The 230,686-nt window shown below is 38.8% G+C and carries 218 protein-coding genes, 2 tRNA genes, 5 pseudogenes and 1 riboswitch (2 of these 226 only partly in view); of the genes and pseudogenes, 60 read left to right on the top strand and 165 right to left on the bottom strand.

Going from position 1 to position 230,686, the window contains the following annotated elements:
* The 4 genes from LI126_RS01645 to LI126_RS15820 form a co-directional block, all read right to left on the bottom strand.
* Window positions 1–2, bottom strand: a 2-nt sliver of a protein-coding gene (locus LI126_RS01645; protein WP_227164691.1) for a pyridoxamine 5'-phosphate oxidase family protein. The gene continues 310 nt to the left of window position 1, outside the view; a 2-nt sliver of its 312-nt coding sequence is all that appears in the window; its start codon straddles the left edge of the window (only 2 of its three bases are visible, at window positions 1–2); its stop codon lies off the left edge, out of view.
* 289 nt (window positions 3–291) lie between these two features.
* Window positions 292–1,326: an SdpI family protein gene (locus LI126_RS01640; protein WP_227164690.1), complete on the bottom strand. Its 1,035-nt coding sequence runs from the start codon at window positions 1,324–1,326 to the stop codon at window positions 292–294.
* Window positions 1,301–1,594: an autorepressor SdpR family transcription factor gene (locus tag LI126_RS01635; RefSeq protein WP_054754373.1), complete on the bottom strand. Its 294-nt coding sequence runs from the start codon at window positions 1,592–1,594 to the stop codon at window positions 1,301–1,303. The genes LI126_RS01640 and LI126_RS01635 overlap by 26 nt, the downstream gene beginning before the upstream one ends.
* 89 nt (window positions 1,595–1,683) lie before the next feature.
* The gene (locus tag LI126_RS15820) at window positions 1,684–1,866 is read right to left on the bottom strand and encodes a DUF3784 domain-containing protein (protein WP_227164726.1); all 183 of its coding nucleotides are present in this window, start codon (window positions 1,864–1,866) and stop codon (window positions 1,684–1,686) included.
* A 73-nt stretch (window positions 1,867–1,939) separates the two neighbouring features.
* On the opposite strand from LI126_RS15820, the gene LI126_RS01625 reads away from it, so the two are divergent.
* Together LI126_RS01625 and LI126_RS01620 are read left to right on the top strand one after the other, a co-directional pair.
* On the top strand, window positions 1,940–2,785 hold the full coding sequence (locus tag LI126_RS01625) for a MerR family transcriptional regulator (RefSeq protein WP_015530080.1): 846 nt from the start codon (window positions 1,940–1,942) through the stop codon (window positions 2,783–2,785).
* A gap of 419 nt (window positions 2,786–3,204) precedes the next feature.
* The gene (locus LI126_RS01620) at window positions 3,205–3,843 is read left to right on the top strand and encodes a DUF1847 domain-containing protein (RefSeq protein ID WP_008705300.1); all 639 of its coding nucleotides are present in this window, start codon (window positions 3,205–3,207) and stop codon (window positions 3,841–3,843) included.
* A gap of 124 nt (window positions 3,844–3,967) precedes the next feature.
* Here LI126_RS01620 and LI126_RS01615 read toward each other — a convergent pair whose 3' ends face one another.
* From LI126_RS01615 to LI126_RS01550, 14 genes are all read right to left on the bottom strand, one after another.
* Window positions 3,968–4,303, bottom strand: coding sequence for a tyrosine-type recombinase/integrase (locus tag LI126_RS01615; protein WP_331469839.1), 336 nt, complete (start codon window positions 4,301–4,303; stop codon window positions 3,968–3,970).
* A 49-nt stretch (window positions 4,304–4,352) separates the two neighbouring features.
* Entirely contained in the window at window positions 4,353–5,732 is a 1,380-nt protein-coding gene (locus LI126_RS01610) for a sensor histidine kinase (RefSeq protein WP_227164689.1), read from the bottom strand.
* Entirely contained in the window at window positions 5,720–6,382 is a 663-nt protein-coding gene (locus LI126_RS01605) for a response regulator transcription factor (RefSeq protein ID WP_227164688.1), read from the bottom strand. Before LI126_RS01605 ends, LI126_RS01610 begins: the two co-directional genes overlap by 13 nt.
* Before the next feature lie 14 nt (window positions 6,383–6,396).
* Complete coding sequence (locus LI126_RS01600) at window positions 6,397–7,137, bottom strand: lantibiotic immunity ABC transporter MutG family permease subunit (protein ID WP_005330844.1); 741 nt, start codon at window positions 7,135–7,137, stop codon at window positions 6,397–6,399.
* A 1-nt stretch (window position 7,138) separates the two neighbouring features.
* Entirely contained in the window at window positions 7,139–7,870 is a 732-nt protein-coding gene (locus tag LI126_RS01595; protein ID WP_004853398.1) for a lantibiotic immunity ABC transporter MutE/EpiE family permease subunit, read from the bottom strand.
* Window positions 7,863–8,576: a lantibiotic protection ABC transporter ATP-binding protein gene (locus tag LI126_RS01590; protein WP_005609481.1), complete on the bottom strand. Its 714-nt coding sequence runs from the start codon at window positions 8,574–8,576 to the stop codon at window positions 7,863–7,865. The genes LI126_RS01595 and LI126_RS01590 overlap by 8 nt, the downstream gene beginning before the upstream one ends.
* A gap of 319 nt (window positions 8,577–8,895) precedes the next feature.
* Window positions 8,896–10,929, bottom strand: a complete 2,034-nt coding sequence (gene lysS / locus LI126_RS01585; RefSeq protein WP_227164725.1) for a lysine--tRNA ligase — start codon at window positions 10,927–10,929, stop codon at window positions 8,896–8,898.
* Window positions 10,930–11,099: 170 nt separating this feature from the next.
* Complete coding sequence (gene greA / locus LI126_RS01580; RefSeq protein WP_015530013.1) at window positions 11,100–11,582, bottom strand: transcription elongation factor GreA; 483 nt, start codon at window positions 11,580–11,582, stop codon at window positions 11,100–11,102.
* A gap of 433 nt (window positions 11,583–12,015) precedes the next feature.
* Window positions 12,016–12,978 carry a tRNA dihydrouridine synthase DusB gene (gene dusB / locus LI126_RS01575; protein ID WP_055157160.1) on the bottom strand — a complete coding sequence of 321 codons (963 nt, stop codon included), beginning with the start codon at window positions 12,976–12,978 and terminating at the stop codon, window positions 12,016–12,018.
* 312 nt (window positions 12,979–13,290) lie between these two features.
* The gene (locus LI126_RS01570) at window positions 13,291–14,823 is read right to left on the bottom strand and encodes an AMP-binding protein (RefSeq protein ID WP_227164687.1); all 1,533 of its coding nucleotides are present in this window, start codon (window positions 14,821–14,823) and stop codon (window positions 13,291–13,293) included.
* A gap of 12 nt (window positions 14,824–14,835) precedes the next feature.
* A complete protein-coding gene (locus LI126_RS01565) occupies window positions 14,836–15,060 on the bottom strand; it encodes an acyl carrier protein (RefSeq protein WP_054754242.1) in 225 nt (74 codons plus the stop codon).
* 62 nt (window positions 15,061–15,122) lie between these two features.
* Entirely contained in the window at window positions 15,123–16,538 is a 1,416-nt protein-coding gene (locus LI126_RS01560) for a condensation domain-containing protein (protein ID WP_055157162.1), read from the bottom strand.
* Entirely contained in the window at window positions 16,538–17,503 is a 966-nt protein-coding gene (locus LI126_RS01555; protein WP_055147304.1) for an alpha/beta hydrolase, read from the bottom strand. The genes LI126_RS01560 and LI126_RS01555 overlap by 1 nt, the downstream gene beginning before the upstream one ends.
* A gap of 28 nt (window positions 17,504–17,531) precedes the next feature.
* A complete protein-coding gene (locus tag LI126_RS01550) occupies window positions 17,532–17,900 on the bottom strand; it encodes an SCP2 sterol-binding domain-containing protein (protein WP_015530007.1) in 369 nt (122 codons plus the stop codon).
* Window positions 17,901–18,163: 263 nt separating this feature from the next.
* Between LI126_RS01550 and LI126_RS01545 the strand changes: the two genes are divergently transcribed.
* Both LI126_RS01545 and lon read left to right on the top strand, forming a co-directional pair.
* On the top strand, window positions 18,164–18,778 hold the full coding sequence (locus LI126_RS01545; RefSeq protein WP_055157045.1) for a TetR/AcrR family transcriptional regulator: 615 nt from the start codon (window positions 18,164–18,166) through the stop codon (window positions 18,776–18,778).
* A gap of 99 nt (window positions 18,779–18,877) precedes the next feature.
* A complete protein-coding gene (gene lon / locus LI126_RS01540) occupies window positions 18,878–21,148 on the top strand; it encodes an endopeptidase La (RefSeq protein WP_196021852.1) in 2,271 nt (756 codons plus the stop codon).
* Window positions 21,149–21,301: 153 nt separating this feature from the next.
* Here lon and LI126_RS01535 read toward each other — a convergent pair whose 3' ends face one another.
* The 16 genes from LI126_RS01535 to LI126_RS01460 form a co-directional block, all read right to left on the bottom strand.
* Window positions 21,302–21,634: a DUF6145 family protein gene (locus LI126_RS01535; protein WP_020436573.1), complete on the bottom strand. Its 333-nt coding sequence runs from the start codon at window positions 21,632–21,634 to the stop codon at window positions 21,302–21,304.
* 122 nt (window positions 21,635–21,756) lie between these two features.
* Complete coding sequence (locus LI126_RS01530; RefSeq protein ID WP_227164686.1) at window positions 21,757–22,749, bottom strand: biotin--[acetyl-CoA-carboxylase] ligase; 993 nt, start codon at window positions 22,747–22,749, stop codon at window positions 21,757–21,759.
* Between the two features lie 176 nt (window positions 22,750–22,925).
* Window positions 22,926–23,918, bottom strand: a complete 993-nt coding sequence (gene argF / locus LI126_RS01525) for an ornithine carbamoyltransferase (protein ID WP_227164685.1) — start codon at window positions 23,916–23,918, stop codon at window positions 22,926–22,928.
* 183 nt (window positions 23,919–24,101) lie between these two features.
* On the bottom strand, window positions 24,102–24,899 hold the full coding sequence (gene rlmB, locus LI126_RS01520) for a 23S rRNA (guanosine(2251)-2'-O)-methyltransferase RlmB (protein ID WP_227164684.1): 798 nt from the start codon (window positions 24,897–24,899) through the stop codon (window positions 24,102–24,104).
* Window positions 24,900–24,902: 3 nt separating this feature from the next.
* Window positions 24,903–25,559 carry a potassium channel family protein gene (locus LI126_RS01515; RefSeq protein WP_055146979.1) on the bottom strand — a complete coding sequence of 219 codons (657 nt, stop codon included), beginning with the start codon at window positions 25,557–25,559 and terminating at the stop codon, window positions 24,903–24,905.
* Between the two features lie 72 nt (window positions 25,560–25,631).
* On the bottom strand, window positions 25,632–27,038 hold the full coding sequence (locus LI126_RS01510) for a TrkH family potassium uptake protein (RefSeq protein WP_227164683.1): 1,407 nt from the start codon (window positions 27,036–27,038) through the stop codon (window positions 25,632–25,634).
* Between the two features lie 175 nt (window positions 27,039–27,213).
* A complete protein-coding gene (bioB, locus tag LI126_RS01505; RefSeq protein ID WP_227164682.1) occupies window positions 27,214–28,209 on the bottom strand; it encodes a biotin synthase BioB in 996 nt (331 codons plus the stop codon).
* Window positions 28,210–28,619: 410 nt separating this feature from the next.
* Window positions 28,620–29,312, bottom strand: a complete 693-nt coding sequence (locus tag LI126_RS01500; protein ID WP_015529995.1) for a response regulator transcription factor — start codon at window positions 29,310–29,312, stop codon at window positions 28,620–28,622.
* Complete coding sequence (locus LI126_RS01495; protein WP_015529994.1) at window positions 29,305–30,363, bottom strand: sensor histidine kinase; 1,059 nt, start codon at window positions 30,361–30,363, stop codon at window positions 29,305–29,307. The genes LI126_RS01500 and LI126_RS01495 overlap by 8 nt, the downstream gene beginning before the upstream one ends.
* A gap of 91 nt (window positions 30,364–30,454) precedes the next feature.
* A complete protein-coding gene (gene metK / locus LI126_RS01490) occupies window positions 30,455–31,648 on the bottom strand; it encodes a methionine adenosyltransferase (protein ID WP_227164681.1) in 1,194 nt (397 codons plus the stop codon).
* Window positions 31,649–31,782: 134 nt separating this feature from the next.
* Window positions 31,783–31,884, bottom strand: a riboswitch (SAM riboswitch).
* A 98-nt stretch (window positions 31,885–31,982) separates the two neighbouring features.
* A complete protein-coding gene (locus LI126_RS01485) occupies window positions 31,983–33,452 on the bottom strand; it encodes a CapA family protein (RefSeq protein WP_227164680.1) in 1,470 nt (489 codons plus the stop codon).
* Entirely contained in the window at window positions 33,445–33,633 is a 189-nt protein-coding gene (locus LI126_RS01480; RefSeq protein WP_227164679.1) for a hypothetical protein, read from the bottom strand. The genes LI126_RS01485 and LI126_RS01480 overlap by 8 nt, the downstream gene beginning before the upstream one ends.
* 36 nt (window positions 33,634–33,669) lie before the next feature.
* The gene (locus tag LI126_RS01475; RefSeq protein ID WP_015529991.1) at window positions 33,670–34,962 is read right to left on the bottom strand and encodes a UDP-N-acetylglucosamine 1-carboxyvinyltransferase; all 1,293 of its coding nucleotides are present in this window, start codon (window positions 34,960–34,962) and stop codon (window positions 33,670–33,672) included.
* A 192-nt stretch (window positions 34,963–35,154) separates the two neighbouring features.
* The gene (locus tag LI126_RS01470) at window positions 35,155–35,661 is read right to left on the bottom strand and encodes a shikimate kinase (protein WP_227164678.1); all 507 of its coding nucleotides are present in this window, start codon (window positions 35,659–35,661) and stop codon (window positions 35,155–35,157) included.
* A gap of 52 nt (window positions 35,662–35,713) precedes the next feature.
* The gene (locus LI126_RS01465; protein ID WP_055146994.1) at window positions 35,714–36,109 is read right to left on the bottom strand and encodes a hypothetical protein; all 396 of its coding nucleotides are present in this window, start codon (window positions 36,107–36,109) and stop codon (window positions 35,714–35,716) included.
* Window positions 36,110–36,461: 352 nt separating this feature from the next.
* On the bottom strand, window positions 36,462–37,034 hold the full coding sequence (locus LI126_RS01460; RefSeq protein WP_227164677.1) for an FHA domain-containing protein: 573 nt from the start codon (window positions 37,032–37,034) through the stop codon (window positions 36,462–36,464).
* 141 nt (window positions 37,035–37,175) lie between these two features.
* Here LI126_RS01460 and LI126_RS01455 point away from each other — a divergent pair, with 141 nt between their 5' ends.
* Entirely contained in the window at window positions 37,176–38,039 is an 864-nt protein-coding gene (locus tag LI126_RS01455) for a methionyl aminopeptidase (protein WP_020436563.1), read from the top strand.
* Between the two features lie 106 nt (window positions 38,040–38,145).
* Here LI126_RS01455 and LI126_RS01450 read toward each other — a convergent pair whose 3' ends face one another.
* The 15 genes from LI126_RS01450 to LI126_RS01380 all read right to left on the bottom strand — a co-directional run bounded on the left by LI126_RS01450 (window position 38,146) and on the right by LI126_RS01380 (window position 55,006).
* Window positions 38,146–40,203, bottom strand: a complete 2,058-nt coding sequence (locus tag LI126_RS01450) for a glycoside hydrolase family 13 protein (protein ID WP_173021139.1) — start codon at window positions 40,201–40,203, stop codon at window positions 38,146–38,148.
* Between the two features lie 121 nt (window positions 40,204–40,324).
* A complete protein-coding gene (ftsH, locus tag LI126_RS01445) occupies window positions 40,325–42,163 on the bottom strand; it encodes an ATP-dependent zinc metalloprotease FtsH (RefSeq protein WP_055171710.1) in 1,839 nt (612 codons plus the stop codon).
* A gap of 18 nt (window positions 42,164–42,181) precedes the next feature.
* The gene (hpt, locus tag LI126_RS01440; protein ID WP_015529986.1) at window positions 42,182–42,709 is read right to left on the bottom strand and encodes a hypoxanthine phosphoribosyltransferase; all 528 of its coding nucleotides are present in this window, start codon (window positions 42,707–42,709) and stop codon (window positions 42,182–42,184) included.
* A gap of 4 nt (window positions 42,710–42,713) precedes the next feature.
* Entirely contained in the window at window positions 42,714–44,147 is a 1,434-nt protein-coding gene (gene tilS, locus LI126_RS01435; protein WP_331469834.1) for a tRNA lysidine(34) synthetase TilS, read from the bottom strand.
* Window positions 44,148–44,201: 54 nt separating this feature from the next.
* A complete protein-coding gene (locus LI126_RS01430) occupies window positions 44,202–45,605 on the bottom strand; it encodes a SpoIIE family protein phosphatase (protein ID WP_227164675.1) in 1,404 nt (467 codons plus the stop codon).
* Between the two features lie 210 nt (window positions 45,606–45,815).
* Complete coding sequence (locus LI126_RS01425; protein ID WP_227164674.1) at window positions 45,816–46,148, bottom strand: FtsB family cell division protein; 333 nt, start codon at window positions 46,146–46,148, stop codon at window positions 45,816–45,818.
* Window positions 46,149–46,248: 100 nt separating this feature from the next.
* Entirely contained in the window at window positions 46,249–46,578 is a 330-nt protein-coding gene (gene yabQ, locus LI126_RS16270; protein ID WP_055162914.1) for a spore cortex biosynthesis protein YabQ, read from the bottom strand.
* A gap of 12 nt (window positions 46,579–46,590) precedes the next feature.
* The gene (gene yabP, locus LI126_RS01415; protein ID WP_015529981.1) at window positions 46,591–46,878 is read right to left on the bottom strand and encodes a sporulation protein YabP; all 288 of its coding nucleotides are present in this window, start codon (window positions 46,876–46,878) and stop codon (window positions 46,591–46,593) included.
* Between the two features lie 269 nt (window positions 46,879–47,147).
* On the bottom strand, window positions 47,148–47,387 hold the full coding sequence (locus LI126_RS01410) for an RNA-binding S4 domain-containing protein (protein WP_015529980.1): 240 nt from the start codon (window positions 47,385–47,387) through the stop codon (window positions 47,148–47,150).
* 25 nt (window positions 47,388–47,412) lie between these two features.
* Window positions 47,413–47,685, bottom strand: a complete 273-nt coding sequence (locus LI126_RS01405; protein ID WP_015529979.1) for an HU family DNA-binding protein — start codon at window positions 47,683–47,685, stop codon at window positions 47,413–47,415.
* Between the two features lie 168 nt (window positions 47,686–47,853).
* Window positions 47,854–48,939, bottom strand: a complete 1,086-nt coding sequence (locus LI126_RS01400; protein WP_054752837.1) for a hypothetical protein — start codon at window positions 48,937–48,939, stop codon at window positions 47,854–47,856.
* Window positions 48,940–49,085: 146 nt separating this feature from the next.
* Window positions 49,086–50,426 (bottom strand): CCA tRNA nucleotidyltransferase, encoded by a 1,341-nt coding sequence (locus LI126_RS01395; protein WP_227164673.1) that lies wholly within the window; start codon window positions 50,424–50,426, stop codon window positions 49,086–49,088.
* Window positions 50,427–50,746: 320 nt separating this feature from the next.
* Window positions 50,747–52,465 carry a Na/Pi cotransporter family protein gene (locus tag LI126_RS01390; RefSeq protein WP_055147015.1) on the bottom strand — a complete coding sequence of 573 codons (1,719 nt, stop codon included), beginning with the start codon at window positions 52,463–52,465 and terminating at the stop codon, window positions 50,747–50,749.
* A gap of 353 nt (window positions 52,466–52,818) precedes the next feature.
* On the bottom strand, window positions 52,819–54,210 hold the full coding sequence (gene asnS, locus LI126_RS01385) for an asparagine--tRNA ligase (RefSeq protein ID WP_020436552.1): 1,392 nt from the start codon (window positions 54,208–54,210) through the stop codon (window positions 52,819–52,821).
* Between the two features lie 145 nt (window positions 54,211–54,355).
* On the bottom strand, window positions 54,356–55,006 hold the full coding sequence (locus LI126_RS01380; protein ID WP_227164724.1) for a PD-(D/E)XK nuclease family transposase: 651 nt from the start codon (window positions 55,004–55,006) through the stop codon (window positions 54,356–54,358).
* A gap of 433 nt (window positions 55,007–55,439) precedes the next feature.
* Between LI126_RS01380 and LI126_RS01375 the strand changes: the two genes are divergently transcribed.
* From LI126_RS01375 to LI126_RS01360, 4 genes are all read left to right on the top strand, one after another.
* Window positions 55,440–56,282: a formate/nitrite transporter family protein gene (locus tag LI126_RS01375; RefSeq protein WP_020436550.1), complete on the top strand. Its 843-nt coding sequence runs from the start codon at window positions 55,440–55,442 to the stop codon at window positions 56,280–56,282.
* A gap of 390 nt (window positions 56,283–56,672) precedes the next feature.
* Window positions 56,673–57,890: a MarR family transcriptional regulator gene (locus LI126_RS01370; protein ID WP_227164672.1), complete on the top strand. Its 1,218-nt coding sequence runs from the start codon at window positions 56,673–56,675 to the stop codon at window positions 57,888–57,890.
* A complete protein-coding gene (locus LI126_RS01365; RefSeq protein WP_015526878.1) occupies window positions 57,890–58,423 on the top strand; it encodes a hypothetical protein in 534 nt (177 codons plus the stop codon). The genes LI126_RS01370 and LI126_RS01365 overlap by 1 nt, the downstream gene beginning before the upstream one ends.
* Window positions 58,424–58,683: 260 nt before the next feature.
* Window positions 58,684–59,157 (top strand): hypothetical protein, encoded by a 474-nt coding sequence (locus LI126_RS01360; protein WP_227164671.1) that lies wholly within the window; start codon window positions 58,684–58,686, stop codon window positions 59,155–59,157.
* Window positions 59,158–59,397: 240 nt separating this feature from the next.
* On the opposite strand, the gene LI126_RS01355 is transcribed toward LI126_RS01360, so the two are convergent.
* The 8 genes from LI126_RS01355 to LI126_RS01320 all read right to left on the bottom strand — a co-directional run bounded on the left by LI126_RS01355 (window position 59,398) and on the right by LI126_RS01320 (window position 66,589).
* Window positions 59,398–60,810, bottom strand: coding sequence for a B12-binding domain-containing radical SAM protein (locus tag LI126_RS01355; RefSeq protein WP_110925732.1), 1,413 nt, complete (start codon window positions 60,808–60,810; stop codon window positions 59,398–59,400).
* Window positions 60,811–60,813: 3 nt separating this feature from the next.
* On the bottom strand, window positions 60,814–61,224 hold the full coding sequence (locus LI126_RS01350; protein WP_059085310.1) for a DUF1648 domain-containing protein: 411 nt from the start codon (window positions 61,222–61,224) through the stop codon (window positions 60,814–60,816).
* A 13-nt stretch (window positions 61,225–61,237) separates the two neighbouring features.
* Window positions 61,238–61,990, bottom strand: a complete 753-nt coding sequence (locus LI126_RS01345) for an ABC transporter permease (RefSeq protein WP_059085309.1) — start codon at window positions 61,988–61,990, stop codon at window positions 61,238–61,240.
* A 4-nt stretch (window positions 61,991–61,994) separates the two neighbouring features.
* A complete protein-coding gene (locus LI126_RS01340; protein WP_059085308.1) occupies window positions 61,995–62,678 on the bottom strand; it encodes an ABC transporter ATP-binding protein in 684 nt (227 codons plus the stop codon).
* 84 nt (window positions 62,679–62,762) lie between these two features.
* The gene (locus LI126_RS01335; protein WP_015526871.1) at window positions 62,763–62,933 is read right to left on the bottom strand and encodes a hypothetical protein; all 171 of its coding nucleotides are present in this window, start codon (window positions 62,931–62,933) and stop codon (window positions 62,763–62,765) included.
* A gap of 72 nt (window positions 62,934–63,005) precedes the next feature.
* Window positions 63,006–64,037 (bottom strand): radical SAM/SPASM domain-containing protein, encoded by a 1,032-nt coding sequence (locus LI126_RS01330; RefSeq protein ID WP_015526870.1) that lies wholly within the window; start codon window positions 64,035–64,037, stop codon window positions 63,006–63,008.
* Window positions 64,038–64,056: 19 nt separating this feature from the next.
* Window positions 64,057–64,926: a hypothetical protein gene (locus tag LI126_RS01325; protein WP_092069504.1), complete on the bottom strand. Its 870-nt coding sequence runs from the start codon at window positions 64,924–64,926 to the stop codon at window positions 64,057–64,059.
* 43 nt (window positions 64,927–64,969) lie between these two features.
* Window positions 64,970–66,589, bottom strand: a complete 1,620-nt coding sequence (locus LI126_RS01320) for an ATP-binding cassette domain-containing protein (RefSeq protein WP_059085306.1) — start codon at window positions 66,587–66,589, stop codon at window positions 64,970–64,972.
* A 388-nt stretch (window positions 66,590–66,977) separates the two neighbouring features.
* On the opposite strand from LI126_RS01320, the gene LI126_RS01315 reads away from it, so the two are divergent.
* From LI126_RS01315 to LI126_RS01295, 5 genes are all read left to right on the top strand, one after another.
* Complete coding sequence (locus LI126_RS01315; protein ID WP_092073373.1) at window positions 66,978–67,508, top strand: DUF5697 family protein; 531 nt, start codon at window positions 66,978–66,980, stop codon at window positions 67,506–67,508.
* A gap of 7 nt (window positions 67,509–67,515) precedes the next feature.
* The gene (locus LI126_RS01310) at window positions 67,516–68,181 is read left to right on the top strand and encodes a DUF6100 family protein (protein WP_175443009.1); all 666 of its coding nucleotides are present in this window, start codon (window positions 67,516–67,518) and stop codon (window positions 68,179–68,181) included.
* A gap of 139 nt (window positions 68,182–68,320) precedes the next feature.
* Window positions 68,321–69,427, top strand: a complete 1,107-nt coding sequence (locus LI126_RS01305; RefSeq protein WP_004223623.1) for a hypothetical protein — start codon at window positions 68,321–68,323, stop codon at window positions 69,425–69,427.
* Entirely contained in the window at window positions 69,417–71,423 is a 2,007-nt protein-coding gene (locus tag LI126_RS01300; protein ID WP_227164670.1) for a VirD4-like conjugal transfer protein, CD1115 family, read from the top strand. The genes LI126_RS01305 and LI126_RS01300 overlap by 11 nt, the downstream gene beginning before the upstream one ends.
* A 25-nt stretch (window positions 71,424–71,448) precedes the next feature.
* Window positions 71,449–72,378, top strand: coding sequence for a hypothetical protein (locus tag LI126_RS01295; protein ID WP_005340395.1), 930 nt, complete (start codon window positions 71,449–71,451; stop codon window positions 72,376–72,378).
* 81 nt (window positions 72,379–72,459) lie between these two features.
* Here the strand turns inward: LI126_RS01295 and LI126_RS01290 are convergent, their stop codons facing one another.
* The 5 genes from LI126_RS01290 to LI126_RS15690 form a co-directional block, all read right to left on the bottom strand.
* A complete protein-coding gene (locus LI126_RS01290; RefSeq protein WP_227164669.1) occupies window positions 72,460–74,040 on the bottom strand; it encodes an ATP-binding cassette domain-containing protein in 1,581 nt (526 codons plus the stop codon).
* On the bottom strand, window positions 74,027–75,403 hold the full coding sequence (papB, locus tag LI126_RS01285) for a PapB family radical SAM/SPASM ranthipeptide maturase (protein WP_005340386.1): 1,377 nt from the start codon (window positions 75,401–75,403) through the stop codon (window positions 74,027–74,029). The genes LI126_RS01290 and papB overlap by 14 nt, the downstream gene beginning before the upstream one ends.
* Window positions 75,393–77,456, bottom strand: a complete 2,064-nt coding sequence (locus LI126_RS01280) for an FtsX-like permease family protein (protein WP_227164668.1) — start codon at window positions 77,454–77,456, stop codon at window positions 75,393–75,395. The genes papB and LI126_RS01280 overlap by 11 nt, the downstream gene beginning before the upstream one ends.
* The gene (locus tag LI126_RS01275; protein WP_005340372.1) at window positions 77,449–78,180 is read right to left on the bottom strand and encodes an ABC transporter ATP-binding protein; all 732 of its coding nucleotides are present in this window, start codon (window positions 78,178–78,180) and stop codon (window positions 77,449–77,451) included. The genes LI126_RS01280 and LI126_RS01275 overlap by 8 nt, the downstream gene beginning before the upstream one ends.
* Window positions 78,181–78,269: 89 nt before the next feature.
* Complete coding sequence (locus tag LI126_RS15690; RefSeq protein ID WP_005340371.1) at window positions 78,270–78,404, bottom strand: hypothetical protein; 135 nt, start codon at window positions 78,402–78,404, stop codon at window positions 78,270–78,272.
* A gap of 541 nt (window positions 78,405–78,945) precedes the next feature.
* Between LI126_RS15690 and LI126_RS01270 the strand changes: the two genes are divergently transcribed.
* The 12 genes from LI126_RS01270 to LI126_RS01215 all read left to right on the top strand — a co-directional run bounded on the left by LI126_RS01270 (window position 78,946) and on the right by LI126_RS01215 (window position 93,667).
* Entirely contained in the window at window positions 78,946–79,326 is a 381-nt protein-coding gene (locus LI126_RS01270; protein ID WP_005340361.1) for a hypothetical protein, read from the top strand.
* Window positions 79,327–79,350: 24 nt separating this feature from the next.
* On the top strand, window positions 79,351–80,061 hold the full coding sequence (locus tag LI126_RS01265) for a conjugal transfer protein TrbL family protein (protein WP_004223652.1): 711 nt from the start codon (window positions 79,351–79,353) through the stop codon (window positions 80,059–80,061).
* Between the two features lie 13 nt (window positions 80,062–80,074).
* Window positions 80,075–80,998, top strand: coding sequence for a hypothetical protein (locus tag LI126_RS01260; protein WP_227164667.1), 924 nt, complete (start codon window positions 80,075–80,077; stop codon window positions 80,996–80,998).
* A 2-nt stretch (window positions 80,999–81,000) separates the two neighbouring features.
* Entirely contained in the window at window positions 81,001–82,824 is a 1,824-nt protein-coding gene (locus LI126_RS01255; protein ID WP_227164666.1) for a lysozyme family protein, read from the top strand.
* A gap of 11 nt (window positions 82,825–82,835) precedes the next feature.
* On the top strand, window positions 82,836–83,459 hold the full coding sequence (locus tag LI126_RS01250) for a DUF5038 domain-containing protein (RefSeq protein WP_227164665.1): 624 nt from the start codon (window positions 82,836–82,838) through the stop codon (window positions 83,457–83,459).
* Window positions 83,456–86,638 (top strand): TraG/VirB4 family ATPase, encoded by a 3,183-nt coding sequence (locus tag LI126_RS01245; RefSeq protein ID WP_227164664.1) that lies wholly within the window; start codon window positions 83,456–83,458, stop codon window positions 86,636–86,638. The genes LI126_RS01250 and LI126_RS01245 overlap by 4 nt, the downstream gene beginning before the upstream one ends.
* 54 nt (window positions 86,639–86,692) lie before the next feature.
* Complete coding sequence (locus LI126_RS01240; RefSeq protein ID WP_227164663.1) at window positions 86,693–90,676, top strand: VaFE repeat-containing surface-anchored protein; 3,984 nt, start codon at window positions 86,693–86,695, stop codon at window positions 90,674–90,676.
* Window positions 90,677–91,152: 476 nt separating this feature from the next.
* Window positions 91,153–91,422, top strand: coding sequence for a hypothetical protein (locus LI126_RS01235; RefSeq protein WP_005340350.1), 270 nt, complete (start codon window positions 91,153–91,155; stop codon window positions 91,420–91,422).
* Window positions 91,423–91,545: 123 nt separating this feature from the next.
* Complete coding sequence (locus LI126_RS01230; protein WP_004223692.1) at window positions 91,546–91,956, top strand: zinc-finger-containing protein; 411 nt, start codon at window positions 91,546–91,548, stop codon at window positions 91,954–91,956.
* Between the two features lie 14 nt (window positions 91,957–91,970).
* On the top strand, window positions 91,971–92,540 hold the full coding sequence (locus LI126_RS01225; protein ID WP_025580277.1) for a sigma-70 family RNA polymerase sigma factor: 570 nt from the start codon (window positions 91,971–91,973) through the stop codon (window positions 92,538–92,540).
* A 13-nt stretch (window positions 92,541–92,553) separates the two neighbouring features.
* The gene (locus LI126_RS01220) at window positions 92,554–93,240 is read left to right on the top strand and encodes a hypothetical protein (RefSeq protein WP_004223695.1); all 687 of its coding nucleotides are present in this window, start codon (window positions 92,554–92,556) and stop codon (window positions 93,238–93,240) included.
* 13 nt (window positions 93,241–93,253) lie between these two features.
* Entirely contained in the window at window positions 93,254–93,667 is a 414-nt protein-coding gene (locus LI126_RS01215) for a hypothetical protein (protein ID WP_227164662.1), read from the top strand.
* Between the two features lie 147 nt (window positions 93,668–93,814).
* On the opposite strand, the gene LI126_RS01210 is transcribed toward LI126_RS01215, so the two are convergent.
* From LI126_RS01210 to LI126_RS01200, 4 genes are all read right to left on the bottom strand, one after another.
* Window positions 93,815–96,220: an ABC transporter permease gene (locus tag LI126_RS01210; RefSeq protein WP_227164661.1), complete on the bottom strand. Its 2,406-nt coding sequence runs from the start codon at window positions 96,218–96,220 to the stop codon at window positions 93,815–93,817.
* Between the two features lie 159 nt (window positions 96,221–96,379).
* The gene (locus tag LI126_RS01205) at window positions 96,380–96,532 is read right to left on the bottom strand and encodes a hypothetical protein (protein ID WP_181985298.1); all 153 of its coding nucleotides are present in this window, start codon (window positions 96,530–96,532) and stop codon (window positions 96,380–96,382) included.
* Between the two features lie 14 nt (window positions 96,533–96,546).
* Window positions 96,547–96,681, bottom strand: coding sequence for a hypothetical protein (locus LI126_RS15685; RefSeq protein ID WP_255651110.1), 135 nt, complete (start codon window positions 96,679–96,681; stop codon window positions 96,547–96,549).
* 317 nt (window positions 96,682–96,998) lie between these two features.
* A complete protein-coding gene (locus LI126_RS01200; protein WP_227164660.1) occupies window positions 96,999–97,238 on the bottom strand; it encodes a flagellar export protein FliJ in 240 nt (79 codons plus the stop codon).
* Between the two features lie 181 nt (window positions 97,239–97,419).
* On the opposite strand from LI126_RS01200, the gene mgtA (LI126_RS01195) reads away from it, so the two are divergent.
* The 16 genes and pseudogenes from mgtA (LI126_RS01195) to LI126_RS01120 all read left to right on the top strand — a co-directional run bounded on the left by mgtA (LI126_RS01195) (window position 97,420) and on the right by LI126_RS01120 (window position 113,782).
* Window positions 97,420–100,083 (top strand): magnesium-translocating P-type ATPase, encoded by a 2,664-nt coding sequence (mgtA, locus tag LI126_RS01195; protein ID WP_227164659.1) that lies wholly within the window; start codon window positions 97,420–97,422, stop codon window positions 100,081–100,083.
* 14 nt (window positions 100,084–100,097) lie between these two features.
* Window positions 100,098–100,601: a winged helix-turn-helix domain-containing protein gene (locus tag LI126_RS01190; RefSeq protein ID WP_227164723.1), complete on the top strand. Its 504-nt coding sequence runs from the start codon at window positions 100,098–100,100 to the stop codon at window positions 100,599–100,601.
* Between the two features lie 167 nt (window positions 100,602–100,768).
* Complete coding sequence (locus tag LI126_RS01185; RefSeq protein WP_227164722.1) at window positions 100,769–101,008, top strand: conjugal transfer protein; 240 nt, start codon at window positions 100,769–100,771, stop codon at window positions 101,006–101,008.
* Window positions 101,009–101,023: 15 nt separating this feature from the next.
* On the top strand, window positions 101,024–101,335 hold the full coding sequence (locus LI126_RS01180; protein ID WP_227164658.1) for a DUF3784 domain-containing protein: 312 nt from the start codon (window positions 101,024–101,026) through the stop codon (window positions 101,333–101,335).
* A 165-nt stretch (window positions 101,336–101,500) separates the two neighbouring features.
* Window positions 101,501–104,266 (top strand): annotated as a pseudogene (gene mgtA, locus LI126_RS01175) (magnesium-translocating P-type ATPase).
* A gap of 12 nt (window positions 104,267–104,278) precedes the next feature.
* Complete coding sequence (locus LI126_RS01170; protein ID WP_101871666.1) at window positions 104,279–104,458, top strand: hypothetical protein; 180 nt, start codon at window positions 104,279–104,281, stop codon at window positions 104,456–104,458.
* A gap of 294 nt (window positions 104,459–104,752) precedes the next feature.
* The gene (locus LI126_RS01165; RefSeq protein WP_227164657.1) at window positions 104,753–105,391 is read left to right on the top strand and encodes a single-stranded DNA-binding protein; all 639 of its coding nucleotides are present in this window, start codon (window positions 104,753–104,755) and stop codon (window positions 105,389–105,391) included.
* Window positions 105,392–105,490: 99 nt separating this feature from the next.
* Window positions 105,491–106,276, top strand: coding sequence for a hypothetical protein (locus tag LI126_RS01160; RefSeq protein WP_055151549.1), 786 nt, complete (start codon window positions 105,491–105,493; stop codon window positions 106,274–106,276).
* Between the two features lie 13 nt (window positions 106,277–106,289).
* Window positions 106,290–108,107 carry an AAA family ATPase gene (locus LI126_RS01155; protein WP_118064354.1) on the top strand — a complete coding sequence of 606 codons (1,818 nt, stop codon included), beginning with the start codon at window positions 106,290–106,292 and terminating at the stop codon, window positions 108,105–108,107.
* The gene (locus LI126_RS01150; protein ID WP_225084396.1) at window positions 107,995–108,372 is read left to right on the top strand and encodes a helix-turn-helix domain-containing protein; all 378 of its coding nucleotides are present in this window, start codon (window positions 107,995–107,997) and stop codon (window positions 108,370–108,372) included. Before LI126_RS01155 ends, LI126_RS01150 begins: the two co-directional genes overlap by 113 nt.
* A complete protein-coding gene (locus tag LI126_RS01145; RefSeq protein WP_118562983.1) occupies window positions 108,369–110,498 on the top strand; it encodes a vWA domain-containing protein in 2,130 nt (709 codons plus the stop codon). Before LI126_RS01150 ends, LI126_RS01145 begins: the two co-directional genes overlap by 4 nt.
* 17 nt (window positions 110,499–110,515) lie before the next feature.
* Window positions 110,516–111,259: a hypothetical protein gene (locus LI126_RS01140; protein WP_227164656.1), complete on the top strand. Its 744-nt coding sequence runs from the start codon at window positions 110,516–110,518 to the stop codon at window positions 111,257–111,259.
* A gap of 62 nt (window positions 111,260–111,321) precedes the next feature.
* Window positions 111,322–111,870 carry an AbrB/MazE/SpoVT family DNA-binding domain-containing protein gene (locus LI126_RS01135; RefSeq protein WP_005340313.1) on the top strand — a complete coding sequence of 183 codons (549 nt, stop codon included), beginning with the start codon at window positions 111,322–111,324 and terminating at the stop codon, window positions 111,868–111,870.
* Window position 111,871: 1 nt separating this feature from the next.
* On the top strand, window positions 111,872–112,927 hold the full coding sequence (locus LI126_RS01130) for an SAM-dependent methyltransferase (protein WP_227164655.1): 1,056 nt from the start codon (window positions 111,872–111,874) through the stop codon (window positions 112,925–112,927).
* Window positions 112,928–112,982: 55 nt separating this feature from the next.
* A complete protein-coding gene (locus tag LI126_RS01125; RefSeq protein WP_005340311.1) occupies window positions 112,983–113,225 on the top strand; it encodes a hypothetical protein in 243 nt (80 codons plus the stop codon).
* Between the two features lie 35 nt (window positions 113,226–113,260).
* Window positions 113,261–113,782, top strand: a complete 522-nt coding sequence (locus tag LI126_RS01120; RefSeq protein ID WP_227164654.1) for a hypothetical protein — start codon at window positions 113,261–113,263, stop codon at window positions 113,780–113,782.
* A 49-nt stretch (window positions 113,783–113,831) separates the two neighbouring features.
* Here the strand turns inward: LI126_RS01120 and LI126_RS01115 are convergent, their stop codons facing one another.
* The 3 genes from LI126_RS01115 to LI126_RS01105 are packed head-to-tail and all read right to left on the bottom strand — an operon-like array spanning window position 113,832 to window position 116,058.
* On the bottom strand, window positions 113,832–114,419 hold the full coding sequence (locus tag LI126_RS01115; RefSeq protein ID WP_227164653.1) for an SOS response-associated peptidase: 588 nt from the start codon (window positions 114,417–114,419) through the stop codon (window positions 113,832–113,834).
* A 42-nt stretch (window positions 114,420–114,461) separates the two neighbouring features.
* A complete protein-coding gene (locus LI126_RS01110) occupies window positions 114,462–114,770 on the bottom strand; it encodes a hypothetical protein (protein WP_004223751.1) in 309 nt (102 codons plus the stop codon).
* 19 nt (window positions 114,771–114,789) lie between these two features.
* Window positions 114,790–116,058, bottom strand: a complete 1,269-nt coding sequence (locus LI126_RS01105) for a DNA polymerase Y family protein (protein ID WP_227164652.1) — start codon at window positions 116,056–116,058, stop codon at window positions 114,790–114,792.
* Window positions 116,059–116,468: 410 nt separating this feature from the next.
* Between LI126_RS01105 and ligA the strand changes: the two genes are divergently transcribed.
* The 7 genes from ligA to LI126_RS01070 all read left to right on the top strand — a co-directional run bounded on the left by ligA (window position 116,469) and on the right by LI126_RS01070 (window position 122,746).
* The gene (ligA, locus tag LI126_RS01100; RefSeq protein WP_227164651.1) at window positions 116,469–118,487 is read left to right on the top strand and encodes an NAD-dependent DNA ligase LigA; all 2,019 of its coding nucleotides are present in this window, start codon (window positions 116,469–116,471) and stop codon (window positions 118,485–118,487) included.
* A gap of 10 nt (window positions 118,488–118,497) precedes the next feature.
* Window positions 118,498–118,914: a hypothetical protein gene (locus tag LI126_RS01095; RefSeq protein ID WP_054337541.1), complete on the top strand. Its 417-nt coding sequence runs from the start codon at window positions 118,498–118,500 to the stop codon at window positions 118,912–118,914.
* A gap of 119 nt (window positions 118,915–119,033) precedes the next feature.
* The gene (locus tag LI126_RS01090) at window positions 119,034–119,720 is read left to right on the top strand and encodes a DUF3990 domain-containing protein (protein WP_118064342.1); all 687 of its coding nucleotides are present in this window, start codon (window positions 119,034–119,036) and stop codon (window positions 119,718–119,720) included.
* 3 nt (window positions 119,721–119,723) lie between these two features.
* Window positions 119,724–119,969, top strand: a complete 246-nt coding sequence (locus tag LI126_RS01085) for a hypothetical protein (protein ID WP_054350800.1) — start codon at window positions 119,724–119,726, stop codon at window positions 119,967–119,969.
* A 76-nt stretch (window positions 119,970–120,045) separates the two neighbouring features.
* Window positions 120,046–120,507 (top strand): NADAR family protein, encoded by a 462-nt coding sequence (locus tag LI126_RS01080; RefSeq protein WP_117851406.1) that lies wholly within the window; start codon window positions 120,046–120,048, stop codon window positions 120,505–120,507.
* Between the two features lie 86 nt (window positions 120,508–120,593).
* The gene (locus LI126_RS01075; protein WP_117851403.1) at window positions 120,594–121,952 is read left to right on the top strand and encodes an ATP-binding protein; all 1,359 of its coding nucleotides are present in this window, start codon (window positions 120,594–120,596) and stop codon (window positions 121,950–121,952) included.
* 62 nt (window positions 121,953–122,014) lie between these two features.
* Entirely contained in the window at window positions 122,015–122,746 is a 732-nt protein-coding gene (locus tag LI126_RS01070; protein WP_117851400.1) for a YkgJ family cysteine cluster protein, read from the top strand.
* 164 nt (window positions 122,747–122,910) lie between these two features.
* Here the strand turns inward: LI126_RS01070 and LI126_RS01065 are convergent, their stop codons facing one another.
* From LI126_RS01065 to LI126_RS01000, 14 genes are all read right to left on the bottom strand, one after another.
* A complete protein-coding gene (locus LI126_RS01065) occupies window positions 122,911–125,508 on the bottom strand; it encodes an ABC transporter permease (RefSeq protein WP_227164650.1) in 2,598 nt (865 codons plus the stop codon).
* A gap of 42 nt (window positions 125,509–125,550) precedes the next feature.
* Complete coding sequence (locus LI126_RS01060) at window positions 125,551–126,210, bottom strand: hypothetical protein (RefSeq protein ID WP_118562986.1); 660 nt, start codon at window positions 126,208–126,210, stop codon at window positions 125,551–125,553.
* Window positions 126,211–128,391, bottom strand: a complete 2,181-nt coding sequence (locus LI126_RS01055; protein WP_117851393.1) for a peptidase domain-containing ABC transporter — start codon at window positions 128,389–128,391, stop codon at window positions 126,211–126,213. It lies immediately after the preceding gene.
* Between the two features lie 73 nt (window positions 128,392–128,464).
* Complete coding sequence (locus LI126_RS01050; RefSeq protein ID WP_117851391.1) at window positions 128,465–128,665, bottom strand: hypothetical protein; 201 nt, start codon at window positions 128,663–128,665, stop codon at window positions 128,465–128,467.
* A gap of 132 nt (window positions 128,666–128,797) precedes the next feature.
* A complete protein-coding gene (locus tag LI126_RS01045; RefSeq protein WP_147604025.1) occupies window positions 128,798–129,493 on the bottom strand; it encodes a hypothetical protein in 696 nt (231 codons plus the stop codon).
* Window positions 129,483–129,776 (bottom strand): hypothetical protein, encoded by a 294-nt coding sequence (locus tag LI126_RS01040; protein ID WP_015526824.1) that lies wholly within the window; start codon window positions 129,774–129,776, stop codon window positions 129,483–129,485. The genes LI126_RS01045 and LI126_RS01040 overlap by 11 nt, the downstream gene beginning before the upstream one ends.
* Before the next feature lie 17 nt (window positions 129,777–129,793).
* Window positions 129,794–130,015 carry a DUF5348 domain-containing protein gene (locus LI126_RS01035; protein WP_118330714.1) on the bottom strand — a complete coding sequence of 74 codons (222 nt, stop codon included), beginning with the start codon at window positions 130,013–130,015 and terminating at the stop codon, window positions 129,794–129,796.
* A 48-nt stretch (window positions 130,016–130,063) separates the two neighbouring features.
* A complete protein-coding gene (locus LI126_RS01030) occupies window positions 130,064–130,720 on the bottom strand; it encodes a recombinase family protein (protein ID WP_227164649.1) in 657 nt (218 codons plus the stop codon).
* A 222-nt stretch (window positions 130,721–130,942) separates the two neighbouring features.
* Window positions 130,943–131,344, bottom strand: coding sequence for a winged helix-turn-helix domain-containing protein (locus tag LI126_RS01025; protein ID WP_101871251.1), 402 nt, complete (start codon window positions 131,342–131,344; stop codon window positions 130,943–130,945).
* A gap of 55 nt (window positions 131,345–131,399) precedes the next feature.
* Window positions 131,400–132,419, bottom strand: a complete 1,020-nt coding sequence (locus tag LI126_RS01020; protein ID WP_118330715.1) for an alpha/beta fold hydrolase — start codon at window positions 132,417–132,419, stop codon at window positions 131,400–131,402.
* A gap of 19 nt (window positions 132,420–132,438) precedes the next feature.
* Window positions 132,439–133,629, bottom strand: coding sequence for a methionine adenosyltransferase (gene metK / locus LI126_RS01015; RefSeq protein WP_227164648.1), 1,191 nt, complete (start codon window positions 133,627–133,629; stop codon window positions 132,439–132,441).
* A 134-nt stretch (window positions 133,630–133,763) separates the two neighbouring features.
* Window positions 133,764–134,537 carry a response regulator gene (locus LI126_RS01010; RefSeq protein WP_227164647.1) on the bottom strand — a complete coding sequence of 258 codons (774 nt, stop codon included), beginning with the start codon at window positions 134,535–134,537 and terminating at the stop codon, window positions 133,764–133,766.
* A gap of 220 nt (window positions 134,538–134,757) precedes the next feature.
* A complete protein-coding gene (locus LI126_RS01005; RefSeq protein WP_117942292.1) occupies window positions 134,758–135,171 on the bottom strand; it encodes a hypothetical protein in 414 nt (137 codons plus the stop codon).
* A 72-nt stretch (window positions 135,172–135,243) separates the two neighbouring features.
* Entirely contained in the window at window positions 135,244–135,600 is a 357-nt protein-coding gene (locus LI126_RS01000; RefSeq protein WP_117942291.1) for a helix-turn-helix domain-containing protein, read from the bottom strand.
* A 212-nt stretch (window positions 135,601–135,812) separates the two neighbouring features.
* On the opposite strand from LI126_RS01000, the gene LI126_RS00995 reads away from it, so the two are divergent.
* A complete protein-coding gene (locus LI126_RS00995) occupies window positions 135,813–136,487 on the top strand; it encodes a winged helix-turn-helix transcriptional regulator (protein WP_227164646.1) in 675 nt (224 codons plus the stop codon).
* A 47-nt stretch (window positions 136,488–136,534) separates the two neighbouring features.
* Here the strand turns inward: LI126_RS00995 and LI126_RS00990 are convergent, their stop codons facing one another.
* From LI126_RS00990 to LI126_RS00900, 21 genes are all read right to left on the bottom strand, one after another.
* Window positions 136,535–136,675, bottom strand: a complete 141-nt coding sequence (locus LI126_RS00990) for a hypothetical protein (protein ID WP_173903473.1) — start codon at window positions 136,673–136,675, stop codon at window positions 136,535–136,537.
* Window positions 136,676–136,919: 244 nt separating this feature from the next.
* On the bottom strand, window positions 136,920–137,051 hold the full coding sequence (locus LI126_RS15680; protein WP_255647044.1) for a hypothetical protein: 132 nt from the start codon (window positions 137,049–137,051) through the stop codon (window positions 136,920–136,922).
* Between the two features lie 57 nt (window positions 137,052–137,108).
* Entirely contained in the window at window positions 137,109–137,249 is a 141-nt protein-coding gene (locus tag LI126_RS00985; RefSeq protein WP_171026670.1) for a hypothetical protein, read from the bottom strand.
* Between the two features lie 367 nt (window positions 137,250–137,616).
* Complete coding sequence (locus tag LI126_RS00980) at window positions 137,617–140,001, bottom strand: ABC transporter permease (RefSeq protein ID WP_227164645.1); 2,385 nt, start codon at window positions 139,999–140,001, stop codon at window positions 137,617–137,619.
* A 14-nt stretch (window positions 140,002–140,015) separates the two neighbouring features.
* Window positions 140,016–140,681 carry an ABC transporter ATP-binding protein gene (locus LI126_RS00975; RefSeq protein WP_227164644.1) on the bottom strand — a complete coding sequence of 222 codons (666 nt, stop codon included), beginning with the start codon at window positions 140,679–140,681 and terminating at the stop codon, window positions 140,016–140,018.
* Window positions 140,682–140,795: 114 nt separating this feature from the next.
* Entirely contained in the window at window positions 140,796–140,921 is a 126-nt protein-coding gene (locus LI126_RS15675) for a hypothetical protein (RefSeq protein WP_255647045.1), read from the bottom strand.
* A gap of 107 nt (window positions 140,922–141,028) precedes the next feature.
* Window positions 141,029–142,297, bottom strand: coding sequence for a radical SAM/SPASM domain-containing protein (locus LI126_RS00970; protein WP_227164643.1), 1,269 nt, complete (start codon window positions 142,295–142,297; stop codon window positions 141,029–141,031).
* A complete protein-coding gene (locus LI126_RS00965; RefSeq protein ID WP_117942285.1) occupies window positions 142,287–143,393 on the bottom strand; it encodes a radical SAM protein in 1,107 nt (368 codons plus the stop codon). The genes LI126_RS00970 and LI126_RS00965 overlap by 11 nt, the downstream gene beginning before the upstream one ends.
* An 11-nt stretch (window positions 143,394–143,404) precedes the next feature.
* On the bottom strand, window positions 143,405–144,406 hold the full coding sequence (locus tag LI126_RS00960) for a S8 family serine peptidase (protein WP_227164642.1): 1,002 nt from the start codon (window positions 144,404–144,406) through the stop codon (window positions 143,405–143,407).
* The gene (locus LI126_RS00955) at window positions 144,403–146,085 is read right to left on the bottom strand and encodes an ABC transporter ATP-binding protein (protein ID WP_227164641.1); all 1,683 of its coding nucleotides are present in this window, start codon (window positions 146,083–146,085) and stop codon (window positions 144,403–144,405) included. Before LI126_RS00955 ends, LI126_RS00960 begins: the two co-directional genes overlap by 4 nt.
* A complete protein-coding gene (locus LI126_RS00950; RefSeq protein ID WP_117851358.1) occupies window positions 146,075–147,238 on the bottom strand; it encodes a radical SAM/SPASM domain-containing protein in 1,164 nt (387 codons plus the stop codon). Before LI126_RS00950 ends, LI126_RS00955 begins: the two co-directional genes overlap by 11 nt.
* Before the next feature lie 157 nt (window positions 147,239–147,395).
* Entirely contained in the window at window positions 147,396–148,238 is an 843-nt protein-coding gene (locus LI126_RS00945; RefSeq protein ID WP_227164640.1) for a zinc dependent phospholipase C family protein, read from the bottom strand.
* A 137-nt stretch (window positions 148,239–148,375) separates the two neighbouring features.
* On the bottom strand, window positions 148,376–149,713 hold the full coding sequence (locus LI126_RS00940; RefSeq protein WP_227164639.1) for a sensor histidine kinase: 1,338 nt from the start codon (window positions 149,711–149,713) through the stop codon (window positions 148,376–148,378).
* Between the two features lies 1 nt (window position 149,714).
* Window positions 149,715–150,425 carry a LytR/AlgR family response regulator transcription factor gene (locus LI126_RS00935; protein ID WP_227164638.1) on the bottom strand — a complete coding sequence of 237 codons (711 nt, stop codon included), beginning with the start codon at window positions 150,423–150,425 and terminating at the stop codon, window positions 149,715–149,717.
* A complete protein-coding gene (locus LI126_RS00930; protein ID WP_118563901.1) occupies window positions 150,403–150,765 on the bottom strand; it encodes a helix-turn-helix domain-containing protein in 363 nt (120 codons plus the stop codon). The genes LI126_RS00935 and LI126_RS00930 overlap by 23 nt, the downstream gene beginning before the upstream one ends.
* A 106-nt stretch (window positions 150,766–150,871) precedes the next feature.
* A complete protein-coding gene (locus LI126_RS00925) occupies window positions 150,872–151,993 on the bottom strand; it encodes a radical SAM protein (RefSeq protein ID WP_227164637.1) in 1,122 nt (373 codons plus the stop codon).
* Complete coding sequence (locus tag LI126_RS00920) at window positions 151,980–152,135, bottom strand: pseudouridine synthase (RefSeq protein WP_118563902.1); 156 nt, start codon at window positions 152,133–152,135, stop codon at window positions 151,980–151,982. Before LI126_RS00920 ends, LI126_RS00925 begins: the two co-directional genes overlap by 14 nt.
* A gap of 103 nt (window positions 152,136–152,238) precedes the next feature.
* The gene (locus LI126_RS00915; RefSeq protein ID WP_227164636.1) at window positions 152,239–152,973 is read right to left on the bottom strand and encodes a LytR/AlgR family response regulator transcription factor; all 735 of its coding nucleotides are present in this window, start codon (window positions 152,971–152,973) and stop codon (window positions 152,239–152,241) included.
* A 1-nt stretch (window position 152,974) separates the two neighbouring features.
* Window positions 152,975–153,142 carry a hypothetical protein gene (locus LI126_RS00910; RefSeq protein ID WP_227164635.1) on the bottom strand — a complete coding sequence of 56 codons (168 nt, stop codon included), beginning with the start codon at window positions 153,140–153,142 and terminating at the stop codon, window positions 152,975–152,977.
* 179 nt (window positions 153,143–153,321) lie between these two features.
* Window positions 153,322–153,510 (bottom strand): helix-turn-helix domain-containing protein, encoded by a 189-nt coding sequence (locus tag LI126_RS00905; RefSeq protein ID WP_118563910.1) that lies wholly within the window; start codon window positions 153,508–153,510, stop codon window positions 153,322–153,324.
* Window positions 153,507–153,953, bottom strand: coding sequence for a sigma-70 family RNA polymerase sigma factor (locus LI126_RS00900; RefSeq protein ID WP_118563909.1), 447 nt, complete (start codon window positions 153,951–153,953; stop codon window positions 153,507–153,509). Before LI126_RS00900 ends, LI126_RS00905 begins: the two co-directional genes overlap by 4 nt.
* Window positions 153,954–154,348: 395 nt before the next feature.
* On the opposite strand from LI126_RS00900, the gene LI126_RS00895 reads away from it, so the two are divergent.
* Window positions 154,349–154,699, top strand: coding sequence for a helix-turn-helix domain-containing protein (locus tag LI126_RS00895; protein ID WP_118331594.1), 351 nt, complete (start codon window positions 154,349–154,351; stop codon window positions 154,697–154,699).
* A gap of 144 nt (window positions 154,700–154,843) precedes the next feature.
* Here LI126_RS00895 and LI126_RS00890 read toward each other — a convergent pair whose 3' ends face one another.
* The 10 genes from LI126_RS00890 to LI126_RS00845 form a co-directional block, all read right to left on the bottom strand.
* Window positions 154,844–155,224, bottom strand: coding sequence for a stage III sporulation protein AF (locus LI126_RS00890; RefSeq protein WP_227164634.1), 381 nt, complete (start codon window positions 155,222–155,224; stop codon window positions 154,844–154,846).
* A 15-nt stretch (window positions 155,225–155,239) separates the two neighbouring features.
* Window positions 155,240–156,160 carry a ParM/StbA family protein gene (locus LI126_RS00885; RefSeq protein WP_138271367.1) on the bottom strand — a complete coding sequence of 307 codons (921 nt, stop codon included), beginning with the start codon at window positions 156,158–156,160 and terminating at the stop codon, window positions 155,240–155,242.
* A gap of 190 nt (window positions 156,161–156,350) precedes the next feature.
* Window positions 156,351–156,770, bottom strand: coding sequence for a hypothetical protein (locus LI126_RS00880; RefSeq protein ID WP_118563802.1), 420 nt, complete (start codon window positions 156,768–156,770; stop codon window positions 156,351–156,353).
* Between the two features lie 3 nt (window positions 156,771–156,773).
* Complete coding sequence (gene srtB / locus LI126_RS00875; protein WP_025579116.1) at window positions 156,774–157,562, bottom strand: class B sortase; 789 nt, start codon at window positions 157,560–157,562, stop codon at window positions 156,774–156,776.
* 46 nt (window positions 157,563–157,608) lie between these two features.
* On the bottom strand, window positions 157,609–158,790 hold the full coding sequence (locus tag LI126_RS00870; protein ID WP_179976651.1) for a CHC2 zinc finger domain-containing protein: 1,182 nt from the start codon (window positions 158,788–158,790) through the stop codon (window positions 157,609–157,611).
* Between the two features lie 77 nt (window positions 158,791–158,867).
* The gene (locus LI126_RS00865) at window positions 158,868–159,821 is read right to left on the bottom strand and encodes a hypothetical protein (protein WP_173684405.1); all 954 of its coding nucleotides are present in this window, start codon (window positions 159,819–159,821) and stop codon (window positions 158,868–158,870) included.
* Window positions 159,822–159,910: 89 nt separating this feature from the next.
* Complete coding sequence (recD2, locus tag LI126_RS00860; protein WP_118563801.1) at window positions 159,911–162,154, bottom strand: SF1B family DNA helicase RecD2; 2,244 nt, start codon at window positions 162,152–162,154, stop codon at window positions 159,911–159,913.
* Complete coding sequence (locus LI126_RS00855; RefSeq protein ID WP_227164633.1) at window positions 162,132–162,533, bottom strand: DUF7768 domain-containing protein; 402 nt, start codon at window positions 162,531–162,533, stop codon at window positions 162,132–162,134. The genes recD2 and LI126_RS00855 overlap by 23 nt, the downstream gene beginning before the upstream one ends.
* A complete protein-coding gene (locus tag LI126_RS00850) occupies window positions 162,533–163,570 on the bottom strand; it encodes a YqaJ viral recombinase family nuclease (RefSeq protein WP_118563800.1) in 1,038 nt (345 codons plus the stop codon). The genes LI126_RS00855 and LI126_RS00850 overlap by 1 nt, the downstream gene beginning before the upstream one ends.
* Before the next feature lie 12 nt (window positions 163,571–163,582).
* A complete protein-coding gene (locus tag LI126_RS00845) occupies window positions 163,583–164,725 on the bottom strand; it encodes a hypothetical protein (protein WP_005342227.1) in 1,143 nt (380 codons plus the stop codon).
* A gap of 734 nt (window positions 164,726–165,459) precedes the next feature.
* Here LI126_RS00845 and LI126_RS00840 point away from each other — a divergent pair.
* Together LI126_RS00840 and LI126_RS00835 are read left to right on the top strand one after the other, a co-directional pair.
* On the top strand, window positions 165,460–165,660 hold the full coding sequence (locus LI126_RS00840) for a helix-turn-helix domain-containing protein (protein ID WP_243148421.1): 201 nt from the start codon (window positions 165,460–165,462) through the stop codon (window positions 165,658–165,660).
* 98 nt (window positions 165,661–165,758) lie between these two features.
* The gene (locus LI126_RS00835) at window positions 165,759–166,973 is read left to right on the top strand and encodes a site-specific integrase (protein WP_059085258.1); all 1,215 of its coding nucleotides are present in this window, start codon (window positions 165,759–165,761) and stop codon (window positions 166,971–166,973) included.
* A 345-nt stretch (window positions 166,974–167,318) separates the two neighbouring features.
* Here LI126_RS00835 and LI126_RS00830 read toward each other — a convergent pair.
* From LI126_RS00830 to LI126_RS00815, 4 genes are all read right to left on the bottom strand, one after another.
* Window positions 167,319–167,390 (bottom strand) — tRNA-Cys (locus LI126_RS00830).
* 36 nt (window positions 167,391–167,426) lie between these two features.
* Window positions 167,427–167,499, bottom strand: a tRNA-Asn gene (locus tag LI126_RS00825).
* Window positions 167,500–167,644: 145 nt separating this feature from the next.
* The gene (gene ade, locus LI126_RS00820; protein ID WP_055157164.1) at window positions 167,645–169,375 is read right to left on the bottom strand and encodes an adenine deaminase; all 1,731 of its coding nucleotides are present in this window, start codon (window positions 169,373–169,375) and stop codon (window positions 167,645–167,647) included.
* Between the two features lie 35 nt (window positions 169,376–169,410).
* The gene (locus tag LI126_RS00815) at window positions 169,411–170,985 is read right to left on the bottom strand and encodes a sensor histidine kinase (protein WP_227164632.1); all 1,575 of its coding nucleotides are present in this window, start codon (window positions 170,983–170,985) and stop codon (window positions 169,411–169,413) included.
* Window positions 170,986–171,186: 201 nt separating this feature from the next.
* Between LI126_RS00815 and LI126_RS00810 the strand changes: the two genes are divergently transcribed.
* Window positions 171,187–172,461, top strand: a complete 1,275-nt coding sequence (locus tag LI126_RS00810; protein ID WP_227164631.1) for a M18 family aminopeptidase — start codon at window positions 171,187–171,189, stop codon at window positions 172,459–172,461.
* Between the two features lie 51 nt (window positions 172,462–172,512).
* Here LI126_RS00810 and LI126_RS00805 read toward each other — a convergent pair whose 3' ends face one another.
* Both LI126_RS00805 and LI126_RS00800 read right to left on the bottom strand, forming a co-directional pair.
* Entirely contained in the window at window positions 172,513–173,409 is an 897-nt protein-coding gene (locus LI126_RS00805) for a LysR family transcriptional regulator (protein WP_227164630.1), read from the bottom strand.
* 38 nt (window positions 173,410–173,447) lie between these two features.
* A complete protein-coding gene (locus LI126_RS00800; protein ID WP_227164629.1) occupies window positions 173,448–174,041 on the bottom strand; it encodes a VanZ family protein in 594 nt (197 codons plus the stop codon).
* 718 nt (window positions 174,042–174,759) lie between these two features.
* Between LI126_RS00800 and LI126_RS00795 the strand changes: the two genes are divergently transcribed.
* The gene (locus LI126_RS00795; RefSeq protein ID WP_015528578.1) at window positions 174,760–175,257 is read left to right on the top strand and encodes a QueT transporter family protein; all 498 of its coding nucleotides are present in this window, start codon (window positions 174,760–174,762) and stop codon (window positions 175,255–175,257) included.
* Between the two features lie 92 nt (window positions 175,258–175,349).
* Here the strand turns inward: LI126_RS00795 and LI126_RS00790 are convergent, their stop codons facing one another.
* The 44 genes and pseudogenes from LI126_RS00790 to LI126_RS00570 all read right to left on the bottom strand — a co-directional run bounded on the left by LI126_RS00790 (window position 175,350) and on the right by LI126_RS00570 (window position 223,025).
* Window positions 175,350–176,432: a DUF4428 domain-containing protein gene (locus LI126_RS00790; protein ID WP_227164628.1), complete on the bottom strand. Its 1,083-nt coding sequence runs from the start codon at window positions 176,430–176,432 to the stop codon at window positions 175,350–175,352.
* Between the two features lie 35 nt (window positions 176,433–176,467).
* On the bottom strand, window positions 176,468–177,694 hold the full coding sequence (locus LI126_RS00785; protein WP_155204826.1) for a HEAT repeat domain-containing protein: 1,227 nt from the start codon (window positions 177,692–177,694) through the stop codon (window positions 176,468–176,470).
* Window positions 177,695–177,867: 173 nt separating this feature from the next.
* On the bottom strand, window positions 177,868–178,494 hold the full coding sequence (locus LI126_RS00780) for a response regulator transcription factor (RefSeq protein WP_155204824.1): 627 nt from the start codon (window positions 178,492–178,494) through the stop codon (window positions 177,868–177,870).
* 59 nt (window positions 178,495–178,553) lie between these two features.
* Window positions 178,554–179,843 carry a sensor histidine kinase gene (locus LI126_RS00775; RefSeq protein ID WP_227164627.1) on the bottom strand — a complete coding sequence of 430 codons (1,290 nt, stop codon included), beginning with the start codon at window positions 179,841–179,843 and terminating at the stop codon, window positions 178,554–178,556.
* Between the two features lie 22 nt (window positions 179,844–179,865).
* The gene (locus LI126_RS00770; RefSeq protein ID WP_227164626.1) at window positions 179,866–181,509 is read right to left on the bottom strand and encodes a histidine kinase N-terminal 7TM domain-containing protein; all 1,644 of its coding nucleotides are present in this window, start codon (window positions 181,507–181,509) and stop codon (window positions 179,866–179,868) included.
* Between the two features lie 283 nt (window positions 181,510–181,792).
* Window positions 181,793–184,243, bottom strand: coding sequence for a C39 family peptidase (locus LI126_RS00765; RefSeq protein ID WP_227164625.1), 2,451 nt, complete (start codon window positions 184,241–184,243; stop codon window positions 181,793–181,795).
* Window positions 184,243–185,490, bottom strand: coding sequence for a class I SAM-dependent methyltransferase (locus LI126_RS00760; protein ID WP_117909133.1), 1,248 nt, complete (start codon window positions 185,488–185,490; stop codon window positions 184,243–184,245). Before LI126_RS00760 ends, LI126_RS00765 begins: the two co-directional genes overlap by 1 nt.
* A gap of 855 nt (window positions 185,491–186,345) precedes the next feature.
* Window positions 186,346–186,885 carry a transcription repressor NadR gene (locus LI126_RS00755; RefSeq protein ID WP_054752814.1) on the bottom strand — a complete coding sequence of 180 codons (540 nt, stop codon included), beginning with the start codon at window positions 186,883–186,885 and terminating at the stop codon, window positions 186,346–186,348.
* Window positions 186,886–186,949: 64 nt separating this feature from the next.
* The gene (gene nadC, locus LI126_RS00750) at window positions 186,950–187,804 is read right to left on the bottom strand and encodes a carboxylating nicotinate-nucleotide diphosphorylase (RefSeq protein ID WP_015528574.1); all 855 of its coding nucleotides are present in this window, start codon (window positions 187,802–187,804) and stop codon (window positions 186,950–186,952) included.
* Between the two features lie 92 nt (window positions 187,805–187,896).
* Window positions 187,897–189,144 carry an L-aspartate oxidase gene (locus LI126_RS00745; RefSeq protein WP_227164624.1) on the bottom strand — a complete coding sequence of 416 codons (1,248 nt, stop codon included), beginning with the start codon at window positions 189,142–189,144 and terminating at the stop codon, window positions 187,897–187,899.
* A gap of 90 nt (window positions 189,145–189,234) precedes the next feature.
* Complete coding sequence (nadA, locus tag LI126_RS00740) at window positions 189,235–190,140, bottom strand: quinolinate synthase NadA (RefSeq protein WP_227164623.1); 906 nt, start codon at window positions 190,138–190,140, stop codon at window positions 189,235–189,237.
* A gap of 993 nt (window positions 190,141–191,133) precedes the next feature.
* A complete protein-coding gene (locus LI126_RS00735) occupies window positions 191,134–191,991 on the bottom strand; it encodes a TrmH family RNA methyltransferase (protein WP_227164622.1) in 858 nt (285 codons plus the stop codon).
* A 14-nt stretch (window positions 191,992–192,005) separates the two neighbouring features.
* Entirely contained in the window at window positions 192,006–192,272 is a 267-nt protein-coding gene (locus LI126_RS00730; protein WP_181968172.1) for a hypothetical protein, read from the bottom strand.
* A 472-nt stretch (window positions 192,273–192,744) separates the two neighbouring features.
* Complete coding sequence (locus LI126_RS00725; protein WP_227164621.1) at window positions 192,745–193,596, bottom strand: AraC family transcriptional regulator; 852 nt, start codon at window positions 193,594–193,596, stop codon at window positions 192,745–192,747.
* A gap of 8 nt (window positions 193,597–193,604) precedes the next feature.
* The gene (locus LI126_RS00720; RefSeq protein WP_055166555.1) at window positions 193,605–194,927 is read right to left on the bottom strand and encodes an MATE family efflux transporter; all 1,323 of its coding nucleotides are present in this window, start codon (window positions 194,925–194,927) and stop codon (window positions 193,605–193,607) included.
* A gap of 97 nt (window positions 194,928–195,024) precedes the next feature.
* A pseudogene (locus LI126_RS15815) lies at window positions 195,025–195,165 on the bottom strand (helix-turn-helix transcriptional regulator); the annotation flags it as partial.
* A 139-nt stretch (window positions 195,166–195,304) separates the two neighbouring features.
* Window positions 195,305–197,749, bottom strand: a complete 2,445-nt coding sequence (locus LI126_RS00710; protein WP_227164620.1) for an ABC transporter permease — start codon at window positions 197,747–197,749, stop codon at window positions 195,305–195,307.
* On the bottom strand, window positions 197,746–198,420 hold the full coding sequence (locus tag LI126_RS00705) for an ABC transporter ATP-binding protein (protein WP_015520995.1): 675 nt from the start codon (window positions 198,418–198,420) through the stop codon (window positions 197,746–197,748). Before LI126_RS00705 ends, LI126_RS00710 begins: the two co-directional genes overlap by 4 nt.
* Window positions 198,421–198,597: 177 nt before the next feature.
* Complete coding sequence (locus LI126_RS15670) at window positions 198,598–199,863, bottom strand: sensor histidine kinase (protein ID WP_196020287.1); 1,266 nt, start codon at window positions 199,861–199,863, stop codon at window positions 198,598–198,600.
* Window positions 199,839–200,528, bottom strand: a complete 690-nt coding sequence (locus tag LI126_RS00685; RefSeq protein WP_055171768.1) for a response regulator transcription factor — start codon at window positions 200,526–200,528, stop codon at window positions 199,839–199,841. The genes LI126_RS15670 and LI126_RS00685 overlap by 25 nt, the downstream gene beginning before the upstream one ends.
* Window positions 200,529–200,548: 20 nt before the next feature.
* Window positions 200,549–200,948, bottom strand: a pseudogene (locus LI126_RS00680) (hypothetical protein); the annotation flags it as partial.
* Window positions 200,949–201,049: 101 nt separating this feature from the next.
* The gene (locus LI126_RS00675; protein ID WP_055171770.1) at window positions 201,050–202,162 is read right to left on the bottom strand and encodes a phospholipase D-like domain-containing protein; all 1,113 of its coding nucleotides are present in this window, start codon (window positions 202,160–202,162) and stop codon (window positions 201,050–201,052) included.
* Between the two features lie 31 nt (window positions 202,163–202,193).
* Window positions 202,194–202,838, bottom strand: a complete 645-nt coding sequence (locus tag LI126_RS00670; protein WP_055171773.1) for a DUF6037 family protein — start codon at window positions 202,836–202,838, stop codon at window positions 202,194–202,196.
* Between the two features lie 75 nt (window positions 202,839–202,913).
* The gene (locus LI126_RS00665) at window positions 202,914–204,152 is read right to left on the bottom strand and encodes a folate receptor family protein (RefSeq protein ID WP_226901094.1); all 1,239 of its coding nucleotides are present in this window, start codon (window positions 204,150–204,152) and stop codon (window positions 202,914–202,916) included.
* A gap of 94 nt (window positions 204,153–204,246) precedes the next feature.
* Window positions 204,247–205,581 carry a recombinase family protein gene (locus LI126_RS00660; RefSeq protein ID WP_055171777.1) on the bottom strand — a complete coding sequence of 445 codons (1,335 nt, stop codon included), beginning with the start codon at window positions 205,579–205,581 and terminating at the stop codon, window positions 204,247–204,249.
* Complete coding sequence (locus LI126_RS00655) at window positions 205,526–206,359, bottom strand: recombinase family protein (RefSeq protein ID WP_319638617.1); 834 nt, start codon at window positions 206,357–206,359, stop codon at window positions 205,526–205,528. Before LI126_RS00655 ends, LI126_RS00660 begins: the two co-directional genes overlap by 56 nt.
* A 44-nt stretch (window positions 206,360–206,403) precedes the next feature.
* Entirely contained in the window at window positions 206,404–206,805 is a 402-nt protein-coding gene (locus tag LI126_RS15745; protein WP_318270262.1) for a recombinase family protein, read from the bottom strand.
* A complete protein-coding gene (locus LI126_RS00650) occupies window positions 206,796–207,254 on the bottom strand; it encodes a recombinase family protein (protein ID WP_226901093.1) in 459 nt (152 codons plus the stop codon). Before LI126_RS00650 ends, LI126_RS15745 begins: the two co-directional genes overlap by 10 nt.
* Before the next feature lie 119 nt (window positions 207,255–207,373).
* Window positions 207,374–208,558 carry a helix-turn-helix domain-containing protein gene (locus LI126_RS00645; RefSeq protein WP_055171782.1) on the bottom strand — a complete coding sequence of 395 codons (1,185 nt, stop codon included), beginning with the start codon at window positions 208,556–208,558 and terminating at the stop codon, window positions 207,374–207,376.
* Between the two features lie 24 nt (window positions 208,559–208,582).
* Complete coding sequence (locus LI126_RS00640; protein WP_081021313.1) at window positions 208,583–209,323, bottom strand: DUF5986 family protein; 741 nt, start codon at window positions 209,321–209,323, stop codon at window positions 208,583–208,585.
* Window positions 209,324–209,436: 113 nt separating this feature from the next.
* A pseudogene (locus tag LI126_RS00635) lies at window positions 209,437–210,236 on the bottom strand (glucosaminidase domain-containing protein); the annotation flags it as partial.
* A gap of 187 nt (window positions 210,237–210,423) precedes the next feature.
* A pseudogene (tnpA, locus tag LI126_RS00630) lies at window positions 210,424–210,879 on the bottom strand (IS200/IS605 family transposase).
* Between the two features lie 404 nt (window positions 210,880–211,283).
* The gene (locus tag LI126_RS00625; protein WP_055171788.1) at window positions 211,284–212,276 is read right to left on the bottom strand and encodes an ORF6N domain-containing protein; all 993 of its coding nucleotides are present in this window, start codon (window positions 212,274–212,276) and stop codon (window positions 211,284–211,286) included.
* Between the two features lie 86 nt (window positions 212,277–212,362).
* Window positions 212,363–212,728, bottom strand: coding sequence for a helix-turn-helix domain-containing protein (locus LI126_RS00620; RefSeq protein WP_055171822.1), 366 nt, complete (start codon window positions 212,726–212,728; stop codon window positions 212,363–212,365).
* A 285-nt stretch (window positions 212,729–213,013) separates the two neighbouring features.
* Complete coding sequence (locus tag LI126_RS00615; protein ID WP_055171790.1) at window positions 213,014–214,204, bottom strand: ABC transporter permease; 1,191 nt, start codon at window positions 214,202–214,204, stop codon at window positions 213,014–213,016.
* The gene (locus tag LI126_RS00610) at window positions 214,197–215,081 is read right to left on the bottom strand and encodes an ABC transporter ATP-binding protein (RefSeq protein ID WP_055171793.1); all 885 of its coding nucleotides are present in this window, start codon (window positions 215,079–215,081) and stop codon (window positions 214,197–214,199) included. The genes LI126_RS00615 and LI126_RS00610 overlap by 8 nt, the downstream gene beginning before the upstream one ends.
* Window positions 215,065–215,844 (bottom strand): hypothetical protein, encoded by a 780-nt coding sequence (locus tag LI126_RS00605; RefSeq protein ID WP_055171795.1) that lies wholly within the window; start codon window positions 215,842–215,844, stop codon window positions 215,065–215,067. The genes LI126_RS00610 and LI126_RS00605 overlap by 17 nt, the downstream gene beginning before the upstream one ends.
* Window positions 215,831–216,370, bottom strand: a complete 540-nt coding sequence (locus tag LI126_RS00600) for an RNA polymerase sigma factor (protein WP_055171798.1) — start codon at window positions 216,368–216,370, stop codon at window positions 215,831–215,833. The genes LI126_RS00605 and LI126_RS00600 overlap by 14 nt, the downstream gene beginning before the upstream one ends.
* Before the next feature lie 331 nt (window positions 216,371–216,701).
* Entirely contained in the window at window positions 216,702–217,037 is a 336-nt protein-coding gene (locus LI126_RS00595) for a DUF4825 domain-containing protein (RefSeq protein WP_226901391.1), read from the bottom strand.
* 106 nt (window positions 217,038–217,143) lie between these two features.
* A complete protein-coding gene (locus tag LI126_RS00590; RefSeq protein WP_055171800.1) occupies window positions 217,144–217,560 on the bottom strand; it encodes a YjdF family protein in 417 nt (138 codons plus the stop codon).
* A 428-nt stretch (window positions 217,561–217,988) separates the two neighbouring features.
* On the bottom strand, window positions 217,989–218,750 hold the full coding sequence (locus LI126_RS00585) for a helix-turn-helix domain-containing protein (protein ID WP_055171802.1): 762 nt from the start codon (window positions 218,748–218,750) through the stop codon (window positions 217,989–217,991).
* A gap of 310 nt (window positions 218,751–219,060) precedes the next feature.
* Window positions 219,061–220,455 carry a 23S rRNA (uracil(1939)-C(5))-methyltransferase RlmD gene (rlmD, locus tag LI126_RS00580; protein ID WP_227164619.1) on the bottom strand — a complete coding sequence of 465 codons (1,395 nt, stop codon included), beginning with the start codon at window positions 220,453–220,455 and terminating at the stop codon, window positions 219,061–219,063.
* A gap of 295 nt (window positions 220,456–220,750) precedes the next feature.
* Window positions 220,751–221,695 carry a 3'-5' exoribonuclease YhaM family protein gene (locus LI126_RS00575; RefSeq protein ID WP_227164618.1) on the bottom strand — a complete coding sequence of 315 codons (945 nt, stop codon included), beginning with the start codon at window positions 221,693–221,695 and terminating at the stop codon, window positions 220,751–220,753.
* Between the two features lie 19 nt (window positions 221,696–221,714).
* A complete protein-coding gene (locus LI126_RS00570; RefSeq protein ID WP_227164617.1) occupies window positions 221,715–223,025 on the bottom strand; it encodes a S1C family serine protease in 1,311 nt (436 codons plus the stop codon).
* A 238-nt stretch (window positions 223,026–223,263) separates the two neighbouring features.
* Between LI126_RS00570 and LI126_RS00565 the strand changes: the two genes are divergently transcribed.
* From LI126_RS00565 to LI126_RS00555, 3 genes are all read left to right on the top strand, one after another.
* Window positions 223,264–225,639 carry an endonuclease MutS2 gene (locus LI126_RS00565; protein WP_227164616.1) on the top strand — a complete coding sequence of 792 codons (2,376 nt, stop codon included), beginning with the start codon at window positions 223,264–223,266 and terminating at the stop codon, window positions 225,637–225,639.
* Between the two features lie 51 nt (window positions 225,640–225,690).
* Window positions 225,691–226,392 (top strand): response regulator transcription factor, encoded by a 702-nt coding sequence (locus LI126_RS00560; RefSeq protein WP_015527527.1) that lies wholly within the window; start codon window positions 225,691–225,693, stop codon window positions 226,390–226,392.
* Window positions 226,393–226,459: 67 nt separating this feature from the next.
* Complete coding sequence (locus LI126_RS00555) at window positions 226,460–227,863, top strand: sensor histidine kinase (RefSeq protein ID WP_020437008.1); 1,404 nt, start codon at window positions 226,460–226,462, stop codon at window positions 227,861–227,863.
* Window positions 227,864–228,132: 269 nt separating this feature from the next.
* Here LI126_RS00555 and LI126_RS00550 read toward each other — a convergent pair whose 3' ends face one another.
* Complete coding sequence (locus LI126_RS00550; protein WP_227164615.1) at window positions 228,133–229,464, bottom strand: substrate-binding domain-containing protein; 1,332 nt, start codon at window positions 229,462–229,464, stop codon at window positions 228,133–228,135.
* A gap of 311 nt (window positions 229,465–229,775) precedes the next feature.
* On the opposite strand from LI126_RS00550, the gene LI126_RS00545 reads away from it, so the two are divergent.
* On the top strand, window positions 229,776–229,946 hold the full coding sequence (locus tag LI126_RS00545; protein WP_015527524.1) for a DUF362 domain-containing protein: 171 nt from the start codon (window positions 229,776–229,778) through the stop codon (window positions 229,944–229,946).
* A 239-nt stretch (window positions 229,947–230,185) separates the two neighbouring features.
* Window positions 230,186–230,686: the 5' portion of a helix-turn-helix domain-containing protein gene (locus tag LI126_RS00540; RefSeq protein WP_227164614.1), read on the top strand. Its footprint extends 117 nt past the window's final position; only the first 501 of its 618 coding nucleotides appear in the window; it begins with the start codon at window positions 230,186–230,188; its stop codon lies off the right edge, out of view.

Raw genomic sequence — 230,686 nt, 5'->3', positions numbered from 1 at the left:
ACATAAAATGTCAGCTTTCCCTTATTGTTTCCCTTGTGTTATATCGTCCCACCAGTATTTACGAACTCTGATAAGGGAAAATACAAGGGCACAAGAGGTCCGGTGGACCTCTGCTCTGTGCCGACCGAAGCGGCAGCGGAGACCAAAAAAATTATATAAAACAGTATAACACAAAATAAAAGTGACATGGTGAACTGATTGAAATGCTTCTGATTTTTGTAGCAAATAATTGATTGAACGATAAGGAGATAAGAAACGCTGAGAATAATTTCTTCTCAGCGTTTCCGACAACTATTTTCTTTCCTTTGACACCTTCTCACTTATTCTCTGATAGATTTCCTTTGTCTCTGCGTCATTTTCCCCATTTACAACTAATATTTTTCCATCTATGTTCATGACAACATATGAATGGCAGGAGGCATGAGTGTAGCGGATATAATCTCCGAAGATATCGTTTTTGAAGTTTCCCATAGCATACTTCAGGTTTCCAAGACCATTAGTTCTGTAACCATTATTGTTCTGCAATACATTTTCTTCATAAGAAATGCTGTCAATTTGCGAATACTCCACTGTATAATCATTCCATCCTTTTGCTTCAATGTTAAAATCACGATCATTACAACGAACCTGAATGCTTCCACAAAACAAAGTCCATATAGTAAACACAATAGTGGAAATTGCGATGATCAGATATATCACACTTTTTTTTGTATTATACTGAATTTTTAAGCCTTCTCCGGTTGCCAGCTTTTTCTTATAAAAAAGGTAGGAGTAGAGAATGCTAATGATTGCAGCTGCCATAATGCTTATAATATACACAACCAGTGCAGCCATGCTTTCCCCAAAAAGTCCACAAAGCATACATAAAATACCTGATGCCACCCATAATTTGCCGCTGAATCTATGTGTTGCATTCCAGTTTTCTTCATCCATTAAAGACCATACAACTCTTATTCCTATGGTATTATTCTGTTTCACTTTTGGCAAATAATTTCCAATAACCATAAACAGCAGTCCAGTTCCATAGTAAATTACTGCCATAAACAGATTTTCCATATCTGCACCCATATTGACCAGTCTTGCAATACCATTATAGAGTAATGTTATAATTGGTATAATCCACATCGTCATTCCTATAATCTTGCGGCTCTGCTGTCTGTTCCGGTTATCATAAAATATTATTGCCACCAGCGCACAATCCGTCACTACAAAAAACACATTTGCCCACATGCTCTGTGTACTAGTGAATCCTACTAAAACCCCGATGAGCATTACCAGAACAGAACAAATTAATGAACCTCTATATTTTTTTATCATTTCCTTCATCGTCCGATACTCCTTTCAAATCTATAATCCACAACATGACATCTTCCAATACGGAAGTGTTTAATTCATAATAAATAAATTTTCCCTCTCTTTTATTTCGGATTAAATCAGCCTCCTTCAATATTGCCAGATGTCTGGATATAGAAGCTCCCGTTACTGAAAAATGTTCACATATCTCTCCAGCAGAAAGCCGTCCATTCTTCAATAAATTTAAAATCTCACGTCGTATTGGATCTGCCAGTGCTTTTAATGTATCTTGTATACCCAAGAATTCATCACGCTCCTCATTTAACATTTAACCTAATTGTTAAATGTATTATAATGCAAGATATGTTATCTGTCAACGACTAAATTTTTCTAAAAGAACATGCTTTGTTCATTAAGGGCAGAGAGGCTTTTTGTCCCTCTGCCCTTAATAACAGATAAAGCACTGATTCTTATATCACGAGAGATATGAGCTTTATCATACAATGCCTGTTCTTCTTTAGAAAATGAATTAAATCCTGAAACAAATTTTGCTGTTTTTTTTAGTTTTTTGATAAATGCTTGACTGTAAACCTTGTTTATAGCTTATTATTAAGTAAAATAGAGTTGCTCGAAAGGAGGGCATAATATGACTATAAAAGACGTAGAAGAGCGAACAGGTTTATCCCGTTCTAATATCCGTTTTTATGAAAAGGAAAAACTTATTGAGCCTTCGAGAAATGAAAGTAATGGTTATAGAGATTATTCTGAAAATGATGTGGAAAATATAAAGAAGATTGCATATCTACGTACATTGGGAATTTCTATTGAAGATATACGAAGTATTATATCCGAAAAAGTAACATTGCAGGAAATGCTTGAGAAGCAAAAGGAAGTATTAAAAAATCAGATTACTGATTTGAATAAGGCAAAACTCATGTGTGAAAAAATGCTGGATGAAGAAAGTATTAGTTATGAAAAATTACAGGTAGAACAATATGTAACAGATTTGCATGACTATTGGAAAGATAATCGAACTGTTTTCAAACTGGATTCCGTCAGCTTTTTGTATATATGGGGAAGTATGCTTACCTGGACTATGATTACCGCACTATGCTTGATTATTGGGGCTTTGTCTTATTCTAAGTTGCCGACAGAAATTCCAGTACAATGGAGTAAAGGAGTGGCAACATCCCTAGTTAATAAAAACTGGATTTTTATTTGTCCTGTTATATGTATCATAATCCGTTATTTATTAAAACCTTTTATCTATGCGAAATTGCAGATGAACAATTATTATGGAGAAATTATAACAGAGTATTTGACAAATTATATGTGTTTTATTGTGTTGTCAGTGGAAATCTTCTCCATACTTTTTACTTTCGGAGTGGTAAAAAGTGTTGTTGTACTGTTATTTGTGGACACGGCAATTTTTATTGGATTGTTAGTAGTTGGTTTGGTAAAAATGGATTTGAGAGGGAAAGAAGTTTTATGATTCAAATTTTATATTTCAGAAATAACAATAAGATACTATTTTTCCCACGCCTACTATGAGAACGGCGGCTATGAGATAGAAATTGCATATACTGGCGAATAAAAGAACCGCTGTTGCATGGTTTATTGGCTTCCATGTAGCTGGTATTCGGCTGAGGTATTGAAAAAGATAATTTTCAATAATTTTTCAAAAATCAGAATCGACAATTCATGACAAATCAACCCTGAATCGGGGAACGTTTCTCATAGAAAAGAACTACAAAAAATAAGAAAATAAAAACGGAAAACCATTGTCTGTAGTATAAGTATTTGTTATTATGAAGTAAATAGCGGATATTTTACAAAGTAAAGCTTAATCTAGAGAATCTGCCAGTGGAAGGCCTCTGTAGATACCAAGGTATACAAAAGGAGAATGAAAAAATGAAAAAAGAAGACATGTCCTGTATCGACTGCGCAGTAAAAAACTGCAACAAAATGGATAAAACCTATCCGGATTTCTGTCTGACAACACACATGGATGAAGAAGTTCTAAATGAAGCTATGGAATGCTACAATGAAGACGAGAACCGCAAAGTAACAATCGCTGCAGCTGAAGTAGAGTATGAGAATTACTGCAAACATACCCGTGTCGAAGAAATCATGGATTTTGCAAAGAAGATTAATGCGAAAAAGATCGGGATCGCAACCTGTGTCGGATTGTTGAAAGAAAGCCGTATCCTGGCAGATATCCTGCGCAGACATGGCTTTGAGGTGTATGGTGTCGGCTGTAAAGCCGGAACACAGAAGAAGACATCGGTCGGCATCCCGGAATGCTGCGAAGGTGTCGGTGTGAATATGTGTAATCCGATCCTGCAGGCAAAGCTTCTGAACAAGGCGAAGACGGACCTGAATGTTGTGGTCGGACTTTGTGTGGGGCATGACAGTCTGTTTTACAAATATTCCGAGGCACTGACTACGACAGCAGTGACGAAAGACCGTGTATTGGGGCATAATCCGGTGGCGGCGCTTTATACTGCGGATAGTTATTATTCGAAGTTGAAGAAGAGTGAAGAAGAGTAATATTTCTAATTTGGGCGTTTAAAGATACATAAAGATATCCCATTCAAGCATTTCTCTTTTTATCCAACGAAAAAAAGAACACACAACACTCTGTATGTTCTCTTTCTGTATGTGAAGTCCAATATTATACTTTGAAGTAGCTATCCAATCCTTTGAACTCTTCCGCTTTCATTTCTTTTGTAACATCAGCATAGATGTTCAGTGTAGTTGAAATATCTGAATGTCCGAGTGCGTCTTGAATGACCTTTATATTTACTCCAGCTTCACACATTCTTGTTGTAAATGTATGTCTAAGCGAGTGGCAGCTAAAATGAGGAAGTAACACATCAGGTTCATCACTGTGTAAAAACTGCTCATCATTGCAATCACGGATAATTCTTCGGATTGCTTTGTTGAGTGTGGCTTGGTGCTGTGCCTGACCAAAACGATTGATGAAAATAAAATCTGTATATCCGTCAATCGTGACCTCGCAATGAAGTCCTAAATCTTCCTGCTTCTGTTTCTCCTGTTCAAATGCTTCTTTCTTGACTACTCAGGAAAAATATTTCTACCCTCGCCCCACCTGTATTTTCAGAATTTGAAAGTTTAATACCTCCACCATATTTTTCAGCCACAGTTTTTGCGAAAAAAAGCCCAATCCCATAATGGGCTTCGCCATTTCTACTTGTGTCATCCATAAAAAACTGCTCTGTGCCATGCAATAATGCTTCTTTTGTAAATCCTGATCCGCTATCCTCCACAATGAATGTCAGCCGGTCATCCTGCTCCTTTGCGTCAATATAAATGATTCCATTTTCTTTTGTATGCTCCACTGCATTCTGAATCACATTCATTACGGCTCGGAACATTGGATCATAAGCAATCGTTACCTTTTTATCACTTTGTTCCGCCTTCCAATCTATCTTCTGGTGATAGCTTTCTACCAGTCCGAGTGCCTGTTCCTTTATATCTGCGAAAAAATCTTCTAACCTCACCGTTGTATAGGTAACATCACTGCAATTCCATGATTTTGTGACATCTATCAACTGTTTTACATAACTTTGTATCTGTGTTGTGCCGTTCAAAACATAAGTGATATTTTTCTTCTGTTCTGTGGTCAGTTCAGTCTCTGAAAGTAGTTCTGCATTTCCCCGTACAATCGTAAGAGGTGTTTTAATATCATGCGCCAAAGCAGACATCTGCTGTTTCTTTTCCTGCTCTGTTTTCCACTGCTTTTCTAAAGATTCTCGCAATGCATCTCGCATATCATCGATTGCCGATAAACAGTCATCAAACTCTTTGATACCGGAACAGGATGTCTCATATTCCAGATTTTGATCCTTTATTTGTCCGATTGCGTCTAATACAGGCTGCATCTGCTTTTTGATTCTTTTTCCAAAACGTATGGACGGAATGATGATAATCGCTACCGCTCCAATCACAGACATAATAATCATCACATTCTGTGGTCCTATAAAATGCTCCCTCAAAAAAGCTGAATGATATTGAGGTGTCAGGCGATATTGCAATACAACATATTCATTTTCCCTTACAATTACTTTATAAAAATATTTCCCGGATGCGTTTCCGTACTTTGCAACATTCCATGCTATCTGTTCGTATTGTTCTGACAGATCTCCACCTATTTTCTCTCCATTCTCTGAAAAGATTACATAATCACAAAGTGCGGGAATCATCTCAGCAGTCACTTTATCTGCACGTAGAATCGTATCATATGCTTCATTAATCTTTTGCTCTGCATAATTTGCCGGATAAATACAGCCCACACTAATCAAAAGGTACAGCAGCAGATAAGCAACAATCACCAAACCAACTAATGATCCAAGCATGACCAGTACATATCTCATAAAAATCCTGCTGAGTGCATTGCTTCTCTTTACTCTTCCCATTTATATCCAATCCCCCAGACTGTTTTTATCGGTGTATAATCATAATCCGCAAATTTTGCTCTTATATTTTTGATATGCGTGATTATAGTACTGTCATTACTCTCATTGTCAAAGCCAAAGACCGCTTCCAATATCTGTTCCTTCGAGAAAACCTGTCCTCTGTTTTTAGCCAGAAATTCACAAATTTCGTACTCCGCTTTCGTAAGAGGAAGTTCCTTATCATCAACCAATAGTTTCTTTTGAGATATTTGAATACAGACCCTCCCAAAAACCATCCGGACAGAATGTTCCCTGTGCTCTCTTCTAAGATGTGCATTGATCCTTGCCCGAAGTTCCATCACTCCAAATGGCTTTGAAATATAATCATCTGCTCCTAAAGAAAGTCCGTTTACCAGACTGTTTTCCTCCGTTTTTGCCGTAAGAAACAAAATCGGACAATCCACAAGTATCCTAATTCTTTTGCATAATTCGAAGCCATCAATTCCAGGCATCATAATGTCCAGTAAAATCAGGTCATAACGATGTAATTCTTCCATATTAAGTTTTAGTGGATTACTTACTTTGGTAACCAGATGTCCATCCTTATTCAAAATGCTTTCTATCATTTCCAAAATTGCCGGTTCATCATCAACTGCCAGTATTTTTGCCATAGTTTCCCTCGATTCTATTCCGATATTCTGTTTCCTTCCCAGTGGTTTACCCACCAAAAATAGTATACCATACTAATCCCTGTAAATATTAAGCAACCTGGTATGAATGACAACCATTCACCTACACTAGTTTCTCCCAATACAGATTGCAGATAAGTATATGGTACTCTACCCGTCCAGCAGACAAATACATATTTCCACACATAATCTCCAAGTCCGGTAAGCATCAATGCACTAATTAGTCCTGATATAATCCCTGCTCCAATGGATACCCCTTTTCCAAACTGAAAAGCCAGAATCAGCTGCCACAGATAAAGTGGAACACTGCTTCCCCACAGCAGCAATGCTGCAAATATACATCCTTTCATGATTTCGATATCGCTTGATGCGATTCTTCCAAATCCAATTCCGAATATGATTGCTGTCAATAGGATAGAGCACAGACACAAAACCAGTAGCATCAACAGTTTCGATAAAAATGCTGCAGGTTTATCCGGTAAAGACAACAGATTTTGAAAATCACCTGCATTTTGTTCCTGTTCCATCACACTTGCTGTAAAAATTCCAATAAGTACCGGAAGTCCTGCTCCTATTGCCTGATAAAATGCAATCACTTTCATATTTTCATTCCATGGTGAAAAAAAGTAATATATTAAAAATATAACGCTGGTTATAATCGGAATCAATAAGTGTGCCAGAATCACAGATGTTCCTTTCATCTTTCGCAAGTCTGCATTAAGAGATCTTCCAATCATCTTATTTCACCTCTCTTCTCTCAAACCATTTCAAAAACAGAACCGTTACAAAAACAAACCAGATGATTGAGAGACACATTCCCGGAACAATGACTCCCGTATCCAAAAGAGGATTCCCTGCTTCTGCGGCAAGTCCATTTGGTAAAACATGAAGCAACGGGCACATCATTCGCATAGGGATTGCAGAAACAAGTACATACCAGATTCTGGTTTGTGATATTACCACACCGCTGACGGTAATAAATAGGCAGACGAACAGGTTTACAATCATTCCAAATCGTTCACTTAAAAATAAAGCTACCGGAATCTCCCATAACTCAGAAACCGTCAGAAACAATACTGCAATCAACGCTCCTCCAACTGGAACATGTGTCGTTAGAAGAAAGCCTCCAAGCGTTGCTCCTGCAAACACAATCACATTAGAAAACAAAATCATGTACCCAATATAAATAATTTTCCCCAGCAACAATTTTCTTCTGTCTGTGGGAATAGTCATTAAATGATAGTATTTTATCTTTTTCTCCTGCGCCACAGAAAGATAACAAAATAGAGCAATCATCCCCGGCAGCAAAAGTGTATACCACCAGTTCCAAACACTTTCTGCATAAGCATTTGTCATCCCAAGAGTAAATATAAATGCCATGACAAATGTAAGAAGAGGAAATCCCCAGATAAACTTTTTTCGCATGGTTCTTTTGGCTTTTTGATGTTCTGCTTTTATAATATTAACCATGGATTTCACCTGCTTTCTGGTTTTTTCTTACCACATTCATAAACAAATCTTCAAGATTATCTCCCTGCTTTAATGCTCCTTCGTATCCTAAGATTCCACCTGAAATAATCCCGACTTTATCTGCAAGTAACTGTACCTCTGAGAGAATATGACTGGAGAGAATTACAGTGATTCCCTGTTCCGGAAAAGACCGGATCAGCTCTCGTAATTCCTCGATGCCTATTGGATCTAATCCATTCGTAGGTTCATCCAATATCAAAAGTTCCGGTTCTCCAAGCAATGCCATTGCAATGCCTAGTCTTTGCTTCATCCCCAAAGAAAACTGTCCTGCTTTCTTCTTTCCGGTGTTTGTAAGTGATACAATCTGCAAGACCTCATCAATTCTGTTTTCATCTGTACCAAGCAATAATTGTCTTACCTTCAAATTCTCTCTGGCGGAAAGATTTTCATAAATAGGCGGATTTTCAATTAACGCTCCTATTTTTGATAAATCTTTCCTATCCAAAAGTTTTCCATCAAAGTAAATCTTTCCTGCAGTTGGTTTCATCATACCGGTCAGCATTTTCAATGTGGTAGATTTACCAGCGCCATTCGGTCCAAGCAGTCCATAAATCTGTCCCTTTTCGATATTAAGTGAAACATTATTTACCGCTTTCTGTTTTCTAAAATATTTACATAGATTTTGTGTCTGTAACATCATTTCCATCTTTACTATCCTTCCTTCTATATTTCATTTCTTACTGAAATATAACCTAACAGAAAAAAATAAAGATTTGATGAAGATTTATTCCCGTATGGAATAAACCATCAATTGAATATCATTATCAGAACTCGGCTTTCCACTGAAATCAGCAAAGCTGTTACAAATACGAAGTCCTAATTTACAGAATATCTCCGTGATTTCATCCAAACTATATAACTATTATAAAAAAAGTAGCAGGCATTAATTGTCTGCTACTTTTAACTAAACGTGTTCTCTTTAAATCAATAATTTCAATTTTCTAAATTTTGATACTCTTTAAATCCTAATACAATTTCGCACCTGCCGGAATGTGATTATCAACCATAATAAGATGCAGTTCTTCATCCTCTGAATCTTTCAGATTATTCACTGCTGAAAGCAACATACCGCAAGACTCGATTCCCATCATCTTTCTTGGCGGAAGGTTAGTGATTGCGATCAGTGTCTTACCAACTAATTCTTCCGGCTCATAGTAAGAGTGGATTCCGCTTAAGATCGTGCGGTCTGTACCTGTTCCGTCATCCAGTGTGAACTGAAGGAGCTTCTTGCTCTTCGGAACTGCTACACACTCTTTAACCTTTACGGCACGGAAATCAGATTTGCTGAATGTATCGAAATCAACCTCTTCTTCAAATAAAGGCTCAACCTTTACGTTGGAGAAGTCAATCTTCGCGTTGTCTTTGAAGAATCCGTTGTTGTCGTTTGCAGTTGCTTCTTCTACTGCTCCGGATTTTCCTGCTTTTTTGTCAGAGTCAAGACTCTTCATTGTCGGGAACAGTAATACATCTCTGATTGCCTCTGCTCCTGTCAACAGCATACACATTCTGTCGATACCGAATCCGATACCACCTGTAGGCGGCATACCGATCTCCAGTGCGTTCATGAAGTCTTCATCTGTTGTGTTGGCTTCATCATCTCCCTGTGCAAGCAGTTCTTCCTGCGCTTTGAAACGCTCTCTCTGATCGATTGGGTCATTCAGCTCGGAGTAAGCATTTGCCATCTCCCATCCATTCATGAAGAACTCGAAACGCTCTACGTATTCCGGATTCTCTGGTTTCTTCTTTGTCAGTGGAGAGATCTCAACCGGGTGATCCATAACGAATGTCGGCTGAAGCAGATGCTCCTCTACGAACTCCTCGAAGAAGAGGTTGAGGATGTCACCTTTCTTATGTCTCTCTTCAAATTCTACATTATGCTCTTTTGCAAGTTCTCTTGCCTGCTCCAGAGTCTCAACTTCATTCCAGTCAACGCCTGCGTATTTCTTAACTGCGTCAACCATTGTGATACGCTCGAACGGTTTACCGAGATCCATCGGGATTCCTTTGTAGACGATCTGTGTTGTTCCAAGGACTTCCTGAGCAACAAAACGATACATATTCTCTGTCAGATCCATCATGCCGTGGTAATCTGTGTATGCCTGGTAAAGCTCCATCAGAGTGAACTCTGGGTTATGTCTTGTATCAAGACCTTCGTTACGGAATACACGTCCGATCTCGTATACTTTCTCAAGTCCACCAACGATCAGTCTCTTCAGGTACAGCTCAAGTGAAATACGAAGCTTCAGATCCTCATTCAGTGCGTTGAAATGTGTCTCGAACGGTCTTGCAGCTGCTCCACCGGCATTTGCTACAAGCATCGGAGTCTCAACTTCCATGAATCCTTCTCCGCTTAAGTACTTACGGATTGCTGCAAGGATCTTGGAACGTTTGATAAATGTATCTTTAGAGTCTGCATTCATGATCAGGTCTACGTATCTCTGACGATAACGTGTGTCTGTATCTGTCAGGCCGTGGAACTTCTCCGGAAGCATCTGTAAGCTCTTGGAGAGAAGTGTCATCTTCTCAGCATGGATAGAGATTTCTCCTGTTCTTGTTCTGAAAGCGAATCCTTCAAGTCCGAAGATATCACCGATATCAGATTTCTTGAAATCAGCGTAAGCATCTGTTCCGATTGCATCTCTTGCTACGTATACCTGGATATTTCCCTGTAAATCCTGAATGTTACAGAAAGAAGCTTTTCCCATAACTCTCTTGAACATCATACGTCCTGCGATTGCTACGTGGATCGGGCTTGCATCCATGATGCTTCTTCTCTCTTCGTAATCATTCTTGAGAGCCTCTTTTGCCTGCTCTTCATCCATACCTTCTACGTTCGGCTGCTGGTGATCTTTTAAAATCTCAGCCTCATGTGCCTCATAGAGATCTTTTACTTCGAGTGAATGGTGTGTCTGGTTAAACTTTGTAATCTGGAAAGGGTCTCTTCCGTTCTGCTGCAGTTCTGCAAGTTTCTCACGGCGAACCTTTCTCAGCTGATTCATATCTGGTTCCTGTGTGTTCTTCTGATTCTGTCCCACTGTCTGTTCTCCTTCCGTTTCTATCTGCTTCCGCATTGATTTTTACATAAATCACTACAGAAATAGTCACTTTTTATATTGTCTTTTTAAGCGAATTCAGACCTCTTAATAGTAAGAGGTCTGTCCTAAGCTGATTATGAACGTTTGATATCAAGTACTTTGTACTGGATAACTCCTGCCTGTGTCTCAACGTCAACGACATCATTGATTTTCTTTCCGATCAGTGCGTGACCTACCGGAGACTCATTGGAGATCTTTCCTTCCAGACTGTTCGCCTCTGTAGAACCAACAATCTTGAACTCCATCTCTTCATCAAATGTGATGTCGTAAACCTTTACTGCACATCCAACATTGATCTTATTAAGATCAACTTCATCCTCTACTACAACTTCTGCATTCTTCAGGATTGCCTCAAGCTCCTCGATACGGGCTTCGATATCTCTCTGCTCGTCTTTCGCTGCATCATACTCAGCGTTCTCGGAAAGGTCTCCCTGCTCTCTTGCCTCTTTGATCTTACCTGCAACTTCTTTTCTCTTTACTACTTTCAGATTCTCAAGTTCATCCTCAATTGCCTTTAATCCGGCATAAGTAAGTAATCTTTTTTTTGCCTCTGCCATTGTTCCTGCTTCCTTTCTACTTCCTTACCGTCACTGCCTGTTGCAATAACGTTTCGTTTCCTACAACATTTACAGATTCTCTGCAAATCATTTTCTGTCTATACTTTTCATGCATTCAAAGTTTCTTCTCTGTCTACAGATATTATGATGTAACCGGATTGCTCCATTGCTATGCAATTTATACTTTTAACACTTACATCATATTATCGGTTTTAAAATGCATGTCTGCTGTCTTTTTCTCCTGAACGCCAATCGTTGTATCAGCGTCCGTCCGCAATTTCAATATTATACTCAAACTCGCGCTTTCTGTCAAGCAATTTCGCTCTCACAGGTCACTTCCGCGCAGTGTACGAAAAGCCTTTAAAACCGCCTTTTTCTGAGCTTTTCCCATTCTGTTTTCCAACTGTTTTCAGAAGTCCTTACACTTCTTTTCCTACAGTCTCTGAAAGAGCAGTTCTTCCAGTTCCTGATAGGACTCTACGCGATTGATTTCTTCACGCAATTTTGCAGAGCCTTTCAGTCCCTTTGTATACCATGCCACATGCTTTCTCATCTCGCGGATACCAATGAATTCACCTTTGTATTTCAACTGTAATCTGGCATGACGAAGCATCATATCACGAACTTCTTCTTTTCCCGGACGTTCCGGCAATGTGCCTGTCTCTTCATATGTGATCATCTCGGAGAAGATCCATGGATTTCCCTGTGCTCCTCTTGCGATCATGATTCCGTCACACCCTGTTTGTTTTACCAGCTCCTCTGCTTTCTGCGGGCTTGTCACATCTCCGTTTCCAATTACCGGAATAGAGACAGCTTCTTTTACCTGACGGATGATATCCCAATCTGCCTGTCCGCTGTAATACTGTTCTCTTGTCCTTCCGTGCACGGCTACAGCTGCTGCCCCGGCCTCCTCAATGATCTTCGCGATCTCAACCGCATTAATGCAGCTGTCATCAAATCCTTTTCTTATCTTCACAGTGACCGGCTTATCAATTGCCTTCACCATTGCACTGACGATTTCATAAACGAGCTTCGGATTCTTCATAAGTGCAGAGCCTTCTCCATTGCGCACAACCTTCGGCACCGGACATCCCATATTAATATCCATAATATCAAATGGACGCTCTTCCACACGTTTTGCCATCTCACTCATAATCTTCGGATCTGATCCAAAAAACTGCAGTGACACCGGCTGTTCATCCGGGTGGATCTCCAGAAGTGATTCTGTATTCTTATTATTATATAAAATCGCTTTTGCGCTGACCATCTCCATACACAAAAGACCTGCTCCCTGTTCTTTACATAACACACGGAATGGAAGATCTGTCACTCCGGCCATCGGTCCTAAGATGTAACGGTTTGGCAGCGTCACATTTCCTATTTTCAACTGTTTCATCATATTCTATTCTTTCTAATCTATAACTATTCTTCTTATTTGACTTTAGTATCATAGTAAATAACTGCCGAAAAGTCAACGTACACGATCTATTCTTTCGCATTCATAGAACAAAGAATGTGCCTTGGCACATTCTTGCGCCTGCGGCGGTCGCTTGCGACACCTACCTTGTACGCCGCAGTGCGCATCCTGAGCGGAGCGTTTTTTATATATTAGGAAAGAACTTTCCTAATATATAAAAAAGTCTGAATAAATCCGGCAATCACAAAGCTTTTGCAATCCTCCATTTATTCAGACTTTTTTATCTGTCTTTTAATATCTCTTGATTTTTCTCGAAGCTGTCTTCTCAAATTCTTTCTCGCGAATGATCAGACTATAAATCTTTTTATATGCCGGTGCGCCCTGATTATATTCATCAATCAGTTTTTGAAGTTCTAAGCGGACTTCCTCTTTTCTTTCAAGTCCCTGTTTTTTTGCGTACTCCTCATCCGGATATATTTCTGCCTCGATCACTCCTTTTGCTTCTCTTACTAATACTTCCTGTACCAGTCTTGAAGAACTTAATTTATTCTCAAGTTCTTCCGGTGAGACATTTTCTCCATTCTTTGTAATGATCAGGTTTTTCTTTCGTCCTGTCAGATAGATAAACCTTTCTTCATCTACATATCCAAGATCCCCTGTGCAAAGCCATCCATCTTTCAGTGCGGTTTTTGTTTCTTCCGGCATCTTGTAATATCCTTGCATTACACTGCTTCCGCGAACCCACAGTTCTCCATCTACAGTCTTTGCCTCGCAGTTTGGAAGAAGTTGTCCTACTGAATTCTTTTTTACATTCCATGCAACGGTTGTACTGATGACCGGTGAACATTCTGTCATTCCATATCCCTGGAGAATCTGGATTCCAAAACGTTCGAACAGCTCAATATACTCCGGATTCAGGTATGCCCCTCCACTGCAGATCGTATGGAACTGAGATCCAAATACTGCTTCTTTTACCACTTTTTCCGGAAGGTCTTTTACGTCTTCTAATTTTTTCGCAAAAGTTTCAATCATAAGAGGTACCATCAAGATCATATTTGGCTTAAATAATTTGATATTTTTTGCTACACGCATCAAAGAGTCATTGATACAGATAATTGCACCGAGAGAAATTCCTTTCAGGATATCCATACTCAGGCAGTATGCGTGGTGAATCGGTAAAACTGACAGGATCACATTTCTCTCTGGGAGCTTCATATCCAGACATGTCGCGTTCTCAACGAGATTTCTGTGTGTCAGCATCACACCTTTGCTCTTTCCTGTTGTCCCTGATGTGAACATGATCGTACAGAGTTGATCCGGAGTAATCTCTGTTTTTTCTGCTCCTGTGTCCTCATCTATCGTTTGTTCCATCATTAATTTTGTAAGAGAAAGTATATTGCCCTCATTCGCTTCTTTCTGCATAGAAAGGATGTACTTCAGTTTTGGACACTTTTCTTTCGCTGCTTCGATCACATCTTTACGAATCTCATCCAGAATCAGGATTGTTACATCTGCACGGTCGATAAGTTCACACAGTTCTTCTGCCGGAAGTGACACATCCAACGGTACTGCAACATTTCCGCCGTCCACAATTCCAAAATAGGAAGCAATCCATAGATAAGAAGTCGCACCGATCAATGCGATATGACTTTTTGGATCTCCCAGTTTTTTCAATAATGCTGTTATTCTCTCACTGTCTTCTTTCAACTGTGTGTATGTCTTTGCCGCAATTTCATTTTTTCCTGTTTTGTAACGGATTGCGTCTTCATTTCCAAAACATTTTTCTGCATTTGTAAGAATATCGCGAATTGTTCTATATTCCATTTTCTTTTCCCTCTACTTCAAAGACTCAAGATACGCTACAGCTTCTCCGACTGTTCGGATATCTGCTGCCTTGTCCTGTTCAATCTCCACATCCATCTCGTCTTCTATTTCACCAAGCATGCTCATAAAATCAAAGGATGTGAATCCAAGATCTTCCATAAAACGTGATTCCGGCTTGATGTTTTCCTGTTCAATTTCTACATAATTACAAATAATATCTACTAACTGCTCAAACATGATTTTTTCCTTTCCATTCTGTCCTGATCGTGATTCTCAACATGATCCGGATCATCTTTCTTTTATACAAGCTTTATAATTTCTCCAATTGTAAGTTCAGGATTTTCTGCTCCCTTGAACATAATTTTACATAAATAGTAATACAGATATTCCAACTCTTCTCTTGAGATTGCTTTTTTCTGATGTTCAAAGTTGAAATCCAATCCATTATCCTCCGGTCGGTGCATGACTGTCAGATACATTGCCTGTGTTGTCATTCCATTCGGATACCATTTTGTCTTATATTGAATTCCTCCAAGATCTTCCAGTCCTTTCTCCTGCAATGTCATCGGCTGGTAAGTCAAAGACATCGGCTCATACGTCAGTCCTTTCTGTGGCTGTGGATATGTCCTGGAGCGATATGCGAAATATTCTGTCGGGTCATAATTTGCATGACGGAATAATTCATTCTGCTTATCACGGATTTCATATACTGCATCGATAAACTTCACATCTTCTGAAAATACGGTACGAAACGGGAACGAATGAATTCTTGTTCCACCGGATTTCTTTTCTTTTAATGTAGCCCTTCTGGCAATCGCATTATTGATTGATACATCCTCCTGTCCATTCATTTTCTGGAAGTAAGTACGTAATCCCATTAACAAAAGACATGCCAGGGATACCCGGTACTTTTCGCAGAAATCCATCAGACGTTTGGTCGGTTCTGCTTCCAAATGAAAGATATCCAATGCAGAACTCACATCATCTGTCGCATTAAATGCGGAACGAAGCTTTGGATTTTTAAACATTTCCCTCGCTGCATCCAGCTTATCTGTTCCATTAACACCGTTATAAACCGGCTCTGATGCTTCAATCAGTTCCCTGAAAAATTCTCTGTCTCGCTGCTGTGCTTTACTTCCAGCTTCATATGCGAGATCCTTCTTTACCTGATCTATGTAAGAACACATATCCTTTGGATATGGGACACCTTCATATTTTGCATTACAGTACAGCTCAATAATATCCTTCAGAAATGTGATCAGCGACTGAGCATCTACCACCATATGATGTCCGAGGAAATACACTCCGTTGAATCCATCTGAAGTGCGGATCATTTTAATTTTCGTCATCAGTGAATCCTCGAATGGAAATGGGACAGTTGTCCATTTCTGCATCGTATCAGCTGCCTCTTCCATAGTCACATTGGAGAAATCAACGAACTCTATCTCCCGTTCTTTTCTGTCCTGCTCTGCACTTACAACATACTGATATACATTCCCCTCTTTGTCCTTTGCAAAGCGTATCCGCATCCCTTCATTTCTCTCATATGCTTTGTAAATGGACTCTCGGAGTACATCCCAATCCAGATCTGTGCCAATTGTCAGGCTTGTGCCAATATTCAATACTGCCGCATTCGGACAAAATGGCAGATAATACAAATGAAATTTTTGCGCTACCGTCAGTGGGTATACAGGATATCCTTTTCTTGTTTTCATCATTCTATGATTCCTCCTATAAATGAATCCATTGCTCCTTCATAAGCTTCTCTGTCTTTATAATAACTTTCGCAGTGTCCTGCCCCGTGGATGATCAGCTTCTGTTTTGGAGATTTACAATTTTTATAAATTTCTTCAGACATACTGCATGGAACAAATGTATCTGCGTCTCCATGGATCAAAAGGACAGGAACTTTTGCTTTTCTGACTTCACGGGCAGAATTGCACTCATCCAGTCCATATCCTGCCTGTTTTTTATTCACCGCATCCGCAATCTGTATTATTGGAAACGCCGGAAGATGATACATACTGTGAAGTACATGTGTAAACACTGCCTTGGGCGAAGTAAACGGACAATCTGCAATAATTCCTTTTACCTGCTGCGGCAAATCAAGCCCGCTTGCCATCAATACTGTGGCGCCTCCCATAGAATTACCATGCAGGAGAATCTGAACATTTTCTCCTTCCTGTCCGATCACCCATTCAATCCATCGATATGCATCATAACGGTCCTTACATCCGAATCCAATGTATTTCCCTTCACTTTGTCCATGTGATCTCTGATCAACAAGAAGAACGTTATAACCACGCTTCAAATAATAATTTGAAATACTTCCATAATCTGCAAGCCCCTGGCTCGTGTAGCCATGAAAACAGATCACTGCTTTTTTGCATTTCTTTTCTTCGACATTTCCTGATCCCCGGAAATACGTTCCATGAAGCTTCAAACTGTCTTCCGACCGGATCCAGACATCTTCATGAGGCTGCTCCATCATCCACTCCCTGCATTCCTTCATCTTTGAGAAATACTGTTCCCAGTCTACCCCGGACATCTTCATCGTGCGTTCTGTCTTTGCGTTATAACGCATCATTGTTCTTCTGTAAAAGTATGCACTTCCACCTGCCTCTGCTGATACGATTCCCACCAGACCTGCAAGTGCAAGAAGTTTTCCGTAATGCATCATCTTTTTCACCTTTGCTTCCTTTTTACAGTTATTTCTGTTTCTGTGTTTTCTTTATTGCATTCTGTTCTGCTTTTCTGCTATCAATCAGTTTTTTCAGATACAAAGCTTTATCAATGTTGCCTTCTACTTTCAATTTTCCCAGTGTTACTGCCAGAACCGGATCCAGCTTTCCCTCATTGATCTTAAATAATGTCTCTGCCGAACAAGTAAAAATCGCATCTCTGTCATAATACTCGTATGGTTCCACATACAGCTTTCCTTCTTTTACCTCTGCATAAAAGATTCCCTCTGCTTCTCCTGTTACATTGAACTGATATGCAAGATGTTCATTCACAGTACTTACGTCTGCTTCCATCATCATCCCTTTTACTTTTGAAAACATGTCTGCGTATGTCATTCTTCTCTCCCTCTCCTTTTCAGCTTTTCTTCTTTCGACCGGTGGTCGATTCTCTATGTTTTTAATCTATCACTTTTTCGACCCGTGGTCAATTATCTATTTCAGACAATCTTTTGTTTTAAAGTGTCCTTTTTTTGTCCTCTTTTTTATTTCTATTTTATTGGTTCTTCCGACTTTATTGTGCTATACTTAAAAGGATATCGGTCAATTCCCGTAATCTGGAACTGGCCAAATATACTTACGAATATACGAGGCGGACTTCTATGCCAAAACAATTAAAATACGATAAGATTCTGGATGCTCTTCAAAAGCTTCTGGAAACCAAAGAACTTTCTAATATCTCTGTCAGTGAGATTGCTCAGACTGCTGAAATTGGAAAAGGAAGTATTTATTATTATTTTTCTTCCAAAGATGCAATTCTTGAAGCACTGGTAGAACGCAATTATGAAGTTCCAATAACAACAGCAAGACATCTTGCAGAGCAAAGAGAGATTTCACCTTTCACACGCATGGCTCTGATCTTTCAGGCCTGCCGAAATTCCTCTGCGGCTTTTTTAAAAACACAGCCATCAACTACAAAGGCTGCACCGGAGCGGGCTTTTCTTCATCAAAAGTACATGAATCATCTCATCGTTTCACTCAAGCCGGTTCTTGCTTCCATTATTGAACAAGGGATTGCACAGGATTTAATCCTCTGTGCTGACCCTGTTTCTCTTGCTGAGATCGTACTGATTGTACTGACTGTTAAGATGGATAACACCTTAGTACCTTCAACAGCAGATGAGATTGAACAGACAATCTCTGCTCTTGTCTCTCTTTTGGAAAAAGGAACTGAGAATCCTGCGGGATCGCTAAACTTTCTGATGGCACAGCTGTAAGCAGTTTTCTGTTCGCGGCACCTGCATTATACAACATATCCCACCATTTTGAATCGCTGACGGTGATATGATAAATCATGAGACGAAAGGAGTGTTTTTATGATTATTCGTCCTGTTTTTAATATATTATTACTCCCTGATATCACTTATTTTTTTAAACGTGATTTCTTTCCGGGGGCTGCTGCAGACCAGATTGAGGTCGGTACAGATATTCTGTTTCCATTTTTGAAAAATGAAGTGGATGAGACTACTGTTACTATAGATGATATTTACCCGGTCGGTATGTCTGCGAGAGTCGAATCCATCGGTGATGATGACAGCATCCAGATTCGTACATTAGAACGTGTCAGTCTTGATGATATTGAGCTGGATGAGAACGGACAGATTACAGCTACAGCTTCCATCCGTCCGGAGGTAGATGATCTTCCTTTAGAAGAAGAGAAGCAGACTTTCACAAACCTGCGGAACTCGCTTCTGAAATTTGTTCAGAATTATCAATGGGGGATCTGGGCAAGAAGCTACATTATCCAGAGAAAGAATATCTATGACCTCGGTTCTGCTCTTTCAGATTATCTGAACATTACTTCCGAAGAAAAATATGCAATTGTTGAGACAGATTCCCGCCGTGAGCGCTGTGAACTGATTGAGAATGCGATCAAAGAATTCATGGAAGTTGCCAAAGTTTCTTCTGAAGCACAGGAGGCACAGAAAGGTGACCAGGAGCAGCTTTACAGAGAGGTTGCAATTAAGAAGCAGATCGATTACCTTCAGAAAGAATTAGATGAGATGCACCCGGAAAACATTTCCGATGTCCGCGCTTTTGAAAAAAAGATCCAGGAATCCGGCATGAATGAAGATGCCCGTAAGGAAGCGGACAAAGTCCTGAATCGTATGAAGCAGGAAGGAAAAGACAGCCATGAATATGGGCTTCTCTATGACTATCTTGATTTTGTCACCAGTCTTTCCTGGAAGCATCCGGAATTTACACCGATTGATTTAAACCGGGCAGAAGAGATTCTTGATGAAGATCATTATGGACTTAAGAAAGTCAAAGAACGTATCATCCAGCAGATTGCTGTTATGGCACTGAACCGGAAACAGTATGGTTCCATCCTCCTTTTTGTCGGTGCGCCTGGTACCGGTAAGACAAGTATCGGACAGAGTATTGCCCGTGCGTTAAACCGCGAATATGTCCGCATCAGTCTCGGCGGTATCCGAGATGAAGCTGAGATCCGCGGTCATAGAAGAACTTATATCGGCGCTATGCCGGGACGGATCATGGAAGGGATTAAACGCAGCGGCGTTTCCAATCCTGTTGTAGTTCTTGATGAAGTAGATAAGCTTGCGAAAGATTATGGCGGAGATCCGGCAAGTGCATTGCTTGAGGTGCTTGACCCGGAGCAGAACAGTACATTTACAGACCATTATATGAATGTTCCATATGACTTATCCAATGTTCTGTTCGTCTGCACAGCGAATTCTACAGATACGATTCCTGAACCGCTTCTGAACCGTATGGAAGTGATCGATTTTCCAGGATATACGGCGGTGGAAAAATTCCATATTGCCAGAAAGCACTTACTTCCAAAAGCAATGGACGCTATGGGAATCCAGAAGAAAATGTTAAAGATAACGGATGGTGCATTGCGCAAGGTCATTGAAGATTATACGATGGAATCCGGAGTCCGTGGACTTAAGAAACAGATTGATATGCTTTGTCGTTCCGCTGCTGTGCGTCTTGTAAAAGAAGAGGGGCAGACTCTGACAGTAAATAAATCGAATCTGAAAGACTATCTCGGCCGTAAGAAACTGCATCATGACCAGAAATTAACTTCCACACAGCCTGGTGTTGTCACCGGACTTGCATGGACACAGGCAGGCGGTGAGATTCTGTTTATAGAGACAAAGCTGACAGAAGGGGAAGGAAAGGTGATCATCACCGGACAGCTTGGAGATGTCATGAAAGAATCTGTACAGATTGCACTGACACTTGTGAAGTCTCTTTATCCTAAAGAAAGCAAGGTTTTCCAGGATCATGATCTGCACATTCATGTGCCGGAAGGAGCTGTTCCAAAAGACGGTCCATCTGCCGGCATTACATTAACCACAGCACTTGCTTCCCTTGTTACCGGAAAGGCTGTCAGCCCGGATTATGCCATGACCGGTGAAGTTTCCCTCCGCGGAGGTATACTTCCGATCGGTGGGCTTCCTGAGAAACTGATGGCTGCCCAGAGGGCCGGTATTACAAAAATACTGATTCCTTTTGACAACGCAGATGATCTCGAAGATGTAGCTGCTGAAGTAAAGGATAAGCTGAAAATCACTCCGGTGAAAAAGGTCAGCGACGTTCTGAAGTTATTGCTCGGATAAAAAGTGACCTATCGTTAAACGGAAACTATGAGAAACAAAAGCCCATAGCAGGAATTCTGATAAGTTCAACAAACTTACCATTCAGATTCCGCCATGGGCTTTTTTATAGTTTTAAAATTCGACAGATAAACCGTAATCTATTTATCTGACTATTTATTCCTCTGTCTCTTCTCCAAGATAGAATACTTTGTAAAACATTTCAAGAGACTTGAAAAGCTCTTCCTTTGTGTCCTGCAGCTCTTTGATCTTCAGTACACTTCCGATCTCATCGAATGAGAAATCACCCTCGTTGTGCTCTACTTTCAACTCAAGGTTTCCATTCTCATCAAACACCAACAGGAGAACTCCTCCAACATCCGCTGTATACAACACACACATGATCTGCAATTCCTGTTTCACTGCTTCCGGAAGAGATTCAAATTCCGGGTTCAGATAATATTTCTGCTCATAGGAGCTGGCCGCACACAATACCATTTCTTCATCCATAATTTTTACACCTTATATCACTGCCCACAGTTTCTGTAAACAGTACTTACCTTTCCATATTTTCCACATTCACTGCATAATCCCGATGACTTATTCACATTCCGTAGGTCTTATCCACCTGGTTATACATATCCATATACGCCGCGCACCGAAACTTCTCCGGCATACACCGCCTCTTCGGTTCCATCTTCTTTCCGAACGATCAATTCTCCTGTCTGATTGATTCCAAGTGCGTAAGCATTGTACTGTTCTTTCGCGCCAAGAATCCGGACCTCACGGTCTTTATTAACCAGTAATTCGCTGTAACGTTCTTTCAGACCGGACAGATCTCCATGTTCAAGGAAAACCGTGTAATTCTGTTCAAAGCGTTTCATCACTGCTGCGATCAACGGTGCTCTCTTTACCACATGTCCACATTCCAGTCTGAGTGATGTCGCTGTCTCACGGATCTCCTCAGGGAACTCTGTCAGGTTCACATTGATCCCTACACCAATCGTTACATGATTAATGTAATCGATCTGAGTGCTCATCTCTGTCAGGATTCCGACGAGCTTCTTTCCATTAATGATAATATCATTTGGCCACTTGATCTTTACATCCGGGTTTCCACAGGAATCTCCGCAATCCATGATTCCCTCTGCTACACTTAATGCCATCACAAGCGTCAGCATCGGCGCCTGATCCGGTTCAATCTCCGGACGAAGCAGCAAGGACATGTAAATGCTTGAACCTGACGGTGAATCCCAAGAACGGCCCCTTCTCCCTCTTCCGGCTGTCTGCTTATCTGCTACCGCAAGTGTACCTTCCGATGCACCTTCATCTCCCATCTGCTTGATCCTCAGATTTGTAGAATCTACCGAATCGTAATAAACGATGTTTCTTCCGGCCCACTGCGTATCCATCAGGCTATCAAGCTCTTCTTTCGTCATCACATCCGGACTATCTACAATATGATAACCTTTATTCCGCACAGCTTCAACCTGATATCCTTCTTCCTGCAGCTGACGGATCACCTTCCAGACTGCAGTTCTTGACACCCCGAACTTTTCACAAAGCTGCTGCCCTGACACATATCCGTCCGCTTCTCTCAATAATTTTAATATTTCAGCTTTCATTCTAATTCCACCTCTCATCAGACCTTTATACAAAAGAAAGGTGTCTGTCCCATCTCTGGAATAACAGACACCTTCTGCTCATTCTTATTTTCCACAGAAGCCGGTCTGATCTTCAACTCATTTATCATACCAAACTTCTGCTGATTTCTCAAGTTCATCAAATAGATTACATGCTCTTAGAACTCGCCAAATGTTGCAACCATTACCGCCTTGATCGTATGCATTCTGTTCTCTGCCTCATCGAATACTTTGGACTGTGCAGACTCGAATACTTCGTCTGTTACTTCCATATCTTCGATTCCGAAACGCTGTCCCATCTCTGCTCCGATCTTTGTCTTCAGGTCATGGAATGCCGGCAGGCAATGCAGGAAAATAGCTGTATCTTTTGCATTTGCCATAACTTCTTTTGTTACCTTATATGGTGAAAGTTCTTTGATTCTCTTCTCCCATACTTCATCCGGCTCGCCCATGGATACCCATACATCTGTATAGATAACATCTGCGTCCTTTGTTCCTTCTTTTACATCTTCTGTCAGAGTAATTGTTGCTCCGGACTGTGCAGCATAACCTTTACAAGTTTCAACAAGTTCTTCGTTCGGGAAATATTCTTTCGTTGTACATGCTACGAAATGCATTCCAAGCTTAGAGCATGCGATCATCAGGGAGTTGCCCATGTTAAATCTTGCATCTCCCATGTATACAAGCTTGCGGCCTTTGAGTTCTCCGAAATTCTCACGGATTGTCAGCATATCTGCCAGCATCTGTGTCGGATGATATTCATTTGTCAGACCGTTCCATACCGGTACTCCTGCATATTTTGCAAGATCTTCTACGATTTCCTGACCGAATCCACGATATTCGATTCCGTCATACATTCTTCCAAGTACACGGGCTGTATCTTCGATGCTCTCTTTCTTTCCAATCTGAGAACCTGATGGATCAAGATAAGTTGTTCCCATTCCCATATCATGCGCTGCCACTTCGAATGCACAACGTGTTCTTGTACTTGTCTTCTCAAAGATCAGTGCAATGTTTTTGCCATGATAATGATCCACCGGTACTCCGTTTTTCTTCTTCTCTTTGAGGTCTGCTGCCAGGTCAAGCAGGTATGTAATCTCCTCTGGTGTAAAATCCTTCAGTGTCAGAAAATTTCTTCCTTTTAAATCCATTGTTCTCGTCCTTTCTATTCTATAACTATATGAATCAGAACCCTCTCTGTCCTTCTCTTCTTCATATCTTTGAACCTACATTGTAACCGATGAATTTAGTATACTACATTCATGTATAAAAATGCAACTAAAACTTTATTTTACTCTGTTTTATACATATTTATTCAGTACTTATACATTCTTTTATGCATTTTTATTATTTCTTCTCTGTCTTCCTGCTTCGAACATCAGAACCGCCGCTGCCACTGCCGCATTTAGAGATTCTGCCTCGCCTTCCATTGGGATACGGATGAGACAATCCGCGCAGTCTGCAACTTCATCACGAAGTCCGTTTCCCTCATTTCCGATTAAAAATGCACAACCAGTTGTATAATCTTCCTCGTCATATGCATTTTCTCCACGCAAATGTGCTGCGTAAGTTTTAATACTCTTCTTCTGCAGCTCTTTGATCTTCTCCGGAAGATCTTCCACATAGAGGAACGGCATACGGAATACAGCCCCCATTGTGGAACGGATTACCTTTGGATTGTAGACGTCCACGCAATCTTTGCTCAATAAGATTCCGGTTACACCTGCTGCCTCAGCTGTTCTGAAAATAGTTCCGAGATTTCCCGGATCCTGCAGATTATCCAACACAACCAAGTGCGGTGCCTTCTGATTTTTCACCTGCATCAGGTCATTCATCGTATAATTGAGTCTCTTCACAATCGCCAGAATTCCCTGCGGTGTCTTTGTATCTGACACATAAGCGAACACAGTATCTGTCAGAAGCTCGACCGGCGCCTGTAATTTCTCTAAAAATTCTTTATTCTTCTTTGCAAAGCTTTCTGAAGCATATACTTTCTCAATTCGTTCCGCCGGAATCTCTTCTGTCATTCTTGGTCCTTCCACGAGAAAGATTCCTTTTTCATCTCTTAAGCGGCTCTTCTTCTGCAGCTTCGCCAGTTCTTTGATCTGTGCATTCGATGTACTTGTTATCATAATCTATTTCTCCAATTTTCCAATTTTTTCGAGTACTTTATTTGCTCCAACCAAAATCAATAGTGCATTCTCCGGAAGCGGCATCTGTGGATTAAACTCTACATTAACATTTCCGTCCTGCATGATTCCTACAACTGTAACTCCATATTTCGTACGTATACCCAGTTCTGCCATACTGTGATTGATCCACGGTTTTGGAACAGCGATCTCAACCATACTGTAATCATTTGACAGTTCAATCCAGTCTGTGAATTCTGTTGCCAGAAGGCTTTTGGCAACCCGGCTGCCCATCTCAATCTCAGGATATACAACAGTATCTGCCCCTACTTTCTTCAATATAGTTCCCTGTAACTTATTCTTTGCTTTGGCAACAACCTTTGGAATTCCTATTTCTTTACAAAGCAGAGTCGCCATGATCCCTGCTTCAAGATTCTCCGCAACTCCAATAATTGCTCCGTCCAAATTCCTTGTTCCCAGTGCACTCAGAGCTTCTTTCTCTGTGATATCTGCCGTAATAGCATAAGTTACTCTGTCCGAGATCTCCTGAATTGTCTCCTGTGATTTATCTACAACAATCACATCGCATCCCATATTTTCAAGTGTCAAGGCCACACTCCGGCCAAAGCTACCAAGCCCCAGAACTGCAAACTGCTTTCTCATCGTTTTCTCCTTCTCATATACTGCTTCTTATCTTTTCTTTATCCCGTTTCTTTTATCTTCTCTTTTATATTTTTATCCAACCATAATCTTCGCTTCCGGCAAAGTACGGAACTGATTCTTCTTATCCACATGACCGGAAAATATAAGTGCCATCGTCATTGGTCCGATTCGTCCAATATACATCATGAGCATCAGAACGACATGACTGATATCACTAAGCACCGGCGTCAGATCCACTGTCAGACCAACTGTTGCCATCGCAGATGTCGCCTCAAACATCAGATCAAGGACTTTCTGCTGTGGCTCGATCACTGTCATCACCGTCACCCCAAACAACCAGAAGACAAATGTCACAAGTGTGATTGTTATCCCTACTCTTATAATTTCGAATGTAATTTTTCTTCCATAACATTCCGTATCTTTGTTTCCTCTCAAGACAGAAATCGCTGTAAGCAAGAGAACAGCAACTGTTGTTGTCTTGATACCACCTGCAGTTCCTGCCGGTGAACCACCGACGATCATCAGCATGCAGGCCAGCAGCTTCGAACCATTCGTAAGGCCTGACTGAGATATGCTGGCAAATCCTGCCGTTCTCGTCGTCACAGACTGGAAAAAAGCCGCCTGGAATTTCCCTGCAGCGTTCAATGTTCCCATCGTTGCCGGATTATGATGCTCCAACAAATAGAATCCCAAAGTTCCCAAAGTAAGAAGGAACAACGTCATTGTCAGAACAATTTTACTCTGCAGGCTCAGTCTTGTGATCGTTCTTCCGACTGGCCGTTTTCCCTTGGACTGTATTGTCATCTTTATATTCTTCGCAAGATCGATCCATACCGGATAACCAAGACCGCTGAGAATGACAAGCATTGTTGTCGTAATTGTGATCACTGGTGTATTGACATATCTCGTAAAGCTTGAATCTCCAAGAATATCTACACCCGCATTACAAAATGCAGAGATTGAGTGAAACACGGAATAGAAGATTCCCTTCGCAACACCATACTCCGGAATAAACTGAAATGAATATCCGATTGCGCCAATTCCTTCTACAAGAAATGTTCCCCACAATACTCTTTCAATAAACCGGATCATTCCTTGAAGTGTGGACAGACCATAGGCTTCTTGAATGACAACTCGTTCCTTCATATTTATTCTTTTTCCAACCAGAATTAAAAATGCAGTTGTACATGCAATGATTCCAAGTCCGCCGATCTGGATCAGAATAAGCAGAATCACTTTTCCTGCCACTGTAAATTGCGCAGCCGGCACAACTGTCACCAATCCTGTCACGCAGACACATGTTACAGCTGTAAACAGTGCATCGATATAACGAATCGGCTGATGATTTGAAAATGGAAGCCATAAGAGCAGACTGCCAAGCAGAATCACGCCAAAGAATCCGATTGATATGATCCTCACTGTATTCCATTTTGCTCTTCGTGCTTTTCTCCTGTCTTCATCTATATAAAATCCATACATGTCTATCTTTCCTCGCTCTCACATGACAATTATTAAACACCATGTTACCACTCCCTTTTATCATCTGCAAGTAAAAGCTGATAAAACGAAAGATACGCCACTCTGATTCATCCTCAGAACAGCGTATCCTTCGTTTGGCGGTTTATTTAAAATTATTATATAGTTTGAATCATTTTTAGTGATCTGTAGACTCGATCTCTCCATCGAATCCCGCATCTTTTATCATTTTCATTGTGTCATCGATTTCCTGGCCTCCGGCTGTCAGATAACCTGATGCAAAGATAGAATCAACAACTTTGAAAAGTTCCGGTTCCAATCCCTTGAAGTAAACTTCTCTTCCTGCTGCACAGCGGATATCGGACTTCGGAATCATCAGTCTTGCCAGACAAAGAACTTTCAAGCAATACTCCGGTGTCAGCTCTGAGATATCACGATCTGCCAGTCTTGTTCCCGGAATCGGAAGTAAGAAATTGATCGGAACCGATTCCGGATTGATCTCGCGAAGATCCATCAGCATATCAACGATATCTTCCTTACTCTCACCCATTCCAACAATTCCACCACTGCAGATCTCGAATCCAAGACTCTGAAGCATCTTGATATTATTCACACGCTGATCATAAGTATGTGTTGTACAAATCTCCGGATAGAAAGAACGGCTGCTGTTCAGATTATGGTTGATACGGTCCAATCCAGCATCTTTCAGGATTCTTGCCTGCTTCTCTGTCAGGAAGCCGATGGAGCAGCAGATCTGTGTATCTTTCTTCTTCATCTCGCGGATACGGTCTGCAAGATCTTCAATCTCCTCGTCTGAGAATCCGATTCCACTCAATCCGATACAATGTCTTGCAAGATGTTTCTCATCTACCAGGTCATTATCTCCATAAAGCTTTTCATCTGATACTCTCTTGTACTTCTCAATCTCTGCCTGAGAATCCTTAGATTGTGCACAATAAGCGCAGTTCTGTGTACAGTTTCCACTACGAACATTTGTCAGAAGCTGAACGCTTACTTTCTTCCCTTTGTATTTTGTACGAAGTGCATAAGCACACTCCATCAGACTGTCCATCTCCTCCTCTGGAAGATTCAGCACTTCAACTGCTTCTTCTCTTGTAAGCGGACATTCTTCATCCCAGTTTTTCAGTAATGTATGAATTGATCTGTTTGACATGGTATATTTCCCTTTCTTCTGTTTCTATGATATGAGTTTCAAAAGTAATTTTTGTCATTCACTGATGCAACCGGATTACTCCATTGCTATGTAATTCCCGCAATCCTCAAATATCTCCAACGCTTCTTCAGCATTATCATTCTGTTGATCTTATTTACAACATATGAAAATAGTATAGCCATGTCTTTTTCGATTGTCAACCTTTTCTTTATTTGAGTTGACATCTTTATTATTTCTAGAACAAAGAATGTGCCTTGCACATTCTTGCGCCTGCGGCGGTCGCTTGCGACATCTACATTGTACGCCGCAGTGCGCATCCTTAGCGGAGCGTTTTTTATATATTAGGAAAGCACTTTCCTAATATATAAAAAAGAACCCCACCATTCACTGGCAGAGTCCTCTCTTTCTTCTTATACTTTAAATCTATATCCCACACCCCAGATTGTCTCAATATATTGAGGATGTGAAGTATCATACTCAATCTTCTCACGGATCTTCTTAATATGTACTGTAACAGTTGCAATGTCTCCGATCGACTCCATATCCCAGATCTCACGGAAAAGCTCTTCCTTGCTGTACACATGATTCGGATGTCCTGCAAGGAAAGTTAAAAGGTCAAATTCTTTCGTTGTGAAAGACTTCTCTTCTCCATTCACCCAGACACGACGTGCTGTCTTGTCAATCTTCAATCCACGGATCTCGATCACTTCATTCTGCTCTACATTACTTCCGATCAGTCTCTCATATCTTGCAAGATGTGCTTTCACACGCGCTACAAGTTCACTTGGGCTGAACGGTTTTGTCATATAATCATCTGCGCCAAGTCCAAGCCCACGAATCTTATCAATATCATCTTTCTTCGCTGAAACCATAATGATCGGTGTATTCTTCTGGCTGCGGATCTGACGACAGATCTCAAATCCATCTACTCCCGGAAGCATCAGATCCAGAATGATCAAATCAAATTCTCCTTCAAGTCCTTTTTTAAGTCCTATCTCACCATCATTCGCAACCTCGACTTCAAAACCACTCAGCTCCAGATAGTCTTTCTCAAGATCTGCAATGCTTTCCTCGTCTTCTACGATTAAAATACGTTTACTCATCTTCTACGGGTACCTCCTGATATTTTCTTATTACAAAATACATCGTGGTTCCAACGCCCTCTTCGCTGGTTGCCCAGATCTTTCCTCCGTGCTCTTCCACAATCTTCTTCACGATAGAAAGACCGATGCCGCTTCCTCCCTTGGAAGAATTCCTTGAAGCATCTGTCCGGTAGAAACGGTCAAAGATATTCGGCAGATCCTTTGCCGCAATGCCCTTTCCGTTATCTCCCAGTTCTACCTGAATAAAGTCTCCCACGTCCTTTACATCCATCGTAATCTTCACCTTTGGCTTATCTGTATATTTGATAGAATTTGATACGATGTTATTGATGACTCTTCGAAGCTGCTCCGGATCTACGATCACCTTGCTGTCCTCTTCCATAAAGTTCCTGTAAGTAAATTCAGCTCCCTTTGATTCCAGTTCTACACTTAAATCCTCCGCACAATCTGCAAAATATCCCTTCGCAGAGATTGTTGTGAAATTATACGGAATTCGATTCGTATCGATCTTTGAATAAAGCGTCAGTTCATTGATCAGAAGATTCATCTCATTAGCTTTATTATAAATGGTTCTGATGTATCTGTCCATCTTTTCCGGCGTATCTGCTACCCCATCCATGATTCCTTCCACATAACCTTTGATCGCTGTGATCGGAGTCTTCAGGTCATGTGAAATGTTACTGATCAGCTCTTTATTCTCTCTGTCAAATGCTACCTTTTCTTCGGCCTGTGCTTTCAGTCTGAGACGCATCTCTTCAAAGTCCTGACAGAGTTGTCCGATCTCGTCATTTGATTCTGCCTTGATCTCAAAGTCAAGATTACCCTCTTTGATATTGCGTGCAGCTCTCTGAAGTTTCTCCAGCGGGACCGATACCGATCTGTAGATCCACAAGATTAGAAATGCTGTCGTAAGGACAACTGCGATCAGATACAGCTGCTGTATCTCTGCCCCTCTTCCCGGAACAAATGCATGCATTGCGATCAGTGCAAATGTTACAGGAAAGATCATAACGACTACAAAAGCAATAATTAGTTTGGTACGTAATTTCATAGAAGCATCTCCTTTCCGTATTGAAAAAGGTGCCTGACACTTTATGACGGGTGTCAGGCACCTTCCGGTGCTTGTATCAGATATTTCTATCTTACAGATATTTCTTTAAATCGTCAACCTTGTCCAGCTTCTCCCATGGAAGATCCAGGTCGTTGCGTCCAAAATGTCCGTAAGCTGCTGTCTGTTTGTAGATCGGTCTTCTCAGATCCAGCATCTTGATGATTCCTGCCGGACGGAAATCAAAGTTCTCACGAAGGATCTCAACCAGTTTTGTATCAGAAAGTTTTCCTGTTCCGAATGTATCAACTGCGATAGATGTCGGCTGTGCAACACCGATTGCATAAGAAAGCTGAATCTCACATTTCTTAGCAAGTCCTGCTGCTACAACATTCTTTGCTGCATAACGTGCTGCATAAGCTGCAGAACGGTCTACCTTTGTACAGTCCTTTCCTGAGAAAGCACCGCCACCGTGACGAGCCATTCCGCCGTAAGTATCAACGATGATCTTACGTCCTGTCAGTCCGCTGTCTCCGTGTGGTCCACCGATCACGAAACGTCCTGTCGGGTTTACGAAGAACTTTGTCTCTTCGTCTACGAGTTCTGCCGGAATAATCTCATCGAATACATATTTCTTAATATCCTCATGAATCTGCTCCTGAGTCACATCCGGGTCATGCTGTGTAGAAAGAACAACTGCATCCAGACGCTTTACAGAACCGTCTTCGTTGTACTCTACTGTAACCTGTGTCTTTCCATCCGGACGAAGGTAAGTAAGAGTTCCGTCTTTACGAACCTTTGTCAGCTGAAGTGCAAGCTTATGAGCCATTGCAATCGGGTAAGGCATATACTCTTCTGTCTCATCAGAAGCATAACCGAACATCATACCCTGGTCTCCTGCCCCGATCGCCTCGATGTCTTCATCTGACATCTTGTTCTCTTTCGCCTCAAGTGCTTTATCTACTCCGAGTGCGATATCTGCTGACTGCTCATCCAGTGTTGTGATCACGCCACATGTATCAGCGTCAAATCCATATTTTCCTCTTGTGTATCCAATCTCACGAACAGTGTCACGAACAATCTTCTGGATATCTACATAAGCCTGTGTTGTAATCTCTCCCATAACCATTACAAGACCTGTTGTACAGCATGTCTCACATGCCACACGGCTCATCGGGTCCTGTCTCATCAGTTCATCAAGGATCGCATCTGAAATCTGGTCACACATCTTATCCGGGTGTCCCTCAGTTACTGATTCTGATGTAAATAAAATCTTTTCTCTTTCCATATCTGTTCTCCTTTCCGATTGCTGTCCCCACAGCAATATCTCACTTTCTCTCGCTTGTGCTGTCTTCATTTGCTTACATTGCCAATAATGAAAACAGCCCGCATCAAGCGGACTGTCAGTTTATCTTAACAATCCTCTTATTGTTCGAAATAACTCGCTCAGGTTGGCACCTTCCTATTACGAGGGGTTGCCGCAGCTTCTTAGATCCTTTGTATCTCCACTGCTCTGAATAAGAGAAAGTATCATCTATTTAATTTTGTTTCGTATCAGACTATACAACACCTTGTTGATTATGTCAATACCGTTTCCTGAAGTTGATAAAACTTTTATATTTCTATGATTCTGCATCAACATCTTTCAACTCCGTGATCACTCCGGTATCATCGATTGTAATATTCGGTGAAATCTTCTGCAAGTGATCAAAAAGTGCTCTCTGGGACTCTGCATTATTCAGATACTGTGTCTGGCTGTCTTTCTGCTCACACGGTGTAAAGGACATCTGCTTCAATCCTTCTGATGTAATCTCAAGATTCAGAAGTCCCGTATATTTTGTCTCATCATTAAACCAGAAATCGCCCAGACTGTATACAATAGGTCCATCTTCTGTATATTCAATTCCCTGAAGTACATGCGGATGACCTCCGATCACGATATCTGCTCCTGACTTCAGGAATTCTTTTCCATGCTCTGTCTGTGTTGAATTATACATATCCTCATCTTCTGTTCCCCAATGAACATATGCGATCAGATAATCACATTCCTTTGATGCATCCGCGATCACCTGATTATACTCTGTTGTGTCGTAGGATGTAAGAATACCTGTCGTTGAATCTGTTGCTTCCGGTGTAAATTTATACTGTTCTCCCTCGGAAGCTGCCACAAATCCGATCTTGATTCCATTGATAATATAATAAGTCGGCTGCTTTGCCTCATCCAGATTCGTTCCGCCTCCAACATGAGTGATCTTCGCCTGATCTAACAGATTGATCGTATCATCCATCGCATCTGCACCATAATCGTAAATGTGATTATTCGCAATTGAAACAATATCTGTCCCCATCTGTTCCAGCAACTTCATGCGTTCTGGTTTTGCACGGAATACATAATACTTATCCTCCAGCGGGGTTCCACGGTCACTGATACAATATTCATGATTCAGGAAGAAAATATCTGCTGCATTTGTCTGATCCAGAATTGTCTTGGAAATGCATTTGGACAAGTCATTTACCGTATCATAATAATCGAGAACATATCCATCTTCCTCCAGACAGAGGTCACCTGCTGCTGTGATCTGCACGGTTCCGTTCTCTGCTGCCTTCTTCTCATAGATATGATTCTTCGCAGCGGTAGCTTTATCCTTTAATTTTCCTTCGTATGTATCTGACAGAACATGCAAAGTTGCTCCAAAGGAATCATAAATGTCCTGCGCTGTTATCTTTTTATTCTTCTGATAGACTGGAAATAAATCATCCATCTCTTCAGAATAGTTCTTTTCCAGCCATTTCGTAAATGCTGTAACATCAGACTTTTCCGCTGACACTCCATTATCCGTCAGGAAAGTGTTGTAGCAGTCATTCAGCGATTCATTCATCTGTGCAGTCTCCTGCTCCAGTTGTTTTTTCTGTTCTGCCGCCAGTTTCTTTTTCTTAGCCACATTGACTGCAAAGACTGCCAGCGCTATGATTATGCACAACAAAATACAGCCGGAAATAGTCATTCTTCGTCTGAGCTGTCTGATTCTCTTTTGTTTGATTTCTTCTCTCTGTCTTTTTCTCCGTTCTTCTGCCTGTTCAAATTCATTCATCGTTCGTTGCTCCTGCTGTTTTCTTATTAATATCCCGCCACTGTTTCATTAGACCTGCCTGATCGCCTATTACGCCATAACTCCTGACATATAAACTGAAAACAGGTATCAGAACTTTCGTTCCGACACCTGCATACGTTCCCACATCATATTTCTTCGGATTCTGTCTGTATCGGCTCACTGCCGGCCGCAGCTTGTTGTAAACAGTAACCTCGGTTTAGCCAACTTTTAATTTGAATTTCTGAATCTCTTTTTCACTGGACACTTTCTCGATGATTCCACCCAGACTTCTGAGTTTCTCTTCAAAGCGTTCGTATCCTCTCTGGATATAAACAATATCATCTACGATCGTAATTCCTTCTGTTGCAAGTCCTGCGATGCAAAGCGCAGCTCCTGCACGAAGATCCGGCGCGCTGACTCTTGCTGCTGTAAATTTCTCAACACCCTCGATTGTTGCTGAATTGCCTTCAACTTTGACATTCGCACCCATACGTGCCAGCTCATCTAAATATTTAAAACGATTCTCGAAGATACTTTCTGTGATCGTACTTGTTCCCTTCGCAAGTGCAAGCACAACCCCGATCTGTGGCTGCATATCTGTCGGATATCCCGGATATGGTAATGTCTTCACCTGTGTACTTGTCAGACGTCCCTTAGCCACTACACGGACTGCATCGTCAAATTCTTCCACTTCACATCCGATATCTACCAGCTTGGAGATCGTTGCATCTAAATGCTTCGGAATCACATTGAGTACTGTCACATCTCCGCGTGTTGCTGCAGCGGCAAACATAAATGTTCCTGCTTCGATCTGATCCGGAATGATGGAGTACTCTGCCTTGTGCAGGGACTTCACTCCACGGATCTTGATCACGTCTGTTCCTGCACCACGGATATTTGCTCCCATACTGTTCAGGAAGTTCGCTACATCTACAACATGTGGCTCTTTCGCTACGTTCTCCATGATCGTAAGACCGTCAGCCATAGCTGCTGCCATCATTACGTTGATCGTTGCACCTACAGTCACAACATCGAAATAAAGATGTGTTCCCTTCAGTTCTTCCGCCTCTGCAACAATCTTACCATACTCAATGTCTACATCTGCTCCAAGTGCACGGAATCCTTTCAGATGCTGATCGATCGGTCTGCTTCCGATATTGCATCCTCCCGGAAGTGCTACTTCTGCTCTCTTGTATTTTCCAAGAAGTGCACCTAACAAATAATAAGACGCTCTGATCTTCTTAATATAGTCATAATCAATACTGAAATCTCCAATTGTATTTCCATTGATCTTTACTGTATGTCTGTCAATTCTCTGTACCATTGCACCGATTCCCTCGATTGCCTCCAGCATGACATTAATGTCATTCACATCCGGAAGATTCTCAATCAAAACCGGTTCATCTGCCATGATTGCAGCTGCAAGAATTCCAAGTGCCGCATTCTTAGCTCCGCCGATTTCAACTTCCCCAACCAGCGGATTACCACCCTTAATAATATATTGCTCCATTTTGCACCTCAATTGTCCGATTCTGTATTACTTCCCACAGATCCTGTGTTCAGTAACGATTTATTCTTGTGTCTTTGTCTATACGAAAAGAACTATCTATCTTAATTACAATATAATCCATACATAACTATAACACAAAATCTTTCATTGTGGAATCCCTTTTTTCTATGACGGTAATATTCACGCTTTATTTTAAGAGTAATTCTCAATAGCATCAAGTACATTTTCTATTGTTTCTTCAATCTGACAGCCCTCTTCACTGATTGTCACATCTGCATACTTCTCAAAAAGGACTTTTCGCTCGTCATACAGGTCTTTTAATGTCTGACCGTCCTTCAAAACAACTCCTCTTTTTTGAGGATTCCTGATTCTCCTCTTTATTGTCTGATAAGAAGCATGAAGATATACAACAATTCCGATTTCTTTAAAATGTTTCATTGCTTCCTCGCAATAGACAACACTTCCGCCCGGAGAAATAACCGCATTTTCTGCTTTTATATCACGATTTACCTGATTTTCAATTTTTAAAAACCCATCATCACCGACTTCTGCTATGATTTCACGCAGAAGTTTTCCTTCTTGTTCCTGAATCAGAAGATCTGAATCTATGAAACCTTTTCCAAGTCTTTTTGCTACTACAATACCAACTGTACTTTTTCCGACAGCCGGCATACCGATAAATATAAGATTACTTTTCATCTGTATCTGTTCCCTTCTTCTGAATCCGTTTCTTTTGTTGTAATCTGAATGATTATATCATAGATTTTCCTGGCAATGAACAATAACTGTAAATTTTTTGTTTCCTTTTTCTCTGTTCGCCCCTGCGTCGGTAGATTTCCTGATACAGCAGGACTTCCGCCAGATCTCTTAACATCCGCTCTTCCCCGGCAAACATTTTCTCCTGTTTTTTTACATTTTCGCAAATTCTGCTGCACATGATGCGTAGTTGCAATTTATCCGGATAAACATCAAACATCACACTCCCCGTGTATTCCATCCTGTCACATTCCTCTTCGACATAAGGCAGTATTCTCTTTGGAAGATCCGGGTACAGGCTTTTCATATACTCCAGGTCTGTCCTTTCTGCTCTCTCATCATATTCTGTCTGTATCGGATAGGCCATATAATAAGGCAATTTCTGGTACATGTTGCTCACTCCCACTGACAATAAGTTGTGCCGTCTCTGCTGTCCGCATTCCTGTTGATTGCAGCTTATAAATCCGGCGGCTATATAACGTTACTGTTCACACAATGTGCGACCAGCAACGCATCTCGCCATTTTAAATCGCCTTTGGCGATGGGGCGAGATGCATTCAAGTCAAAACACGCATCCTCCGTGTCAATCAGCGAAGTGATTGACACGGGAGTGAACAGTAACTATATAACTACTATATGATTTTCCTTACTCAACTGTTACTTTCACACAGATTCTTCATTTTACGATCAAAAAGAAAAAGAAGTCCTGGCTTTTCCGCCGGACTTCCTTGCCTGTAATTTCATTATTCACTTTCTCTTAAGATTCTGAGAATCTCCAGTCTGGTCTCCCCAACGCCGATCACATCTTCTCTCTGAATCTCTGTTGGACGATTTACCAGGATTCCGTTCAGGTATGTTCCGTTCTTGGAACCATCATCCATCAGATACAAACAGTCACCTCTCTGTATGATCACACAATGCTGCTTGGATACTCTTCCATCCTCATGCAGTGGCAGATACTTCTCATAATTGTCATTCCTCTTTGCTCTTCCGATTCCCACTTCATCATAGAATATGAAGCTATATTTCTGCCATGTATCCAGATCTTCCAGGATAATCTTCCACTGTCTTCTTTTTTTAGAAGAACGCTTCGCTGAATCCATAGAACCGTTCTGCCCTGAACTGCGTCTCTTCTTTCCCTGCGGCTGATCCTCTTCTGGATCATATCCCTGATCTGCCTTGTTACGCTTTCCATTCCTGGACTGCTTTCTCCGCTCTGCGTCCTGTGCCCTATTCTTTTTTACACTTATAAATGTACTGCAAAGAAGTGCGATACTTCCTAAAATCAGCAGTACCATAATCGCCCAATACCACATATGCATTATCACTCCTATCTGAATCTTAATCGTACTATATTTTTACGTTCTCGGCAAGCATAACATGTATCTTTTTGTCGAATTTTGTGATAAAATAAGTAGAAACAGAGAAAATAAGTGATTTTTAGAAGAGGTAATATCATGGAAAGAAATGAATTGTGCTGGTGCGGCAGCGGCAAGAAGTATAAGAAATGCCATATGCCGATTGAAGAAAAGATAATGATGCATGCTGAACGTGGTGAGATTGTTCCGACACGTAAGATTTTAAAAACTCCATTCCAGATTGAAAAGATCAGAAAAAGTGCTGAGCTTAATACAGCGATCCTGGATGAAGTAGCAAGACAGATCCACATTGGAATGAGCACACAGGAGATTGATGACATCGTATATCGTTTCACAAAAGAACACGGTGGTATCCCGGCTCCGCTCAATTATCAGGGATTCCCTAAGAGCGTGTGTACTTCTATTAATAATGAGATTTGTCACGGCATTCCGGATGAGAATATCATTCTGGAAGAGGGAGATATCATCAATGTTGATGTATCCACTATTCTTGACGGATATTTTTCTGATGCATCCCGTATGTTCAAAATGGGAAAAGTATCTGAACGTGCAGAGCGCATCGTCCGCGTCACAGAAGAGTGTGTGAAGCTTGGACTTGAGGCTGCGAAGCCTTGGGGACATTTAGGTGATATCGCAGATGCGATCAATACACATGCCCGTGCAAACGGATACTCTGTCGTAGAGGATATCGGCGGACACGGTATCGGTCTGGAATTCCATGAAGATCCTTTTGTCAGCTATGTGACACCAAAGGGAAGTGAGATGCTTCTCGTTCCAGGTATGATGTTCACGATTGAGCCTATGATCAACGAAGGCAGCCCTGACTTCTTCGTAGATGAGGACAATGACTGGACTATTTATACAATGGATGACGGTCTTTCTGCCCAGATTGAGTACATGGTTCTCATCACTGAGAATGGGGCAGAGGTTCTTACAAAATAATAATAGTAACAAATACGGGATGAACAGATATTAAAACTGCTCATCCCGTATTTTTATTATTCTTGTATAATGCTCTTTCTTTATCTGCAAAATACCGTTCCACTTCTTACGGCATCAATCTCAATGCTTCTGCCGGCTTTAATACGATTGCTGAATGAGATCCCATATTCAGGACAATCTCTCCATCTTGTACGATATACTCGTCATATTCTGTCGTATAACCGTTTTCATAAGAGTAGATCAGTCGTTTCATCCGTCCTTCCATCTCTACACCCGCATACCATACCGGTACGGTCACTGTACGAAGTTCATCACTGTTATTCACAACAACGACAATCTGTTCATCTGCTTCAAATCTTCCATAGGCCAGCAGATTTTCATCTGACGCCAGTAACTTGATAGAACCTTTTTTCAGCGGTTTCTCTTCCTTGTGGATACGGATCACTTCTTTGTGGAATGCCTGAAGTTCTTTGTCTTCGTTCCCCCATGGGAAAGTTCTCCGGTTATCCGGATCGGTGAATCCACAAAGTCCTGCCTCATCACCATAATAAATCGTCGGCGCACCGATCCAGGTCATCTGCATAATAACCGCTTCTCGTAAGATTGCCTTATTCACATCCTTTTCAGCTGCTTCTGTTCCAAGCTGTGCCACGCGTCCTGCCTTGTGGTTCGTACGTGTCAGGAAACGAGAATGGTCATGGTTTGAAAGTTCATTCATTGCCACCTGCAGAGATGGTGTCAGCATACTTGCCATAAAATGACGCATCGCTCCGACAAAGTTGTCAGCATTTCCACACAGATCCGGACGATATTCATCACTATGCTTCTCCATACCAGTCAAAAACCAGGTCAGCGGTTCCATAAATGCGTCATAATTCATAACGCTGTCCCACTCATCTCCCTGAAGCCAATCCTGCGGATCTCCATAATGTTCTGCTAATATAATTGCATCCGGATTCGCATCCTTAACTTCCTTTCGGAATCTCTTCCAGAAGATATGGTTGTATTCATTACTGAATCCAAGGTCCGCTGCAACATCAAGACGCCATCCGTCTACGTTATACGGCGGTGATACCCATTTTCTTCCGATATCCATAATGTACTGCTCAAGCTGTGGTGAATCCTCATAATCGAGCTTTGGCAATGTATCATGTCCCCACCAGCCATCATATGTTCCGTTATAAGGCCAGAGTTCATTTCTCGCATCATGGAACAGGAAAAAGCTGTTATATGGACTTTCTTTACTTACATATGCTCCCTTCGGATAGTCCGGCTGCGGCTCATAGATACGTTCTCTGTCCATCCATTTGTTAAAAGAGCCACAATGATTGAATACACCATCCAGAATTACACGCATTCCACGCTTATGCATCTCTTCTACCAGTTTGATAAACAACTGATTACTTGCCTCAAGATTGCGGATATCTCCTGTACGTTGCTGATACTTTGTCGCATGGATATTATCCTTTGCACCTGCCGGAAGTACTTCTCCGTCATCCACAACAATCTTTCCATAATGCGGATCTATGTAATCATAATCCTGAATATCATACTTATGATTCGACGGAGAAACAAACAGCGGATTGAAGTAAATAACTTCAACTCCAAGATCCTGCAGATAATCCAGCTTATCTAAAACACCCTGTAAATCCCCGCCGTAAAAATTACGGATATCCATTGCTTCCGGTGCCTGATTCCAGTCCTTCACCTTGCGGCTCGGTGCCCCAATATAAATATATTCGTTATCCTCCACATCATTTGTCGGATCTCCATTATAAAAACGATCAACAAAGATCTGGTACATCACAGCACCTTTCGCCCACTCGGGTGTCTTAAATCCCGGCGAAATAATAAAATCATAATAGTTTTCTTTTTTCCCTGTTATTCCATACCTACTATAAAAACAGATTTCTGCTCCCTGCTTGATTTCAAAACAATATCTTAAGATATCCTCACCAAGCTGATACTCAATCTCGTAAAAGTCAAATTCACCGTTCGTACGTGTCTTCCACATAGGATACTCCTGTTCTCCGATGTGAAGTTTCACTTCGTCAACATCATTGTGTGCCGTACGAAATCGCAACACTACTTTTTCATTTATCTCAGGCTCTGCCGGACAGACATAATCACCTGTACCGTCACAAAACAGTGCTTCTCTATTCACCTGTTTAGCCTCCTTTAACTCAATTCTTAAAACTATTCTAAAATAGAACCAAAATACCCCCGGCCAACACGGGATCGCCCGCCGGCAGAGGGTATCTTATCCTAAATACATATAATAACTACTATCCTTCAACCTCACTGTCTGCAAACAGTGCTTCGAATTCACTTCTTGTTATCTTTTCCTTCTCAAGAAGCAGTTGTGCACACTTCTCGAGTACCGGATGATACTCCTGAATAAGTGTACGCGCTTTCAAATAACACTCATCAATAATACGTTTCACTTCTTCATCAATCGTTCCGGCCACTTTTTCGCCATACCCTCTTGATGTATGACCGAAATCACGTCCAATGAATACTTCATCGCTGTCATTATCATAATTGATCAGCCCCAGTCTTTCAGACATACCGAACTTCGTGATCATTGATTTTGCAATTGCTGTTGCCTGCTTGATATCCTGGGAAGCTCCCGTTGTGATATCATCAAAAATCTCTTCTTCTGCAACACGTCCGCCAAGGGAAACTGTAATTTCCTGAAGCATATGCCCCTTTGTATTGAACATATCATCCTTCTCCGGAAGCGGCATCGTATATCCGCCGGCTCCGCCTGTCGGAATGATAGATACGCTGTAAACCGGTCCTACATCCGGAAGCAGGTGGAACAAAATCGCGTGTCCGGCTTCATGATAAGCTGTAATCCTGCGTTCTTTCTCAGAAACGATACGGCTCTTCTTCTCCGGACCGATTCCGACCTTCACAAATGCATGACGGATATCAGACTGCTGAATGTACACCCGGTTCTCCTTCGCTGCCAGAATTGCAGCCTCGTTGAGAAGATTCTCAAGATCTGCTCCTGAAAATCCTGCCGTTGTCTGGGCAATCTGCTTCAGATCCACATCATCTCCAAGCGGCTTATTTCTCGCATGAACTTTCAGGATCTCTTCTCTGCCCCCTACATCCGGACGTCCGACAAGGACATCACGGTCAAATCTTCCCGGTCTTAAGATTGCAGGATCCAGAATATCCTTACGGTTTGTCGCTGCCATTACGATAATGCCTTCATTTACACCAAATCCATCCATCTCTACAAGGAGCTGGTTCAGGGTCTGCTCACGCTCATCATGGCCACCGCCAAGACCGCTTCCGCGGCGTCTTGCGACTGCATCGATCTCATCAATAAATATGATACATGGTGCGTTCTTCTTCGCATCCTGGAACAGATCACGGACACGGGAAGCACCCACACCAACAAACATCTCAACGAAATCTGAGCCCGAAATGCTGAAAAATGGTACTCCTGCCTCACCGGCTACAGCCTTTGCAAGAAGTGTCTTACCGGTTCCCGGAGGTCCTTCTAAAAGAACCCCTTTTGGGATACGTGCTCCAACCTGGATGTATTTCTTCGGATCTTTCAGAAAATCTACGATCTCCTCCAGTTCTTCCTTCTCTTCTCTCAATCCTGCAACATCACGAAATGTAACCTTGATCTCATTCTTCGTACTCATCTTTGCGCGGCTCTTTCCAAAGTTCATCGCCTTAGAATTTCCCCCGCCGTTCTGACGGCTCATCAGGAAAAAGATCAGAAATACTCCACCAAGTGTGATCAGCATCGGAACTACAACTGTTGTCAACATAGAATCCTTCGGTACATCCGAAAGCCTGTACTCCACCTGATTCTCTGTCAGAAGCTTCTCTACCTGCTCAACATCTGACACATTCACTTTCCTTGTATTACCATCATCTTTCAATGTAACAGAGACGGTTCCTGTCGGAACTGCACTGTTCTGATTGATGTAAACATCAGAAACATTTTTTCCCTGTACTGCAGAGACAAAGGAGGTATATGTCATCTCCTGCTGATGCATCTGAAGCTGGTTCGCCATCCACAGAACCACAACAAGGATCACAACAAAACTGATGATCGTTGCCCCACTCAGACCTCTGCTTTTTCTGTCATTATTCAATTTATTATTGCTTCCTTTCTATTCTGCGACTTCTACTACTCCGATGTATGGAAGATTTCTATACTTCTGTGCATAATCCAGTCCGTATCCAACTACGAACTCATCCGGAATCTCAAATCCTGTCCAGTCTACGTGCACATCTTTCACACGGCGGTCTGGTTTATCAAGCAATGTGCAAAGACGGAGACTTGCCGGCTTTCTCTGACGAAGTACGTCCATCAGATAATACAGTGTATTACCGGAATCAATGATATCCTCCACAATCAATACTTCCTTATTCTCAATAGACTCATCCAGATCTTTCGCAAGTCTTACAACACCACTGGATTTTGTTCCGTCTCCATAGCTTCCAACACACATAAAGTCCATAGATACCGGAACTGTAATTCTCTTTGCGAGTTCACACATAAAGAATACTCCACCTTTCAGAACACAGATCAGATGGATCTGCTTTCCTTCATACTCTTTACTGATCTTTTCTCCGAGTTCACGAATTCTTGCATCTACTTCTTCCTCTGAAATTAACACTTTAATCTTCTCAGCCATTGTTCTATTCCTCCATAATCTTTATCTTAAGAATCTTTTTCGTCTGGTCTCCCACCTGGTAGTACGAACTCATCCTTCTGCCCGGAATCCATACGATGTGGCTTTCCTCTGCGATCAGAAGCTGTCTGTCCCGTTCTTCTTGCGGAATCTTCTCATCAATAAAGTAACTCTTCAGCTTCTTTTTCTTTCCTTCCCCATCAATTGTAAAATAATCTCCGGGTCGTCTGTATCTCACACAGAGACTGCTTTTTATTATATCATAATCAAAGCATTTCGTGTAGCTTTTTTGTGGTATCTCTTTTGCTGAATTCTTCTCATTTTCACCGCTGATTGTACAGCAGATTTTCAAATTTGTTCCCGGGATCTGTGTTTCTCCCGGAATCTGAAGCTGTAGAACAAAATTACTCTCTTCTTTTCTTTTCTCTTTCTGATGTACAGATGTAACTTTTTTATCACCTTTTGTAAGCAGAACTCCCTCATACATTCTTTTGGCTGTAACACTATACGGAAGATCGATCTGCCGTCCTGTCTGCCGTTCAAACAGTTGCAGTACCGCCAGGATATGCCTGCTTTCAATATCTTTCTGTGCCCCTGCCACTTCACTTACTGATCTTTGGATCAGTAATTTCTTTATCACAGGATCAAAGTGTTTCATTTCCTCTGCCTTGAGAAATATTTCTTTCCTGCTTTGAAGTCCGTCTGTCTGTTTTGCACAGATATTCCATGCCTGATCTGTCTGTTTTTCCAGATATTCATAGATTTCTTCTGCCTGTTCACTGAGCTTCACAAAATGTTCTACCGTCCTTGTATTAACCTGTTCTTCTAATGTCGGAATTACATGATGACGAATCCGGTTCCTTGTGTATTCATCTTCCTGATTCGTTTCATCAACACAATATCTGATATCACAATCTTTCAACCACTGTTCAATCTCTTCCCTGGACAATTCCAGAAGTGGGCGGATCCATTTTCCATACACTGGTCTTATCCCACACAATCCGCGAAGCCCGGTTCCTCTTGCCATGTTAAGAAGCATTGTTTCTGCATTGTCATTACTATGATGCGCTGTTGCAATCTTTGTCCCGCCCTGTTCTTTACAAAGTTGTTCAAATGCCTGTCTTCGCACATATCTGCCTGCTTCCTCCAATGATTCTTTCCGCTTTTTTGCAATTAATTCCACATTTTCATGAAATGCAAAAAAAGGAACCTGCATTTTATGACAAAGCATTTCCACATATGCCTCATCCTGTGCAGCCTCCTCCCCGCGCAGTTCATGATTCACATGGCAGACAAGCACCTGAAATCCCAGCTTTTCCTGCAATGAACAAAGTGCCATCAGCAGACATACAGAGTCTGCGCCACCCGATACACCTATGACAATCCTGTCCCCTTTTTCTATCATATGATATTGTCTGATATAGTTTTCAATCTTTTCCAATCTTTTATCCATCATACCTCAACTATACGTTAACGGTTACTTCTATGTCAATGACTACTTTCTGCATTTCCACAAAGCTGCAACCAAAACTGACATATCATCCTCCGGTTCTTTTCCTGTCCAGTTAAGTACCTGCTGTAAAATGTGTCTGGCCAGTTCCTTTGGATTTCGTATTTCCGTTCCTTTTATGATTGTTTCAAGAAGGAAGTCCTGCTCTCCTACCGGAAGTGCATCCAGCACTCCATCTGTCAGCATGATTACATACGTTCCATCCGTCAACTGCCGTTTCACTGAATCTATTTCAAGTGAATTCATCACTCCGATTGGAAGGCTTGTCGATGTCAGATGCTCAATCTGATCCTTTCTTCGGATAAAAGTTGAGGATGCGCCTGCTTTGATCAATTCACATTCCCCTGTATACAGATCAAACACTGTAAGGTCGATCGTAGAGTAATGGATTTCTTCTCTTCCGCAGACCAGTGTTGTATTGATCATCTGGATCGCAGTCTTTTCCGGAAATCCCGCTTCCAGAAGTTCTTCGAGAAGTTCTATCACAAGTGTGCTTTCCCGACAGGCAGCCTGCCCACATCCCATGCCATCTGACAATGCAACTCCCCTTTTACCACCCGGAAGATCCATCATCGTAAAACTGTCCCCTGAAATATTACTGCAGCCTTTTCCGATTCTTGCTATTCCGGACATTGTGTAATAGGATGGTCCTTCTCGGAAGACCACTGTTGTATAATCCGCTCCGATCAACTGCGCCCCTTCTTTTCCCGGAATCAATCTTCTTCCTGTCAGATTACTCAGAATCCCTGCCAGACTTTTTACCGGAATCTTTTCCGCTTTCCAGGTGCGCATCGTCAGATGCAATTCATATTTTCCCTCTCCATTCACAAGAAAATGCATGGAAAGTACACGTATTCCTTTTCTTTTTAATTGAGACAAGATCCGTTTCCCCAACCTTTCATCTGTAAATATGCTGTCTTCCAGGTTTTTCGCCACATTTTGCAGCATATCTGCAAATAGATCAAGCTGGGTTGCACACCCTTCCCGGCTTCTTGCGATACGATTGATCCAGATCATATTTTGTCTTGCTTCGTGAAAACTGTCAAGCATCCCCCGATAAAACCGCGGAGCCATAATGCAGCGCTGCATCAGTTTTCTTTTTGTCTCTGCATCCAGTTCATTTCCATACTGATCTACTGCTGCAAGAATCTCGTATCCCATCTGATACATCTGAATATAGTTTTCACCCCAGCACCAACTGTTTTTCTCACATTTTTCACACACTTCTTCTCTTACGCAGGCAAACATTTCATCAATCTCTTCTTCTGAAAATGTCTGCTTTTTTTCTTCTAATTTCAAAAATGTTTTCGCTAACTGTTTTAATGAAACTGCAAACTTATCAATCTGTTCCACATATAGACTACTATGTAATACCTGTCCATTTTCCATTTCCATCCCCCCTCGTTACTCAAACTGTGAGAAACACACTCCGCGAGTTTCTCAAGTTATCGCGACAGTCGCCAAGTTCTCGTGCAAGCACCGATTTTGGCTCGTTGTTCGCGTAAAAAAGAAAAACTCCAGGAGTACTTTCTCTCCCGGAGTTATCTTTCGTAAAATTCTGTATTCGTCTTTCACTGACTTTGCAGATTCGGTTACTATTCACTTGATTGGTTTAAATACGATTTCATTCGGATCAACAAGATTCAACTTATCTTCTGCAATCTCTTTCATGTAATCATCGGTCTGTACATACTGCTCGTATTCTTTAATCTCTTCTGCTCTTGCCTGCTCACTTTTGATCTGTGTCTTCAGTTCTGCTTCCTGCTGTTTATACGCTGTATTCTTTGCATGAAGCTTTACTGCATTCACTCCCAGCACACCGGAAAGAAGACACAATACTGACAAAATCATAAGAACACTTCTTTTGTACGGACTCGGACGTCTCTGCTTTGTATAGCTGCGCCGTCCAGTCACTCTTCTTTTCTTTGTCATCTAAAATTCACCCTAAAATAATACACTCTTAACGTTACCGGGAACTCAATCCTGCCTTCACTGACGGAGTCCCCCTATAAACTTCCCAATTATCAATATTCTATCTGTTTTTTCTAATAATTTCAAGGTTTTTCCTTGTTTTTTTGTGTATTTTTTCTCCAGACGAAATCAGTTTCTGAATAACGGCAACGCCAAATACAAGACCTAGTAGAAAATACCATCTGATACTACCATACATAGTTGCATATATCTGTGAGAAAATATATGCACTCATAAATATCCAGTAGAACAGATCCTCGATTCCTTTCACCAGATTATTATGTATTATCATTTTCCTTAAGAAAATCAGGATCTCATACCCAGCCCGGACATTCACACCTGTAAGACAGGCACAGAAGAAGACAAGCAGTTCTTTTTTTATATTTAGCATCTTCTTTCTGCCTCACTTGAACATCTTTGTCCAAAAGCTTTCTTCCTGTTTCTTTGCCTGTGAAATATTAGAATATGAAACACTGTCTATTGTTCCCGACAAATCTACTTCTCCCTTTTCCACACTGAGACGGTTCACATGCAAGTCTGTTCCTTTTACTAACAGCATTCCCTGCTCTGTTTCCAGAAGAATCTCATTCAGATCAAAAGACAACACATCCAGAACACCTGTCACCATACTTGTCTTTCGGTTATTGACCACCAGCTTATGAGCCTTTACAGTCTTTTGCTGTTCCTCCATCTGCTGCACCTCCCTCTTCTCTGGCATACCCCACAGTATATTACTGGAACCAGATAACGGTTCCCTGTACTTTTCTATATATATGTCAGAGCTTTTCTACTTATTCCTGACAGATAAAGGTTTTATAGATGTGTCTCCAAAACTGCTTTATCGTACAATATACAGAAAGGCAGGGAATATCTCACTTTGTAAAATATTCCCTGCCTTTCTAAGATTACTGAAAACAATAACCATTGATTGACTTATACATTCCTGTCGTCTGACAGACTTTACAGGTATTTGAATAAGTCCTTTGCTTCTTCTTTTTTTGTTGTCTCCTGCAGTTCAAGAACCTCAACCTTAACGGTTCTCGTTCCAAACTGAATCTCGATCACATCTCCCGGCTTTACCTTCACAGATGCTTTCGCCGTCTTTCCATTCACCAGCACACGTCCTGCATCACAGGCTTCGTTTGCAACAGTTCTTCGTTTGATCAGACGGGAGACTTTTAAAAACTTATCCAGTCTCATATATTCTTCTACAAAATCCCCTGAACTAGTTGATTGCGTCCTTTAATGCTTTTCCAGCTTTGAATTTAGGAGCCTTGCAAGCTGCAATTGTCATAGTTTTTCCTGTCTGTGGGTTTCTTCCTTCTCTTGCTGCTCTCTCGCTCACTTCAAATGTACCAAATCCAACAAGCTGTACTTTATCTCCGGCTTTCAGCTGCTCTGTTACAACATCAACAAATGCCTTTAATGCTTTCTCAGAATCTTTCTTGGAAATCTCTGCCTTTTCAGCTACTGCTGCAATAAATTCTGTTTTGTTCATGGATTATGTCCTCCTTTATTGTACTCAAATACAATTCTATTCCTAGTTTTATTTATTCAGGTTGCAAGTCTGCACGATAACTTGCCTCAAACCCTTATGTACTGTTATAACGGTTTCCCTGTTGTTTGTCAAGATAAATCCACATTTTCCGCGGTTTGCGGAGCTTTTTTATTCGAAGATCTCTCTCAAAAATACTTCTTTCTCCTTCGTCTGTTCTACTGCTGTCTGCAGCTTCTCTACACTCTTTTCCGGAAGCCATGCTTTATTTGATCTGGAATAAGCACTTGCTGTCTTCCAGAACTTTTCCGGATAGGCCAGTCGAAGGCAAAGATACTCTCTTTCATCTGGTTTTAATTGCCGTACGCTTTCATATGCTTCTAATATATTTTGTCCTGTTTTTTGTTTCCAATGGTATTTTTCCATTACTTTTCTCAAAAGGTAATATAAATCATCTACTTGTATTCCGATTCGCATCCGCTCAAAGTTTGTTATCACCTCATTTTCCGGAAGGATCATGACATTATGATAATTATAATCTCCATGAAGCATTTTCCTTTCCCGTATACTTCTTTCATATAGATTCTGGCAACCAGACCGCTCTATCTGCTCTGTCACCTTTTCTGCCTGCCATGCAATTTCTTCATAATGCTTCAGATAATAGGATTCGAATTCATTTTTTGCAACCCGTTTTCTGATAAATGACCGCACTTTTTTCATTTCCCTGTTACGACGTTTCATTTCTTCCAATGGATTTTTACTTAACAATGGTGACAACTTTGTCCAGTCCATTTTCTTTTCTTCACAAACTGACTGCTGTGTATTCTGTGGGATTTCCTGCACCTCTTCTTTCTGGAATTTCTGAAATATTTCTTTCTCCTGCAAGTCCGGCTCATACCACTGAAATTCCAGATGAAGCTCTCCCAGTTTTCTTGCTGCCCGGAAAATATCTTCCTCTCTCTTCAGATTGCACTCTTCCCCCGGATACCATTTTTTCATCAAATATCTTGTTCCATCTCTGGAATTCTGCACCAGATTCCCTTCTTTACTGAACACAGGTGTATCCACCAGATATCCCTGCTTTTCTAATCGGTTTAAAATAAGATACAATAAAGGGACGCGCCTCTCCGAGATCTTTGTCTCTTTCAGAAGCATCGTCCCTTCTTTTGTATCGCAATAAAATGCACCTCTGATCCGCCGGGTGCTATTCACTTCAAGTTCGTACTTTTCCAGTACTTCCATCTCATATTCTCTCATGGCTGCCCCCTGTCCCATTGACCTGGATTATTATTCTTTTCCAGTTACCAGACTTTTTACTGTCGGTTTTAACAGCAACCGACAACGATTTCTTTCTAATCTATGAAAGGGACAACCTGAGTATTCTCTTTTTCTTCCGGTATTTTCTACTTTTCTTTTTCCATTTTTTCTTTCACGTACTTACAGAGATTCTCTTTCGTGTTCCGTTCCGGATCATCCAGCACATATTCCAGCAGTTCACTAAGCATTGCACCGAGTTCGCGTCCCGGCTTCATCCCCAGTTCCATCAATTCTCTTCCGCTCACCGCAAGCTGTCGAAGAGTCACGCACTGATTCTCCATCAGGATCTGTTTGTAAAGATTTCTTATCTCTACGATATTTTCAATCTTTTCCCTTCTCATGTAAGTGCTTTGTGATTTTGCATCTGCAAGACGCACTGCGAGATAGTATGGGAATAATTCGACACCGATCCGATTCATTGCACGACGTACATTCGCCGGTGTTACTTCCATCCGGTAATCATGATAGCAGACCAGCTTCGTTACAATGCGAATCGTCTCATTGTCAAATTTTAACCGCTTCAAAACTGTACGGGCAATTTTCTCGCTTTCCAAAGCATGTCCTTTGAAATGATCGTTTCCTTTCTCATCTGTTGTCTTCATTGCCGGTTTTCCCATATCATGGAACAACATTGTAAGACGAAGGTATTTATCTCTCTTCACATGCTTCAATGTATGAAGTGTATGCTCTGCCACATCGTACTTATGATGTATTGTATTCTGTTTTACTCCTACCATGGCGTCCCATTCTGGAAGAACCACCTTTGTAATTCCAAGTTCACAAGCATCCTGAATGCGCTCCGGATGTGGAGACGTCAGAAGTTTCACAAGCTCTGTCTGAATACGTTCTGCACTAATATTCTTAAGGTTTGGTGCAAGCTCCTTCACTGCTTTGGCAGTATCAGGTTCAATCGGGAAATCCAGCTGTGCTGAGAAGCGTACCGCACGAAGGATACGAAGTGCATCTTCTGAAAATCTTTCCCTCGGATCTCCAACGCAACGGATCAGATGATGATTCAAATCCTGCATTCCACCAAACACATCTACCAGCCGGACATCATCATTATATGCCATCGCATTGATCGTAAAATCTCTTCTGCGAAGATCTTCTTCCAGACAATTGGTAAAGCGGACTTCCTTCGGATGACGGCTATCCTCATATGCACCGTCAATTCTATAAGTCGTCACCTCATAACTGTCTTTGCCAATCATTACTGTAACTGTTCCGTGTTCTATTCCTGTATCAACCGTCCGGCGAAATATTTCCTTGATTGCTTCTGGTTTTGCCGACGTTGTGATATCCCAGTCCTGCGGTTTTCTCGCCAAAATAGAATCTCTCACGCAACCACCTACTGCAAATGCATCATATCCTGCAAGTTGCAGATTATTAATGATAAACAATACCTTCTTTGGTAATTCTATCTTCATTTACTACTTCCTTCCTATATTAGTAAAAGTTTCTTTTTTCTCTCTATTAACAGATTAATATTATAACTGTTCTTTCTTGTTGTCTCAACTATTTTAGCACAGTTTTTCTTCTTTTATCAGCATAAAATCAAAAGGATTTCCATGAATAGGCACCAACTCTTATTTAATAAACTATGAGAAACACGCTTTGCGAGTTTCTCAAGTTATCGCGACAGTCGCCAAGGTCTCGTGCAAGCACGGACTTTGGCTCGTTGTTCGCGTAGATAGAAAACAGGCAAACTCTCTTCTATTGAAAGTTTGCCTGCTCATAATAAAATTCGTTACTCCGTCTCTTTTAAAAATGTGCTGAATCTCACTCCGTCCTCTGCCGCATCTGCCAGATTCACACAGCTGTTTCCGATTCTTTCCACATTATGTAGAATCTCATTGAATGCAGCCGTAAGTCCTGCCTTACATTTTCCTTTGTGTACACGTTTAATATGTCCTTTTCTGATATCTCCGTCCATCTTGCGGATCTTTTCTTTCATCTTGACAAGATTTTCAGCCTCATTTGCCTCTTCGTTATTAACCATTTTCATGACCATATTGTACATTTCACTGACAAGTTCCATGCTCTTTTGTATATCCTTTGATGCTTCTTGCGAGAACTGTACTCTTTCTTCTTTTGCACTCTTCTTGTCCTTTTTCACAAGCTTTTCTGTCTGCATGGAAACAGCGACATTTTTCGTAAGTTCACTGATTCTGTCAATATCGATCAATACATACTGAAGCTCTGCGGCTCTTGCTGCCTGCTGCTCTGTCATAACTCCAGCCGCTGCCATTTCTGCAAGATAATCTGTGATTTTTCCTGTAAGTTCAGCTGTCACTTCTCTGCTTTTTACAAATTCTTCAACAGAAGCACCATCTCCACTATCAATCTTTTCTGCTGCCTTTTTCAGTATCACGCCTACCTGCTCTCCGCAATTCATCAATTCTCTTACTGCAAGCTGTAATGCAACTGTAGGCTGACTGATCAGTTTGTTATCAAGAAATTTTGGCTGCACTGCATTGACTTCTTTCACTTCTCCGTCCGGGATCAGACGCATTACGATTTTCACCATAACTCCAACAAGCGGTACCCAGATCAGCGTCATCACAAGGTTGAAAAATGTATGTGTATTGGCAATCTGTCTGGAGATCACTTCAATCTCCGGTCCCTTAGGGGAAATATACTGGATAAATGCTGCCAGTGGTTTTACGAACCAGATAAACAGGAAGCATCCTGAAATATTAAAGATACAGTGTGCAAGTGCTGTTCTCTTCGCATCCTTCGGCTGACCAATACTTGCCAGAAGTGCTGTGATCGTCGTTCCGATGTTATCACCGAAAAGAATCGGAATTGCACCTGCCAGACCGATGATACTTGTCACTCCATCAGCTCCCGGCTGAGCCGCAAAATTCTGGAGCACTGCGATTGTAGCACTTGAACTCTGTACTACAAGAGTCATTAATGCACCAACAGCAACTCCAAGGATTGGAATGTCTGCCACTTTGCCGATCAGTTCTGTGAAAACAGGGCTTGATGCTAATGGTTTCATAACTGTTCCCATCGTCTCAATTCCAAGGAACAGTAAACCGAACGCAAAAATCGTCATACCAATATTCTTCACACGTTCTGATTTAGAGATAAAATATACGATAAATCCAATAAAAATGATTGCATAAATGTAGTCACTTAACTTAAATGCAATCAGCTGCGCTGTCATTGTTGTACCGATATTGGCACCAAAAATAATAGAAATTGCCTGTGGCAGTGTCATCAGTCCTGCACTTACAAAACCAATCGCCATAACCGTCGTTGCACTTGAACTTTGCAGTACGGCTGTAACAAGCATTCCCGCAAGTGCTCCCATTACAGGATTTCTCGTTAAAAGTGACAGGATTTTCTTCATTTTTTCTCCTGCCGCTTTCTGAAGACATTCACTCATCATATTCATTCCATAGATAAAAACCGCCAGGCCACCAAGCAGCCCGAAAACAATCTGTATGTTTTCCTTCATTTTTCTTCCTCCAGATCCTCTCTCATGTCTGTTTTCAATTACAAATCACTGTCTCGCATCTGTTTTTCAAACGCAGTGCTTTTTTCTTCTTTACATATCCGAGATTATCATGGCTTTATAAAAAACTCTGTGAAGTTATGTTAAATCTATGTTAAATAGCGAAAATTTTATTAAAATCCCTTTTAAATAATGTTAAAACCAGGTTAGTTATCTATAACTTTCTTATTCTTTGCAGTCTTTCACTTCAAACGATAAACCGGACTGGTTTTCCACATTCGATATAGAAAAAAAGAGTGTTATCCACACACTTTACTGTTCATGTGTGAATAACACTCTAAAACTTCTTTATATTATTACAGTTCGCAGTTGTTTACTGTTCTTGGGAATGGAATGACGTCACGGATATTGGACATTCCTGTCAGATACATTACGCATCTCTCGAATCCAAGTCCGAATCCTGCATGTCTTGTAGAACCATATTTTCTCAGATCAAGGTAGAATCCATAATCTTCTTCCTTAAGTCCAAGTTCTTTCATTCTTCCAAGAAGCTTGTCATAATCATCCTCTCTCTGGCTTCCTCCGATGATTTCTCCGATTCCCGGTACAAGACAGTCTACAGCTGCTACTGTCTTACCATCTTCGTTCATCTTCATATAGAAAGCTTTGATTTCCTTCGGATAATCTGTAACGAATACAGGACGTTTGTATACCTGCTCTGTCAGATAGCGCTCATGCTCTGTCTGAAGGTCGCATCCCCAGGATACTTTATAATCAAACTTATCATTGTTCTTCTCAAGGATCTCTACTGCCTCTGTATATGTTACACGCGCAAAGTCAGAGTTCACTACATTATGAAGTCTGTCAAGAAGTCCTTTATCAACGAAAGAGTTGAAGAAGTTCATCTCTTCCGGTGCATTCTCAAGTACATAGTTGATCACATACTTCAACATAGCCTCAGCCAGTTCCATATCATCTTCAAGATCTGCAAATGCGATCTCCGGCTCGATCATCCAGAACTCTGCTGCATGTCTTGTTGTGTTAGAATTCTCTGCACGGAATGTCGGTCCAAATGTATAAATATTGCGGAATGCCTGTGCATAAGTCTCACCATTAAGCTGACCGCTTACTGTAAGGCTTGTCTCTTTCCCAAAGAAATCCTGTGTATAATCTACAGTTCCATCCTCATTCTTCGGAACATTGTCCATATCCAGTGTTGTAACACGGAACATCTCTCCTGCACCCTCACAGTCACTTCCTGTGATCAGCGGAGTGTGTACATATACAAATCCTCTGTCCTGGAAGAACTGGTGAATCGCATATGCTGCCAGAGAACGAACTCTGAATACAGCCTGGAATGTATTTGTTCTCGGACGGAGATGAGAAATTGTTCTAAGATACTCAAAGCTGTGACGCTTCTTCTGCAGTGGATAATCCGGCGCAGATGCTCCTTCGATCACAACCTCTTCTGCCTGGATCTCAAATGGCTGCTTAGCCTGTGGTGTTGCTACCAATGTACCCTTAACAATGATTGCTGCTCCTACATTCAGCTTGGAAACCTCAGCGAAGTTCTCCATCTTATCATGATATACAATCTGTAATGTATCAAAATAAGATCCATCATTCAATACGATAAATCCGAATGTCTTAGAATCTCGAATGCTTCGAATCCAGCCCCCAACTGTTACCTCTTTGTCCAGATATGCCTCTCTGTTCTTAAATAACTCACGAATTGTTGTCAGTTCCATACCATTTACTCCTTCAAATAATTCTTCTATCTTTTTCTATTATCAAAATCTTCAAACAGATGCCTCCCGGCAGTCTTAACAGCTATTATAACACTCCAGGAGCGCAGAGTAAATAAGAAACAACTGATATCACTATGTATTTCATCTATTTTCTCAGTTTTTCCAGTTCTGCCCTCAACCGGATCAGTTCCTTTTCTGCCTCCAGTGATTCTTTCTCCGCTTTCAGTGTTTCCCTTTCCTGCTTTATTGCTTTTACTTTTTCCCTTTCCTCTCCAAGAGCCTCATCCAACTCGTCAATCATTAGTTTTACTGTATTACGATCCAATATTTCCAGTTCTTTTGAAAACATCCCCATCATCCTTTCGCTGTTCCGGCAGATGTTATAGATTTCTTCATAAATGTCTCTAAATTCAGAATTTTGTTCCAACAATTTTATAATCATATCGGGATCATCCTCTTTAAGAAATACGAGCCATTCTTCTAATCTACCGTCTATTTTTCTTCCTTCATTGCGAATGATGTCATCAAAAATGTCAAGGCAAATAAACGTGGACTCCTGTAAAAGGTTCAGTTCTATTCCTGAATCACTTTGTTGCTGAAACCGATGAATATAAATGTCCTTTGAAAAACTCTTGAAAACACTATTACTTTTTTCAAATAGAACTATCGTATATACTTTTTTTATGTCTCGATAATGAAACTTTTTTCCTAATTCTCTTCTTACTCTTTTATACTGTCTTAATAACATATCAGCCGAATAACATGCACTACGCTCCCCTGGAAAAAGATATCCGATAGTGTTTCTCCTTCTGTTTTTTACTCCCGGTCAGAAGTAGATATAGAATAATTTGATGCACTTGAAATTTCAATGTGTTTTTTGTTCGTAACTCATCTTTTTTGTTGATAAAATGAGGATATCTTTTTTCTACACAAAACAATATTTTTCTAAAATTTTCCAGGTGAATAACTTTATAAACATATTTTGCATAATTACTATTGCTTACGGATGCTTATAAACCGTACAAATAACTGTCCTAAAGCAATAAAAATCTCGAATTTTGTATCTATATATAAACATGCCTTTCCTCTCTTGAAATCCAATATTTTCTAGTATAAAATATTCTCGTTAAATTCTTGACGAATAGCAATATAACAACGGCAGTTCTCTTACTGTGTTACCATTCAAAGCAAGAGAGCTGCCGAATTACAAAAGAATAAGGAGTTATATCATGGACAATCATTTTAACACTCCCGCAGAAGTCATTGATCTGAGTATCAAGGCCTGCGAGAACAAAACCCGTCTTCCACTTGGAAAAATGATTCTGCTCGGCATCATGGCCGGCGCGTTTATCGCTTTCGGCGGTGCTACAAGCAGCACGGCAGCACACGCAGTAGAAAATGTTGGCGTAGCAAGAGCTCTTGCCGGATGTATCTTCCCTGTCGGACTGATGCTCATCGTATTTCTCGGCGGCGAACTTTTCACCGGAAACTGTCTGATCATCATGGATGTATTTGACAAGCGTGTCACATGGGGCGGATTATTCCGAGATCTTTTCATCGTATTTTTCAGTAACCTGATCGGTGCTCTTTGCGTGGATCTGCTCATTGTATACAGTGGAAACCTGAACTACTCAGGCGGACTTCTCGGTGCTTATACAATCAAAGTTGCTGTTGGAAAGATCGCAATTTCACCACTGCAGGGAATCACTTCCGGAATCTTATGTAACATCCTGGTATGTCTTGCAGTACTGATGGCTACTTCCGCAAGAGATATTGCCGGTAAGGTATGGGCAATTTTCTTCCCAATCTGTGCCTTCGTAGTCGGCGGATTCGAACACTGCGTTGCCAATATGTTCTATATCCCGGCTGGTATCCTTGCTTCACTTAATCCGGCTTATGTTGCGAAAGCAGAAGAAGCTTACGGAATTACAGCTGAACAGATTGCAACACTGACACCACTTCACAGCCTTGCAAACTTTATTCCGGTTACACTTGGAAATATGCTCGGTGGTATGATCTTTGTCGGACTTCCGCTGTATCTGATTTATAAAAAGAACTGGGAAAATAAATAAGGACTGTTTTAAAGAAAAACTCATGTGAATCTCTTCTAACGAACTCACATGAGTTTTTTCTATCTCTGAGATTGTTGGCGTAGGTGCTCAAAAAAAGAACCTGAAACAAATCAGTTTCAGGTTCTTCAGAGGCGCAGACCGGATTTGAACCGGTGAATCAGGGTGTTGCAGACCCCGGAAAAAAACCTCGGAACCCTCTAAAACTCTAAGGTTTTCCAAACTGTCCACCTTATATCCACCCTAATTTTCATGTTGCTTTCATGCCATATCAGGTATTTTACTGTGCCAAATCTATGCCACTTAGCACCCCTATGGGCATATTATAAACATTTTAGTATCTTTCGTCTACAATTATTTTACTACAACTACAATATTATATGGAGGTTTATCGTGAATTATCAATTAGAATTAAAACAAATTGTGGATTTTCCACGCTGCCGGATTTACCGGGAATTTATACAAACCCTTATGAAAGACAGAAGCATCCGTACCAACGGAGGTTCCTGTCTTTTTTATTTTCTCATTTTATGTTCTTATGCAAATTACAGTTCCTCTTATCGGAACATCGAACACCTTACTTACAAAGTTGTTCCTGGAGAATGGATCTGTTCTCTTAAAGAACTACAGATTCACTTCCGCCAAAAATTCCAGCACCAGGTCATATCCATACTGGATACCCTGGTAGAGCAAAACCTTCTAACCTACTCACTACACGAAAAAAATAAGATTATCCAATACAAGATCAAAGACTGGCCAAAAGATAATACTGCCCTTTCCTATAATTACCCATGCAAAAAAGACATCGGGTTTTTCTTTTTTCCAATCGCAGATGTTCATAAACTAATCGGACTAGGAAAATGTTCGGAAATGGATGCTCTTTTGGATCTTTGGATTCATGCAGTCTATAATGATCCATCTGTGCAAGGCTCTGATGCCGGTCCGGTAGTATATTTTCGCAATCAGACTGGAAATCCCTTGTTCAGTTATCAGGAACTTGCCAGACGTTGGAAACAGTCGAAATCTTCTGTGTCCCGTCTGCTTAAAAAACTTGAAGATACCGACATGATCACACTGATTTCCTATTCCGGGAAACATGGCAGCATGGTATATCTACGTAATTATCTGTCCGTTATGTTTAATATCAGTGATGTCATGATTGATAAGGAGGAAATTGCCATGAAAATGCAACTGCCAATACATATACCCAAAGACACCTTGCCTGTTAAAAACAATTCTGAATGCGTTTCAGAATCTATTACTGACGAACAAATCATCGTTTCACAGGAAGGCTCCTGCGTTCCAGAATCACACATCAAAGCCATTGTTCGCAAAGTCGCTGAAATACTGGAAATACAAGGCATTTCTTGTTGTAGATGCCCCAAAACAAAGTATATATTATCTCCTTTATCAGCCTGCAAGGATAGTATATATCTATATTCACTACGTATTATCTGCCCCTGGGGGAAAGCCGCCTATCAGTTTGAGTTAAAACTAAAACCGGAAAATCCCGCCGTCACCAACGTCCCAGGGCATACTCCGCCTCTGCAGCATACCTTACCTGCCTTCGCTGAAATCCCAGAAGTTCTGTTGAAAGGAGGGGTTGTATAATGGCAAAGAAAAATCACCACCCTGTTTCTGCTGAAGTAGAAAATAATCCGCTGTACCATGATACCTATAAACTGCTCCGTTGTTACCGGGATTCTACTTATAGCCTGATGGTTGCTGTCCGGCAGGTGGAAATTCAATTCCAACTGGAATACAACACCAGTGTAGACGAATTTCTAGATTCCATCTATGCTGCAGGAGCAGATCTGGGAGACAGCCAGATTGAAGAATGGGCAAAAAGCATTGCCCGCAGTAACAAAATGATAAAGCTGCTTCTCTCTTCTGTGGATCTGCTCCGGAAAAATCATAAACATGGGGAAGAATATTACTGGATATTATATTACGCCTTTCTGTCTCCCCATGAACTGAAAAACACAGAGGAAATCCTGGAAGAGTTGGAAAAGCACGTTCCCAGTATCTCCTACCGGACGTACTACCGAAGGAGGCAGGCTGCTATTAACGCTCTTAGCAGCATACTATGGGGATTTTCTGCAAAGGGGACACTGGAAACTTTAAATAAGTTTTTCCCAAAATAAAATCGACATTTTCCATATAGGCACTCATTCTCTATATTAAAATGAGTGCCTATAAAAATTGATTTTCCCAATTGTACCTTTTACAGTAGTTATAAGTTTCCAAATACCACATCTTGTTCTATTTATATTTATTTGCTATAATATGATAGTTGAAAACCAATAATTTCTTTACAAAATAGGGGAGATTTCTCTAATTTTACCTATTATTTCAAATGACTAACGGAGTGAAAGAATTAGATATGCCTAAGGAATTTAAAAGTGTGGCAGAACAATTAAAAGCAATGTACAATGCATTGAAAAAATGGCCATTCATGATGGGGATAACCATTCTTATGTTTGTACTTCTGATTTCGTCAGAATACTTGACAGATAATGAGTTTATACTTTTTTTACAAATAATAGGGTTTGCTATAAGTTTTGCATTCATAGTAATGATTTTAATACTTGATAAACACGGAAAACAATATTTGAAGAAAATGAGTTTTTTTGCCAGCTTATGGTTTGCATCCTGTCTGGCTCTTGCAGATTTCAATCAACCCACTCTTAAATTAATCATCCAATTATATACTGCCTTTCTTTTCATTTTTGATGCTTGTATTATTCCCGATTTTCTCTCAAGCATTGATCCTCAGAAAAACAAGAATGAGTGTGTTTCTAATGAGCTAAAAGAAAAAATTGAGAAATTAGAAAAAGAAATTGAAGAACTCAAAAAGTTCGAGAAAAAGACAGACTAATAACTTCTTGAGTGAGTTCTACTAAATAATTACAAAACTATAACATCGAGAATACTTGGAAACTTATTTCTCTCTAAATGTGCTTTAAGATGATTAACTCTTCATCTTATCATTTTTAGTAATTAAACATGTTAAAACGTTTCCCCCTCCATTGTAAGAACATAGAGTTCCTTGAATATTTCTATTCTTAAGAATTCTATGTTCTTGAATAAATAAAAGCTTAATATAAAAAATTTCACCTTATTCGCTGCATGCTGATGGTTCTATATAATCTTCCTCATTTCCTATCCTTCTTCTATATGCTACAGTTCCTCCTTGTCTTTGCATTGCCCCTATTCGCTTCTCAACCTGTATAATATCCTCCATGCTAATTAGCGGATGTGTTGTAAAGAAATAATCACTGTTGGCATACCATAATAAATTATCAAACATATCTTCTTCAATATGTATATTAAAATCTTCCTTTTCCCACCATAAATCTGAAGGCAACAATAATAACCAATTCAAATTACACACTATTTTATATTTTGTACATATTAATTCAATCGTATCTAGTGTTTTATTGATCATTTCCATTGTTTCCCATGGAAATCCTATAATAAAGGAAAGAAAACAATGCTTATCAAATTGATACTGTTTTAAAATTTCTAAAGCACTAAAAAGTTGCTCTACCGTTAACCCCTTTCTTATTTTTTTCAATCCTTCATTATACCCACATTCTACACCTATTTGCATAGATGAAACCATTTGCAGTGGTATATTCTGTAATATTTGATTCTTTAATATATCAGTAACTCTTGCTTCGATAAATACCTTTTCGGTATAACCATACAAACGATGCAACTTTTTAAAAACATTAATAGCTCTTTCTCCATTTGCCGTAAAACAATCATCTACGAATAGTAATCTAGTCCCTCTATTTATGTTATCTTTAAACTGCAGTGCATGCTTAACACGTTTAATTACATGCTCAACAGATAAACCTCTCCAGTTTCTCCTATGGGGTATGGAACAAAAAGCGCAACTAAAACGACACCCTCTAGAAGTTTCTACCGGCAACTGTGTATATGGATTGGATGAAGGTAATAATTCATATGCTGGATACGGTGTATTTTCCATTTCTTCGACTGTTAGTTCTATTTCATCTTCATTTCGTAACACATTACCATTCAGTTTATAAGTAATACCTTTAACACCCTCTAATGTCATATTATACTCAAGAGCATTGCATAAATTCACAATAATCTTTTCACCCTCACCACGCATAACTATATGGGCATCTGATGATTCTAAAACATGTTTATCAAATATTGATGGGTGCAACCCACCCAATGCTATTTTAACGTCTGGAAAATTATCCGCTATTCGTTGGATAATAACCTTTGTATTAGACCAATTAAAAGAATTGACTGAAAACGCAATCAACTGTATATCTTTACTAGAAATTTTTTTCATTATATACTGAGCGCATAATTCCTCTATATCCCCCTTGTGTTCATACTGGATAAATTCGCAAGGATCAATTATGCTTACTTCATGTTTATTTTTCATTAATATAGAAGCCAAAAGATAAATTGCCATCGGTGCTAATTCCAAAGGTTCAAATTGATTTTTACTTATCTTTTGTGGTAACGCAACTATTAAAACTTTCATAAATTATCTCCTTTTTAATATCTTTATTCCTACAGCAGCCCCAATAACTATTTCTGCAAGTATTATCGAACTAATAGTTAAACGGACTCCATAAACATACGCAATAACATACAATTCACATGTCAAAAAAACTATATTAAAATACATGTTCAAATACGAAATAAATTTCTCATTTTCTCTTTGGAAATATTTATATACAACAAACCTAAATATTTTTTTTCCTATGCTGAGGGTAAGCACAGAGATGATTGGCATAATAAAAATATATGTCTTACTAACTATATTACTGGGTTCTGCTGCACTCCACTGAATTGATATTTTATTAGGAACCAAAAAGAAAAATATTATACTAACAAGTATACAAACTATCGTTACAATAATAGATACTACTGTAAACTTATCCTTCCTTTTCATATAATTACCCCTTTCACTTCAAATCACGTCTTTTAAATATTATATACGATAAACTCAATGTAGAAATACTCCACACTACTACAATTATCAATATTTTAGCAATAAAGTTAATATCAATATCTTGTTTTACCCAAACATCTAAATAACCTATAGGTGTAACTTCTAAAATTCTCTTAATAAGATTTATTTTTTCTCCTAATGATTGTAATATAGGAAAACCAATCCCTATTACCAATACATTAAATAACAGTCCAGCTTTGGATCCCTCCATTATAAATTCCACTCCAAAACACATAAGAAATATAGTAATTTCCAATAGAATAGTAACCAATAGTTTTAAAAATATCATTCCAAATGAAAAAGTATCATTCGTCCATCCATAAAGCATGGTTGTTACACATGTTAATACCATTGGATATAAAAAAGATAAAATAACACTATAAAAAATATTAACTATCCCTTTACTGACAAAAATTATTTTTCTATTATTGCCAAAAGATGCACTTAATTGTAATGTTCTGTTTTGAAACTCGCTACCTAAATTAACATCCAAAAATATAGAACACAAGATTATTGCAACACTAATATTACTCATACCACTTTTTAGTGCATTTTCCCCTGACAACTCCTTTATCTTTCCCGCCATATACATAGAATGATTCATATAAACTGTAATTACTCCTAATACTAATGCTCCCACACAGAGTATAGTAAAAATTTTTGTGTGGCGTGTTTTATATTGCTCGCTTCTGATAGCATCTAACATATACTCATTCCTCCAATATATCTAAATATATTTCTTCTGGCATCTTATCCGGATATTTATGAACAATTTCCTCATACGTAAAATTCTTCTTAATAGTCCCTTGGGATATAAAAATATAATCTGTGGCTACCCTAAATAATTCATCTAATATGTGGCTTGAAATTAAAATTGTAATACCTTTTTCTCTTAAATCACTTAAAAGTTTTCGTATCTGAATAGTACTTTTAGGATCTAACCCATTTAATGGCTCATCTAATACCAATAATTGTGGTTTCCCAATTAAAGCAAGGATAATACCTAATTTTTGCTTCATGCCTAGTGAATAATTTTTTACTTTTTTATGATTTTCCCAAATTCCAAATTTCATTGCAAGCTCCACAATTTCTTTTTCTATCAAAGTGCTTCTCATCAAACTTATAATTTTTATATTTTCTTTTGCCGTAAGCCCCGGATAAAACGCTGGTTTTTCTATCAAAGCACCTATATTTTTGCTTTTTAACTCCATTTTTCCATTATCAGATCCAATAAGTCCCGATATAATTCTCATGAGAGTTGTTTTTCCAGCACCATTCTCTCCAATCAGTGCATAAATATGGCCTGTATATATTGATAAATTTATATTATCTAAAGCTTTTGTTTTACTATACTTTTTTTCGATTCTTTCACATTTTAAAATAATATCTTCCACTATTAGAATGCTCCTTTAAATAATTTAAGAGAGGATTTTAGTATTTAAAAATACTAAAATCCTCAATGCTACCATAGTTTAGGCTTAAATATTAATTGTAATGATAACCGTATCTCCAGCTACAGCTCCGTTAACATAGGTAACATAATATGTTTCCCATACCCATTCTGTACCATAAGTTGAAACTCCACTACTGTCATCACCATCCAAACCTTCCACTACCGGTGGCTGATATCCATTCATATCCTCGCCCATACGGTTTCCTCCTTTCATAAATATTTGTTTTATCAAAATACTCACGTATGATAAAACACTCTATCATATATCTCAATTATTGGGTAAAAGACTCAAATCATCCAAATCCTTTTCTAACATATCAATGTAAATATCATCCATGAACGTAGCAGGAAATTTTTCTGTGATTCTCCCCATGTCTCCAACTGATTTAATAAATGCTGCCATATAACAAGGAATCTTTTTCTTCCATAATTCATATAAACCACCATTCCAGTACTCTTCAATACTATGATTTCTGATGTTTCCAACAACTAATGGCAGGTAAGGGCTTGTAACAATATCTCCATTTGCACGAATACTTATATAATACATCGGTAGTTCTGTATGTTCCGGAAAACGTATTAAATGATCAACAGGATCTCCCCATACAATTTTAATACTTGGGTTACGTGCATTAATCGTATTAATTGTGTTTACCAATTTTCTATATTGAATATCTGTAGGACAAATATTCTCTAAATTTTTATTCCCACGTCCTAATGGCATAAGTGGCTGTACACGTAACTCAATTTTATTATTAAAAGACATTGACTCTAATTTTGTATGTAATTCTTCCAACTCCTCTATGTTAAATGATGTTGGTGTAAATGCAATCGACATTTCCATATCATACTTTCTAACAATATCTATGGCTCTAAACACGCTGTCATAAACGCCTGTCTTATTTCTTAATTTATCATGGCTCTCCGCTTTAGCACCATCTACGCTAAACTGTATGCTATTCAATCCCGAATGATATAAATCTCGTATAACACTTTCTGATGCCAAAATGCCATTGGTTACTATTGCTGTCCTGACTCCGCAATTACTTAACATTTTTATACATTTGCAGATAAGTTCTTTTCTCAATAATGTTTCTCCGCCACAAAAACAAAAATTCAACAATTTCATAGGCAAAATATCTTTAACAAATTTAATCACCTCATCATCAGATAATTCATGTTCCATTACTCTGTTTTCACCACTTGCATTGTAACAATGCAAACATCTTAAATTACATTTGTTTGTTATATCTAAAGCTAACTGATATGGTCCTACTGTAAAGTCTATATTTCTATTCATATATATACCTCTCTAATGCTCATACTGTCCAATCATAAATAATTAAGTCATTTCCTTTTCCATACTCATCCATTAACTGTGAAACCTTTTTAAACCCACAATTAAACAACTGCTTTTCCAACATTTCTAAATCTGAACCTATCGTTTTAATTCTCAACTTAGAAATATTAAATGGATACAAACTCTTCAATAGTTGTTCACACCCTATAAGTACTTGTTCCAATATTTCTTCTGGAACTAATAATGTTGTAATTTCTAATATATCCGTTTCTGGGTGATTATTGGATATAGATGTTATTCCCATTACATTTCCTTCTCTATCTTTTAACACAAAAAAATCCTCTTTATAATAAAACATCTTGCTCCTTAGTACAGTTTCTTTTTGGTAATCACTCAATCCTTTATTCCTATTTGCTGGGCAATTATGATATGTATATTCTGTATTATCTGCATACATTTTATATGCAGCAAATATTTCCCTAATGTCATCTTCAGTTGCCCAAATCAAATCATATTTTTCATTTAATTTTATAGTTCCGTTTACCATAAATGGTGATCCTCCTTTTCCCCATGACAAAGCCCATAATTTATCAAATGCAAACAATGTAACCACAACATCTTTAAGAAAATCAGCCGTAGGATTCATATATGAATATCTTGTTGCAAAATCTTCTTTGATTTGTTCTACTGTCCTTTCTCCATTGCATAGCTTAAGTATTTCCCATGCTTCTCCATTCATAACCATTTCTTGAGTCTTTCCGTTTACAATAGCAAAACTTTTTTTATTACCTTTTTCATGTCGGAAATAAAATATTCTTTCTTCCTCAAATTTAGGAATACTCTTTAATAGTTTTTCCTTATTAGTTAAACTTATATTATCGTAAAACATATACTTACCTCCTTTGATATTAACTACTGAGTTCTCCTTTCTTTTATTTTAGATAAATAGTTTTTATATCAGAAAATCTTTCAAAAAGATTTCTTTCATGAGTTACTATAAAAATTATCCTTTCCCTTCCTAACTCCCAAAGAATCTCTGATAATATTTCCTTTGTTTTCATATCTAAATCAGATGTTGGTTCATCCAAAATCATAATATCTGTATTTTTTAATAATACTGGTAACAGTTGAATTCTTTGCATTTCCCCACCCGATAATTCATGAAATGCTCTATCTAAATAATGCAAAATATTAAATTGATTCGTCAAATATATATTTTCTAAATGATACTGTTTTATCAATATTTCAAGAGCACCTATATCAAAACGTTCTGCTAACATCTCTTTTACCGTTATATCCATTTCATTTTGATTTTGTATATATATAGATATTTTATTTTTTCTCAAGGATTCAATTTCTACTTCTGAAATAGGAATATTATTAAACTCAATGTTTCCCTTCTTTTTAGTGTGTAATAAACCACACAAAAGATATAAAAGGGTTGATTTTCCGCTACCATTCGCTCCCATGATCAGATTAATTCCTTCCATAAATTCTTCATTATAATTTGTTAAAATTTTTTTATTATCATAACTGAATTCTAATCTACTAATTTTAACTCTATTAATCTTTTGATTAACTATTTTTGTTCCGTACTGCTCCTTCTCCAAATTTTTTATTTTTGTAATCCAATCAAAAGAATTTTTTGCATCTTGGTATACTTGCCCAAAGGAAAAGAAAAATTTAATACTCTGTATCAGCATTCCAAAATATGATGAAATTATCAAAAACTCTCCTAATGTTAAGTTTCCAGAAATCATCTCAATACCACCAACTATTAATGCTGTTGATTTAAAAACAAGCGTAATGATACTCTCTAAAGAATTGTAAAAATATGAAAGCTTAGTATACTTCATGAATTCTTCTAAATATTTCCCAAACTCTCTTCTTCTTTTGTTTTCCTTATTTTTATAATCAGCCCATAACTTTATTTTTTTTATAAATTCAAATTGTTCATTAATATGCTTGTAATATGCAGACTGTTCTTCTTTATATCTAGTACTTTGCTCATACAACGGTTTTTTTAAATAATAATAACTAAGTATGTAAGCTGGAACTATGAACATTATAAGTAAAAATATTTTTTTATTTATTTTTCCAATTGCTATTATTACCCCAATTATAGTTAAACTCTGAAATACACTACTTATAATATTATCAAAAACAAAAGACCATATTTTATTTGCATCAATATTGATCTTTTGATGTAAATAAGATGGATTAAATTTACTACTTTCGCTATAGTCGGAATATTGTACACACCTTATAATTTCATTCATTGTTTTAAATACAAGTTGGGACTGAACTTTAGTTTTATAAATATTAAAACAATATGTCAACATTGTAGTTATCACCCCTAGCCCCACTATTAAACAACCAAATTTAATTATTTTTTCTTTACTTGGTGTATATATCACTATATTAAAGTAAAAACCGTTCAAATACGGAACAACTAATGCTAATACAAAAGTCAGGAAATTCCCCATAATTATAAAAATTAAAAGCCTTTTATTTTCACAAAAATTTTTATACACAAACCGTAATAGTTCCATAAATACCTCTTTATCAAAATTTCATATATCATTTCATTATAAATTTTTGTTTTTCCCACATTACCATAGTTCCTATATACTTCCCATATTTTTTGTTTAAAATGCACTTTTTTTTTTCTATTTGGCACATTTACTTCTTATATTTTACTTCAACTTGGCACACTTCTGCGATTGAAGGGTTATCTTACCCATGTTACAATTGATATTGCTTATAGTATTCCTATTTTTTACCGGCACCTTAATTGGTGCTTTTTTTGTACCCGTAAACCTTTCGCTGACAGTAGCCAATACTTACACAGTACGTACAGCGTACTTCCCCTAAAATAAGACGTATTCTGTGCGTACAGTGTAAGTAAAACTTCCTATTATATAATGAAGGGAGATTACCATGAAAACAAGAAATGAAATCTATCAAGGGGAAGGTGCCCAACTGCTCCGGTTCATTACAACTTACCATTCGCTGCAATATGAACAGATCTTACGGCTCTTTTCCAAAAACAGAGAGTCTATCAAGTCTCTGATCACCAGTCTGGTAAAACAAAAACGCATTATCTATGATAAGGAGAACGGGCTTCTCTGCGACAGCCAGGAATCTGCAAACAATCCTGATTATGGAATGATTGCATCTTTTTGGGTGCTTTTGGACTTCAAAAACGCCATTGTGTACCATACTGACGGTGAATTTCCTGTGAAATTGAACTTTTTCTCTAAAGATGAGTGGTATGAAGTCCTCTATGTCCCCCAGGAGCAGGAATATCTTATCAATCATGTCATGGAAAGCCAGACAAAAAGCGATGCGAAACGGCTGGTTGTATTAGAATCGGAAGAACAGGCTTCAAAAATCCATATCACAGGTGTGATTGCCTTTTGCCTTGTAGACTCCTCTACCGGATCTGTCAGCTATTATGCAAAGAAATGAGGTATGTATGAACACCAAAACTGTTTTTGACCGTTTACAGAGCATTGATGATGAAGTCCAAAAACTTCACAACACTATTTTTGCATTGAAAACAACAGATATTCAAGCGTATGCCGACAAATACGAAGAGCTGAGTATCAGTGCTGCCCTACGTTCTGAAAGGATTGCCTGCCAGCTCAGAAATCTGGTATATACCACAACTGATACTGGAAAGAAAGACTATCTGAAACAGGCTGCGGCTGTGCAGGGAATCAAAATCTCTTTTTCAAATCGTGTTCTTTCCATTACCATGCCAGGACTACTGCCCAAACGTAAATTGCGAACCAACACCGCTTTTCTACATGAGCCATTAAACCTTGCCTTGCAGACTTATGTGACAGAACATTCTATTCCGTTATATAAAAGATGTGTGGTCTGTTTCAGTCAAATTTATGACCAGAGCCTTTCTTTACAACGGATACGTGATTACGATAATTTGGAGTTCAAACAGATTTTAGATACTATCGCTTCCTATGTTCTGGTTGATGATACGGGACTATTTTGCGACTCCTATCACACTACAGAACTGGGGAATTACGATCACACCGTTATCTTTGTAATGGAACCGGAAATCTTTCCTGGCTGGCTGAAAAATAGAAAATCGTCTATCAAAACCATATCGGAAATTTCCTGATATTTTTCTTTCTTTTTCCGATATAGGTAATTTTTCTGCAAAGAAGCCATATTCTTTGCATTTTTTATGCTTAATACCGCCCTTACTTTACCCAAGTATAGGCTGTCATAGGTAAAAATCGAACTGAGGTGATGCTTATTTGATAAAAACCGATTCTATAAAATATCAGCTTTTGGAAATGGTTGGACTATGTGGGGAATTCCCTTCCGGACAGCTTAACAGATTGATTGAGAGTGATTCCTATGCAGAGAAGGTGGTTACAGATTTAAAGCAGAGTAAGCTTATAAGAACACACTATAAAGATGGCCTACGAGGTTATCGCCTTACCAAACGGGCAAAAGAACTGCTGCTTTCGCAAAATTCCTGTCGTTTTCAAAACTATTTAACCGGAAATGCAGAAACCAACCTCATACGTAGCGAATTACCAAGACGGCTGCGACTTCATCAAAAAGCAGAAACCTATTTGACGCTTTCCCATGCTGGAATCCCATTCTTTCCAGATGAAAAGCCCCTGCTTTTTTCTGAATCCGGCGAAGCGGCTACGTTTCCTATGCGAAGCCTTCCTCTGTTTTACTCTTCTAGGGAAATAAAAAATCTTGGAGCATCCACTACTAAAATCAAAAATTCCCGTAGTATGGGAATCCTGATGGCTCCTCACTGTGTCTATGCTGTTTATAATACCGGAAATACACTTCTAAAATGGGAATACAAAACGGAAGTCCGACTCAATGCTTTTTTGCAGCACTATCTTCAAGGACTTCCTTACCATGGCCCGCCTACCGTTTATGCCATCATGACCGGCAGTGATATGGATATGGCTTTCCGTCTCCTTACCAGTACCGGGGGATACAAAAAAACACTGTTCATGCTGGATACTGCGTATGAACACTTCTATTTCCTGCCCAATAACAGCTACGGAGAATACCTGCTCCGTTTATTGGTACAACCCCAGCGTATGATGCAGCTTAATCAGTTACTACTGTCCGACTGTTTTCCCCAGCGTGAGGATCTGCCAATTGAACATGATGGAATAGACAGCCAGGAAAACCCTATTTTGCTTGCGTATGATTTTGACATGCAGCGTATCAACCGCTTCAATACTGGATTAAATGTATATGGGCTATCCGGGAACCTGATTTGCTTTGACTTTCAGCTTCCCTGCCTGAAAAAATACCTAACTGCAGATATACACTTCTCCAGCATTGATTTTCAAAAGTTTAAAAGGAGGTTTTTCAATGAACCGTAAATGGTGGAAGTTCCTGTTTTTGCTTCCCATAAGCGTCTGCACTCTGTATGCCGGAGGATACGCAGCACAATTTATTAAAAACTATCAGGAATGGACTTCTGCCGGAAACTTTGCCGGCAACGGAACCTATCCGCAAGCAGCTTCTTTACACCCATTGGTATGCTTTCATACTGCCCTTACCGATTTCCCATACAATTTGTATGGGATTTTTCTTTGCCTGGTTCTCTTTGGGCTTCTTACTTTTTTACTTATGCGTATGGGATATGACAGAAACGGGGAGATTAGTGACCATGACCGGAACTTAAATTACTCTACAAAAGGAACCTACGGTACATCCGGATTCATGACTCCAGATGAAATGATGAAAGTTTTGGAACTGACCGGAGATGTAAAGAAAAATAAAGGAACCATTTTAGGAAAATTGAATGGCAAAGCCGTATGTCTTCCATATCAAACACGAATGAATAAAAATATCGCCGTGTATGGTGCCAGCGGTTCCATGAAATCCAGGGCATTTGCCAGGAATATGATTTTCCAGTGTGTCGCCAGAGGGCAGGAAGGCAACAACGCTTCCGGGGAAAGTTTAATCATTACCGATCCCAAAAGCGAACTCTATGAAAGCATGTCTGCTTATCTGGAAAACGAGGGCTATGTAGTAAAAGCATTTAATCTGGTCAATCCGGAAAACTCGGATAGTTGGAATTGTCTGGGTGAAATCAATGGACAAGAAACGATGGCTCAGGTATTTGCAGATGTCATCATCCAGAATACAGGTTCCGGAAAAGGAGATCATTTCTGGGATAATGCGGAGATGAACCTGCTAAAAGCCCTGGTTCTCTATGTGGATCAGGGATTTCCACCGGAAGCCAGAAATATCGGACAGGTTTATAAGCTGCTGACCATGAGTTCTGAAAAGGAGCTGAACAGTCTTTTTGATCTGCTCCCAGTGTCCCATCCAGCAAAAGTTCCTTACTGCATCTACAAACAAGCCAGTGATACCGTGCGAAGCGGAGTTATTATCGGATTGGGTGCCAGACTTCAGGTATTTCAGAATAAACTCATTCGGCAGATTACCTCTTATGATGAGATTGATCTGACACTTCCGGGGAAACAGAAATGTGCTTACTTTTGCATTACCTCAGACCAAGACAGCACCTTCGATTTTTTATCTTCCCTGTTTATGACCTTCATCTTCATCAAACTGGTCCGTTATGCAGATAAATATGGAGAAGAAGGAAAACTTCCTGTTGCTGTACATATACTGGCTGATGAGCTTGCTAACACCGGAGCTATCCTGGAATTGAATAAGAAGATCAGTGTAATCCGAAGCCGGAATCTCAGCATTTCCTGCATCTTTCAGAATTTACCCCAGATGCAGAACCGCTATCCTTATAACCAATGGCAGGAAATTATCGGCAACTGTGACACCCAGCTCTTTTTGGGCTGCACAGATGAAGTTACTGCTACCTTTATCAGTAACCGCAGCGGCGATGTAACCGTAGGGGTAAGCAGCGAAGCCAAGCAGCTCAATAGCTGGCGGGTATCCGACTATACACCGGAATACCGACAGACAAAGTCTATCGGCAAACGAAAACTCTTAACCCCAGATGAAATCTTGCGGCTCCCGCTTGATACTGCATTGGTTATCCTACGTGGACAAAAAGTCCTAAAAGTAGAAAAGTACGATTATACCCTGCATCCAGACGCCCAAAAGCTGACACCAAGAAAAGCATCGGAACACATACCTGAATGGCGCAAAAATGGTTCCTCGGAAGAAACAGATTATCGACCACAGCCCTCATCCGGATCATCCAAAAGGAAACGCCGTCCATCTTCTGCATCAATAGCAAAACAGAAACCACATTTTACATCCGAACCCGTTTATCAGGAACCTACTCCCGATGATTTTATGGAGGATTTCCTTCAGGAAAATTTTATAGAAGATTCCCCCGAATCTGGCATGGTTCCTTTAGATAAAGATTCCATCATGTCATAACACATTTTGAAAGGAGATAACATTTATGGCAAACGAAACAATGAACCTGAACACCCCTATTTTAACCCTTGACTCCGATACTGTATTAGAAACTGCTCAATCAAAAGCGGATTTAATCTGGCATGACATCCAAAATGCCTATCGTACCCGGAAAATTCTCACTGGTATTCTGGGTGGTATTGAAAAGACCGAAGCCGGCAGCTTAATAGCAATTATCTACTATAAAGATTATCGGGCAGTCATCCCTATCTCGGAAATGATGATCAATTTGGTCCAAGATGAAGCCCATGACTACGGTGACATTTCCCTCCGCCAGAATAAGGTTCTGAATAATATGCTTGGCTGCGAAATTGATTTCATTATCAAAGGTCTGGATACCAAATCCAGAAGCATCGTTGCCAGCCGGAAAGATGCTATGCTGAAAAAACGTCAGATTTTCTATTTTGATCAGGACTCTTCCGGACAGACTAAAATCCACGAAGACCGTATTGTGCAGGCCAGAGTCATTGCCGTTGCTGAAAAAGTAGTCCGGGCAGAAATCTTTGGTGTAGAAACTTCCATCCTTGCAAGAGATCTGTCTTTTGACTGGCTGGGTGATGCCAGGGAACGATTCCAGGTAGGGGAACATATTCTGGTTCGGATCTTAACTATCCAGGGAGATTCCCCAGAAACGCTCTCCATCCATGCAGATGTAAAAAGCGTGGAAGGCAACACCAGCAAAGAAAATCTGAAAAATTGTCGGGTACAGGGAAAATATGCCGGAACGGTGGAAGACATCCACAAAGGGACTGTTTTCGTCCGGTTAGAACTGGGCGTCAACGCCATTGCTCACAGTTGCTACGACAGCCGCACCGTTGGAAAGAAAGATAAGGTGTCCTTTGTTGTGACACATATTGATGAAGAACGGAATGTTGCAGTGGGAATCATCACTCGGATTATTAAGCAATACATATAGCATTCATAATGCACTGGGGGATAAGAGAAATCCCCCAGTCTTTAATGCCTTCATCAGAGTTACATTTGAACCAACATACAATTATGCATTTAAAGTTATTATTTCATCACACATAGATAAAAGATATTTTCTATGTGTAATGATTATTATAATTTTATCCCGCTTTATTTTTGCAAGCAAATCACCAACTATTTCTTCACTTTTCATATCCATAGATGCTGTAGGTTCATCTAAAATTAAAACATCTTTATTCTCTAAAAATACTTTTAAGAAACATATTTTCTGCAGTTCGCCACCAGATTTTAAAGTATAATTATATACTTGCTTTTTCGGCACTTCATCTAGGTTTAAAAAATTTAAAAGTTCATTATTATTCACATAACAAGCTATTTCTTCTATATCATCAACAGACACTGTTGCCTTTTGAGGCATTACCGATATTCCCTTTAACAATGATTCCTGTGATAATTCATTAATATCTACATCATTTATTGTAATCGTACCATTGTATACCACATCAAATCTTCTCAATAATTTTATTAGGGTAGTTTTTCCAGATCCGTTTTCGCCTGTTATACCTAGAATTTTGCCCTTATGTATAGACATATTGAATTTGTCAAATATTACTTTGGTATCAATTTTTTTAGTTAAGTCCGTTATTTCTATTTTTTGAATACTTGTTACTTCCTTACTACCATAATTACGTAAAGGTATCTTAACTAACAAATTCAATCTGTTTGACACTACACAAAATGATTTGTATTGTAAAAAAACTTCTCCTATCTTAAATAATGGAACATACAGTTTTTGGGTGTACAAAATCACATTAATTAATTGACCAGGGCTTAAATTGATACTGGAATCTAATATCCATACTGATAGGATTACAATAATAGAAATCAAGTTAAAACTCTGTGATATGATCAATGAAATTTGATAATGGTTTTTTATTTTAAAAAACTGTTCAAACAATAATTTATTTGATTTTGCATACAAACTAAATGCACTTTTTACATTATCAATTAAATAGTAACTTTCAATATTGTTCAAAATATCATTAGAATATGTATTGGTTTGTGTCTCCACTTCCTTCATTCGTTGTAGCTTATAATTTAAAGGTAAAGTATATATTTTTTGAACAACGACAAAAAATATGACTAACCCAATAATAACTACTCCTAGTTTTATGTTGACTCTCAAAATATACCAAGCTATTCCTAAAAAGGAAAGCAAATTTCCTGCAGCATTAGAAACATCCGATACCAAAAAGCTATTAAATTGTGGAATATCTTTATCTAATAGTGTCTCTAAATTTCCTATTGAATATTTTTCCCAAAAATCAGCATTGGTATTTGTAATTCTTTGCATTATTGCCTGTCTTGAAGCAATATTCATTTTTGCTTCAAAATAATTATATCTATTTGCTTTCCAATATTCTATTATTAATGCGATAATAGTCAGTAAAATCAATGCTTTACTATAAAAAATCACATTATTATATTGCATATTTTGAACGCTATCTATTAGTTTTCCAATATAACTTGGTGAATAAACAGATGTTGCTGTGCTTATTAGCAAAAACAAGAAACAAATTCCATGTTGCATCAAAAAAAAAGTAATCGTAATATGACAGTTGCTTAAAATATTTTTAATACTTTTCACCAAACAACTCCTTTTTTTCTTTTTCACTAAGTTCCATATACAAGTATATTAATTTTTCATAAAATACCTGTTGGTGGAAACACTCCCTTGGTGGCTGCGACAATAAACCACCATTTTCTTCATAATTTCCAGCCACACAACCACCTGCACAATATTTTCTAACCCAGCATTTAGAGCAGCCTTCACGAGTATTTAGATTATTAATTTGTGCTTTTTCTAAATACTTTTCTCTCTTCTCTTCATTTTCCTGATATGTATCATACACATTACCTAAACAAGTTTCCTTATAACTTACAAATCTATGACAAGGATATATATCACCATGTATATCTATTGCAACGTCTCTTATCCCTGCCCCACAACCGAATTGTCTATATACACCCCTGTGTAAACTTAACAATGCAGAGTATATAAAAGTCATCTTTCGCACTTTAGAACAATTATTGCTATGAATAAGTTCTTTGGCATATTCTATCAATTCTATTTCGCTATTAATGTATTCCACAAATTCCGCATCTGATGTCAAATTATTGGCAGGTGTCATCGGTATATTTTTAAAGCCTAACCCATTCAAATGATTAAATGTATTAACCATATCAAGATTACCTGGTGTAAGAGTTGCTCTAGACGTTAAACCGTACTCTTTTCGTAATTCTTTTGTATTTTTTACAGTTTGGTCATAACTACCTGTTCCATCTTTATGATATCTGTTTTTATCATTTTTTTCTTTATCACCATCAATGCTGATAATAGTCGAAATTTTATTTTCTACTATTAGTTTATTTACCTCATCATTTAATAAAGTTCCGTTTGTTGTCATCGAATAACCAACATTTTTATCTTTGGTTTTACAATACGAAATAATTTCTTTCATTAAATCTACTGCCAACAAAGGTTCCCCTCCAAAAAATGTTATTAAAACTTTATCGGCATCTGAGTGCTCAAATAAATAGTCTATTGCCTTAAAAGCAGTTTCTTTACTCATTTTACCTGAATCACAATAACTACCTTCGTCACCAAAACAATAGGAACATGCCAAATTACATCCTTGAACCAACATTAAGGTTATTCCAACAATATTTTCTTTGGTATAAGTTTCTATCGACGATTCATTTTTAGAATCCACATATTTAAGAAAGCCTGCATTTTCCATTGCATTTACAAGCGAATTAAATTCTTCTTCGTTAAAATATTTTTTACTTTTCTGAAATAATTCTTCTTTCGATAAGTTATTGTTTTGAATTACTTTTAGAGTTCTTTCATCCACTTTTACAAGTTTTCCGTTTTCTATGTCTAAAATAACCACCTCTTTTTCATTACGAAATATCTTGAAATCATTAAACTGAATAATTCTATTGTACATATGTATCCTTCTCTCCTTTTTTTATTATTCTCATTGTAATAAAGGCATATAATACAGTCATTCCTATAACCAATAACAGATAACGACTGGCATTTAAAATAACACCTTTTATTGATACATAAGCATGTATTTCTGCATAATTCAATGAAATATATACTCCTAAAATAATACTCAGAAAAACTCCCGCACAGACCAATGGAGTAGTATAGATATACCTACTCTCCTTTTTTCTAATATCACTACTTTCCTTTTCATTAACCCCCAGCCTACGGTATACCTTAATATTATCAACATGACTTCTCATAATAAATAAATAATTCAAACTCAAAATGCTTAAATTAAGTACCATACCTATTATGAATAAATAGATGGATAATAAATTCACCAATATCGTAAACGTCACAAACTGGTTATTTGAAATTGTTTGCATCGTAACCTCAAATATTTTGAAAAAATCATCTTCTTTATTATACTTTCTATTTGACTCATATATTTCACTATTATTTAACTCTGTCAAAATATCTTTTTCTATTTTTTCTGCTTGGCTATATGTTATCCTATCTTGTGTATCAATTAATACTGTTTCTGATACTTTTAATAACCCTTCTACAGCGTATGCATTCACTACTATAACATACGGATTATCTGTATTAAATAAACTTTCTCCCGCAACAGAATCTGTAAATTCTTTCTGGGAATTTTTCAGAGTAACACCATTGGACAACACAATTTTTTTATCAGAAAAAACATTCTGTTCGGTCTTATACTTATGAACTAAAAACTCATCTTTATTTAAACTAACCTTTTCCAATCCTGATGCAGATCTAACACAATTATAATCATCTAGGGATATAATATAAGGTGGAAACATTCCCCTTCGACGATTTTTAAATAAATCTGGATTTGCAAGATAATTTTTAACCTTAATGAATTTATTAGCATGTACATCTTGACTCTCTAAATACTCATTCAAAAAATCAATTTCAATTTCTCCAATCTTATCGGGTTCTTTGATATAATTATAAATACTATTTACTTCTATATCATACGAGCCTTTATATTGATTGAATGAATGAGACCACGTGAATAGTATGTTAGCCATTACTGGTACTACTATACAAAAAAGCAATATAATACTAGATGAAAACATCATAAACTTTAATCTTTTGGAATATGTAGTTAACTCTGTGAGCAATATAATGTCTTCAATACTATGATACTGCTTTTTCAACCTCTTTCTTGTCTGCAAATTTATTCCAGCATAAATAAAACTTCTTATCGCCAGTATCGCTAAAATAATAACCAAAAAAATCAAAAGATTTTTTACATTATCAGGAATCTCTTGTAAATGTTGAACATAATCATAATATCTTAAAACTCCTATTCCCATTATGCCAATAACTATTATGGAAATTATATTTGCTTTAACTGAAGGAATCTTTCCAATTTTTATTTTCTTTTCTACTGTTAATAATTCTTTTAACTCAATACTTTTGAATCTTTTCACATTTTTTATAAATGTAACTAATAATAATATGGCATTTCCCAAAATAGTAAGTGCTAATGCATCTTTATATAACTTGAAAGATATTGTTATAGTAGTCTCCATAACTTCCAAAATATATTTTGTCAAAAAATAGTTAAATATAGTGCCTATAATAATACCAATCAAAAGTCCTATAATACTTCCTATAAGTCGTTCAACCAAAATTTTATAAGATATTATTCTTCTTGATAACCCCATTGTTCGTAACAAATAATATTTGTTCTTCTGGTAATTGAATAAGTAATTATCAAGATACAAAATTATTCCTAATGCTAATAAAAAAAAGCATCCTGCCATAATACGTGTCATCAAAAGAATATTATCCACATTAAAATACTCTATATGTTGAATTACATAATCCTTAGAATATATGATATTTATTCCATACATTATTGCAGAATACATAACAATCATAACAACATAATATAGATTTAACTGAATGTTCTTTTTAAAGTCTTTTGAGGATAATTTGGTTAGTAATTTACACATTTTAATAGTATTATCCATCATATTCCTCCAAACAACTGATTATTTCTTTATAATATTTCTTTTGTGAATCATTCTTTATCAACTGTTTCTCTATCCTTCCATCTTTTAAATAGACGAATTTATTTGAATATGAAGCCACATATGGATCATGGGTTACCATAACTATTGTCTTTTCTAAATCCGTATTCAGTTTTCTAAAAATCTCTAATAAAATATCGGCATTTTTTTTATTGAGAGCCCCTGTTGGTTCATCCGCAAAAATACATTTTGAATTATTCAATATACTTCTAGCAATTGCAACTCTCTGTCGTTCACCTCCAGATAATTCATCTGGATATTTATTTAACAGAGTTTTTATATTTAATTGTTGTACTACTTCTTCAAAAGATAGTTCCTTCGCATTTGATTCTGCTAGTAATACGCCTAAATAAGCATTTTCCTCAACTGTCATTTCTTGAATCAAATTATAATCTTGAAAAATTATACTTATATCTTTTTTTCTGTATTGATCTCTTTCCTTATCCTTATACTTCCTAAATGATTTGGCGAAAAAGGATATTTCTCCCTCATCATAATCTTCAATCATTGTCAATATATTTATTAAAGTAGTTTTACCAGCTCCACTACTACCCATAATCGCTAAAAAATCACCTTCAGCAATATCTAAATCTATGCCTTTAAGTACCTCTGTTATCTGTTTTCCATTCACATAGTTTTTAGTTATTTGCTTAAGACTATACATATTATCGCCTCCCTTGTATTATCTAACAAGAACCGGGGAAATCCCCGGTTCTCTAGTCTTGAATGACCACTCTGCTTCTTAATTGGCAATTAACTAATGAAATCTAATGATCCACCATTGCAAATAGTACAGTTGTTGTCACCTTTATTGCACAGAAGACAAATATTGCTATCAATATTTTTTGCCTCTTCTTCAGTAACTGTTCTGTTCACTACTTCAAACATATTTGCATCCTCCTTTCATTCAAAATTGTTAGGCAACTGTCAACTTATACTCTTCCATTTTTGTTATACGGACTAATTCCCCGTACAAAGCAAAAATATTTCGTACTAAGTTTTATGTAACCAAAATCACTTATCGCCAACAATTTCACCTAACATTTTAGGTTACCATTAATAAATACACTTTCCTAATCTACAAAACCATATTTTTTGCTTAAATTGCGTTTTTTTTGTCCTCGTTGGCACATACCATTCATTTTTATGTCCCAACTTGGCACACTTCTGCGATTTACAGGGAAATCTACCCATGTTAGAATGATACTGTCAAAATTATATGTAGCGAAAACGCAGCTTTCCAGAGAATGCCTCTTTTCTGGTGCAAGCTGCGTTTTTTAGTGCATGGAAAGGAGTATCACAACTAAATATGGAATAAGCGTTCCTCCGTATTGACCGGACTGAAGCTTTTATGAGGCAGGAAAACTATAAGCCAGGGCAAAGTGAAAGATCTCACTTTGCCCTCTTTTTATGAAGGAGGTTCATTTACTTGAAAAACCATGTACACAAAGAAGCCCCACCGGGCATGAAACATCATCGGAACTATGGAAAATATCTCTATACTGCCTTCCTTGTCTTCACTCTGATTGCCTGTAATGTACAACCAGTTATGGCTGCTACCATCTGGGACAAAGCTTCAGAAATCATGAAAGACGTATATAACCAGATTATCCTGATTTCCACCATTGCGGCTGTTGTAACTGCATCGGTTGCTTTGCTTTTGATGAATTTTTCCAAATCCGGAAAAACCGTGGATGAATCCAGGGCATGGCTCAAACGAATCATCATTACATGGGCGATTCTCAATGGTCTGGGATTTATCATGGCTTACATCACTCCGTTCTTTGCCGGCGGTCAGTGGAATGGATAATGCAGATAAGGAGGTGGCTCTGTCATGGGAATACTTGACGGAATTGTAGAATGGATTGCCGAACAGGTCATGAACATTCTGGATTTGATTACTACTTCTGTTCTGGGTGCACTGGGATGTTCCATGGATACTTTTCTCCGGTATTTTCCAGCAGCGGAAACAATGTACCAGATTTTTCTGGCACTGGCTATCGGACTCATCCTTTTAAACTGGGTTTGGCAGCTTTTTAAGAATTATTTTATGGGGACAGGGATTGACGCTGAAGATCCAATCAAATTATCACTACGGACCTTTATGTTCCTTTTCCTGACATTCTATGCCAAGGACATCGTGGATCTTCTATTGAATATTGCAGGAACCCCGTATAGCTGGATTCTGACTGAAGATCTTCCACCACTGGAATTTGCCAAGTTTAATTCTGTAATCACAGTCATCTTGGGAGTATGTGCCAACGGTGCTGTCGCCATTGTTGCCCTCATACTGGTACTGATCCTTGCCTGGAATTACATCAAGCTGCTTTTTGAAGCTGCGGAACGTTATATACTGCTTGGAGTTCTGGTCTACACCGCACCTGTTGCATTTTCCACAGGAGCTTCCCAGGCTACCGGAAATGTTTTTAAGAGCTGGTGCCGTATGCTCGGCGGACAGTTCTTTTTACTTTTAATGAACGCCTGGTGTTTGCGACTGTTTACTTCCATGGTCGGAACATTCCTTGCAAACCCTTTATCACTCTAGGAAGGAGGAGATTATGAAACATAAGAAAACACTGCTCTGCAGCCTGCTATTGATTTCTTGTCTGATTCTTGTAACTTCCATGCCGGTCTTTGCCGCTGAACTTACAGAAGCAGAGGTACAGCAAGCTGTAGATGCACAGGGAAAAGAAACGGTCACCGGTAATGTCTTTATCTGGTTTCTGTGTGCCATTGCTTTTTTGAAGGTTTCTCAAAAGATTGACAGCTTTATGGCAAGTCTGGGAGTCAATGTTGGAAATACTGGTGGAAATATGATGGCTGAACTTTTAATCGCCGGAAGAGGTCTTGCAAGTTCCTTTCGAGGGCATGGAGGTGGAAGCCATAGTAGTTCCCATTCTTCCTCTCCCGGAAGTGCTGCAGTACAAAGTTCTTTCCTTTCCGGAGGATTAGCCGGAGCCGTTGGAAGGCAGACAGAGCGTTCTGCGGTAAATGCAGCCACCGGATATACCGAAGGGCCAAGTATCGGAAATGCACTCTATCAGTCTTCCCTTGAAAAGGGCGGAGATTTTGCCAATAACGTTATCAGCAATATTGCTCAAGGAAACTATGGTCAAGTTGGCTCGATCAAAGGTGATGGGGCTGTTTCTGCATTTCAATCCTACATGGGAATTCAAAATGAAGATAAAACGGATCATTCCTATACCAATGTTGAGATTGGCGGCGGCAGGATAACAGGAGTTGAGTCCGGTTCCAATGGGGACAGCCGGGAATTTGCTATGTACCATGCCGATCAATATACGGCTCCTACCCAGGGAACCTATGAAACTGTTCAATCTGTAGACGGAGCTACCTGGTACAAACAGTATGCTGAAAATACGGTATCCAAAATTCCTTATGATGCTGGCGATGGAAAGATAGCCTACAACGAATCCATTGTCCAAAAGCTTCCTCCTACTCCTCCAAGAAAGGAGCGGATTTAGTGATGGATACAGAACGCTCTGGACTTGACGAAGCAATGGATGTAGGCTCCAGTACCATTTCTCACCTAAAGTCCTTAAAAACAGCAGCCACTTTCTCCAAAGCAGGATATGGTGCAGCCCTTGGCGGGCCTTTTTCAGCAGCGATTGGAGCAGTCATAGCCAGCCGGAATCAGTTCGCTAAAATTCTTCTTGTTATTCTCGCCATACTGCTGCTTCCGGTTTTATTTATTGTGATGCTCCCTAGTCTGATCTTTGGAAGTCTGACCGACCAAAGCGATGTGCTAAACAGCAACTCTATGATCAGTGAAAACATCCGTGCTTCCCGTGAAGCCATCGTTGAAGTGTTAGAAGAAAGCCATGAAGACATTCTGGCAGAGATCCATGCAGCAATTTCCCGTCTTCCACAAGGTGATACTGCATCCATCAATGATCCCTATACATACAGCATCTCCATCAATGCCAATCTGCTGATTTCACAATTTTGTGCCAGCCAGGATGACTATAAAAACATCAACCTAAACCAATTAAAGAAACTCATCCGTGAAAACAAAGAAGGACTTTTTTCTTATGATGTAGCAACCGAAACAGTTACCATGGAAGTTACCGTTGATGGCGGTGCAGAAGGAGAAGCCGGCACAGAACAGGGACAGGCACAAACACAGACGGTTACTTTTACGAAACACACCTATACCGTTGTTTATGCTGGGGATTCCTATTTTGCAGACCATGTATTCCATCTTACAGACAAGCAGAAAGAACTTGCCAAAAACTATGCAGAAAATCTGACTGCTTTCTTTGGAACTGCTTCTTCCGGCATCGTAGCTGCTATCAATCTTAGTGATGAGGTATTGTCCTACCGCCCTGCTGTAGAAAGAGCCGCTGCGAAATATGGTATGAATGATTATGTGGATTTAATTCTGGCAGTCATGATGCAGGAATCTGGCGGACGAGGGCTGGATGTTATGCAAGCAGCGGAAGGTGGATTTAATACCCGCTATCCCCATGTGCCAAATGGGATTACAGATCCGGAATACTCCATTGAATGTGGAATTCAAGAATTAAAGTATGCACTGGAGAAGGCAGGATGTACCGGTCCTACCGATTTAGACCGGATCAAACTCGCACTCCAAGGCTACAATTACGGATCCGGTTACATTGACTGGGCAATGGAACGGGACGGTGGATATACCAAAGAAAACGCCATCGCCTATTCTGACATGATGTGTGCAAGACCAAGTTGGCCTTATGACCGGTATGGTGATAAAGAATATGTGGATCATGTCCTTCGGTATTACCAAATTACTGCCAGTGGCGGAAGCTATCCCGCAAACGGCATGCAGATTCCACACTATCTCCAGACAGACTATGGAAATATCCCCTATGGCGGTGGTTCGATTGCATCCAGCGGTTGTGGACCTACCAGTTTTGCCATGATCGCCAGTTATCTTACAGGCACTACCATTACACCTATTGATGCAATATCCTGGTGCGGAAATTCCTATTACAAACCAGGAGTCGGCACTTACTGGTCTTATTTTCAGGCAGCGTCCGATCATTTTGGGTGTGGGGCTGTCACACAGACCAGTGATCCCAACCAGGTGCTTCAGGCTTTATCTGAAGGTCGTCCGGTCATCAGTTCCCAAAGAGCTGGGCTTTTTACCAGCGGCGGACATTTTATTGTCCTTCGTGGTGTAACGGCTGGAGGTAAAGTATTAGTCAATGATCCCAATGACAGTTCCTCCAAAAACTACATCAACTGGGAATTCGATATGATGACGGAAGTGCATGCAACCGCAAATGCCTATTGGATCTTCGCTAAAAAATAAAGGAGACTCTTATGAACAGAAAAAAAGCAATTCTGGCTATCTTTATGATGGCCTTTTTAATTATCATCGGATTTGTCTTTCCCTCCATCTGGAAATCTCAAAAAGGAAACAAAGAATCCGAAACCGAAAATACGCAGCACGATGACAGTGAAAATGCCGAGACAGAACAAGCAGAAAATAACGAATCCATAATCTTTCAGGATTTTGAAGCTTTGGAAGACTTTTTCTCCAAGGAACAGGTGAAACTTTTTCAGGAAGAACTGACCTCCTATCTTAAAAACGTAAAACAGATGTCTCTAACTTCCATCCGTTTCCTTGCTGATGATACTACCTATCCCAATGCTTCTGATATTAATTTTTTGTTCCAGCTTCCGGATAAGTCCGTTCTTCCTGTGTACTACACTTCCTCTACTGGAAGATTCTTTTTCGGTGAGGAACGTACCCCTGATTCTGGAAAAGAAATCATCTATGAACGTCCGACAGATGACAAACTTCCTTCCATCACAACAGAGGAAATTGAACAGTTGCAAGAAGGAGGTTATGACAATACCTCCGTGAATTCGAAAAAAGCTGCCCCTGTCACAGAAGTTCCTGAAACCCCTTCCATGGAAGAACCAAAGGAGGTGCAGCCATGAACAATACTGAAGAACAACATCCTGTCTTCATCCCTCGCAATTTTATAGAAAAAGGGACCTTTATGGGCGGAATGTTTAAAATCCGTAATGCCATCGAAGGCGGTGTCCTGGCAATCCTGATCACCATTCCTGTTATCAATCTGCCTCTGACACTGACTGTCAGAATTATTATTCTCTGTATGACTGCTCTTCCTGCTGCTATGATTTCTTTAATTGGAATCGGTGGGGAGAGCATTACTGCGTTTTTAATGAACGCTCTGCGTTTTCTGAAAAACCGCCGGGTTATTTACCGTATGGATGTACATCCGGAGCCGAAAAAAAAGTACCGGATAAAAAAGCCCCGCAACAAAGAACCCAAAACCAAGAAACGCAAACGGCATCCAAAACAACCTGCAGAATCTTCTTCTGAAGAGAACTGCTCTCAGATGTCTTCTGAAGAGAAGGCAAAAGAATCCCCTGCTGTTAAAAAAAAAGAACGCCAACAGTTTGATACTTCTACAAAACGTGGAATACGCAAACAGGCTCGTGAAGACATCCGGATTCTTAAATATGAGTCCCGACAATTAAAAAAAGAACAAACCGCTGCACGTAAAAGTGCGAAAAGGCAGGCAAAACTTGAAAAACAACAGATAAAGCAGCAACTTTCGGAGGAACGAAAAAAAGAAAGAACTGCGAATAAAGCCTCCAACCAGTCATCTGCTGCTTCCGGGAAAAGCAAAAAGAAAAAACGAAAAGAAATCACCTTGGAAGATTATCTTCCTATTGATAAAATTGCCAATGGTGTTATCTACACGACAGACCATCGTTATGTAAAAATTCTGGAGATTGAACCGATCAATTTCCTTTTACGCAGTGCTAGGGAACAACAGGGGATCATTTTCAGCTTCATCTCCTACCTAAAAATCAGTCCTGTGAAACTGCAGATTAAGATGATCTCCAAAAAAGCGGATATCAACAAACATCTGGAACAGTCCCGTTTGGAAATGGAACGGGAATCAGATCCTAACTGCCGGCAGTTACAAAAAGACTATATCCAATTTGTCCGGCAGTTAAGTTCCAGAGAAGCGGTTTCCAGACGTTTTTTCCTAATCTTTGAATACGAACCTTTCAATGTGAATCGGAAGGTGGAGGAAAAGGAAATCCTGGCAGCTTTGGAAACTGCTGCACAGACCGCAAAAACCTTTCTATATCAATGCGGCAACGATGTGCTGGTTCATGACAATGAAGATGAGTTTACAACCGATGTACTCTACACTTTACTGAACCGTACCAAATGTACCGAAACACCTTTGCCAAAACGGATTAACCAGGTACTTACCCGCTATATGGAATCTGGCCGTGAGCAGGAAGTGGATAACATCCATATCAATGAATTCATTGCACCAGAGTCTTTGGACTTTAAGCACAGCAACTATGTGCTGGTAAATGGCATCTACCATTCTTACCTGCTGGTGCCGTGCGATGGTTACAAAGCAAAAGTAATGCCAGGTTGGCTGTCCCTGCTTATCAATGCTGGCGAAGGAATTGACATTGACTTTTTTCTGCATAAACAGCCCAAAGATAAGATCCAGCAACGTCTTGGACAGCAAATCCGTATCAACCGTTCAAAGATCAAAGATGCCTCTGATACCAATGCGGATTTTGATGATCTGGATTCTGCCATCCGTTCCGGCTATTTCCTCAAACAGGGACTTGCTAATAATGAAGATTTCTATTACATGAATCTTTTGATTACGATTACGGCAGGTGATCTGGAAGAATTGCAATGGCGGATTCAGGAGATGAAAAAACTTCTCATCTCACAGGATATGGATCTGCGGTCTTGTTACTTCCTGCAAGAACAGGGATTTTTATCTTCCCTTCCTCTTGTAAACCTGGATAAGAAGCTCTATGAACTCTCAAAACGAAATGTCTTAACCACCGGAGCTGCCAGTTGCTATCCTTTCGTCAGCTACAGCATTTGCGATGACAACGGCATCCTATTTGGAGTAAATAAGCATAACAACTCTTTAGTGATTGCTGATATTTTTGACTCCAAACAATATAAAAACTCCAATATTGCGATTCTTGGCACTTCTGGATCCGGAAAAACCTTTACCATGCAGACTATGGCACTTCGTATGCGGCGTAAAGGAATCCAGGTATTTATCATCGCACCGTTAAAAGGTCATGAGTTTTATCGGGCTGCCAGAAATGTAGGAGGAACCTTTATCCAGATTTCTCCTGCCAGCCAAAACTGCATCAATGTCATGGAAATCCGAAAAGTAGATAACTCTGTCAATGAGCTGCTGGACGGTCCAACTTTAGACGCATCTGCCTTAGCCAGTAAGATTCAACGTCTGCACGTTTTCTTTTCTCTGCTCATTCCAGATATGAGCCATGAGGAAAAACAGCTTTTGGACGAAGCACTGATTAAAACCTATGCAAGAAAGGGAATCACCCATAAGAATGAATCCCTCATTGATCCCAAACACCCGGATCATTATAAAGCGATGCCAATTCTTGGCGATGTATATGATGTTTTGATGGAAACCGAAGATACCAAACGACTGGCTCACATCCTGAACCGTCTTGTCCATGGCTCTGCTTCCTCTTTTAACCAGCAGACCAATGTAGATCTGACCAATAAATATACCGTTTTGGACATTTCAGAGCTGACTGGTTCCAGTGATCTCTTAACGGTAGGGATGTTTGTTGCTCTGGACTATGTATGGGATAAAGCCAAAGAAAATCGTACCGAAGAAAAAGCCATTTTCGTAGATGAAGTATGGCAGCTCATCGGTGCCTCCAGTAACCGCCTGGCCGCTGAATTCGTTTTGGAGATTGCCAAGATCATCCGGGCATACTCTGGTGCCGGTATTTTTGCAACCCAGGACCTCAATGACTTTTTTGCTCTTGATGACGGAAAATATGGAAAAGGCATTATCAATAACTGTAAAACCAAAATTATTCTTAACATGGAAGATGAAGAGGCACAACGTGTAAAAACCATTCTTCGTCTTTCCGAAACCGAAGTTATGAATATCACCCATTTCCAACGTGGAAACGGACTGATTTCAACAAACAATAATAATATCACTGTGGAATTTAAAGCTTCCAACCTGGAAAAAGAATTAATTACCACAGACCGACAGGAACTCCTGGAAATCTTGAAACGCCAGGATAAAAAAGTCGGTTAATGTTACCTGCAGCCCGAATGTGGCTGCTTTTCTTTTTAACAAAGGAGGAGATTTATGTTAAAACCAGCAAAACAACCTCATATCCGGCTAACCGCCCTTTTTCTTTGTGTCACGATGTTTCTTAGCACACTCTTTTTCAATGCTCATACCGCTTATGCTGCTGATGGAACCATTGATTATACGGCAGGAGCCAAAATTCCATACGGGGACTATTATACTTCCCGCATGAGCTTTGATGGAAATAACACGGCTTATTGCGTAGAACCATTAAAGAAAACACCAGCTTCCGGAAAATATCCTTATAACCTTTTGGGAAAAAATTCCCCACTCAGAAAAGCTCTTTACTACTTAAACGGTGGATATGGTTATGAAAAGGTAATAAAAGATCAATATTTCCAAGGATGGTCCGATGACAATTCTTATGTCATTGGTCATCTGGTCGTTGCCTATATCCATGCAGGAAATAATGGGGACACTGGTGCTTTTCATGGTGCACCCCAAAATTATATTGACAAAGCATTGGAAGTTGCCAACGCCATTGAAGGGCTTCCTGCCCCACCAGAATCCTTCCGTGCTTTTATCGTTCCTGGCGATGCTTCCCAAACTTTTGTAGGAAGCTGGTATCAGGTTCCAAACGGCTTTATCGAACTGCAGAAATCTTCTGCCAATACCGATATTTCCGATAAAAATGGCAATTACTCTTTAGAAGGAGCCCAATACGGAATCTACAAAGGGGAAGAACTGGTAGAAACTCTTGTTACCGATAAAAAAGGATATGCAAAATCCAAAGAACTGGCAGAAGGAAGTTACACCGTCAAAGAAATCAGTGCCCCAGAAGGGTTTGCTATAGATACTTCCGCCCATAATGTTACGGTAAAAGCAGAAGGAACATCTACCGTAAAAGTAAAGGACATTCCTCAAAATAATCCCGTAAAACTGCTCCTTAAAAAGCTGGATGCTGACACCCAGCAAAATTCTGCACAGGGAACCGGCTCTCTCGCCAATGCCGAATTTACAATAAAATTCTATACAGAGCAGTCAGCTACCGATCCCGGAGCAAATGGAAAGAAACCGGTTCGCACCTGGATATTTAAAACAGATGCCTCTGGAGAAATCCATTTTACAAAAGATTATTTGGTATCCGGGGATGAATTTTTCTATGCCAGTGATGGAAAGACTGCCTGCTTCCCACTGGGTACAGTAACCGTACAGGAAACCAAAGCCCCTGCCGGCTATCTTCCAAACGAATCTGTTTTCGTACAGCAAATCACCAGTACCGGTACGGAAGAAACCATCTCCATTTATAACGCTTCTTCTGTCGAAGAACAGGTCTTCCGAGGCGGCGTCAAAATTCAGAAGCGGGATCTGGAAACTCAGGGAACACAGGCACAAGGAACCGCATCTCTTGCAGATGCCGAATTTACCATTACCACTTTGAACAAACAGCCGGTATGGGTAGGTGGAAAGCTCTATGAAAATGGTCAGGCAGTGCTTACAATCAAATCGGATGCACATGGTATTGCTGCAAGTGCCGCTGATGCCCTGCCCCTTGGACATTACCGGATAGAAGAAACCAAAGCGCCTTCCGGATACCTAACCGATGGTGCAAAGGCTCTCGAATTTGACATCACCCAAAATGGAGAAATCGTAGATTTAACAACAGAAGAGACTTCTGTTTCTAACCAGATTATCCGTGGCGGTGTCAAAATCCAAAAACGGGATCTGGAAACGGGAGAAGCCAAACCACAGGGAAATGCTTCTTTAAAGGATGCAGAATTTACAATCACCAATCTTGGTCCAAATCCTGTTCTTGTGGATGGAACCCTTTACGAAAAAGATCAAGTAGTTCTCACTTTGAAGACAGATGAAAAAGGGCTTGCTTCCACAAAAAAAGATACTCTCCCTTATGGACATTACCGGGTTGATGAGACAAAAGCACCGGAAGGTTATTTGAACGAGGGAAAACTCTCTCAGGAGTTTCATATCACAGAAAATGGGAAAATTTTGGATTTAACTGCAAAAGAAACAGCGATTTCCAATCAGGTAATCCGTGGCGATTTAGAATTCGTAAAGGTATCTGACGGAGATTTAAACCGGCTGGCAAATGTCCCATTTTCCATTACCTCCAAAACTACAGGAGAAAGTCATACCATTGTAACAGACAAAAATGGCTATGCCAGTACTTCCTCAGAATGGAATAAGCACACTACAAATACCAATCGTGGGGAAACTTCTGAAGACGGAATCTGGTTTGGCTCTTCTAAACCTGATGATGCCAAAGGAGCCCTGATTTATGACACCTACATTTTGGAAGAACAACGCTGCGATTCCAATGAAGGTATGAACCTCTTAAAAATTGAGGTCTCTGTATACAAAAATCACGTAGTCGTGGATATGGGAACTTTAACGGATGATCAGATTACCATTGGAACTACTGCCCTTGACAAAGACAGCAACTCCCACTTTGCCAAACCAGAAGAAAAAATCACTCTGGTTGATACCGTAGAATACGAAGGCTTAAAGAAGGGACAGTCTTATAAGCTCATCGGCACACTGATGGATCAGGAATCCGGAAAGCCAATTGAAATAGATGGAAAACCTGTCACAGCAGAAACCACCTTCAAACCAAAAAAATCTTCTGGTTCTGCAAAAGTGACCTTTACGTTCAATGCCTCTTCTCTGAAGGGCAAAACAATCGTAGTATTTGAAGAACTGTACCAGGAGGATTTAAAACTGGCTGTTCATGCGGACATTACAGATCAGGATCAGACTATCTATTTCCCAGAAATCGGGACCACTGCAAAAGATAAGGAAACAGATATGAATCTTTCCCAGGCAGATAAAGAAGTTACCCTTGTAGATACGGTAGCTTACAAAAATCTTCTGCCCGGCGAAGAATATGTTATGACTGGAACCCTTATGGATAAAGAAACCGGAAAACCTGTCGAAATAGATAAGAAAGAGGTTACTGCCGAAACCACATTTACTCCTAAAGAATCCTCTGGAACGGTAGATGTGATTTTTTCTTTTGATGGGACTTCCCTTGCCGGAAAAACCGTAGTTGTTTTTGAATCTGCTACTTATGACGGCAAAGAATTTGCAACACACGCTGATCTTGAAGATAATGGGCAGACCATCTACTTCCCGGAAATTGCTACCACTGCAAAAGACAAAGCAGACGGAGATCATTTTGCCAAAACCGATAAAGAGATTACTATTGTTGATACGGTTAAATATAGTAACCTAATTCCAGGAAAAGAGTATGCACTTACCGGTACCTTGATGGACAAAGAGACAAAAGAACCTCTTCAGGCAGATGGTAAACCGATTACTGCCACTACGACCTTTACTCCTGAAGATGCCTCTGGCAGTATTGAACTTACCTTTACATTTGATGGCAGCATCCTGTCCGGCAAAACAATTGTTGTCTTTGAGTCTTTAACGTATCAGGAAAAAGAGATTGCTGTTCACGCCGATATAGAAGACCATGAACAGTCTATCTACTTCCCGGGAATTGGAACTACTGCGAAGGACAAAGCGGATGGGGATCAGGAAGCCGTTGCTACGAAAGAAGTAACCATCATTGACACCGTATCCTACCAAAATCTGATTCCGGATACTCCATACAAACTGGTCGGCACACTGATGGACAAAACAACCCAAAAGGAAGTTATGATTGATGGAAAACCTGTCACGGCAGAAACAGAATTTACACCAAAGGATTCCAATGGTTCTGTCGAAGTCATCTTCACTTTTGATGGAAGCACATTGGCTGGACATGATGTAGTCGTTTTTGAAAAACTTTTTTCCCTTGAAGGAGAAACAGCACTTGAAATTGCTTCCCATGAGGATCTGGACGATAAAGGACAGACGATAAAACTTACGGAAGCTCCAAAAGACACACCTGAACCTTCCAAACCAGTCAAGACCGGAGATGAAACAACCGTTCTTCCTTATCTTTTACTGGCAGGTGCCGCACCCCTCTTTGCTGCAGGATTTGGTATCTTATATATCCGTAAGCGGAAAAAAGATAAGTAACTATCAATAGATATGCTCACAGGCAGCTTATTACGGCTGCCTGCTATAAAGGTGATGAATATGGAACAATCTCGTTGTAATGCCGATGCCAAACACATCCGGCATTTTTTAGATATTTGTGATGGAAATTGGCATTCCTGTATTTATGTTCGCTGTGTTTCCTGTAAAACCCCAGGTTATTGTAATGGCCCACACTTCTTATATCATCCAGATGAAAACGGCAGTCCATGTGTCCTGCCCATGGCAGATGCCCGTATGCTCTTCTCCCGCATACCGGAACCAACGGAATGTCTATCCGCCATAACACTGGAACAATTTCAGTCTTTATATGGACTCTACTTTGCAAAAGAAGCATTGACCGATAAGCCATGTCCTTGTTTTGCTTTACTGCGGCACCAGGAAGCATCTCATTATCACTGGTAAAAGGTTGCACTTTTGGCACTTTCTGCGTACAGGATAAGAAAGGAGGCGATTTTATGTTGAATTTCACTGCTATGATTCAAGGAATCGATACAATATTTACGAACTTTATTTTTATTCCTGCACTTTTAATCCTGTACCTGAAGTTTCGTCCGAGAAAGCCCTGGAACAAACGCACCAGAAATCTGTATCGGCTATGTATAGCTCTGATTTCTGTTTATGTCATCCGGATTTTCTGTGCAGGGTTCATCTTTACACCAGTAAATTACTCACGTTTTGCAGACAGCGGTTTCTTTCCGCTTATCAAGGCACTGTTCTATTCTTAGATTTTCTGCCATTTTGTGCCATTTAGTCCGAATCTGGGAGTAGTTTCTATGCCCATCCTATGGGAATTCATCACCTGCTTTCTTACAATATACGTATAAAACACGTAAGCGAGGTGAATCTTTATGAAACAGAAACAAATCCGCTGCCCATACTGCGGCAGCATCGCAATTTTAAGGGATGCGTCCTATGTATATGGAAATAAAGCGAAAGATGGAAAACTCTATGTGTGCAGTCACTTCCCACAGTGTAATTCTTATGTAGGAGTTCATCCTGGCACTACCAATGCCAAAGGAAAACTGGCAAACAAAGAGCTTCGGCAAAAAAGGATCCAAGCACACCGGGTATTTGACCAGATATGGCTAAACCACATCTTTACGAAATCGGAGGCTTACCGCTGGATTGCTGATAAATTCTGTCTGACTGCCAAGGAAGCACACATCGGAGAATTTAGCACTTATATGTGTGATCAACTAATTCTGGAATCCATGAAGATTCTGGAGAATAACCATATCCCTCTCAGGGCCATTGGTTGAAAGGGGGGATATGTATGATCATCCCGATGACAGATGATGAACGCCGATTGACAGAGGAGTACTTATATTTGGTACCTGAAATGGTAAAAAAATTGACTTCCCGTTGTGCTTATGTCTCATACGATGAGCAGCAAGACCTTCTGCAAGCCGGAAACTTAGCTTTATGCAAAGCCGCCATGAACTATGACAACACCCGTCCCTTTGCAGTTTACGCCAAAGTTGCCATACGAAATGCCATTTACAGTTATTGGAGAAAACTGCAAAAAGAACGAAAATACACCTGTTCCATGTATGCATCTTCCGAATTTGACATGGAACCCCTGCTTGTAGACCAAAAAACCGAACTATGGCAGGAACAATGTATGAACCAGGAACCCATTTATAAGCACCTGCAGTCCTTAGAAGCGAGAAGCTGCAATACACTAAGAAAAGGAATACATGCCCTGCTCCTGCAGCAAAAAGGATATACCAACCAAGAAATTTCCAAACATTATGGTGTCCCAATGAATCATGTCCGGGCATGGCAAAGCAAAGCCCGGAAATACTTACAGCAGGATACCAAATTATATACTCTTTTATCTTGAAGGGAGAACGATTATGCTGACACTTTATACTGCAGTCGGAATCCTACGATTCCAGGATTCCATAAAGGAACATAAAACACCGACTGTTATCAATAACCGGCAGGAATACGGACTGACAGAAGAAGAATTCTTTCTGTGGAGCAGCCTCGCATTTCAAATCCGACAGATCCATGAATTGCAGTCTGCTTTTTCCGAACGCTTGAAAAAACATCACCGTTCGGAAAATATCCCCATTGAACCTTACCTGAATCGGCTGCTGCTTCGAGGACTGGTTGTAAAAGGGGATGGTTTAACTGGTGTGGATGCCCTGTACCGCCTCTTAGGAGAACTTTATATCAGCCCATTGCAGGACAGTTTTTCAGTACGGCTTTTTACCTGCATCTATCTCTGCATGAAGAAAAAACTGCACACAAAGGAACTGATCCATTATCTAAAAAAGCCGGCACGGACTGCTATAGAGGACACGGTACTCCAAATAGCAAAAAAAGTACAGATTTCTACGGCAGAGCTTGTAACCTGTGTAGAACAGGGCATCCATCCACAAAATACAGAGCAACTTTTGACGCAGCTCTATGAAACCTCGGATGCAACATTCCGTACCCTGGCACAGGATATCCAATTCACCCATGCCGGTTATCCTGTACTGGAAGCCATCAGTAATTTGTACCTCAATAAACAGATTGCATTTGAAAAATTATAGGAAGGAGCAAATTATGCCAAAACCATTTCTTAATAAGCTGATTGTCCATGGGGCAATCGGCTTTTTCTGTGTCCTATTTGGATGTATTTACGGATTTATAACAGACGACCAGATATTTCTCCTTATGAGTCTTTGCATCGGTGTTGGAACTGCCATACGAATTGTGAGTCTGCTACATACCATCAAGATGCATGACTATACCGAATTAACTGGAACCTGTACAAAACGTGAAGTCAGCCCACTTACCAAGAAACAGAAAATTATTTTCCGTTCCACTGACCAGAAAGAATATCACTTTACATTCGATAAAAATATCCGCCTTTTATCTGGACATTATTATCGCCTATATTTCCGGAATGTAGCAAACCTTTCGGGTGAAGAAAAGGTTACTCCGGATTTACTTGCGTATGAAGAACTCTCCCTCTAGTTGAAAATTGTTCTCCTAAAAGTTGCTAAAATTGCTTACCAAAACAGAAGCAGCTATGCTATTTTCACATACCCGCTTCTGTTTTGGATTTATTCTGTTTTCCTTTTTTCTTTATCTGAAATATTTTGTTTACAGATTATAATAATCTTATTCAATTGTTTTAATACGCTCTACTAAGGTTCCTTTCTTCACATATCGAATCACAAAAAAAGAATATGCTCCTGCCATAAATACAAGTGCTATGAAGTAAAATGACACTTGCAAAATAGGAAAACTAAAATGCAATGTTCCCAATGTTCCCACTTGATTAAATACTGTGCATAAAATATAGCCTGCAAAAGTCCCGAATGTCAACGTTATTATCGCCGTTTCTACGATATAATATAAACATTCTGTTTGAAGTATTTTGACAAATTGTTTGTTTGTTAATCCTATTGCTTGTAAAATCGCAAATTCCTGTTGCCTTGATATGATATTTGTCATTAAAGTATTAATCATATTAATAACACCAAAAACGGCCACAAATAAAACTAGACAATATAACGGAATTTTAATTTTATTCACTTCACTTTTCAACTGCATCATCACATCGCTGATACTCGAAATTTCTATTTCTCCATTACTCTGCATTAAATCAAAAATTTGTTTTTCTACATCTGACAGCTTATCTTCTACATCTATAAAACAGTTCATATTAAAATTTGCTACATTTCCTTTTATTTCACACAATAGCTCTTCTGGAAAAAAGAAAATAGGGGTTGCTACCCCAAGGGTAGGTGCCTCACAAATACCCATTACTGTAAACTCTTTCCAGATCCCTGTATCCGTCTGAACTTCTATTATATCACCGATTTTGGGAGTATATTGATAATAATTAGTTAACAACTTTTCCGAATTGTCAACAATAACGCCTTTTCCTTTGATTAGCTTTTGATGATCAGCCGTTCCCTCTATCAGTCCTCGTGAGAAATTAGTATATTGATCTTTTGGTATTCCTATATTGGAAAAGAAATGGTTATTGCCATCGTTAGATGCAACTGGAAATTTCATATTAGAAATACAACCTTGTACATATTCAATTTTTTTCACACCCTCTATCCCAAGAATACTCTTTTCCATATTTTCATTTAGCGGATTTCCAACTTGCAGATCGTTAAAATCTTTCGCCCTATCCTTCGCTTGTACAGTTAATGGATCCAGAGAAATCATAATATCACCTTTTGGAAATTGCTGTTTCGCCATACTTTTTACATCAATTGAATTCGTATATGTAGCAACACACATAAGCAGTACTCCAGAGATTCCCAAAGATATTAATGTTAATAAGGCTTTTCTTTTGTTTCTATTAAAGTTCATTTTTGCAAGGGAATATGGTGTTATCTTCCGGCGTGCTCTTTTCGTATTTACCTTTGGTATTGTATCAATTTCGTTTATTCTTAATGCCTCAATCGGAGATATCTTTGAAGCTTTTTTCGCAGGAGCATGAATAGCAATTAATAAAGCAATTTCTGTAACCATGGCAATTATTACAATACACTTATATGTTGTAATCCAACTCCATCCATTAGGAACTGTAAAATATCCCAAAATACACCCAACCACAATTCCTACAGGAATTGCCACTATTGACAATCGCAAACCTTCTTTTTGTACGATACATCTAATTTGTTTTTGAGTTGCACCAATTACTTTTAGTCTACCATACTCTTGTGTCTTTTCAATAGATGAAATGTAAAATATACTATAGATGACTAGAGAACATGCAAATATAATAAAAATACTTGCCAGTACAATTACTATTACTTCTACTGTAGATTTCTCTTCTGATAATCCAAAGTAAGTAGAGCTATACATAACATACTGACTAGGTACATTGCTCTGCTTCGCAATTTTTTCTATCATCATTTTTAAGGTCTCACTATCAATATTAGTAGCATTTTTTAAGGAAATCAATATATCATAACTACCATTTTTATCATACTGATTATACAATGCTTCCGATATCAAAATTTTATATATTCTGGAAGTATTGCTATTAGGTATAATTCCACAAATAGTAAATTCTTGCTTTTCTCCAATCGGTATATTCAATAAGATTTTCTGATTAAGTTTAATAGGCATATTAATGTTCTCTAAATATGCCTGTTCCACTACAACTTCATTTTTTTTCTCTGGCATCCTTCCTAATAAGTTCGATGTCCCTTTTAATTTAAGTGCATTACTATCTTTATAATATATATCAAGCGTATAGTCACCTACACGCTCTGTTCCAAGAGATGCCTCTTTACCAATCATTTCAATTTGTTCATTGTTTTTTAGTGTTGCAAAAATATTATCTGTACTTTTAATAAATGATGCCTGATAACGACCTTGCAAATATAATTTCGTTTCTCTACTGACACCAAGATTATATAATGACAAAAAAACCATTAGTGCTACAGCAAGGAGAATTGTTGTTATAACAAATCTATTCCTCCGTTTATCTACTTGGATGCTTCTGGCTGTTAGCTTCCTTATAGCACTATTAGCACTTTTACCCAAAAGAAAAAACATATGTTGTCCTCCTCGTATTAATGTAGCTATCAGGTATTACTTAAATCTTCCATTTATTTTATATTTCTCTTATTTTGTTCACATAGGAACCACCAAACCGGTTATAAATCATACTGGTTTGGTGATTCTCACTTTTCAAACAACTATCTATTTACCTTATTAGCTATTGGTTGAGAGGAACGAACCATTTCCGAAACAATCTGTCATACAATGTACTTTCTGTAAATCACATTTCTCATACCAACCATATACATTAACTTCTTCTACAGACAGTTCTTCTTTTGACTCACTTGTTACATTTTTAATATCCATAATCTTCTCCTTCCTTACACATCGGTAGTTAACAACGCTCCACCACCAATGCAATCAATTAGACATCCTATTCTTACATCGCCACATCCGCCAAGATAAACATTAACTTCTTCTTCCAAAAGTTCTGTTCTAATTTCCTGCTCTTTCATTGTATTACCTCCTTAATAAATTCATCTAAGATATCTTCGACACTCATAATATAAATCATTCAAAATATTTTCCGCTATCATTATTGCCTAAATTAACTTTTTTCTTCCCTAGTTGGACTATATCTAAAATTCATTAATTTTATATCCAAACAACTTTAGATTTACTACTAACAAATAATTTTCTCTAAAAAGCTTTTAGCAATCACACTCTCATTTCGGTAAGAATTCAATCAAATTTATTACATCTAACAATTTCCCATAGCATATTAAAAATACCGCTACAGGTTCACCACCCATAACGGCATTTCTCCTTTACCTTATTCAGCCTTTTTTTCATTACCGGATTTTAAATACATCATTACTTCTTCAACAGTTTTTCCGGAAGCAAGCAATGCACTAAATATTTCATCCTTCTGCTTCTCTTCTATCTTTTTTTGAAGCTCTTTTGCTTTATGACGCAGTTCCTTTAAATCGGACTCTTTTGTACGAATCTCCTGTTCCACATACTCCAGTTGCTCTTCCAAAGATGTGTTTTCCAGTTTTTTTCGTCTTGCCATAATGCATCCTCCTAATAATTTTTCCTCATTCTACCACATTTTACCGATTCTGAAAAGGTCGTAGCGTTTAGAATAAATCTCTCCAACGAATCGCAAGAAAAAAGCAAGAATATAAATCTGTTATTTTCACAACTCTATGTTAAAATGTTCTTACTCATACTGAGAAAGGAGGAACCTATTTTTGTCGAAAGCAACACTATTTGACAGCCGTATCAAAAAATACGCTTACTGTAAGCCGCCAGAAATCTGCCGGGATCTTGGTACATCTGCCCTTGGACTATCCAAAGAACAAGTGGATACAATGCGGGAAAGATATGGTAAAAACAGTTTTCAGGAACGTAAAACAGATACCACCATCCAGCGATTGCGGCGAGCGTTTATTAATCCATTTCATGTGATTCTATTTATTTTAGGTATTGTTTCTCTTGTTACGGATGTTTTTATGGCTTCTAATTTTACACGGAATGCTACTACTGCCCTTATCATTTTTTCCATGATTGTAATCAGCGGTGTCATCCGTTTAATTCAGGAGCTGCGGGCGAAAAGCACAGCCGCACAGCTTGACCGTTTGATTCACGAAAAGGTTACCGTAAGACGGAATGGGGAACTACGGGAAATCCCTGGTGAAGAATTAGTGGTAGGCGATCTGGTTCTGTTTTCTGCTGGTGATCGTGTTCCAGCGGACATCCGGCTGACAAAAGTAACCGATCTATTCATTTCCCAGGCCGCTATCACTGGAGAAAGCGCCATTTTGGAAAAAAGCTGCCGTACACTTTGTTACAAAGAACAGGAACCCATAACACAATTGGAAAATCTTGCGTTTATGGCAACCACAGTTATCAGCGGAAAAGGGGAAGGCATTGTGTTAGCTGTAGGAACGGATACGCTGTACGGAGGATTTACCAAACCGGATTCCGAAGATAAAAATTCTTTTCAAAAAGGAGCCAATTCCATTGCCTGGGTCATGATCCGGTTTATGGCAGTTTTGGTTCCCATTGTATTTCTTATATTGGGAATCACAGGTGGAAAGTGGCTGGAATCCTTTGCATTCGCACTGTCTGTAGCGGTAGGGCTGATGCCGGAAATGCTCCCCATGGTCATCACTGCCTGCCTTGCAAAAGGAAGCCTTGCTATGGGTAAAAAACAGACCATCATCAAAGATCTGAACGCCATGCAGAGCTTTGGAAGCATGGATGTGCTTTGTATGGATAAAACAGGAACACTGACCAATGAAAGTATCCTGCTGGAATATTATATGGATATTCTGGGCAATGAAAATACAGAGGTCCTGGATCTGGCTTATTTGAACAGTTCCTATCATTCCGGCGTCCGTAATCCCATTGACAATGCCATTCTTGCCTGTAAATCCATGCCAGGCAGGGAAATCCATTATGCCAAGCTTCTAACAGAATATCAGAAGAAAGATGAAATTCCCTTTGACTATACTCGTAAGTTTGTCAGTACCCTTGTGCAGGACAGTACCGGAAACAGCCATCTGATTATGAAAGGGGATATTGCACACATCCTTTCCCGATGCAGTCATGTAGAATATCGTGGAACACGACTTCCTATGGAGAAAGATGCCAGACAAAGCGTATTTTCTGTGGTAGGGGAAATGCTGCAGGATGGGATGAAGGTTATTGCTGTGGCTCGGAAAAATGTGGGAACACGAAAGGAAATCACACCTGACGATGAAAAGGATATGACTTTGGTTGGTTATCTGTCTTTCTTTGATGCCCCAAAACAGACGGCAAGCGAATCCGTAACAGCACTGAAGAGATTAAAAGTAATCCCGAAGATCCTGACCGGAGACCAGGCAGCCATTGCACTCTCCGTCTGCCGCCGGGTTGGAATCTCTGCGGAACATATTCTGACCGGCACCCAACTGGATGAAATGACAGACTGTGAACTGAAAAAGGTGGTAGAAGAAACCCATGTTTTTGCAGAGCTTACTCCCGGTCAGAAAGTGCGTCTGGTTTCTGCACTCAAAGAGAATGGTCATACCGTTGGATTTCTTGGAGATGGAGTCAACGACATCCCTGCACTAAATGAGGCAAATGTGGGAATTTCTGTAGATACAGCAGTGGACGCTGCCAAAGATGCTGCTGATGTTGTACTGCTGCAAAAAGACTTAAATGTATTGGAGCAGGGTGTCCTGGAAGGGCGAAAGACTTTTACCAATATGCTGAAGTATATTAAAATCACTGCAAGTTCCAACTTTGGAAATATTTTTTCCATCATTTGTGCCAGTGCATTTTTACCGTTTCTTCCTATGACCTCCATCCAGATCCTGCTTCTGAATCTGTTATATGATACGCTGTGTATCGTACTTCCCTGGGACAATGTAGATGAGGAAGAAATACTGTCCCCAAGAGACTGGTCCGGCAAGACACTGAAACAGTTTATGCTCTCTTTCGGACCAATCAGTTCCCTGTTTGATATTGTGACTTTCCTGTTTTTGTATTATTTCCTATGTCCTGCACTGTGCGGAGGGGCAACTTACCTGCAGCTTACCGATCCTTCCCTAAAACTTCAGTACGCTGCTTTATTCCAGACAGGCTGGTTTTTGGAGTCCATGTGGACACAGGTTTTGATCCTGCATTTCCTTCGTACTGCCAAAATCCCGTTTCTCCAAAGCAGGGCATCTGCACCGGTCATCTCTATCACTTTGGTGGGGATTCTTGCTTTTACAGCCCTTACGTTTACCAGCGGGGCATCACTGTTTGGACTGACAAAATTACCGCTTTGGTATTTTGCCTTTTTGCTGCTTGTGGCATTTTTCTATATGCTGCTAAGTTCCGTAACCAAATATTTTTATAAGAACAAATATCAAGAGTTGATTTAAAGGAGGCGTTCATGATGAAAAAGAATATCAGTTATATTCCCATGGATCATGCCCTTGAAATCTGGCTCTTGGAAAAATTATTAAGGGAACCGCCGGAAAGTGCTTATACAAAAGAGCTTCTTTCCGGTATTCAGGACATGATAAGCGGAGAAGTATCCTCGCTGTTATTAGGAGCCTTAGAAGATAAAGAGGTGGCCATTGGTGTACACTCGGATGAACTTCTGATCGGTGATCTGGAAATTCATCCAAGGAGCCGGAAAGTCCTGATGAAAGGTTCTGAAATCAGCCTGACACCAAAGGAATTCGATATTTTGTATTTTCTGGCTAAGAATCGTGGAGAAGTATTTACAAAAGAACAGATTTACCGTGCAGTATGGGAGGAGGATTATCTTCTGGATAACAGTAACATCATGGCTTTTATCCGGAAACTGCGAAAAAAGATTGAACCTGCCCCGGATTCTCCCACATACATTTTAACAATCTGGGGGATTGGTTACAAGTTTAATGATGAGTTATGAAAAAGGCGGACTGAGACCATTTTAGGTTCCAGCCCGTCTATTTTCTTGCCAAATCGCAAGAAAATCGCAAGACTTTAGCCATAGGATTCCCCTGCTGTTTTTTATATACTTTTCGTGGTCAAAGAAACGTATCCACAAATACGGTAATGATTCATACCAATTGGGAGGTGTTGCAATTGAAGCGAAAACGAAAAGATTTGAAAGGAGCAATCCTTTTTGCTCCCTACCCCATATTTACAATCCTATGCAGCTATCTGGGCTGGCATTTCTCTGGATATAGAATGATTATCTTTCAGTTTTGGTATCAGGTAAGTGCTGTGGTCTGGGTTATTCTTGCTACCACCATGATTGTACTTATCACCAAACTTTTGAAACTAACAAAACGAAGCAACCGCTTCTATCACTAAAAGGAGGATCAGACAATGGACTTTACCTGCATTTTTTTTGGAATCCTATTTACCCTTGCCGGTCTTTGGTTTGCCTTTGGAAAAGGCTACCTTCATCTTTCCCTATGGAAAAATATGCCGCAAAAAGAGAAGGATAAACTCCGAATTATCCCTCTTTGCCGCAATATCGGAGGAATCATTACCTTAAACGGTGTCATCTTTCTGGTAAAAGGATTTTTGCCCTTATTTTCAAGCCACTGGTTTGTATATGCGATGATTGCATGGATGATACTTGCCGGCTTAGATGTCTGGTATATCGAAAAAAGCAACCGATACCGCAGACCGTAATTCCCATTGCGGTTTTACATAGATAGCTTTTAAAGATTGTGAGGTGAAAGACATGGACTCTGAAGGCAGTCCACGAAGGCAGAGAATATTGTATGAGTGTCCACAGATTCCGTGTCCCTCATAGAATCTTCCTTGCCCCTACAAAAATTCAAGGAGGTAAGACCAATGAACAAAAAAGAAAATCGTATGGCTGTTCGCCAGACCGTAGAAAAGGCAGTCATCCGTGACGAACAGAACCGTCGCATCCAATCTGCAGCAACCAACCCGGTAAAAGAGGTTTTAAAAATCTTTCATACCACACTTAGGGGGTTAGAAGCAGATACCGTATCCGTAAACCGTTCCAAATACGGTACGAACAAAGTCACCCACGAAAAAAAGAAATCCCTGGCAAAACGTGTGGCGGGTGCATTTATCAACCCTTTTACTGCTATTTTATTTTGCCTTGCTTTTGTTTCCACGATTACGGATATGATTTTCCCGTATTTTTCACTCTTTGGAAGCGTACCAGAGGACTTTGATTTTTTGACAGTCGTTATCATTTTAACTATGGTATTTATTTCCGGTACCCTTCGCTTTGTGCAGGAATCCCGCAGCGGAAATGCGGCGGAAAAGCTGCTTGCAATGATCACAACCACCTGTACCGTCACCCGCATAGGACAGGAAAAAACAGAGATACCCATGGATGACCTGGTGGTAGGTGATATTGTCCATTTGTCTGCTGGGGACATGATTCCGGCAGATGTCCGTATCCTGGATGCAAAAGATCTATTTGTCAGCCAGGCAAGCCTTACCGGAGAAAGTGAACCGGTTGAAAAGCTCCCTCATGTAAGCCCACATAAGGACAGTGTGACGGATTATACCAATATTGCATTTATGGGCAGTAATGTAATCTCCGGAAGTGCAACGGCTGTCGTTATCTGTGTCGGTGATCATACGCTGTTTGGCTCTATGGCCGCTGCTGTTGCCGGAGAAGCTGTGGAAACCAGTTTTACAAAAGGTGTCAATGCTGTGTCATGGGTACTGATCCGTTTTATGCTGGTGATGGTTCCGCTGGTATTCTTTGTGAATGGCATTACAAAGGGGGATTGGCTGGAGGCTTTCCTATTTGGGATTTCCATTGCAGTGGGACTCACACCGGAAATGCTTCCGATGATTGTAACCACCTGTCTTGCAAAAGGCGCTGTTTCCATGAGTAAAAAACAAACGATTGTAAAAAACCTCAATTCCATTCAGAATTTTGGTGCTATGGATATCCTCTGCACAGACAAGACGGGGACACTGACACAGGATAAGGTGGTATTGGAATATCATCTCAATGTAAATGGAGAAGATGATACCAGAGTCCTTCGCCATGCCTATCTGAACAGTTATTTTTAGACAGGATATAAAAATCTCATGGATCTGGCTATTATCCATAAAACAGAGGAGATGGAGGCGGCAGATAAACGTCTGATTGACCTGTCCGAAACCTACGTCAAGGTGGATGAGATTCCCTTTGACTTTAAACGCCGCCGTTTATCCACTGTGGTACAGGATAAAAACGGAAAGACACAGATGGTAACAAAAGGTGCTGTGGAAGAAATGCTTTCGATCTGTAGCTTTGCAGAATGTGACGGGCATGTACAACCTCTGCGTGATGAAGTGCGCAGCCGGATTTTGAAAACTGTAGATGGATTAAATGAAAAAGGCTTTCGTGTTTTGGCTATCGCCCAAAAGAGCAACCCCTCTCCAGTAGGAGCTTTTGGTGTTAAAGATGAATGCGATATGGTGCTGATTGGTTATCTGGCATTTTTAGATCCACCAAAAGAGTCTACTGCCGATGCTATCCAGGCATTGAAAAACCATGGGGTCCTTACCAAAATCCTCACAGGTGACAATGAAAAAGTAACCCGAACCATCTGTAAACAGGTCGGGCTGAAGGTTCGCAATATGCTCTTGGGTTCTGATCTGGAACACATGAATGATGCGGAACTTGCCAGGGCGGCAGAAACCACCGATGTATTTGCGAAACTGACACCGGAGCAGAAAGCCCGTATTGTTTCTGTTCTTCGTGAGAATGGTCATACCGTTGGATTTATGGGTGATGGAATCAATGATGCTGCTGCCATGAAATCTGCGGACATCGGCATCTCCGTAGATACAGCGGTAGACGTGGCTAAAGAATCGGCAGACATCATTCTTTTAGAAAAAGATCTGATGGTTTTGGAGCAGGGCATCATTGAAGGTCGGAAAACCTATGCCAACATGATCAAATACATCAAAATGACGGCTTCCTCCAATTTTGGAAATATGTTTTCTGTGCTGGCTGCTTCTGCTCTTCTGCCATTCCTGCCAATGGAAAGTGTACATTTGATTTTCCTGAACCTGATCTACGACCTGTCCTGTACGGCAATCCCATGGGACAATGTAGATGAAGAGTTTATTGCCAAACCACGAAAATGGGATGCCTCCAGTGTAGGCAGTTTTATGATCTGGATCGGACCAACCAGCTCCATCTTTGATTTTACCACATACATTTTCATGTACTTTGTATTCTGCCCATTCTTTGTATCCAAGGGTATCCTGTTCAATGACCTGCCGGCTCATTTTAGCGGAACAGAGCTGACGGCGATGCAGACACAGTATATCGGAATGTTCCAGGCTGGCTGGTTTGTAGAATCTATGTGGAGCCAGACATTAGTGATCCACATGATCCGTACACCGAAGCTCCCATTTATCCAGAGCCGGGCATCTGCTCCTGTGACATTCCTTACAATGACAGGGATTACGATTCTAACCGTCATACCATTTACAATATTTGGAAAACTTCTTGGGTTTGTGGCACTGCCAGCAGCATACTTGGCATATCTGCTTCCGTGTATCTTATTGTATATGGTTTTGGCAACAAGCTTGAAAAAGGCTTATGTCCGTCATTTTGGCGAATTGCTTTAAGGAGGTGCAACAATGAACTGGAAAGAACTTTGGATGACACTTTTTGGAACTACGGAATGGCTTGGTCTGAACATGGGATTCTGGGTGGCTTTAGCTGCCGTATTACTGATTGTAATTCTCATGAATGTCCTATTCTGGTCTATGAAGCCGAAAACAGACACCAAAAACTGTCCTAATAAAAAAGACGCATAAAAGAAGCAGGGGAGATACACAAATTTTCGTGGAGTCCCCCTCATGTATTTTCTTTCAGCACAACACAACATACTGTATTTTCATTATTGACCTTCGCTATATCTTGTGTTACTATGATATTGTATTTAAGTTTTGTGTTATCCCTTTATAGGGTGTCTGGATACTATCTCCAGTACACATGCAGTTTAAGTTGGAAAATCGTGTCATTATAATGCCGTTTTATACGGTGCTATAATGGCACTTTTTTTTATTTATCACTATTTTATCGCCCAAAGGGCAGAAAGGAGAATTTTTATGTCATCTATTATCATTGTAACAGGAAGGGTAACTGCCGATCCGGTTATGCAACAAGCAAAGAACTCCGGAACTGAATACATCAGTCTGGGGCTTGCTACCAACCAGAGAGGTCAAAACGGAAAGGAAGAACCCATCTTCTATCAGTGTTACTGCAACAAGTTTCTTGCAGATCGACTGATAAAAGCCGGTGTCAAAAAATCAACGTGTCTCATGGTCTACGGAGATTTAGAACTCCATCCGTATATTCACCAGAAAGGCAATAATGCAGGTCAAGCAGCTATCACGCCGCAAATTATGGTAAAGGACTGGCAGTTCTTACCTGCGAATCGTAATGATACCAATGCAGCAACACCTGTACCGGGGAATCCAATGGTCGGAAATCCGAATGTTCCACCAGTACCAGCAAACGGTGCTACTTATAATGGAAACCCGGGAATGAATCCTTCCGGTACCGTGCCTACTGGCGCAATGCCAGTCAATAACAATATGATACCACAGGCCGCACAACAGATGTCTTATGCTCCGGCAGGGGGATCGGCTTATGCACCACAGGGATTTACGGCTGGCAATGTATCTGGTGATGGATTTACCAATATTCCGGAAAATACACCACCACAGCAGCTTCCATTCCCGTAAATTATCAAAGATCCCTAAAATGAAGGAATTGCGACTTTCCAGTATCTACTGGTCTGCTGCAATTCCTTTTTCTATTGAAACAAACATGGAGGAAATGAAGTGAATACACAAAAGAAATTTCTTAAAGTTCTAAGTATGCTCACAATAATTTTGTTAATTGCAACTATATTCATACCAGGAAATGGAAATCGTAATGCAGTCGCAAGTATCGGAATCCTTGGCATCCTGCTGCTATTTCTTTCCACACTTCTTCCTAAAATCTATAAACTGACTCTAAACCTACTCAAGAACCAGGGCAAAACAAGCCCTTGGTCTTCTTTGAAATCATCTGAGCCAGTTTCCGAAACAGAAGAATTGCTTTGGAGACAAATCAGCTATCAGATTACCGACAAACTACAGGCTGCATTTCCAAATGCAACATGGGAATTCCAGAAGCCGCCATCCATGAAGCAGCTTCTTTGCGGAAATCCCATACGTCTGAGAACCTTTCATACGGAGGACTACAACTTTGCGGAAGCACGTATGAACCAATACGGATATCTGGAACTTCAAATGCTGACCATTGCCAGCCTCAAAAAGACTGTCACAGTTACCGATGAGGACGATGTTCCTTTTGCTGATCCGGAATCCTGGTATTCCTTAATTGGCAAGAAAAAACTGGAGAACCTTATCGGACAGCTCCATGCGAAAGGACACCATAAACTCTATATTAATGAAAACGGGCAAATTTACATCCAAAATGGTGATACAGCGGAAATCAAGGATTGTTTTGATTATTTCCCGCCACGAAACTATTGGGATATTCTCATTTCCATCTTCCAAAAAGATGAATTGACCGCAAAAGAAAAGGACCAGGCACTAGAATTATCCTGGATAAAAGAATAAAGGAGGAAATACTATGCCAAATACAAACTTTGTCCCTAACTGGACTTTTGAAAGAACGCTACCATCTCCATTTGACAGCTATTCCGGGAAAAGTGCAGTGATGAAAGACATCGCTTCCAAATACTGTAATCAGCCTAAAAAACGGGCTACTCTCCATTCTGCTACTTTGCAGGCAGTTTTTTCTTATATGAATTTGGAAAATCCACCTGCTGGAAAAGCAGAGGAAGAACTCGGAGCCATTGGAAGCCAGGCAAACAATTTTACAATCGCAGAATATCCAAGCCGTACCGGGTTGCTGCATGTAGTGGTCTACAACCGTATGACTGGGAAATTTATAGCCGGAAAGTATGAAAAACCTTTGGATCTGGACAGTAAACCAGAGCCATATCAGTTTAAAAAAGATGAAGATTCCGGAAGTGCTCTTTATTTTGCTTTAATGCCTACTTTCCTTTCAGATGACGAATTCAATGAAAAATATCAGGAATTAAAGCAACACCGTGATGACGGTTTTCCTGACCTGCCCAAAGCTGCAGAAACGGCTGCGGTTCTTTGTGATAACGTGTACCGCAGGATCCGTTATGGTGATTCCCTTCCTATCGGGAACATCAAAGTTGACACTCCTGCAAATGGCGTGCTCCAAAGACTTACACCACTGAATATCCAAAAAGGTGTTTATGCACCAACGGAAATTATCCAGGGTACCTTTCAGGTATTAAAAGGTGGACATCACTATACTGCTTCCGCCGTTTCAATTCCCAAAGAAGATTTTGTCGATAAATACATCCTGTCCAATTCTCGGACATTAACTCCCCAAGAAGAATCAACCGTTCCTATTCTCGAAGATTGGTATGTAATCCCAAAAGAAATCCAAAGAATATGCGAACATGCCAAATTAACAACTGACAGCAAGCAGCCTATGAGGAATTTTATGCTCCGTGGGCCTGCTGGAACGGGAAAGACCGAAGGTGCCAAAGCCATTGCTGCAGGACTTCACCTGCCTTACCGATGCATCACCTGCTCGGCAAATACAGAAATTTTTGACCTTCTTGGACAGATTTTACCTGATGTAGATGAAAAACAGCTTTCTTTGGTAGGGGAACTGCCCTCTTTTCAAGACATTACCCTCGATCCGGCTACTGCCTATGAAAAATTAACGGGTACTTATGATGAAAAGGTATCAGAAAATACAGTTTATGAAGAATTGATCCATCATATATCTGAGGAAATGAAGCAGAAACAAGCTGCTACCTCCAGCAGCCAACAGTTCCGCTATGTGGATACACCACTGGTTGAAGCCATCCGAAACGGCTATCTGGTAGAAATACAGGAGCCTACGGTGATTGCCAATCCTGGTGTACTGGTAGGACTTAATTCCCTATTGGACCGTTGTAACAGCGTATTTCTGCCAAACGGGGAAGTCATCCATCGGCATCCGGATACTACCATTGTAGTCACAACTAATCATGACTATGCCGGCTGTCGTCCCATGAACCAGTCTGTCATTTCAAGGATGAATATGGTCATAGATATGGATGAACCGGATGAAGAGACCATGGTAGAGCGTGTTCTTGCTATTACCGGATGTTCCGATAAAAAATCAGTACGTACCATGACACAGATTGTACGTTCCATCGCACAGTATTGTCAGGATAACCTGATAACAGATGGCTGCTGTGGAGTCCGGGAATTAATTGCCTGGGTTCAGTCTTTTATGGTATGTGGCGATATACAGGAAGCTGCTCATTATACCATTTTATCTTCCGTCACTGCCGATTCTGAAAGCCGTATCGAAATTGAAGGTTCTTGCTTGGATACAGTTCTTGCATCATAACACACTATTGAGGAACACCTTTTATACCGAAGCCGAACTACGCAAAACTCTGGCAGAAAATCTCGTTTATTTAAGAAAATCCAAGCAGACGAAACTCTCTCAGAAAGCCGTAGCAAGACTTCTGCATCTACCGGAAAAAACAATTATGAACTATGAAAATGGGCATACGCTTCCATCTGCTTACGCCGTCTTTCGGTTAGCCCAGTATTACGGCTGTACAATGGAAGATCTCCTAACCCAAAATATGAAAAAGAAAGAAAGGTGAAAAAATTGAATAACACTCAAAAAGCTTTAAAAAGAATGATCCGGGATACGGAGTCAAAAATCACTGATGAAGAACTCTTTCTTTCATCGGCTTTCCAAAAATACCAAACATCTCTGGCGAAAGCGGCTACTGGCCGTTCTCGCTATGGACTTCAGGTGCTTATGGAATGGGACAGTTCTGAAAATGCAGACATCGCTTATACAGATAATTATAGAATTCACTGTAACGCCGCAAACTCGATAACCCAAAGCTTTCCTTCCCGATTTCTGCGGTCACAAAGCCTGACTGGTCTAACTGGACATGAAATCGGACATCTGCGTTACTCTGATTTTGCATCACTACAGCTTTATCTGACCAATATGGAAAATGGTTCCTTCTATCCAGAAGCACCAGACAATCTGCCTTCTGGATACAAGGCAAATCTGCAGGACATCTTAGATGCCATGGAAGAAAAAGATAACGCAACGTGTCTGACGCTATCCCGCTGTGCTGCACAGTTTAATAATATACTGGAGGACATCTACATTGAAGCCCGGATGTGTGAAGAATATCCCGGAACTTTTAAGCAGGGAATACAGATCAATAATCTGCGGATGTCTGAATTGATTCCTTCTATACAGGAACAAATTGACTGTGGCTATCAGCCGTTTTCCATTATGAGCAATTTAATTTTGTCTTATTGCCGGACTGGTAATATAAATAACCGCACGAATTATTCTGGAGAATACACAGACACCCTTTCAGACTGCATGGATTATATTGACGATGCTTTAATTGCCACACAGGGGAAAGAACGCTTACGTGCTTCCAACTATCTTTTAGTACTTTGCTGGAACTATATTCAGCCTATGGTAGAGTTAACCAGAGAGTCTTTAAAAAAGCAGGATAGTACCCAAGTTGGCGATGCTCTGGAGGATCTGCTGCGGAAAGAATCAGGTAGCGGATCTCCTCTTCCAACTGGTAAAAACGGAGGAATCCCTAAAAACATTCCAGGTCCTACAGTAAAATCAAAAACTCCTATAACCTGTGACTTATCTGGTCTTGATCCAAATTACAGGCAAGATGCAATCAACCAGGCAGAAAAGGTACTGCAGGAAGAAGGAGGAAGAATTGAACTTGCTAAAACTACAGCAGTATTAGATGGAAATAATCCAGGAATCACATACGCATCACAGTATGCCGGTTCCGGTTATGAAAATGCAGCGAATGATCTTGCACGCATCCTAAATGATGTTGCTACGGAAAAAGCCCAAAATGATTATGAACAGGAATTAACAGAAGACTTGCAAAAATCGGCGGATGAAATACATTACGGAAATGCCCATGCAGGCATCCATGTAACAATCCACCGCATCAATCCAGTTTCCGACTTTTTTATCAAATCTTATCAAACAGTTGCTTCCCCTCTTTTGCGGACCTCCAAAAGGCTGCAAAGTTCCATTCTTCCTTTATTAAAAGAAGAGGCAGAAGGCGGGAAACAAAAAAACCTGTTATTTGGTAAAAGGCTGGATATGCGGGCTTTACACCGAAAGGACGGCGGTATCTTTACTAGAACCAGGCTTCCGGATGAAGAACAAAAACTTTCCGTGGGACTTTTGGTTGATGAAAGTGGTTCTATGGGCTGGGGAGATCGTATTACCCATGCCCGGAAAACTGCAATCGTGCTGTATGATTTCTGTATGAGCCTGGGAATTCCTATTACCATTTATGGGCATTCTACAGATTCTAAGGGTGTTGCTTTGTATTCCTATGCTGAATTTGATTCTCTGGATGCCTCTGACCGTTACCGGCTGATGGATATGTCTGCCCGTAATGGCAACCGGGATGGAGCTGCACTTCGTTATGTTGCGGAACACCTGGCAAAGCGTCCGGAATCACAAAAACTCCTCATCATAATCTCTGACGGACAGCCCGCAGATTGTGGGTACAGTGGTACGGAAGCAGAAGCAGATCTTCGTGGTATCAAGAATGAATATCGTAAACGTGGCATTGTGATCTTTGCTGCAGCAATTGGTGATGACAAAGAAAACATCCGCAGAATCTATCAGGATGGTTTTTTAGATATTACCAAATTAGAAGATTTGCCCAAAAATATGACACAGCTTGTAAAACAATATTTGAAATAGAAAGAAGGAAAACATACATGAGTGAAAATTATCAAAACTCAATTACAGATCAGATATGCAAAGTACAGACCAGTAAAAAATTAATTGCACTGTATGACCGCCTCCGCTACACAAGTTATAACAGCTATGCACAGCTTCATGCAAAAGGAGAATTTGAAGAAAATGGTCATAAAGTTCACTCCCTTATTGGAATCTCCATACAGGATTACTCTAGTGGTACCGGTGATAAAAATATTATCACCCGTTTTCATCTGGCACCCGAACAAATTCAATTTCTGCTGTCCAGAGTTACCGCTGGTTTTCCTGAATTTGAATGGTCGCAAAGCAAAATATTTGGTGTACCGGATGGCAATGGCTATTCTACTGCACAACAGTTTTTTATTTCCCGCCACGTATATAACAACCAGCAGGAAATACTGACCAGCCCATGGAGAATTCAAATTAATAACGGAAAAGGTATCAAGAAAAAGAATCATAACGGCGGCACTTATATGCAGGCTCAAAGTTTTATCTCTGAAAAAAGTGCTTTTATACAATTGACAGATATGGATTTTTATATGCTGTTAAAACGTGCTGATTCCTATATCGTAAATTGGGAAAACTACGTTGCATCCTTCCTGATTCAAAACGGCAAACAACAGCTTAAAAAGCAACAGGAAACAAGAATGGCACAAAATATACAGCCACAGCCAGATGAAATGACTTCCTATATGCAGGGACAGCCACAAGAGCAATATCTGAATGGTATGTATGTCGCTTAAAGAATTTCAACAAAGAAGCAGTCGAAAAGACTGCTTCTTTTTATAAAGGAAAGGAGATCTCTATGGATTATGCTACAACACTAAATATTGACCAACAAGGGCGGATCATTATTCCTGCCAAAGTAAGAAAAGCCCTACAGCTTCATACAGGCGATGTATTGATGTTGGAAGCTGACACACGCAACATCTGTCTTCGTAAATGCAACTCCCATATCCCTATGGATATCCGGTTAGACAGTTTTCTGGATATTTTACATAGTAATGTCCCTTGCCGGATCCTGTTATGTAATCATTCCAAAATCATTGCTTCCAAGAATTATCATACAGCACTTAATATGCCTGTAACAGAAAGTATTCAAAGGCTTCTTCAACAGGGAAAGATGAAATTATTCTCTGAAAAGGAACGCATATACCCTACTATGACAGGAAAATATCCTTTATCAGCCTTTTTCCCTATTTCTAAAAAAGACGAATTTGGTGAAACGCTGGGACTTTTACTATGTGCAAAAAATCAACAGCCTTTCAGCGAAATGGATTTAGGCTGTGCCAAAATGACTGCGGCGGCGATTTCCCGCTACATCCAACAAAATTATGAAAGGACGGTGATATAAAATGAATGACTTAATGCTGCATCGGGCAGCACAATTATTAGAAGCTGAATTTGGTCCCCAATGGCGTACTGTCGCTGACATGCTTGGAACGGAAGGATTGCGAAAACGTGTAGGAAAGGAACTGACTTCTTTCATGGCATACCCAGAACGGGGAGAAGGCGGTAACAGCCAGTGGCGTGGTAACTGCTCCCCCGAAGTGGTTGCAGCACTTCTACGCTATTGCCTGGACGATAAGCGGTATTACGGAAAAGATACCAGCACCTTTACCCTCTTAGATCCTATGAGTGGCTCTGGGACTTCAAAGGCGGCGGCTGACCGTTATCAGGTACGTTCCCTGCTCTATGATCTAAATCCGGCACCTGCTTATGGAAAAGGTAACTGGAATGCCCTAAAAGATGAAGTGGAGAATTCCGCTGATCTCATCTTTTTCCATCCACCTTACCATAATATGATCCAGTATTCCGGAAATATCTGGGGAAACCCTCACCCGGACGACCTATCCCGCTGTGAAAACTATTCGGATTTTTTAGAAAAACTAAATCACTGTATCCGGAAATTTTTCCTGGCACTTCGGAAAGGTGGCAGGCTTGCCATACTGGTAGGCGATATGCGGCTCCATGGTAAGTTCTATAGTATGCAGAATGATTTAATGCGGATGGGTGACTTTGAATCCTTTCTGGTAAAGGGCCAGTTTAATTGTGTTTCCGACAATCGGACGTACAAAAAGCCTTTCATTCCCATTGTGACAGAATATGCTCTGTTACTGAAAAAAACGGATTCTTTCATTATCCCCTTCAGCATCCGGCAAGAAGGTGTGTTTTCTGTACAAAATACAGATATTCTTGCACTGACTTGGCATCATCTAATCCGGATGACAATGGAGAGTATTGGAGGAAGAGGGGCTTTAAAAGACCTGTACGCTTTATTAAAGGAACACCCAAAAGCAAAAAAGAATCCGCATTATCAGGAACGTATCCGTGCCACCCTATATGAACACCCAGACGAATATATACCTGTATCGAAAGGATATTTTCGTTTGAGTTACTCGGTTACATAAAAATGAGCCATGAAAAACAGATTTTCTATGACGCTACAAAAGGAGTGTGAACACTATGACAAATCGAAAGCACCATGTGAAAGATAAACAAATAACGACACTCTCAGGATGGTTTCATTCTCCGCTACGGGTTGGGGAACGTGCTATTATTTCTGGGGTCAATGGTTTCTCTATTCTGACATCTCCTATCCTAACGATTTTGGAAGTATCAAATGACAGTATCGTTTTCGAAACAGAAAATACCATTTACCATTTGATTCATACACCAGAGACCGTATCGGAAGTGATGTGTGCTTGAATAACATATATGAATTGGGAAGCAGGCTTTGTGAATTGCTTTCAACTTTAAAGAAAAACCGGGAATACGTTCCACTTGAAATTTTACAGACACAGTATCGGGTTCCTTATGAAACCCTAAAAAAGCAAATTGGTGATACAGCGACAGCTTTTGTAAAAGAAATTACATTATCAAAGCTTATGATAAATCCAGATGTATCTCTGGAAGAGCAGATTTCTGTTATCCAACAGGCAATTACAACATCCGGGATGCTCAAAGAAATGAGCTATACCTTATCAAAACTGTATGATGTGGAACTACTGCACAGGCAGGCATTAAAATTAAGGACATATATTGAAGATGCTCTATATCCATATATTGCCCTTCAGGATTGCCTTGTCGTTGATATGGAACGTATAGAGGATACGCCAATTATCTACAATACAATTACCCAAAAGGTTTATGAGAATGGGCAATGGAGTAAACAGGATTTGGATCTGCATGGGAAACTATTAATCTATGTAAAATCCAGTCCTCCTATGCCTGCAGCAACAGAACAAATAAACAATGGATTCTAAATTCAAAAAATTTTATGTCAAGAAGGGAAACTTTTATGGGTTTCCCTTCTTATGAAAATAATTTCAGTTGTTCATATTCTGCTGTCCGATTCAACAGTATGGGTTTCTTAGCAAGAATAAATTCTACCGCTGCATCCTCCATAATCCAATCTTCCAGTTCTTGTCGTTCCAAAAGCAATGGCATCCGTTCATGCACCGGTGCTACAGAAACATTTGCCTGCGTAGTCAGAATTACAAAACAATTTTGACCATTATAGATTTGATAACACCCTGCCATAAATAATGTGGCATCCTGCTTTGGACTTTGAAAAGTATATTTTTCTTTGTTTTTACTCCATTCGTAAAAGTGATGGGCAGGAATCACACATCTTCGATGCAGCACACTGTCCCGAAAGGTCTTCTTGTCCAGTATAGCCTCTACCCTTGCATTGATAAGCAATCCCTTTCCCTGGAACCTCGGAAAGCCCCACTGCATCTGCCTTGCAGCCACTTCCCTACACTCCTTTGTAAGTACAACTGCAGATTCAGACGGATGGATGTCCTGCCCATGCTCTATCTTTAAACGCTGATCCAGTTTCTTTACAATCTTCTCAATTTCCCGTGAAGTTTCATCATCCACATAATATCTTCCGCACATTTTCTGTCCTCCTTTTTCCTATTTTACTTCATCCCTGGTATCTTATACAACCAGTTTCCATGCACAATCCTCCGGACAAAATAGAAGCACAAAATTGATTTGTTTTCCCAAAAGTACCGCCTGACATCTATACTTCCAGTTCACAATCCCCGCATACCACTGTTTTTCTACAGTCAGAACCTGGATATGATTGATCTGGATAATCTCTTCATCCTCCCCTTTTACCTTCAACATCAATGGCAAAGATTTTCCGGTAGCTGTGAACCAGCACTGGACTGCCACCTCATGATAGGTTCCGGATAAAGGCTCCTGCTCTGTATGCTCTGTATTTATTCCGATTCCAAATGCCACCGTTTCTTCCCCCTTCCCGCTATTCTGTCTTTAATTTCTCATAGTCCACAGAACGTTTTTCTCGTGAAATGCCACCACTCATGTGATCAATACACCCACCAAAAAAAGCCGCACGTATTACCGAGTCATTCCCATACCGTTTTCTGATCTGATCTATCGTTTCATCCATTTTTTCCAGCTTCTCATAATCATTCGTATCAAATAGATCCAATTGCCTCATATTCACCTGATCCTTGATGCGGCTGGTATGGATTCCCAGATGCCGGATGGGTGTCCCATCCCAGAGCTGGTCAAATAACTGGCAGGCACACTGATGAATCTCTTTCGTAATATTGGTTGCATTCTGAAGCGTCATCTGGTGACTGGCATAACTGAGATCATAATTCTTGATCCCTACTGCAATCACTTCTGCCCTGACTCCTGCTCCACGAAGTCTGCTTCCTACTGTCTCTGCCAAAGCCAACAGCACCAATTTTGCTGTAGATGCATCTGTCACATCAAAAGGAATCGTTGTAGAATTGCCATATCCCTTATTAGCAGGCGGAGCCGACTGGACTACAGACACATCAATCCCATTTGCAAACCCCCAGACAACTTCCCCATGTTTCTTCAAATGTTGTTTTAAGTAACTCGGATCACTCTTTGCCAAATCTCCTATGGTCCGAATTCCCAACTTGAAAAGTGTCTTTGTTGTTGCCCGTCCTACAAAAAACAAGTCGCTTACCGGCAATGGCCACATCTTTTTCTGTAACTCAGACTTCCATAGTGTGTGCACTCTGTCGGGCTTCTGAAAATCACTTGCCATCTTAGCTAACAGTTTATTCTTTGAAATACCGATATTCACTGTGAATCCAAGCCGTTCCTTAATCTGTCTCCGCATCTTCTCTGCTGCTTCCACTGGCGTCCCCCAAAGCACTTCCGTTCCAGTCATATCTACAAACGCCTCATCTATCGAGTATTGTTCCACTGCGGGAGAATACTCTTGCAAAATTCCCATAAAAGCTTTGGAACACCTCTCATACAATCCATAATTCGGAGGCACTAAGATAAGATTTGGACATTTCTGTTTTGCTTCCAAGATTGATTCACCTGTCTGTATCCGATATTTCTTTGCTGGAATGGATTTTGCCAAAATGATTCCATGACGCATCGCCATATCCCCACCTACCGCCGACACCTGTTCTCTTAAATCGCCTTTCCATCCCAAATGATGTAGCCGATATACCGCTTCCCAGGACAAAAAGGCAGAATTTACATCTATATGAAAAATCACTCTTTCCAAACCCACGTTCCCCTCCTTTACACCTCATTATATAGAACATACGTTCTGAAATCAAGAGATAATATTTTCCATATCCATGCTTCCTCTATATATAGTAATTTTTCTCTCAGGTCAAACGATATATAGTGTTTTTATATTGACACATACTACATATAGTGTTACACTTACTATGTAATTATTATTTGTGTCATCCGGAAAGGATATACGCACGCAGTTTAGGTTTGTAAAAGTGTCAGAAGTATACTACGCTACCAGCAGGGACTTCTGGCTTTTTTATTTTGCAGGAAACTGCACACATTAGAGAATGAACATCCGTGTCATTCTCTTTTTTTATGCCTGAACGCAAAGAAAGGAGGAAGAAAAACCGGAACAAATAAGAATTACAACTATACCATAGAAAAGGAGACAAGAATAAAATGAACCACTCTAATGAATTATCAAACGTGGAAAAAATCAAACAACTGGTGGACTATCTGAATTTACAGCGTAACGCTTATTATAATGAGAACAGTCCGAATATCAGTGATGCGGAATATGACCGAATCTTCGATGAATTAGTGGAATTAGAAAAGCAGACAGGCTTTGTCTTATCCAATTCACCGACACAAACCGTAGGCTATACTCCCATCAGTGAACTTCCCAAAGTAAAGCATCCGGTCCCTTTGCTCTCTTTAGATAAGACAAAGCAGGTACAGGACTTGATAAGTTTTGCCGGTAAGCAGCCAGTTCTGTTTATGCTGAAGTTGGACGGATTAACGACTAAATTAGTCTACGAAAATGGAACACTTGTAGAGGCTTCCACGCGTGGCGATGGGGAGATCGGAGAAATTATCACCCACAACATACCTGCATACGTGGATGTTCCTCTTTCAATCCCTTATCAGGAAAGACTGGTAATTGTAGGCGAATCCTTTATTCCTACCAATGACTTTGAACGTTTAAAAGAAACATTGCGGGATGGAAAAGGAGAACCTTATAAAAACGGACGTAACCTGGCCGCCGGCTCTGTACGAAGTCTTGATCCGGCAAATTGTGCGGGGCGCTGCCTGCACTTTATGCCATTTAATGTCCTAGAAGGTCTAGACGATTCTTCCTTTCCATTTCCAGACAGCAGAGCTATGAAGGTTTCCAGTCTATTTGACTATGGCTTTCAGCCTTGTCCTTATATTGCTACTGACCAGCCCTTGAACACGGCTCTTATAAATCAGTATATTGAAAAACTGACTGCACTAGCAGATAACAAACATCTGCCTATTGACGGAATTGTAATGATTTTCGACAGTCTGGACTATTCCCAAAAATGCGGGCGTACCGGACATCATTATAAAGATGGACTGGCTTTTAAGTTTGAAGATGAAACTTACGAAACCACTCTTCGCAATATAGAATGGACACCCACCCGTTTCGGAGAAATTGCACCTGTGGGAGTTTTTGACTCTGTGGAAATTGACGGATGCTCTGTTTCCAGAGCAACCCTTCACAATCTGACCTTTATCAAAGAATTAGAATTGGTGCCAGGTTGTAGAATTTCTGTATCAAAACGTAATATGATCATTCCTCATATTGAAGAAAATCTGGAACGTGGTCATTACGTAGATGCAGTTCCCCCAGTATGTCCATGCTGTGGTTCTCAGACTCGTATCTATCAAAGAAAAGGAAATGATGGACGTCTCATTGAAACAGTGCATTGTGACAATCCCAACTGTGATAGCCAGATCCGAAAACGCTTTACACATTTCGTTGGAAAAAAAGCAATGAACATCGAGGGACTCTCCGAAACTACCTTGGAAAAATTCCTGACTTTGGGTTATCTCCAGACATTTCCGGATATTTACCATCTAAATGAACATCAGGAAGAAATCTTACAGTTGGAAGGTTTCGGTAAAAAATCCTTTGAAAGATTATGGAATTCCATTACTTCCAGCCGGAATACTACCTTTGTCCGATTCCTGGTTTCCATGGATATTCCTATGGTCGGACGAACCAAGAGCAGGATTTTGGATACAGTATTCCACGGCAGTCTGCAGGAATTTTTTGACGCTGCCTCTGGTGAGTATGATTTCACCCAGTTAGATGACTTTGGTGATACTCTGAATCAGAATATCCATGACTGGTTCTCTGATGAAAACAATCTAATTCTCTGGCACGAACTCCAAAAAGAACTTATATTTGAAGAAAGAAAGGAAATGAACACTATGATGAAAGAAAATGTATTTACAGGATGTACTATAGTTGCAACAGGAAAACTTGCTCATTTTACAAGGGATGAAATCAACTCCAAGATCATTGAACTTGGAGCAAAAGCCGGCAGTTCTGTCACAAAAAAAACAGATTATCTGATTTGTGGGGAAAAAGCCGGAAGTAAATTAACAAAAGCTCAGGCTCTCGGTATTAAAATATTGTCTGAAGATGAGTTTCTTGAGATGATTGCGTAAGGAGAAATCTATGAGTATCATTACATCTGTTTTTCATATCTATGGGTTTCTTATTACAGAAGAGGCTGCTAATCTTATTCTTCGATATACAAAAGAAGTTTTTCCTGATTTATACAAAGAGTTTTCTGATGCAGAATCACTCTTTGCCTTTCAGGAATATCTTTGTGAGAAACATGATGGCTACCGTTATGGCAATGCCGAGTCTATGACAGTATGGCGGATCAAGGATCAGGAAAAGCTGGACTTAAATCCAGGAGAAGAATTTTATATCGTCGAACTTAAAAATTCTTCCCAATTATTTTCACAGGCGTATTCTTCTTATACAGAAGTTATCCAAGAAATTCAAGAAACGTTTGGTGAATTACTTCCTCCCAATTTTCCGTTAGATGATTTTCTTGTGGAAATCATGGGCGAAGTATGGGGATAGTGAAATGTGGTGAATGCCCCATTTCAAACATCTTTTGCGACTTATTATTTATAATTATTTTACCGTTGGAAAGCACCTTCTTTTTTGATATAATGAAAGCAAATGGAGGGATAACGTATATGAGTATTCAATCAGATATAGAGATGCTATCAATTGAAGCACTGGAATATTATGCTAAAAAGCACCAACTATCGGAAGACGATGCCTTTAATATTTTCTACAAACATCAAGTATTTGAAAAAATACTGGTACAACACGAAACGTTGCACCAATTAGATATTCATGATACTTTTCAATACGTAGAAGATATTATAGAAGAAGATACGCCCACGCTTGTTCTTTTCCATGGCTCCAATATTGCATTTGATAAAATCGATTTGAACAAATCACATAACCGTCGTGATTTTGGTCGTGGATTTTATTGCACAGTTCTCGAACAGCAGGCAAATGAATGGGCGAACCGCCTGTACTTGCGTACTCATACTGGCGGCAAATATGTGTATCGGTATATCTTCCAACAATCCGAGGAACTAAAAATCAAACATTTTGCCACCTTGGACAAGGAATGGTTGGAGTTTGTCAAACTCAACCGTACTGTCGGCGATATCCAGCATCACTATGATGTTGTAATTGGACCTGTTGCGGATGATAATACCATGGAAACTGTACAACTTTATTTGTCCGATATCTTGAGCGTGGATGAAGCGGTTACAAGGCTTCGGTATAATAAGGTTAATAATCAGGTTTCCTTTCACACCCCACTTGCTCTTGAACATCTGATATTGGAATCTCGAAAGGATGTGTAAAACATGGAAGGTAAATATTTTTTTAACGGGAAAGATATTTCAATGAATCTGTATATTCAGATCCGGGATGTTGTCGATATTATTATGGAAAAGAGCCATCTTTCCTTTCCGGATGCCATGGGCAAATTTTATCACTCAAAAACTTACAAAGCCCTGCAAAATACAGAAAATACTCTTTGGGCGGAATCTGCTGGCTATATTGCAGACCGCTATTACGAAGAACAAGAAGAAGCACAAATAAGCAAATGACAAACGAAAAAATATGTTTAAGAAGGAACTGCTTGCCATAAGCGGTTCCTTTTTTGTATAAGAAAGAAGGGATTACATGTTTATTAATACCTATTCGAATCATTACCAGCAAACAATTGACCACTTTCATGGAGCATACGCTTTTCTTAGTAACTTCTATCCTTCCCGGATATATTACCGGGGCTACTGGTATGCAAATAATGAGGCTGCTTTCCAGGCACAAAAGACCCTTTCACCTAAAGAACAGCTTCAATTTACCAAATTAAGGAATCCAAAAGATGCCAAAAAACTGGGAAGAGAAGTACAGCTCCGTTCAGACTGGGAACGTGTAAAGCTTATGTACATGTATGAAATTTGTATGTGCAAATTCATGCAGAATCCTACCCTATGTAAAGCATTACTTGCTACTGGGAATTGTCACCTTGTTGAAGGAAACAACTGGGGAGATTATTTTTGGGGTTCTGTAAATGGTCATGGCGAAAATCATTTAGGTGAAATTCTTATGGACATACGTGCAAAGCTTCAATTTGAACGTTAAAATAATCATTTACCCATTTTGCACTGTATGAACTGCAAATATTTTGCTATAATGAAAGATAGATTTTAAAGAAAGGATTTGTGCTTATGTATCTGAAGCGTTTTGTCTATGACCGCCTTCTGGATTGGAAAAATGAAGGAGGGCATAGTACCCTGGAAGTCGGCGGAGCCCGTCAGGTTGGAAAAACCTACCTGATACAAAAATTCGCTGACGAAAACTACAAACACAAAATTTATATTAACCTGTTTGAATTAAGCGGCAGACAGTTTATGGAATGTTATAAACAGGCAACAGCTTGGACACCCGGAACAAAACGGCAGGAGCATCCTCTCCATGATGCCTTCCAGTTGTATGAACCGGACTTTATTGATTCTGAAGATACCGTCATTATTATTGACGAAATCCAGGAATCTTCCGAGATTTATAACCGTATCCGGGAGTTTACTCGTCATTTTAAAGCCCATTTTATCATCACAGGAAGCTATCTTGGGCGGATTTATGATCCAGAATTTCGTTATTCCAGCGGAGATGTCACAAAGCTTACTATCTACACACTTTCTTTTGAGGAATTTTTGATGGCCTATGACCAAATCCTGTATGAAGATTATAAAAAAATACCTTTTGTTCCTTCTAGGTCAGAGGTCTATGATCGCTTAAAGGAAACCTATGAGCTGTACTGCCAGATTGGTGGCTATCCCAAAGTGGTCGAAAACTATCTGGAGAACCGGAACATCGTAAAAGCTCAAGGCGAACTCGTAAAAATCATTGATACCTTCACCAATGAATCCATTCGCTATTTTACGGATATTTTGGATACCAAAGTGTTTACCCATATTTTCTTTTCCATCTGCCGTATTTTAAATCGTGAAAAGAAAGGATTTTCAGAAGACAGCATTAGCGAAGAATTGCAAAAACTGGTAACCAAAGACTACTCCAGCAATATTTCAAAGGCTACCTGCAACCGTGCTATTAGCTGGCTGTACTTTTCCGGAATCATTGGATTCTGTGCAAAAATAACAGAAATGGATATTCTGGATTTTAAGTCCGCAAGCCGCTGCTATTTCATGGATATGGGACTGGCAAACTATTATCTGACACGTACCGGAACCGATTCCCGTGTACTTGCAGGCACATTAAATGAAAATTATGTCTATATCAATCTGAAGAAACGCCAGGATTTTCCACAGGAAATTTCCTTTGAAACCCCTGCTTTTGCTACTTACCGTGGCGGAGAAATTGATTTTGTGGCACAAAGCCTATCTTCTTCCACCCGATATTTGATAGAAGTCAAAGCTGGAAAAGGTACTGCTTCCACTGCCCAGAAAGCCCTGGCACAAGGAAAAGCAGATAAGCTTCTTTATTTAAAAGGAGCAACCAAAGGTGGTATAGACGGTAAAACAGAAACACTGCCTATTTATTTACTGGAACAATACAAATTTAATTAAGTTTATGTTTACGAAGAGACTACTTTCCAAGTGGTCTCTTTTTTATTTAGGAGGACAATAATATGAATTCAATAAAAGAATTAAAAGAACAATTAGGATATGAAGAAATCGGTCTCGATGATATATTTGTATTTCATTGTACTCAATGCGGAAAATGTTGCATCCACCGGGAGGATATTCTCTTGTCCCCGAAAGATTTATTTCATATAGCGAAGAAATTAAAAATCACACCAGAAGTTGCCTTGGCACAATATTGTGAAACTTATCTTGGACGTAATTCTCATATCCCTGTAGTACGCCTAAAACCACAAGGAAGTGTCAAACGCTGCCCGTTATTAAAAAATCAAAAATGTTTGGTACACGATGTAAAACCCGCAGTCTGTGCTATGTTTCCGATTGGCCGGTACCTTGCCCTTCCCTCCGATGGTATTTTTCCGGAAAATCCGGAAGAATTGTCTGTTGGATACGTCTTTAATGATCCGGAGTGTGGAGATAGATCAGAAACACATACCGTTCGGGAATGGTTTCATAAATTTAACATTCCACTAAAAGATGACTATTTCTTTGCATGGACGAAAACGAAAGCAACACTTAGCAAACATCTACGCTTTCTAGAAGGACGTCTATCTGAAAAGACCATGGTTTCAATATGGAATGCTACATTGATAACTCTGTACCTAAACTATGAGGTTACAGAAGATTTTCAAACACAATTTCAGAAAAACTCAGATATGCTCCTATCCTTAATTGAAAAACTGAGAACTGCTGACGCTCCTATGCCTAAGAAAATATAAACATATAGAAATACTTCGAGCCGTCCAAATTTGACGGCTCTTTTCATGTCATTATGACACTCTTTACATTTCTACTGTTTCTTCATACAACAATTTATTCAACACATATTTTCGACCAGCTTATTGTAGCATTTTCTTGAAGCTCAAATTCATATTTTCGTATATCACCTTTCTTTCTTAATTCTTTCAATTAAGCTATTTCTTTCCATTTTATGTAAGAATATATTAGGGATTATCACACACAAAAAAGACATAATACATATAATACATAAAAGTCCTTCAAATGGATATTGAAAAACAAAATATTCTATGTTTTGTTTTAAAATATAAACTACTATTCCCATAACTATACTTCCTATAATCAATAATAGCCCAAGAACACCTCCTACGTATATTATCCCCTCATATATAAGCATTTTCCTAAGCATACCTTGTGTCATGCCGATACTCCGCATAATGGAAAACTCACGCTGCCTAATAATTATATTTGTAGATGTAGTACTGAAATAATTTAGCAGTCCCATAAATATTAAAATGCCACTAATAGTATACATGATTATCTGACTTGTTCTAATATACAAAGACTGTTTTGCAATTTCATCACTATTACACTTTATCACATACAAAAGTTGATTTTCGTTGCCTGTAGTAGATTGAAACTTGAGATTTGCCTCTTGAACCCATGCTTTTAATTTCTGTTTACAAATAGCCTCTTTATTTGCTTTTACATTAATCTGTACTTCCAAGTTTCTAACTGTTAAAACATCCTTTAATTTGCTGAAAGTTTTATCTGAAACAATCAGATAAACTTTATCATTTCCTCTCCATGATAAATCCAAAGTTGGACAATCTGACTGTGAAATGTTTATATATCCACAATTTCTAAGTTTAACTGCGGACATTTCCTGCATTGCTGTTCCAACGGGCACCAAATCATACAGTTCTATTATTTTTCCAATACATTCCGTTTCTATATCTTCGTATGTTTGTGGTATTAAATTTTCATGTAATATTAACACGCCACCTTTCTCGTTAAATGTTTTTTGATCAACTGGTATATTATTCTCCTCTACATATTTCACTAACTTTTTCATACTTTTATCGTCTAATGTTTGCATTACAGGTAATGAATCATGCTCTACAATTTTTAAGCTATCTGTTTCTGCTGCATTTTTTATAATAGGCAGAAAACCTTGTACTATTTTCAGATTCTCAGTATAAGAAGTAAGCGTATTTTTGATATCCACGATATTATCATCTGTTATTAATTCCACCTCATCTTTTCCATTTTCCACTAAATACGTTACAGTATCCATTGGCACTTCAATAGTAAAATCTGGATTCTTCTGTAATCTATTCATTTGATTTGTCCCCTTGGTGACCACAATCCCTAATAGCCCTATTTCACAACCAAATGCCAAAAATATTATAATGAACATAAATTTTTTCTTATAACGTAATATGTTACGAAAAGCCATTCCAAAAATAATTCCAGTTCTTTTTATAATGAACATTTTCCCAAACTGATAATCTGATTGTTGTTCTCCCACTACTTCCTCATATTTTGCAGCCTCTATAGGAGTAATCATAGTCAATTTATATACTGCCAAAAGAGTTGCCCCAAATAGAGTTATAGCAACTAAAACAAGGACCACGATATATGCACTTAAATTAAATAATTTTAATTGACTATTTGCTTTATACTCCCCTAAATAAAGATTTTTAACCACATTGTTTAAAACACAATATTGTAGAACTATGCTGATTATTACACCACATAAGCAACTTTTCCAATAAATATCCCCTATTTGCATACATACTAATTTTTTTATCTGTCTATTAGTTGCACCTATTGTACGCAATAATCCATACTGTTTAATATCACTTCCCAGTGATATATATACAACATTATAAATCACTAAAAACAAACAAAAAAACACAGCCAAGACAAACATATACGCAAGCAAATAATTTCCAACCGTCCCTTCAATTGCTCTGTATTCTGCAGAATCATAGCTTATAATTCTTTGCTTATCATTGAGATTAATATCATTTTTTAATCTATTCTCTACTTGTCTTCCGCTTAGTCCCCAATCTTTTACATCAACCCATAATCGACATGGATATTGTGAAATACCAGCCTGTTTTATTCTATTCTTGCAAATATATGCGATTGAACTATCGGATAATTCATTATTATAACTATCATAATATCCAGATAAAACAAATTCTTGTTTACCTGTCATTTTTGTCGTGAAAATATCATTCCAATAAAAGTCTAACGTAATCTTCATTCCTATTTTGGGACTGCTAATCCCCAAATAGTCCAAAGTTTTTTTTGACATCATTATTTCATCAGTTTGTTCCGGATAATTGCCATAGAAATGTACAAAAGTAGGCTTTACCATATCTTCGTAAGCTGTTTCATCTAAAACAACACATTTGCTATATGAATACCTACCATTCATCAACCTTCCGCTCTCTTTTTCCTCTCCTACACTATTCACATAGGAAAGATCTTGTAGCTGTCGTTTTATTGTATCTGTTCCTTCTTCAATAAATGTTGAAATTGTTTTTCCATCTTGATATTGATTTTTCAACTTATCCGCTTGAAATTTTCCATGTATTAAAGAAATGATAACTAATGATACTACTACAACGCTCACTACGATACATTGTAAAATAATATTTCTTTCCCTGTTTTTTTTCTTATAAGCTCTTATCAGAGTATTTAGAGATTTTCTTACTCTACCATTATTCATTAGTAACCTCTCCTTTATTGCATATCTTTATAACTTATAAAATCAGTCAAGATTCCAATATTTATCTAGTGGTTGAGTATCGCTTTCCAAAAAGTCTATAATTTCTTTATCATCAAAATAAAAGTTTATCACTTTATGATTTTCAAACTCTACCAACGTAGGTACTCCCCCCAGCACAAATTTCTTTTCGGATAACTCCTCTTTTTTTATATTTGGATGAGTAGAAATAGCATACACTTTACCAGCTTCTTTTCCCTCATGTAGTGCTGCATAATTCTCATTTGCCCAAATGATTTTATAGTGGATTGGAGGATATTTTTCTTTTATCAAATTCTCATCTAATCCATCGTAAAATACAATTTTTCCGGTACTGTCTTTTTCTCCAATTTCGACATCGTATTTCTTTTCATGGGAATCCCAATCATAATTCCTAGTTCCTTTACATGCTTCTGCATCAATCTCATAAACCGCATTCTCTTTTTTAAATTGTTTTATATCATCCTCTATATTATCGCAATATGGACACTCTTTTCTATTGAAATATACATAAAAATGTCCTTCCTTTTCAAACAAGTCTTCTATAGAAGTAGAATATGCTATAGTTTCTTCTTTTACTTTTGGAAATAAAATGATTGCAGCTCCCACGCATATTATGAAAAATATACTGCACGCTATAGAAATTATAATATTTTTCTTTTTCATCTATTTCTCCTCCTCACCATATAATTGACGATACAATTTGCATTGTTCCTTTAATTGTTTGTCTGTCCCACGTGCTACTATATTACCTTTTTGAAGTACATAAATACAATCACTATCTGCAATGACATTTATTCTATGTGAAATTAAAATAAGTGTTATATCCCGAATTCCCTTAATATAATTCAAGATTTCCCTTTCACTTATAGAATCCATATTACTGGTAGCCTCATCTAAAATTAAAATTTTAGGATGACGTAATATGGCTCTAGTTAGTGACAATTTCTGTCTTTGCCCCTTCGAAAGGTTCTTTCCGCGCTCTTCAAGGACACTATCATACGCTCTTTCCATTTTACTTACAAATTGATGCACACCCATCTTACGTGAAATCTCAATCATTTCCTCATCTGATATCTCTTCATTACCCATTTTTAAATTTTCTCTAACACTTGCAGTAAACAGAAAATCTTCTTGTGATACATATACAACTGCTTTTCGAATTTCTTGAACCTCGAAATTTTGAAGTTCTGCACCATCAACATATATATGTCCTTTATCTGGAGAATAAAATTCCATAAACAATTTTGCTAAAGATGTTTTCCCAGATCCTGTTTCCCCAATAATAGCTACATTATCGCCTTTTCTTATTTTAATATTAATATTGTTCAGTATATTTTTCCCAGAAACAAAATGAAAATCAACATCTTTCAGTTCTATTTCTTCATCAAATTCAAATGGCTCTATACCTTCCTTTGTTTTCTCTACTTTAATACGTAACACACTTTCTAGACGTTCCATAGCAACATGGGCAGAATGGTATAATGGCTGTAAATTTACAATATCTTTAACCGGCGTTAATAAATATCCAATTAGAATATTATACGTAACTAATTCCCCTATAGATAAATTATTACCAATGATTTCAAGTGCTCCAATGCACAGTACAATAATCTCCCCCATACCACCTATTAAAACTTTTATAGCTGACTGTAAGTTTTCTGTACTTCCTAAGTTAAGAATCGTATCTTGCCATCTTTCTATTTTCTTTTTCCCATTATTGAAAATTGTCTTATTATACGTATACGCTTTAACCGTCAAAATCCCCTCAATAGAATCAATCAAATGTGAAGTCACACGTGCCTCTCTTGACATTTCCTCCGAATTTAAGACACTATAATATTTCCTAAATCCCACCATAACCAGAGTATATAAAAAGCACATCACAACTACCACAGCAAAGATTTTAATATTCAATACACACAAAATGATACTTACCGCAATTATAAACAACGCATCAATTGGTAAAACCAATATGCTGCTTACCAGTGCTTCTTGAACTCTAATAACATCCTGAAATCGTGAAATAAACTCACCATTTTTACGTTTTTCAATAGACATCACCTGCAAGTCCAATAAATGTTTATAATATTTCAGACTAAGTTCTAAGTTAAAAGATTTTGAAATATCCAATGATAACTTTGCTCTTCCCCAGTCTACAATAGTCTTAATCAATAGCATTAAAATAACCATTAGTGTCATAAATATTAGACTATAAATCAATCTATTGGGAATAACTGTGTCTATCAACGTCCCAAAATAGAAAGATGAAACAATTGATATTGCCATTGATATTGCTGAAAATAATATAATATATATAGTTCTTTTCCATTCCTTCTTTACTAATTCTATAAATTTATTCTCTGCAATCCGCATGCCTTCCTTTTTTTTATAAAATTCTTCCGTTGTCTGAAATAAGATAATAACTCCAGTCCAAAAATATGGCGAATCTTCTCCATATTCCGAATTAAAAAATTTTTTTCTGTCTACCTCTATAATACCGACAGCTGGATCTGCAATAACTACGCTATTCTTTTTTATTTTATAAATTATAATGAAATGTGCCAATCCATCTTCTTGATATACATGAGCCACACACGGCACTTCCAGCTCTTTTTCTTTAAAGTCTATGTTTTTTTTATATGCTGATGCAAATAATCCCAGTTTTTCAGAAATCCTACATACATCCCAAACACTCGTTCCTTCTTTGCTGGTTTCTAAAGCTTCACTTATCTCCAGTATAGGTATCTTTTTTCCATAATACCACGCTATACTTGCTAAACAAGCTGCAGCACAATCCATAGAATCATATTGTTTTATACATCTGTATTTCATACTGTCATCCATCCCCCTAATAAATAAAGAGGCGATGCAAGCTCGCCCCTTTGTTTTCTGCTTTAATATTTAATCTGCTGCTATTTTAGTATCCACAAACTTCATAGCAAAACTGAATGTATCTGCTTGCTTTATCTTTCTGTCCAGAATTCATTAGATTTTTAATTGTGGCTACCATATCATCAGCATTTGCTGGGCAACAGAAAAAATATCCATAATCAGAATTGCATTTTCCTCCTGTTACCATTTCCATTTCTTTTTTTGTCATTTTTTCCATTCCGTTCATATTCGCTTCCTCCTTAAAAATATATTTGATACTTAATTATTACTCCATAAAATAAAATTTTTCTACATTTTTTGCGTAGATTGCACTTTTTTATGTCTAGTTGGAATTTGATTAAATATTTGAGCTTTTTTACTATACTGGTATCACTTTTGGCACCTGAATTCCTATTGTAATCCCCATTTCCAATTTCCTTCTGTAATACCGGAAACTATGAAAAGAAAATTCTCCTGTTCCCCAAAATCGTCTAATTCTATGGATATAATATTCTTTTGACTTTGTAAATATCATCTTTTGCTTCCTATATAATAGATGTATAATTCGTAAAGAACACCTTGAAATTTGGGGATAATTTCCATTTACTTTCCTATATATATTTCCTGTTTTTCCTTCTGGCAAAACTACATTTCTTCCATGTATGCAGGACCATTCTATATATGGAATGTCTATACTTCTTATCCCTGTTTCCATTGCAATTCGCAAAAATAAGGCAGTTTCAAAATCCTTTTTATATAGAAATTCGTCTGCTATCATTTTATAATGATCAAAAAAATAAATTGCTCCTATCTTTCTTTCCAGTTCCAGCAGCGAAACACTATCCAACCATTCCAGTTTATTCCTGTATTTTTCAACAAATATCATTCCATATTCAGTTTTTAAAGATTGCCTCAAAACATCAATAGCCTCTGGCCAACATTTTCTTTGTCCAGGTAACAAGAAGCATACCATTTTCTGTAAAAACTTTTCTTCACTATCCGGATGCCACTGTATTAAACGCTTTAGTTCTTCATAGGCTTGATTTACTTTATATTCCATTGTACTATTTCTCATCTTCAGATTCTCCTTCGTATGGCTCTAAAATCTTTGAAGCCCTCTCCACAAACATCCTGTCTGCCCCTGAAATCTCATATTCTTTCCAAAGTGTCTTATGTATCTGTTCCTCTGTTAAATCCCTACACTTTTCCTGCAGCATACGGACAAATGGATATATCATAGTCGCATGAATATTTTTCCCGGACCGTACCATATCTCCTTCCATTTGATATGCTTCCTGTAAGCATTCCAGTATAATGCGAACATCCGTAACACTTTCTCTCATTGTGCTTCCCCTCATCAGGCTTATCCTCCTATTTACATACGTACTCTCAGTCCATCTAATCTCGACACGTTCAGTCCAACCAGATACCAGTCATCTCCCATTTCAATTCGGACCGGAATCCAAACATCTTTCACCTTTACATCGAAACATTCCCCGCAATGTAGTCCTCCATAAAAAGATTCCAAATCAAAACGTATATCATACCTCCCTGTTTCAGTATCATAAAACAATGTTCCTTCTCTGTGTTCACTCATAACATCTGCCTCCTTAAATTTTTCTTTTACTTAGTAATTACCTCATCTCTATACAGATTGAAGAAATTCCGGAAAAATTTCATAAAAGTTTTTCCGATACCGATAATAGGTAGAAGAAGTTAACCCCAACTCCCGCTGCAGTTGTGTCGGTGTTACCTTCTTTTGTACCACCCTCATAAATTCCTGGTTAAACTTTTCCTGTTCTATAGCCCGTGGTCTTCCTACTTCATCCCATTCACCCCGAAGCCTTTTTGCCTCCATACCTTCCTTTTGTCGCTTCTCCTTTTTCTCCATCTCTGCCTGTGCCATGGATGCATAGAGTTCAATCATCATATTATTGATTGTTTCTATCATCATCTTTGCCAGATTATTTTCCATCTGAGACAGGTCAAACAACGTGGTAGGAAGTTCCAATACCATTACCCGAACCCCTTTTTCTTCTAAAAAACATAGCTGCTTTAAAATCTCCTGCTTGTTCCTGCCAAGTCTGTCCAGCTCTGTAATAATCAGGGTATCCCCTACCCGTAAAACATCTTCCACAAGAACGGTATAACGTGGTCTGTCAAAATTTTTACCGGTTATCTTATCTGTAAAAATACTTTCCAGTTTAATTTTCTGATTTTCACAGAACCTCTTTATTTCTATAATACCTCGGTCCAAGTGTTGTTCCTTAGTACTGATTCTGTGATACCCATAATATGCCATACGTATCCCCCTTTATACATTCCCAAAAAGTCTTAAAATATTTTGGCATATCTCAAAACTTTCTTATATACTTTTTGGAAATAAAAAAATAGCCTATTACATCTCCCATCAAAAAGCATACTTTTTGGGAGGTGACTTTCACTACTTCTGTACGCAAGATGGCATAAAAAAGCAACAAAAAAAGACAGAGGTTTTAAAAAATTCCCTCTGTCTTCAGATCAACTATTCTGGAAAGATGTCCATCTTTTTTCCTTCAAACTTATATCCTACACCTCTCACTGTTTTAATATAGCGGCATCGCTTTAGCTCCGGTTCGATTTTCTTTCTCATACTGGATACCAGACAGTACACAATATTATCAATGCTTTCCGGCAGCTCCTCGTTATAAAGAATCTCAAAAATTTTTTCTTTAGTAAATATCACACCTGGTCTCCCTGACAAAAGCATAAACAATTCATATTCTGCTTTCGTTAAGACGATCTCCGTCTGCCCTCTATAAATCTTATGATAATCCGGATAAATCCTAAAATCGGAATTTTCTTCATCCTCTCCCAGAATGCTTTTTATATTTTCCGCCACATATTCTTTGTATCCCAATACAGTTGAAATAGTTACTTTCCCCAAGCTACACTTCCCTTCTGTTTTCTCTTATTTGGAAATCTCAACACACAGATTCCTTTTAAAAATGATTCTCCAGTCTCCATTCATCGATAAGCTGTACAACCTTCGTTAAATTGGTATACCAGATATAATGTCCTCCATTTACAATATATAACTGGTGATTACCAGATTCTAAATCCAGTTGGTTTCTATGAGCAGTCTCCCATGCTGGAACATTTTGTACATTCTCTGAAGAAATCATGGTTAATACAGGAAGTGCCGATGGGAATTTTTTATTCTTTATAGAGAGTAATGACTGATCCATCCCGTTCACTTCGTTTCTAACCGTATCGTTACTGCTTAAAGAATATGCCTGAATGTATTCCTCCCTATCAGTCTCCGTATAGGTGTACCCGGAAACCTGTGGTAATGCTGCTCCATATTTCTCCGGATCTGCTTTCAGTACCGTCTGAAATTCTTCCAAAGAAGAAAAAGAATTCTTGATTTTCTGAAATTCATCAATGCCCTGCAGCATATATTTCTTTTCCACTTCCATAGCCTCTGCCAGTTCTTCATCATATACTGTATTATCAACGGCAATGAATCCTTTTACTTTTTCCGGATAATTCTGTACAAAGTTGAGTCCATATACTCCAGAAATCGAATGTACCAGCAATACACACTGCTTAATTCCCATGGTGTCCAGTGCAGCATTCAATTCACTATTGATATTATCTACAGTTCGGTTAGTCGATGCACCATCACTAAGTCCATATCCAAACGGCTCTACAATCACTATGTTAAAACTCTTATCTAAAGATTGTGCCAGAGGTTTGAAGTAGATATGCGGTGATGGAACTCCCAGTGCCGGCATCATCACCAATGTGGTTTTTCCTTCATCTGCAAATGTTTCTCCACTTGCATCCAATTTTCCATACAAAGCAAGATGCATATCATTCCCTTTCACTGTGATATATTTACTCGCATACCCAACTTGTGTCTTTTCCATAGCATGTACCATATTAGAATTTCCTATCAGAAATACAAACAGCATCACAACCGTCACAATTCTTGAGATTCTATTTTTGTATCTTCTCATACGCTTCCCCCTAAGTAAATTATTCCAAATATTTTTTCAGTTCTTCTACCCTATCTAATCTTTCCCATGGAAGGTTAATATCATATCTCCCAAAATGTCCATAGGCTGCCGTCTGTTTATAGATTGGACGGCGTAGATCCAACATCTGAATGATTCCTGCTGGTCGCAGATCGAATTCTCTTCTTATGATCTCTACCAGACTCTCATCTGAAATTTTTCCGGTTCCAAATGTGTCTACCATAATAGAGGTCGGATGCGCTACCCCAATTGCGTAAGACAACTGAATTTCACATTTTTTTGCCAGACCTGCGGCCACAATATTCTTCGCAACATAACGAGCAGCATAAGATGCAGAACGATCTACTTTCGTACAGTCTTTTCCAGAAAAAGCCCCGCCGCCATGCCGTGCCATACCACCATAGGTATCTACAATAATCTTGCGTCCTGTTACACCACTATCTCCGTGAGGACCACCGATGACAAAACGCCCTGTTGGATTGATGAAAAATTTTGTATTCTCATCTACCAGTTCTGTTGGAATAATCGGTTCCAATACATATTTTTTTATATCATCGTGGATCTGCTCCTGTGTCACATCTGGATCATGCTGTGTTGACAGAACCACTGCATCCAGCCGGTGCGGAATACCTGCTTCATCATATTCTACAGTAACCTGACTCTTACCGTCCGGTCTTAAATAATTCAACAAACCATCTTTACGGACCTGAGTAAGCTGCCGAGTCAATTTGTGTGCCAGTGAAATTGGATATGGCATAAATTCATTCGTTTCGTCACATGCATAACCAAACATCATACCCTGATCCCCAGCACCAATTGCATCAAGCTCTTCTTCTGACATTTTGTGTTCTTTTGCTTCCAATGCCTTATTCACGCCCAAAGCAATATCTGCTGACTGCTCATCAATTGCCGTTAAAACAGCACAGGTATGTGCATCAAATCCATAATCTCCATTGTCATAACCAATTTCTTTGATCGTTTCTCTTACCACCTGCTGCATATCTATATACGCATTGGTCGTGATTTCTCCCATCACTAACACCATACCCGTTGTAATTGCAGTCTCACAGGCCACTCTGCTCATCGGATCCTTCTCCATAAGAGCATCCAATATGGCGTCTGATATGGCATCACACATTTTGTCCGGATGCCCTTCTGTTACTGATTCTGAGGTAAATAATCTTTTCTCCATAGTAAATTCTCCTTTGTATCAATATTTCATATTTGTCAATAACATAAAATATCTTTACTATGATTACTATATTTTTTGTCTACATTGTACTTTTTTCTGTCCGGTTGGTTTTGCCTTCAAATCAAATAACTTTTCTATTCTTCTACGAAATAACATATCCGTCTGATTAATTCTGGAATATTAACAGGACTGGTTATATAATCACTTACACCTTCATGGCGATATTGATATTCTAAAGATAAATCTTTATTATCAGTGAATATAAAAAACGGCAACTCTCTGAATATTGGCTCCTTCGTGTTTTGATATATTCCAGCAAGCTTTTTCATAGAATGAAAAAAATCCATAGCAATTCCATCTTGTAAAAACAAATCACACAGAATCAATTCAATATCTTGACATTCTAATAGTTTATCCTCTGCTTCCCATATAGTTTCTACCATAATCACATATATCCCTTTCTTAAGAAGCTCTGTTTGTATAATAGACGTGATTTCCGAATTCTTTTTTACAAGAAGTATCTTATGAAAAGTAGCTCCCTCTCCATTGGATTCTTTATAAGCATATTCCAATAATGTTTCCTTCACTAAATCGAATTGTAATTTATTCATACATATCTTAGCTCCCTTTTCCAATGCTTCTTTCTCATAATATTTTTTGTCATAGCATGTAAAGAAAAGGAATGGAATTTTGTATGTTTTCTCCCTCAAGTATTCTAGCAGCTCCATTCCACTCCCATCTGACAATTTCAAATCCGAGCCTATAATGAGTATTTGTTCCTTTTCTATAAGCTCTTTTCCTTGTGATACTGTAAATGCAACTAATACATGATATCCTTTTCGCTGTAGAAAGTTTTTTATATGCCAAATGTAATTACTATCGTCCTCTATTAACAATATCTTTTTCATTTCTTATCTCCATTAAAAAATAATAGCAATGAGAAGTTACCTCTATTTTATTTGTATCTAAGGCACCATACCAATTTCATCATAAACCACTTTAAGCAAGTCCGGTATATCTAATGTATATTTTGATTTTTTCTTTGCCTATTTTAATCTTATATATTTTTAGCATACATCATTCTCCCCATAAAAAAAGCAGTGTCATCCACTGCCTTTTCTCCATCACTTAATCTGTTATTTCCACAAATGAGTATCTTTCTTCTTTCTTTTGCACAATTGCAGAACCCGTTTGTTCTTGTATCGTTTTTAACAATTCTTCTACATATTTTTGAGCTTCATGCACTTCAATATTCATGGCGTATGCAATTTCTCTAATTGAAAAACTCAACTCTGAATCGCTCATCAACAGTTGTAAAATCTCCCATTGCATATCAGTAATTACAATTTCTGCACCATCATAAATCATCCTTTTCTTGTCAAATTCAATATCCCATTTTCCGAAATGAATTCTTTCTTCTTCTAATATATTTTGCATATCTAATCGCATAACTACAAAAGACACTTCCGGCCAACATTTCTTTAATAATTCCTCTGCTTTTTTTCTTTCCTCACAATTCTTAAAGTATAATAATTCTCCCATCCTCTATCTCCTCATATCATTTATCATTATACTTTAAGTTTACATCCGAATTATTGCAGAAATCTTATTAAATTATTCCTTTAGCCTTTTTTCTACGATACTATCTTCATTGTATTTGTGTAACTGACCGCCCAATAAACGCTTTCCTATAATAATCCAAGTATCTCTATTGTACTGATCCATATCCCTATACAATTCCATAATTTCTCTTTTATTATCCTGCTCTCTCTGCTGTTCCTCTTCATCTTTTCTCAATATATAATCAACTGGGACCTTAAAGAATTTGGATAATGCAAGCAACATATCACCAGAAATATTCTCGTCTACATTTTCATACTTACTAATTGTCTGCTGACTGACTCCTATTTCTTCCCCTAATCTCGTCTGAGTCAGGCCTAATTTTTTTCTTAATTCAGATATTCGATTCACAAGCGTACACCTCCCGATACACTCATTTTACACTTAAATACACCTGTGTTTTACTTCTTCTAAGAGTATTACTACTATGTATCGTGGTATATCGTAGTGTTACTATCATCATTTCCTTACATCTATACCGAAAAAAAGTCAATCTATACAAACAATGTTACAATTTCTTTTCTTTTAAATATACTAGTGCTTATAGGGGAGGAGAAATGCTTATGAAAAAACTATTATTGATTGGCAACCCGTCCGTCTTGGGGAAAAATCTGGAGAATATCTTAAAGCAAAATTATGATACCGATTTTATTTCCACCGTACCAAAACAAATCGGCAGCATACCATTTAACTCTTATAATGCTTTGCTCTTGGATTTCACACTTTTACATAACTACAGTCTTACCATAAGTAAAACTGCAAAACAATGCTATCCAAACATCATTGTTCTGTTTTTATGCCCTACCAATATTCCAGAACAAATTATTTTGGATTTGTATGAATCCGGTGCTGATGACCATTTATATATTTCTCTTTCATCACCAGCACTTTTGCTGAAAAAATTGGATATCTTATTTACCAACTATCATCTAGCCACAAAGTATGAAGACAGCCACATAACTTTAAATTTTGACTCCTTGACCGCAGTGATTGAAGGTACTGCTACTTCTTTTACTCCATTGGAATTTAAACTACTCAAACTGCTTTCTTTAAATCCAAACACCGTTTTAACCAGACAATATCTTTTATATTCTCTATGGGATCGAAGTGGAAATTACGTAGAAGAAACTTCTCTGAATAGTATGATCTGCCGTATACGGCATAGAATTGATACCGAAAATCATCATTATATTAAGACAATATATGGAATTGGATATATGTGGACTTTTCCATCTTAAAATAAATTGCACCATCCATTAAGGATGGTGCTGTTAACATTTCGACATTACTGTACACAAGTAAGCAAACAATCCATTGTCATAATGCAGTCATGCATGCATCTATATCTCGTATTTCCACAGTCTACAGTATACACATTAATTTCCTCCACAGTCAGTTCTGCTGGATTCGTTCTTTTTTCTTCCATTCATAACACCTCTCGTACTTTTATACATATAATACTTGTTCCTAATTATTTTCGTCACATATCTTGCTTATTTTATTATTTTTCCTAGTTGGATACCACTTTCTTATTTTTCATCTTTTCTTCTAAAATTAAGGAGACTATTGACTATGCACGGAATAGTCTCCTTATCTTCACTATTAACTATGTTATGCCATATTTTATCTTGCCGTAGTATTTAAGGTGATTTCTATTCTCACCTACAACATTAATACTCTTCTGAAATCCATGGTGAATTAATTGGACAATCATTCATACAATGAACCTTAATATCACCACAATCCTTGATATATACATTTACTTCTTCAGTTGTAAGTTCTTTTGTTTTACGTTCTTCCATGGTTATACCTCCCTAACAAATTTAATTTTACTCCAAACTCTGCGACTGTAAAAATTTTTAATGATCTTCAGTCATCCACGGCGTTGAAAACGGACAATCAGTAACACATTTTAACTGTACTTTTCCGCATCCATAGTCTATGTCACCGTAAACATTAACTTCTTCTTCAGACAAGTTATTTACATTGTTTTCTGTCATAAATAAGCCTCCTCTCTAGGCAAAACATAATTAATAACTACATTGAACGCAAATTTCTTTGCTATCCTTTGTTTGTCTATCGTATCGCACTTATATATTTATTTCCATATTTCTTGTATAAATCGCACTTTTTATTTACTAATTGGACATTGCCTTTCAATATCCCTTATTCTTCTACTACCACCTGTTCAATTAATGTTTTTTAGATTATGTATCCTGAATATTAAAATTCCAATAAATATCCGAGGTGGCTTTAATTTCAACAGAAAAACAGACTGAATTATCACAACGCTCAGACATTTCAAAAATTTCTTTGAGAAATGGCGAAAAAAAGCGGGGTAGCACACGCCGCCCCGCCGATCCTATCTCATTCCATCGTCCTGATTTGCTCAACAAGAGATTGCTTTTTCAAATTTCCAATTGTGTAAGAAATCAAGATAAACTGCACCACCAATAGAATAGCCAAATATATCAATACGATTAGCCACGGAAATGAATAATAAAAGTATGGATTCATCGTTTTCACAACTACCTGTACGGACAGAAAACCCAGTCCAATTCCCAAAACCAATGTTACAAGCGTAGCAAAAACTGAATAAATCACCCCCTCATAACACAGCATTTTGATAAGTTGCTTTTTACTCAAACCAATCGCCTGTAACATTCCAATTTCCTGCCTACGGGATAAGAAGTTTGTGATTGTCGTATTGACAAGGTTGATTAAAGAAAAGCACACAACAATAACAGCCACGATCAACAATACCCCGAAAGAAAGTTGTTGAAGTCCGCTATAATAAGTGATACTTTCTTTTATGGTTTCCATAACCAAATCGCTATTTCCGTCTATCAGTTGATTTAATGCAGCTTCTACCGTATCATATTTTTTCATATCGGTAATTACGGAAATCGTACCTGTGCAATCTATCCCGGTCGCTTCATTCATAAACTGCTCCGGAAGCGCAAAGCATTTTGAGAAGCCGGAGTAAGAATATTCGTTTACAATGCCCATGACGGTATAGGCCTTTGTGCGAATTTGGCCGGATTCGGTTTTATAGTCCACTTCGACGGTATCACCCAACGCAGCCTCAATATCATAGAGATCGGCACGCTCTTGAAGCAAGACAATTCCATTGCCTGCCACCAGTTCATCATAATCAGTCGTTCCCGCAATTCGCTCTTTCTCCAAATTCTGCTGTTCATCTCGGCAAAAGCCCTGAATCCATTTTCCAGAATTACCATTTACACGATATTCTGCGTCCGTGTAATACCAGTGCTTGATTCCTGTAACGCCATCAATAGATTCTACTGCATTTATAAAATCGGCATTTAGAAAATTCTTTTGCTGCAATCCAGACAAAGAAATACCAGCAGTGTCCCACGATTGATTTGCGTTGAGCTGAATGTTAAATTCACCGACAGGGAAAGCCCTGCCTCTTGCCTCTGCAACGCCATCATAGGAAACTAACATTGTCGAAATCAATACAACCAATACTCCGCCGAGTGAAAGAGAAAGTATTGTTAAAGTGGACTTTGCCTTTTGTCTGGACAGATTCATTTTAGCAAGTGAAGCAGGCGTTATTTTACGGTGCAACACGGAACTTTCTTTCATTTTCCCCTGATAATCGGAATATCGCAATGCTTCCAGCGGAGATACTGCCGCAGCTCTTTTTACAGGAGTATGAATGGCAATCATCACAATAATAAATGCAAAAAGGCCAACCCCGACCGTCACACATAAAGTAGTCAGCCAGTACCAACCGGCAGGAATCAGGAAGTACCCAATCACATTTCCAATAACCAGACCAATCGGGATAGCAATGGCAGCAAGTAATTTTCCCTCGCGGTAAACCATCTTTTTAATCTGTCGTTTTGTTGTTCCGATTGTGCGAAGCTGTCCATAGTTACGGATACTGCTTGCTACTGAAATATAAAAAATCGAATAGATCACAATGCCGGAACCAATGAAAGTTATAAAACCAATCAAGAAATAGAACAGCATATCACTTCCACTATTTTCGTCCTTTAAGTTGAAATAAGTAGAACGGACAATCACATTATCATCGGAAATTTTTAATTGCTGTGCCAGAGTGTTTGCATAGTTGGCGGCTTCTTCCTCGCTCATATTTTGAGCACCATTCAGCCCAATGTAATAATCAATCATGCCCTCGTCGCCATACTGCTGTCTTATTAATTCTTTCGATATAATAGCTGTATAGCGCCCAATATCGCCAGTTTTCACATCTAAGATTCCCGTCAATTTGAAATCATGGGTAGTGCCGTCAGAAAAGGGGATTTGAATTGTCTGTCCCAATTCATTTGAATAGCCCAAACTATCCAAAAAGGATTCCTGTACTACAATTTCATCCTCCGAAGCTGGTAAATCTCCCGAATAGGGCATACTTTGGGATGTTAGCATATCCGCATTTGCATAAGTAAAATTCACGGTTGAATGGTTTACCTGTTCAGAAAATGCGTTAAAAAATTCCCCAACCCACGCAATTTCTTCTTGCTTGTATAGTTCCTGTCCCTGTTGTTCAGAAATCGCATGATACATAATCTGTGCTGTTTTTTGGTTGCGGTTCTGCGTTTCCTGCATAACCCCAAAACCATAGAGGACAATAGCAGATAGCAATGCGCTTGCAAGTGCAATCGTCAAAACAATAAAGATATTTCTTTTTCGATTCGCCGATATACTTCGATTTGATATGCGCTTTACTATGGTGCTGCTATCATTCTTAAAAGGCCCTGTCATAACCTGTCACCTCCTTATTGCACAATCCTGCCGTCCTCAATGTGGATAATCCGATCTGCAAGGCGGGCAATGTCGTTGTTGTGGGTAATCATGACTACGGTCTGGTGGAACTCCGAACTTGTACGCTTGATTAACTCTAGCACCTCAGCACTGGTCTTGCTGTCAAGGTTACCAGTCGGCTCATCGGCCAGCACAATAGCCGGTTTGCTAATCAGAGCACGTGCAATCGCCACACGCTGTTGCTGTCCGCCGGAAAGATTGTTCGGCATATTTTTCAGTTTATCTTCCAGCCCCAGCAGATGAACGATTTCGTCCAAAAACTTCTGATCCACCGTGTCCCCGTCCAGTTCCACTGGCAGGACAATATTCTCATACACATTCAGGATGGGAACGAGGTTATAGTTCTGGAAGATAAAGCCGATATTGCGGCGGCGGAAGATGGTAAGCTGTTCATCGTTCATTTTCGACAGCTCTTTGTCCCGAACAATCACGGTTCCGCTGGTTGGAGTGTCCAGCCCCCCCATCATGTGAAGCAGGGTGGACTTACCAGATCCAGAAGTTCCTACCACCGCTACAAACTCTCCCTCTTCTACTGAAAAATCGACCCCATCCAATGCACGGGTAACATTTGGTTCTTGACCGTAATATTTTTTTAATTTAGTTGTCTCTAAAATCTTCATTCCATTTATATCCTTTCCTTCAAATAATATGTATTTTCATAATTTGTCTTTTAATTAAAGCCTTCTAATTTTTCAATCAGAAGGCTTTAGTTTCACTAATTTCCCATATAATAATCAAGATTCAATACTTAACCAAGCACTTCCGTCTATACAATCCTGTAGGCAGAATTCTTGTATCTTACCACATTCAGCAGTGTAAACATTAACTTCCTCTTCCTTCAGTTCATATCTTTCTTCCATAATGTTCACCTCCCACACATTGTTATATTTTCTTTCAGAATATTATTTTTAATAATTGTTTTCCATATTTTATGTTTATTTTGCACTTTTTTTTACCTATGTGGATTTTACTCTTTTTTTTCTTGATTTATAATCTCTTTTACTTGTTCTAAATATTGTTTATAATGTTCCAATTGTTTTCTTTTATCTTCTTTGGCGTTGTAATAGAATAATACATATTTCAACATTGATTTTATAAAAATACAACGATAATCATATGGTTCATCAGAAGCTAAACACCTACCACCACATATATATCTATAGTCGCATTCTCTACAGATTTCCTTATAAGTTACACAAAATGTCTTCTTTATCTCTTCTGTATTCATCATTTCTTCCAACCTGACCAAAATCTTCTGAGGAGTATCTTTGATAATATTTCCCATTTTGAATTGGCATTTTTCCATACACTGGCACATATAAATATCCCCTTCAGGGTAAATCGCCATAACTTTTCCATATCCTCCACAAGAATCTCTTACCTGAATTCTCTGGTGGAAACCTCTAGCAATCTTTTTGTTCTCATACCCCTTCCCAAGCATATAATTTAATATTTTCAGATTCATATCGATACGTTCCGTATCTGTCAGTATTTCAGAATTATCCTTTGCCCGTCCTACCGGGGAAACAATATTGAAAAGAACATCTGTATCATATTTCGCAGCAATGTCAATCAATTTATACATATCAGCTTCATTCGTTTTTTCGTAAATGAAACTAAGCACTACCTTAATCCCTGCCTGCTGGCACATCTCTATGTGTTCAACTAACTGTTTCTCCTTTTCAGGTGTTCCGAACATGTGCATTGTACTAAAATCTATTTCATCTATATACCCTTTCAACTGTTCTGTTAATTCCAGAGTAAGGGCAAGACCATTACTCTGCAACGTGATTGGACAAGACAATCCATTTCTTAATGCTTTTGCAATTTCCACAATCTGAACTTTAATCAATGGTTCTCCACCTGTAATAATCATTTTATGTGGTTTGTTTTCCTGAAAGAATGGAATCACCTTATTCTGTATATCCTCCAGCTTAAATTCATTTTCTGGATGCAATTTGTCGTTTGCACTGATTGCACAAAATTCACAATTCATATTACATTTTCTAGTTACCATCAAATATACAGTATTGATTTTCTCATGATTATTTTCTATTTTTTTTATAAATTCAGTTTGCTGCTTCCATACAGGATATAGCTTTTCCTGGAACTCTGGTTTATCCAAATTATCTGCAAATCTTTTACTTACCCCCAGGCAGACTTTTCCTATCGGATCAATTAAAGCCACTTTTTCTCCTTCTGTAATCTTAATAAAATCATTCATTTTATTTTCCATGGCGAATATATCTCCTTTCATATTCTTCTTTCATATTATTTAGTTGCTTTTCGGATAAGTTTTCTTTTATCAAATTATACATCCATTTTGTCACTTTGCAGTTGACCTCTATTGGTCTATATACATCCTTATTAACTTCATAATTAGAAGTCTGGCATCCTCTTGTTTTACAATGATTTATGTATTCACATCCTTCACACATCGAATCGACCTTATCATTCAAATAAACAATTTCTCTAATTCTTGGTACATCTAATCCTGCCTTTACTGTACCAATTTTAAATTCTGGTAACTCGCTACAAGTATAAATCCCCCCATCGGTCGTTACATAACAAGTTGCCAACCCTGCTTTACAAGCATAAAACATACACGGAAATAAGTACGATTTTACATGCTGTTCCCATAAATTCCAAAAAAGCATTTGTCTAGTTTGAATAATATAATTCTTATATAAATAAAATACCTGTTCCAATTGTTCTTTCAAACCATGCAAGTCATTTTCATTCCACATGCAATAATGGTCAATTCCTGATTCTAGTTTTCTTATACCTAAGTCAAGCAAGAATTGGAAACTCTCTGCATAATATTGATAGTTATTACTTGTTACGACACTGGCTATAGAAATCTGATTTCCTGTAGCCTGTTCATATTTTCTCAATAACGGAAGGTTCTTCATAATTTTTTCAAAACTTCCATTTCCTGCATAATCTCTCCTATTCAAATTCTGGACATACTCAGGACCATCTAAACTCACTTTCACCTCAAATGTATTTTCCACAAAAAAGTCAATTATCTCATCTGTAACCAACGTTCCATTTATCGTAGTACTGAACTTGCATATTAAGTTTGTTTCCTGGCATTTTTTCTTCGTATAACCTACCGCATCTTTCATCAGATTAAATGCCATAAGAGGTTCCCCTCCAATAAAATAAACCATAAGGGTCCGATCATACTGCTTATTTGCTTCATGGACCGCAATATCGATTGCCTTTTGAGCCGTTTCTAAACTCATGTATGTATTTTTCTTTTCGCCCAGATAGCAGTAAGTACAATTCAAATTGCACTTATTTATTATCTCTAATGACAGTGTATACATTTTCTCGCCTCCTAAACTGTAAATTGGTCCAGATTTCTATTTGTTTTCTTCTGGAAATCCAATCTTTCCACCATATTAAATAAGGGATATCGCAAAACAATTTCTGTCTTCGGATGTTCCATGGCATATATCCTGATTCTATCTTTATACTCACTTATTTCCTGATAATTGTTGTGATCAATAAATAGCACCGGATACTGCTCTGCTGTTTTTATATTTCTCAATTTTTCCATTCCACTTTCAAAAGTATCGCATCTCTCTGTTCTCGTAACTTCCCGTATGAAACGCTGCTCTAAAGGTTCTTCTATACGGTTCGTTAGAAAATAGCACTGTTTTTGCTTCAATGTATGATATGGATAATATCCATTTAAAGTGCTATGAACAAACTGTAAAATTGCCTGTTCATATTCATCCTCATAATTGCTTAGATACCCTGTTATTACAGCACACCCAAAGCTATTGCCCTGATAAAATTTAGGGATGCCCACATGATAAAGAGAAAAAAATTTAGAGGAAAAAATCACATCCGTTCCTGTACCATCATATTGGAGAACCTGTAAAGGATTCTCTATATCCAGGCATCTTACTCCCATTACAAAAGGGAAGGAAGCCGGATAGGTTGCTTCTACTTGCTGATTAGAGTATGCTGCCACAATCAAAATCCCCTTTTCTGTAGCTGCTCTACATACTTCCTCTATTTCTTTGTGATATTTGTACTCATCTCCTATACTCATATTAATTATGTCTACCTGTTCCTCTATCAGTAATTCAATACCTTCTATCATATCCAGAACCGTACTCTTTTTGTTCTTCCTTACAATAGGTACCAAAATAATTTCAGCTTCTGGGTTTTCCTTTAAAATAAAAGAACAGACATATTCCGCATGGGTAAATCCAAAGGCATCTTTAGTGTATTCCTGGTCTTTCCATTTGCAGTCTATTTTTACAATTTTCTTATCCTGAAAAAAAGGATTATCAAAGGATCCATTGGAATCCAACACACCTATCCTCACTTTTTACTCACCTGCCTTATATGTAACTTCTCCAAATCCACAATAATATCTGCTTCTCGCAATTCTTCCAGATTGTGCGTAGAAAAAATAATAATTTTATCCCCTGATAGCTCATGTAATAATTGATAAAAACGTCCTCTTCGTTTTTCATCGATATTTGCAGTGGCTTCATCAAAAATCAGAATTTGTGAATTTTTCAAAATATTCCTCATAATATCCAAACGTCGCATTTGTCCCTCTGAGAAATTGCATGGTTCTAACTTTATCTCGGTATCCCATACCATTTCTAAAGTATGGATTTCATCATACAAATCCAAGCACTTTGCCACTGTATCCATTTCTTCCTCCGAAACAATATGTAGTAATCCCATATTCCGTCTTACCGTATCATTGAAGAACTGTGTACGCTGCATAACATATCCTGTATTTTTCCAATAGCTGTTAATATCTAATTCCTGCAAATCTGTGTTATTCACAACTACTTTTCCTTCTGTCGGTTGATACACACCTGTTATAATTTTGAACAGAGTGCTTTTGCCTTGTCCACTTTTTCCATGAACTCCGTAAAGAGTGCCTTTTTCGAACTTCAAATTGAGCCGGTCAAATACCTTCTTATTCGACTCTGTATAAGAAAAGCTCATCTCTTCTAAGGAAATGTTGTTAACTGTTGTTACTTTCTCTCCATCTCCTTGTTTCTGATCCGGATACTGAAGCAAACCATTGATATCCTTTAAGGAAACTACGGCTGTATGATACTCGTTAGCAAACTGTGCGATTCCAATAATAGGATTCATAATAATTGTCTGGTAATTCATCAAAGCCATAATGGTACCTATGGTCATATTCCCTTTGAATACTTCTTGTGCACCGACTACCCAAATTATGACTGTTCCCATAAACTGAATTACAAGTATCGTAGATGTATTCAATATGTACAACAAATTCTGGCGATTCGTCTCTTTTTTGTATTTCTGATTTTTCTCAAAGTACATATCATGCACATATTGCCCACATTGAAAGAGTCTTGTAATAAACCAATTATCATAGGTGTTTGTCAGAATATTCGTGATGCTGTTATATCCTTCCAATACTTGACCACTGGTTTCCTGTATCAATTTCCCCAGGATTCTACTAATAAAAGGAACACTGACAAGTAAAATAATATTGGATACGGCAATTCCCTTATGGATAGAAAACATATATGGAGGAACAACCACCAGGATAACAATATTGGAAACCAATGTGATAATACTTGTAATTCCACATTGTTTCACTGCTGAAACATCTTTATCTACTTTCAGCAAAACGTCACTTAGCTTTATCTTCTCAAAAAAATTCACGCTTACTGTTGATAATTTATCTTCTACCTTTTGTCGCATATCTGCTGCTATCTCTTCCGATATGACAGCCACTATATATCTCTGAGCATAATTCATGAGATAATTAAGTAACAGCATTCCCAAAAATATACCCAAAAGGAACATAAAAGCTGATAAGTTAGTATTCTGTGGATTTCCCAAATCATCTACTACTTTTCCTTGTAGCTCCGGACGTACCAATGAAACACCAGCAGTTAAAACAATAATTACTATTGTTAAAAGATAGAAAGGAAACAACTTTTTCTTAAAAGCATACTCTTTTAAAAAAAGCCAATATGGGCGTCCTTCTTTACTTTTCATCGGCTAACCTCTTGGCAATCTTCTCTCCGAATTCACTAAGTTTTAAATGCTCCTCCTGAATATAATCCACATATATTCCTAACTTTTCTCTAAGCATTTCAGTAGGCTGTTCCAAATAATATTCCAGTATTTCTACCATTGCCTGATGGAAGATGTGTTCAAAAATACACTCTGCATCCGACGGCACATTAATTTTTCCTGTATTAATAAAATTCATATATCCACACTTCATACCATGGCAAAAATCTCGTATTTTACAGTCCTTGCACTTCGGATCTGCCTTATCAAAATTAGATACTGCAATTAATTTTGCCTTTCTTATATCAACGCCCTCTTTAATATTGCCTATACAATATTTCTCATTACTGGTAAGAAATCCACATGGGTAAATTTGTCCATTCGGAAATATCTTAAAATTCCCAATCCCCGCATCACACATTCCAAAGCAATTTCCAAAATTGCAAAGCATATTAAACATTTTTCCATCAAATTGGTCTATGGTAAAACTTCTACCTGCTGCTGCCTCCGCCAAATAATACTTTGATATTGCTGCTACCTGTTTTTCAAACTCGCTCTTCAATTTATCTGATATTTTTAAATACACGTCCATAATCATACAAATATTATCCAGACCATGTTCATGTAAATAACAGATATTCTCAAACATGTGAGGAATTGTATTCTCTGTTACAGTCATTCTTACAGAAAAATTCAATCCGCTATCCTTCACCTTCATGATATTTTCAAAAATCTTGTCATAGCAAGAAACTCCGTCTTTCGCAACTCTGTTCAAATCATGAGTTTCCTTATTTCCATCGAAGCTAAGCCGTATTGTAAATTGATTTTCTTTCATAAAGTCAATAAAATCATCGTCCATCAAAGAGCAATTGGTTGTAATATAATATTTTGCTTCTCTCTCTGGATAAAAATTTTTTATATAATCTACTGCCTGATAAATCAAATTTTTTTTCAATAATGGCTCTCCGCCTAGAAAATCGATTAAAACTTTTCCTTTATCTCCATAATTCATGATAAACTCCAAAGAGTCTACTAACGTTTTCTCATTTAACTGGTAGTGATTGTGATAATCTTCATAGCAATACTGGCATTTAAAATTGCAATCAGTTGTCATATATAATGTAAAATTATACATATTTATCTGCCCCTTTCTTTAATATACTAAGAACAATTTTAACCAAATTCTACCGTTTGACCATATATTTTGTTTATTTTGCGTATTTTAGTGTCTGAATGGAACAAAAAAATAGACCTCAATATTTTACAACAATATCAAGGTCTAAAAATTCTTATCAATAAATGCCAACTTCTTTTCCGAACTTATACATATACTGTGTAACAGTTTGTATTGCATGCTGAACAGACTGCCTTGCTGCACTTTCATACGTGCTTTCATTCTGAGCACTTCCTACAAGGCTCTTTGCATGTTTTGCTGCTGAATACATCAAATCTCCTGTAGAAGTATTTACTGCTGTTGTGTATACAGACTCGCTAAATGAATTTCCTGCTATTGTATAAGATTTCCTGTTTTTATCAACATACTTCTCAAAAGCGGAATGATTGCTATTAACTGCTGTCAAATTCGATGCATGATGAGGTTCATTTAAGTCTGACACATAGTGCGTACCTTTCCCCAAATTTGACATTGCCAACTGTACATCTCCTGAATGGTATGCATCTACTGCAGATTTAAAATAAGATTCCGCCCTTGTTCTTGCAGTTGGTGAAGTTTGTCCAAGCCAGTTTTTCCCTGAGTCAGGATCATAAAAATGTCCTGCAAATGTTCCTGCGTCCGTTTCATTCCCCAGCTTGTCCGGCCAATCAGTTGCTTCCATAAGAATAGATGAATTTAGCTCACCATTAAATGTACTGTTCCCCTGATCATTGCTGAGAATTGTAAGCGCATTTGCTATAATATACTGATGCGTATGATCTACTCCACCAGATGAAAACCTTTCATCTGGATTTGCTCCGTGCTCAATGGGAACGCCTTCCCCGTAAATGTCATCGGAACCATTTGCGATATCCTGCACTTTTGTCGGAAGTTCTGGTTGTTCTGCCGCCATAACCGGCATAGCTCCCAGCAAAGTTCCTACGGATACCATAGTAATAAAGAGTTTCATTTTTTTTCGCATACCCATGCCTCCTCTTCTTTTTTCTATATCTTATCTCTTAATAGAAAAAAAATAATAAAAATTGCTTAAATTATCCTTTTTCTTTCCTATCTGGACAAAAAAGTGATATTTACTTTCCGTAAATACCACTTTTGCTTCTATACTTCAATAGGAATAATCACGGATATGGAAAACATACCGTCTACCACATGAAATGACACCTCTCCGCCATAATCTTTCACAACACTTTTAATGTTCTTTACTCCAAATCCATGATTCTTTTTATCTTCTTTTGATGTTTCTAATGTTGTATTATTTTTAATAAGTTCTGCCTGACATTCTCTTAAAGTATTCTCACATATAATTGATAAAAATCCCTTTAGTTTCCTTGCTTTTAGTTGTATTAGGCATTCTACCTCCGGATCTTCCTCTTTCATAAGCTGACATTCTCGCAAAGCATTATCCACTGTGTTGGAAACAATCACACACAAATCTTCATTCTTTATTCTTCTAAAAACTGAAAAATCTGCAAAAACCTTGAATTCAATTTTTTTGTCCAAAGCCTCCAATCTTTTTACATGCAATACATTGTCAATAAATGTATTTCCAGTTTTATAATAGCTTTGATAAATACTTAGTTTACGTTCAATACCATCAATATAGTCCATCTTCTGGTGATAATCCACATCTCCTCTTAACGCCTCCAGATGATTTTTAATATCATGAGAAAGTCTTCTTATATTTTCCATATCATTAGACTGCTTAACATAATAATCGTACTGCATACTTATTTCACTAATCTGCAATTTCTTTTCATTCTCAATCTTTTTAACATTCAAATAGTTTCCTAATATTATAATATTGCAAAACGTCCCAATAAACATCACAACACAAACTGCCATCACTGTCATTACTGACCATATATTTCCAATAATGATTCCTTTATCATAATACAACTGATCCGCACATATAGCCATAACAACTATATTAATAAATAACGGAATAATGATCACAATCATATTTACCCCTTCAAGAAATGCCGGAATCTGTCGTATAACTTTTTTGAATACTAAACTTCCAGTTATAATTATAATTTCTGAAATTATAATCATACTATTTTGATATTTACTTGAAAGTTCTGCTAAAATTGTTTCTCCGCTATATGGATATAAAAAAGTACAACTTAATAACTGCCCCAATAAAACTATGGATAAAAAAACACTTCCAATCAACAAACTAAATCTCAAATTATATTGAAACAAAAAATGCCCTATAATCATAGCAATCACAACAATCGTCACATAATTATAGACGATATGTAACTCTGTTCCATTTTCCATTACTCTAATGAAATAAAGTCCCCCTATACATAATATATAAGAATATGCGGAAACTTCTCCTGCAGCTATTTTGAGTTTACCGTCTGTTAATAAATAAACAAGCAATAAAATATTCAATAAAGAAAAAATATCTCTCAGTATAATTTGCCCATACACTCTATATACATCCTCCCCGTTCTGCCATTTTTTTCATAAGATTCTGTTTTCTCGAACGAGTTATATATATTTTGTCCCCAGAATAGAGCTTTATCGTAAGATCATGTAATGATTCAATGCAATCTACATTCACAATAATACCATTATGGCAACGAACAAAGAAAAATGGTTCTAATCTTTCTTCCAAATCTCTCATTTTAAAATATCCATCTTCCTGTTCTCCATTTCGCAAATGAAATAATACCTTTCGATTTACTGTTTCAATATATTCTATATCTGATAAAAACAACTTAAAATAGCCTTTTTCATTTTTCACTGCAATATATCTCTGTTCGTATGTATTGAGTTTTCTAAGCGCCCTGTTCATTTCACAGTTTATTTGTATTTGCGTAATTGGCTTTGTAATAAAATTCTGCACATCATATTTATAACCAACACCTACAAGTTCATTATGGGAAGAAACAAACAAAACTATGGACTTTTCATCATGCTTTCGTATAACATCCACCAGTTCCAAGCCATCCATGGCAGGCATTTCAATATCTAAAAAGAAAATCTGAAATTCTTCTTTTAATGCTTCCATTAATTGCAATGGTTTTGTATACTTTTTAATCAAAAAATCCTGTCCGTTTTTCTCTGCATAAGTTTTTAACATTTTCTCAATTGCGTCTATAAAGCATTTTTCATCATCACATATTGCTATTTTTATCACTCTTATCACCTGTCTGTCTTTTCAACATATTTTCTGCTTGCGTTTCACTTAATCTTCTCCCAAGCATAATTAGAGTGGTTCTATTTTCTTCATCCAACTGCTTATATATTTCCCACATTTCCTCTCCCTTCGTGGAAAATAAATCACTTTTATCACCACGTATAAGGAAATCCACGGGAATTTGGAATATGTCTGCCAATTTTATTAACAAACTACTTGGAATATTTTCAACATCTGACTTTTCGATTCGGCTAATCGTCTGTTGACTGGTTCCTAGCTTTTCGCTGAGTTCTCTTTGAGAAATCCCCAATTCCTTGCGTTTTTGCTTAATTACATTCATATTTACCACCGCACACATTTTATTCTTTTAAAGCAAGCACTTACAAATCAAGTATTTGTAATAAAAATATCACATTTTTACTCATTTTTCTAGTTTTTATTCAATTTCATTTAAAATATTTTTCCCATAAATTTATCTTTTTCTGTTCAAAATAACACATATCAGGATTATGCTCATTAATATTCTCGCTATAAGACAGATTATTCATAATACACTTCTGGCTCTGGCATCTTTGACTTATACTGCAGTTTGAACATATTTCATCTTTCAGAGCTAATTCACGATAAGCTGTAATCTTTTTTACTGAAAATCCTTTTTCTACATCCCCCAGACATCCGCTATCCTTCAAATTAGCTGCGCAACCATAAATTTTCCCATCTGTCTTGACATATATTTGGATTAGCCCTACACCACAAAAGCCTGAGCATTTCGGCAGTCCTTCATATTTCATCAGATCTAATACTGGTGCCCATAAAAACTCCATTCCAATTCTCTTCTTTTTTATATAATAACATAAAACCTTTTCCCATTCTTGCGCTAATTCATCTAACTGCTCATGTGTCCAGCTATGAGAAACATCTATAGAGGAATCCACAATTCTAAAATGAAGATTTTCTACTAAATGCTTCACAGACTTAGCTGTCTCCCAATAATTATTTTGAGTTACTACATGAGCTACCTGAATATATTTGCTGCTTTTTTCTTCATATTCTTTAAAATAATGCATATTTTTCATTATACTTTGATAACTGCCAATGCCTGAAAGCGTTTTCCTGTTTTTGTCATGTGTTTCTTTGTTTCCATCAATACTTAATTTTAGCTGAAATCTATACTTAACCAACCACTCCAGCATATCTTTATTCATAACCGTGCCATTCGTTGTAGCTGAATAAGAAACATTCACATTTCTTTTCTTGGCTTCCTTTTCTATATATTCTACTAGGTTCTGTAACAATGGAAAACTAAGAAAAGCCTCCCCACCTACAAAATCAACCCATAACCTTCGATCCCTATGCTTTTCCACATTCAAAAAAGCAATCTGCAGGCTCTTATGGGCTATCTCTTCTGTCATTCTTTGATTAGATTTCTCGCCCAAATAACAATAATCACATCGTAAATTACATATCTGATTTACTTCTAAAGTAATTGTATACATTTTCTCCTCCAAAAAAGAAACCGCACAACCTATCCTGATAGGTCTGCGGCTCTCTTGCTTAACTTGCTTCATTAATATAGGATCCTGGAAACGGCCATGGACAATCATTTAAACATCTCTGTGTTCTTTCAGAACACCCGGAATAACTTTCAATTTCTTCTTCCGTTAAGTCCACTTCTTTTTGAAATTCTTCTTCTGCCTTATTTGTCTGCATATCTTTTACTCCTTTCATCTCAGTAAGTATGAAAAAACTATACCTTGTTTTTTATCAAATAACAATATTCTATGTATAAATCGCCATTTTTTTAGTATAAATTTCAATCTGTCCAATTTCCTACATATCTGGCAAGTGCTCTCATAAATTCTTCTTTTTTATATTTGCTTACCGGGATTGCTTTTATCTGCTGGCTTTTACATTTAATAAGTACATTATCATTTTGAATCCCTTCTACATAATCAAAATTTACTATATAGCTATTATGACATCGAAAAAATAGTTTTCTACTCAACCTTTTTTCCAATTCTCCCATTCTTTGATTACTTTGTATATCTCCAGATGTTGTATGCAATATCAATAATTTATTCCTTGTCTGTATATAAATTATATCGGAAATCTGTAGTGTAATCAATCCATCCTGACATTTTAAAAATAGCTTCTCTTCTGCTCGTAATAATTTCTTTTTATACACCTTATCCAATATATTTTCTACTTTTCTATATAATAATGGCTTTGCCAAAAAATCTTCCGCAGCTACTTCAAAACCTTTCCCTGCATTAGAAATCGTATAATAGGATGTACAGAATACAATCGAAACATTTTCATCCATACGTCGTATCCGTTCCGCTGTTTCAAAACCATCTAGCTCCGGCATAGATACATCCAGAAAAATAATATCGAATTTTCCCTTTTGAAAACTTAACAATAGTTGTGATCCACTTCCATAGGAACTGATTTTAACCTCTAGGTGATTTTCTTCTCCGTACCGCTCTAGGTGATTTTCCATTTTTTTATTAAAGCCTATAATATCGTCACACAAACCTATTTTAATCAACCTATTCCCTGCCTTTCTCATGTGTCAATAATCGTTGAACCAGAATGTCTATTGTTAATTTGTTTTCTTCGCAAAGTTTTCGATACTGTTGCAATAATTCCCATTCCCTCCTTGTTATTTCGCCATCCTTGTTTGGCTTCTGCTTCTCAAAATCCGTTTTATTCTCCATGAATACTTCCTCCTTATCTTTTTATAATAGATGTTTCCTATATACCCCGTCCAGTTTTCTTGTATAGATTAGCTTTTTTGTTGCCTACTTGGTAACAAAAAGCATCCCATTTCTTATTTCGCCAGTCTCTTATGAGGAAGAAACGCAGCTCATTATCAAGCTGCGTTCTTCCTGCTCTTTTATTCTACATCTCTAAAATACCGTATGCACTTCAGCAATTCTGCTGTTAATTCTTGGTAAAGGTCCTCATCAAAAATGCCTTCTACCAAAGCATTTTTAATTAAAAGTGGCCGGTACATTTCAAATATTTCCAAAATAGCATCTTTATCCCCTTGCCTTGCCCGGTATAATAATTCTTTAAAATTCATGATTTCTTTCCTCCCATTCTCTTCCTTATTTTCCTAATTGCCCAGTAATAAGCTCCTTTACATCGTTCTTCAGTCATCTGATTCAAGATGCTCATTTCTTTAAATGTATGTTCCTCAAATACATGCTGATAAATAAGCTTCCGTTCTTCTTCCTGCAAAGAAAACATGGCTTCTATAAGGCTTATATCCGTCATTTCGTTCCACTCTGGATATATCCCCTGTGCTTCCTCCATAAGCAGTTGTTCTTTCTGCTCCAATTCCAGCCTTTCCTCTGGAGAAATATCCGCATCTGTATATTCTTTATCTTCCAGATTTTCCTCTGCAAATAATATTTTCTGCTGCTTTTCCAGATACCGAAGTCTTTTTCCCCTTATAGATGCCAGCAAGTAAGCAGTGAAATAATTTCTTGTTTTAGATCCATTATATTTTTGTTCTTCTTTCATTTTCTACCTCCGAAATTTGAAATCAATAAGTTTCCAAATTTCAGAGGTGGAGATCTGCATCTGTGAAGGATATTTTTATTTTGGTAAAAGAAAACGCCGAACCACATTTCTTCTGGCTCGACATCATTCTTATTCCATGCATCATCCTGCACAGTAGCTTTATAGATTAACGCATATACTGCATATAAATAACCCTTTTGGCACCCCTGCAAAAACAAGATTTTTTTGACGAATCATTACACAAATACCTTGTCTTTCCTTGCAGCATGGATGCTCCTCCTTTGTAGGTTCTCCTGCCCCGCAATCCACATTATATTGCGTATCTTCATGCACTATAATGCGTTTCTCTTACTATCAATCTACGATAAAATAAAACAATAAGTGAGGTGATGCGGATGCTGATGGATACCGTCAAGAAAAAATTAGGCTATATGGTAAGAAGTGAACGAGAAAGGCGTGGTCTGTCACAAGCAAAACTTGCAGAACAAGCCGGTGTGTCCACCCGGACCATTTCGGATATTGAAACCTGTAATGGCAATCCGGAACTTGCAACTTTAATCCCAATCGCTCAATTTCTGGATATTTCAATTGATGCAGCTGTTCAGGATGAGCGAAAAGAACCGGACACTACTACCTATCAGATTATGAAAGAACTGCAAAACTGCTCTGAAGACGAGCGGCAAATTGCCCTACGCACCTTGCGTGGGCTTCTTTCTGCATTGAAAGAAAAGGATACACTCAATTAAGCTTTTTTCTGACAATATCTGATTTTTGATTATACGGATGAAATCTGTGAGAAACCTGTGCGGAATCTGTGAGGTTCCTGTGAACTGGCATAAATGTGCAACAAAAAAGAAGCACTCAAAAATCCGATGCTTCTTTTTTATTTTCTATCTATTTCTAAATGCACTCATTGCATCTCTAACGCTTTTGGCCACTTCAGGTGCAAGGACAAATTCAGATATCTTCTGTTTCTCTATTACATCTTCCTCTGTTTCTTCTTCCACTTGAACATTCTCCTGTTTTGAAAAATAATTCTGCATTGCTTTTTCCACTTCTTGCTTTACCAATTCCAACATCATAATCTGCAAAGCTTCTTGGTTCAATACAGCCCCTTTTTCTGTACTGCCGCCATCTATATGAGCAACCACTGCTGATGCAATTAAGTCGGCTTTATCCCTTACGGAATTTAAAATCTCTGCCGCACGTACATGTGTCAGCTTTGTTTTATCAAATCCAAGTGTGAATTTATAGGGATTCTTTTTCTCCACATTTATCACACTCCTCTACATAATCTGAAACAGTCTGTCATATCCTTTGGCATTGGCAGAAATATCCTCAATAAAGGTATATTTCCCCAGACGGTCTGATTGTTCCAGGAAATGGCTCAATAGCTTTGCCCCGCCTCCAATAAATACCGTATATGCTGCTTTGGTATCTATACCTCTTTCTCGAATACTGTTCAGCAGATCTTTTACAAAATCCTGCACCATACCTTCTGTCATACGGACTACAGCCTCTTCATAAAACTCTGTGTTTCCCTGAAGGATACTGTCAATATCACTTTCCTCTAACAAAATATCATATTCACTGTTAATCCCTGAAATAATCTTGTTATACATGGTAATCACGCCTTTTTCCATGGAATCACAGGCTTCCATATCCGGATTACCTTTCCGCATCAGAAGATAGTCTGTAGTAAATCCTCCTATATCAATTCCTACTACTTTGGGAATCTGCTGCAGCTTTTCAATCATAGTCATCATAGCCGCATAGTCCTGCGGAAATGCCATTACCTCTCCAATGGTGATATGATATGTACTACCACAGTAATTGATATCATGGATTTTCCCTTGTCTTTTAAAATATGCTTCATACCGTTCACAAAGTTCTGCATAATGCTTGGGTGGCAGCCCAATCGGAAGATCCACCTGAATGACATCCCCTGGCTGAATTTGAGGGTTTTCCTCCAGCTCTTTTACGATTGCAAATAGAGTAAGGATAAAAAAACGATCATCCTGCGTTTTATCTCTTTGATAAGGAATCCTATTTTCACTCAGCACATAATACTTTCCCTCATAAAACAGGAACTTTTCCCCTCTGGCAGGCTTTTTATCCTGAATGGTAAGCCCTGTCGTAAATACCTGGGAACAGGTTTTCATATTTCTATTGCCATGGTCTACCGCAATCCGAACTTTTTTTATCATAAAATCATCTCTCCTTTTTTCTTTATACTTCTCTTGTACGCAGAGCTTCCGTACAAAGCAACTTTTTTTCAAAAAAATATCCTGTCTGCAGCATTTTGCTACAGACAGATGCTTTCTTCCTATATAATAATTTTTAACATTTATCTTTAAACCACCATATATTTCCAGTCCTCATTCGAATTATTTCTCTTTATAAAAAATTAATCTGTTCTGCCTTTTGAGGCAAAATCTTTTTAAACAGTTCCATATAGCGTTCGTATCCGGCTGTAATCAATGGACCACGAAGTGATGTTTCTGACCAAAGTAGCAGTTCTTCTTCCTCTGAATAATACGGAATATTACTAACTGTAAATTTCCCGCCAAAATAATGGGGTGTACTGACTTTCAAAAAATCCTGCATATCCTGCTTTGTCGATACCAGTGGCAAACCTTCCATTTTTCGCACAAAAAAAGCCTCTACCACATCGGGTAAGAAGCCTTTCTTTAAATAGGCATTTGCTCTGACAAATATTTGGGTTAAACACTCCAGCCGTACTTCTCTTTCTTTTTCACTGCAAGTTGTATCCAACACAACCTCTGCCAATGCCTTTGCGTATTCAAAATCTAACATCTGTTATTCCTCCATCTTTATTTTCTGTTTCAGTTTTCCATGTACTAAATAGCGATAATCCTTTCGGGTATTTACACAAGTTGATAAGGTTACTACCTGATCCTCCTTGGTAACTGTCGTCCCTGTGTTATACTCAGCACTTCTTTGTAGTGTTTCCAGAAAAACTTCATAGTCCTCAGAAGTAGGAAAATCATAAGTATATGCTGGATAATCCGTTGGTGCTGCATAACAGGAAAAAATCTGATACTCATAAATATATCCTGGCACATACATATAAAAACAAGGATAGTTTCGATAAAGTGCCTGTGACTGATACTGATCCAGGGTTCCAAACATGCTCCCATCCTTCATATTATGCCCATAGATAATGGTATTTCTGTCTGATAAATCCTCCTGGTTGTGAAAGTCCATAAAAATACTGCCACTTTTATGATTTTCTCCCGTAATCAGGTGATGCAGATAATAGTCATTATCCCTCCCCTGGACTACCGGATAACTAATTTCCAAACCAGGAATCTCAATCCATGCAATGACATCTGGATTGATTTCTTCCAGCTTGTTAAAATCCACCTGTAGGACTCCCTGCTCTGCGACCTCCTCTGGTGTTTCCCCTGGAACCGCTTCTGGTGACAGGTCTTGATCCTCTATCTTTTGTGTAAACCCTTCCATCTGCTCATAGACTTTTTGACTTTCCTGATAATTCAAATAAATTTGCAGTATCCTTCCTCCTGCAAATAAAAAAACAGCAATGGCTACAAGCATAAATATACCGTAAATTTTCTTTCGTTTCATCGAATCCTCCTCTTCCATAAGACCGGACAACTTGCCCGGTCCATATTCACCCTGTATTTTTCAATACATAGTAATAATCATCAATTCCTTTGATCTGTCCATTCCACTCACCATAAGGATCCATGTCCCAAACCATACGGCTCATGGAAATAGACAATCCACTACAGATTTCATACACCTTTCTACAAGCGTTCTGTAGAATCTGCCGTTTCTGCATCTTATGCGGACAATAAAAAGTGGCTGATTTACGTTGACAGGCATCACATTTTTCGGAATCCCCGTCACAATATACCTTCATTTTTTTATCCATATCATACGCTTCATATAGGTGCTGCAGATGCCTGCTTTTCAACATTTCCAAAACTGGCTTTAAATTTCTGTATTGATTCACACCTGCAACACAAATGAACGTATCCCCTGATAAATAGTGAGCTATCGTGCCTTTTAATGCGCCTTCTGTTAAATAGATCTGTTCTGCGTCCAGGTTTCCTATGACATGTACCGGACTTCCTGATGATACTCCATTTTTAAATTTCACACTGGAAAGCCAGATATACTTCCGTCCCTCCATTACCTGATCCAACCGAATCTGAAATCCTTGTATTTTTCCTTCCGGGGATTGAATTGGTATTAAAATCCCGGAATTTTTAGAACTAAAATTAATTGTCCATTTCCCATCTTGATCTTCATAAAATCCAGGCACACCTTTTACTGTCTGTCCGGATTCCAACAGTTTCTGTACCATATTTTTAATTCCAAACAACGGTACACTACGATACCTCTGTATCTCGATCTGTTCTTCCGTCAGCCCTCTTTTTTTAAGATCCTCCTGGTGTTTATCATTTAATGTCAATAAGGACAACATCTCCTGATATGTTCGGTCAATGACATCTGCATCTGCCAACTCGGCATTAAAAATTACTACAGGCTCTTTTTTAGGAGCTACCTGATAATTTGTTCTGTACTCTCCCTTTCCCAGAGCTTCCCGGATTTGCCGATTTGCCTCTGCGCTGGAAACACCATGCAGTCTTCCGTATAATTCCAGCATTCCGCCGGAAGCATCACACCGATTACACCGAAACACATTTTTCTGAAGATTAACATTCATTTTTCCTTTTGTTTCTCCACAAAATGGACAATTCACATCCATCGATGAAGAATTCTTATGCCGTACTCTAAGCTGCAGTAAATGTACAACATCTGTGATATCGTAGTTAAAGCCTGACATATCATACACTCTATGGCTCCTCCTTTCTTCCACAGCCAATAAAGGCTGTGGAAAGAATGATGATCACCGGCTATTTGTTATGCTTTTGCAAGAATTACTCTGGCTGCTGCCGGTATAAAATGGTTCTGTCCATGATACTGCTCTGCGAACCATTGCAAGCTGGAAGGACTTTCCATCGCAACCTGCCCCATAGTTTTTCCGCTAAATTTTCCTTTTCCTGTTATGGCAACTTGGATTGCCTGCTCATAGCTCATCCATTTCACCAGTTCTTCCACCGGCATATTGGGAGCCAGAGATTGCGGCTTAGATGGCATCTGCTGCTGGTGAGGTATCTGCTGCATAGTTGGTGCAACACCACCACTTGCCGAACTCATTACCGGATTAGTCATCTGTCCACTCCCCGTTGCCCTGCTAATTGTATTTCCATTCGCTTGTGCTTCCTGGTAAAACTGCTCCATCATCTGCTGTCCTGGCATTGCTTGCGTCTGAAATGCTGGCATCGCCCCTGCCGGCTGATTCGGTGTCTGTTGCATTGCAGGTGCCGGATTTTGTGCCGGCATCGCAGCCTGCATCGAAGTTCCCTGGTTTACAGGAATTCCTGCATCTACCTGCATGGGATCATTACCTTCCCCTACATCAGCAAATTGCAGACCATATCCCGCATCTGCCAAAGCTCGCCCAATCGCTGCTGTTTCTGCCATTTCAAGAAATTTATCTCCAAACTGTGTATCTGTTGTACGAAATTTCTGCGAAAAGGAATTGGCAATATAATTATTCTCCTGATCACACTTATCCAGATAAATCCTGGCTTCTACAACTGCCATATTTTCTGTAAAATGAACAATCCGGCTGATAATCTTGCCTGTAGGATTTACCAGACGGAACCACAGCTTCCGATATTTCACATCCAGATACCGTTGTTCCTCCTGCCCTTCATTAGAAATAACTCTGGCAAGTTCCAGAGGATAAAATCCTTCCACTTTATTCAGTTCTTCTACTGCTTTTGACTTGTTATATAATAATTCGCTCATTGCCTGCTCCTTTCTTTGGAACCGGCAGGACATCCCTTTATAAAGTAATAACCTGCCAATTCTCAACATTGAACTATTTTGCTATTTTTTTACACAGCCCGGTTGCAAATTGTTGTCGGGATCTGTCTATTACTCTGTGGTTGATACCGTTCACAATACTGTTGTATTTTTGCCGCCAGCATCGTCTTTCTGGTACCTGTATCATCTGTATGAATTGCCTGACAAACGGCTTTCCATTCCCCAACAATATAAACGCGCAGCTTCGCCCTGGTAATCCCTGTATAAAAAATATTCCGCTTCAACATGGGATAAAAAGCTTTTAGCCACGGAATGATAACCACCTGGCACTCACTTCCCTGGCTTTTGTGTATGGTTATGGCATTTGCATGTTCCATCATCTCCACCTGCTCTGCCTCATACTTCACCCTGCGTCCGTCTGTAAATACGATTTGAACTATTGGGTTGTTATCCTCATCCTCAGAAATCTGTACCAAAGTACCTAAATCTCCATTACTGGCAACTTCTGTATTTTTGTTTTGAAGGATTCGGTCACCTTCTCGGAATATCTCACCTCCAAGATGAAGCTCTTGTTTCCCGGATACAGGAGGATTTACATCATCCTGCAGACTGCGGTTCAGTTCCAAGACACCGGCTGCACTTCGCACTTTGTATGGAGAAAGTATCTGTACCTGCTCCATACCATACACCTGAATTTCCTTGAGATAAATATTCTTAACAATTTGTGCTGCTGCATCTGCTCCTGAACATTCAATCATCTGGAAATCATCTCCCCATTGCAGATTTGTTTTTCCTTCGTTGATAAGCTGGGCATTTATGGGGATATTGCTGTCCTTCCCCTGACGATAGACCAGATTTAAAACAGTAACCGGTATTTTCCCACACAAAATAAGCTGACGGAACACATCTCCTGCTCCTACAGAAGGAAGCTGGTGGACATCTCCGACCAAAAGCACTCTGGCTCCTGCTTTTACCTTGTAAAAAAATTCATAGGCAAGGTGCATATCTACCATAGATACCTCATCCACATTAATAAAATCTGCGGACAATTCATCTATAAGTGCTTCATAATCTCCGTCACCAAAAAGCCCCAGTGCCATGTGCATCGTAGTTGCATCCCCACTTCCGGTACTCTCTGCCATTCGCCTTGCGGCACGACCAGTTGGTGCCATCAGTTGGACTTTATTCCCGCATTTTTTCTGATAGATATACAAAATGACCTTTAAAACCGTTGTTTTACCGGTTCCAGGTCCTCCAGTAATAATGCTGATCGGGTTTGCAAAAACCATACGTACTGCTTCTTTCTGCTGTTCGGATAATGTTATGTTTAAATCTTTCTGTGCTTCCTCCAGTTCCTTTTCAATCGTAAGAACTGGAATTCGCTCATACAATTTTCTTGCAATCATAGAAGCAGTGTCTTCTTCTTCCTGATACTGTTTGGTAATGTAAATCCTATTTTCTTCTACCACGATACTGTCTTGCATAACCAGACGATAGATCACTTTTAAAATTTCTGTTTCTGTCACCGGCTGAAGATCCGGTTCTTTATTTAGAACTTTCAAGGCATCTTTTACCAGAATTTCCTGCTCCAGATACAAATGTCCGTTTTGCTTCATGGCTTCCCGCAACACATAACTGACACAGCCGGAAATGCGCATAGGATCATTCGTTGCAGCACAACACTGCCTTGCAATGGCATCCACAGTGAGAAAACCAAACCCCTTAACAGCACAAAGGATATAAGGCTGCTTCCGAATGATTTCTACGGATTGATCCCGAAACTTCTGAAGAATCATATTTGCTTTTTTAGGAGTAACATGAAATGGTGATAAAAAGGTCATCAATTCCCGGAATACTTTATTTTTTCCAAAGGAATCCACAATACGGTCCAGTTTTTGCTGAGATATCCCCTGAATTTTTAATAATTCCTGTGGATATTTTTCCATCACCTCTAAGGTATCCAGACCAAAACGATTGACAATCCTTTCTGCCGTTTTGGGACCAATTCCTTTTAAAGAACCACAAGAAAGGTATCCTAAGATACCTTCCCTTGTTCTAGGTACAACCTCTAAAAAAGTTTCCACCTTGTATTGTGTCCCATAGGAACTTGTTTCCCACTCGCCTTCCATCTCAATTTCGATCTCATCCGTAAGCGGAAGGTCATATCCTTTGGCAGTAAACGCAATGATTTTTTTCTCTGCCCAAAACTTATCCCTGGCAGAAAGAGGAACTTCCTGATTCAGTGTGGAAAATAATGCAACCGTATATCCGTTTTCCTCATTTTGAAAAATCTTACGTATATATTTGCACCTCATCGTCTATGTCCCTCCAGTTCTCTACTTTCATCAATTCCCCTGGTTTCATCTTGGAGTCATACCAATAAATATCCTTTCCTTTTACAAATGCTGTCTGAATCTCGCTTCTCATTCCCTCGCTGATATGTGAACCACAAATGATCAATACTTCACATAAATCCAACATCAAAACTACAATCTGCATTGCAGTTTCCCGTTCTTCCGGGATACGGTCATCTAACATTAATGGAAGATGAGCATGTGAAGCAAAAGTACGGCAATGATACAGCCTTTTCATCTGCATGAGATAGTATTTTGCCAGTTCCATATTATGCTGCACTCCCTCTGGATTCGGGGCAGACAGCGGAGAACAGATATATGCCTTTTTTCCTTGTAACATTATGCAACCTCCTTTTTAATCCGGAAAATCCTGCTTTCTGTAGTGCTTGTGTATTCTTCGTAGATATCCGGATGCTGATTTTTCAGTTTCTCCATATTTTCTTTTCCAATCTGGGTGCGTATCGTAGGATTATAAGTAATCCGGTAACGGAAACTCCCATCCTCGATCACTGCCTTACACCCTTGTCCAAGAAGCTCGACAAACGGTACGCTCAATGCACGTTGTTCCGCTTCAATCTCCTTTTTTCTTTTTTCCAATTGGGATTTTTCTTCAGATAATTTAAGATATTTTTCAAGACTGCGTGATTCCAAGCTAGATATGCTGATTTCAGGAATTGATTTGTCTGCGTAACCCTTATATTTCCGGATACTAGACAAAATGAGATCTGGCTTCCCGGAATACGGTGGTTCTATTTTCTTCTCCACATATTCTTCCCAGAAGTATTTCTCCTGTTCAATAAGTTCTTCTTCCTCCATTCTATCCCGTTCCAGACACCGATAAACAAATTCATTTTCATTGTTTCCATAAAGGCAGGCAATATATGCTTTATTCATATTCATGACTGCAAGATAATGACGAACCTGCAAAACATAGTTTTCAGGAATCCCATCATCTGCCCATTTGTCTTTTGCATTGTAATTGCAGGTCTTACATTCCAAAATTCCAATGCTTCCATCTGGGAAACGGATAAAGTAATCCACATCCGCCAACATAAACGGATATAGCGGATGCCGGAACATTTTTCGTACAGGGAAAACTTCAAGCCCCGTCTTCTTTGCAAAAATCATGGCAACCAAATCTTCCAGGCGGTGTCCCACTTCTTTCGCTACCCAGTTTTCTTCCTCTTCTTCGATTACTGGCGTAACACCAATTTTATCAAAATACAAATCCCTGATTGTCGCAAATGGGGATACACCCATGATTGCCGCTGCATCGCTTCCGCCAATACCAAGACGCCGGTAATCCAACCAATCTTCTCGGCTCAAATCTGCTGTATCTACAAGAACTTCCGGCTGATAATTTAATGCTGTATTCATCTCATTTCCTCCTTATAATTTAATCGTTCCATATACATCAAACCCTTTCCAGTCAAAGGCCAGTGTTTTTGCAATATCTTCTTCCAATTTTAAAATCCGTGGTGCAGAAAATCCTTCACAAGCAGCAAAGAATGCAGCTTCGTGCATGGCAAAATAAAGATCATGAGCTGTGCATGGTTCTTCCCCATATTGTCCCACAAAAAGATCTACTACTTCATTTCGGATTTTCTGATTGATTTTGAGTTCCTTCATAATCAGATGCAGACAGTTTACAGGGTTTTGGATATCTATATCCATCAAACCAACAATTCCTTTAACTGCTTCCTGATAACGGGAAAAAATTTTATCCAGATTATTCCGGAAATCCTGTAAGGTCGCCCCTCTATCATGTGACAGTTTGATAGGACTGCCCAGGTTAATGACACGGTTACTGGTTTGTGAGAGCATCATGGGATACAGATTCACACCACTTACTGCTACATCAGAAGTAGTCAGGCGCAGTGCAGGAGCAAGGCTCTTATCCTCAATTCCATGATCCTCCAAAGCCTGGTGATAAGTATCCAAAAGTTCCTGATTTCCCCCTAAAGTCCACATAGCAGACACAATGGAATGGTCAAAACTTCCAGAACCCTCCAGATACGTACTTCCCTTAAAATGTGCTTTCAGATAATCACTTGTCATATTGAAGATTGTCTGCATATCCAGTACACAGTAATCATGATCATCACCGCCATGTACTGCAGATACTTTTCCATCTGCCACCTTGATTAAGGCATCTCCTTTCGCTACCTGAAGACAGTAGTTTACTACCTTTGCATAAGTAGCTTTCTCCAGTTTCTTTAATCCTGTTCCATTAATGCCGGCTCTTTTCAGAATTGTATGGATAGCACAGTCACGAACCGGATAAAAATCCTTGTTCACTTTTAATACCAACTGGGTATTCTTTTCTGTATCCTCTACTATTCCTTCCAGTTCTTTTTCACAGGCTTCTTCAATGGTTTCTGCCTCCTTTTCCAATGGAACCAGTTTTAGCATCCTGGTAGGCTTACGAATCCACTTGGACTGCTTTGCCCTCTCAGCCAGAAATTCCAGCATCTCCGTTGTACTTGCAAATGTAGTGCAAAACTCATCTGCATAAATCTTTGTTTCTTTCATGTGTGTACCACCTTTCTTAAATTTATTTATCCATAAACAGCCAAAGCTGATTGTGGCAATCCTGCCTTTCATTAGGGCATAAAAAAAGAATGAAAAGTGAAGTATTCCTTCGCTATCCATTCTCATATCCCTGATAATATTACCGAAAAAACAAAAGTGCCGCTATTGCCCCATAAGGACAGATAGTGACACTTTGTACAATCATAAACAACTTATGCGGAATAAGCAGCCTTACTGCTCTCCTTGAGTCTTCGGATTTATACAAATCCAAAACTCCCCCTATGGGTACGCATAAAATTAACTATAGCAGTATAGTAGCACATGATATAGTATATGTCAATCTTCATGCACAATATATTGTATGTTTTTAAATACTATGCTTTGCATATATGACTTCAATTAGAATATTGAAATATCACGTATCCCATCTCTCTTTTTTCAAGTTTATAGAAAAATTTTTAATAAAAAGTACATAATCTGTTCAATCTGAAAAAATCTCAGTTAATTACTTAATGAAATTGTTAAGACAAAACCAAGTCTTACGCTATTGTACCTTGATAATTTTATACCTTATCAGGAAATGTATATAGGTGCTGCAGATAGTGTCGCATAAATGCACGCCTGCAGCTTGATGATTACATAGTAACACCTCATACGTGCATGAAACATGGCATAGGAAACGGTTTCCTGATATGTCTACCCTTTCATTAATCTAATTTATAGAGGTGATTATATTGAGTGAAACAGACAATCTCTTTAAAGCATACTCCGTTCAGGAGATAGCATCCATGCTCGGCATTGGAAAAACAAAAACCAGGGAACTTCTTGACAGTGGAATTCTTCCCGTTACAAAAGTTGGGCGGCAATATTTTACTTCGCCAGCTTCTATTCAGGAGTTTCTCAAGAAAAACATAGGAAAGCAAATATTCTTTTAGGCCCTTTAGAAAGTTATTGTCAATCAGGCTTGGCTATATTAAAATAGACCTTATACCTGATTTGGCATGAATATCTCATTAAAGAAAGGGAACTATTCATGGCGAGAACAACGAAAGGTACACAACAAAAAAGAAGATCCAAAGGGGATGGATCACTATTTCCAAATAAGAGAGGAGGATGGACTGCCCGATATAGAAAAAAAGGGCTACCGGACAAGGAGTTTAATGCTCCTACCAAAGGAGAAGCGAAAGCATTATTAGATGACTGGAAGATAAAAGTCGCAATACAAGACGCAATTACTTCAAACATCAAAGTACAGGACTATGCGAACAAATACTTATTCCGCAAAAGTCTCATGGTTGAAGCTGGCAAATTCAAACAAACCAGTCTGGATCGATTAGAAAAAACATACGAAAATCATTTAAAAGATACGGATGCTTTTAGCAAAACATTTTCTAATCTGACTGCTGATGATATTACAGCAACGATTAATGCCAAAAAGGAAATCCTGAGTTATTCATCATTAAAGAAAATTTACTTATTTTGGTCTGCAATGATTAAAACAGCAATTTCTCTCGGCGAACTGCCAAAAAACTTTTCTGATATTTTAAATCGGGTGATAATGCCGGAAGAATCCGTTCTTCCTGTAGAAACAAAGGAAATCTCAATCATCCCACCAGAACATGAGCAGATCATAAAAGAAATTGCAATGGAACCCAGTCCAAATAAAAACGAACGCTATTTGTATAGATATGGTCCTGCCATTGTATTCCTTTTAAACACAGGTTTACGTGGTGGTGAATTGCTTGCATTAGGTCAATCTTCTATCGTGCCCTTTTTAGGACGGCGTGGCATTAAAATCACACATACGCTTAGCAGGGTTAAAAACAGAGAGGCCGGTTCCAAAAAAAAGACTAAAATGATTTTGACTCCTCCAAAATACCCAAATAGTTTACGGACTATTCCATTAAACAAGGAAGCTGAATTTTCACTATCATGTATGATGGAGCTATACGATAAAAATCGGGTTTTTCCAGATTTGATATTATCTACGCAAAATGGTGTCAGCCCTACAATCCAAAATTTAGCCAATACGCTAAAGAAAATTTGTAAGCGTGCTGAGATTCCAGAATATAATCTTCATGCACTACGGCACACTTTTGCAACAAATCTGATCCGGCAGACTCACAATATGGGAGAAATAAAGGAAGCTGCTGAAATCATTGGCGATAACTATGAGGTGATCATGCGTACTTATGTTCATACAGACAGTGAACGTAAGGTAAGTTTAATTGATGCTATGATTGCATAAATCATCCGCTTAACAGAGGTAATGGTTGTCTACAGTATGATGGCACAGGCTGTAACAACCAAAATTCTGCCACCTTATCGTCCACCTTACGAAACGATTTTACTTGATTTTATAAGGTTTTTAACGGTTTTTGGCGGACATATCTATAAATATTAAAGCATGAAAACTTATATTTTAGAATTAATTTTTTAAAAAAGGGAATTGGATTATGGAAAAATGGACTTGTAGAAAAAATTGTGAACTTTTTCTTTCCTATAATTTTGCCACCTTATTTTTTTAGACAGAATTATAGGATTTTGAAAAAAGAAAAAGCCTCGAAAACCTTGATTTTCTGGGCTTTTTAAGAGGCGCAGACCGGATTTGAACCGGTGAATACTGGTGTTGCAGACCATTGCCTTACCACTTGGCTACTGCGCCGTATTTAGTTATTTTGCACAATTATTTGGTTTGTAGCTCCCCCTGTTGGACTCGAACCAACGACACTGCGGTTAACAGCCGCATGCTCTACCGACTGAGCTAAGGAGGAATAGATATATTATTTGACTCCTTAGTTTGTGGTGTTGCAGACCCACGCCTTACCGCTTGGCTACTGCGCCGTATTTATTTAACTATTAAAGTATAGCAAAATACGTGCAGTACGTCAATGGTGTTTTCTTTGATTTTTAACTTCATTATTCAACTTCTACAGGAATGAATGAAAATGTTGTCACATCAAACAATCCCATATCTGTCAGCTTAATCTCCGGAATTACTGCAAGTGACATAAAGCACAGTGTCATTACCGGCTCCACATCTCCACAGATTCCAAGTTCTTCATATGCTTTCTCGTGAATATCTGTCAGTTTCTGATCTACCCACTCACCACTCTGATCACTCATTAGTCCGGCAATCGGCATTGGCATGCTCTCGATCACTTTTCCTTCCTTCACAAGAACAATACCACCTTCCTGCTCGATCAGACTGTTCACGGCAAATTCCATCTCTTCATCATTAACTCCAACAACAATGATGTTATGAGAATCGTGAGCCACTGAAAGTGCTACAGCACCTTCTTTGATTCCGTATCCTTTCAGGAATCCACAAGCTACATTTCCTGTTCCCTGATGACGCTCAACAACAGCTACTTTTACAAGATCAACTCCTGGATTTCTTACGAACTCTCCATTTGCATCCAACTCAATCTCTGCTGTATCTTTCGCTGTTACAACTCCACCCGGAAGAATCTTGATTACATTTACTTTGTTTGATTTCAAATTCATTTTAAATTTCTCTTTGGAGAAATCTTTTACAATCACACTTCCCTTAACAGAAGAGATATCACATTTTTTGATCTCTGGCAGATATTTTCCTTCTTCTGCCACCAGCGTACCTTCTACAAATACACGGTTTACATGGAAATCTTTCAGATCATCCAGAAGAACAACATCCCCACGGTATCCCGGTGCAATTGCTCCTCTGTCTTTCAGGTCAAAGCATTCTGCTGCGTTAAGTGTTGCCATACGAATTGCTGTCACAGGATCAAGACCTTCCTCTACACAGATACGCAGATGATTATCAAGATGTCCTTCGTGAAGGATTGTCTTCGGCTGACGGTCATCAGAACAGAGCAGGCATCTTCTGCTGTTCTCTGCTGTCATTCCCTTGATCAGTGTGCGAAGATTGTGACATGCAGAACCCTGGCGGAGAAGAATGTACATTCCTCTTTCCAGACGGTCATTCATCTCTTCTACTGTAGAACATTCATGATCTGCTGCGATTCTTGCAGCGGCATATGCATTCAGCTCTTTTCCTGTGATTCCAGGTCCATGTCCATCAATAAATTTTCCTTCCTGTTTTGCTACAATGATCTTATCCAGATCACTGTCTGCCGCATTGATCACGCCCGGGAAATTCATGAATTCACCAAGTCCAGCAATTCCTTCTCTTGTGATCGGCTCTTTCATTGCTTCTGCATCGATCACCGCACCTGAATGCTCGAATGGTGTAGCCGGTACACAGGATGGCAGCTCATATTTCACATCAAGCACTGTGTTCTCAGCTGCTTTCATCATATAGTCCAGACCAGCGATTCCACATACATTTACGATCTCATGTGGGTCTGCCATAATTGTTGTTCCTCCATGTGGAACTAACAGGCGTCCAATCTCTTCAGGACTTACATAAGAAGATTCAATATGGATGTGGCTGTCGATAAATCCTGGCGCTGCATATCTTCCTTCTGCATCAATCACTTTCACGCCTTCATACTCACCGATACCTGCAATCTGATTACCTGAAAATGCAATGTCTCCTTCCTGGATCTTTCCTGAAAATACGTTTACAATCTTACAATTTTTAATCACCAGATCTGCCGGAATTCTTCCTGCAGCTGTATCAATAAGTTTCTTTAATTCCACCTTCATTGTTGCTACGTCTTTCACGTCAGAAGTCCTCCTCTTTATTTTTCGTCTGAATCCTCTTTGCTTTTAAATGGAATCACTTCGCATTCATTTAAAGCTTCTTCGTCTTCGTCTGAATCTTCTTCGTCATCTTCTTCGTCATCTTCTTCCTCAAGAAAGCTTTTGATTTTTGATAAACAAATTTTGATTTTCCTAAACGAATTTTCACCCTTTACATCGGTTTCATCTTTCTCTGCATCCGGCACAAAATTCTCTGATGACTCTTCCTCTGTGTCCTCTGTAATCACAGGCATCGCGATTGTCTCACCCAAAGCTTCGGACTCTTCTGAGCTATCTCTGTTTTCGGTCACTGCCTCTGTTTCAGTCGCCGTATTTATTTCTGTAATTCCTTCTGTCTCAGCCGTTTCATTTATTTCAGATGTTACATCTGTCTCAGCTTCTTCTGTAGTTGCATCTGTCTCAACTGCTCCTTCTGCTTCTGTAGTCAGATCTGCATCCGTCTCCTCTTCTGTTTCGTCTGTTCCATTAATTCCTTCTAACAGCGCATCAACTTTCTTCTCTTCCTCTGACACTTCTTCTACTTCTGCCTCTGGCTTCGGTTCACACGGCATCCCCACTGTAAAGCAGCTTCCGGATCCCAGGATACTTTCTGCATCCACCCATCCATCATGTACTTCAGCAATCCATTTTACAACAGAAAGTCCCAGTCCAAAATGACCTTCTCCGGCACCTAAAGGATCTCCTCTGAAAAACCGATCCCATACGTGCGGCAGATCCGTCTCCGAAATTCCAATTCCCGCATCTGCAATCTTACAGGTAAATTCACTGCCTTTGCTTTCAACAACAACTTTGATCAGTCCAATCTCCCGGCTATAATCAATGGAATTCTCCAGCAGATTTAACAGCATCTTCCGATAACAGTTCTCATCCACTTCTGCGTAAATCTCCGGTTCAATCTCATATTCTATCTGCACCGGTTCATCTGCCTCCTGAAGTCTGCTGATCTGACCTTCTATAATTCCTGTTGTCAGTTCACTGATATTCATGCGTTTTTTATAAGCCGGCTGGCATCCCTGATCTGCCTTTGCAAAAAATGAGACTTCCTGAATAAAATCTGAAAGAATCTGTGCCTTCTTCTGCACCAGTTCAATCTGCCAGCGCTGACGCTGGGACAGTCGCCAGTCGCCAAGGCACCATGCGCTTCGTGTAAGGATCACACTGACCGGCATCCACATCTCCTGTACAACATTTTCTGCAAAATGTCCCTCCTCGCGCACATCCTCAAGTAATTCATTCAATGTCAGCTGCAGTCTCTCCAATTCCGCATCAGATTCTTCCAGTTCCAACTGTCTGGAGAAATCTTTTGTTCTACAGATTTCCGCCGCTGACTCTGCCATATCTGCAGTCCGTTTCAGAACCTCTCTTACCAGAAAGTATCCAATTGCAAGAGATGCGATGAAAACGATTGGAAGTACCACCTTCGCCATCGCTTTTGCTGACTGCGCATCTGTTCCACTTATCACTGTAGCAAGAAACAACGCAATGCCTGTTGCCACGAATATGCACCCTGTATATTTTAGTGTTAATTTTATTTTCAAAGATATTTTTTTCATTCGTACTCCTCCAATGGAATCTCTGACATTCCAAATTAGATTATAGCACATTTTAAAACAGTATGTTGTGAAATTCTTCTTAAATAAAAAGTTTTTATTATGCTTTTCCGCCTTGTATTTCTCTCTGATTTGCCCTATCCTAAAAAGTAAATATATCAGCAAAAAAAGATTTTTAAAACAATTTGAAAGAAGGAAATATTTATGAACAATTCAGTTTCTCAAGAACTATTAAAATTTCTCCAAAAGAGTCCCACAGCATTTCATGCAGTTCAACAGATGAAATCAGAGCTTCTTGCAGTTGATTTTACTGAACTAAAGGAAAATCAGCGTTGGAATATAGAATGCGGCAAACACTATTTTGTTACACGAAATGCCTCTTCCCTGATTGCATTTACGATTCCGGAAAATGGTATTGCCAAGATGCACATTCTGACAAGTCATAGTGATTCTCCGACCTTTAAGATCAAAGAGAATCCGGAGATCGAAGTAGAAAAACATTATGTGAAATTAAATGTAGAAAAATATGGTGGCATGCTCTGTGCACCCTGGTTTGACCGTCCGCTCTCTGTTGCCGGACGCGTTATAATAAAAGATAAGACAAACGGACAATTCACGAGCAAACTCGTCAATATTGACCGGGATCTTGTTATGATCCCGAATCTCGCGATTCACATGAACCGTGAGATCAATAGCGGTTACAACTACAACGCACAGAAAGATCTTCTCCCACTTTATGGCTGTGGTTCTCCTAAAGGAACTTTTATGGAACAGATTGCTGAAGCTGCCGGGGTAGAAAAAGATGAAATTCTCGGTCATGATCTATTCCTTTATAACCGACAGGAAGGTTCCATCTGGGGGGCTTCTGAAGAATTCATTTCCAGCGGCAGACTTGATGACCTGCAGTGTGCCTTCGCATCACTTCAAGGTTTTCTTTCCGGTGAGAAAAAAGACTGTATGGCTGTACACTGTGTTCTGGATAATGAAGAAGTTGGAAGCGGTACGAAACAGGGCGCCGCATCCACGTTCCTTTTTGACACACTGATCCGTGTTCACGAAGCACTTGGATATGATGGAGAAGATTATCGTGTCCATCTTGCAGACAGTTTTATGATCTCTGCGGATAATGCTCATGCGGTTCATCCAAACTATACAGAGAAAGCAGATCCGACAAACCGTCCTTACCTGAACGAAGGAATCGTGTTGAAATTCAATGCAAACCAGAAGTACTGTACGGACGCCGTATCTGCTGCCATGTTCCGCGACCTATGTAAGCGGGCAGATGTTCCGGTTCAGACATTCACAAACCGCTCTGATATGGCCGGTGGCTCTACCCTTGGAAATATTTCCAACACTCAGGTTGCGCTCAATACCGTTGACATCGGACTTCCGCAGTTGGCAATGCATTCCCCTTATGAGACTGCAGGTGTGAAAGATACTGAGTATCTGGTACGAGCTGCAAAAGAATTCTTCTGCTAGTAAAAGAAGGAGCAGGGATTTCATTATGACGAAATCCCTGCTCTTTATTTTTTACAAATGCTTTCTCAGCGCATCTACATAATAAGACGCATAACGACTGAAAATAATATTCTTCTTTTTAATAATACCAATCCTCATCGTTTTATCAACATCTAATGGCTTCGCTATAATACTGCTTCCATTTAATTTCTGGTCGATCACACCACTGCTTACTGTGAATCCGTTTAATCCGATTACCAGGTTAAATAAGGTCGCCCTGTCTCTCACCTGTATACTCTTCGGGAAATCAAGCATGCTTATAAATTCCTCTGAAAAATAAAACGAATTATTATTTCCCTGTTCATAAACAAGATACGGATATGGTCGTAAATCTTCCATGGAAATCATTTCTTTTTCTGCCAGTGGATGATCTTTACAGATAAATACATGCGGTTCTGCAACAAACATTTCCTCAAATTTCAACTGATTATTCTTTATCAGCTTCAGGATCACATCTTCATTGTGTTCCGAAAGATAAAGAACTCCAATCTCGCTTTTTCCGCTCGCCACATCTTCAATGATCTCGCCCGTCTGTGTCTCTCTTATAATAAAACTATACTGGTCTGCATCATATTCTTTGATTAGATCAACAAAAGCATTTACCGCAAACGAATAATGCTGGCAAGACACAGAAAACTTTGGTGTTCTTCTCTCTCCATTTCCAAAATGTTCTTTCATATTGTCAGCCTGCTCTAAGAGCATCCTTGCAAAGGACAATAGCTCTTCGCCTTCTCTCGTAACAGTAACGCCTTTGTTAGACCTTGTAAATGCAGTCACTCCCATCTCTTTTTCAAGATTATGAATTGCTGCACTAAGCGACGGCTGTGAAATAAAAAGCTTTTCTGCAGCCTCCGTAATATTCCCACAATCCGCAACCGTAACTAAATAGGTTAATTGCTGTAATGTCATGTTCGCTCACTCCTTATTGAAACTGATATCCGGTCTTATCATAAAAGTATTCCCCATAACCATGTTGAGACAAATGGCTGTAAAAAAAACATAATAACACCTACTGAACCACAGATCAAATAAAAATCATTAATTTTTGAATCTGATAAAGTTCGTTTTGTAAAGTTTTTTGTTACAAAACGTACAATAAAGTAACCGATCAAAGTACCGATACTATTTGTAATGATATCATCTATATCAGTTGCTCTGCCAGTAAAAAGTTGAGAAATCTCAATAAAAGACGTTGCAACAATTCCGGCCAGGGCAACACTTTTTATACTTCTGAACTCTTTCCATAACATTGGTAAAAAGAAACCAAACGGAACGAATAAAAGCACATTTAAACACGCATTAACAAGATCTGACAACATATAAATAAATGGAATCAGATTCACTGTAAACTCCATTTGCAACATCGTGATATTCGGAAATCCCACTAATGCTAATAGTACCACTAGATAAAATCCAAAGATCATATAAATCAGCGTTCGTTTCCAGCTCTGAAAGAAAATCTTCTCATATACGCACCAAACCGGAATTATAAAAACTGTTGCTGCAACAAGTTCGATCAGGGCGTTGTATATTCTGCTCATTTTTTCCTCCATGAATTGTATTTTACACAACTCATAGTCTATCATATCCGGCCTGGTTACAGTAGATTTAGACTTCTTAATTAAGTTTAATTTTTCATTAAGATAAAAACTATATATAGGACACAAAATTATAGAACCACAAAGCAACATATGATATACTAGCAATGTTACCGCCTCCTATACTGGTACAGAACGGAGGTGTTCACCATGGATTTAGCATTATCTTTTATTGTCGCTGTTGCGGCTGGTGTAGTTTGCCACTACATCATCAAATGGTTAGATGGCGACAAATAGCCGGTAACTAGCCTGTGGATTCAAACCTTTCCACACAAGAATTAGGAATAGAAAAACCCTCGGATGGCACTCCGAGGGTTTTTCGTTGCTGTTCACTATGGAATAGCATTATCTTTTTGCCTACTGGCATTATAGCATATGCAATTTAACAATACAATATGCAATTTTAATAGAAAGTGGGTATGTCCTTGCTTTTCTTGTCTTTTCATGCTATACTATCACCCGTTACAAAACCCTAAAAAACCAAGGTCTTACAAGGGTTTCGCCGATTTCCGGCGTAAGGTCATATACTTACTGTATATGCCTTCCGCGGCATTCGTCAAATGTCCATGCAAGCATGGCCGCCTGACTCATTGCTGCGCGAAAATGAATCGAGTGTTCGTGACCTTCCACTCGTAAAACAAAACTAAAGGAGAACTGAATAATGAAAAACTCAAGTAACAAAGTGCTTTACCTGGCACAGGCAGCCATGATTGCTGCCATCTATGTCGTACTGACTGTTGTCGGTGCATCACTGGCTTTTGGAGAGGTGCAGATCCGTTTTGCGGAAGCACTGACGATCCTCCCGGTATTTACTCCGGCTGCAATCCCTGGATTGTTTGTAGGATGCCTCATCGGAAACACACTTGGAGGTGCGATCCTGCCTGACATTATCTTCGGCAGCCTTGCAACACTGATTGGTGCCATCTTTACATGGTCTTTAAGAAACAAGAGCAAATTCCTTGCCCCTGTTCCTCCGGTTGTTGCCAACATCATCGTGGTTCCATTTGTATTAAAATACGCTTACATGGTTCCACTTCCGATTCCTTTCATGATGCTGACAGTTGGTGTCGGAGAAGTGATTTCCGCCGGTGTGCTTGGTCTGATTCTTTACGGAGCACTTAACAAATATCGAGGAATTATCTTTAAAAAAGCTTTATAGATTTTTCTTATGTAACAAAGGGAGTGGCTATGTGAATAATTTCGTTTCACATAGCCACTCCCCTTTTCTAAGATGGGATTTTCATATTATCATCACGGTTTTGGCGTACCACAGAATTCACAGAATGCTCCAGTATTCTCTGCTCCACACTGACATATCCATGTACCGCCTGTCTGCGGCTGTGCGTTAGCATTCATATTCTGGTTCATTCCCATGTTTCCATTCTGCACGTTGCCATTCATATTCTGCATTCCATTGTTCATCCCCATATTTCCATACTGGGCTGTGCCGTTCATGTTCTGCATTCCATTATTCATTCCCATGTTTCCGTACTGAGCTCCACCGTTCATGTTCGGCATTCCGTTATTCATTCCCATGTTTCCGTACTGAGCTCCACCGTTCATGTTCGGCATTCCATTATTCATTCCCATGTTTCCGTACTGGGCTCCACCGTTCATTCCCGGCATTCCGTTATTCATTCCCATAGCTCCCATAGCGGCACCCATGGCACCCATAGCGGCAGCTCCCATATTTCCCATAGCTCCGCCTGCCATACCTGACATGCCTGACATTCCGCTATTCATTACAGGATTTCCGGTAAGCGCAGCCACAATCTGGTTCGCTACCTGTTCAATTTCCATGATTTCCATACGGTCTTTCTCATCAAGACGTGAATTACATAATCTGAAATCCATGTCATCAAACCACTCTGTTCTTACTTTGATACGCATTGTATAATCATATTCGTATCGATATACCGGCGGCTGATAACTGACAGTTTTTCCATCTTTTGTGTAAGTCTCTTCTCTACGGTCCTGTTGTACTTCCATCTTACACATTACAATAGATGACAATGGTACGATATCCGGATTCTCTGTCGTATCCAGATTATGTGCTACAGTAAAGTTGCCTTTTGTATCGTCAATAAATACATTATATGTGTTTGTAGCAAACTGACGAGTTACAACAAAGCTCTGTACAAGCTGTTTATTCTGCTCGCGGTATGCCAACTGACGTTTAATGTCTTCTACCGTACTGTGTCTGCGCTCCTCAAACCAAGGGGACAGTTTTCTCGCACAGTTTTTACATAAATTACCATCATCTAACTTTCGGTTTCCAAGTAAACCAATTTTTTCTCCACAGATATCACAATTTTTCTTATCAAATAATCCCATACTCACATCTCCTTCCTAAATTGATTTTTCCATTCCTAATCTTCCTCTACTGCTCTTTCATAACTTTCCTGTAAATGAGAAGCATCCTCATCGTTCAATCCTGCCATTGTAGATTTCAATTTATCTTTCTGTGCATCGTCTCCAAGTTTCAAAATTACCTCTATCGTTTCATTTCTTGCAAGCCAGTTTGCATCTGAATCTGTAAGAATATCTATCATAATATTACAAATCTCATCCGGATCAAAGTAGGTTGCTCTTGTTCTCCATTCGTCCACTTCGTCTTCATCAACGTAACTTACATAAGAAATACATGTCCAACAAGGAACCTCTTCTGTTCTCGGTGTCTTTGACAGATAGCCCAATGTTGCCCGGTATGCAGCCTCACTTGTATTGTAATAGAATGGATAATCGAGCCACATCCTCGTCAGTCCTTCAATACATGCATCATGTAATTCTACCTGACCTGAATCATCTAAAATTTCAACCAACGGTTCGATCAGATCATCATCCGCAAGATATCCAGCACTGCTACATGCTGTTTCCCGCACATATTCATCTTCATCGTTCATTAATTTTACGATTGCTTCAGCCATGCCTTCAACACCTTTTGACCAAGGAGACCCGATTGCATATGCTGCCTGCTCTCGAACTTTCGGATTCTCATGTTCTGCCATCTTTATAAAAAACTTCGCAAAGTATGGATCGGAGCCGCAGCTGGAAAAGGACTCTAACGCCATATACAAAACAACCGGGTCTGTTTCTTTCTCTAATATTTCCTCTACCTTTTTTTCCAGTGTTTCGTATGTCGTCAGATTACTGTCCATTATTGAAAATCCATATGCACGTACATTTGAATTTTCACTGGTTATAAGAGTCTCAATAAAGCCTTCTGAATCCGGCAGCCATCCACCCTCGTCGTAAATCGTGCTTACTGCTTCATCTGTTATATTTTCCTCTCTTTCAAATTCTTCATCATAGTCTACATATGCATAGGTTGACACAAGTGCTATTGCTTCTTCCTCTGTTATATTTTCCGGATCTTCAATTCTGTCCAACAAATCTTGTGCTGTCATGTTCTGATATTCTTTTCTTGTGACTCCTGCTGGTTCATAGTCTTCTTTCGATTTTTTATCTGTTTTCTTTACACTTTCCGTTTTAGCAGATTCTTTCTTATCATCAGATGTTTTTTCTTTTCCACACGCAGCAGCTGAGATTATAATCATCGTTACAATTAATAAAATTCCGACGGTTTTTTTCTTCATAATAACGCCTCCTCCCTTTTTTGATTCCGATTTCAAATACCCTTGCGCATACTGTTATGTACACTATTTGTTATAATTATTATTGCACCTTTAAAGTTTTCTGACACTAGCACTTGTGATAGGTGATTTTCTGTATAACAAAAGAACATTGCAGAAAACCTGCAATGTCCTCTCTATTTTAAAGTCGTAACTAATAATTTACTTTCCAATGCCGCCGCGATTAGATCTTCTTTACAGGAATACCCTGTCTTCGAGATCATTTCCTGAAAATTCCATCTTACCCCTGCAGTGGAACACCCCATTTTTTTTGCGATTTCTGAATAGGAAAAACCTTTTATATATAATCGAAGCATTTCAAGTTGCCTTGGGCTGATCTCATCGCTCTGAATCCAGTTTAGCTGAACATTTGGGGAAACATCCGGAAATACCCTTTTCCCTTCCAGTGTCTGATGAATGACATCAAGAATTTCCTCATCTCCGTGATCTTTATACCAGAGACTGTCTGCGCATCCTGTTTTCGCTCTGGCAAGCACTTCCGGATCGATCAATGATGTGATAATAAGTACTTTTGTCTTAGGATGAGCTTCTCTGATTTCTTTCCCAGCTGACAGTCCATCATGATTATGAGATGTCTGCACATCCATCAGTACAAGATCTACCTTTGTAGAATTACATACCTTTATAGCATCATTAGCATCTGCAATTGTCTGTACATGCTGAAATTCTTTATTACTTTCAATCAGATATTCAAAATATTTCTGCATGATTTTCTGATCTTCTACAATTAATATGCGAATCATTTTCCTCTCCCTCTCTCGTCTCAATCGTCACTGTCTACAGTGACTGTACCCAGCATTTCTCAATCTTCCGTTCCTCCAAGTGGCAGTTCCAACACCAATAAAAACCTGGGAGCAAATCTTGTAATCATTTGACCTCCTTCTCTTTCAACAGCTTCTCTCAAAGCGGAAAGACCACCGCCTTCTTTACTTCCTTCTTTAGGATTTTCCCCGTCATTTGTTATACGTATCTTCCATCCTTCAAGTATCTTATAACTTTGTACATACACCTTACTTCCATGTGCATGTCGTATACAGTTCGTAACGCACTCACGGATTGCTTTATCTGTGATTAATGCCACTTTAGCTTCCTCGCAGATTTCTCCCTCAATCTCCACAGACACTCCCAATTTCTGTGCATGTCTTATTGTCTCCTGATACTGTTTATCCGGATCATCCTGCGTGATTCCGGATAATATGTAAACCGATTGTTTCAGAATTTCCAGCTGGTTTTCCATGTGATCTGTTTCTTTATGACTTTCCAGCATACGACGGATTGTAAGAAGGCTTCGTCCGAAACTATCATGAACCTGCATCTTCATCTTCAAAGTTTCCTGTTCGCGAATACTGTCATCAATCTGGGCATACATTTTTTTCAATTTTTTATTTAACACTTCCAGCTTTTCATTATTCATACGGATTTTTTCACTATTATAATAAATCTCTGAAATATCAAATGCTACTGTCTGAATATACCCTTCAAGTTCTGATTCCGACAACATATATTCCTGAAACATCCACACTGTATTATCTGACAGATAAAAGACACTGCTTTCTTCACTAAGCTTCGTAATCCCTGAAATTATTTTTCCGCCTCCCAGCACGATCTTAAGGTCTTCATAATTTTGGAGTGCTTCTCCTGTCAGCTTTCTGCCCAGTTCTCTCATTTTTTTATTCGATAACACAATGCGTCCCAACGGATCCGACACACAGACACCACATGGAACATTATCTATGGTCTCCTTAACCGACCAGAAAGAAATACTTTTTCGACATACAATAATTTCTTTTCTGATCAACAGACAAAGCGATAGGAGCAACAGAAACATGCCGGCAAAAAGTGTCCATACAGGGACGTCAATCATACATGACGGATGGTTATTGTCTCCAATCTGATATCTATGATCATTTAAGAACACACACATCACACAAAAAGAAGAAAAAAACAATACTCCTATGCTTACCATTTTTTTCAGTTTTTCCTCACGCATTATTCTGGAAAAAAGTATCCACAATTCCAGGATCAGACTTATTTCCATCAGAACCATTAATGTATTATGCAGTTTTACACTATCTGTTACATAATTATACATTCTGATTTCTCCTCGCACCTTTTCAGACTTTTATTGAAACAAACCATTCATCCTCTGTTTCCTGTTCTACATAAAGTTCCGGTTTCTTCTCTGTCAACACTGACAGATTTTCTACTCCTTTCACTGTTACAGCGACTTTCTTCTGTCCGTCAATCTCTGCAACACGCAAGAAAATAAATTGAATTACATCAATTAATTCTTCCACCATCCACTCAAAGAAATCATAACAGCTCAAAATACTGTCATCCTCAAGAAAGTTTATTTCCGGATCAATAAAATATTTCCCGTTGATTCCACATAGCTTTAAGCTGTCACAGGATTCTTCCAGACTTCTTCTCAAATCTTCTACTGTCAATTTCTCCTGTTTTTCTTTCTGCGACAGGATCAGATTCTTACGACGCTTCATATAAGTTCCTACCACAACAATCTTCCGAAGAATCCGGTCATAAATTTCTTCCGATTCTGTCTTCTGAAGTTCATTGAGATATTGATCTAACAGACGTATCTGATGAAATGTTTGATTCTGTATGATGTTAAACAGACGGTTCTTTTCCTCAATTGCCTTCTTCTCTGCTTCCTTTTCATAAGCAATCTGCAGTAAATGATTTCTTTCTGTTAATTCTTCCTGAAGTTCCTCGAGTTCTTTATACTGATCCGATACTTGTGAAACATCTTCTGCCCAAAATGCATGACCGCCTCGCAAAGAAATGTGCTTTATCTGGATTCCATGTTCCAGTAACAGTGGTGCCTGTTTTGTGTCCTTGCGCATCTGATCAGTCATTTTCGGGAAATCTCCGGAACGATACCGCACATTCCAGTCCCCATCTGTAATTTCTGCCGTGATACCGCCGCCCGCCTGAAATAATTCTGTGTATCGTGTATTTGTCCCAATCAACCCACAATAAATACAGCTTTGATAGATTGCTGACATCAGTAAACAGCAAGATACTGCCATATCCCCAAAATATTTCGTTATGAGTGGCGTTCCGATAACGTTACCAAAATTCCAATACAGAAGCATTATTCCCGGAAAAAATGGAAGCCAAAATCTTCTTTTCTGCGGACTTTTACTTTTTCTGATCAAAATCACTTCCATTGCGATCAGACAAAAAATCGCCCATATCTGAATCCCAAAGAAAATCGGTCCGTACTGATAATTTTGATCTATAAACGGCTTTCCATTCGGAAATGAAAATACAAACTGATGAAAATCATTTGTAAGAACTGCAACAACAAATAGAATTGCAGGAATCACAAGTGCTGCCGTACGTTTCTTCGTATTCTTCTCTTCCTCTTCTCCCATTAATATTGCTGCATTAAGTCCAAGTGTAGGAATCATCATACATGGAATATAATATAAATACCAGCACATTCTCAAACTGAGTATTTCTGTCATAATATGATATTTTATACTTCGAAGAAAAATCCAGAAAACCATCAGACAGGCGATTTCAATAAGGCATCTTCTTATCTTAGGATTCACAACTCGCTTCTGCAGATAAATCCCCCAGGCCGTGTACAATCCAAGATAGAGACAGGTGCGACTCTGATCCAGGATGATACTCTCAATATCTGTTGTTTTCGGTATATGACGACACATAGCAGCCAGTGCCACACACAGCAGAACTACCACATAAGCCATTCTTTGCTTTTTCGAATATGACATATCTATTCCCCCACATACATCACATTTACAACTATCTTTTTTTAAGTATCACACACTCCCAACATCAATGCAACCTAAAAACGACAGGATCTTCATTTGAACTATTGAAGAACCTGTCGTTTTTATTCCATTTTCTAGTAACTGTTCAGAGCCAACCTCCAAAATGCTACGCATTTCGTCGGTGTGGCGTATCCGCCAAATAAAATTTCAAAAACAGTTTTAAAAATGCAAGCATTTTATACCTGTTTTTGAAATTTTGCTTGGCTCTGAACAGTTACATATTCTATTTGATATAACCAATAAATGTATTTCCGCTTCCGGAAACCATTCCTTCCATCTCGCTGATGGAAACTGTCTGCGACTCTCCATTTTCAGGATCGATATAAGTAATATCATTCTTCGTATATCCTGTCAGAAGAATTGCATGATCTGCACTTGTAAGTGCAATCACCGGACATCCTCTATTGATCACATAGAGTACCTGATCCAGCGTACAACCTGTCAGATCTACTTTCTGAGCATCATATGTCTTCATATAACGCTCACATGCTTCAAGTGATGTCTCTTCTCCTTCTTTCGAAAGAACAACATCCTCTATCGAATACGCAAGATCTCGATTTCCTTTCTCCCAGACATATTTCTGGTCAGAAGAGATCACAACTCCTGAAATCTGCTGTGCTTTCTGAATGGCATAAGAAGCTTTATCATAAATTCCTGCCAGTTCACCGACCCCATAGACATAGTATTTCACACTTTCGCTTCTATCAGCAAGAACCATCTCAAGTTCATTCTTTGATGCCAGCTGATTCGGCCGGATCACTTTCACGCTCTTCTCTCCTGCTCCCTCTGCAAATGTAATCCGCATCTGTTTTTCCATCAGTGCTGTTGTATATACTTCTGTTTTAATCGTCGTATCTTTGCGTTCCTCATTATTCGTAATAAACTCCTGTGAAGTAACGTTGTAAATATCCCCGCGTTTCTCTACACGATTCAGTGTTACCATATTATCATCAATTAAAATATCAGAAATATAAATGCCTTTATCAACAAAGGAATAGCTGGCAACTTTTTTGTTCTTAGAATTACGGATTTCCAGTTCATACATTGGAGTGATCGATTCTCCGGAAGCTTTCTTTCCTGCGTCCTCGGATTTCATTTTTCCATAAATAAAATCTCCGTTAACAAATCCTAATGGGCTGATCTGTTCTCCTTCTGCCGCCTCGACTATATAAGTATGCAGACTGCTCAAATTCATAACCTGAATCTCTGTTCCACCTTTTTTGTTCCCCTCTGACTCATAAGCCATCAGATGTCCATCATCAGAAACCGCATATTGTCCTTCTTTAAGATTCTCTGCAAGTGTTGTCTGTTTATTCTTTTTCAGATCTACCTGATACAAAGTTCCGTCTGCCAAAACATATAGCTGCTCTTCCGCATGATTATAATAAACCATCTTGCCTAGCTCATCCGCTGCGATTGCATAGGACTTCTTACTTGGTATAAATGCTTTCTCCTGGATCAGATTTCTCTCTACATCAAAATAATAGATTCCGACACCGACTTCTCCTTCGTGTTCGCCACGATTCATATATCCATACACAGCGAATGCAAGATTACCACTGTTGTCCATACTGATGATACGAACTGCATGTTGATCATTTAGATTCCTTTCATCTGTCGTATCTGCATCTGCAAATCCGAAAATATTTAATAATTCATTCGAACTCTTATTGTACATCCAAAGGTTTCTGGACTCCACAAATGCTGCAATCGTTTCTTTCTCATTTGTCTCATGCGGAACATCTGAAGGTGTAACGCCGAGCAGAATTCCGTTTTCATCGATCACACTTCTATTCTCACTGAATACTTCCTGCATATCACGATTGTAATCCAACAGGTAAATTGTAGTTCCTGCGATTCTCACACGGAAAAATTCCTTAATGTCATACACTGCATTTTCACCGGCATCATCCACGCAGGAAACTCTGTAATTCGCAAGAAGAGAGGTATACACACTATTACTTTCCTTTATACTCCAACGCACATCACCAAGCAACTGTGGTTGCATAGTCCCCCACTGAATATGAGAAATATCTGAATGGATATTGACTGTCTGATAAGTTGTATTGTCACTCTCATCTCCAGGTTCCAGATAAATATTCAATGAATCTACATCCGTCTTATTAAATGCTTTCGTATGAAAATCCTGTGCAAATGTAAGACATTGTGATGCTGTAATATCATCTGCTTTCTCAATTCTTGTATAGAAATTAACTTTCCTTGTCTCTTTCTCCTCGCCGATCACAAGCGAAACCTGAAGTACTGCCTCCTGGATTTTATCTCCAAGTGATTTCCCCAGCTTTAATGTGACATCTTCGCTTTCGGCAGACTTTAGAGTTCCTTTATCATATGTCTCTGTTCCATCCAGAGAATATACACTGTAACTGATCTCCCGGATCTGGTTATCATTTTTCTCAATCTGCATCTTCAGTGTACCATCACTCTCTAATGGTGTAATGGTATCTCGCATTGCGGCAATATCCATATCATCTACATAACCAGACAACGCATTTATCTTCTGTCCCCCCATCATAAATGAGACTCTAGGTAACGTGGCATCTCCCATATCCACAACCTGATCATCATTTCCACGGTTCAGTATCACATTACTGATCACCAGCACAGCCGCAAAAAGAACAACCAGTGCGGCAATCTTTATTACCCTTTTTTTCATTATTTATCTCCCTTTTGCTCTGCCAGAAGCATACCTAATGTTGGCTGAATCTTCAAAAATCTTTCACAATCCTCTGCCTCTTTTCTGCTCTTTGCTGCAAGACTCCCCTTTTTCACTGCACGCAGCAGAATATTCTTCGGCGTATGCTCCATATCAATAAATTCTAATACCTGAGTTTCATATCCCTCGCTTTCTAGACGCTTTGCTCTAAGTCCATCTGTCACAAGTGCTGCAAAACGCTCTCGCAACAATCCATAATCCATAATTGGTCCGAGCACTTCTTCCATGGAAGCTAGTTGATCTCCCAGCATTTCTGAAACTTCCATAACTTCCGTCTTCGATTTCATCTTGCCTGAATGCAGATTTCTCTGCTTTTCAAGCTGCTTGTTCACCTCATGCTGACAACATGGAACAGACAAAATCACTTTCGCATTCCAGCCAACCGCTTTCGCAAGTGCATAATCTGTAGCTGTATCACACGCATGAAGCGTCACAACCATGTCAACCTGATCCACACCTTCATAATCCGCAATATCTCCAACAAGGAATGTCAACTTCTCATATCCATACTTCTTTGCCAGTTCATTACAATGCAGAATCACATCTGTCTTCAGATCTAATCCGATAATACGAATATCATATCCTTTTAACTCGTGTAAATAATAATACATTGCAAATGTAAGATATGATTTTCCACATCCAAAGTCCAGAAGTGTAAGCTCTCTGTCCTTGTCAAGCTGCGGCAGAATGTCCTCAACAAACTCCAGGAAACGATTGATCTGACGGAACTTATCCATCTTCGTCCGCACAATCTTTCCATCCTGTGTCATAACTCCAAGATCCTGAAGAAACGGAACCACAATCCCTTCTTCCAAAATATATTTTTTCTTCCTGTTATGAGACAGATCCGCAGCTTTCGCCTGCACCTTCTTGCGCTTTCTCTTAATCGTTGCTTTCCCTTTCTTACTGATCAATACTGTGATATCCTCACTCACCGTCTCAACCTGAACCTGACGAAACTCTTCCAACAATTTCGCAAGCTCATCTTTTGTCTCTTCTACCGTCAGATTCTTATGAAATGCCTGCGTCTTTGTGAAAGACTCTAACTGAAATAAAAGCTCCCCCTTCTGTTCCATCGGTCGAAGCTTTGCCTTAACTACATTATCCTTTACTCGCGGGTTACTAAACACCGCACGAATAAACTCTCTATTCAAAATCCCAGCTAAAAACTGTATGATTTCTTCCATATAAATGACCTCTTTTTCTTCTATAATAAAGTAGAATCTCGAAAGACTCTTCTTACTATTTTGCAGAATAAAAAGGGAGATGTCAAGGGATATAGGGGACGAAATAAAGATTTATCGTAGGGATTCTTTTTCAAGTTCGGACGAAATCAGATAGCGCTTATAAAGTTTCTTCTAACAGACAGACATTGAGGGATTGATGCAGGCTCCGGGTTCTGTATACAGGAAAGACTAAGAAAAACGAAAGATTACTAAAAACAAAGCAATGCTCGGCAAACTCGCTGCCGCTTCAGACAATTGCCTCGCATTGCTTTAACGTAACCTTCCGTTTTTCAAGACTTTCCAAGCACACATAACAGTCACCTGAATCAATCCCTCAATGTCTGTTTATCGGTAAGTTTTCAGCGCCATCTGATTTCTACTCTCTCGAAAGAAGAACTCTACTTGAGAAGCAGACGTACCGGATGTTCTATAGAATAATTCCCATTTCTTAAGCGTATTTACTTTAATAAAATTTAGCGTAGAAGACGATCCTTTTTCAGTAAACAGAAAACAGAAAATATGAACTTCGAGAAGTTTATGTTAGAAGGATGGTACAGGGACGAAGACGAATGTGGAGCATGCTTGCTCATACTTGAAAAACAATGGATTGCGTTAAAGAAAGGATTGACAGCTGTCTGAGCGGCAGCGAGTTTGTCAATCCTTTCTTTGCTTTTAGCAGTCTGTTGTTTTTCCTAGTATGAACAGTATGCGTAACCCTGAGTCGGCGTTCCTGTACCATTCTTCTAACAAGCGACTTTCTAAAATAATATTTTCAGTTTTCGTCCGCACTCGAAAAAGAATCCCTACGATAAATCTTTACTTTGCAAAAAGCTCTTTCTCCCATTCTTCTTGCTCCAGCAAAAATCCTTTCTCTTCCAGTGCTTCTTGAATCATATCCAATGTCTTTTCACTATCCGCTTCTACTACATGATAATGGTAATCGGATGTGATATTTTTCAGTGGCGTAGACTTTCCGCTTCGGATGTCATCTATGAACTCTACTGCATTTCGTCTGGAATTAATATTAAGTGATGCTTCCATATGACCGTAGACTCTGTGATTCACCATCACATTACGAACTCTTCCACCCAGATCGACGATTGTATAGAGTTCATCTTCAACCTGGTCATCGGTATGTTTCACTTTGAAGATTCTTTCTACTAAATGTGATTCGTGCAAAATATATCCTCTGTTTGTAGATATAATGTCATGTCCTGCGGCACGGATGAGTGCGATATCCTGCACGATCACCTGACGGCTTACTTCATACTGTGCAGCCAATGCCTTTCCCGGCACCGGTGCTGAGCTTGTCTTTATCTGATTTATAATGGCAGTTCTTCTTTCTGGTCCTGTCATCATGCCTCTTCCTTTCTAAATTGAAATCCATACTAATAATTGTTCTTTAACAATTATATCACTTTTACTCTACAGCATGAAGATTTTTCATCGAGATATCAAGAATCGGAGCGGAATGTGTCAGGGCTCCACTGGAAATATAGTCTACGCCAAGAGCTGTCAGGCGTCCGATGTTCTCTTTTGTTACATTTCCGGAACACTCTGTCTCCGCTCTTCCGTCAATGATCTTGATTGCTTCCTGCATTTCTTCTGTTGACATGTTATCGAGCATGATGATATCTGCTCCGGCTTCTACTGCCTCTTTTACCATCTCAAGGTTCTCAACTTCTACTTCGATCTTTCTTACAAATGGTGCGTAGTCTTTTGCCATCTCGACAGCTTTCTTTACGCTTCCTGCAGCTCCGATGTGATTGTCTTTCAGGAGTACTCCATCAGAAAGATTATATCTGTGGTTATAACCGCCACCAACACGAACTGCATATTTCTCGAAGATTCTCATATTAGGTGTTGTTTTTCTTGTATCAAGAAGTTTTGTTTTGCTTCCTTCAAGAAGTCCTGCAACGGAATGTGTATAAGTTGCGATTCCACTCATTCTCTGAAGGTAGTTCAGTGCTACACGCTCACCGGAAAGAAGTACGCGGATATCTCCTGTTACTTTTCCCATCAACTGACCGTTCTTTACTTCGTCTCCGTCTTTACAGTAAAGTTCTGTCTTTGTATCTGCATCTAACAGTTCAAATACTCTGCGGTAAACTTCCAGTCCGGCAATTATACCGTCCTGCTTACAGATCAGTTCTACTTCACCTTTTACATAGTCTTTCATAACTGAATTTGTTGTTACGTCTTCGCTTGAAATATCTTCTTTGAGTGCTTCAAGGATCAAATGATCTGCCTGAAGTGTCATTGTAATTTCGTTCATCTTTATATCTCCTGTCCTTGTCTCTATATTCTTTCTCTACTCTTCTCTTAACTTTTATTTTTTCAGCATAGATTAATATTATATCACTATTATTATGCCAATTCACGTACTTTTACTTCATTCTCTGTACCTGAGATTTTATTTGCCGCACGTTTGGCAAATACAAGGCTTTCCAGAAGGGAGTTACTTGCCAGACGGTTCGCACCATGTACACCGTTACAGCTTGTCTCTCCTACTGCATATAAATGTTCCATGGATGTTTTACTGTCTGAATCTACCCAGACACCACCCATGAAATAATGCTGTGCCGGAACAACCGGGATACATTCTTTTGTCACATCATATCCCTCTTCCAGACAATGTTGATAAATGTTCGGGAAATGACCCATGATGGTTTCTTTTCCAAGTTTTTCCATGGACAGCCAGACATGATCTGTGCCTTCCTTTTCCATCTCTTCTCTGATTGCCTTAGTCACAACATCTCTTGGAAGAAGTTCATTTACAAAACGTTCTTTCTTGCTGTTAAGAAGAACTGCACCTTCTCCACGGACAGACTCTGAAATAAGAAAGCGTCTTCCTGGTTTCTTGGAATACAATGTTGTTGGATGGATCTGTACATAATCTAAATGCTCTAAACGGATTCCGTGTTTTTCGGAAATAGTAAGTGCATCTCCTGTCAGATGTGGGAAATTTGTGGAATGCTTATAGCGTCCACCGATTCCACCGCTTGCCCAGATTGTATTCTCTGCATGGATTTCGAATTCATTTCCGTCTTTATCCTGTGCAAGGATTCCTTTGCATTCATCATTTTCTACAATGATATCTGTCATCGTTGTATATTCAAGTAATGTTACATTAGAAAGCTGCTTTACCTGTGCAAGCAGTTTACTTGTGATTTCTTTTCCTGTAATATCTGCATGAAACAGAATTCTCGGACGTGAATGTGCTCCCTCACGAGTAAATGCATAAATATCCTGAATCTCTACCTTTTCACCACCGTTGTCTGCGGCTTCATTTCCAGACTCATCTGCCTCCTGTTTTTGGAAATCTACACCATAGCCAATCAGGTCATGAATGATCTCTCTTGAGCTGCGGATCATAAGATCAACAGATTCTTTTCTGTTCTCATAATGTCCCGCTTTCATTGTATCTTCAAAATAACTGTCATAGTCATCTTTGTCATGCAGCATGCAGATTCCTCCCTGAGCCAGGAATGAATCACTGCTCTCTAAATCTGACTTTGTAATCATAATGATCTTCTGATCTCTCGGAAGACTCAGTGCGCTGAAAAGCCCTCCGACACCTGTTCCGACAATGACTACATCTGCTTCCATTTTCATAATAAATATCTCCATTCCGACAGCGACTGTCGCTTTGATCTCATTTTTTTCTGTGATCTTCGATTGCTGTCAATCCTATCTGCCCTCTGTTTACTTGGCCAGTTCTAACATTCTCTCTAACGGTTTCTTAGATTCTTCACGAAGCTTATCGTCTACAAAAACTTCATTCTCGCTTGTCTTTAATACATGAAGCACTTTCTCAAGTGTAACCTTCTTCATATTTCTGCAAATCGGCGTTGTCTCTGTAAAGTAAAATTTCTTCTCAGGATTTCTCTTCTGAAGTTCATACAAAACACCACTCTCTGTACAGATGATAAATTCTTTCGCATCTGATTTTCCTGCCTGCGCGATAATTTCTGAAGTACTTCCGACAAAATCAGAAAGTTCCAGAACCTTTGCCGGACATTCTGGATGAGAAAGAACCTCTGCTTCCGGATGTGCTGCTTTCGCTTCCTGAATCTCTTCAACCTCCATGTATTCGTGTACGATACAGAAGCCTTCATTATATATGAAGTTCTTTTCCGGAACCAATCCTGCAATATAATGTGCAAGGTTACGATCCGGTATAAAAAAAATATTTTTATTCGGAAGTGCTTTTACAATCTTCACTGCATTGGATGAAGTTACACAGACATCAGAATGTCTTTTCAGTTCTGCTGTTGAATTAATGTAGCAGACAACTGCAAGATCATCATACTCTGAACGAATCTTCTCGATTGTCTCCGCAGATGCCATATGTGCCATTGGACAATCTGCTGCCATATCCGGCATAAGCACTGTTTTCTCAGGATTCAGGATCTTTGCACTCTCGCCCATGAATGAAACACCGCAGAACACGATTGTTTTCTCTTTCAGACCAACCGCAACTTTGCTTAAATAGAAAGAATCTCCTACATAATCTGCAATTTCCTGAACTTCCGGTCTTACATAATAATGCGCCAGAATTACGGCATTTTTTTCTTTCTTTAACTGTTCTATCTCTTCTCTGATCGTCATAGCACGTACCTCTCTTATTCTCTCCTGACATAAAATTCTGCTGTAACACACTTTCATGTCTATTGCTCTGTTGATTTATTCTTGCCCATTATAACACTGTCGTTTACAGGTGACAAGACACTTGTTTTACAAAAACTTTACACCAGCAAGGTTTCTTTTGTGAAAAATGTAACATTTTATATAACATCGTTCTTTTTGTAGGGAAATGATGAGGGAATTTCCTCTATAAATTGCCGGAAAATAAAGATTTATCGTAGGGATTCTTTTTCAAGTTCGGACGAAATCAGATAGCGCTTATAAAGTTTCTTCTAACAGACAGACATTGAGGGATTGATGCAGGCTCCGGGTTCTGTATACAGGAAAGACTAAGAAAAACGAAAGATTACTAAAAACAAAGCAATGCTCGGCAAACTCGCTGCCGCTTCAGACAATTGCCTCGCATTGCTTTAACGTAACCTTCCGTTTTTCAAGACTTTCCAAGCACACAGAACAGTCACCTGAATCAATCCCTCAATGTCTGTCTATCGGTAAGTTTTCAGTGCTATCTGATTTCTGCTCTCTCGAAAGAAGAACTCTACTTGAGAAGTAGACGTACCGGATGTTCTATAGAATGATTCCCATTTCTTAAGCGTATTTACTTTAATAAAATTTAGCGTAGAAAACGATCCTTTTTCAGTAAACAGAAAACAGAAAATATGAACTTCGAGAAGTTTCATGTTAGAAGGATGGTACAGGGACGAAGACGAATGTGGAGCATGCTTGCTCATACTTGAAAAACAATGGATTGCGTTAAAGAAAGGATTGACAGCTGTCTGAGCGGCAGCGAGTTTGTCAATCCTTTCTTTGCTTTTAGCAGTCTGTTGTTTTTCCTAGTATGAACAGTATGCGTAACCCTGAGTCGGCGTTCCTGTACCATTCTTCTAACAAGCGACTTTCTAAAATAATATTTTCAGTTTTCGTCCGCACTCAAACAAGAATCTCTACGCTAAATTTTTATTTTCTCAACTGCCAGAACGCCACTGCACTTGCTGCTGCCACATTCAGAGAATCCACACCATGTGACATTGGAATCTTCACAGTATAATCGCAAGCTTTGATTGTCTCCTGCATAAGTCCGTCCCCCTCGGTTCCAAGAATCACTGCCAGTTTTTCTTCGCTCATAAGTTGCGGATCGTCAATACTTACGGAATCATCTGTCAATGCAAGTGCTGCTGTCTTATACCCAAGTGCTTTCAAGTTCTCGATCGCCTGAACTGGCCAGATTTCTTTCCTGTCGCATCTGCGTTCTTTATCATCCTGAATAAATGTCCATGGAATCTGAAACACCGTTCCCATACTCACTCTGGATGCTCTTCGATACAATGGATTGCTGCATCCTGAAGTCAGTAACACTGCATCCATATGCATCGCTGCTGCCGATCGAAAGATTGCTCCGACATTCGTTGGATTCATCACGTCTTCCAGAATGGCAATCCTGTTCTTTCCCTCGCAAAGTTTCCTGAAATCTTCCAGTGGTCGGCGTTTCAATGTACAAAGCATTCCTCTCGTCAGCTTAAATCCTGTCAATTGCGTAAGGACAGCAAACTCTGCTGTAAAAATAGAAGTACCTGTATTCTCAAATCTTGCAAGAACTTCCTGCGTCTCTTCATTTTCTTCCATCTGCTTCTTTTCAACCAAAACAGATATTGGAATATATCCGGCATCCAACGCCCGTCCAATCACTTTCGGACTTTCTGCAATAAAAAGTCCATCTTCCGGACGGTCTTTATTCAGAAGCTGTGCTTCCGTATAACGTGCGTAGACGTCCAGTTCCGATGCGTTAAAGTTGTTGATTTCTATAATATTTAACATATTCTCTCCACTTATTACTTATATTTTCCAATCAATTCTCTATAAAAATCCACCGTCAGATGAATCTTTTCCACAGATATATTTTCATTTTCTCCGTGCACAGATGCGTATTGCTGTTTATCTATATCGATTGGAGCGAATCGAATCACGGCACCGCCTTCATCCACGATCCACTCAAAACTGATCTGATTCTCTTTGAAATAGTCGAGTGCCAAAGCATTTTCCGATTCCATGATCTCCACACATTGCAATATCACACAATCTTGCAATCTCTTCGTCACTACATCCGGCTTTCTGCCTCATCCACCAAGAGATAAAGTCAGAACGCACGGTGCTCCAAAAGCTCTCTGATCTTGACTACAAACTTGTTTTTGATCTTTGGTTCATTCACAATTTTTGACATAATTTTTCCCCCTGTCTGTCGATAAAATTCCTGTTACTATTTTATCATACACACAGGGGGGAATAAAGATTAAAACACATATTAAATGATACCGTGATCCTTCGCCAATGCTTTAATACTGCGATCATAAGTTGCTTCTGCTTCTTTCGAAAAGAAACATCCCGGCACGCCTTCATTGTGATCACGATGATAAACTACACACGAAACAGACTGTTGTAAAAACCGAACATTTTACTACATGAGATGCCTCCAACGTCTCACTTAGTACCCAGGAAATGATTTTTCTGAAATATAGATCCATAATACTGGTAAGATATGCATATCCTCTCCTTTCTAACCATATACCTGGCTTATTTTTTTCTATATTTTAACGGAGAAACTCCATATGTTTTTTTGAAGCTTCTGATAAAATAGCTTACATTCTGATATCCACTCTGCATTGCAATCTCTGTAACAGGAGTATCCGTATCTTGTAACAGCTGTTTTGCATGCTCTAACCTTAAATGTGTTATATATTGCGAAAGGGTAATATGAAAATGTTCCTTAAAATATCGCGATATATATTTTTCCGAAAGATGAAACTGCTCACTAAATTCTTTTAATGATATCTTTTCCATAAAATTCTGCTGTATATATGAAATCATTTCTTTTTCTATCGTATTTCTCCCGCTTTTATCATTTTCAATTACAAAGCCCTTCTCCCACATTTCAAGAATAAACTGTAAAAGAATTATTTTTGTCTTTATCTGAACAGTTATTATGGACTCAGTTTTCTTATTTTTTGCCACATATATTTCAACCAACTGCTCACATAGTTCTTTTGCTGTATCTTTTACTCTTGGACTTATCATCAGATGACCATTTTTTAACGGCTCCAATAATTTATCATCCAACATGTCATTTATGCAAAAAGATATGTATTTTAACGGAAAAAGGAAAGTAAAATAATCCACTGTATCAGTCTGTGAACCCATAAAATGCAGATTACCCGGCGACACTACAAAAGCATCCCCGGGGGTTCCAATATAATTTTCTCCTGATATACTAACAGTCAAAAAACCGCTTTTTACATATATAATTTCCAGTTCATCATGCCAATGAACCGGTATCTGAAATGATTGTCCTTCATTTTTTATATGATATGTACTAAACGGATCATCCTTTGTACCATGTGGTTTATTTTCCTTTAATTCAAAGTACATACTCTCTCCTATACTTCTACAAGACCTTTACTCTTCCATTTTCCACTCTTCCATCTAAGTACCATTCCCACTGCTCTCGCACATTCGTCACCTGCCATAGCAATATATGCTCCTACAGCCAGAAGTCCCATGTGTATTCCGAGAAAATAGGTTCCGCCAACTGCAAACAAATACATAAATATCGCACCTAATATAACCGGAAAAAATGCGTCTCCGCTCGTTTTTAACGCCTGACCATATACAAGGTTTGTTACCCTTCCAAGTTCAAGAAATATATCTACTATTAACAACTTTACCACAAGATTTATCATCTGTATATCATCCGTAAATATATGCACGATAAAATGTCCGGCAAATGCAAAGGTCACGGAAAAGCATGTCGCTGTGATGATACCATATATCGCAGCTTTTCTCGTCCCCCTGTTACATTCCTCAAACTCTTTTGCTCCAATTCTCCAGCCGGTCATAATTGCATTTGCCTGAGCAAGGGCAGCTCCCACGCAATACGAGAAATTTGCAATCTGTATCGCATATGAACGCGCTGTAACATTCATTCCATCCACATCCATCTGATTCATAAAACGCACTATAAATGTCATTGCGATGTTGTAAAGTGCTGTTTCAAGCGCAGAAGGAAAACCAATCTTAACAATCTGTGCAAATATCTTTCTTGATGTAATTCGCTCAGGACTCTGCTTTGCTTTTATAAGTACAGCCCCCATGCCGGCTACAATAATAAGATTTACAACTCTCGAAATAACCGTGGCAACAGCAACTCCCATCACACCCCAGTTGAATGCAAATAAAAATACTGAATTAAGTATTATATTGAGAACATTTCCAACAACAGTTCCTATCAAAGAATGTTTTGTATATCCAAACACTCTCAAATAACTGGAGAAAATAGGAATCAGTGCATTTAAAAAACATGTGCCGCCAACAATTCTAAGATATATTTCAGCCGGCTCAAGCAAAGCCGGAGCAATACTTACGCTTCTAAGTATCCCACCAGAAAAAGTAGCAAGAACGACAGACATTATGATACCTATCAATGCATTGAATATAAGTCCAAGTTGCCTTGCCTGATATGCTATCCCCGGTCTTCCAGCTCCGATATTTTGTGACATAACGGCTATCATACCCGATGATATTACTCCAAACATAATAATAAAAACACTTATATATGTATTTGCTGTTCCCACTGCTCCTACAGCCTGATCACTTACAGATGATAGCATAAGCGTATCAACCATACCTGAAAGCATATAAAATAAAGTTTCTAAGCATATTGGCACAGATAGCTGTGTTAATGTTTTTCTTTCCGCTGCCATAGTTTTCTCCTCACATACAATTCAAGAATACTATATCAATAATACGATATATTTCTATGTAATTCTTGTATAATATCATGTGAAAATTGCACTATTTCTACTTTATCTTAAAGAGCACTGGGTGCGAGCTAAATTGATTACTCATGCTTACAAGGATTTGCAAATCAGGATAACTTTTTCCGTTTTCCCAATTTGAAACAGTTTGCCTGGTAACATGAAATAATTTGCCAAACTCCTCTTGTGTTAATTGATTGTCTTTATTCTTTTAACACCAGTTGGAAATGTTGCTAAAATACTGTTTAGATTTATCATACATACAAAATGGAAGTTATCTATTTCTCCTCTTCGTTAAGACCTAGTTCATTACATATCACTTGCTATCCCTGATACCTTATTCTTTCTACCAGTGTTTCCTTTTTCAGATTACTGCTTAAAACGCAGGAAAGTACAATCTGCAATAGGCCGACCAAAAAAATCATAATAAGAATTGGTACGATTGGAACATGATAGATATTCATTCCAAATATTCCATTATGTTTTGCATAGGAAAAAAGTGCATAGCCAAGCGGCAGACCAATGATCAAAGCTACGCATATGGTGCCAACCGTAAAAATCAGTCCCTGTAACTGCAGACATAAATTTAATTGTTTATTTGTCATACCCACAGCCTGTAATACACCATATTCCTGCTTTTTTGTCGTAATATTCATGATCATGGTGTTTGCCATATTCATAAAACCGATGAGTCCTACAACCGCCATAAACAGATAACAGCCGAGCTTCATCATGCGGGCTGCGAATTCTGCAGATTGTAACTGTGCATGATAGGTATCCATTTTTATATGCGAAGTATTAGAAATCAAAGTATTCAGACTCTGTTCCACAGATGCCACATCTTTTTTATCACAGTCCACCCACAGATAGCCATAGGCTGTTCCTCTCGGATTCATGGAACGATATACACCTTCCGGAATGACAAGATAAGTGTCCGCACTTACAAAAGATCCTGCAATCTTTCCCTGATAGGTATAGGTTCCACTTCCATTCTCAAAGTCAAATGCAATGGATTCACCCGGAGCATATCCATCTTGTTCCATCCACGTTGACCAGCCAAAGAAAATATCACCATTCTTTACCGCCTGATCATAATCCATAGAGCCAATATCCCCTTCTTGGCGCATAAAATCAAAATCCTTTTTACTCACAATAGTAGCCGGAAATCTTGTTCCATTCAGATTTACAGAGACAATCTCTCTCGTCATGACATCTGTCACTCCCGGAATGCTTTTGATTTCTTCAATCATTGAATCATTCAATGGATTATCCGTCAGAATCGTATCCAGATTATTCTCCGGATATCTTTCATCGTACTCAGCAGAATAGTCAAGCTGCAGTTCAAATTGTCCATGATTAACGGAAAGACGTGCTTCATGCTCCGTATCAATATTTCCTACATAATTAGAGATAATCACAAACAATGCGCAGGAAAGCCCCAGTGTGAGGATGGTACCAATGGTTCTTTTTGGATTACCCGTTATATTTGCCATTGCCATAGAAAACACGGTGACATTTTTTCTGCCATTTCGTTTTCCTTTTTTGTGTGTTTCTGCATTTTCTAAATACCGTGTTGCTTCGATAGGTGAAATCCGTGAAACAATTTTCATTGGTTTGCGCAGTGCCAAAGCAACGGTAAGAAATGATACGAAAATACATAGAAGTATAACAGGCAGGGAAAACAGTGGCACCTGCTGATTTTGGACTCCCATAGAGCCCGTTCCGGTTGATACAAGATTTCCCTGTTCTACCAGCCAGTTAAAACCGCATTTTGCAATCAGAAAACCAAGAAGCAATCCAACCGGTATTGAAAAAATTGTCAAAAAAATGCCCTCTCTGAAGATCAGTTGTTTCATCTGCTTTTTTGTCGCTCCCAGAGCCTTGATTTTTCCATACTCCTGTATCTTGTTGACAATACCGACCTGAAAAATATTATAAATGACCACAACAGAGAAAAGTACAATTGCAAGAATCAGAATTCCACATACCGCAATCGTTTCATAACTCGGCTGCAAGACCCATTGCAAATAGAGATCATTGACTATAACGTTTTTTTCTTCGATTCCACAAGATGCTGCAATCTGCTTTATAACCGGTTCAATATTATTCATAGATACATTTTCAGAATCGTTTAACGTAAAATAGATATTATACTGTCTGTCATTCTCTGCGACGTGCTCATCATAAAACTCCTGTGACCCGAAAGCAACATAAGATGCCTCGATGGTATACTCATTCCGGTCATATAGGATTCCGCTGACAACAAACTCTTCCGGCTTATATTCTGACCGCATCCCTGCACGGTAATCCAGTGTAACCGTATCTCCGACCTTTACATCATCATATCCCATTGCACGAAAAAAAGCTCTTCCGGCGGCAATTTCCTGCATTTTTTCCGGATACTTTCCTTCCTTTAACTCATATTCTTTATTATAAGGAAGCATTTTTCTTGCAGTCTCATCCATGCAGACAAACCCGCCTTTTTCATTGCCTTTTATGATGCCTTCTGTACACATAATTCCTATTGCATCTATTTCTGCACGGCGGCTTACTTCCTTTAACTGCGAGGCATCTGCTGCGACAAACAGACCATAATTGCTTCCATATGAGCCTGCCGCCTGACTTTTCTGCAAACGTATCATTCCATTTCCCACAGTACTGATAATCACAAGCAGCATCGTAGTCAGACATATGGACATCATAATCAGTATACTTCTTGTCTTGTTCTTTTTGTCATTGCTATATGCAATCCTGCTTATTGTCTTCATCTGAAATCCACCACCTGTCCGTCCTCAATCACCAGAATACGGTCAGCGACCTGTGCAATTTCGTCATCATGGGTAATCATTACAATTGTCTGTCCATATTTTTTTGCTGTCATCTTAAGCAGGGCAATCACCTCATCACTGGTCTTAGAATCAAGATTGCCTGTCGGCTCATCCGCAAATATAATTTCCGGACGATTCACCAGTGCTCTTGCAATCGCTACTCTCTGCTGCTGTCCTCCGGATAACTGATTTGGCAGATTGTAAATCCTCTTTTCAATTCCCAGAGTTGCAATAATATCATTTACATACGCTTCATCCACTTTTCTTCCATCCAGCCCCAGTGGCAGTACAATATTTTCCCAGACATTAACAGATGAAACCAGATTAAATGCCTGAAAAACAAATCCGATTTTTCTTCTGCGGAAAACAGCAAGGGCATCTTCCTTCATCCTGTATAAATCTTTCCCTGCTAAAGTAACACTGCCTTTTGTCGGGGTGTCTAGCCCTCCAAGCATATGAAGTAATGTACTTTTACCGGAACCTGACTTTCCAACAATTGCGACAAATTCTCCCTGCTCAATCTGAATGTCCACCTGATTGACCGCTTTGACCTGATTCTCACCTGCGCCATAAAACTTACAAAGCTGCTTGGTTTCTAATATCACACTCATGTGTTGCCTCCTTTTCAATTCTGTAAAGCGTACCTTTTCAGCACGCTTTCTTTGCCTGTTTATATATTTGGTCATTTTTCAACCTACATCCAAATTGTATCAGGATAATCTTTCATTTCACTTTCAAAAAACGAGCAGAAGTCTTACAGAATTGTAAGATTTCTGCTCACTTAAAATTTAACCAACATATGGTAATTGAATCACAAACGTGCTTCCTTTTTTCTTTTTGCCGGAGGTTACCGTAATCGTACCTGCGTGTTTTTCGATAATTTCTCTCGATAGAAAAAGTCCGATTCCTGTACCACTCTTTTCCATGACCTCCTTGGAACTTCCTCTGTAAAATCGTTGAAAAATTTTGTGATACTCATTCTGCGGAATACCAATTCCCTGATCCTCAATTTCCATTCTTACAAGATAGTTTCTTTTTTGTAATCGGATAAATATTTTTGAACCACACGGACTGTACTTGACCGCATTATCCAGAACGTTGATCACAGCTTCACCAAGCCACCTTTTATCCTGCATAATCGTGCATGTTTCCAGCTCTTTTTCATAGTCAAAAACGAATTCAATTTCTTTCTCATCCGCTTTAGGATAAGTGCGGTTCACAGCAGATATGACAGTATCCATAAGCGGAAGTTTTTTCTTATTAATCTGAATCAGTCCAGTTTCCATCTTGGATATTTCAAGAAGCGACTGCAATAATGTCTCCAGTCCATCCAGAGCACTCCGACAACGGATACGAAACTCCTCCTGTTCTGTAGCACTTAAGTCATTCTGCATCAGCACACTAAAACATGTATCCAAAGCTGCAACCGGTGTCTTTAACTGATGAGAAATATCAGAAACCATTTCTTTCGTGTTCTCCTTTTCTGCCCTTGCTTCTTCCTTTATCAACTGAATATGATGTCCGATTGCTTCAAGCTGGTCATTCAATTTTTCCAGTTCTGCATGATTTTCCGTTTTCAGTAAATCATCAAATTTATTTTCACGGAATCTGATCAGAATTTCTTCCAACTGGTCTAAAATTTTCTGATAACACGCATCTTCTTTTTTCTTCCAATAAAGTAAAAAAGTCAAAAGAAGCACGCATATCACAGTGCTTACAGCACCGGTCACCATAACCTGATGCCGGAATTGCGAATAAAATGCATTCCCTTTATTCCCCCAGTATCCATATTGCTCCAATAATCGCCTTCCCTGTTCATTAGTTTCAATATCCTTATCCTTAAGCAATTCCGAAACAGCATCCAGCCCGGAAAATTCTTCCTTTGCAGCAATCTCTGTCATAAGATTCATTTTATATTTATAATCTTCATAAAACACATACGTGGTAAAGCAATTTAATATTGCAAACAATAATATGACAGGTAATACCAAGGAGAGTACTACTGTAATCTTCTTGCGATATCTCTTTGTCACTGCCTTACCTCCTGATTCCATATATACCCAAGACCTCTGATATTCTTTATATAGACCGGTGCAGCCGGATTGTCTTCAATTTTCTCACGGAGCCTTCTGATATTGACAGCGATTGTATTTTCATCCACAAAATCCCCTTCCAGATCAAACACATTTTCCAATATTTGTGTTTTTGAAAGAATCTGTTTCGGATTCTGAAGAAAAAAAGTCAGCAATTTCAACTCCGTTTTTGTCAGACTGATTTCACGACTCTTTATCAGGACTTTCATTTCTCCTGCAATAAATACGATATCTCCCGAAATCATCTTTCCGGCTTCCGTTTTCTCCTGTCTGCGGCGAAAATGTGCTTCTATTTTCAAAAGAAGTACCGAAAGACTAAACGGCTTTGTAATATAATCATCTGCCCCTGCTTCATATCCCATGACCTGATCCATCTCCTGATCTAGTGCTGTAAGACAAATAATGTATGTATTATAATTGCATCTCATCCACCTTACAAATTCCAGTCCATTCCCATCCGGAAGATTCACATCACAAATGGTAACATCCACATTATTATCACTTGCAATTCTTTTCGCTTTTTTCACTGATTCTGCTGAAAAAACCTCATATCCGGATTTTTTCAGTGAAAATGTAATTCCACGATTTAAATTTTCATCATCTTCAACCACGAGTATACCTGGCATAACATATGCACCTCTCTTTATTAACTATTCATCTTAAAATGCTTCAATGCCTCCACAATTGCACTTTCTTTATCTTCTGGGCACTGTGGCTGCCTGCTATCTTCATTTTTAGGTAAATTAGGACTTGGAACAAGTTCCAAGTCTGTCGCGGCAGTCGTCGAATTGCCCTGCAAGCAGTCCATTCTCCTCGTTACAACGCGCAAATTCTTTCCAACTTCAATTCCGCATTTTTTCCTTACCTGTGAAATATACAGATTGGAGACCTTCATGCCAGCATTATGTTCAGCCACATACTTCTTTATCTCATCATATGTTGACTTAGTCTCTGCAGATGTTATATCCACATCATCAAGTTCAATCGTGACATTAATATAATCATCTGGTTTTTTGTTGGGACAAAAGAACAACCGTCTCCACATGCGGTGAAAGTTACTTCTTATACTAAATAGCGAAACCGTAGTCTTTTGCGAAAAAGTTCATGTCCCACTTAGGGAGATAGCGTTTACCCCAGCTAAAACCACTTACTTCTTTGTATTATCAATTCTTATATCATTCAATGGTAATGATTTGAATAATTTCAGTACTTTTTTCGCTAAAGTCTCCAACTCCTCAATTTGCCTAAGTAACATATCAGCTTCATCTTTAGCTTCCTCCGCCAATTCAGCAAATGCGTTACTTGCTGCACTCATAGCTTTATCTACATAATAATCTAATTTTTCATCATAAGCCTCAGCATAGCATTCACTAAGATATTCATCCACGAAATCTTGTTCATCAAACTTAGCCAAATCATAGACACTTCCCATAAAAAGCATCTCCATATTTTCAATCGTATGGCTTGCTTCTTCTATCACAGTATCCAAATTATCAATTCCCTTTTCATAGAACACACGCAAGTCAAATATTTTATTAACTCTTTTTAATAATTCCAGGTATTGATAACATATCTCCTTTGCCTTCTCTAAGTCTCTTGTGTGTAAAACACTGCTTGTAGTATTATAATACCATTTTTCTATTCCCCTATGATCTGAGAGTAAATAAAACATCTGATAATACTCTTCATGCATTGCTCCAAACATTGCAATACTCTTTCGTATTGCCGTTTCTAAAAACAAAAGTTCTTCATCTGTCTTATATTCGCTAGAACTATCAATAATCCACGGAAACACTTCCTCTTGTAGAAATTCAATAAAATCAACATCTCTGCTTATAAAGCCCGACTCAAAATTGTCTACACTTTCTTCAGAAAAGTTTGACGATCCTACATACGCAATATTATCAGTCATAATAATTTTTGCATGATTTGAAAAACAAAAATAAACCTCTGCTTTATCCGCAATCTTTTGTGGAGACAACTTACTTTTATATAATGAAATGCTTCTTTTGGCCTTATCTGCATAGGTTTTTCCAAAATAGGATTCCCAACGTCCCGGAATATTTGATACAATACATATCTCTGTATCTTTTTCACAATCCTTCAACGCTTTTAATAAGACATTTTGGTCTTTTGAAATATTATACGTCAAAATATGTATCTGACTTGCATTTTTAAAGTCCTCGATAACAGCAGAATATGTCAGTTCATCTTTCGACATAATAAACTCTGCATCTTCAAGCCTCTTTGAAATTATCATTAACAATATACCTCGTATGCTATAATTTTAATTATTTTCTTTTAGCAAAACTCTCAATTATTTCTCTATCTGTTCTTTCTTCTGTTGGATCATCAGAAAAGAAAAAACTCAAGTTTGTATCACTAAAATATCTTTTGTACAAATCTGGTCTTAATATTTCTGCCTTATTGCTATTTTCAACACTTCTTCCATTAGGCGTCCCATCTTCTTTTTTACCATTTCTTCTAACATCAAAACAATATATCGCATTAGGATTATTGCCCTCTGTTCTTCTTCCAATAAGTAGCCTCTCTTCTGAAGACTTCACAATCACCTTTTCTGATGGTATATAACGTGAAAATATAGCAGAAAAATCTTCAAACAAATCTCTATTGGCGTTACCTTTTTCAACACCGAAAAATTCACAGAATTCATACGCACTATCAAAATGTACATTATAAAAATCAAGATATCCCTTAATTGATACATTTACATTTTCCTGCTTTATAAATTCAACCGTTGCCTTTGCATACTTTGAAGGTCTTTTTTCGTTTTCTCTATACAATTTTAAGATAACAATATAATTCTTATTTTTATATGGAAAGAAAAAAGAATCAATAACCCATTTTTTTATTTCCATATCTTTTAACAATAATGGTAAATTTTTGAATCTTATCTCTTTTTTCAGGTCAGACATCTAATCCTCCCTAATATCTATGTACAAGACAGAAGTTTTTAATATATGCTAAAAATATGTCAACCGAAATACATTTTACCTTTTTCTTGCTGATGCTGCCGCCTCTTTCCGTTCTTTATCGTTCAGTTGAAAAATCATATGAAATACTTTCATCCTATTACCGGTTTCAGGAACAACATGTTCGCTAGTAATCATTAAAGTATCCCTCTCCCCGATTCTTTGAATTCTGATTGGCTGAAAATCCCCTTTGATACTCTTCAACTTATTCTCTATTTCATCAAATCCTTTTTTTAGGGACATTTCTCTATTCATAGATAACGTAATACCAAATTCGAAATTAGGGTTTAAATATCCCATCAACTGGTTATATTGATTTGTAAAGTTTTCGATATATTTATTCTCAAGCACTGCATAATCTGTAACATGTCCGTCCTTCTCTGCGTATATATATAAATCTGTTTCACCCAATTTTTTAATAGCTCGCCCCATTGTAAATTCACGTGAAATGTGCAAATCATACTTACTATTCAGACTTCCTGCAATAGCATCTTGGATATCTGCAGTAATTTCCACTTCATCTCGATTTTCAAAATGGACAATACGTTTCTGGAAACGTTTAATCACAGATATCAATTCCATTACAATATTCTCGGACAATGAATTACACAAACCTCTATTTTTCTCGCTCTGCGTCTCCAAATATCTATCCCGCAAATCACATTCCATTAAATCAATGTAATCATCAAGATTATCATGTTGAAAGAACATTTCTAGCAACTTCGGATTTCTAAGATATAACATAACCATACTACTCAATTGTTCTGGTAAAAAATCATGATCTTGAAAACAAATATAATAGTATTCTTCAAAATCCTGTATCAATTTTAAACTATTCTTTCCATCATCATAATTTAAATCTCTTTTAAGCTCATCGTCTATGGGATTTATTATTAAATCATCTTCATCATCTGTACAATCTTCCCACCAGCATAATATTGCATATAGCAAATATTCATATTTAGGCTTAATAAAATCCCTGATATTTTTTGAACAGATAATTTCATATAATTCATTGACGGCATTTCTACACTCTTGCGGTTTTCTCATAAGATAATCTCTTGGAAAAAATCCATCTAAATCAAACTCCGGATCTGTTTCAAGAATATCTATTAATACCCGTACTATATCCCGCAAATTACTATTAACGTACTTTGTTATCCGCATCCCAAGACTTGATAAATTATCATAATCCACTATATCAATTTGAATCAAAATACTCATCCCTTCTTGACAAGAAAATCTTATTCCGTTCATTATATTTTACCACATCAATCTATATTTTACTATCTGGAAAAAGTGCAAGAAAAAAAGCCGATCAGGAATCGCAACTCCCAATCGACATCTTTTCTTACTCCTCTTCATTTTTGCATTCAATCTCCGTTCCGTCCAGGAAGACCATCAACAATGTTCCATCTTCAAAAACCTTGATGTGGTCCAGTGTTTTCAGCATGAAGTCCGTATCCATCTCCGTCAAAGGCTTTGCCCCATCGATATATTCTATGAACTTCTCTGCCCGATAACTTTCCAAGAGGTTCTCGCTCTGCAGCTGTTCCGTCCACTGCTCCATAAAGTCCTCTCGGTTCTCCACCAATGCGTTCCAAGCCATCAGATAAGCCTTTATCAGCGTTTTTTCCTCTACATGGCGGCTGGCACATCCCATAACTCCTTTGACCTTGTAGCGTTCACTACATTGCCATACCTTACGGTCAACTCTCGTACTACTCCGCCAGCCTTTCCGTGCAAATACTTTATTACAGTCTCCGCAAATTATCTTGGATGCAAATGGATTGCTTTCCGGCAGGTGGGAATAGGAGTTTGTCCCATGCTCCTCCAGATACTTTTTCCTGCGTTTTATTTCAAGCTGTACACATTCCCATATCCGCTTTGAAATGATGGCATCGTAGTCATCCTCCACATAAAACATCTGAATTTCTCCTTTGTTCTGTGTACGTTTCTTGGTGAGGAAATCCACCGTATAACTTTTCTGCAGCAAGGCATCAACCTTGTATTTTTCATTCTCCAACATACTCATTAAGGTTGTGGACTGCCACTTCGTACCGCCATCCCAATTTTTCACACCTTCCCGTTCAAAAATCCTCTTGATGTAATCGGTTGTTTTTCCGTCCATGAATTCCTGATACAGCCGAACCACAATCGGCTCCTGTGTCCTATTGATTACCAGCTTCCCCGTTTCATCCGTATCGTAGCCAAGAAAACGCTTTGTACTCATTTTTTGCTTCCCTGTCTCAAACCTTCTGCGGATTCCCCATGTGCAGTTCTCTGAAATGGATCGGCTCTCGTCCTGTGCCAGTGAGGAAAGAATGGTAAGCAGCACTTCACCCTTTGCATCGAGAGTATTGATATTTTCCTTTTCAAAAATAATCCCTATCCCCAAATCTTTCAACTCTCGCACATAGTTCAAGCAATCCAGCGTATTTCTTGCAAATCTGGAAATGAACTTGGTAATAATCATGTCAATTTTCCCCGCCCTGGAATCAGCAATCATACGGTTGAATTCATCCCTCTTTTTGGTATTGATTCCTGAAATACCTTCGTCTGCATAAGTTCCTGCATATTCATAGAGTGGATTCTCACTGATGTAATTTGTGTAATAATTGACTTGGTTCTCATAGCTTAATAACTGTTCTTCTTGGTCGGTTGACACTCGGCAGTACGCTGCCATCTTCAATTTCTGCACTGACTGTGCTGTTCCTGATTCCGCAGTCGAAATCTGCTTTACTGGTATAACAGTAATGCTTCTTGCCATTTTTAACCACCTCCTCAATCACTGTCTGTTCCGTAATGTTCAAGCCCTGCAATTCGACATCATCAATCCTTATCCCTTTACACGCCTTGACTCCCTTTTCAATGTAGGTGCTGCAAAGCCATTGGATTTTCTTCTTGTAAACCTGTCTGCGCCGGAGCGTTTTTCCGCAGTAAGGACAAATCAACATTCCACTTAGGGGATAGCGGTTTTGGAACTTCATTGTGCTGTCCTGCCCGATATTCCTGTCACGCTTCCTCTGTTCCCTGACTTCCTGCACCTTTTCCCATACCTCCGGCGATACAATTGGCTCGTGATTTTCCGAAATGTAATAACTCTGCACTTCCCCATTGTTTTTCCTTGTATGGTTTCTTTTATTTTCAGGGGTGTAATACTTCTGCAGATGAAAATCCCCTTTGTATTTCTCATTGCAAAGCACCCCATTGATGGTCCCGCTTTCCCATGTAGTTCCCGTCACCGTTTTCACGCCCAGGTAATCAAGCAGCTCGCCAATCCTTGACGAGCCAACATTCATTAGATAAAGGTCAAAAGTCAGACTGACAATTTCTGCTTCCTTTCGGTTTACAATCAAATCCCCATATTCGTTTTTGTCATAACCGAGGAAGCGGGAAGTGGTAATCATCACTTCCCCTCTCTCAAACTTCTTCCGAATGGACCATTTATTGTTTTCATTCATGCTTCTGCTTTCTTCCTGAGCAAAAGAAGCGAGGACGGCAAGCATCATCTCACCGTCCCCTGATAGAGTGTTAATGTTCTGTTCTTCAAAAAAATACCGACACCCAGTTCCTTCAGTTCTCTTGCGAACTTTAGAACGGTGACGGTATTTCTCGCAAACCTCAATATAGATTTTGTAATAATCAGGTCAATCTCTCCTGCCCTTGCCTTCTCCATCATTCTCTGGAACTGTGGTCGGTTCTCACAATAACCGGATATGCCTTGATCAGCAAATACTCCGATAAATTCATATTCTGGATTTCCGGTAATCAGTCTCTCATAGGTTTCCATCTGATTTTCAAGAGAGTCTTCCTGTCTTCTTCTATCTGTGGAAACTCTGGCATAAGCACAAACCCTTTTCTTTTGTAAGACCGAAGCTGGTCGTTTGTTAATCACTTTTACTCGCACGTTACATCACTTCCTTCAAAAAACCTTTTCTGGAACTCCTGAATCCTTCGGAAAATGGCTTGTGCATCCTCTACCTTGTCAATGCACACCACATCCACATTTTTCTTACTGCAAATCAGCATGAACTCCATAAACTGTCCCCAGTTACGGGCAATCGTGGCAGCCCTCATGGTAACCACCACATCTATCTTCTTTGCTGCGATTTCCGCTTTCAGACGATTAAATTCTTTTCTGTTCGGGTCGGCTCCTGAAGCTTCCTCAAAGAATATCTGCAAATCACATTTCTGTTTTCCATATTCTTCTTTCAACCGCCTCATTACATCGTCCAGATATTTTTCATAGTCTCTGTCACGATGGTTGACTCTGCAGTAAAAAGCCACCCTATTTATCGTTCCTGCAATCACCATATAAATAAGTACTCCTTTCGTTTTTGGTAGTGTATAAATCACTCTAACCCCCTGTAAAGTCAAGCAATTCTGCGGTTTCCACCCACTCTTTTTCCACTCTGTCCAAACTTATTCGATAAAAAAAGACCAGACATTTCGCCTGATCTTTTCATACTAATCACTTATTTTTTTCGCAACTGCAATATTGGTACAACTTTTTCCTCTACCTTTAAGGTATCTGGACGCAAATGAAGAAGTTCCTCCATATCTTCTGGATATAAAGTCACTCCATTTTTTTTGAATAAATCCAATATTTCTTTCGCCGTAAGTACATTTTGCTCTATCAGTAAATCAATGGCTCCTTGAAATATATTTTCATTCAAGGAATATGGTACATCGCCAGGTTCTTTAATTCTCCACCCATTTTTTGAAACTTGACGCATTAAATACTGATACTGGTTATCAGACATAATGCCCAACTGGTGTGTCCGGTAAATCATTGCCTGAATAGATACCTTCCACTTATTTTTTAAGAACTGATAATATTTTAAATCTGTAGGATATGAAGCAATGTCTTTACCAAAGCTGTCTTTAGGTAACAAAAATGCACTCGCAAACATGTTCGCCTGACGTTCTCTTGCTTTAAACTCATCTTTTGTTATAGCTTCCAGATCCTCACTCCATGGATGCAATAATATGTGTCCCAACTCATGAGCCATGTCAAAGCGAATTCTGCCTTCTGGTCTGTTTCCTAATGCAACTGCAATAAAATAAATATCATTTCCCGCCACTATAGTTCGCTGACTAAACGCATCTATTTTATCTTCGTTGGTATCAAATCCCGTTACAATTATTCCATTTTTTTCTAAAAGATACTGTAAATCCTTTATTGGTCCAGTACCAATATCCCAATATTTTCTTACCTGAGCAGCAATATCCTCTATTTCTTGAATTGCATCCTCGTTCTCACACTCAAATACATCATCACATCCTACAAAATCAACACTTGGTAAATTCATTTCAGGAAATGAAATGAATTCCAAAAGTATCTCATACATTTTTGCTACATATTCCAACTTAATACTCTGCGCTGTTCTATCTTTCTTTGTAGCACTTGCCAATGAACGAAAATAGGTTGTTTCTGTTTTTGCAGCATAACTATCCTTTTGAAAAAAGTAATCATACGGAAAGTTAAGCTCTGATGCCAAGAGCCTAACTTTCATATAATCTGGTGTGTTATTATCATTCTCATATAAGGAAATTGACTGCTTACTGATTTCAGTCCGCTTCGCTAATTCAGTAAGCGTCAACCCTCTATACATTCTTGCACTTCTTAATCTCTCACCGTAAAACTTTTTTTCTATCATAATCAATATCTCCTGAATTTATTTTCAGGCCTTTTTCTCGATTTCCCGAAGCTTTGGCTTTATACCACTCTTTATAGCAACTAAGCCCTTCTTATCCGGCTTCGCATCTTCGTCTGTATCTTCTGAAGGCCCAATATCTGTAAGCCGTGCAAAGTCTGGTTTAATATATTGCATAAGAGACGCTTCATCTACAATATTAAAATCTTTATCTAAAAACCGCAGTTTAATATCTTTGATTTCCCCATTCTCCGCTTTATATGCAATAATATAATGTTTATAATCTTCTTCTACATTAATCATTCCCTGACTAATTTTTTCAAAATCCTGTTCCAACACATCTGTATCAAAAATCGTGATTCCAAAATCTTCTAATGTCATTTGTCTTTCTTTCGCAATACAATCCTTATTTTCGACATAAAGAACTGATTGTAAATAGTGTGGATTTTCACGATTTTTCTTTTTGGGAACGCCAGACAATGTACCTTCTGTCATTATCGAATAGGTAATATGCTCTTTTCGATCAATGACCATTCTTCCAGACCAACCATACCTCTGGAAAGGAACAAGATCGATATCATCTTTCACCACATGTGTTCTTAAGTTTGTATTGATATTGTCCCCTCTTAGAAGTATAATCGCATTATTAGTTTCCCGATGATTTTCTCTTAAATATTGTTGCAAATCATCCCCGATAGCTTTCTCAATGCAATAAACAATTTTTCTGAGTAAATCATCATTGATTACAATTTGAGTATTTCTATTCACGTCCAACAAAATTACCTCCTGACTTTATTCTGTTTTTAATTTTTACATAAAATATTATTTTTGTCAAGTGGCGCTTCGTTTTCTTTTTAATTTGTATATTCCAATGTTAATAACTAAATCCTGTGAACATAATCCAGTGAAATCCATCCATCACGATTTTTCTGATAAGATTTCAGAAGCCCCCAAAGGCTCGCACCCTTGCCTTCTGCTTCTTCCACAATAGTGAAAGCACCTTTTCCGGTGTACTTACCTATTTTGTCGTAGTCTGTTCCCGGATCCTTGCGGATGTTCAAATCTTCGATGGATACTCTCACAAGATACGGTGTAAATGTATCATTGGAATAAATCACTTTACCGGATTCATCAAATACGGAATATCCTTCATTTTCATCTGCACACCTCTTGGCATTTTCCAAACTATGGAATGCACCTTTCTGCGTGTCAAAATCTGCCCATGTCTTACGCACACGGTACCAGACTTCCTCCGGTTCTGCTGCCTCGCTCTTAATTCCAATCATAGCATTTAAGATTGTAATAATCTTTGCACCATATCCGGCTCCTGCTGCCCATCCTTTTCCGGCTGGATTTTCTTTCTGTCCAAGCCACTCCACATATTCCGCACAGTCTCTTGCGACATACTTGAAGCGTGGATCAACGCATTCATTCTTCAAATCCACTGTGAAGCATAGGTTTTCAAATGCTGAACCTGCGCCCTGATACCAAGCTGTGGTGTATCAAAGAAATTTCCCTTCATTCCATTAGACGTCACTCCCATACCACAGAAGTTATTCTGGTCGAGCGTTACTGCAGAACCAGAAAATCCGAAATTACCTGTTTCCAGACAAGACTGTGCAAAGGCAATATCACCACGGACACCCTCTGCCTTGCCTTCTGAAAGGTAAAGGGGAATCAGGACCACCCGTCCAACGGGTGGTTTGCTCTAGGGCTATAAGCCCTTATTACTAGGCCAGCGTCTCAAGGCACTGGCTTTCTCTTTAGGCTATGGAAATTCTGTTTGCACAGCCTTCCCACAGCTCCGTTCAAGCCATATTGCTCTTAACTCGTCGCTACCCCTTAAGGGGCATTGTTACTACTTGGCATTAACCCTTAAAAGGGGCTTCATATTCTTTTACACTTAACTTATCCATTGCTATATCGTGCTTTTCTTGTTCCTAGATATATTTCTTTATTGTTGCCTCATTTAATCCTACTGTGCTAACATAATACCCTTCTGCCCAGAAATGACGATTTCCAAATTTATATTTTAAGTTTGCGTGTTTATCGAATATCATAAGTGCACTTTTTCCTTTTAAGTATCCCATAAATGATGATACGCTTATCTTTGGCGGAATACTTACTAACATGTGAATATGATCTGACATTAGATGTCCTTCAATAATTTCAACACCTTTATAACTGCACAATTGTTTTATGATATCTCTGATATCCTTTTTGTATTGATTGTAAATTACTTTTCGTCTATACTTTGGTGTGAAGACGATATGATATTTGCACATCCATTTCGTATGTGCGAGTGAATATTCTTTCTTCGCTATAAATTACCTTTCTTTTCTACAATATAGCCTGAACAACTTTATTGTACACGGAAAGGTAATTTTTTGTATAACAATCGACGCGCACCCGCATAGCGGGTGGTTTATTGTTTCGTCCATCTACATTTTTCGGATCAACGAAAAATGTAGATGGACTCAACAGACTAAAGTCCATAACAAAAGAGGGAGAGACCCGCAAGCTCTCCCCCGCCTGTAGACTTCGCAAGTTTCTACAGAACGATCACTGAACTTAATATACGTCATTTTAAATGTCCCGTCAATACGCTAAAACATTCTTAGCCATATCTGCTCAGAAGTATTCTATGCTGTTTTTTCTTCTTTATTCTGTTTTTATTCTTACAAATTTTTATACTGTATAATCTTCTATTGTACCAATCGGATATAAGTTATATTGGTTTATCCGGCAACAAAAGTAATCTATCTATCACCGGATGAATAATTGAAGTTTCTGTAATTTGATTAATTGCACAAAGTTTCTTCCCTGCATCTTTACTAGATGCTCCGCAGTGATAAACCAGTTCTGTTTCCTCACCATAATCAAGTACAATTAACCTGTCATGACAATCGGGATTAGGCTTAATCCGAAGAGCCGGATATTCATTTTGAAAATCTGTCACTAAAGATTTTGTAAGAAATCCCTTCCCACCTTTTCCATTTTCTGTGAACAAAACAACCTCCACACCCTCAGCCTTCTGAGAAAGATGTTGTAATGACTTTGCATTCATATAATCATCCACAACATAGATTGATTTCTTTGCTTGCTGATAGATTTCTATGTAAGCAATGTCAGCCTCTAACTTTTGGCCTTTATAAATCACAAAATTCTTCTTGTCTTTATCAGTAATAAAATTATCTGCTAAGATAGTCACATCTTTTTGAATTGAATCTACCTTATTCTCCATTCGATCCTGCCTCTCCGTTATCGTTCCAACCTTTGCTGTTAAAAGATCCATTTCATTTCTAGTAACAAACTGCTGATTCTGCCTAATATAGTGACGCATCTCCCTGAAAGTACGCATAATAAATATACTCTGTTGTTCCGCCAATTCTCCACGAAGAACTGTTGCAAGCATATAAATTCCTTGCTCTGTAAATGCGTATGGTAAATATCTACGTCCGCCTTCCTGCCCAGCAAAAAAATCCTTTTTCCGTGAGGTCACAATTTGTGACCTCACGGAATCAATTTCACTATTAGATAGCCGAAACATAAAATCTTCTGGAAATCTTTCTATATTTCTTTTTACTTGTTGATTTAACTTTTTTACTTCATAGCCATAAATTTCTGCCAAATCTTTATCTAGCATTACCTGCTGTCCACGAATTATATACACTTTACTACGAATATCATCTGTAGTAATCAATTCTTTTGTTTCTTCCATTCTTCCTCCAAACAAATCGGTTACAATTTCTATAAGCTTCTTATGTCGTTCCTTTATCGTGAAGTCACAATTTGTGATTTCACAGGTTAGTCCTCCACTATACGCTCCATCTGCTCCAGCTTCTGCAATGCTTTCATATACGCCATCAATCTTTTATACTGCTCATCTCCAAGGCTGTGAATCTGTTTCAAAATTCTAATATCCGCTTTAGTAACTTCATAATCCATATCTGCATCTTTATATTCCGGATCAATTTCTTTTCCCGTTAAAAGTTGATCAGGAGTAATTTCTAATGCATCACATATTGAAAGCAAACAATCCGCTTTTGGATTTGTCTTTTTCTTTTTCCAGTCACTGATGTTACTCGTTGCAATTCCAGTTCTTCTTGAGAGTTCCAACTGCGTTATATTCTTCTGCTCCATCACATAAAAAATTCTTTCACTGATAATCATCTTTTTCTCCACCTGCATTTCATTTATCCGTATTTTCATATTTTAATTCCGTATTTACGGTTATAATATCATGCAACAACTTTTCTTTCAACAGATATTTTTGTATTTCTTCTCTCCGATAAAATTTGCCAGATCACTCCGGGCATCTCTTTCTTTTAAAACTACTTTATTCTTAACCATAAATTTAAGGCGGGCAACTTGCCCGCCTTAAATCTTCAAATTATGCTTTGATTTTTCCAGAAAATATTTTACTTACTTTGTTTTTCATGAGTATGAATACAATTTTTACCTATTTCCGTATCTGCGAAAACTTTTATAAATAAAAGGCAGTAAGGCTATTGCCATCACTGTATACATTACCATTACAAGCGGAATTTGTCGAAATACACAATTCCCAATCTGATAAATAAGTGGGACTTTTACACTTGCCTGTACATTTGTCAAAATTGTTGGTATCAAATTGAAAAGCGTTGTATACCCAGAAAGTGCCCGTCCTATAAATGGCAATAAGCAATATAAAAAGAATGGAATGCAAACAGCGACACTAATTGTATGCATTTTAGCCGCTACTAACATAGACACTGAAGCCGCCAGCATACTGGCTATAAATCCACATACAACTGTCAACAAATAGTATTGTCCATATGACATAATGTAAATACTATATGCCTGATACATTTGATAGGGTGTATTCATACCACTGGTTCCCATAATTCCAAAACAAATCACACTAAGTAATATAATTCCCATACAATAAATCATAACTGTCGTAACTATTCCTGCCAGTATTTTTGTTTTAACAGCTTTTGTACGTCCATACTTTGTAGAGAAAAATACTGCATCTGCTTTTGTCTGAAAATCATCTGCAAATATTCCAGCACAAATAAAACCAACTATGATTGCCAGAATAATGGAATACGTTTCTACATACATAATCATAGTATCCCACGAACTATAAGATTCGTATTCTACTGGTAATTTTATTTCATTGTATTTCTTTTCCAAGTATTTTTTCTGAACAGAAGTCTTTCCATATTCTTCTGCCATCTTTTCCATATTTTTATGATAAGTGTCATAAAACTCTTGTATATTTTCTTCTGTAATTTGATTTAGAACACTTTCATCATATTCTGCATCCGGTGTTAATACCGATATTATAAAACCCCTAATATCATCTATCGGTTGTAATGTCGTTCCATAAATCGCATTTTCTTCTGAGGATTGTGTCATCGCATTTTTATTTTGTTCTATAACCTTTCCAAGTTCATCTTCTGTCAATGTACCTTTCCATGCTCGTCTGTTATCTGTAAGTTTTCTTGTTGCCATAATTCCAGTACTAGCATTTCCATTCTCATCCACATAGCGATTACTTGTAACTGCAAATCCGCTAAAAATGACAGCAAGTATCAATGCCAATCCGATTGCAAATACATTAATTTTCTTTGAAAAAATTCGTTTTAATTCTAATTTAAGCATCTTGTTTTTCCTCCGATTTTTCTCCAAAATAAAATAGAAATGCATCTTCCAGATTTTTTTCTACAGCCACAGCATCTTCTGTTGGCTTTTCTATTGAAATAATTCTAAGCTCTGCTCCGGTTTTTGTTGTTTTTATATTTCCAACCAAATATTCATTCATACATTTGTCTATCATATTTCTCGAAACATTACATTGCCATACCTTTTCTTTCATAGAAGATACTAAATCTTCCGCAGTACCTGCATAAAAAAGTTCTCCATCTTTCATTAACATAATGTTATTCGCAATGTATTCAATATCCGATACAATATGTGTAGACAAAAGCACCAAACGTTCTTCCGACAATTCACTAATTAAATTACGAAAACGTATTCTTTCATTCGGGTCTAATCCAGCGGTAGGTTCGTCCAAGACAAGAATTTGCGGATCGTTTAACATCGCCTGTGCTATTCCTACACGTCTAACCATTCCTCCAGACAAATTCTTCATTTTTCTTTTACTGAATTTTTCCATTCCTACTTGATTTAATAATTGCTTCACTTTATTTCTGGCAAACGGCATTTTTAACCCTTTTATAGAAGAAATGTACATCATGTAATCATATACGGTCAAATCTGGATAATATCCAAAATCCTGTGGTAAATATCCCAGAACTTCTCGGTATTCACCTCCTAGTTTCCATATATCTTTACCATTCCATAATATTTGTCCTTCTGATGGTTGAACAATCGTACAAAGCATACGCATTAATGTGGTCTTTCCTGCTCCATTTACTCCAAGCAGTCCATAAATTCCTTTTTCCATAGCACAATTCACTTTATTAACAGCATTTACTTCTCCGTATTGTTTTGTTACATTTTTAAATTCTAATTTCATACGTGTAATCCTCCAAAATTTTTTCATCAAATACCAATGACTTCTGAACACAAAAAATAAAATATACAAAAGTCAATATCAGCATAGCCACCCATACCGGAGTTACAATTTTCTGATAAATAACATCATTTGCAACAATCATCATCCATAAATAAATCCATGCCAGACAGGAAAGCACTGCTATATATTCTGATTTTTCCCATCTGCTGTACAATACACGAAAACATATACAACATGAAACATTTACTGGAAGCAAAAAATTAACCACCAAATCACTTAACGAGAGTATTGTTGTTTGATATGTAATTGCCAAAAACACCATAACGATCACCAGATCCACTACTCCAAACATTAACATTCTTGCTGTACAAATCTGACGCAGTGTGTAATAAGACGCCTGTTCAATTTCAATCGCACCATTTCTTCTGTTTTTCCAAATTTCCGGGACAATCAGAACCACAAATATTGTGGCAGATATTCCCATAATCCTCATCATATCTTTTATGTCTGACGTATAATTACTCAACCATATCCATAGACACATAAGAATACAACCTTGTAAAATCCACCATCTTTTTTTTATGAATTTTGTCTGCTCATACAAAAATTCAAAATAAGATGTTCTATGCGATTGTTTCGATAAAATTGACTCTGACAAAATATTCTGACATGCTTTTACTGTTCTGTTTTCTGCTTCAATCCTTACATATTTTTTTTCAATCTCCTCTTTATATTCCTTTATTTGTTGCTTATAGTTCATCATAGTTTTTCACCTCCAACTCTTTCATCAAAAGTTCTTTTGCTCTTCCAATTCGATATTTTACAAGCGAAAGTTTTATGTGAAGTAATTCTGCAATTTCTCTTTGTTTCAATTCTTGAAAAAAATATAAAACTGCCGTTTCTCTAATTTCTTCCGGTAACTTTCTCACTGCCTGTTCAATAGTTAATCGGACTCCTAGCTCTTCTACATGATTTTTACTACAGTTCTCTGATTTTAGCAGTTCCTCTGATGGAATATCTTTTTTCTTTTTGTAATAATTTTTAACGGTATTTCCGGCAATTGTATAAAGATAATTCTTAACTTTTCCATATTCTTTATATCTATATAAATTGGAAAAGAAACGTGTAAACACTTCTTGTGTCAAATCCTCTGCCTCATAGGGATCATTGATATGTAGCAAACAATATTGATATATACTTGGGTAATATTTTTTGACCAGTTTTTCACACGCATCTTCATCTCCTGCTCTTGCTAGATGTACTAACAAAGAATCCATTTTATACTTCATTCACTTATTCTCCCCTTCGTTTTCTACATAATATAACAATCCTACCGTAGAAAAAGTTAGTATTTTAATTAATTTTTTATTCAATTTTAGCTCAATTTTCCCTCAATACCTTTTCTCTTTGTTTTTTGTATAAAATACGGCGAAATCAGCCTGCTCGGACTAAGAAAAAGTCACATGATATGGAATTATAACCGTCTTTGAATAGATAATATGTTCTTACAAATCTCTTGTTCAAAAACGAGTTTTTCAAAAAAGGCGTATGGATTTAAAACTTCCATACGCCTTTTTATGTTCCGCTCTTCAAATTGTCTAAAAGTTGACTAAAAATATATCACCGTTCATACGATGCAATAATTTCTTTGCTATCCGCTGTTTTATAATCAATTGTTCCCAAATTACCAATCAAATCAAATGTCATATCTGCATTAACCTGCAATTCATCTTCAAGTTTGACTGCAGACGGCTCATCTTTTAGAAAAACTGTTAATCCATAAGGCTCTGTTTCAGACTGTATCTCTATACTGTCATATGAGTATCCCTCCGGATACTCTTGACCGTTTACAATATTTATAACATTCGAAGAATCTCCTACATAATCTGTCTTATACTGCGATAGATCAGGAATTTCGTACAGTTTTTCTTTTTTTCCACACGTCGAAATCAACATTATTTACACGGCAACTAACATAATTGCAAGTACTTTTTTCTTCATAGAAGCACCTTCCGAAAGCTTTATTCAACACTTTTCGATTTGAGTAAAAGCCCAAGGGACTTTAATGTCCCTTATGCTTTTCTCTTTTCTTTCGCTGTTTCAGTTCAAACATTCGCTGCTCTTCTGCCTCTTTTCTCTTGCGGCTTTTCTCTTTGCGTTCCTGCTTGTTCTGTTCCTGCTGTAATTTCAACGCCTGTTGCGATTTTGTACCAATGCCTATTTCCAGCATCTGCTTCTTTACTTCCCGCTGCATCCGTTTCGGATTTCTTTTGATATCCTTTACAACATTTTCAACAACCGGACTGAATTTCAAACTGAAGTACCACTTTTGAATATATTCCTGCACTTCACAATCTTTTGGCTCTGCACCAAATGTTACCTTTGCCACAGATAGCTTACCATCTTCGATGCGTTCAAAGATTCCCACCCAAAACGGCTCTTCAAAAAATACTGTCAGCTTTACATTTACTTTGTCCATAAGAATCCCTCCTAAAATTGATTGAACAAAGAATGGACAACCCGGAGGGGCAGGTTACTTACCCTATTTATATAGGACGGCCGGGCTACCTACCGGCTCTGGCACACCAAAGATGTACGTTGCGTTTTTATCTTTGCTTTTATAATCAAGCCATATGGCACGATTAACTTAATTCTGTAACTTCTAAGTTACATTTCTCCAAAACATTCTTCTTACTTCATAAAATTCTATCTTCTGTTCAAATCATACCATATGATTAATGCATTTTCTATATACTTTCTTGATAACCAGCAAAAAGCTCCCAAAGGAGCTTTCCATGCTTTAAATATACAGTAATTCTCTTAATACAATCTCTTCTGCTGCATTCCATATTTCCCATGAAGAATGTTGTAAATTAGTAATATCCACAACGATAACAGGTAATTTAATTATTCGTATTTTTTCCCGATAATGTAAATCGAAACTACCATACCACCTAATATCATAATTAAGAAAATTTTATTCAAAATATTCCATAAAGCTATATTGAAGCAATTGATTATTATAATACCTGCAAGAGGATATAAAACAACCGTTGCAAGTGTCCAAATTTTTAAAGTTGTACAGATGTACATCCAATTTCCATTGTTAAAGGATAAACCCACTAGATGTATTCTAAAAATTCCTTGTGAAACATAATTTATCTTGTTGGCATCATAATATGTTGGTAACATGTCTTTGGCAAAGAAACAAAACCATGCACCAAATAAAAGCATTAACCCTGTAACCAGCAATATATCCCCTTTCATCTCAGCTAATGAACTTCCAGATACAACTAAGATAATAATTTCTGTAATAGATATAAAAAGGCATAACAAATATGCTAATATCCAGTTTTTTCTATGTTGATGAATAGAATCCCTAACAGCCATATCGAGAGAACCTACTACCAATTCCTCGATTTCTTTTCTATCAATATTTTTCTGTGTATCTATTTTTTCTCCACGTAACAATTCTGTAACGGTAACCTCTAATATATCAGCTATTGGTATGAGTAATACGACATTGGGCATACTAAGACCACGTTCCCATTTGCTAACTGTTTTATCTGATACATATAATTTTTCAGCCAAATCCTTTTGAGTTAAATTCTTTTCCTTTCTTAATTCGGTTACAAATAAACCGAATTTTTCATTACTAATTTGATACATATATTCACCTCCTGCACACATATTATAATGGGAATATGCATAAATCAATCGACTAGCAGTAGAATTGTAATATGCTTCTTCTTTGCCCCCTTATAAACACCAAAGCTGAACAAATAGGATTTTTCTTCCTACCTGTTCAGCTCTTTGTTTACCTGTAAATCAATTCATTTAACACAATCTCTTCTGCCATATTGCGAATACATTGCATTCGTTGACTCATATAGCAATTCTTCAAATTCTAGTCATCTGCTTCCTAGTATTCGTTGACTTATATAATAATTCTTCACTTTCCAGTCATCGAATCATCCAACTATTGTCCTAGTTTGGACAATAAAACACATGTCTCCACATGCACACTCTGCGGGAACTGATCCACACCTCTACACATCTTGATCTCGTATCCATTCGCACACAGATACTTCAGGTCTCTCGCCAATGTCGCACTGTCACAGCTTACATACACAACCTTCTCCGGCTGCATCTTCACGATTGTCTCCAGCAGTGTCTCGTCACAGCCCTTTCTCGGTGGATCCACAACGATCACGTCTGCATGAGCTGTCTCGCCATTATGCTCTCGCTCATACTCTGCATAATATTCCGGCAGAACTTCTTCTGCCTTCCCGACGAAAAATTCTGCGTTATCAATCGCATTGATCTTTGCATTTTCTTTGGCATCATCGATTGCCTGCGGCACAATCTCAACTCCGTAAACCTGTTTTGCCTTCTGGGCAAGGAAGAGGGAAATCGTTCCGATTCCGCAGTACAGATCCCACACGGTTTCATCACCTTTGAGGTCTGCATACTCAAGTGCAAGTCCGTATAGTTTCTCTGTTTGTACCGGATTTACCTGATAGAATGATAATGGGGAAATCTGATATTTTACATTTCCGATATAATCTGTAATATATCCCTGTCCCCAGAGAATTTCATAGGAATCTCCCATAATCACATTATCTCTTCGTGTATTCGGACTGATCGTGATACTTGTCATGCCCTCAATCTGAATAAGCTTTTCAATCAGACGCTCTGCTTTCGGAAGTTTCTTTCCGTTGATCACAAGACAGACCATAATTTCTTTTGTCTTGAATCCATAGCGGATCAATGCATGCCGGATCAGACCTTTTCCAGTCTTCTCGTCATACGATTTGATCTTGTTTTCACGCATATATTGTAAAATGATCTCGAGAATCTCTTTGTTCTGCTCTACGCCAAGAGCGCAATCTGTGTTTGCAATGATATCATGTGTTCTTCCGGCATAGAATCCCGTGATCGGATTGCCTTCTTTGTCCGTTCCGAACGGGAACTGTGCTTTATTACGATAACCAAACGGATGCTCCATTCCAACAACCGGCTGCATCACTGTATCAATCTGGTCTTTTGTGAACCCACCGATTCGTTCCAGATTGCCACGAATCTTCTGGTCCTTAAACACAAGCTGACGATCATAAGACATTTCCTGGATCTGGCAGCCTCCGCATCTTCTGGCAAATGCACACTTTGGTTCTACGCGATATTCTGACGGTGTGATAACTTTCATCAATCTGGCATAGCCATAATTCTTCTTTGCCTTCATGACTTTCGCTTCAATCACATCACCGATCACTGCGTCTTTGATAAAGAGCGTGTAACCATCCACATGGCCAATTCCTTCCCCGCTCACTCCGATATCTGTTATTTCAACTGTTACAATATCATTCTTGTTCATTCTTTTCTCTCTTCTATTTTACTCTTAATTATACAAAAATGTTGGGGTCAAAAGGTATTTTGACCCCTATGATACACGGATTGCTTCGCATTTCATGCTCTCGCAATCCTAAAACACCTCAAATCCGCTCATTTTTCTACGAAAAATGGCTACTTTTCGGTGTTTTGCGGGTCAATAAGTCATGCTTTTTCATGCAAGCAAGAAACGCATGACCTTTTGACCCTTGTATCATACAAATAGCCACTGCTCACATAGATTCTGCAAACAGTGACACTTGTTGTTCTCATTGTTAGATTTAATCCTCGGATGCTCTTCTTAAATTAGACTCAAACAGACGGTTATATCCAAGCCATTCTGTTCCTGTTTTTCCTTTAAACAGTTCTGTCAATGTCTGAAGCTTTGCATCTGTTGAATCTGCCATATTCAGTGCCACTGCCTCTGCCAGTGCCGGTTTCTTTGGAGAACCGTATTCCAGTTCACCGTGATGTGCCACGATACAATGCTTGAGTTCATGAGCAAGCTTCGCCGGAAAATCCGGGATGGAACGAATCGCATCATCGATCATCTCGACACCGATCACAATATGTCCGATCAGCTGTCCCTCATCTGTATAATCATTGTCCGGAAAATCAGAAAGTTCTTTCACTTTTCCAATATCATGGAGAATTGCAGAGCTAAGGAGCAGATCTCTATTCAAAATAGAGTAGCTTGTTGCAAAATAATCACACATACGAGTTACACTGAGTGTATGTTCAAGCAATCCTCCGGAAAATCCGTGATGTACTGTCTTCGCTGCGGAATGTGCCTTGAATTTTTTGATAAATGCTTCATCTTTTATATAGTAGAATTCCAACACCTGTCTTAAATATTTGTTAGAAATCTGACGAATATAAGCTGTCAGTTCCTCGTACATTCCGTCTACACTCTTATCTGTTGTCGGCATATAGTCTGCCGGATTGTATTCTCCCTCTTCCGCCTTTCTGATCTGACGGATGTTCAACTGAAGATTTCCGTTATAATTAATCACATCTCCAAAAACTTCGATAAAGTCCTTCTCATCATAATCCGCGATTCCCTGGGAGTTCGGATCCCATACTTTTCCATCTAATGTTCCTGTTTTATCCTGAAGGATCAGATTATCATACGGCTTTCCATTTCTTGTCTCTGCGGAACGTTTTCCTTTACAAAGATATACATTCCTGATTGTTTCTCCCTCGCATAATCCATCTATAAATCTCATTTTCTGCCTCTTTCACTTGTTATTCTTTACTTTCAATCGTAACATCAAATTTAATATCTACATATCCTTCAGATCCTCGGCGTTTCCCTTCCACTTTGATCTGATCTCCTACTTTCAGTGTCAACATCAGTTTATGGTAAGCACTCATGCTTACAATTTTCTCTCCATTCACAGAACAGATCACATCTCCACTCTGTATTCCCGCTGCCATTGCAGGTGAATCTGCTGCCACGTCAATCACATAGATTCCTGACGGCATGCCCTCTTCTTTCTGAATTCCACTTGTCACTGCTGTTCCTGACACACCGATATAAGGTACACTTGCACCGTTCGCTAACAGCTGGATAACCAACTTCAGATCTGAGATCGCATAAGCATTCGCAGTACGTATTCCACGTTCTTTCCAGATATCAGAAGAAATCATTCCGATCACTTCTCCATCCAGATTGAATAAAATACCTGTTCCTTCGGATGCACTGCTCATATCGGTTGCAATCACACTATACTCTCCGTCGCGTCCGATTTCTTTATAGTTTGACGAACTGACAATTCCGTAACCGCTTCCTCCGGCATAACCGAAAATATTTCCCAGTGCGAATATAACATCACCCTGTTCTGTCAGATTCGAATTGCCAAGTGATGCTACACTTGAAGCACTCCATGTGGCATCTGAAAGGCTTTTTTTATCTACCGCAAATATTGCAAATCCACTATTTTTATCCTTTTTTTTCAGGCTTGCCTTATATTCTGATTTATCTGAAAATGTAACGCACCACTCTTTTGCATCTTCGCAGATCGAAGCATAGGACAAAATCAGTATCTCCGGTCCGTTATCCGCAACGATCACACCAGATACGCTCTCATCAATTCCGGTCGCTTCTGCATTCCAGTTCTCCTGTTCTGCTCCTTTCGTAACAGATACCACACTCTTCTTCGCTGTCAGTGCTTTCTCATATGCTTTGGACATCATCTGTACATAACTGATCTCCTGCTGATTCTGCGCGTCATTCTGCTCTGTCGTGTCGTCACCTTCTGCTAAATCTTCCTCTGATTGATTGTCCTCCTGGATTGTCACAACTTGTGTCTTTTCAGGAAATAAATGCTGTGCAAGCGGGCGCAATGCAAAGAATCCCAGGCACGCAGAGCCTCCTAAAACCAGTCCGCATATTGCAATCCGGATGAGCTGTTTCATTCCTTGCTGTCTGCTGATCTTCTTTGGTTTTATCGTCTCTTCGAGAAATGCAAAAGATTCCTTTTTTTCTGACTGTTCTAAATTTTTCCCGTCAGGACCCTCTTCCGGAACCTGACCATTACTTTTCTTTTCTGACATTGACATGAACCTCATTCGTGACTGTTCACTTCCGTGTCAACTACAAAATCAACCGACACGGACATTTCCATTACTTAGTATAACTGATTCATATAGATTGTTCAATATCTATAAAAGCCTTTTATTTAATGAAATAATAAGGTACAATAAGACTCGGAAATAGTTATTGTTCACATGTATTGTGAACAGCTACATGATTAAAAAATTAGTATTAAGTTGAAATGACAGAGGAAAATAAATGAATCAAAAAACATTATTTAAACTGGAATATGATAAGATCATTGCTCTTCTTGAAAAAGAAGCGACATCTTTTCGCGGAGGACAGCTCTGCCGTCGTTTGAAGCCAATGACAGACCTTCATAAGATCAACACTTATCAGGAACAGACTGCTGCCGCTTATACACGAATCGTGCAAAAAGGACGTATCTCGTTTGGTGACGCTGCACCGGTTGAAGAGTCCATGAAGCGTCTGGAGATTGGTGGCTCACTCAGCAGCACAGAACTTCTCCGTATTTCCCGCCTGCTTGTAAATGCAGCCAGGGTAAAGGCCTACGGAAGACATGATACACAAGAGGACGCTTGCGACTGCCTGGATGAATATTTTAACCTGCTTGAACCACTGACACCACTTTCAAATGAAATCGACCGCTGTATTATCGGCGAAGATGAATACAGTGATGATGCCAGTTCCACACTGAAGCAAATTCGTCGAAGCATTAATAACATCAATGACAAAGTACACGCCACTTTAACTACACTGGTCAACGGTTCCCTTCGCACTTATCTGCAGGATGCAATCATTACCATGCGTGGAGACCGCTATTGTGTACCTGTTAAAGCGGAATATCGTGGACAGGTACAGGGACTCATTCACGATCAGTCTTCAACAGGTTCTACTCTTTTTATTGAACCTATGGCAATCGTAAAACTGAACAATGACTTAAAAGAACTTTATGCAAAGGAGCAGGAAGAGATTCAGGTGATTCTTGCGAATCTAAGTGAAGAAGCCGCACAATATATCGAGGAAATCCGTGCGGATTACCGTTCTCTGACGGATCTTGACTTCATTTTTGCACGAGGTGCTCTGGCAATGTCCATGCGCGCCAGCCGGCCGCTTCTGAATGAAGAGGGACGCATCCGTATCCGTGAGGGACGTCACCCACTGCTCGATCCGAAAAAAGTTGTTCCGATCACCGTGACACTTGGGGAAGACTTCACACTGCTAATCATCACCGGACCAAATACCGGCGGTAAAACTGTTTCTTTAAAAACGGTCGGCTTGTTCTGTCTGATGGGACAGTCCGGACTTCACATTCCTGCCGGAGACCGCAGTGAACTGGCTGTATTTCATCAGATTTATGCAGATATCGGAGATGAACAGAGTATTGAGCAGAGCCTTAGTACATTCTCTTCTCATATGACCAATATTGTCTCTTTCCTTAAGAAAGTAGATGAACGTTCGCTGGTTCTCTTTGATGAACTTGGAGCCGGTACAGATCCGACGGAAGGTGCCGCACTTGCAATTTCTATTCTGTCCCATCTTCACCAGAGAGGAATCCGTACAATGGCTACCACACACTACAGCGAGTTAAAAGTCTATGCACTTTCCACTCCGGGTGTGGAGAATGCCTGTTGTGAATTCGATGTAGAAAGTCTTCGTCCGACTTACCGTCTGCTGATCGGTATTCCTGGTAAAAGTAATGCATTTGCAATCTCCGGGAAATTAGGTCTGCCGGATTATATTATTGAAGATGCAAAGAAACGGCTCAGTGAACAGGACGTTTCCTTTGAAGATCTTCTTACTGATCTTGAGACAAGCAAACGGACGATTGAAAAGGAACAGGAAGAAATCGCACGATTGAAGAAAGAAGCAGAAGACCTGAAAGCCCAGGCGAAACAGCGCCAGGAGAAATTAGATGATCAGCGCGACCGCATTTTACGCGAGGCAAATGAAAAAGCAAACGCCATTCTGCGTGAAGCAAAAGAAATTGCAGACAAGACGATCAAGGATTTCCGTAAATTCGGCAAGGAAAACATTTCTGCTGCCGAGATGGAAAAGGAACGCGAGAAGCTGCGTAAGAAGATCAAAGATACAGCATCTGCGTCTGCAATGAAAGCACAGAAACCAAAGAAAGAGCATAAAGCATCTGACTTCAAGCTCGGAGAATCTGTCAAAGTTCTCAGCATGAACCTGACAGGAATCGTAAGCTCTCTACCTGATGCCAAAGGGAATCTTACCGTACGTATGGGAATCCTCAGTTCCCAGGTCAACATTTCCGATCTGGAAATTATCGAGGAAGTCTCTCCATATGCACCGAAGAAAATGAACCGTACTTCAAAAGGCAAAATCAAAATGGGAAAATCTCTTTCTGTCCGGCCTGAGATCAATCTGCTCGGACGTACTGTTGATGAAGCCGTTGCTGAGCTGGATAAATACCTGGATGACGCAATCCTCGCTCACCTGAATACTGTCCGTGTAGTTCACGGAAAGGGAACCGGAGCACTCAGAAAGGGAATTCATGAATATCTGCGTCGTCAGAAACATGTAAAATCCTATCACCTTGCCGAATTTGGTGAAGGTGACGCAGGTGTAACAATTGTAGAACTTGGCTAATTATTTTAAACAGTTACCAACTACCTTATCATGGTTAATGGGGGAAAAAGAATGTTTGGAAAACAGAAAATCCTAATCGTAGATGATGATGAGAATATCGCTGAACTGATTTCTCTTTATCTCACAAAAGAATGTTTTGATACAAAATTAGTATATGATGGAGAAGATGCGCTTGCAGCTTTTGACAGCTATCAACCAAATCTGATTCTTCTTGATCTGATGCTTCCGGGAATTGACGGGTATCAGGTTTGTCGTGAGATTCGTTCCAAAGCTGCCACACCGATCATCATGCTTTCTGCAAAAAGTGAAGTATTTGACAAAGTTCTCGGACTGGAACTCGGAGCGGATGATTATATCATGAAGCCATTTGACCCTAAGGAAATGGTTGCCCGCGTAAGAGCTGTCCTGAGAAGATATCAGGTTGGACAACAGAATGATACTTCTGTTGAAAAAACAAAATGTGCAGAGTTTGACGGATTGACGATCAATCTTACAAACTACTCTGTTGTGTGTGACGGACATCCTGTTGATATGCCGCCAAAAGAATTAGAACTCCTTTATTGTCTTGCTGCATCACCGAATCAGGTATTCACAAGAGAGCAGCTCTTAGACCGTATCTGGGGCTATGAATATATCGGAGACACTCGTACCGTTGATGTTCATATTAAACGTCTGCGCGAAAAGATTAAAGACCACCCTCACTGGAATATCAGTACTGTATGGGGAATTGGTTACAAATTTGAGACAAAATAGATTTAAATCATCGGTCCTGGATACTGTAAACAGCATCTGGTGGCCGATGAGTACTTAGGGAGAAATTATGAAAGCAGTTCTGCATTTAAAATTTATTGTACTTTATATTATTTTCGGGTTTTTATGTGTTTTCACAACAGCAACATTAACCACAGAACTGATCACCGAACGTCTGGAAAAAGATACTTCGCAGACATTATACAGAGAAGCAACCATGATTGCGGATAATTATCTGCCTTCCTATTTTTCAAACGAATCTTCCAGCTGGGCTGTTCATTCTCAGTTATCTGCTATGAAGACGTATCTTAATTCTTCTCTGTGGTTTGTTGAAAAAGATGGTACAATGATCACCTCTGCCAACCTGAAGGATACTACTGCGCCACAATCCGTCAATAATTTTGATCCGGCCGAAATCGGGAGCAACCAGTACATGATCGGAACCTACCATAATTATTTTCAGGAAGATATGATTACTGTAATGGCTCCTGTCACACAGGGATTTTATACAAAGGGATATCTGATCATTCACAGCCCGGTCTCTCTGATCAACGAAAGATGCCGCACGCTGATGGTTCCGGTTTATATTTCTCTTGGAGTTATTTTCCTGTTGTCCTTCATCTTCCTGCTTGGGTTCCATTTCTTCGTCCATCGACCATTGTTGCTGATCACAGAAGCTGCGAAGCAATATGCCATGGGCAATCTGGATTACGAGATTCCGGTAAACAGGCATGATGAGATCGGATATTTATCCGCATCACTGAATTATATGGCTACACAACTGAAGGACTCTGATGATTATCAGAAAAAGATCGTAGCAAATGTATCCCACGATTTCCGTTCCCCGTTGACTTCAATTAGGGGGTATGTAGAAGCAATGGCAGACGGAACAATCCCACCAGAGCTTCATGAGAAATACCTAAATATCATTCTCTTCGAAACGGAACGACTGACTGACCTGACAACGGATCTTCTTACTTTGAACGAATTTGATACAAAAGAGCTCCTGCTCAATAAGACTTCCTTTGATATTCAGGAGATGATCAAACATACTGCCCAGTCTTTCGAGGGTGTCTGTACTCAGAAGCATATATCCATTAAGCTCTTTCTACTGTCTGAACAGATCAATGTAATGGCGGACCGACGCAAAATCCAACAGGTTCTTTATAATCTTCTGGATAATGCGATTAAATTCAGTGAGAATGACTCTTCTATTACAGTAGAAGTAACAACGAAAAATGATAAAATCTTTGTTTCCGTAAAGGATCATGGAATCGGAATCTCAAGAAAGGAAATCAATAAGATTTGGGAGCGTTTCTACAAATCAGATCTTTCCCGTGGAAAGGATAAGAAAGGAACCGGACTTGGACTTTCGATCGTAAAAGAAATCATACAGGCTCACGATGAACATATCAATGTGATCAGTACAGAAGGGGTTGGCACCGAATTTATTTTTTCTTTAAGCAAAGCTTAAAGGACAACGTGAACAGAACAAAGAATGTGCCTTGGCACATTCTTACGCCTGCGGCGGTCGCTTGCGACACCTACCTTGTACGCCGCAGTGCGCATCCTGAGCGGAGCGTTTTTTTTTATTAGGAAAGGACTTTCCTAATATAAAATAAAAAACATCAGGATTTTATTACTTCTATATTTCTGAATTTCAGAATGAAGTATAAAACCTGATGTTTTTATTTTACCTGACAAGCTCTTTTCTTTTATGAAATTGTTCGACTTATTTTCAACTTATTCGTAAAGGAACGGTGTTATCGTATCGTCATTCATATTGTCTGCTGTCACCCACACATATCCTGTGTTGACCTCAGCTTCATTTCCAATCTCAAGAACTGTACGTGCCGCTGCAACTACTGTCGCATATCCCATTCCAAAAGGATTCTGCACAATAAGTCCATCCACCTTTCCATCTTTCAATGCATTAACCTGCTCTTTTCCTGCATCAAACCCCACTAATGTAATATGTTTTTCTGCATCAAGCTGATCCATCGTCTTAATTGCAAGCTGGGTTACTGTCTCGTTCGTAGCAATACATCCTTTTAAATCAGGATGTTTCTCCATATAATATCGAATTGCATCTTCATCACTCATCTTTGCCGCGCCATCGTTGACCTGCTGCATCTTCTCGGACAATTCATTGTCCGCTTCCTGTGCTGTCTCATTCGCACTTTCGTCTGCTGATGAAGAATCCGCATTCGATGCTGCATCTGCAATTGTCTCGGAAGCATCACCTGTTCCTGTTGTCTCTTCCTTCTTTTCTCCTGCTTCTGCGGCTGCCAGTTCTTCTGGTGTTACCCCGACCTGTTCAGCTACAATCTGTTTCTTCAACATTTCCAGCTGATCCAGATAAATTGTCTCTGTAACAGTCACATTCGGATGATTTGCTGCAAGTTCATTTTTGATTCCTGCCTCACGCTCTTTCGCCGTATCTGATACTGTATCATGCACAAGCAACAGAATCTCCCCACTGTCACCGATCTTCTCACAGAAATTCTTTGTTCCTGTTGTTGCCGCTTCTATATTATTCGTTTTGCAAGTACTTTGGATATTCTGATAGCTGTTTCCTGAATCAAATGCTACGATCGGAATTCCATTCTCAATCGCAAGATCAAACTGGACGGAGCATGCGCTTGCATCTACACTGGAAATTGCGATCACATCCGGATAACGTGCAAGCTCTTCATCCAGAATATTCACCTGCTGATCGATATTATCATTCTCATCCGGTGCACTGTATAATACTTTCACCTTGTCATTTCCGGAATAGCCAAGTGCTGTATTCAAGTCAGTTGCTGCCTGCTCTACCCCTGCCTTTACCTGATTCCAATATGGTGTTGAAGATCCCCTTCCGATTACAGAAATATAAGTTCCAGGTTCCAGATCCAGATTGTCTGCCGATGCATATGCAGAAGATTTAATTGCATCCAGATTCGCCTGATATATCGGTGCTTCTGTCTTATCCCCTGTAAAAACCGGATCATCTGCCTTCTTTCCGCAGCCGGCTGCAAGTACCGTCATACAAAGTGCTGCCGCAATCGCTGCTCTTACATTTCGTTTCCGCATAACTTTCTCCTTCTTTTCATTTACACAATTTTATCTCTATGTTTTCTACTTTTTAACTCTCAATCCATTATGATACACGAATCCTTGAAAAATGGAAGAGATAATTTCTTAAAATCTCGTGAATTTTCGTTTTTTTACTAATTTAGTATAGAAATCTTCTATTTTCCACGTTCACAAGTTCTATAATACTAACTTATGAATTACTCAAATAAATACATCAGGAACTCTTGTATATTTCCCCGTCTTGTATTAAAATGAGGATAACGAAAAGGGAAAAACCTATCGTAATCCAAAAAAGGAGGGTACATACAATGGCACACGTAATTAGTGATGAATGTGTAAGCTGTGGTACTTGCGAAGGCGAATGTCCAGTAGGCGCTATTTCTGAAGGAGATGGCAAATATGAGATCGATGCTGATGCTTGTGTAGATTGCGGAGCTTGTGAGGCTGCTTGTCCTACAGGCGCTATCTCTGAAGCATAATTTATAAGCGCTAAGTGATCACAAAACGCAGAAGTCCTGCTCGTCTGATTGATTCAGATGCGGCAGGATTTCTTTTTTTACAACTTTTTTCCTTGTATTCCATACCTTTCTTCAATTACCATTTTTTGCCATAATTTGACGAACGATTAGCACTTCTTTCATAATTTCTCTATGCTATAATAAATGTAGCGAAATCAGAACAGTAATCGCAATGATTCTAACAGGAGGATAGAAAATCAATGGGTGAAGTCAGATTTATGATCTCTGAAGCCGCCAAGAAAGTTCAGGTAGAATCCCATGTCTTAAGGTACTGGGAAGAGGAACTTCATATTCCGATCGGCCGCACAGAGATGGGACATCGATATTATACCCAGGATGATATCCAGCTCTTTTGCTGTATTAAAAAACTTAAGAATGAAGGGGTTCTGCTTCGCGATCTGAAGCCATTGATCCCAGAGTTGAAATCTACACGTCAGATAATGAGACACACTGAAAACAAGGAAAAGAATGCCCTTACCAAAACACCCGCACCTGACCTGACATCTGAGTGCAAACCGGCCACTACCACTACTCCGGTCGAAGTCATCACAAAGACTCAGCTGGAACATGTACGTTCACTCATCGGAGAAGTGCTGACTGAAGTCGTTACTGAAAATAACAAAGCATTAGAAAAAGAAATCAGCACTCAAGTCACCGCAGATGTCATACGTGAGATGGATTTTCTTTTCCAGGCAAAAGAA

This window comes from Mediterraneibacter sp. 210702-DFI.5.30 (assembly GCF_020560115.1).
Classification (GTDB): Bacteria; Bacillota; Clostridia; order Lachnospirales; family Lachnospiraceae; genus Mediterraneibacter; species Mediterraneibacter faecis.
This window is presented reverse-complemented; position numbering and strand designations above follow the sequence as displayed.

Bases quoted from the DNA above. Each gene is read 5' to 3' on its own strand.
- LI126_RS01640 (WP_227164690.1), bottom strand. From the start codon at position 1,326: ATGAAGGAAATGATAAAAAAATATAGAGGTTCATTAATTTGTTCTGTT.
- LI126_RS01625 (WP_015530080.1), top strand. From the start codon at position 1,940: ATGACTATAAAAGACGTAGAAGAGCGAACAGGTTTATCCCGTTCTAAT.
- LI126_RS01620 (WP_008705300.1), top strand. From the start codon at position 3,205: ATGAAAAAAGAAGACATGTCCTGTATCGACTGCGCAGTAAAAAACTGC.
- LI126_RS01610 (WP_227164689.1), bottom strand. From the start codon at position 5,732: ATGGGAAGAGTAAAGAGAAGCAATGCACTCAGCAGGATTTTTATGAGA.
- LI126_RS01605 (WP_227164688.1), bottom strand. From the start codon at position 6,382: ATGGCAAAAATACTGGCAGTTGATGATGAACCGGCAATTTTGGAAATG.
- LI126_RS01600 (WP_005330844.1), bottom strand. From the start codon at position 7,137: ATGATTGGAAGATCTCTTAATGCAGACTTGCGAAAGATGAAAGGAACA.
- LI126_RS01595 (WP_004853398.1), bottom strand. From the start codon at position 7,870: ATGGTTAATATTATAAAAGCAGAACATCAAAAAGCCAAAAGAACCATG.
- LI126_RS01590 (WP_005609481.1), bottom strand. From the start codon at position 8,576: ATGGAAATGATGTTACAGACACAAAATCTATGTAAATATTTTAGAAAA.
- lysS (WP_227164725.1), bottom strand. From the start codon at position 10,929: ATGAATCAGCTGAGAAAGGTTCGCCGTGAGAAACTTGCAGAACTGCAG.
- greA (WP_015530013.1), bottom strand. From the start codon at position 11,582: ATGGCAGAGGCAAAAAAAAGATTACTTACTTATGCCGGATTAAAGGCA.
- dusB (WP_055157160.1), bottom strand. From the start codon at position 12,978: ATGAAACAGTTGAAAATAGGAAATGTGACGCTGCCAAACCGTTACATC.
- LI126_RS01570 (WP_227164687.1), bottom strand. From the start codon at position 14,823: ATGGAATATAGAACAATTCGCGATATTCTTACAAATGCAGAAAAATGT.
- LI126_RS01565 (WP_054754242.1), bottom strand. From the start codon at position 15,060: ATGTTTGAGCAGTTAGTAGATATTATTTGTAATTATGTAGAAATTGAA.
- LI126_RS01560 (WP_055157162.1), bottom strand. From the start codon at position 16,538: ATGAAAACAAGAAAAGGATATCCTGTATACCCACTGACGGTAGCGCAA.
- LI126_RS01555 (WP_055147304.1), bottom strand. From the start codon at position 17,503: ATGATGCATTACGGAAAACTTCTTGCACTTGCAGGTCTGGTGGGAATC.
- LI126_RS01550 (WP_015530007.1), bottom strand. From the start codon at position 17,900: ATGACATACGCAGACATGTTTTCAAAAGTAAAAGGGATGATGATGGAA.
- LI126_RS01545 (WP_055157045.1), top strand. From the start codon at position 18,164: ATGCCAAAACAATTAAAATACGATAAGATTCTGGATGCTCTTCAAAAG.
- lon (WP_196021852.1), top strand. From the start codon at position 18,878: ATGATTATTCGTCCTGTTTTTAATATATTATTACTCCCTGATATCACT.
- LI126_RS01535 (WP_020436573.1), bottom strand. From the start codon at position 21,634: ATGGATGAAGAAATGGTATTGTGTGCGGCCAGCTCCTATGAGCAGAAA.
- LI126_RS01530 (WP_227164686.1), bottom strand. From the start codon at position 22,749: ATGAAAGCTGAAATATTAAAATTATTGAGAGAAGCGGACGGATATGTG.
- argF (WP_227164685.1), bottom strand. From the start codon at position 23,918: ATGGATTTAAAAGGAAGAAATTTTCTGACACTGAAGGATTTTACACCA.
- rlmB (WP_227164684.1), bottom strand. From the start codon at position 24,899: ATGATAACAAGTACATCGAATGCACAGATCAAAGAACTGGCGAAGCTG.
- LI126_RS01515 (WP_055146979.1), bottom strand. From the start codon at position 25,559: ATGAGAAAGCAGTTTGCAGTTCTGGGGCTTGGTAGCTTTGGCCGGAGT.
- LI126_RS01510 (WP_227164683.1), bottom strand. From the start codon at position 27,038: ATGTATGGATTTTATATAGATGAAGACAGGAGAAAAGCACGAAGAGCA.
- bioB (WP_227164682.1), bottom strand. From the start codon at position 28,209: ATGTCAAACAGATCAATTCATACATTACTGAAAAACTGGGATGAAGAA.
- LI126_RS01500 (WP_015529995.1), bottom strand. From the start codon at position 29,312: ATGAGTAAACGTATTTTAATCGTAGAAGACGAGGAAAGCATTGCAGAT.
- LI126_RS01495 (WP_015529994.1), bottom strand. From the start codon at position 30,363: ATGAAATTACGTACCAAACTAATTATTGCTTTTGTAGTCGTTATGATC.
- metK (WP_227164681.1), bottom strand. From the start codon at position 31,648: ATGGAAAGAGAAAAGATTTTATTTACATCAGAATCAGTAACTGAGGGA.
- LI126_RS01485 (WP_227164680.1), bottom strand. From the start codon at position 33,452: ATGAATGAATTTGAACAGGCAGAAGAACGGAGAAAAAGACAGAGAGAA.
- LI126_RS01475 (WP_015529991.1), bottom strand. From the start codon at position 34,962: ATGGAGCAATATATTATTAAGGGTGGTAATCCGCTGGTTGGGGAAGTT.
- LI126_RS01470 (WP_227164678.1), bottom strand. From the start codon at position 35,661: ATGAAAAGTAATCTTATATTTATCGGTATGCCGGCTGTCGGAAAAAGT.
- LI126_RS01465 (WP_055146994.1), bottom strand. From the start codon at position 36,109: ATGTACCAGAAATTGCCTTATTATATGGCCTATCCGATACAGACAGAA.
- LI126_RS01460 (WP_227164677.1), bottom strand. From the start codon at position 37,034: ATGTGGTATTGGGCGATTATGGTACTGCTGATTTTAGGAAGTATCGCA.
- LI126_RS01455 (WP_020436563.1), top strand. From the start codon at position 37,176: ATGGAAAGAAATGAATTGTGCTGGTGCGGCAGCGGCAAGAAGTATAAG.
- hpt (WP_015529986.1), bottom strand. From the start codon at position 42,709: ATGGCTGAGAAGATTAAAGTGTTAATTTCAGAGGAAGAAGTAGATGCA.
- LI126_RS01430 (WP_227164675.1), bottom strand. From the start codon at position 45,605: ATGGAAAATGGACAGGTATTACATAGTAGTCTATATGTGGAACAGATT.
- LI126_RS01425 (WP_227164674.1), bottom strand. From the start codon at position 46,148: ATGACAAAGAAAAGAAGAGTGACTGGACGGCGCAGCTATACAAAGCAG.
- yabQ (WP_055162914.1), bottom strand. From the start codon at position 46,578: ATGCTAAATATAAAAAAAGAACTGCTTGTCTTCTTCTGTGCCTGTCTT.
- yabP (WP_015529981.1), bottom strand. From the start codon at position 46,878: ATGGAGGAACAGCAAAAGACTGTAAAGGCTCATAAGCTGGTGGTCAAT.
- LI126_RS01410 (WP_015529980.1), bottom strand. From the start codon at position 47,387: ATGAGACTGGATAAGTTTTTAAAAGTCTCCCGTCTGATCAAACGAAGA.
- LI126_RS01405 (WP_015529979.1), bottom strand. From the start codon at position 47,685: ATGAACAAAACAGAATTTATTGCAGCAGTAGCTGAAAAGGCAGAGATT.
- LI126_RS01400 (WP_054752837.1), bottom strand. From the start codon at position 48,939: ATGAGAGAATATGAGATGGAAGTACTGGAAAAGTACGAACTTGAAGTG.
- LI126_RS01395 (WP_227164673.1), bottom strand. From the start codon at position 50,426: ATGAAGATAGAATTACCAAAGAAGGTATTGTTTATCATTAATAATCTG.
- LI126_RS01390 (WP_055147015.1), bottom strand. From the start codon at position 52,465: ATGAAGGAAAACATACAGATTGTTTTCGGGCTGCTTGGTGGCCTGGCG.
- asnS (WP_020436552.1), bottom strand. From the start codon at position 54,210: ATGGAACTGACAACAATTCGTGAGTTATTTAAGAACAGAGAGGCATAT.
- LI126_RS01375 (WP_020436550.1), top strand. From the start codon at position 55,440: ATGGACAATCATTTTAACACTCCCGCAGAAGTCATTGATCTGAGTATC.
- LI126_RS01365 (WP_015526878.1), top strand. From the start codon at position 57,890: ATGGCAAAGAAAAATCACCACCCTGTTTCTGCTGAAGTAGAAAATAAT.
- LI126_RS01355 (WP_110925732.1), bottom strand. From the start codon at position 60,810: ATGAAAGTTTTAATAGTTGCGTTACCACAAAAGATAAGTAAAAATCAA.
- LI126_RS01350 (WP_059085310.1), bottom strand. From the start codon at position 61,224: ATGAAAAGGAAGGATAAGTTTACAGTAGTATCTATTATTGTAACGATA.
- LI126_RS01345 (WP_059085309.1), bottom strand. From the start codon at position 61,990: ATGTTAGATGCTATCAGAAGCGAGCAATATAAAACACGCCACACAAAA.
- LI126_RS01335 (WP_015526871.1), bottom strand. From the start codon at position 62,933: ATGGGCGAGGATATGAATGGATATCAGCCACCGGTAGTGGAAGGTTTG.
- LI126_RS01330 (WP_015526870.1), bottom strand. From the start codon at position 64,037: ATGAATAGAAATATAGACTTTACAGTAGGACCATATCAGTTAGCTTTA.
- LI126_RS01325 (WP_092069504.1), bottom strand. From the start codon at position 64,926: ATGTTTTACGATAATATAAGTTTAACTAATAAGGAAAAACTATTAAAG.
- LI126_RS01320 (WP_059085306.1), bottom strand. From the start codon at position 66,589: ATGGAACTATTACGGTTTGTGTATAAAAATTTTTGTGAAAATAAAAGG.
- LI126_RS01315 (WP_092073373.1), top strand. From the start codon at position 66,978: ATGAAAACAAGAAATGAAATCTATCAAGGGGAAGGTGCCCAACTGCTC.
- LI126_RS01310 (WP_175443009.1), top strand. From the start codon at position 67,516: ATGAACACCAAAACTGTTTTTGACCGTTTACAGAGCATTGATGATGAA.
- LI126_RS01300 (WP_227164670.1), top strand. From the start codon at position 69,417: ATGAACCGTAAATGGTGGAAGTTCCTGTTTTTGCTTCCCATAAGCGTC.
- LI126_RS01295 (WP_005340395.1), top strand. From the start codon at position 71,449: ATGGCAAACGAAACAATGAACCTGAACACCCCTATTTTAACCCTTGAC.
- papB (WP_005340386.1), bottom strand. From the start codon at position 75,403: ATGTACAATAGAATTATTCAGTTTAATGATTTCAAGATATTTCGTAAT.
- LI126_RS01280 (WP_227164668.1), bottom strand. From the start codon at position 77,456: ATGGATAATACTATTAAAATGTGTAAATTACTAACCAAATTATCCTCA.
- LI126_RS01275 (WP_005340372.1), bottom strand. From the start codon at position 78,180: ATGTATAGTCTTAAGCAAATAACTAAAAACTATGTGAATGGAAAACAG.
- LI126_RS15690 (WP_005340371.1), bottom strand. From the start codon at position 78,404: ATGTTTGAAGTAGTGAACAGAACAGTTACTGAAGAAGAGGCAAAAAAT.
- LI126_RS01265 (WP_004223652.1), top strand. From the start codon at position 79,351: ATGGGAATACTTGACGGAATTGTAGAATGGATTGCCGAACAGGTCATG.
- LI126_RS01260 (WP_227164667.1), top strand. From the start codon at position 80,075: ATGAAACATAAGAAAACACTGCTCTGCAGCCTGCTATTGATTTCTTGT.
- LI126_RS01255 (WP_227164666.1), top strand. From the start codon at position 81,001: ATGGATACAGAACGCTCTGGACTTGACGAAGCAATGGATGTAGGCTCC.
- LI126_RS01250 (WP_227164665.1), top strand. From the start codon at position 82,836: ATGAACAGAAAAAAAGCAATTCTGGCTATCTTTATGATGGCCTTTTTA.
- LI126_RS01245 (WP_227164664.1), top strand. From the start codon at position 83,456: ATGAACAATACTGAAGAACAACATCCTGTCTTCATCCCTCGCAATTTT.
- LI126_RS01240 (WP_227164663.1), top strand. From the start codon at position 86,693: ATGTTAAAACCAGCAAAACAACCTCATATCCGGCTAACCGCCCTTTTT.
- LI126_RS01235 (WP_005340350.1), top strand. From the start codon at position 91,153: ATGTTGAATTTCACTGCTATGATTCAAGGAATCGATACAATATTTACG.
- LI126_RS01230 (WP_004223692.1), top strand. From the start codon at position 91,546: ATGAAACAGAAACAAATCCGCTGCCCATACTGCGGCAGCATCGCAATT.
- LI126_RS01225 (WP_025580277.1), top strand. From the start codon at position 91,971: ATGATCATCCCGATGACAGATGATGAACGCCGATTGACAGAGGAGTAC.
- LI126_RS01220 (WP_004223695.1), top strand. From the start codon at position 92,554: ATGCTGACACTTTATACTGCAGTCGGAATCCTACGATTCCAGGATTCC.
- LI126_RS01215 (WP_227164662.1), top strand. From the start codon at position 93,254: ATGCCAAAACCATTTCTTAATAAGCTGATTGTCCATGGGGCAATCGGC.
- LI126_RS01210 (WP_227164661.1), bottom strand. From the start codon at position 96,220: ATGTTTTTTCTTTTGGGTAAAAGTGCTAATAGTGCTATAAGGAAGCTA.
- LI126_RS01205 (WP_181985298.1), bottom strand. From the start codon at position 96,532: ATGGATATTAAAAATGTAACAAGTGAGTCAAAAGAAGAACTGTCTGTA.
- LI126_RS15685 (WP_255651110.1), bottom strand. From the start codon at position 96,681: ATGAAAGAGCAGGAAATTAGAACAGAACTTTTGGAAGAAGAAGTTAAT.
- LI126_RS01200 (WP_227164660.1), bottom strand. From the start codon at position 97,238: ATGGCAAGACGAAAAAAACTGGAAAACACATCTTTGGAAGAGCAACTG.
- LI126_RS01190 (WP_227164723.1), top strand. From the start codon at position 100,098: ATGAAAAAGAATATCAGTTATATTCCCATGGATCATGCCCTTGAAATC.
- LI126_RS01180 (WP_227164658.1), top strand. From the start codon at position 101,024: ATGGACTTTACCTGCATTTTTTTTGGAATCCTATTTACCCTTGCCGGT.
- LI126_RS01170 (WP_101871666.1), top strand. From the start codon at position 104,279: ATGAACTGGAAAGAACTTTGGATGACACTTTTTGGAACTACGGAATGG.
- LI126_RS01165 (WP_227164657.1), top strand. From the start codon at position 104,753: ATGTCATCTATTATCATTGTAACAGGAAGGGTAACTGCCGATCCGGTT.
- LI126_RS01155 (WP_118064354.1), top strand. From the start codon at position 106,290: ATGCCAAATACAAACTTTGTCCCTAACTGGACTTTTGAAAGAACGCTA.
- LI126_RS01140 (WP_227164656.1), top strand. From the start codon at position 110,516: ATGAGTGAAAATTATCAAAACTCAATTACAGATCAGATATGCAAAGTA.
- LI126_RS01135 (WP_005340313.1), top strand. From the start codon at position 111,322: ATGGATTATGCTACAACACTAAATATTGACCAACAAGGGCGGATCATT.
- LI126_RS01130 (WP_227164655.1), top strand. From the start codon at position 111,872: ATGAATGACTTAATGCTGCATCGGGCAGCACAATTATTAGAAGCTGAA.
- LI126_RS01125 (WP_005340311.1), top strand. From the start codon at position 112,983: ATGACAAATCGAAAGCACCATGTGAAAGATAAACAAATAACGACACTC.
- LI126_RS01115 (WP_227164653.1), bottom strand. From the start codon at position 114,419: ATGTGCGGAAGATATTATGTGGATGATGAAACTTCACGGGAAATTGAG.
- ligA (WP_227164651.1), top strand. From the start codon at position 116,469: ATGAACCACTCTAATGAATTATCAAACGTGGAAAAAATCAAACAACTG.
- LI126_RS01095 (WP_054337541.1), top strand. From the start codon at position 118,498: ATGAGTATCATTACATCTGTTTTTCATATCTATGGGTTTCTTATTACA.
- LI126_RS01090 (WP_118064342.1), top strand. From the start codon at position 119,034: ATGAGTATTCAATCAGATATAGAGATGCTATCAATTGAAGCACTGGAA.
- LI126_RS01085 (WP_054350800.1), top strand. From the start codon at position 119,724: ATGGAAGGTAAATATTTTTTTAACGGGAAAGATATTTCAATGAATCTG.
- LI126_RS01080 (WP_117851406.1), top strand. From the start codon at position 120,046: ATGTTTATTAATACCTATTCGAATCATTACCAGCAAACAATTGACCAC.
- LI126_RS01075 (WP_117851403.1), top strand. From the start codon at position 120,594: ATGTATCTGAAGCGTTTTGTCTATGACCGCCTTCTGGATTGGAAAAAT.
- LI126_RS01070 (WP_117851400.1), top strand. From the start codon at position 122,015: ATGAATTCAATAAAAGAATTAAAAGAACAATTAGGATATGAAGAAATC.
- LI126_RS01065 (WP_227164650.1), bottom strand. From the start codon at position 125,508: ATGAATAATGGTAGAGTAAGAAAATCTCTAAATACTCTGATAAGAGCT.
- LI126_RS01060 (WP_118562986.1), bottom strand. From the start codon at position 126,210: ATGAAAAAGAAAAATATTATAATTTCTATAGCGTGCAGTATATTTTTC.
- LI126_RS01055 (WP_117851393.1), bottom strand. From the start codon at position 128,391: ATGGATGACAGTATGAAATACAGATGTATAAAACAATATGATTCTATG.
- LI126_RS01050 (WP_117851391.1), bottom strand. From the start codon at position 128,665: ATGAACGGAATGGAAAAAATGACAAAAAAAGAAATGGAAATGGTAACA.
- LI126_RS01045 (WP_147604025.1), bottom strand. From the start codon at position 129,493: ATGAGAAATAGTACAATGGAATATAAAGTAAATCAAGCCTATGAAGAA.
- LI126_RS01040 (WP_015526824.1), bottom strand. From the start codon at position 129,776: ATGAGGGGAAGCACAATGAGAGAAAGTGTTACGGATGTTCGCATTATA.
- LI126_RS01035 (WP_118330714.1), bottom strand. From the start codon at position 130,015: ATGAGTGAACACAGAGAAGGAACATTGTTTTATGATACTGAAACAGGG.
- LI126_RS01030 (WP_227164649.1), bottom strand. From the start codon at position 130,720: ATGGCATATTATGGGTATCACAGAATCAGTACTAAGGAACAACACTTG.
- LI126_RS01020 (WP_118330715.1), bottom strand. From the start codon at position 132,419: ATGAGAAGATACAAAAATAGAATCTCAAGAATTGTGACGGTTGTGATG.
- metK (WP_227164648.1), bottom strand. From the start codon at position 133,629: ATGGAGAAAAGATTATTTACCTCAGAATCAGTAACAGAAGGGCATCCG.
- LI126_RS01010 (WP_227164647.1), bottom strand. From the start codon at position 134,537: ATGAAAAAGATATTGTTAATAGAGGACGATAGTAATTACATTTGGCAT.
- LI126_RS01005 (WP_117942292.1), bottom strand. From the start codon at position 135,171: ATGGGAGAATTATTATACTTTAAGAATTGTGAGGAAAGAAAAAAAGCA.
- LI126_RS00995 (WP_227164646.1), top strand. From the start codon at position 135,813: ATGAAAAAACTATTATTGATTGGCAACCCGTCCGTCTTGGGGAAAAAT.
- LI126_RS00990 (WP_173903473.1), bottom strand. From the start codon at position 136,675: ATGGAAGAAAAAAGAACGAATCCAGCAGAACTGACTGTGGAGGAAATT.
- LI126_RS15680 (WP_255647044.1), bottom strand. From the start codon at position 137,051: ATGGAAGAACGTAAAACAAAAGAACTTACAACTGAAGAAGTAAATGTA.
- LI126_RS00985 (WP_171026670.1), bottom strand. From the start codon at position 137,249: ATGACAGAAAACAATGTAAATAACTTGTCTGAAGAAGAAGTTAATGTT.
- LI126_RS00980 (WP_227164645.1), bottom strand. From the start codon at position 140,001: ATGACAGGGCCTTTTAAGAATGATAGCAGCACCATAGTAAAGCGCATA.
- LI126_RS00975 (WP_227164644.1), bottom strand. From the start codon at position 140,681: ATGAAGATTTTAGAGACAACTAAATTAAAAAAATATTACGGTCAAGAA.
- LI126_RS15675 (WP_255647045.1), bottom strand. From the start codon at position 140,921: ATGGAAGAAAGATATGAACTGAAGGAAGAGGAAGTTAATGTTTACACT.
- LI126_RS00970 (WP_227164643.1), bottom strand. From the start codon at position 142,297: ATGGAAAATAAAATGAATGATTTTATTAAGATTACAGAAGGAGAAAAA.
- LI126_RS00965 (WP_117942285.1), bottom strand. From the start codon at position 143,393: ATGTATACACTGTCATTAGAGATAATAAATAAGTGCAATTTGAATTGT.
- LI126_RS00955 (WP_227164641.1), bottom strand. From the start codon at position 146,085: ATGAAAAGTAAAGAAGGACGCCCATATTGGCTTTTTTTAAAAGAGTAT.
- LI126_RS00950 (WP_117851358.1), bottom strand. From the start codon at position 147,238: ATGTATAATTTTACATTATATATGACAACTGATTGCAATTTTAAATGC.
- LI126_RS00945 (WP_227164640.1), bottom strand. From the start codon at position 148,238: ATGCGAAAAAAAATGAAACTCTTTATTACTATGGTATCCGTAGGAACT.
- LI126_RS00930 (WP_118563901.1), bottom strand. From the start codon at position 150,765: ATGAATGTAATTAAGCAAAAACGCAAGGAATTGGGGATTTCTCAAAGA.
- LI126_RS00925 (WP_227164637.1), bottom strand. From the start codon at position 151,993: ATGAAGCAAGTTAAGCAAGAGAGCCGCAGACCTATCAGGATAGGTTGT.
- LI126_RS00920 (WP_118563902.1), bottom strand. From the start codon at position 152,135: ATGCAGACAAATAAGGCAGAAGAAGAATTTCAAAAAGAAGTGGACTTA.
- LI126_RS00910 (WP_227164635.1), bottom strand. From the start codon at position 153,142: ATGGAGAATAAAACGGATTTTGAGAAGCAGAAGCCAAACAAGGATGGC.
- LI126_RS00905 (WP_118563910.1), bottom strand. From the start codon at position 153,510: ATGAATTTTAAAGAATTATTATACCGGGCAAGGCAAGGGGATAAAGAT.
- LI126_RS00900 (WP_118563909.1), bottom strand. From the start codon at position 153,953: ATGAAAGAAGAACAAAAATATAATGGATCTAAAACAAGAAATTATTTC.
- LI126_RS00895 (WP_118331594.1), top strand. From the start codon at position 154,349: ATGCTGATGGATACCGTCAAGAAAAAATTAGGCTATATGGTAAGAAGT.
- LI126_RS00885 (WP_138271367.1), bottom strand. From the start codon at position 156,160: ATGATAAAAAAAGTTCGGATTGCGGTAGACCATGGCAATAGAAATATG.
- LI126_RS00880 (WP_118563802.1), bottom strand. From the start codon at position 156,770: ATGTTAGATTTTGAATACGCAAAGGCATTGGCAGAGGTTGTGTTGGAT.
- srtB (WP_025579116.1), bottom strand. From the start codon at position 157,562: ATGAAACGAAAGAAAATTTACGGTATATTTATGCTTGTAGCCATTGCT.
- LI126_RS00870 (WP_179976651.1), bottom strand. From the start codon at position 158,790: ATGTCAGGCTTTAACTACGATATCACAGATGTTGTACATTTACTGCAG.
- LI126_RS00865 (WP_173684405.1), bottom strand. From the start codon at position 159,821: ATGAGCGAATTATTATATAACAAGTCAAAAGCAGTAGAAGAACTGAAT.
- recD2 (WP_118563801.1), bottom strand. From the start codon at position 162,154: ATGAGGTGCAAATATATACGTAAGATTTTTCAAAATGAGGAAAACGGA.
- LI126_RS00855 (WP_227164633.1), bottom strand. From the start codon at position 162,533: ATGTTACAAGGAAAAAAGGCATATATCTGTTCTCCGCTGTCTGCCCCG.
- LI126_RS00850 (WP_118563800.1), bottom strand. From the start codon at position 163,570: ATGAATACAGCATTAAATTATCAGCCGGAAGTTCTTGTAGATACAGCA.
- LI126_RS00845 (WP_005342227.1), bottom strand. From the start codon at position 164,725: ATGAAAGAAACAAAGATTTATGCAGATGAGTTTTGCACTACATTTGCA.
- LI126_RS00835 (WP_059085258.1), top strand. From the start codon at position 165,759: ATGGCGAGAACAACGAAAGGTACACAACAAAAAAGAAGATCCAAAGGG.
- ade (WP_055157164.1), bottom strand. From the start codon at position 169,375: ATGAAGGTGGAATTAAAGAAACTTATTGATACAGCTGCAGGAAGAATT.
- LI126_RS00815 (WP_227164632.1), bottom strand. From the start codon at position 170,985: ATGAAAAAAATATCTTTGAAAATAAAATTAACACTAAAATATACAGGG.
- LI126_RS00810 (WP_227164631.1), top strand. From the start codon at position 171,187: ATGAACAATTCAGTTTCTCAAGAACTATTAAAATTTCTCCAAAAGAGT.
- LI126_RS00805 (WP_227164630.1), bottom strand. From the start codon at position 173,409: ATGACATTACAGCAATTAACCTATTTAGTTACGGTTGCGGATTGTGGG.
- LI126_RS00800 (WP_227164629.1), bottom strand. From the start codon at position 174,041: ATGAGCAGAATATACAACGCCCTGATCGAACTTGTTGCAGCAACAGTT.
- LI126_RS00795 (WP_015528578.1), top strand. From the start codon at position 174,760: ATGAAAAACTCAAGTAACAAAGTGCTTTACCTGGCACAGGCAGCCATG.
- LI126_RS00790 (WP_227164628.1), bottom strand. From the start codon at position 176,432: ATGGGATTATTTGATAAGAAAAATTGTGATATCTGTGGAGAAAAAATT.
- LI126_RS00785 (WP_155204826.1), bottom strand. From the start codon at position 177,694: ATGAAGAAAAAAACCGTCGGAATTTTATTAATTGTAACGATGATTATA.
- LI126_RS00780 (WP_155204824.1), bottom strand. From the start codon at position 178,494: ATGATTCGCATATTAATTGTAGAAGATCAGAAAATCATGCAGAAATAT.
- LI126_RS00775 (WP_227164627.1), bottom strand. From the start codon at position 179,843: ATGTATAATTATGTAACAGATAGTGTAAAACTGCATAATACATTAATG.
- LI126_RS00770 (WP_227164626.1), bottom strand. From the start codon at position 181,509: ATGTCATATTCGAAAAAGCAAAGAATGGCTTATGTGGTAGTTCTGCTG.
- LI126_RS00765 (WP_227164625.1), bottom strand. From the start codon at position 184,243: ATGAAAAAAAGGGTAATAAAGATTGCCGCACTGGTTGTTCTTTTTGCG.
- LI126_RS00760 (WP_117909133.1), bottom strand. From the start codon at position 185,490: ATGGAAGAAATCATACAGTTTTTAGCTGGGATTTTGAATAGAGAGTTT.
- LI126_RS00755 (WP_054752814.1), bottom strand. From the start codon at position 186,885: ATGACAGGACCAGAAAGAAGAACTGCCATTATAAATCAGATAAAGACA.
- nadC (WP_015528574.1), bottom strand. From the start codon at position 187,804: ATGAACGAAATTACAATGACACTTCAGGCAGATCATTTGATCCTTGAA.
- LI126_RS00745 (WP_227164624.1), bottom strand. From the start codon at position 189,144: ATGAAAATGGAAGCAGATGTAGTCATTGTCGGAACAGGTGTCGGAGGG.
- nadA (WP_227164623.1), bottom strand. From the start codon at position 190,140: ATGACGATCAGAGAAGAGATAGAACAGTTAAAGAAAGAAAAAAATGCC.
- LI126_RS00735 (WP_227164622.1), bottom strand. From the start codon at position 191,991: ATGTTAAATATTATAGAAATCAACAACTTTAACGCATCGGAACTGGAC.
- LI126_RS00725 (WP_227164621.1), bottom strand. From the start codon at position 193,596: ATGTACTTTGAATTAAAGGAAAATAAACCACATGGTACAAAGGATGAT.
- LI126_RS00720 (WP_055166555.1), bottom strand. From the start codon at position 194,927: ATGGCAGCGGAAAGAAAAACATTAACACAGCTATCTGTGCCAATATGC.
- LI126_RS00710 (WP_227164620.1), bottom strand. From the start codon at position 197,749: ATGAAGACAATAAGCAGGATTGCATATAGCAATGACAAAAAGAACAAG.
- LI126_RS00705 (WP_015520995.1), bottom strand. From the start codon at position 198,420: ATGAGTGTGATATTAGAAACCAAGCAGCTTTGTAAGTTTTATGGCGCA.
- LI126_RS15670 (WP_196020287.1), bottom strand. From the start codon at position 199,863: ATGGAATCAGGAGGTAAGGCAGTGACAAAGAGATATCGCAAGAAGATT.
- LI126_RS00685 (WP_055171768.1), bottom strand. From the start codon at position 200,528: ATGCCAGGTATACTCGTGGTTGAAGATGATGAAAATTTAAATCGTGGA.
- LI126_RS00675 (WP_055171770.1), bottom strand. From the start codon at position 202,162: ATGATAATTTCAAAGAGGCTTGAAGATGCAGAGTTTATTATGTCGAAA.
- LI126_RS00670 (WP_055171773.1), bottom strand. From the start codon at position 202,838: ATGTCTGACCTGAAAAAAGAGATAAGATTCAAAAATTTACCATTATTG.
- LI126_RS00665 (WP_226901094.1), bottom strand. From the start codon at position 204,152: ATGAACGGAATAAGATTTTCTTGTCAAGAAGGGATGAGTATTTTGATT.
- LI126_RS00660 (WP_055171777.1), bottom strand. From the start codon at position 205,581: ATGGCAGCGTACTGCCGAGTGTCAACCGACCAAGAAGAACAGTTATTA.
- LI126_RS00655 (WP_319638617.1), bottom strand. From the start codon at position 206,359: ATGAATGAAAACAATAAATGGTCCATTCGGAAGAAGTTTGAGAGAGGG.
- LI126_RS00645 (WP_055171782.1), bottom strand. From the start codon at position 208,558: ATGATAGAAAAAAAGTTTTACGGTGAGAGATTAAGAAGTGCAAGAATG.
- LI126_RS00625 (WP_055171788.1), bottom strand. From the start codon at position 212,276: ATGGAAGAAACAAAAGAATTGATTACTACAGATGATATTCGTAGTAAA.
- LI126_RS00620 (WP_055171822.1), bottom strand. From the start codon at position 212,728: ATGATTATCAGTGAAAGAATTTTTTATGTGATGGAGCAGAAGAATATA.
- LI126_RS00615 (WP_055171790.1), bottom strand. From the start codon at position 214,204: ATGCTTAAATTAGAATTAAAACGAATTTTTTCAAAGAAAATTAATGTA.
- LI126_RS00610 (WP_055171793.1), bottom strand. From the start codon at position 215,081: ATGAAATTAGAATTTAAAAATGTAACAAAACAATACGGAGAAGTAAAT.
- LI126_RS00605 (WP_055171795.1), bottom strand. From the start codon at position 215,844: ATGATGAACTATAAGCAACAAATAAAGGAATATAAAGAGGAGATTGAA.
- LI126_RS00600 (WP_055171798.1), bottom strand. From the start codon at position 216,370: ATGAAGTATAAAATGGATTCTTTGTTAGTACATCTAGCAAGAGCAGGA.
- LI126_RS00595 (WP_226901391.1), bottom strand. From the start codon at position 217,037: ATGTTGATTTCGACGTGTGGAAAAAAAGAAAAACTGTACGAAATTCCT.
- LI126_RS00590 (WP_055171800.1), bottom strand. From the start codon at position 217,560: ATGGACAAAGTAAATGTAAAGCTGACAGTATTTTTTGAAGAGCCGTTT.
- LI126_RS00585 (WP_055171802.1), bottom strand. From the start codon at position 218,750: ATGTATCAAATTAGTAATGAAAAATTCGGTTTATTTGTAACCGAATTA.
- rlmD (WP_227164619.1), bottom strand. From the start codon at position 220,455: ATGAACAAGAATGATATTGTAACAGTTGAAATAACAGATATCGGAGTG.
- LI126_RS00575 (WP_227164618.1), bottom strand. From the start codon at position 221,695: ATGAGATTTATAGATGGATTATGCGAGGGAGAAACAATCAGGAATGTA.
- LI126_RS00570 (WP_227164617.1), bottom strand. From the start codon at position 223,025: ATGTCAGAAAAGAAAAGTAATGGTCAGGTTCCGGAAGAGGGTCCTGAC.
- LI126_RS00565 (WP_227164616.1), top strand. From the start codon at position 223,264: ATGAATCAAAAAACATTATTTAAACTGGAATATGATAAGATCATTGCT.
- LI126_RS00560 (WP_015527527.1), top strand. From the start codon at position 225,691: ATGTTTGGAAAACAGAAAATCCTAATCGTAGATGATGATGAGAATATC.
- LI126_RS00555 (WP_020437008.1), top strand. From the start codon at position 226,460: ATGAAAGCAGTTCTGCATTTAAAATTTATTGTACTTTATATTATTTTC.
- LI126_RS00550 (WP_227164615.1), bottom strand. From the start codon at position 229,464: ATGCGGAAACGAAATGTAAGAGCAGCGATTGCGGCAGCACTTTGTATG.
- LI126_RS00545 (WP_015527524.1), top strand. From the start codon at position 229,776: ATGGCACACGTAATTAGTGATGAATGTGTAAGCTGTGGTACTTGCGAA.